Origin of the sequence: Streptomyces sp. NPDC058662, from assembly GCF_042716255.1 — a bacterium.
Lineage (GTDB): Bacteria > Actinomycetota > Actinomycetes > Streptomycetales > Streptomycetaceae > Streptomyces.
On the sequence record NZ_JBHXRU010000001.1, the window covers coordinates 1 to 226101 of the forward strand.

The window sequence follows — 226101 nt, forward strand, 5'->3', positions numbered from 1 at the left end:
GGCGGGGGGAGCGGCGGGGGCGCCGGGAGGACCGGCGGCGCCGGGAGCCGCGGCCGGCGCGGTCACCGGCCCGACCCCCGCACCAGTGCCTCGACCCGCCCGATGTGCCCGCGGACCGCCGAGGCCGCCGCCTCCGCGTCCCCGGCGCGCAGCGCGTCGAGGATCCCGGTGTGCTCGGCCAGGGTCCGCTCGACCCGCTCGGGGTGGGCGTGCAGCACGGCCACGCCCATCCGCAACTGCCGGTCGCGCAGCTGGTCGTAGAGCCGCTGGAGGATCTGGTTCCCGGCGCTGCGCACGATCTCGGCGTGGAAGGCCCGGTCGGCGGCCGTCATCGCGGCCAGGTCGCCCGCGGCGGCGTGCCGGCGCTGCTCCTCGACCAGGCCGGCGAGCCGCTCCAGCAGGCCGGGGGGCGCGGGCACCGCCCGCCGCACGGTGAACTCCTCCACCAGCAGCCGGGTTTCGAGCACGTCGGTGATCTCCTGCGCGGAGACCGGCAGGACCAGCGCGCCCTTCTTCGGGTACAGCTTCAGCAGCCCCTCGGTCTCCAGCCGCAGCAGCGCCTCGCGGACCGGGGTGCGGGACACCCCGACCGCCACGGCCAGTTCGCCCTCGGTGAGCAGGGTGCCGCCCTCGTAACAGCGGTCGAGCACCCCCTGCTTGACGTACTGGTAGACCCGGTCGGCGGCGGTCCCGGCGCTCGTGCGCGCGGGGGCGGGGGAGGGGGCGGGCGTGGGTGCGGTGGCCGGCATGCGCACAGCATAGATACATCAGGGATGCGTCCCGGGCGGCGTCCACGATACGGACCCGCGCGCGAGTGGGGAGCCGTACGCGAGGTGGCCCGTCCGCAAGAGCGAGGCCCCGGCGGCGCGCCTGCATCGAAGGGTGTACCGCGGCTTCCTCCGACCGTACGACGTACCCGGCCCCGCGCGCCGGGACGCTGGAGTCATGGCCGAGACCCTGATCGCCCCCGTCGCCGGGAAGACCGCCCGGCTGCCCCTGCTCGACGTGCTGCGCGGCGCCGCCGTCCTCGGCACGCTCATGACCAACGTCTGGATCTTCGCGTCCCCCGGCTCCGAGTGGGCCGTCCTCCAGGGCGGTTTCGGCGCGGCCGACCCCCTCGCGGACCCCTCCGCGGCGAACATCGCGGAGACCGTCTTCCGCTCCCTCGCGGACGGGAAGTTCCTGGCCCTGCTGACCGTCCTGTTCGGGGTGGGGCTGGCCATCCAGTACGACTCCGCCGCCCGCCGGGGCGAGCCCTGGCCCGGGCGCTACTGGCGGCGGGCGGCCTTCCTGTTCCTGGAGGGGACCGTCCACTTCGTCCTCGTCTTCGCCTGGGACGTGCTGATGGGCTACGCCGTCACCGCGCTCCTGGTCGCCTGGCTGCTGGCCCGCTCCGAGCGGGTCCGGCGCCGGGTCATGTGGACGGCGGGCGCGGTGCACCTGCTCCTGGTCGGCCTGCTGACCCTCGTCCTGGTGGAACAACCCGACGGCCCGCGGCGGGCCCCGGACCCGGACGCCGTCGCCCTCTACGCCTCCGGCGGCTGGGGCGAGCAGATCGCGTTCCGGTGGGAGAACCTCCTCGCGCTGCGCGTCGAGCCCGTCTTCTCCTTCGGGCTGCTGCTCTTCCTCTTCCTGCTCGGCGTGCGGCTGCACCGGGCGGGCGCCTTCACCGCCACCGCCGACGGCCGGCGGATACGGACCCGGATGGCCGCCTGGGGCCTGGGCCTGGGGCTGCCGCTGACCGCCGCGACCACCCTGGGCGACGCGGACTTCTTCGTCCTGGGCCGCTACGGCGTCGCCCCGCTGGTCGCCCTCGGCATCATGGGCGGCATCGGCGCCGCCCTCGACCGGCTGCGGGTCCCGGAGCCGGTGACCGCCTCCCTGGCCTCCGTCGGCCGCACCGCCCTGTCCTGCTACGTCGGCCAGAACCTGCTCTGCGTCCTGCTCTGCTACGGCGTCGGGCTCGGCCTGGCCGAGCGGGCGGCCGGCACCGGCCCCTGGTGGGTGATGGGCCTGTGGGCGGTCGTGGGCCTGCTCCTGGTCGCCGGCTCCCGGCTCTGGCTGCGCCGCTTCGAGCGGGGCCCGCTGGAGGCCGTGCAGCACCGGGCGCTCAGGTCCCGGGGTCCGGCGTGACGCTCCGCGCCTCCCCCGGGCGGTCCTCTCAGACAGGGCCGATGACCGGCCCCTCGTGCCAGCCCGCGCCGTCGCGCCAGTAGTGCTGGAGCCGGCGGTCGGTGCGCAGGGCGACGACTTCCAGGTTGAACCCGAAGCTGCCCTGGAGCATCCCGGTGACGGCGAGGACGTCGTGGCCGAAGACGGCGCCGCGGGTCCACCCCGAGGCGCCCGCGTTGTCCCGCCACCAGTGCTCGACGCGTCCTCCGGCGACGGCCACGCACAGCTCGTAGTTCCCGGCGGTGTCCTCGTCGGCCGCCCCGTACTGGCCCTCGATCAGGCAGGGCGCGGACGTGGCCGCGGCGCCGAAGACCTCCCCGGGACGCCAGGCGAAGCCGTTCGCGTCGTCGCGCCGCCACCGCTGCATGCTGCCGTCCAGTCGGGTGGCGACGAGGTCCAGGCACCGGCCCCGGGTCTGGACCAGCGCGGGCCCGTAGTGGGCGATGCCGGAGCCGAACCGGCCGCCGTCGTTCCAGCTCCAGGGGGCGCCGTTGATCCGCCACCAGTGGTTCAGCCGGCCGTCGGCGGTGCGGACGACCGCCTCGAAGTTGCCCGGCTTGCCGTAGTCGCTCTGGATGAAGCCCGGGGTCGAACCGGCGGCCGCGTCGCCCGGCCCGAAGGCACCGCCGTCGCGCCAGGCGCCGCCGGTCTGCTCGTAGTACCAGTGGCGCAGCCGGCCGCCGGTGGTCACGTGCAGGGACTCCATGTTCCGGTTGTACGTGCTGCCGGTGAAGGCGGGCTGGCCGCCGGCGTCGCTCGCGAAGGTGCTCGCACGGGCCCAGGGGAAAGGGGCCTCGCCCTCGCGCCACCAGTGCTGGAGCCGGTTGCCGGTGGTGGTGGCGAGCAGCTCGAAGTTGCGGTGGGCGCGGCCGTTGCCGCTCTCGTAGACGTTGCCGGTGTGCAGGCGGCGCTTGCTCCACGGGTCGATGTCGGTACCGCGCAGGCCGCACTTGGCCCACGCGTCGATACCGGCCTCGCCGTAGGCGATCCGGCCGTAGCCGCCCACGTGGTGGGCCGGACCCCAGGAGTTCTTGAACAGCCAGCAGCCCGCGGCGTCGTCGTAGCCGACGACCAGTACGCAGTGGCCGCCCGCGAGCCGGGAGCCGGTGCGGTGGTAGACGCCGGAGCCCAGGGCGAAGAACTCGTCGTGGACGTCGAAGCAGGCGGTCAGCGGGCCGACCGCGTCCAGCCAGACCTTCTGCTGCTCGATGTCGCCCAGCCGGACGTAGTCGGCGATCCGGACCGTCCGCCCCGACCGGTCCCAGCTCGGCGTGTACTCGGCGCGCCAGGCGTCGCGCCGGACGGCGGGCAGCCCGGCGGGCGGCGTGCCGTACGGCCAGCAGTCCGGGTCGGCGAGCCCGCCGTTGTCCCGGATCCAGTCCAGCGCCGCCTCCGGGTTGCCGCCCTGTCCGCAGGCCGACTTCAGGGCGTCGTGCACGTCGCCCTCGGAGCGCCGGGCCCAGACGCCGTGCTCGATCCGGGCCATGGACTCGACCAGGCCGGCCGGGCCGAAGGCCCAGGAGGAGGCGCAGGGGTTCTGGTCCCTGACCTTGGTGATCCAGGGCCGGCCCCAGCGGTGGCGCCAGTCGACGGCGACGGGCCGGGCGGCGGCCGGGCGGGCCCCCGCCCCGGCGGCCGGGCCGGGGAGCAGCCCGTGCGCGGCGCGCCGCCGGGTGAGGTGCGGATCGGCGCTCTCGCCTCCCAGGAGCGCCCGCAGGTCGACGGTGCCCGCCGCCGCGGCGGGCGTGAGGTCCGCGCCGGGCTCCAGGCCGAGCGAGGGCCGGGGCAGCGGGTCCTCGTCGGCCAGGTGTTCCATGACGGACCAGCGCGCTCCGCGTGCCGCGAGCCGTGCCCGCAGTTCCCCCACCGTCTGGACAGTCTCCTCCGGCATGGCGGCCCCCCAGCTGCAACCGTTCGGATCCTAGATCCGGGAGCCTCCCGCCGGCGCCGGGGGCCGTCAAGGGGCGCCGCGCGGTCGCGCGGTGGCACGGGCGGCGCGTGCGTACGGGTGCCCGGCCCGGTTCAGGGCAGCTCCGCCCGGACGGTCGTCCAGGCATCGACCGCCCGCGCCAGCGGGTCGGCGTCCGGGAGGTGGGCGCGTACGGGGGCCAGGGCGGACACCAGGTTCTTGATGCGGCGCAGGTGCTGGATCCGGGACCGCGGCAGGTCGCGCCAGGTCCGGGCCAGCGCCAGCGCGGCCCGCGGGGTGAGGTCGACCAGCGCCAGCGACTCCCGGCACAGGGCCACCGGGTCCCCGCCGCGCCCGGGGCCGAAGCGCTGGATCAGGTAGGCGTGCACGGCGGCCAGCTCGGCGCCCCGGACCAGCGCGGGCGCGTCCTCCAGCGCCGCGCAGCGGTAGGTCGCGGCCACCGCCACGCGACCCCAGCGCAGCCGCACCGCGTCGGGCAGCCGCTCGTCGCGCATCCGCCCCCACGCCAGGCTCCGCAGCGTCCTCGGTCCCGGCTCGTCCTCCAGCGGCGGACCGGTGGCCAGCCAGTCCTCCAGCTCCCCCAGCGCGTGCCCGTCCGGCGGCACCGCGGTCAGCACCTGGCCCCCGGTGAGCAGCGCGACCACCGCCCCCGTGAGGTGCACCCGGGCCGTGTGCCCGGCGCCGAAGGAGGTGACGGGCCGCCCGTACCGCTCGATGCCGCGCAGGCCGACCCGCAGCTCACCGACCGCGTACACCTGCCCGGCCCGCGCCACGCCGCCCACGCACCGGACCACGCACACCCCGCCCCTGACATCGGCCTCCTCGACGGAGTACACCTGCAGTTCCGCGATGGACACCCCGGCCCCCTTCCCCGGGCGGGAGGCTACCGCGCCGCGGGCGCCGCTCTCACGCGGAGGGCTCCTCCAGGACCAGCCGGATCTCGGTGACCTCGTAGCCGGCCCGGTCGAAGGCGGCGGCCATCGGCAGGTTGACGGTGTCCGTGGTCGCGGTGATCCGCTCCGCACCGGCCGCCGCGTGGAAGCGGGTGATCTCGCCGAGCACCTCGTCGATCAGGCCCTTGCCGCGCTGCTCCGGTACGACGCCCAGGTAGCCGACGTTGCGGTGGTACGGGGTCGCGGAGGGCAGGGCCAGGCCGGCGGGCGTGCCGTCCGGGAGCTCGGCCAGGCGCCACCAGGAGCGCTCACCGGGGCAGTCGCGGTAGAACGCGAAGTCCTCACGGGCCAACTGCTCCTCGTCCATGACCCGCAGTTCGTTCCGGGTGCCCAGGTCGAGGCTGCCCCGGGAGAGCCGGGCGAACGCCTCCAGGAACTCCTCGTCGGTGCCTTCCCGGAAGACCAGCCGGCCGGTGGGCTCCGGGGTCCCGGCCGCCGGGGTCCACTCGTAGCGCAGGCGCTCGATCTCCGTGGTGAGGCCGGCCGCGCGGGCCGCCGCCCGGCGCCAGGAGACGGCTTCGGCGAGGGCGGGGTCCGTGCGCCAGCCCCGGGGCAGCGAGATGTTGTACGAGGGCAGTTTCCCGAACTCGGCGTGCCCGGCGGCCAGCAGCGCGGCCGCGAGCGCGGCGGGGTCGGCCTCGGTAGAGCGCACCTGGAGGCAGTCCAGGGCGATGGGCCGGTCGCTGTCGGCGCGTCCCCACCACAGGGCGCGGGCCAGGATCCCGCCGTCCTCGGCCTCGGCGGTCCAGGTCCACTCGGGGCGGAACTGCCCGGCCGCGAGTTCCTCGCGGATCTTCCCGGCGGTCAGGGCGGGGACGGGGCCGTCGAACGGTTCGGCGACGGCACGGTCCAGGGCTGCGGGGTCCGCGGTGGCGGGGCGTATGAGCATCTGGCGATGATCACACGGTACCGGGGTCGCGGCCATGGGTGCGCGTCCCCTCCCGCCGGCCGCGGGCCGGTGGGAGGGGACGCGGGCGCGCGGCTGGTCAGGACCAGGTGACCAGGCGGCGCGGGTGCTCCAGGACGGCCGCGATGTCGGCCAGGAAGCGGGAGCCGAGCTCGCCGTCGATGAGGCGGTGGTCGAAGGACAGCGCCAGGGTGGTGACCTGCCGCGGCTTGACCTTGCCCTTGTGGACCCACGGCTGGAGCTTGATCGCGCCGACCGCGAGGATCGCGGACTCGCCGGGGTTCAGGATGGGCGTACCGGTGTCGACGCCGAAGACGCCCACGTTGGTGATGGTGAGCGTGCCGTTCTGCATGTCCGCCGGGGAGGTCTTGCCGTCGCGGGCCGTGGCGACCAGCGAGGACAGGGCCTGCGATAGCTCCGGCAGGGTCTTGGCGTGCGCGTCCTTGATGTTCGGGACGATCAGCCCGCGGGGGGTGGCCGCCGCGATGCCCAGGTTGACGTAGTGCTTGAGCACGATCTCCTGGGCCGCCTCGTCCCAGGAGGCGTTGACCTCCGGGTTGCGGCGGACCGCGACCAGGACGGCCTTCGCGATGAGCAGCAGCGGGTTGATCCGCAGCCCCGCGAGGTCCGGGTCGGCCTTGAGCTCCTGGACCAGCTTCATCGTGCGGGTCACGTCGAAGGTGATGAACTCCGTGACGTGCGGCGCGGTGAAGGCGGAGCCGACCATGGCCTGGGCGGTGACCTTGCGGACGCCCTTGACCGGGATACGGGTCTCCCTGGCCGCGGCCTCGGCCGGGGCGGCCTGCGCCGGAGCAGCCGCCGTCACCGCGGGCGCCGGAGCGGGCACCGCGGCGGGGGCCGCCTGCTGCGGAGCGAGTGCCGCGGTGGCCGCCGCGTGGACGTCCTCCCGGGTCACGACCCCGCCGGCGCCCGTGGGCACCACGACGGCCAGGTCGATCCCGAGGTCCTTGGCGAGCTTGCGCACCGGCGGCTTGGCCAGCGGCCGCTCGCCCGTGGCGGGCTGCGCCGGCACGGCGGGGAGCGCCGGGGCATCGGGCGCCGCCGGGGCGGAGCCGTTGCGCGACGGCGCGGCCGTCCGCGCCGCACCGGGCACCGCCTTGCGCGGGCGGCGCTTGGTGGAGGCGGTGGAGACGCCGTAGCCGACCAGGACGGGCTGGCGCGCCGCGGGCGCGGGCTCCTCCGCGGGGGCGGCGGGAGCCGCGGCCGGGGCCGCCTCCTGGACCGGGGGCTCGACGGCGCCCGCCGGGGTCTGCGTCGCGACCGAGATGATCACCTGGCCGACGTCGACCGTGGTGCCCTCCTCGAAGAGGAGCGCGTGCACGGTCCCGTCGAAGGGGATCGGGAGCTCCACGGCGGCCTTGGCCGTCTCGACCTCGCAGACGACCTGGCCGTCGGTGACGGTGTCACCCGGCTGGACGAACCACTTGAGGATCTCCGCCTCGGTGAGGCCCTCGCCCACATCGGGCATTTTGAATTCGCGGATGGTCACGGGGCTCTCCTCAGTACGCCAGCGAGCGGTCGACGGCGTCGAGCACCCTGTCCAGGCCGGGCAGGTAGTCGTCCTCCACACGGGCGGGCGGGTACGGGGCGTGGAAACCGCCCACGCGCAGGACCGGCGCCTCCAGGTGGTAGAAGCACCGCTCCGTGATGCGGGCGGCGATCTCCGAGCCCATGCCCAGGAACACCGGTGCCTCGTGGACGACCACGAGCCGGCGGGTCTTCTCCACCGACGCCTGGATCCCGTCGAAGTCGACCGGGGACATCGAGCGCAGGTCGACGACCTCCACCGACTTGCCCTCCTCGGCCGCGGCGGCGGCCGCCTCCAGGCAGACCTTCACCATCGGCCCGTAGGCCGCGAGCGTGACGTCCGAGCCCTCGCGCGCCACCCGGGACCCGTGCAGCGCGTCCGGGATGGCGTCGACGTCGACCTCGCCCTTGTCCCAGTAGCGCCGCTTCGGCTCGAAGAAGATCACCGGGTCGTCGCTCAGGATCGCCTGCTGGAGCATCCAGTAGGCGTCGGCGGCGTTGGACGGCGAGACCACCTTGAGGCCGGGTACGTGCGCGAAGAGCGCCTCCGGCGACTCGCTGTGGTGCTCGACCGCGCCGATGCCGCCCGCGTACGGGATGCGCACGACGACGGGCAGCTTGATCTTGCCCAGGGACCTGGCGTGCATCTTCGCGAGCTGCGTGACGATCTGGTCGTACGCAGGGAAGACGAAACCGTCGAACTGGATCTCCACGACGGGGCGGTAGCCGCGCAGCGCGAGGCCGATCGCCGTGCCGACGATGCCCGACTCGGCGAGCGGGGTGTCGATGACCCGCTCCTCGCCGAAGTCCTTCTGCAGGCCGTCGGTGATGCGGAAGACACCGCCCAGCTTGCCCACGTCCTCGCCCATGATCAGGACCTTCGGGTCCGTCTCCAGGGCCTTGCGCAGCGACTCGTTGAGCGCCTTCGCGATCGACATCTTCTGGGTAGGCACGGTGGTCACTCCCCACCCTCGAAGGACGCGAGGTAGGCGGCGAACTGCGCGCGCTCCTCGTCGACGAGCGCGTGCCCGTCCGCGTACACGTTCTCGAAGATCGACATGGTGTCCGGATCGGGCATGGCGCGCACGACCTCGCGCACCCGCTTGCCGAGCACCTCGCTCTCCGCCTCCAGCCCCTCGAAGAACGCCTCGTCGGCGCCTCCGGTGGCCGCCAGGTGGGCCTTCAGGCGCAGGATCGGGTCCTTCGCCTCCCAGGCCGCCGTCTCCTCGTCCCGCCGGTACTTCGTCGGGTCGTCGGAGGTGGTGTGCGCGCCCATCCGGTAGGTGAACGCCTCGACCAGGGTCGGGCCCTCGCCGCTCCGGGCCCGCTCCAGGGCCCAGCGGGTCACGGCCAGGCAGGCCAGCACGTCGTTGCCGTCGACCCGGACGCCGGGGAAGCCGAAGCCCTGGGCGCGCTGGTAGAGCGGCACCCGCATCTGGCGCTCGGTCGGCTCGGAGATCGCCCACTGGTTGTTCTGGCAGAAGAACACCACGGGGGAGTTGTAGACGGCCGAGAAGGTGAAGGCCTCGGCCACGTCGCCCTGGCTGGAGGCGCCGTCGCCGAAGTAGGCGATGACCGCGGAATCGGCCCCGTCCTTGGCCACCCCCATCGCGTAGCCGGTCGCGTGGAGCGTCTGCGAGCCGATGACGATGGTGTACAGGTGGAAGTTGTTGGTGGTCGGGTCCCAGCCGCCGTGGTTCACACCGCGGAACATGCCCAGCAGGTTGGTCGGGTCGACGCCGCGGCACCAGGCCACGCCGTGCTCGCGGTACGTCGGGAAGACGTAGTCGTCGGAGCGCAGGGCCCGGCCGGAGCCGATCTGGGCGGCCTCCTGGCCGAGCAGGGAGGCCCACAGGCCCAGCTCGCCCTGGCGCTGCAGGGCGGTCGCCTCGCCGTCGAACCGGCGGGTCAGGACCATGTCCCGGTACAGCCCGCGCAGGTCTTCGGTGGTGATGTCGGCGACGAAGGGGAGGAACTCCGCATTCTCTGCGTTCTCGACCCGGTCCCCTTCGGGCGTCAGCAGCTGTACCAGCTGGGGTTCGGCGTCATGCGTCGTCGCGGTGGCGGCGGCGGCCTTGCGGGCGCTCGCCGCGCCTGCCGCCCCCTTGGTGCCGCTGCTGCGTCGCGGCTTGCGCGCGGCAGTGCTCTCCACGGTCACGTGTGCTCCTCCGTCGGTCCGGCACCCGGGTTCTCCGGGGTCCAGTGCGGCTCACCTGCTCCGTACCAGCGCACGGGGTGGGTGCGCGTCGTGTACGGATCCAGGCGTGACAGGTGCCCCGGCGAGTGCCCTGCGCAATGCACGTTACCCAGTGCGCCGCATAACTGCGAAACCCCGTTTGACCTGGGATTTTGCTTGGATTTCCAAGTAAATCAGCGCAAGCGGGAACAACCACTGGTCACAGCCTTGCAGGGGGCCGGAACAACGGCACGTTATCCCGGGTAACCCCGGCAGGGAAGGGGTCAGTGTGTGAAACTGACTTCGTGCGCGAAGACGGAAAAATCAAGGTATTCCTCCTGGACGACCACGAAGTGGTACGCCGCGGCGTTCATGAGCTGTTGTCGGTCGAAGAGGACATCGAGATCGTCGGCGAGGCCGGGACGGCGGCGGACGCCCTGGTCCGCATCCCCGCCACCCGCCCCGACGTGGCCGTCCTGGACGTCCGCCTGCCCGACGGCAGCGGTGTGGAGGTCTGCCGGGAGGTCCGCTCGCGGGACGAGGACGTCAAATGCCTGATGCTGACCTCCTTCGCCGACGACGAGGCGCTGTTCGACGCGATCATGGCGGGGGCCTCGGGCTACGTGCTCAAGGCGATCCGGGGCAATGAGCTGCTCAGCGCCGTGCGCGATGTCGCGGCCGGCAAGTCGCTGCTGGACCCGGTCGCCACCGCGCGAGTGCTGGAGCGGCTGCGCGACGGGAAGAAGGGCAAGGGCGACGACCGCCTGTCGAACCTCACCGACCAGGAGCGGAAGATCCTCGACCTGATCGGCGAGGGCCTGACCAACCGCGTGATCGGCGAGCGGCTGCACCTGGCCGAGAAGACGATCAAGAACTACGTCTCCAGCCTGCTCTCCAAGCTGGGCATGGAGCGCCGCTCGCAGGCCGCCGCCTACGTGGCCCGGCTGCAGGCCGAGAAGCGCCACTGACCGCGCCCCCTCCCCGCCGAGCGGCGCCGCGCCGGGCGCCGGCCCGGTTCCACCGCCGCGCCGTTCCACTCGGGACCAAGGTCCCCGGTCCTCGGGGCGGGCTGCTCTTTCCCGGCGGCGTGCCGGTACCCGAGAGTGGACGCATGTCCCCAGAGGAGCTCCACGCCGTCGAGCTGCTGCGCCGGGTGCCGTACGGCCGGGTGGCCGCCAGCATGCGCGCGCTGCCCTTCCTCGCACTCGCCCGCCACATCGTGGTGGACGGCAGGGTCGTCCTGCGGATGCACGCCGGCTTCGGGCACCACCGGGCCTGCAACGGCAGCGTGGTGTCCTACGGGGCCGACAACTTCAATTCGTGGGACACCGGATGGTGGTCGGTCCAGTTCACCGGAACGGCTCAGGTCGTCGAACCGACCCCGACGGAACTGGAACTGTTCGGTCCGGGTCCGCATTTCGTGAACGGCGAGGTCTTCGACCCCGTCTACCTGCGCATCGATCCCCAGTTCGTCACGGTGCACTCCCTCGCCGGGAATCCGACCCGGCCGAACCAGGCGTATCAGCACGCACTCTGATCAGCCCCTATTCACACAGGAACAGAACCGAACCGAATGGACCCGGGGGAATTCATTCCCCCGGGCCCATTCGGCCGTCCGCGTCAGTTGTCGGGATCCTCGCCGCCGTTGCCGCCCGTCGGCGGGGGCGTCGTCACGGGAGGCCGCGTGGCCGTGGCCGTGGCGGTCTTCGTCGGGGTCGCCGAGGGGGTCTTCGTCGTCGTCGGCGGCGGCGTCGAGGACGGCGTGAACGACGGCGTGTACGAGGGGGCGGAGCTCGTCGGCCGGTAGGTCGGCGTGTACGTCTCCGTGTCCGTCGGCCGTGTCTGGCCGGTGGTCGGCGGCGGCGTCGTGCCCTGCGGGGGCCCGGTGGTGCTCGGCTGGCCCGCGGTGGTGCTCTGGGTGGTGCTCGGCTGCTTCGCGCCGCCCCCGCCGCCCACGGTCTTCACGGCGTAGGCCACGCCGCCCGCGACCGCGATGACCGCGAGCACGGCGAACAGCCACATCTTCCAGCGGCCGCCGCCACCGCGCTCGTCGTAGCCGTCGTAGCCGCCCGGACCTCCGCGGCCGCCCTGGCCGTTGCCGCCGCCGCCGGGGAAGGCCGAGCCGTCGTCCGGGTTCAGCGGCGGCACCATCGGCTGCTGGAACTGCGAGGTGGAGGCGTTCGCGGGGTGCTGGCGGCCCGGCCCGCCCACCGGCATGGCCGCGGTCGGGGCGGCGCCGCCCCGACCGTGCGGCAGGGCCATGGTGACCGGGCCGGTGTTCCAGGTGCCGGTGTTCGGCCCCTGGTCGTGCAGCATCTGGAGCGCGTACTGGACCAGCCCGCGCATCTCCTCCGCGCTCTGGAACCGGTCGTCCGGGTCCTTGGCGAGGGAGCGCATGACCAGGCCGTCGAGCTCCTGGGGGATGTGGTGCCCCTCCGGCAGCTGCGAGGGTGGCACGGGGGCGTCCTGGACGTGCTGGTAGACCACCGACAGCGGGGTCTCACCGGTGAAGGGGGGCCGCAGCGCGAGCAGTTCGTACAGCAGGCAGCCGGTCGCGTACAGGTCGGAGCGGTGGTCGACGGCCTTGCCCAGGGCCTGTTCGGGCGACAGGTACTGCGGGGTACCCATCACCATGCCGGTCTGGGTCATCGTCGACTGCACACCGTGCAGGGCGCGGGCGATGCCGAAGTCCATCACCTTGACCGCGCCGGTCTCGGTGATGATGACGTTCGCCGGCTTGATGTCGCGGTGCACGATGCCGTGCTGGTGCGAGTAGGCGAGCGCCTCCAGCACACCCGAGACGATGATCAGCGCCTGGTCCGGCCCGGGGGCCTCGGCGCTGAGCAGGAGTTCGCGGATGGTGCGGCCCTCGACCAGCTCCATCACGATGTACGGGACGGTGTTGGGGCCGACCCGGTCCTCGCCCGAGTCGTACACGGCGACGACGGCGTGGTGGTTCAGTCCGGCGACCGACTGCGCCTCACGCGTGAAGCGCGCCTTGGACACCGGGTCCTCGGCGAGGTCGGCGCGCAGCAGCTTCACCGCGACGGTCCGGCCCAGGCGTACGTCCTCGGCCGCGAACACCTCGGCCATGCCGCCCCGGCCCAGGCGGTGGGTCAGCCGGTACCGGCCGTCGCCCACCAGGCCACCGGCGCCCCAGTGCTCAGGACCGTCGGCCATCCCGCCGCCGTTTCCCTCGGGTTCGGGTGCCATCAGTCCTCGCCGTCGTCTCTCTCGGCCGCCGCTCAGCGGTGTCCTTTTCTTTGTGCTGCGACGAACGCTACAGCCTCCGAACCGGTCACCGTTCGGACAAGGACACCCTGCGCCCGTGTGGTCACGGAACGGGCACCCGGCTTGACGTGTGCTTGCCCTCCGGCAGACTGGGCGCCACGTGCGCCCGGCCAGAGGCGCGGGGACACATCCCGAGGGGAAGCAACACTCATGAGCCAGGACGGCACTCAGGGCCAGTACGCGGGCGGCTCTCTGGCCGGTGGCCGTTACCAGCTGAGGGACTTGCTCGGTGCGGGCGGCATGGCGTCCGTGTACCTGGCCTACGACTCCGCCCTCGACCGGCAGGTCGCCATCAAGACCCTGCACAGCGACCTGGGCCGGGAGCAGTCCTTCCGCGAGCGGTTCCGCCGCGAGGCCCAGGCTGTTGCCAAACTGTCGCACACGAACATCGTCTCGGTCTTCGACACCGGCGAGGGCGTCGTCACCTCGGCCGGCTCCCCCACCGGGGACGGCGCCGTGATGCCGTACATCGTCATGGAGTACGTGGAGGGGCAGCCGCTCGGCTCGGTCCTGGACGCGGACATCAGGCAGTACGGGGCGATGCCGGCCGACAAGGCGCTGAAGATGACGGCCGACGTGCTGGCCGCGCTGGAGACCAGCCACGAGATGGGCCTGGTCCACCGGGACATCAAGCCCGGCAACGTGATGGTGAACAAGCGCGGCGTGGTCAAGGTCATGGACTTCGGCATCGCCCGCGCGATGCAGTCCGGGGTCACCTCGATGACGCAGACCGGCATGGTCGTCGGCACCCCGCAGTACCTCTCGCCCGAACAGGCGCTGGGCCGCGGCGTCGACGCCCGCTCCGACCTGTACTCGGTCGGCATCATGCTGTTCCAGCTGCTGACCGGGCGGATCCCGTTCGACGCCGACTCGCCGCTGGCCATCGCGTACGCGCACGTGCAGGAGGAGCCGGTCGCCCCGTCCTCGATCAACCGGTCGGTGACCCCGGCGATGGACGCGCTGGTGGCGCGGGCCCTGAAGAAGAACCCGAACGAGCGCTTCCCCACGGCCGCGGCCATGCGCGACGAGGTCGCGCGGGTGCTGTCCGCGGGGCAGGCCGGCGCGCCGGTCATCGTCCAGGGGATCGGGCCGCTGAGCAGCGGGGCCGGCGTGTCCTCGGCCGTGTTCCCGCCGGTGGACTCCGGCTTCCAGGCGCCGCCGCAGTCGGTCCAGCAGCCGTACCAGGCGCACACCCCGGCGCCGTCCCCGTACGCGCCCACGCCGCACCCGCAGCCCCAGCAGCACGGGCAGGGCGGGTACGCCTACCCGCACACGCCCGCGCCGCAGCAGCAGTACGGCGCGCAGACCCCGCCGCCGTACACGATCTCGCCGGCGGCGCCGGGTCCCGCCGCGGGCGGCGGCTCGGGCGGCAGGCGGAACATGCCGCTGGTCGTCGGAGCGGTGGCGGTGGCCCTGCTGGCCGTCGGCGGCCTGGCCGCGGCCATCTCGATGAAGGACGACGGGAAGGCGAAGGACGAGGGGAAGAACACCCCCGGCGCCTCGGCCTCGGCGTCCGGCTCCGCGAAGGCCGGCTTCAAGGGGCCGGACCTCTCGCGCACCATCGACCCGGCCAAGTGCAAGGAGCCGACGAAGCACTACAGCGAGGCGGGCAAGTACTCGGCGCCGGACCTGCGCTACAAGAACCTGCTCTCGGTGAAGGAGTGCATCCAGGCCTCCGGCGGCAAGTACAAGATCATCGAGAAGGACGAGGCGGTGTACGGCAAGGACACCGTGCTGGAGCAGAACCCGGCCCCGCAGGACAAGATCTCCAAAGAGGGCACGGAGTACACGCTGACCGTGTCCACCGGCAATCCGGAGTAGCACGGTCCGCGGGCGCGTCCGACCCGGCGCACTGAGCCGTCCCGGCATCCCGGGCACCCCGATGGGGTGCCCGGGATGCCGCTTTTGCCCAGCTATGCCAACCTGAGCGCGTATCGCTGGATCCGAGCGGCGTCCAGGCCGCCCCGGGACGGGAGGGGCTCCGCCGTGACCCTGGGGCGTATCCGCAGCAGCATGCCGCGCGGCCCGCGACGGCTCGGGCTGGCGGGCATCGCACTGGCCGCCGCCGCGCTCGCGCCCGGCGCCCCCGCGTACGCCGCGTACGCCGCGCCGCCGACCGCGGCGCACACCCTCCCGCACGCCCCCTCGCGGGCGTTGGCACCCACCCTCGTACGGGCCCTGGCGCCCGCCTTCGTACAGGCGCCCGCGCCCGCTTTCGTACACGCGCTACCGCCCACCCTCGTGCCGGCGCCCGCGCCCGCCCTCGTACCCGCGCCCGCCCTCGTGCCGGCGCCCGCGCCCGCCGCGCCGGACGACGATCCGCCGGGCCAGGGGCCCGGCGGGCTGGCCGGCAGCGCCGCCGGTGTCGGCCGGGAACGGCCCGGGCGGCCCGCGGGCGCGGCCGTGAACCCCGAGGCCGTCACGGCCTCCCGGCCCCCCGCGCTGCGCCCCCGCACCCAGCCGGTCCCCCCGCCGCCCCGCGAACCCGCACCGCCCCCGGTGGCCCGCGCACTGGGCACCGGACCGAACGAGCGGGCCGCCGACCTCGCCGCCCACATCCTTCCGCTCGGCACCGGATGCGCCCTGATGGGAGTGGGTCTCGGCTACCTGGGAATGCGGCTGCGCAAAGGGATCTGACAACCCGTCCGAGGCCCCCGTCCGCCGTCCGGCGTAGTCCTCACGACGGTTGACGGATCGAACATACCCGGTATACATACTCAGTATGTCGATCCGCCACGGGCTACTCGCCCTGCTGGAACGGGGTCCTCGGTACGGCTCCCAGCTGCGCACCGAGTTCGAATCCCGCACCGGCTCCACCTGGCCCCTGAACGTCGGGCAGGTGTACACGACCCTCGCCCGCCTCGAACGCGACGGGCTCGTCGCCCCCGGCGGCGAGGACTCCGCCGGCCACACCCTGTACGCCATCACCGAGGACGGCCGCACCGAACTGCGCGCGTGGTACGAGCGGCCCGTCGACCGCGCCAACCCGCCGCGTGACGAGCTGTCCATCAAGCTCGCCATGGCCGTCGGCGCCCCCGGCGTGGACATCCGCGCCGTCATCCAGTCCCAGCGGCACGCCACCATCAAGGCGATGCAGGACTACACCCGGCTCAAGGCCAGGGCCCTCGCCGCCGTCGAGAGCGGGCAGTCCCGCGAACGCGACGACGTGGCCTGGCTGCTGGTCCTGGAGCAGCTGATCTTCCAGACCGAGGCCGAGGCCCGCTGGCTCGACCACTGCGAATCCCGGCTCGTCCGGCTCTCCCTGCCGGCCGACCGGAGAGCCGCCGAGCCCGAACCGCCCCAGGCCGCCGACCCCGCCGACCCGGCCGGGACCCCGCACCCGACCACCGCTCCGGCACCGACCACCACCCCGCCCCGCGCCGCCCGCACGCGGCGGGGCTGAACCACCGTTCCAGGGGGGACCCTTCATGCTCGACCACCCGTCACAACGGCCCGTACTGCAATTGGACCGGCTCGTCCGCACGCACGGCAGCGGCGCCACCGAGGTCCACGCCCTGCGCGGCATCGACCTCTCCGTCTTCCCCGGCGAACTCGTCGCCGTCATGGGCCCCTCCGGCTCCGGAAAGTCCACCCTGCTCACCCTCGCGGGCGGCCTCGACACCCCGACCGGCGGCCGGGTCGTCGTCGAGGGCACCGACATCACCGCCGCGAGCCGCAAGGAGCTCGCCGCGCTGCGCCGCCGCAGCATCGGGTACGTCTTCCAGGACTACAACCTGATACCGGCCCTCACCGCCGCCGAGAACGTGGCCCTGCCCCGGGAGCTGGACGGCGTATCCGCCCGCAAGGCCCGGGTCTCCGCGCTCGCCGCGCTGGAGGAGATGGGCCTGGGGGAGCTCGCCGACCGCTTCCCCGACGAGATGTCCGGCGGCCAGCAGCAGCGCGTGGCCATCGCCCGCGCCCTGGTCGGCGACCGCCGCCTGGTCCTCGCCGACGAGCCCACCGGCGCCCTGGACTCCGAGACCGGCGAGTCCGTCCTCGCCCTGCTGCGCTCCCGCTGCGACGCGGGCGCGGCCGGGATCCTCGTCACGCACGAGCCCCGCTTCGCCGCCTGGGCGGACCGCGTGGTCTTCCTCCGCGACGGCAGCGTCGTCGACGAGACCCTGCGCAGCCGCGCCGACTCCCTCCTCTCGGGGCAGGCCGGCCAGTGACCTCCTCGCTACAGGGCTGGTACCACTCCTGGGTGGCGGCGCTCCGGATAGCCCGCCGCGACGCCTGGCGCGCCAAGGGCCGCAGCGCCCTCGTCCTGTCGATGATCGCGCTGCCGATCGTCGGGGTCAGCGCCGCCGACCTCACCGTGCGCAGCGCCGAACTCTCCCCCGAGCAGACCCTCGCCCGGTCGATCGGCACCGCCGACGCCCGGTTCACCTCCAGCGGGACGGGCCGGCCGATCGAGCAGAAGCCCGACGGCACCGGCTTCCGGCCCGTCGGCGACGAGGACTCCCCCGCGCCGGTGGCGCGCAAGGAGGGAGGGGACCTGCCGGCCATGGTGTCCGCGCTGCCGCCGGGCGCCCAGTCCCTCCCGGACCGGACGGGCTACGCCCGGGTGCGCACCACCCACGGCCTGCTCAGCGTCCAGCTACGGGAGATCGACACGCACCACCCGTTGGCCGCGGGCCTGATCACCCTCGACCGGGGCCGGCTGCCCCGGGCCGCGGGCGAGGTCGTCGCCACCACGGCCTTCCTCAGGGACTCCGGCTACTTCGTCGGCTCCTCGGTGACCCCGCGCGGCACCTCGACCGCGTACAGGATCGTCGGCGCGTACGAGCTGCCGTCCGAGTTGGGGCGGACCGAGCTCATCGCCCCGCCCGGGACCCTGCTCGACCCGCTCGCCACGGCCCTGGCGGCCATCGGCTCCTCCGGGCTGCACGCCGAGGAGAGCCTGCTCGTGAAGGTCGGCGGTGACGGTTTCACGTGGAACATGGTCATGGCCGCCAACACGAAGGGCGTCAGCGTCGTCTCCCGGGCCGTGATCCTGGACCCGCCGGCCGACTCCGAGGTGCCCCTCTACCGCAACAGCCCCGAGTACCGGTACGAGCAGAACGGCACCCTCGTCGTCGAGATGGCCGTCCTGGCCACCGTCGTGGGCCTGGCCATGCTGGAGATCTGCCTGCTCGCCGGCCCGGCCTTCGCCGTGGGCGCCCGCCGCTCGCGCCGCCAGCTCGGCCTGGTCGGCGCCAACGGCGGCGACCGGCGCCACATCCGCGCCATCGTGCTCGCCGGCGGCCTGGTCATCGGCCTCGTGTCCGCCGTCGTCGGCACCGTCATCGGCGTGGCGCTCACCGTGGGCCTCAAGCCGCTGCTGGAGGCGCAGCTCGGCGCCCGCTTCGGAAGCTGGGACGTCCGGCCGCTGGAGCTCGCGGGGATCGCCCTGCTGGCCGTGATCACCGGCCTGCTCGCCGCGATCGTCCCCGCGATCACCGCGTCGCGCCAGACCGTACTGGCCTCGCTCACCGGCCGCCGCGGGGTGCGCCGCGCCAACCGCGTCCTGCCGGTCGTCGGCCTGCTCGCCGTCGTCGCGGGCGCCGCGATCGCCCTGTACGGGACCACCTCGCAGATGGGCTCCGCCGTCGTGGCGGGCGGCAGCGCCATCGCCGAGCTCGGCATCGTGGCCCTGACGCCGGTCCTGGTCGGCATGTTCGGCCGGCTCGGCCGGTGGCTCCCGCTGTCACCGCGCCTCGCGCTGCGCGACGCCGTCCGCAACCGGGGGCGTACGGCTCCCGCCGTGGCCGCCGTCCTGGCCGCCGTCGCGGGCACCGTCGCCGTGGCCACGTACCAGCACAGCCAGGACCTGCAGAACCGGCACGAGTACGTCGCCGAACTCCCGCACGGCACCGGGGTGCTCCAGGTCACCGAGAACTCCGCGCACCAGGAGGTGCCCGCCCTGCGCGAGACGCTCTCCAAGGAACTCCCGGTGGCGCGGCGGGCGGACGTGGCACGGCTGTTCGTCGGCAAGGCCACCTGCGACTCGTACTCGCCGGTGCCCGGCTGCGGGCGCGTCGAGGTCATCACGCCCAAGGAGCAGCGCTGCCCGCTCCACGAGCAGCGGGGCGCCGTCGAGTTCAGTGCGGAGGCCGCCAGGGAACTGCGCAAGGACTGGCGCTGCGTGGACAGCCGGCTCGGGGCCCATCACCAGACCGTCGTCGCCGACGAGAAGCTGCTCGGGGTGCTGGCGGTCGACGACCCCGGCTCCGTGAACGCACTCAAGGCGGGCCGGGCCGTCTCCTTCGACAAGCGCCAGGTCAAGGACGGCAAGGTCACCCTGCGGGTCGTCACCGACCTGGAGAAGGCCGAGACCGCGCAGCAGAACGACGAGGAGCTGCCGGGCGAGGACAAGGTCCTCGCCGTCCACCAGGCGCCCGACAGCGCGGAGGGCTGGGGCATCACGCTGGTCCTGCCGCCGTCCGGCGCCCAGGCCGCGGGCCTGGGCACGGCCCCGTTCGGCTCGTACTTCACCCTCGACGGGCAGGCCGGCACGGAACAGCGCCAGCGCATGGACGGCGAGATCGACCGGATGGGCGTGGAGGCCCAGGTCCGCGTCGAGGAGGGGTACCAGGGCGACAACAGCCTGACCCTGCTCGCCCTGTCCGTCTTCGCCGGACTGGTCACCATCGGCGCGGCCGGCATCGCCACCGGGCTGGCCCAGGCCGACGCCGAGGCCGACCTGAAGACCCTGGCCGCGGTGGGCGCTCCGCCGCGGGTGCGGCGCACGCTGAGCGGGTTCCAGTGCGGGGTGGTGGCCCTGATGGGCGTCGTCCTGGGCTCGGCGGCGGGTGTCCTGCCCGCCGTCGGACTGCGCCTGACGGAACGGCGCGAGCTGGAGCGGCTCCACCAGCTGGGCGAGTTCATGCGGTACGGGGCCGCGGACGCCGTTCCGTACGTGCCGATCGCCGTGCCGTGGGAGACCCTCGCCGGGCTCCTCGTCGTCGTCCCGCTGGGCGCGGCCCTGCTCGCGGCGCTGGTCACCCGCTCCAGCGGGGCCCTGGCGCGGCGGGCCGCCGGCTAGCGGCCACGGCGCCCATACCGGTGCCCCCGTACAGGGTGGATCACGCCTGTACGGGGGCACACCGTGTGAGTACGGAGGTGTACGAGACAATGGCGGCATGGAGATGCCGAGGAGTGAACGGTCGCAGGACAGCCCCCCGAACGTCCTGATCGTGGGACAGGACGGGACGGCGGTCGGCGGCGCCGATGACGAGTCGCGCGAGGTTCCGGTGACGGAGATGGTCGAACAGCCCGCCAAGGTCATGCGGATCGGCAGCATGATCAAGCAACTCCTGGAAGAGGTACGTGCCGCTCCTCTCGACGAGGCGAGCCGGGTCCGGCTCAAGGACATCCATGCCGCCTCGGTGAAGGAGCTGGAGGACGGCCTGGCCCCGGAGCTCGTGGAGGAACTGGAGCGCCTGTCGCTGCCGTTCACGGAGGAGGCCATCCCGTCCGAGGCGGAACTGCGGATCGCGCAGGCGCAGTTGGTCGGCTGGCTGGAGGGACTCTTCCACGGCATCCAGACAGCCCTGTTCGCGCAGCAGATGGCGGCGCGGGCCCAGTTGGAGCAGATGCGCCGCGCACTCCCGCCCGGCGCCTCCCACGACGACGACGAGGACGGCCCCCACGGCGCAATCCGCTCGGGCCCCTACCTCTGACCCCCACCCGGCGGGGCCCACCCAACCCCCCCACCTCCTCCCCCCCCCGGGGGGGCCCCCACCCCCCCCCCGCCCCGGGGCCCCCCGCCCCACACCCCGCCCCGCGGGCGTTGGCGGCCCGGGGCCCGGGGCGGAGCCCCGATCCTGAACCCGCACCACCCACCGCCCCGCCCCCACCCAGGCGCACCCCGGCGGAGCCCACCGCCGGCGCCCGGGCCACGCGCCGCCGAAGTGGGGCTCCCCGCACAGGACATGCTCGACGCATACTCGGGGACATGAGCTACGACGCGATCGTGCTGGCCGGCGGCGCCGCGCGCCGCCTCGGCGGGGCGGACAAGCCCGCCCTGCGGGTCGGCGGCCGCCCCCTCCTCGACCGCGTCCTGGACGCCTGCCCCGACGCCACGACCACCGTCGTCGTCGGCGGCCGCCGCGCCACCGCCCGCCCCGTCCACTGGACCCGCGAGGACCCGCCCGGCGGCGGCCCGGTGGCCGCCCTGGACGCCGGGCTCCGCCGGACCACCGCGGAGCTGGTCCTCGTCCTCTCCGCCGACCTGCCGTTCCTGGACCGCGCCACCGTACGGATCCTGCTGGCCGGCGCCGGGTCCGGACCCGGGGACGGCGCCCTCCTGCGGGACGCCGACGGCCGCGCCCAGCCCCTGGTCGCCGCCTACCGCGCGGAGCCCCTGCGGCGCGAGATCGCCCTGCTGGCCACCGAGCACGGCACCCTCGGCGGGCTGCCGCTGCGGGCCCTCACCGCCGAGCTGGACCTGGTCGAAGTGACGGATGCCACCCCCCTCGCGTCCTTCGACTGCGACACCTGGGAGGATCTCGCCGTTGCCCGCGCCCGGATCAGGGAGCATGGAACCGTGCTGGACCAATGGATCACCGCCGTCAAGAACGAGCTGGGCATCGACCTCCCCGTCGACACCGAGACCCTGCTCGACCTCGCCCGTGACGCCGCCCACGGCGTCGCCCGGCCCGCAGCCCCGCTGACCACCTTCCTGGTCGGCTACGCGGCCGCCCGGGCCGAAGCCACCGGCGCCGACCCCGCCCGGGCCGTCGCCGATGCCTCCCGCAAGGCCGCCGACCTGGCCCTGCGCTGGGCCGCCGAGGCCGAGGCGGGCGCCGCTCCCGACACCGACAGCCCCGCCGAGCGGAACGGCTCCGGATGACCCCCACTGACGCCGAACACGACCAGGACCGGGCCGCGACCCGGCCCGGGGACCCCGCCGCCGCACGGCCGCCGGCCCCCTCCGTCGACGCCCTCGACCAGGCCCTGGCCCTGGTCAACCGCGATCCCGGCGAGGGCGGCGGCGGCCACCGCCCCACCGGCTGGCAGCGGGCCCGGGACACAGCCGTCCACGCCGGCGCCGGAGTGCGCGCCCGCGCCCACCGGGTCCCCCTCCCCGAGGCCCTCGGCGAGGTCCTGGCCGCTCCCCTCGACGCCCTGTGCGACCTGCCGTCCTTCGACACCTCCGCCATGGACGGCTGGGCCGTCGCCGGGCCCGGCCCCTGGACAATCCGTACCGGCGGCGGCGTACTGGCCGGCTCCGGGCGGCCCGAACCGCTCGCCGACGGCGCCGCCGTCCGTATCGCCACCGGCGCCCGGATCCCCGCCGACACCAGCGCCGTCATCCGCAGCGAGCACTGCCGCGAGAGCGGCAGCCAGCTCCACGCCGACCGGCCCGTCCTCACCGGGCAGGACATCCGCCCCCGCGGCCAGGAGTGCCGCTCGGGCGACCAGCTGCTGCCGGCCGGCTCCCTGGTCACCCCGGCCGTACTCGGCCTCGCCTCGGCCGCCGGGTACGACGAGCTGACCACCCGGCCCCGCCCCCGGGTGGAGATCCTGGTCCTCGGCGACGAACTGCTCACCGGGGGCCTCCCCCACGACGGCCTGATCCGGGACGCCCTCAGCCCCATGCTCGGCCCCTGGCTCACCCGCCTCGGCGCCGAGGTGATCGGCACCCGGCGGCTCGGCGACGACCCGGCCGGGGCCGAGGCCCTGCTGGCGGCCGTCACCACCTCCACCGCCGACGTCCTCGTCACCACCGGCGGCACGGCCGCCGGACCCGTCGACCACGTCCATCCCGTGCTCGCCCGGGCCGGCGCCGAGCTGCTCGTCGACGGCGTCGCCGTGCGCCCCGGGCACCCGATGCTGCTGGCCCGCCTGGGGGACCGTGCGGACGGCCGCCACCTGGTCGGGCTGCCCGGCAACCCCCTCGCCGCCGTCTCCGCGCTGCTCACCCTCGCCGACCCGCTGCTGCGGGCCCTCGCCGGCCGCCGCCGGCGCCCCCGCTACACGGCCGCGGTCCAGGGCGATGTGCCGGGCCACCCGTACGACACCCGGCTGGTCCCGGTCCTGCTCAGCGGCGAGCACGCGGTGCCGCTGCGTTACAACGGGCCCGCGATGCTGCGCGGGGTGGCCGCCGCCGACGCGCTGGCCGTCGTACCGCCGCACGGCGCGCGGTCCGGTCAGGAACTGGAGATCCTCGATCTGCCCTGGGCTTCGGGAGGATGTTTCACGTGAAACTCCACGGCCAGGACGCCATGGCCCGGGAGGCCGACGAGAAACTCGTCTCCCGGCGCATCAAACTGCCCCGGCGCGTCGTCGAGAAACCGATCCGCCAGGTCTCCAAGCGCCTGCTGATGGCCTTGTTCGTGCTCTGCCTGACGGTCCTGATCGTCTGGCTCGACCGCGAGGGCTACCACGACAACGCCAACGGGAAAGTCGACCTGCTCGACTGCGTCTACTACGCCACCGTGACCCTGTCGACCACCGGCTACGGCGACGTCGTCCCGCACAGCGACACCGCGCGGCTGGTGAACGTCCTGCTGATCACCCCGCTGCGGGTGCTGTTCCTGATCATCCTGGTCGGTACCACCCTGGAAGTCCTGACGGAGCGGACGAGGGAAGAGTGGCGGCTCAGCCGCTGGAGGAAGAACTTGCGTGAGCACACGGTCGTCGTGGGCTTCGGCACCAAGGGCCGCTCGGCCCTGCAGACGCTGCTTGCCACGGGCCTGCCCAGGGAACAGGTCGTCATCGTCGACCCCAGTTCCAAGGTGATCGACATCGCCAACTCGGAGGGCTTCACCGGAGTGGTCGGCGACGCCACCCGCTCCGACGTGCTGCTGCGGGCCGAGATCCAGAAGGCCCGCCAGATCGTCATCGCCACCCAGCGCGACGACACGGCGGTCCTGGTCACCCTGACCGCGCGCCAGCTCAACCGCGGGGCGAAGATCGTCGCCGCGGTGCGCGAGGAGGAGAACGCCCCGCTGCTGCGCCAGTCCGGGGCGGACGCCGTCATCACGAGCGCGAGCGCGGCCGGCCGGCTGCTCGGCCTGTCGGTGCTCAGCCCGAGCGCCGGCACGGTGATGGAGGACCTGATCCAGCAGGGCAGCGGCCTCGACCTGATCGAACGGCCCGTCACCAAGTCCGAGGTCGGCAAGTCCGTACGGGAGACCGACGACCTGGTGGTGAGCGTGCTGCGCGGGCACCGGCTGCTGGCGTACGACGATCCGCACGCGAGCCCGCTCCAGCTGATGGACCGCGTCATCACCATCGTCCGCGCGGCGCCGACCTCCCGGGTGGTGACGCTGCCCTCCGCCGAGTAGGGCCCGGAGGTCCTGTCCCGCGGCGGCCCGGTCGCGTAGCCTCCGGGCCATGCATGCGATCACCATCGAGCAGCCCGGCGGCCCCGAGGCCCTCGTCTGGACCGACGTACCCGATCCGGTCGCTGGGGAGGGCGAGGTCCTCGTCGAGGTCGCGGCGAGCGCCGTGAACCGCGCGGACCTCCTCCAGCGGCAGGGGTTCTACGACCCCCCGCCAGGAGCCTCCCGCCACCCCGGCCTGGAGTGCTCCGGGCGGATCGCCGCGCTGGGGCCGGGAGTGTCGGGCTGGTCCGTGGGCGACCAGGTGTGCGCGCTGCTCGCCGGCGGCGGGTACGCCGAGCGGGTGGCCGTGCCGGCGGGTCAGCTGCTGCCCGTGCCGGAGGGCGTGGACCTGGTGACGGCCGCCGCGCTGCCCGAGGTCGTCACGACGGTGTGGTCGAACGTGTTCATGGTCGCCGGGCTGCGCCCCGGCGAGACCCTGCTGGTGCACGGCGGATCCAGCGGTATCGGCACCATGGCGATCCAGCTGGGCAAGGCGGTGGGCGCGACGGTCGCGGTCACCGCGGGCGGGCCGGGGAAGCTGGCCCGCTGCGGGGAGCTGGGCGCGGACATCCTGATCGACTACCGCGAGCAGGACTTCGTCGCGGAGCTGCGGGCGGCGACGGGCGGGGCCGGTGCGGACGTCATCCTGGACATCGTGGGCGCCAAGTACCTCGCGCGGAACGTGGACGCCCTGGCCGTCAACGGCCGGCTCGCGGTGATCGGCCTCCAGGGCGGGGTGAAGGCCGAGCTGAACCTCGGCGCGCTGCTCGCCAAGCGGGCCGCGATCACCGCCACCTCGCTGCGGGCCCGCCCCCTGGAGGAGAAGGCGGCGATCGTCGCGGCGGTCCGGGAGCACGTGTGGCCGCTGTTCGCGGCGGGCCGGGTCCGCCCGGTGGTCCACGCGTCGTTCCCCATGGCGGAGGCCGCCGAGGCCCACCGGGCGATGGAGTCGGGCGCCCACACCGGCAAGCTGCTCCTCACGGTCTGAGGACCCCACGGGCGGGGCGCGGGCCTCCTGCGCCCCGCCCCCGCCCGTGCGGCACTAGAGGCTGCGCAGGAGCACCGCCGGTGATTCCACGCAGTCGGCGACGTACCGCAGGAAGCCTCCGGCCGTCCCCCCGTCGCACACCCGGTGGTCGAAGGTCAGCGACAGCTGCACGACCTGCCGGACGGCAAGCTGCCCCTGGTGGACCCACGGCTTCGCCATGATCCGCCCGACGCCGAGCATCGCGGCCTCGGGGTGGTTGATGATCGGCGTGGAGCCGTCGACCCCGAACACCCCGTAGTTGTTCAGGGTGAACGTGCCGCCCGTCAGGTCGGCCGGGGCCAGCTTCCCCGAGCGCGCCAGTTCGGTCAGGCGCGCGAACTCCGCCGACAGCGACTCCGGGTTGCGGTCCTGGGCGTCCCGCACCACGGGGACCACCAGGCCCCGCTCGGTCTGCGCGGCGAAGCCGAGGTGCACGGACGGGAGCCGCACGATCTCGTTCGCCGCGAGGTCGACGGTGGAGTTGAGCTCCGGGTAGCGGGCCAGTGCGGCGGTGCAGATCCGGGCCAGCAGCGCCAGTACCGAGATCTTGGGCCCGGCCGCCGCGTTCATCGCGGCCCGGGCCGCCATCAGCTCGGTGGCGTCCGCGTCGACCCAGCAGGTGGCGTCGGGGATCTCGCGCCGGCTGCGCGACAGCTTCTCCGCGACCACTCCGCGCAGGCCCTTGAGCGGGACCCGTTCGCCCGCGGCGGCCGCGGCGGGGGCGGGGGCGGGGGCCGCCTCGGCGGTCCGCCGCGCGGCCAGCGCCGCCTCGACGTCCGCGCGCAGGATCAGGCCCTCGGGTCCGGATCCGCGCAGCGCGCGGAGGTCGACCCCGTGGTCCTTGGCCAGCTTGCGCACGAGCGGCGAGATCACGGGCACCGGCCCGGCCGTGCCGACCGCGGCGGGCGCCGCGACGGGCGCCGCGGCCGGCACGGCGGCCGGCACGGTGACGGGCACGGTGGCCGGCGCCGAGACCTCGGCGGTGACGGGTCGCACCCGTCGCCGACGCGCCGGGCGCGAGTGGTCCGTGCCGTAACCGATCAGGGGACGGGGCTGGTCGCCGGAGTCCCCGGTCTCGTCCGCCGGAGCCTGCGGGAGGGACTCCGCGCCCACCGCCACGGTGATCAGCGGGGCTCCGACGGGCAGTTCCTCGCCCTCCGCCCCGAACCGGGCGGTGACCACACCGCCGTACGGGCAGGGCACCTCGACCATCGCCTTGGCCGTCTCGACCTCGACGACGGGCTGGTCGATGGCGACGACGTCGCCGACCGCGACCAGCCAGCGCACGATCTCGGCCTCGGTGAGGCCCTCGCCGAGGTCCGGCAGCTTGAATTCCATGACCTGCGGCATCAGTTCTCCCACTGCAGGCGGGCCACGGTGTCCAGGATCCGGTCCACGCCCGGCAGATGGTGCTTCTCCAGCATCGGCGGCGGGTACGGGATGTCGAAGCCCGTCACCCGCAGCACCGGCGCCTCCAGGTGGTGGAAGCAGCGCTCCGTGACGCGGGCGGCGATCTCCGCTCCCGGGCCGCCGAAGCCGCCGGCCTCGTGCACGACGACCGCGCGCCCGGTCCGGCGTACGGAGGCGACGACCGTCTCCTCGTCGAAGGGGACCAGCGAGCGCAGGTCCACGACCTCCAGGTCCCAGCCCTCCGCGCGCGCCGCCTCGGCCGCCTCCAGGCACACCGGCAGCGACGGCCCGTAGGTGATCAGGGTCGCGCTGGTGCCCGCCCGCCGCACCAGGGCCTTGCCGATGCCCGGTACCGCCGCCGGCGCCTGGGGGGACCAGTCGGCCTTCGACCAGTACAGCCGCTTCGGCTCCAGGAAGACCACCGGGTCGTCGCTGGCGATCGACGCGCGCAGCAGCCCGTACGCGTCCTCGACGGTCGCCGGGGTGACCACGGTCAGGCCGGGCGTCGCCACGTAGTAGGCCTCGGAGGAGTCGCAGTGGTGCTCCACCCCGCCGATGCCGCCGCCGTACGGCACCCGGATGGTGATCGGCAGCGGCATCGCGCCGCGCGTCCGGTTGCGCATCTTCGCCACATGCGAGATCAACTGCTCGAAGGCCGGGTACGCGAACGCGTCGAACTGCATCTCCACGACCGGGCGCAGCCCGTACATCGCCATGCCGACGGCCGCGCCCAGGATTCCGGCCTCCGCGAGGGGCGTGTCCGTGCAGCGCTCCTCGCCGAACTCCTTGGCCAGGCCGTCCGTGATCCGGAAGACCCCGCCCAGGGTGCCGACGTCCTCGCCCATGACGTGGACCGTCGGGTCCTCGGCCATCGCGTCGCGCATGGCCCGGGTCAGTGCCTGCGCCATCGTCGCGGGCTTGGCCCCCGGCTTCGCCGCCTTCTGCGCCACCGTCGTCATTCGCCGTCCTCCGCTTCGAGCTCGGCCCGCAGCATGGCCGCCTGCTCGCGCAGCCGGTCGGTCTGCTCCGCGTACACGTGCGCGAAGAGATCCATCGGGTCCACCACCGGGTCCGCGTTCATGCCCTCGCGGAGCGCCGCGGCCATCTGCTCGGCCTCCTCGCGGGCGGTGCGGATGCCCTCGTCGTCGAGGATTCCGCGCGCGGTCAGCTCGCGCTCCAGCAGCTCCACCGGGTCGTGCGCCTTCCAGGCCTCGACCTCGGCGTCGCCCCGGTACCGGGTCGCGTCGTCGGCGTTCGTGTGCGCCTCCATCCGGTAGGTGACGGCCTCGATCATGGTGGGTCCGCCGCCTGCCCGGGCCCGCCGGACGGCCTCGGTGAGCACCTCGTGCATCGCGGCGATGTCGTTCCCGTCGACCAGTCGGCCGGGCATGCCGTACCCCACGGCCTTGTGGGCCAGTGTCGGGGCGGCGGTCTGCTTGGCGAGCGGGACGGAGATCGCGAAGCCGTTGTTCTGCACGAGGAAGACCACCGGGGCCTGCCAGACGGCGGCGAAGTTCATCGCCTCGTGGAAGTCGCCCTCGCTGGTGCCGCCGTCGCCGACCATGGCCAGCGCGACCACGTCGTCGCCGCGCAGCCGGGCGGCGTGCGCCAGTCCCACGGCGTGCGGCAGCTGGGTCGCGAGCGGGGTGCTCAGCGGGGCTATCCGGTGCTCGCGCGGGTCGTACCCGGTGTGCCAGTCGCCGCGCAGCAGGGTCAGCGCCTGGACGGGGTCCAGGCCGCGGGCCACGGCCGCCAGGGTGTCGCGGTAGCTCGGGAAGAGCCAGTCCCGGTCCTCCAGGACCAGGGCGGCCGCGATCTCGCAGGCCTCCTGTCCGACGGTGGACGGGTAGACGGCGAGCCGCCCCTGCCGGGTGAGCGCGGTGGCCTGGGCGTTGTAGCGGCGGCCGCGCACCAGTTCGGCGTAGCAGCGGCGCATCAGCGCGGGGTCGAGCCGGTCGGCCGCCTCGGTCCCCAGCACCCGGTAGGGCTCCGGGTCCGGGAGCAGCGGGGCGGCGTCCGTACGGGGCCTCCAGGCGGGCGGCGGGGTGGGACGGTGGGACGCACCGGCACCGGGCAGCTCTTGGACCGTCATGGCGGCGTACACCTCCTCGTGGGAAGCGGGCGGGGAGAGCCCCGGGTGTGAGGCGCCTCACCTACCGATTGTTCGGTTGTCCGCGCAATTTGGCTACAGGCGGCTCCAGGCTGTGGACAAACGGGCGCCGGGACCGTGGGATGGATGCAGGACGTCCAGGAGAGGGAGGCATCGGGCAATGCCGGATGAACAAATGGCCGCGGCGGGCGCCGCACCGGGTCCGGCCGGCGGGCCCCCGGGCGCCCCTGCGGCCTCTCCCGTCACGCCCGTTCCGCCCCGGCCGCTGGACCCGATCGACCGGTCGATCATGCGGCTGCTCCAGGCGGACGGCCGGGCCTCCGTACGCTCGGTGGCCGAGCAGGTGCACGTCTCGCGTGCCAACGCGTACGCCCGGATCAACCGGCTGATCGACGACGGGGTGATCCGCGGTTTCACCGCCCGCGTGAACCACGAGCGGGCGGGCCAGGGCGCCTCCGCGTACATCACGCTGAAGATCGTCCAGAACTCCTGGCGGACGGTCCGCGAGAAGCTCCGCGAGCTCCCGGGGGCCGCGCACATCGCGCTGGTCAGCGGGGATTTCGATGTCCTGCTGCTGGTCCACACCCCGGACAACCGGACCCTGCGCGAGCTGGTCCTGACCCGCCTCCAGGCCATTCCGGAGGTCCTGTCCACGCGCACCCTGCTGGTGTTCGAGGAGACGGACCTCCTGGCCCCGGGGCCGGGCGCGGCGGCCACCCCGCCCCTCAGGGAGGACTAGGCCGCCCGGGTGACAGGGGGGGTGCGGCCGCCGGTTCTAGCGGCCGCCCCGGACGGTCCGCAGGCCGTCGAGGGCCATGTGGACGACGGCGTCGGCGAGCTCGTCCGGGCCCGTGCCCGGGTGCGGCCGGTACCACTCGACCAGCGAGTTCACCATGCCGAAGAGCAGCCGGGTGGCCAGGCGGATGTCCACGTCCGCCCGCAGGTCCCCGTCGGCCGCGGCCGCCTTGAGGAGCTCGGCGACCTGGTGATCGAACTCCCGGCGGCGCTCCAGCGCCCACCGCTCGGCCCGCGTGTTGCCCCGGACGCGCAGCAGCAGCGTCACGTACGGCAGCTCGGAGACCAGCACCTCCACGGTGCGCCGGGTGACGTACTCGACGCGTTCGACCGCCCGGCCCCGTACGGCGCCCGGCTCCTCCAGGACGGCGAAGAGCCCGTCGAGGGCGCGGCTGACGGCGCGGCGCAGCAGCTCCTCCTTGCCCGCGACGTGGTGGTAGATCGAGGACTTCGAGATGCCGGCGGCCTTGGAGAGGTGCTCCATCGAGGTGCCGTCGTAGCCGCGCTCGTTGAAGACCTGGACGGCCACGGACAGCAGCGTCTCGGGGGTGTAGGTGTCCCGCTTGACCGTCGTCATCGCGCCTCGTCCCCGTCGTCCGCGCCGTCTCCCGCGTAGCCCAGCTTGAACAGCGCCAGCGAGGGCGCGTACCGGCCGCCGGGACAGCGCTCGTCCAGGTGGTGCAGCAGGTCGTACGCCCAGTCCCGGCCGAGGCGCTCGTGCCATTCGGAGGGGCCGAGCGGGTAGTTGACCCCGAGCCGCATGGCGGTGTCGATGTCCTCGGCGCAGGCCACGCCGCGGGCGACGGCGTCGGCCGTGAGGTCGATGAGCATCGCGACCGTCCGGGCGACGATCATGCCCGGCACGTCGGCGATGACCGAGACCTTCTTGCCGAGCTTCTGGAACAGTCCGATGGCCTCGGCGAGAGTGCGCTCGCTGGTGTCCTGGCTGGCGGAGAGCGCGATCCGGGTGGCGCCGCGGTAGTCCAGCGCGAGGTCGAAGTAGACGACGTCGGCGAACTCGACGGAGGTCTTCCCGTCGGCGAGGACCAGCTGGCCCTCGCCGGGCAGCTGGATGTACGGGCCCCCGTGCTCGGTGGCCGTCACCGCGACGCCGGCCTCCTCCAGGAGGTCGGCCAGCACGGCGGCGGGGCCGAGGTCACCGACGAGGGTGACCTTGTCCGGAGCCGCCTCGGGCGCGGCCGTGTGCGGCTGCCCGACGGCGGCGTCCGGGCCGTACGGGAACCAGCCGTGCCCCGACTTGCGGCCGAGGCGGCCCGACTGGACCAGCCGGCGCTGCGCCAGCGAGGGGGTGAACTTGGGGCTGCGGTGGAAGGACTCCCACACCGAGCGGGTGACCGCCTCGTTGACGTCCTGCCCGATGAGGTCCGTGAGCGCGAAGGGGCCCATCTTGAAGCCGCCGCTCTCCCGGAGCACGGCGTCGATCGTGGCCGGGTCGGCGCCCTGCTCCTCGTACACCGCGAAGGCCTCGGCGTAGAAGGGCCGGGCGATCCGGTTGACGATGAAGCCGGGGGTGTCGGCGCAGCGGACCGGCGTCTTCCCCCAGCCCAGGACGGTGCGGTACGCGCGCTCGGCGGCGGCCGGGTCGGTCGCGAAGCCGCTGACCACCTCGACGAGCGGGAGCAGCGGGGCCGGGTTGAAGAAGTGCAGGCCCAGGAAGCGGCCCGGGTGGGCGAGACCGGCGGCGAGCTCGGTGACGGAGAGCGAGGAGGTATTGGTGGCCAGCAGCGCCTCGGGGGCGACGACCTCCTCCAATGCGGCGAACAGCGCGCGCTTGACGGCGACGTCCTCCACGACGGCCTCGATGACGAGAGCGGCGTCGGCGAGCCCGGCGAGGCCCTCCGCCGCGCGGATCCGGCCCGACGCGTCCTCGGCCTCGGCCGGGTCGAGGCGGCCCTTGGCCGCCATCCGTTCGAGCCGGTCCTGCACGAAGGAGACGCCGTCGGCGGCGAGCGCGGCGTTGATGTCGTAGATCAGCACGCGGTGACCTGCGAGAAGGGCGACCTGGGCGATGCCCTGGCCCATGGTGCCCGCGCCGATGACCGCCACAGTGCGGGACCGCTCGATTGCTGTCATGTCCTGATCCTCCCGCACCGACTTATCCACAGGACTGCCGGGCCCTCTTGTCCCGACCGATCGTTCGGTTACTCTAACTCCAGTCTGCTCTCCTTCGCCCGGCTCAACGAGGAGTTGGTCCCTGATGGCCGCCGAGCTCACCGTCCACCAGCTGTCCGCCAAGCACCGGCCCACCCTGGACCAGGCCTTGTCGGCGATCCGCAGCCGCGCCTACTGGTCGCCGCATCCCGAGCACCCCAAGGCGTACGGCGAGACCGCGCCCGCCGACGGGCTCACCGCCTTCGAGGCCGTCCGCGGCACCCGGATGGACCTGGGCCAGCCCGGCACCGACGGCTGGGTGGGCGGCGAGGTGTCCCCCTACGGCCCCGACCTGGGCGTCGAGTACCCGCATGTGGACCCGGAGGTCCTGCTGCCCGCGATGCGGGCCGGTATGGGCGCCTGGCGCGACGCCGGCCCCGAGGCGCGCGCCGTGGTCTGCGTCGAGATCCTGGCCCGCATCTCCGCCCGCACCCACGAGTTCGCGCACGCGGTCATGCACACCAGCGGCCAGGCGTTCATGATGGCGTTCCAGGCGGGCGGCCCGCACGCGCAGGACCGCGGCCTGGAGGCCGTGGCGTACGCGTACGAGGAGCAGACGCGCGTCCCCGGTCGGGCCGACTGGTCCAAGCCGCAGGGCAAGAAGGACCCGCTGGAGCTCGGCAAGAGCTTCACGGCCGTCCCGCGCGGTATCTCGCTCATGATCGGCTGCAACACCTTCCCCACCTGGAACGGCTACCCGGGCCTGTTCGCCTCCCTGGCCACGGGCAACGCCGTGCTGGTCAAGCCGCACCCGCGGGCCGTGCTGCCGCTGGCCCTCACCGTCCAGGTGGCGCGCGAGGTCCTCGCGGAGACGGGCTTCGACCCGAACCTGGTGGCGCTGGCCGTGGAGCGGCCCGGCGAGGGCATCGCCAAGGCCCTGGCCGTGCGGCCCGAGATCAAGCTGATCGACTACACGGGCTCCACGGAGTTCGGCGACTGGCTGGAGGCCAACGCCCGCCAGGCGCAGGTCTACACGGAGAAGGCGGGTGTCAACACCGTCGTCCTGGACTCCACCGACAACTACAAGGGGATGCTGGCCAACCTGGCCTTCTCGCTCTCCCTCTACAGCGGTCAGATGTGCACCACCCCGCAGAACCTGCTGATCCCGCGCGACGGCATCGCGACGGACGCCGGGCACAAGGCCTACGACGAGGTCGTCGCCGACCTCGCGGCCTCCGTCGGCGGCCTGCTGGGCGACGACGCCCGGGCCAACGCCCTGCTCGGCGCGCTGGTCAACCCGGACGTCAAGGCCCGTCTGGACGCGGCGGCCGCACTGGGCGAGGTCGCCCTGGCCTCCCGCGAGGTCGTCAACCCGGAGTTCCCGGACGCGGTGGTCCGCACGCCGGTGATGGTGAAGCTGGACGCGTCCAAGCCGGACCCGGAGGCCGCGTACCTCTCGGAGTGCTTCGGCCCGGTCTCCTTCGCGGTGGCCGTCGACTCCACCGCGGACGGGCTGGAGCTGCTGCGGCGCACGATCCGGGAGAAGGGCGCGATGACGGTGGGCGCGTACACCACGTCCGCGGACATGGAGCGGGCGATCGAGGAGGTCTGCCTGGAGGAGTCCGCGCAGCTCTCCCTGAACCTGACCGGCGGGGTGTACGTCAACCAGACCGCCGCGTTCTCGGACTTCCACGGCTCCGGCGGCAACCCGGCGGCGAACGCGGCGCTGTGCGACGGCGCCTTCGTCTCGAACCGCTTCCGGGTGGTCGAGGTGCGCCGCCAGGCCTGACCTACCCGTCCTCTTCCACTGGGGCGGGCCCGCCCCAGTGGAAGAGGGCCATGGCCACGCTGGTGGCCAGGTTGTAGCTGGAGACCTGGGGGCGCATGGGCAGGGAGACCAGGTGGTCGGCCCGGTCCCGCAGCTCCGGGGAGATCCCGTGGCGTTCCGAGCCGAAGGCGAGGAGCGCGTCGTCCGGGAGGGTGAGGGCGCGGACGTCCTCGCCCTCCGGGTCGAGCGCGTAGAGCGGGCCGGGCGGCAGCTCGTCCAGTGCGAGGCGTTCGACGGTGGTGGCGTAGTGCAGCCCGGCCCCGGCCCGGACCACGTTCGGATGCCAGGGGTCGAGGTCGCCCCGCGTCACCACGCCGGTGGCCCCGAAGCCGGCGGCGAGGCGGACGACGGCGCCGACGTTGCCGAGGTTGCGGGGGTTGTCGAGGACGACGACCGGCGCGGGGCGCGGCAGCCGGCGCAGCGCCGCGAGGCCGGCCTCCCGGTCGGGCCGTACGGCCAGCGCGGCGACCCCGGTCGGGTGCACCCGGGGCAGCAGCCCCTTGAGCTCCGCCGGGCGCACCAGGCGGGCCACCTCGGCCTCGACGTCCGGCGCCAGTTCCGCGGCGAGCGCCCGTACGGCCCGGGGGTCGTCCGCGACGGCCAGCCGCACCTCGGCCCCGAACCGCAGCGCGTGCTTCAGCGCGTGGAACCCGTCCAACACGACGAGGTCCCCCCGCCCGACCCCGTCCCGCCACTGCCGCCCGATCTCCCCGAATCCCCACTCCACACTCATCCCCCGACCCTACGACCCCCCACCCCCACCACCATCCAAGGCCCGGGGCCAGGGCGAAGCCCCGAAACCCCGCCCCGCGAATCCAGCCCCGCCGGCGTTTGAGGCGCGGGGTCCGGGGCGGAGCCCCGAGTGCTTGCGCACCGCCCCCCGAGGAGGCGGCGCCGGCCCCGGCGGGTCAGCGCGGAACGGCCCCCGGCTCCGCAGCGGCCTGCGCGGGCACGACCACACCCCCCGCCGGCCCAGGCCCCGGCACCGGCCCCCGCCGAGCGACCCACCCCCCGAGCCACACCAGAAACCCCGTCGGCAGGAACACCGCGTCAGCGGCGATCATCGCCAACGAGAAGAACGGCAGGCCCAGCAGCACCGCGATCCCCGCGTGCTCCAGCATCATCACCGCCAGCAGCACGTTCTTGATCCGCCGGTTGAACAGCGTGAACGGAAACGCGACCTGCACCGCGACCGTCCCGTACGACAGCAGCATCACCAGCGTCCCGCTGCCCGCCAGCAGCGCCGACAGCCCCGGCCAGGGCGTGAAGTAGTCCAGCCCCAACGGGTAGTACAGCGCGGTCCCGTCCTGCCACCGCGACCCCTGGATCTTGTACCAGCCCGCCGTCGCGTAGATCAGGCAGACCTCCGCCGCGATCACCAGCATGCCCGCGTTGTGCAGCAGGTTCGCGAGGACGTCCAGGGCGGCCCGCCCCTCGCCGCCCCGCTCGTACCGGTCGACCGTCCACCACAGGCCGGACACCACCCACAGCGCCGCGAAGACGGCGAGCCAGCCGGCGCTCAGGTGCCCGGCCAGGGCCCCGTACGCGAACAGCGCGCCCAGCACGCCCCACAGCACCGGCCCGCCCGGCCCGGCCGAGGCCGAACCGCGCGTGCGGACCCGGCGCGCGTCCAGCGACCACACCTGCGCGCACCGGGTGAGGACCAGGTAGATCGCCATGAGGTGGATGACGTTGTCCCCGCCGTCCCCCATGAAGACGCTGCGGTTCTGCAGCGAGAGCACGCCGACCATGAACACCACGGACACCGCCCGGGTCCGCCAGCCCAGCAGCAGGAGCAGGCTCGCCGCCACGGAGGCGGCGTAGACGAGCTCGAACCACAGCGTGGAGTCGGACCACATCAGGATCGTGAAGGCGCCGTTGGAGTCGGTCAGCCGCTGCGCCAGCTCCCAGCTCCACGGGCCGTCCGGCCCGTACAGCTCGTGGCGGTTCGGGATCTCCCGGAGCAGGAAGAAGAGCCAGGTCCCGGCGAAGCCGATGCGCACCACGGCGCTCTGGTACGGGCCGAGGGCCCGCCCGGTGACCTCCGCGACCGCCCGCCGGGCCGCTCCCCGCGCCCCGCGCACCCCCTTCGCCCCGCGCACCCCCTTCGCACCGCTCACACCCTCCGCACCACTCACCCCCCGCGCACCGTTCACACCGTCCACCACGGCAACTCCCGGAAGTACGTCTCGGTGTCGGTCGTCTCGGTGGTCCACTCCGGCGCGGCCACGGCCGTGGTCGCCGAGCGCAGCTGGACCCGCAGGATGTGCCCGCCCCGGTGGTCCGGCAGCAGCCGGTCCAGCGCGATCCGCCGCAGGTACTCCTCGGACAGTGCGCCGCGTTCACCGGTCGGTTCGTTCTGGTCGTCGTGCGAGCCGGTGAAGAAGTCCCAGGCCCGGCGGAGCTCGTTCTGGCGCGTGTGGCTCGGCAGCGGGCTGTGCCGGATCGCCGCGCCGTCCTCGGCGGACAGGTCGCGCCAGTCGGTGGTGGCGAGCTCGCCGCCCGGGGTCCGCACCTGCGCCCGCACCTGGACGGCGATGTTCTGCTGGAGCGGGTTCGGGGCGAAGAGCTTCCAGTTCTGCTCGAATTCCGGGTAGATCCAGCCGTCGATCGTCTTCGCGTGCCGCTTGCTCACCGTGTTGGACGGCGCGACGTGCAGGAAGACGAAGGCCAGGTGCGCGCACGCGGCCACCGCGACGGCCCCCAGCGCGAGGGCCGCGACGACCCGGTACGGGGTGGACAGACCGGCGATCCCCGGCGCCCGGGGCGGCGCCGGAGCGGCCTCGTCCGAGGGCTCGCGGTCGTTCGAATCCATCCCGCCCCGATCATCCGGCGTCCACAGGGTTGACCTCAGAGGTTGACACCCTACGGGCCGCCGTCCCACCATTGAAGGGCATGAACCGAACGATCGGTCGGTCGGGCGGACGGCGGACTCTGACAGGGGGCCGGGATGGTGGCAGTGACCCCGGAGACGGGACAGGGCATGGCCCTCGGGACGGACAGGACAGGCGGGACCGACATGACGGCCGACCTCGGCGTACAGCTGGCGGCGGCGTTCGACGCCGCAGTGGCGGCCGACGAGCGCGTGGAGCCGCGCGACTGGATGCCCGACGAGTACCGCGCCTCCCTCGTCCGCCAGATGGCGCAGCACGCCCACTCGGAGATCATCGGCATGCAGCCCGAGGCGAACTGGATCACCCGCGCGCCCTCGCTGCGCCGCAAGGCGATCCTGATGGCCAAGGTGCAGGACGAGGCGGGCCACGGCCTGTACCTCTACAGCGCCGCCGAAACGCTGGGCACCAGCCGCGACGAGCTGCTCGACAAGCTCCACTCGGGGAAGCAGAAGTACTCCTCGATCTTCAACTACCCCACCCTGACCTGGGCCGACGTCGGCGCCATCGGCTGGCTCGTGGACGGCGCGGCGATCACCAACCAGGTACCGATCTGCCGCTGCTCGTACGGGCCGTACGCGCGCGCCATGGTCCGGATCTGCAAGGAGGAGTCCTTCCACCAGCGCCAGGGGTACGAGCTCCTCCTCGCCCTCTCCCGGGGCACGGAGGCGCAGCACGCGATGGCGCAGGACGCGGTCGACCGGTGGTGGTGGCCCTCCCTGATGATGTTCGGCCCGCCCGACGACGAGTCGGCGCACTCGGCGCAGTCGATGGCCTGGCGGATCAAGCGCCACTCGAACGACGAGCTGCGCCAGCGGTTCGTGGACATCGCCGTCCCGCAGGCGGAGTCCCTGGGCCTGACCCTGCCCGACCCCGACCTCAAGTGGAACGAGGAGCGCGGGCACCACGACTTCGGCGCCATCGACTGGGCGGAGTTCTGGGACGTGCTCAAGGGCAACGGCCCCTGCAACGAGCAGCGGATCGGCCAGCGGCGCACGGCGCACGAGGAAGGCGCCTGGGTGCGCGACGCGGCCGCGGCGTACGCGGAGAAGCACGCCGTGAAGACGGCGAACGACGAGGAGGCACGGGTATGACGCAGAACTGGCCCCTGTGGGAGGTGTTCGTCCGCTCACGGCGCGGGCTCTCCCACACGCACGCGGGAAGCCTGCACGCCCCCGACGCGGAGATGGCCCTGCGCAACGCTCGCGACCTGTACACCCGGCGCGGCGAGGGCATCTCCATCTGGGTGGTGCCCTCCACGGAGATCACCGCTTCCTCGCCCGACGAGCGGGACCCGTTCTTCGCCCCGTCCGCCGACAAGCCCTACCGCCACCCCACCTTCTACGACATCCCGGAGGGGGTGAGCCACCTGTGACCAGCACCGGTACCGCCAACGCGGCGGCGCTCGCCCTCGCCGACGACGCGCTGATCCTCTCCCACCGCCTCGGCGAGTGGGCGGGGCACGCCCCCGTCCTGGAGGAGGAGGTCGCCCTCGCCAACATCGCCCTCGACCTCCTCGGCCAGGCCCGCATCCTGCTGTCGACGGTCGGCGACGAGGACGAGCTCGCCTTCCTGCGCGAGGAGCGGGCCTTCCGCAACCTCCAGCTCGTCGAGCAGCCGAACGGCGACTTCGCCCACACGATCGCCCGCCAGCTCTACTTCTCCCTCTACCAGCACGAGCTCTACGGAGAGCTCGCGCGCGGGGACGGCCCCTTCGCCCCCCTGGCCGCCAAGGCCGTGAAGGAGACCGCGTACCACCGCGACCACGCCGAGCAGTGGACCCTGCGGCTGGGCGACGGCACCGAGGAGAGCCGCTCCCGTATGCGGACGGCGCTGGACGCGCTCTGGAAGTTCACCGGTGAGATGTTCCAGCCGGTGGAGGGACTCGACGTCGACCTGACCGCCCTGGAAGGTCGGTGGCTGGCGGCGCTGACCGGCGTCCTGGAACAGGCCGGGCTCCCGCTGCCCGCGGGGCCCCGCACCGGCGCCTGGGCCGCCGGCGCGGGCCGGCAGGGCCTGCACACGGAGCCGTTCGGCCTGCTGCTCGCCGAGATGCAGCACCTGCACCGCAGCCACCCGGGGGCGTCGTGGTGACCGGGACGGGGACGGGGACCACCCGCCTGGAGGCGGAGCTCGCCGAACTCGCCGGCTCCGTCCCCGATCCCGAACTGCCGGTGCTCACCCTCGGGGAGCTCGGTGTGGTGCGCGGGGTGCGGATGCACGAGGACGGCCACGCCGAGGTCACCCTCACCCCCACCTACACGGGCTGCCCGGCCATCGAGGCCATGTCCGCCGACATCGAGCGGGTCCTGACCGGCCACGGCATCCCCGAGGTGCGGGTGTCCACCGTGCTGGCGCCCGCCTGGTCCACGGACGACATCAGCGCCGAGGGCCGCCGCAAGCTCGCCGAGTTCGGCATCGCGCCGCCGCGCCCCCACGCGGCCGGCGGACCGGTCCCGCTGACCCTGTCGGTGCGCTGCCCGAACTGCGGGTCCACCGACACCGAGCTGCTCAGCCGCTTCTCCTCCACCGCGTGCAAGGCGCTGCGCCGCTGCGTGGCCTGCCGCGAACCGTTCGACCACTTCAAGGAGCTGTAGATGGCCGAGGCACTCCGGCCCGCCGCCCGCCACGGCGCGTTCCACCCGCTCACGGTGGCCTCGGTCGAGCGCCTCACCGACGACTCGGTGGCGCTGACGCTGCGGGTTCCCGAGGAGCTGCGCGCCGAGTACCTGCACGCACCCGGCCAGCACCTGACCCTGCGCCGATCCGCCCCCGAGGGCGCCGAGGTCCGCCGCACCTACTCGATCTGCTCCCCCGCCCCGGCGCCCGACGGCCCCGGCCCGGAGCTGCTGCGGGTCGGGGTGCGCCTGGTGGAGGGCGGGGAGTTCTCCACCTTCGCGCACAAGGAGGTCGTCGCCGGGGACGTGCTCGACGTGATGGTCCCGGCCGGACGGTTCGTCCTGGACCCGGCCGCCGCCCCGGCCGGCGCGCACTACGCGGCGGTCGTCGGCGGCAGCGGAATCACCCCCGTGCTGTCGATCGCGGCGAGCCTGCTGGCGGCCCGCCCCGACGCCCGGTTCTGCCTGGTGCGCAGCGACCGGACGGCGGCGTCCACGATGTTCCTGGAGGAGGTCGCCGACCTCAAGGACCGCTATCCGGCGCGGTTCCAGCTGGTCACCGTCCTCTCCCGGGAGGAGCAGGAGGCCGGGCTGCCGTCAGGCCGGCTGGACGGCGAGCGGTTGGCTGCCCTGCTGCCCGCGCTGCTGCCGGTCGAGGACGTGACGGGCTGGTTCCTGTGCGGCCCGTACGGACTGGTGCAGGGCGCGGAGCGGACACTGGCCGCCCTCGGCGTCCCGCGGACCCGGGTGCACGAGGAGATCTTCCACGTCGAGGACGTCGCCGCCCCCGTCCGCGCGGCGGCTCCGGCCGGCCCCGCGCGCGGGCGGGTCACGGCGCGGCTCGACGGCCGCTCGGGCACCTGGCCCGTGCAGGACGGGGAGTCCCTGCTGGACGCGGTGCTGCGCAACCGCGCGGACGCCCCGTACGCCTGCAAGGGCGGGGTGTGCGGCACCTGCCGGGCGTTCGTGGTGGCGGGCGAGGTCCGGATGGAGCGCAACTTCGCGCTGGAGGCGGAGGAGACGGAGGCCGGCTTCGTCCTGGCCTGCCAGTCCCACCCGGTGACCGAGGAAGTGGAGATCGACTTCGACCGCTAGGCCGTCGCTGGACGGAGCGGTCCGGCGGGGCGCGCCGGACCGCGCCCCCCTGTCCAATTTCCAGAACCTGTTCTATCTTGACGCACCGTCAGGACCTGACGACGGGATCCGGTGCGCACGGGAGGACAGGCAGTGGACTTCACCTTCACCGAGGAGCAGCAGGCCGCCGTCGAGGCGGCGAAGGCCGTGTTCGCGGATGTCGCACCCGACGGCGTGCCCAGCCCGGCGCTCACCCCGGGAGCCGTGGCCGAGGACATCGACCGCCCGCTGTGGGCCGGACTCGCCGCGTCCGACCTGCTGAGCCTGGTCCTCGCCGAGGAGTACGGCGGCTCCGGGCTCGACGCCATCGCCCTGTGCCTGGTGCTCCGCGAGGCGGGGCGGGTGCTGGCCCGGGTGCCGCTGCTGGAGCACTGCGCCGCGGCCATGGCCGTCCAGGCCCACGGCAGCCCGGAACTGGCCGCCGCCCTGCTGCCGGGCGCCGGGCGCGGCACGCTCGTCCTGACCGCCGCCGCGCACGGCCGCACCGGCCACGATCCCGCCGAGCTGGCCGTCACGGCGCGCCGGGAGGGCTCCGACTGGATCCTGGACGGGACGCAGACCTCGGTCCCCTGGGCGCAGAACGCCGACTGGATCGCCGTACCGGCCCACACCGGCGAGGCCGAGGCGGTCCTCGCGCTCGTCCCGCGCGCCGCCGGCGGCCTCGCGCTCGCGGAGCAGTACTCGACGAGCGGGGAGCGCCTCGCCGAACTCGCCCTGGACGGCGTACGGGTCCCCGCGACGCACCTCATCGACGTCCCCGGCGCCTGGGAGCGGCTGCGCCAACTCCTCGCCACCGGGACCTGCGCCCTCGCCCTGGGCCTCGGCGAGCAGGTCCTCACCATGACCAGCCAGTACACCGGCAAGCGGGAGCAGTTCGGCTTCCCGGTGGCGACCTTCCAGGCCGTCGCCGTCCAGGCCGCCGACCGCTACATCGACCTGCGGGCCATGGAGGCCACCCTCTGGCAGGCCGCCTGGCGGCTCGACGCCGCGACCGGCGGGGCCGGCGGCCCGCTGCCCAGCTCCGGCGATGTGGCGGTGGCCAAGATCTGGGCCTCGTCGGGCGTGCGCCGGGTCGTGCAGACCGCACAGCACCTGCACGGCGGCTTCGGCGCCGACACCGACTACCCGCTGCACCGCTACCACGCGTGGGCCAAGCAGCTGGAGCTCCAGCTCGGCCCGGCGGCCGCGCACGAGGAGGCCCTGGGCGACCTGCTGGCCGCCCACTCCCTGAGTTGAGGCCGGGCGGGGTCCCGCGGGCCCCCGCCCCGCCCGGGACGGCGTCCTAGAGGACGTAGGCCGGGTTCCCGCTGTCCGTCACCATCGGGCGCCCGGCGCCGTCCCAGGCCTGCATGCCGCCGTCGATGTTGACGGCGTCGAGGCCCTGGCGCACCAGGTACTGGGTGACCTGTGCGGAGCGCCCGCCGACGCGGCACATCACGTGCACGCGGCGGCCGTCCTCGACGGCCTCGGTCAGCTCGCCGAAACGGGCCACGAAGTCGCTCATCGGGATGTGCAGGGCGCCCTCGACGTGGCCGGCGGCCCATTCGTCGTCCTCGCGGACGTCGAGGACAAAGCCTTCGGAGGGCACCGCGGCGGCGTCCACCGAGGGAAGCGGTCCGAAGTTCATACGTCGCCTTCTCTCATCGCAAGTGGGGATGCAAACCTATCCGACGGGGCATCACGCGCCGCCCTCCCCGACAGCGAGCGCCGCCAGCTCCGCCTCGCGCTCGGACACCTGCGCCAGCAGCTGTTCCGCGATCTCCTCCAGCAACCGGTCGGGGTCCTCCGGGGCCATCCGCAGCATGGAGCCGATGGCGCTGTCCTCCAGCTCCTTGGCCACGAGCGACAGCAGCTCCTTGCGGCGGGCCAGCCACTCCAAGCGGGCGTACAGCTCCCCGCTCTCCTCCGGCGCCGAGACCTCGGGAGCCGGGCCGGCCTCCCACTCCTGCGCCAGCTCGCGCAGGAGCTGCTCGTCGCCTCGCCCGTACGCGGTGTTGACCCGTGCGATGAAGGTGTCGCGCCGTTCCCGCTCGGCCTCGTCCTGGGCCAGGTCCGGGTGGGCCCGGCGGACCAGCTCGCGGTAGAGCCGGCGGACCTCCTCCGAGGGCCGCACCCGCTCCGGCGGCCGCACGGGCCGCTCGGTGAGCATCGCGGACGCGTCGTCGGAGATCCCGTCCGAGTCCAGCCAGTCGTGGAACAGCTCGTCCACCCCCGGCATCGGCATGACCAGCGAGCGGGCGTCCCGCGCCCGCCGCAGGTCGTCGGCGTCACCGGTCCGCTCCGCCTTCGCCTCAGCGATCAGCGCGTCCAGCTCGTCGAGCCGCGAGTACATCGGGCCGAGCTTCTGGTGGTGCAGGCGGGAGAAGTTCTCCACCTCCACCCGGAAGGTCTCCACCGCGATCTCGAACTCGATCAGCGCCTGCTCGGCGGCCCGCACGGCACGCTCCAGGCGCGCCTCGGGGCGCTCCGCGCCGGACGGGGCTCCCGAGTCGCCGGGGACGGTCTGCTCTGGCTGCTCGCTCTGCTCTGGCTGCTCGCTCACCCGGCCAGCCTAGTGGGGTGCCCGGTGGATCATGCCCGCCAGACCGCCAGACCGCCCGCCCGGCCCGGTGTTTCACGTGAAACACCCGGCCCGCCCGCCAGGCCGCCCGCTCGACCGCCGCGCCCGGTGTTTCACGTGAAACACCCCGCCCGGCGCCGCGCGGTCCCTCAGACGCCCGTCTCCGCCGCGATGCGGCCGGACCGGACCGCCGCGAGCAGGTCGGCGTGGTCGGCCTCGGTCCGGTCGGCGTACGCCACCGCGAAGGCGGCCATCGCCTCGTCCAGCTCCTCGTTCTTGCCGCAGTACCCGGCCAGCAGCCGGGGATCGGCGGTATGCGCGTGCGCCCGGGCCAGCAGGGCCCCGGTCATCCGCGCGTAGTCGTCCAGCTGCGCGGGAGCCAGCGCCGCCGGGTCCACGCTGCCCTTGCGGTTGCGGAACTGCCGCACCTGGAAGGGCCGGCCCTCCACCGTGGTCCAGCCCAGCAGGCTGTCCGACACCACCTGCATGCGCTTCTGCCCGAACACCACCCGCCGCCCCTCGTGCTCCTCCGCGGGCGACGCGAAGCCCAGCGCGGGCAGGTGCGGCAGCAGCACCGAGGGCCGGGCCTCCTTCACCTGGAGCACCAGCGGCTCGCCCCGGTGGTCCAGCAGCAGCACCACGTACGAGCGGGTACCGACACTGCCGGTGCCCACCACCCTGAAGGCGACGTCGTGGATCGCGTACCGGGCCAGCAGCGGCAGCCGGTCGCCCTGGAGCGTCCCGAGGTACGGGCCCAGCGCGGCCGCCACGGCCGCCGCCTCACCGTCCCCGACCCGGCGCAGCACGGGCAGCGCGTCCACGAACCGCCGCCCGCCGTCATCGGTCGCCTCCGTCGACTTCGCGGCGAACCGGGCGGAGGTGTTGTTCCGGGCCTTCTCCGCGACCCGCTCCAGCGTGCCCATCAGGTCCCGGGCATCGGTGTGGGAGACCAGCTCCTCGTCGGCGATGGCGTTCCACGCGTCGAGCGCGGGGAGCTTGGCCAGCAGCCGCACGGTCCGCCGGTACGCCCCGATCGCGTCCAGCGCCGCCGAGCGGCAGGCGTCCTCGTCCGCGCCGGACACCCGCCCGGCCAGCACCAGCGAGGTCAGCAGGCGCTTGACGTCCCACTCCCACGGGCCGAACACGGTCTCGTCGAAGTCGTTCAGATCGATCACGAGCCGCCCGCGCGCGTCCCCGTACAGCCCGAAGTTGGCCGCGTGCGCGTCCCCGCAGATCTGCGCGCCGATGCCGGTCACCGGTCCGCCGGAGAGGTCGTGCGCCATCAGCCCGGCCGCCCCGCGCAGGAACGCGAAGGGGGTCGCCGCCATCCGGCCCACCCGTATCGGCGCCAGCTCGGCGACCCGGCCGGCGCTGGACTCCTCCACCGCCCGCACCGCGTCCGGACGGTCCGCCGGCGCCTCGAAGCGCGCGTGGGCCGAGCGCGGCACACGCTCGCGCAGCGCCTTGCCCTCGGCCCGGGGCGAACCCGCCGCCGTGCGCGGTGCGAACCCCGCCACCTCCGGTATCCGCCGTCCCGCAACCGTCGCCATCCGCGCCGCCCCCGCCCGTCGTCCGTCCGCTGATCTCCAGATCGGGCTGACCGTACCTACAGCCCGGCGTCCCTGGCCAGCAACGCGGCCTGAACGCGGTTCTCGCAGCCCAGCTTGGCGAGGATCCGGCTCACGTACGTCTTCACCGTCGCCTCGCTCATGTGCAGCCGCCGGCCCGCGTCCGCGTTCGACAAGCCCTCGCCCAGCAGGGCCAGCACCCCGCGCTCCCGCTCGCTCAGCTCCGCGACCTGCCGCCGGGCCTCCTCGCCCCGCCCGGCGGCCCTGCCGGACGCCAGCTGGTCCACCACGTGCCGGGTCGCCCCCGGGGAGAGGTACGCGTCCCCCGCCGCGGCCGCCCGGACGGCGCCGATCAGCTCGCCGGGCGCGGAGTCCTTGAGCAGGAACCCGGCACCGCCCTGCCCGAGGGCCCGCAGCACGTTCTCCTTCTCGCCGAAGGTGGTCAGGATCAGGGACCGCGCCTCCGGCAGGGTGCGCACCAGCTCCCCGAGCGCGGTCAGCCCGTCCATCACGGGCATCTGGATGTCCAGCAGCACCACGTCCGGTGCGTGGGCGCGGGCCAGGTCCACCGCCTCCCGGCCGTTCGCCGCCTCCGCGACGACCTCGATGTCCGGGGCCGACGTCAGGATCATCCTGATCCCGGCCCGGATCAACGGCTCGTCGTCAGCGATCACCACGCGGATCACCTTGGCTGTCACCCGTGCTCCTACTGCTCGACCTCGTACGCCTGCTTGTCCACGAGCTTGCCGTCCACGAAGCAGAACCGGAAAACCGTGTCGGTGGTCAGGCTCCGCGACGGCTCGTTGGACAACAGGGTGAGGCAGTCCGAGCCCGCCGGCCTCGGCGGGCCCTTGCGGTCCATTCCCCCGGTCAGCATGCTCTCCCCCTCGGGCAGCCGGTCGCGGACCACCGGCTCCGTCTCGCCCACCCGCACGGCTTCGAACTCCGTGCGGTCGATCATCGACTTCCCCATCGAGCCCACGAACAGGACCGCCCCGGCCACGAGCGCGATCACCAGCACCACCACCGCGGCGAAGGCGATGCCGCAGCCGATCGCGAGGCCCCCGCCGCGGCTGCGCCCCGGTACGGCCAGCTCGCGGTCCACCACGCCCCAGTCCATCGGCGCGGCGTCCCGCGGCCCGAGGGCCTGGTTCCGGGCCCCCTGGCCGAAGTCGTCGGCCGCCTCCTGCGCGGCGGCCGGCTCCGCCCCGTACGGCAGCACCCCGGCCACCCGGAAGCCGCCGTCCTCGGCGGCCCCGGCGTGCACCATCCCGCCGACGAGCCGGGCCCGCTCGCGCAGCCCGGTCAGCCCCTGACCGCCCGAGACCACCTCGCCGGCCCCGGGTCCGGCCGCCGGCCCGTTGGCGATCTCCACGACGAGCGAGTCGTCCTCGTACCGCAGCTCCACCGTGATCGGCGCCCCCGGGGCGTGCTTGTACGCGTTCGTCAGGGCCTCCTGCACGATCCGGTACACGGCGTGGTCGCACGCCGCGACCAGCGGCCTCGGCCGGCCCGACGCGGTCAGCCGCACATCGGTGCCCGCACCGCGCGCCGCCTCGACGACGGCGGCGATCCCCGCGACCCCGCGCGCCGCCGGCTGCGCCGCCTCCTCCGCGGGCAGCGGCGCCTCGACGCCGTCGCGCAGGATGCCGACGACCTCCCGCAGCTCGTGCATCGCCGCCACCGAGGCCTGGCGCAGCACTCCCACGGCCTCCCGCTGGCGGTCGGTCAGCTTCGGGTCCACTTCCAGGGCACCCGTGTGGACGGAGATCAGCGCCAGCTGGTGGCCCAGGCTGTCGTGCATGTCCTGGGCGATCCGCTGCCGCTCGCGCAGCCGCGCCTGCCCGGCGATCATGACCCGCTCCCGCATCAGCTGCCCGTTGCGCTCCTGGAGGGCGCTCAGCAGCGTGCGGCGCTGGTGCCAGTACCGGCTGGCCAGACCCGGGATGACGGTCGTCACAAGGAACATCAGCGTGCTGAACACGATGATGAGCACGGGGCGCAGGGCGGCCCCCTCGGCGATCACGCTGCCGCCGACCGTCGCGAGGAAGGCCACGGTGAAGGCCGCCATGGCCCGGCCCACCCCGACGATCCGGTACCCCGCCGACCATCCCAGCAGGCTCATCACCAGGAACGATCCGGGCAGGAACGCGCCCGCCGCCGAGCCGAGGACCAGGGTCGCCGCCGGCAGCCGGCGCCGCAGCAGGGTGAGCACCACCACCACTGCGGCGCTCGCCAGCATGCGCGCACCGGAGCCGTGGTCGAGTTCCTCGACGCCCAGACCCAGCAGGATGAGCACGGCGGCGATCAGCAGGTCGCCCGCCGCCCGCCGCCGGGTCCAGGGCTCGGGCCCCTTCAGCCAGTCCCAGCCCGCCCGCGTCTTCGCCTTCGCATCCACGCGACCGACCCTAGACACCGGGCAGGACCCCGGACTGCCCTCTTTCGTCGCGTCCCGCGCGACGAAAGTCGACGGCCGCCGGCACCGAAGGAGCGCGCACGGCCGCCGGATGACCGTCGCCGCCGGCCGAACTGCCCCCGCCGCGCCGCGGGTTCGATGCCCGCTTCGGCACCGGAGGTCCGGCCCGCCGGCCGACTCCCGGCCCGCACCGCCCCAACGCGAAACGGCCGCCACCGTTTTCACGATGACGACCGTTTCGTTTCTGTGGGCGAGGGGGGATTTGAACCCCCACGTCCCGAAGGACACTGGCACCTGAAGCCAGCGCGTCTGCCGTTCCGCCACTCGCCCGAGCAGCACCCCAGTGGATCTTCCCTTTCGGGCCGTTCCCCTGGCGACGTCGAAAGATTAGCACGTCGCAGGAGGTGGAATCACATCGCTTTCCGGGGGCACCCGGACCCCGTCGAGGACCACCCCTCCCGGACTCCCCTCGCGGTGCGGGACACTGTTGCTGCACCGCCCCTACGATCGCTTGTGAGGACCAACACTCCTCGCCACGGGACCGATGGGGAACCAGCCGAATCCGCCACGCGTGGATACGATCAGTAAGCAGTACAGGGCGACAACGACGGAGGAGGTGCCCCATGGGAGTTCTGAAGCGGTTCGAGCAGCGACTCGAAGGTCTGGTGAACGGCACCTTCGCCAAGGTGTTCAAGTCCGAGGTCCAGCCGGTGGAGATCGCCGGAGCCCTCCAGCGGGAGTGCGACAACAACGCCACCATCTGGAACCGCGAGCGGACCGTTGTCCCCAACGACTTCATCGTCGAGCTCAGCGCCGGCGACTACGACCGGCTGAGCCCCTACTCCGGGCAGCTCGGCGACGAGCTCGCGGGCCTCGTCCGCGACTACGCCAAGCAGCAGCGCTACAGCTTCATGGGCCCCATCAAGGTCCACCTGGAGAAGGCCGACGACCTCGACACGGGCCTCTACCGGGTCCGCAGCCGCACCCTCGCCTCCAGCACCTCCCAGCCGTCGGCCCCCCAGGGCCAGCAGCAGGGCGGCGGCCAGGGCGGCTACGGCTACCCCCCGACCGGGGCCCCGCCGATGCCCCCCGGTCCGCCTCCGGGCGGTCCCGGGCCCGGTGCGCGGCGACCCGCCGGCGCTCCCGTCGGACTACCTCCCGTAGCCTCCTCGGGCGCCACCCGGCGCCATTGGATCGAGATCAACGGCACCCGCCACCAGATCTCGCGCCCGACGCTCGTACTCGGCCGAAGCACCGAAGCCGACGTGCGGATCGACGACCCCGGCGTATCCCGCCGGCACTGTGAGATCCGGACCGGAACGCCCTCGACGATCCAGGATCTCGGGTCCACCAACGGCATCGTGGTGGACGGGCAGCACACCACCCGCGCTACGCTCCGCGACGGCTCGCGGATCGTCGTGGGCAGCACGACCATCATTTACCGGCAAGCCGAAGGGTGAAGCGGGGGCAATGTCAGAGCTGACCCTGACGGTCATGCGGTTGGGTTTCCTAGCCGTTCTGTGGCTGTTCGTCATCGTGGCCGTCCAGGTCATCCGCAGCGACCTCTTCGGAACGAGAGTGACGCAGCGCGGCTCCCGCCGCGGCGGGAACACCGGCGCTCCGCAGCAGGCGGGGGGCCGCCCGGCCGCGCCTCCGCAGCAGCGCCAGCGCCGTGGTGCGCCGACCAAGCTCGTCGTGTCCGAGGGCACCCTCACGGGAACCACGGTGGCCCTCGCGGGCCAGACGATCACGCTGGGCCGCGCGCACGACTCCACGATCGTGCTGGACGACGACTACGCGTCCAGCCGCCATGCCAGGATCTACCCCGACCGTGACGGCCAGTGGATCGTCGAGGACCTCGGCTCCACCAACGGCACGTACCTCGACCGGAACCGGCTGACCACCCCGACGCCCATTCCGCCGGGCGCCCCGATCCGCATCGGCAAGACCGTCATCGAGCTGCGGAAGTAGTACGAGAATGAGCGAGCGGAGCGAGCGAGCCGCAGCGGTCCGTCCCACCGGGGACACGGACCCGCGCGCGCTCCCGACCGGAGGGTGGGCAGTGTGGCTCGAGACCGGTTGTACCCGGAGGCATCGTCGACAGGGCAGGTGCGCATGAGTCTGTCCCTGCGGTTCGCCGCCGGTTCGCACAAGGGCATGATCCGCGAGGGGAACGAGGACTCCGGCTACGCCGGGCCCCGCCTCCTCGCGATCGCCGACGGCATGGGCGGCCAGGCCGCGGGCGAGGTCGCCAGCTCCGAGGTGATCTCCACCCTCGTGCAGCTCGACGACGACGTCCCGGGCTCCGACATCCTCACCGCGCTGAGCGTCGCCGTGCAGCGCGCCAACGACCAGCTGCGCGCGATGGTCGAGGAGGACCCACAGCTGGAGGGCATGGGCACCACCCTGACCGCCCTCCTGTGGACCGGTCAGCGCCTCGGGCTCGTGCACGTCGGCGACTCGCGCGCCTACCTGCTGCGCGACGGCGTCCTGACCCAGATCACCCAGGACCACACCTGGGTGCAGCGCCTCGTCGACGAGGGCCGCATCACCGAAGAGGAAGCCACCACCCACCCGCAGCGCTCCCTGCTGATGCGCGCGCTGGGCAGCGGCGACATCGTCGAACCCGACCTCTCGATCCGCGAGGTCCGGCCCGGCGACCGCTACCTCATCTGCTCCGACGGGCTGTCCGGCGTCGTCTCCCACCAGACCCTGGAGGAGACCCTCGCCGACTACCACGGCCCGCGCGAGACCGTGCAGGCCCTGATCCAGCTCGCCCTGCGCGGCGGCGGACCCGACAACATCACCTGCATCGTCGCGGACGTGCTCGACACGGACAGCGGCGACACCCTCGCCGCCCAGGTCAGCGACACCCCGGTCGTCGTCGGCGCGGTCGCGGAGAACCAGCACCAGCTCTTCGACGGCGGCAACGCCATGCAGACCCCGGCCGGCCGCGCCTCGGGACTCGGCCGCCAGGCCCCCCCGCCCGCCGGCGCCTTCGGCCCCCCCGGCAGCGGTGACGCCCCCGGTTACGGCTACTCCGACCAGGGCCAGGGCGGCGGGTACGGCAGCTTCGGCGAGGCCGAGGGCTACGACGCCGACCCCGGCTACGAGGACACGTACGACCACCCCCGCCGGCGCCGCAGCAAAGGGCGCAAGTGGACGACGCGTACGCTGACCCTCCTGCTCGTCGCCGGTGTCATCGGCGGCGGCCTGTACGCCGGCTGGCGCTGGACCCAGACCCAGTTCTACGTCGGCGTGAAGGGCGACCACGTCGCACTCTTCCGCGGCATCAGCCAGAAGCTCGGCCCGCTGGAGCTGTCCAAGGTGGAGACCGACCGCCCCGACATCGAACTGAAGTACCTGCCGCCCTTCCAGCTGAAGCAGGTCCGGGCCACTATCGGCGAAGGCACCCTGGACGGCGCCCGCGTGAAGATCGACAAGCTCGGCGTCCAGGTCTCCGCCTGCAAGAAGGACCAGGAACGCCGTGACGCCGAGGCGCAGAACAGCCAAACACCCGGCCCCGCGCTGACTCCCGAGGAGCAGCAAGTGGTCGGCCTGTGCGGAAAGCAGTAGACACCCGCGGGCACAGGGGGCCTGCCACACCATGAGCGTTGTCACCAACACGACCACCATCGGCGCCATCGAGCTGCCGAGCCGGCGGAACACCGAGCTGATGCTGCTCGGCTTCGCCGTGGTCATCCCGATCTTCGCCTACGCCAACGTGGGCCTCGCGATCGACGGCAAGCTGCCGCCCGGCATGTTCACGTACGGGCTCGGCTACGCCGCGCTCGCCGGCATCGCGCACCTGGTCGTGCGCCGGTACGCCAAGTACGCGGACCCGCTGCTGCTGCCGCTGGCGACCCTGCTCAACGGACTCGGCGTGGTCCTGATCTGGCGGCTCGACCAGTCCGAGCGGCTGCAGAACCTCGCCAAGCGGTCCTTCGGCGCCTTCTCCCCCTCCGCGCCCAACCAGATGCTCTACACGGCGCTGGCCATCGCCCTGTTCGCGGGCGTCCTGCTGATCCTCAAGGACCACCGCGTCCTGCAGCGCTTCACGTACATCTCCATGGTCGCCGCGCTCATCCTGCTGATCCTGCCCGTCATCCCGGGACTGGGCGCCGACGTCTTCGGCGCCAAGATCTGGATCAGCGTCGGCGGCTTCTCCATCCAGCCCGGCGAGTTCGCGAAGATCGTCATCGCGGTCTTCTTCGCCGGCTACCTGATGGTCAAGCGCGACGCCCTGGCCCTGGCCAGCCGCCGCTTCATGGGGCTCTACCTGCCGCGCGGCCGCGACCTCGGCCCCATCCTGATGATCTGGGCGATGAGCCTGCTGATCCTGGTCTTCGAGAACGACCTCGGCACCTCGCTGCTCTTCTTCGGCATGTTCGTGATCATGCTGTACGTGGCGACCGAGCGGACCAGCTGGATCGTCATCGGCCTGCTGATGTCGGTCGGCGGCGCCGTCGTCGTGGCCTCGTTCGCCAGCCACGTCCAGGCACGTGTCAACGCCTGGCTCGACCCCTTCGGCTGCTACACCACCTCGGGCGCCTGCGAGCAGGTCGGCCAGTCGATCATGAGCTTCGGCTCGGGCGGGGTCCTCGGCGCCGGCTGGGGCCAGGGCAACTCCGACCTCATCGGATTCGCCGCCAACTCCGACTTCATCTTCTCCACCGTCGGCGAGGAACTCGGGCTCACCGGTGTGATGGCCTTCCTGCTGATCTACGGGCTCATCATCGAACGCGGCGTCCGCACCGCCCTCGCCGCCCGCGACCCGTTCGGCAAGCTCTTCGCCATCGGCCTCTCCGGCGCCTTCGCGCTGCAGATCTTCGTGGTCGCCGGCGGTGTGATGGGCCTCATCCCCCTCACCGGCATGACCATGCCGTTCCTGGCGTCGGGCGGCTCCTCCGTCCTCGCGAACTGGGCCCTCATCGGGATCCTCATCCGGATCAGCGACACCGCACGCCGACCCGCCCCGGCCCCCGCGCCGTCCCCCGACTCCGAGATGACCCAGGTGGTCCGCCCGTCATGAACAAGCCCCTGCGCCGCATCTCCCTGTTCTGCGGGCTGCTCGTCCTCGCGCTGCTGGTGCGCACCAACTGGCTGCAGTACGTGCAGGCCGAGGACCTCAGCACCCGCAAGGAGAACCGCCGGGTCCAGATCGCCCAGTACGCCACCGAGCGCGGCAACATCATCGTCAAGGGCGGCAACCCGATCACGGGCTCCGCGGAGACCGACGGCAGCGACTACAAGTACAAGCGGACCTACATCGACGGGCCCCTCTGGGCCCCCGTCACCGGGTACGCCTCGCAGGCCTTCGGCGCCACGCAGCTGGAGTCCCTCGAAGACGGCATCCTCACCGGCAACGACGACCGGCTGTTCTTCGACCGCACCATCGGCATGTTCACGGGCGAGCAGAAGCAGGGCGGCAACGTCGTCACCACCCTGAACCCGGCAGCCCAGAAGGCCGCATTCGAGGCGCTCGGCAAGAAGAAGGGCGCGGCCGTCGCGATCGACCCGCGCACCGGCGCCATCCTCGCCCTGGTCTCGACCCCCTCGTACGACCCCTCGCGCTTCGCCGGCAACTCCAAGGACGACGAGAAGGCCTGGGTCGAGCTCAAGGACAGCGAGGACAAGAACCTGGTCAACCGCGCCCTGCGCGAGACCTACCCGCCGGGCTCCACCTTCAAGGTCGTCACCGCCGCCGCCGCGCTGGAGCACGGCGTCGTCAAGAACATCGACGACCCGACGGACACCCCGGACCCGTACTTCCTGCCCGGCACCAAGACCGAGATGATCAACCACGCCTCCGGGTGCAAGGAGGCCTCCCTCAACGAGGCGATGCGGGTCTCCTGCAACTCCGTCTTCGCGAACCTGGGCCACAAGGTCACCCGCGACAACATGGTGTCGACCGCGGAGAAGTTCGGTTTCAACAACGACAAGATCGACACCCCGGTCCGGGCCTTCGCCAGCGTCTACGACAAGAAGATGGGCGCGGACGGCAACGCCCAGAGCTCCATCGGGCAGTTCAACACCGCCGCCACGCCGCTGCAGATGGCCATGGTCACCGCCGCCATCGCCAACGACGGCAAGCTGATGAAGCCGTACATGGTCGACCACCTCACCTCGCCCAACCTCGACATCATCGAGAAGCACTCCCCGCAGGAGATGAGCCGGCCCCTCACGGCCGACAACGCCCAGAAGATCCAGCAGATGATGGTCAACGTCGTCGACAAGGGCACCGGCGGCAAGGCCAGGATCAACGGCGTGACGGTCGGCGGCAAGACCGGCACCGCCCAGCACGGCGAGGGCAACAAGAAGCGCCCGTACGCCTGGTTCATCTCCTACGCCGAGAACCCGGACCGCTCCTCGCCCGTGGCCGTGGCCGTCGTCATCGAGGACAGCGACGCGAGCCGCGACGACATCAGCGGCGGCGGCCTGGCCGCCCCCGTGGCGAAGGCGGTCATGGAAGCCGTGCTGAGCAACAAGGGATGACCGGCCGGAGCGGGGTGGCGCACCTCACTGCTCCCGCCCGGATCGGAGCGTACGGTACCGGTCCTGTATCAGCCTGTGGCCGCGAACCGATCACCGGCGATCGGCCGGTAGCCTTTGCGCGAACAGCACACCGCCGGACCACACACAGGTGCGGTCGGGACTGACGGAGAGGGCTGCAACGTTATGGAAGAGCCGCGTCGCCTCGGCGGCCGGTACGAGCTGAGCCACGTGCTCGGCCGCGGTGGCATGGCCGAGGTCTACCTCGCCCACGACACCCGGCTCGGCCGTACCGTCGCCGTCAAGACCCTGCGCGCCGATCTCGCCCGCGACCCGTCCTTCCAGGCCCGGTTCCGGCGCGAGGCCCAGTCGGCCGCGTCGCTGAACCATCCGGCGATCGTCGCCGTCTACGACACCGGCGAAGACTACGTCGACAACATCTCCATCCCCTACATCGTGATGGAGTACGTCGACGGGTCGACCCTGCGCGAACTGCTGCACTCCGGCCGCAAGCTGCTGCCCGAGCGCACCCTGGAGATGACCACCGGGATCCTGCAGGCCCTGGAGTACTCCCACCGCGCCGGCATCGTGCACCGCGACATCAAGCCCGCCAACGTCATGCTCACCCGCACCGGCCAGGTCAAGGTCATGGACTTCGGCATCGCCCGCGCCATGGGCGACTCCGGCATGACCATGACCCAGACCGCCGCCGTCATCGGCACCGCCCAGTACCTCTCCCCGGAGCAGGCCAAGGGCGAGCAGGTCGACGCGCGGTCCGACCTCTACTCGGCGGGCTGCCTGCTCTACGAGCTGCTCAGCGTGCGGCCCCCGTTCGTCGGCGACTCCCCCGTGGCCGTCGCCTACCAGCACGTACGGGAAGAGCCGCAGCCGCCGTCGAATTTCGACCCCGAGATCACGCCCGAGATGGACGCCATCGTCCTCAAGGCGCTGGTCAAGGACCCCGACTACCGCTACCAGTCCGCCGACGAGATGCGCGCCGACATCGAGGCCTGCCTCGACGGCCAGCCCGTGGCCGCCACCGCCTCCATGGGCGCGGCCGGCTACGGCTACCCCGACCAGGGACACGGCTACGGGCACCAGGGGTACGACGCCCCGACCACCGCGCTGCGCGCCACCGAGGCGGGCCAGACCTCGATGATGGCGCCGATGCCCCCGGGCGACGGCGGATACGGGTACGGCGACCAGGGCCACGGCGGCTACGACCAGGGCCCGCACCGCCGCCAGAAGAAGAGCAAGGCGTCCACGATCATGCTCGTGGCGGCCGGCATCCTCGTCCTGGTCGGCGCGATCCTCATCGGCCGCGCCCTGTTCAACGGGGGGGCCGACAACCGGCCCACCGTTCCCCGGTTCATCGGGTCGACCCTGGAGCAGGCGCAGCAGAACGGCCTCAACGTCGGTCTCAAGGTCGTCAAGGGCGGCGACGTCGTCTGCGACGAGCAGCCCAAGGGCAACGTCTGCAAGCAGGACCCGGTGCCGGACAGCAAGGTCGACAAGGATTCGACCGTCACGGTGCAGATCTCCTCCGGCTCGGCCCCCGTGCCGGTCATCGACGTGCTGAACACGCAGTACGACGCGGCGGAGAAGGCCCTGAAGGACAAGGGGTTCCAGGTCGAGCGCAAGCTGGTGGAGTCCGAGCGGACGCCCGGCATCGTCCTGGAGCAGAACCCCAAGGCCGGCACCGAGGCGAAGAAGGGCGACCTGGTCACTCTGAGCGTGGCCAAGGAGCAGTCCAAGGCGCAGGTCCCGAGCCTCCTCGGCAAGACGCGGGACGAGGCGGCCAAGCTCCTCACCGAGGCCAAGCTGAAGCTCGGCAGCACCACGGAGGTGGAGTCCCCCGGGGCGCCGCCGAAGACGGTCATCCAGCAGCAGTACCAGCCCGGTGAGCAGATCGAGGTGGGCAAGACGGTGAACATCACCGTCTCGAAGGCCGCTCAGCAGACGCAGGTCCCGAACCTGACGGGCAAGACCGTCGGCCAGGCGAAGGACGAGCTGCGGCGGGCCAACCTGTCCTTCGGCGCGGCGCTCTCGGGCCCGAGCGACGACAACGCGAAGGTGCTGTTCTCGGACCCGCCGGCCGGCTCGCCGGTCAACACGGGCCAGGTCGTCAACGTCCACACCGTGGCGGGCGGCCAGCAGGACGGCGGCAACAACAACGGCGGCGCCGGCATCTTCGGAGGCCTGACCGGCGGCAACCGCCGCTGACCGCGCCGCTCAGCCCGCCCGGCCCGCACGCACGCGGAAGTGGCCCGGACCCTCCTGGGGGTCCGGGCCACTTCCGTAGGGCCTCACAGGCGGCCGCAGGGCCCTTCCCGGGGCCGCGAGCACCGGACGTCAGCGCAGCTCCACCGGCGGGGTGCGCCTCGCGTCCACCTTCTCGGTCCGGACCAGCTCGCCCCAGACGATGTAGCGGTACTTCGAGGTGTAGACGGGCGTGCAGGTCGTCAGCGTGATGAAGCGGCCCGGGGCGGTGCGCCCCGACTCCTTCGGAACGGGGCTGATGACGTCCACGTTGTACTTCGAGGTCTGGCGCAGCTCGGCGAAGGCCTTGTACACGTACCAGGTGTCCTTCGTCTCGAAGACCATCGCGTCGCCGGCGCGGATCTTGTCGATGTGGTGGAACACGGCGCCGTGGCCGTCGCGGTGCGCGGCGAGCGAGAAGTTGCCCTTCTCGTCCCACGGCAGCGCGGACTTCACCGGCTCCGTGTAGTACCCGGCCACGCCGTCGTTCAGGATCTCCGGGGTGGTGCCGCGCTTCACCAGCACCTCGTCGTCGCGCATCGCCGGTACGTGCAGGAAGCCGACGCCGTCCTGGGTGTCGAGGGCGCCCGGCGCGCCCGGCGCGGCGGACCCGGCCGGTTCGGCGGGGGAGGGGGCCAGCCACTGGCGGCGTACCTGTTCGCCCCGCTGCGACGCCTGGCGGTCGGCGATGACGTTCGTCCACCACAGCGAGTAGGCCACGAACAGGGCGAGCACCAGGCCCACCGTGATCAGCACCTCGCCCAGCAGGCTCAGGAACCCGGCGAGCAGAGTGCGGCTCGCGGGTCGGGCGGCGTCGGGACGGCGGCGGGCGCGGGACACTGCTGGTTCGTCCTTCGTGGCTGCTTCGTGCTGCTGCGGGGCTGCTACGGGCTGGTCAGCGCGGGCGGCGGGCCCTGGCTGCGGGGGCGTTCGTCGGTCATCCTGCCCCATACGATCATCCGGTAGGTGCTGGTGAACTCCGGGGTGCAGGTGGTCAGGGTGATGTACCGGCCCTCGGTTGTGAAGCCCGAGCCCTCCGGCACCGGCCGCAGCACCGCCACGTTCGTCGGCGGGGTCTGCGCCAGCGACGAGGTCATCTCGTACGTGTAGTACGCGTCCCGCGTCTCGACCACGACGGGGTCCCCGGGCACCAGCCGGTTGATGAAGCGGAACGGCTCCCCGTGCGTGTTGCGGTGGCCCGCCACCGCGAAGTTGCCCTTCGCGTCCGCCGGCATCGCCGTCTTCAGGGCGCCCTCGGAGTAGTGCCCGACCAGGCCCCGGTCCAGCACCTTGGGCTTGCTGATCCCCTCCGCCACCGGCACCTTCACATCCAGCTTCGGGATGTGCAGGATCGCGAAGCCCTGCCCCGGTTCGAAGGCGGTCACCGCGGGGGCCGGGGCGGCGCCGTCCGGCTCCCGCTCCCATGTCTGGCGCAGGGAGCCCGCGGCCCCGCTCGCCGTACGCTCCGCCAGCAGGTTCGTGTACCAGAGCTGGTAGGCGACGAACAGCAGCATCACCAGGCCCAGTGTGATGAACAGCTCTCCGGCCAGCCGGCTGGCGACGACCACCGGGCCGCCCGACGCCGGCCTCCTGCGCCGCCGCCCGCCGCGCCTGCGCGAGTGTCGGGCGGCCCGCTTGGCGGCCTCCTGCGCCGCCCTGCGCCGCGCGGCCCGGCCCTCCGTGGGCGCGGACGGCGCGACGGCGGTCACGCGACGGCCCTGCCCACCACCGGGGCCAGCCCCACCGAGCGCTCCACGGCACCCGCGTCACCGCAGCGCACCAGCCAGTTCGCGAGCATCCGGTGGCCCCACTCGGTCAGCACGGACTCGGGGTGGAACTGCACACCCTCCACGTCGTGCTCCCGGTGGCGCAGGCCCATGATGATCCCGTCCTCGGTCCGCGCGGTGACCTCCAGCGCGTCCGGCAGGGTCAGCGGCTCGGCGGCCAGCGAGTGGTAGCGGGTGGCGGTGAACGGCGAGGGCAGGCCCGCGAACACCCCGAGGCCGCCGTGGACGACGGGCGAGGTCTTGCCGTGCAGCAGCTCGGGCGCCCGGCCCACGACCCCGCCGTACGCGACGGCCATCGACTGCATGCCGAGGCACACACCGAAGACCGGGACACCGGTCTCCGCGCAGTGCCGGACCATGTCGACGCAGACGCCCGCCTCCTCCGGCGTCCCCGGGCCCGGGGACAGCAGCACCCCGTCGAAGCCGTCCTGCGCGTGCGAGAGCTCGACCTCGTCGTTGCGCAGCACCTCGCACTCGGCGCCGAGCTGGTAGAGGTACTGGACCAGGTTGAAGACAAAGCTGTCGTAGTTGTCCACAACCAGAATGCGCGCGCTCACGGAGTGACTCCCGATCCCTCGTCCACCGTCACGTCGTTGAACGGGAGGAGCGGCTCGGCCCAGGGGAAGACGTACTGGAACAGCACGAACACCACCGCGAGGGCGAGTACGAGCGAGATCAGCGCGCGCAGCCACGCGTTGCCCGGCAGATGCCGCCAGATCCAGCCGTACATGCCGCCTTGCTCCCCTTCGTCCACGATCGTCCCACGCACCGCGGGGGGCGGTACGCCAACAGACTAGAGGCAGCGGCCCGGCGGGGAGGGTCACCCGGGCAAACCCTCGGGCCTGCCCTGCCCCACGACCCGGGTCCCGGTGAGTTCCGCCCAGACGACCAGCCGGTGGCTGTGGCCCCACTCGGGGTCGCAGGTGGTCAGCGTCAGGTACCGGCCGGGGCCGGTGAAGGGTGACTTCCGCGGCACCGGGTCGACGACCGCGACATCGGTGGGCAGCGTGCGCAGGGGCCCGCCCCGGACGGTGTACGTGTACCAGGCCGTCGCGTCCTTGAGGATCACGGCGTCCCCGGAGCGCAGCTCGGGGAAGTCCTTGAAGGGGTCTCCGTACGTACGCCGGTGGCCGGCCACCGAGAAGTTGCCGGTGGCGCCGAGGCGGGCGGTGCCGGGGTAGTGGCCGAGCCCCTTCTTCAGCAGTTCGGTGCCGGTGCCCTCCAGGACGGGCTTGACCCAGTCCCGGCCGAAGCGCGGTACGTACATCTCGGCGAAGGCGCGGCCCTCGGGGAGAGGGGCGGCGGCGGGCGGCGGCGAGGGAGCGGTGGCGGGCGGGACGGTCTGCGGGGCGGCGGCCGGGGCCGCAGCCGACCAGGTGTCGCGCAGCCGGGCCCGCTCGTCGTCCATGGCCCGGTCGGCCTTGACCCCGGTCCACAGCAGGACGTAGGCCACGAACAGCAGGATCACCGTGCCCGCCGTCAGGCACAGCTCGCTCGACGTCCGCACCACCAGGCGCAGTACGGCGTCGGCGCGGGCCCGCTCAGGGGGTCGGTTCCACCGGCTTCGCATAGTGGAGGTCCACTGTGCCGGAGTAGCCCGGAAGTGTCAGCGCCCTGTGCTCGTCCACTTTCCAGCCGAGGCCGTACGCGTTCACGTACAGCTGGTAGTTCTGCAGCGCGGGGGAGGCGGCGAGGGCCTTGCGCAGCGCGCCCGGGTCGCCGACGGCCGAGACCTTGTACGGGGGCGAGTACACCCGGCCCTGGAGGATCAGGGTGTTGCCGACGCAGCGCACCGCGCTCGTGGAGATCAGCCGCTGGTCCATGACCTGGATGCCCTCGGCGCCGCCCTGCCACAGGGCGTTCACCACAGCCTGGAGGTCCTGCTGGTGGATCACGAGGTCGTTGGGCTGCGGCTCGGGCACGTTGGGGATGCGGGCGGTCGCGTTCGGCGGGGCGTCGTTGAGGGTGACCGTCAGGCCCTTCCCGGACAGCTCCTCGGTACCGGAGGCCGTCCGCAGGGCGGCCATGCGGGCGTCCTCGGCCTTGGTCCTGCCGTCGTCGCGCTCGGCGAGTGCGTCGACCCGGCCGCGCAGTGCTCCGGTGCTCTGCTCCAGCGCGGCGTTGTCGTGGCTGCGCTCCTGGATCAGGTCGGAGAGCTTGAGGAGTGAGGCGTCCGTCCGGATGTTCGTACCCTTGGAAGTGTTGAAGCTGGTGACGAAGATCAGCCCGGCCAGGGCGAAGACGGCGGCCGTGAGCAGCCGGACCGGTCTGGCCCGGCGACGGGGACCCGCGGAGGAGTCGTCGGAATTGCTCAACGTACCCTTCTCCTTCAACGCCACAGGTCCACTACGCTAACGGACGCCCGGGGCAGGCAACGTCCCCAGCCCATCGACAGGAGAGCCCCTCGTGCCGAAGTCACGTATCCGCAAGAAGGACGACTACACGCCGCCGACGACCAGGCAGCCCCAGGCGATCCGGCTGACGAACCGCAGCTGGGTCGCCCCGGTGATGCTGGCTCTCTTCCTGATCGGACTGGCGTGGATCGTCGTCTTCTACGTGACCGAGACCCAGCTGCCCGTCGAGGCACTGGGCAACTGGAACATCGTGGTCGGGTTCGGCTTCATCGCCGCCGGGTTCGGTGTCTCCACGCAGTGGAAGTAGCACTGATCCGCCCCTGACGGAAGCTCTCCCCAAGAGTTATCCACAGCGTCATCCACACCTGAGGAAAAGACAGAAGATCTGTGGATAACTCTGTGGAGAGTTGACGCCGGTGTGATCAGGTGAGTGCGGCCGTACGTGCCAGGACGACCGCCGCCGCCAGCAGGAGCACCGCCGCGCAGGTCCCCCACTGGATCAGCGCGCGCCTGCGGCCGGTGGCGGGCGCGAGCATGCCCAGCGCGACCAGCGCGCCCGTGACGAGACCGCCCACATGGGCCTGCCAGGACACATTGAGGCCGCCGCCGATCGGCACGAAGGTCAGGAACAGCATCAGCACGACCATCACGATCACCGGCCGCATCTCGTACCGCAGCCGGCGGGCGAGGACGACGGTGGCGCCGAGCAGGCCGAAGACGGCTCCGGACGCTCCCAGCGTCGGAGTGTTGGGCGCGGTCAGCAGGTAGACGAGCGCGCTGCCGCCCAGTCCGGACAGCAGGTAGACGGCGAGGTAGCGGGTCCGGCCCAGCGCCGCTTCCAGCGGACCGCCGATCACCCACAGGCCGATCATGTTGCCGATCACGTGCCACCACTCGACGTGCAGGAACACCGAGGTCAGCAGGCGGTGGTACTCACCGGCGGAGACCCCTTCGGCGGGGCCGCCGAAGGCGAGGGCGTACCGGCCGAGGAGTTCCAGCGGCAGGACGATGGACGGCACGATCTGCGCCAGGAGGAACACGGCGGCGTTGACGCCGATGAGGATCTTGGTGACGCGCTGGGGATCGGCGGCGACCGCCCCGCCGGCGACGGTGCGCGGGGCGTTCGCGCCCGTACGGTGGCCCGTGCCGGACCCCTCGCGGACGCAGTCGGGGCACTGGAAGCCGACCGAGGCGCTGATCATGCACTCGGGGCAGATGGGACGCTCGCAACGGGTGCAGCTGATCCCCGTGTCGCGGTCCGGGTGGCGGTAGCAGCCCGGCAGGCGGTCGGTGTCCATCGGTCCCCTCGATCAGCGGCGGGGCCGGGATGCGCGCCCCGCCGGTCCGGTATGTATCCAGGACGGACGGGCGGGGCGGAAAGGTTCCCGGGTCGGGATCCCGGGTCAGGTTCTTGGGTCAGGTTCTTGGGTCAGCGCTTCTCGACGGCGACGGACTGGATGACCACGTCGTCCAGGGGGCGCTCGGTGCGCGGATTGGTGGGGGCGGCTGCGATGTGGTCCACGACCTTCCGGCTGGCCGCGTCGGTGATCTCGCCGAAGATGGTGTGCTTGCGCGTCAGCCAGGCGGTGGGTGCGACGGTGATGAAGAACTGCGAGCCGTTGGTGCCGGGGCCGGCGTTGGCCATGGCGAGCAGGTAGGGCTTGGTGAAGGCGAGGTCGGGGTGGAACTCGTCGGCGAACTGGTAGCCCGGCCCACCGGTGCCGTTCCCGAGCGGGTCACCGCCCTGGATCATGAAGCCGCTGATCACGCGGTGGAAGACGGTGCCGTCGTAGAGGGGGTCCGTGGTCTTCTGCCCGTCGGTGGGACGGGTCCACTCCCGGGCGCCCGTGGCGAGCTCCACGAAGTTCCGTACGGTCTTCGGGGCGAAGTTCGCCAGCAGCTCGATCTCGATGTCGCCCTTGGTGGTCTTCAGGACGGCGTAGAGCTTCTCGGCCACGGATCTGCCTTCCATAGTCATCACTGTCGGTCCAGATAGTCGCACGGAGCGCTGCGCGGCACAGAAATCCTTGACCCGTATGCCCTGTCACACATGCCGCCCGGCGGGGTGGCAGGCATGATCCGACAAAGGGTGGAAAGGTGAACTGTGTCCGCCACCGAGGAGGAGGATCCCGTGACCCGCAAGGACAGCGCACGCCTGGCCGCCGAGAGCGCCAGGGAGAGTGTCCGACACGCGGCGGAAGTGGTGGCGCCGTACGCAGAATCCGCCAAGGATGCCGCGGTTCACTACGCGCATGAGGCGAATGAGCGGCTGGCGCCCATGGTGTCGCACGCGGCCAACGAGGCCGCCCGGCAAGCCCGCCTGACCTACGACTGCCATCTGCACCCCCGGCTCAAGTCGGCGCGCACCCATGTGCCGCCGAATGTGGACCGGGCCGCGACGAAGGCGGTCGAGCAGACGCGCCGGGCCGCCCGGCAGGCGGCCGACTACACGCAGCCGAGGATCGAGAGCGCCATCGCGGCGGCCACCCCGGTCGCCGAGGAGGCCGCTTCGCGCTCGACGGCGGCGCTGGCCGCCCTGCGCGGCCAGGTGACCGCCAAGGAGGTACGGCGGCTGGTGCGGCGCCACGAGCGGAGGGCGCGCTGCGGCCGGGCCCTGCGCGGTGTCGCGATCGCCGGCGTGATCGCGGGCGCGGCCTACGCGGCGTGGAGGTGGTGGGACCAGCAGTCGAACCCGGACTGGCTGGTCGAGCCCCCGGCCGCCACGGAACTCCCGGCGCGCGACGCCGGGACGACCAGCTTCGACGACGAACTGGCGGAGAAGGAGCGCGAGGCCGATTCGGGCTCGGGCACGGGTACGAGCACGCAGGACAAGCAGCTCTGACCCTCCGCCCGCGGCGATCGCGGCATTCGAAGGGGCCCGGATCCATCAGGATCCGGGCCCCTTCGAATGTCCGGGCGCGCGGGTCGGCGGGCGCCGGTCAGCCGGGGAGTTGGAGGACCGTGCCCGGTCGGACGAGGTTCGGATCGGGGCCGACGACACCCTTGTTCACCGCGTAGAGCTCGCGCCAGCGGCCCTCGTTGCCGAGCTCCCGGCGGGCGATCGCGGCGAGGGAGTCCCCGGCCTTGACCGTGTACGTGCGCTTCGCGGCGGGGGCGGCCGGCTTGGGGGCCGCCGGAACCGCCTTGTGCGCGGCCGACGCCGGGGTCGGGGTGTGCGGCGCGCCGGGCCTCGTGGCGGCCGCCGCGGTCCTCGGCGGCACGGCGGCGGGCTTGGGGGTGGCGGGAACAGCCTTGTGCGCGGCCGATGCCGGGGTCGGGGTCGCGGGGGACGGCTTGGGAGGCGCGGGGGACGGCTTGGACGGGGGCGCCGGCTTGGGCGGGGCCGCGGCCGCCATCCGCTCGGCGGCCGCCCGGGTGGCCGACGCGGCGTCGGACGCGGTGTTCGTGGCGGCGGCCGATCCGGCCGTCGCCTGCTGCTGGTTCTGCTCCGGGGCCTTCTCCGCGCCCTCGTGCGCCTTGTGCCTGTCGGACTTCAGGAAGTCGAAGAGTCCCATGTCTGTACGCCTCCGGCGTGTGGTGCCGCGGGGCTCGGTGCCCCTCGTCCCACTGTCGGACACGGGGCCCCGGACGGCCCTGCGACGGGTCCGTCCGAGGGACCCGCGCCGCGGGGGGCGCCGCTCACTGCCGGGCGCGGCGCGCGGGCCGGGGGGTGTCCGAGGGGACCCCCAGGTCGCCCCCGGCGAGGAGGCCGAGGACGCGCAGCAGGGCGGTGCGGTCGGCGGCGGTGAGGGAGGCGAGGGCGTCGGCGTGGACCTGGTCGACGATGCGCGTGCTCCGCGCGGCCACGGCCGCACCCTGTTCGGTGACGGCGATGACGCGCGCCCGGCGGTCGGTGGCGGAAGGGCGGCGCTCGGCGAGCCCGGCCCGCTCCAGGGCGTCCACGGTGACGACCATCGTCGTCTTGTCCATGTCCCCGATCTCCGCGAGCTGGATCTGGGTGCGCTCCTCCTCCAGAGCGTGGACGAGGACGCAGTGCATCCGGGCGGTGAGCCCGATCTCGCCGAGGGCCGCCGCCATCCGGGTGCGCAGCACATGGCTCGTGTGGTCCAGGAGGAAGGAGAGGTCGGGCTCGGTGCGGGCGGGCGCCATGGCAGTCATGACCTCAGCCTAGCCATTGAGTCCGAACGAAATAGTCTGCACAGAAATCATCTATTACGGTCACTCCGGCGGCCACGTGAATGTTTCACGTGAAACATCGACCCCCGGGACCGAACCGGGCCTCCTGGTAGCGTCCGGGACATGCCCGAGCTCATCACCCCCACCGCCCGGCTGTACCCCTCCTGGACCGCCGCGCGCGCCGAATGGGGCGACGACGCCCACATGGACGGCAGCGGGCTCGGCGCCCAGGACGACGTGGACGACCCGGAGGGCTTCGGAGCCTGGGTGGAGTGGCTGCGCGGGTGCTCGGACCGCACGGCCCCCGTCGAGCCCGGCCGGGTCCCCGCCACCTACTGGTGGATCGCCGACGGCGACACCTACCTCGGCTCCGTCGACCTGCGCCACTACCTGAACGCCTTCCTCCTCGACGCGGGAGGCCACATCGGCTACAGCGTCCGGCCCTCGGCCCGCCGGCGCGGCCTGGCCACCTGGGCGCTGCGCGAGGTGCTGTACGAGGCGCGGATCCGCGGGATGGACCGGGTGCTGCTGACCTGTGACCCGGACAACGAGGCCTCGGTACGCACGATCGAGCACAACGGCGGGGTCCTGGAGGACGTCCGGGAGACCTTGATCGGCCCCAAGCGGCGCTACTGGATCGATCTCCAGCCCCGCTGAGACGGCTCAGCCGCCCTGCCGGGTGCCGTCGCCGCCCTGCCGGGTCCCATCGTGGGGCCGGCACGCGGGAGGGGCCACGAAGGTGGCCAGCACCAGGCCGTGGCAGTGGACGGTACCCGTGCCGGCGGGGCGTGCGAGCGCGACCGCCGCCGGTCCGTGGGCGGGCAGGTCCCGCACCACGAAGGCGGCACCCGCCAGGTGCCGGGCCCGGGCGGCGGCCACCCGGCGGGCGTCGGCCCGCAACCGGTCGGCCGCGCGCGGGAGTTCGCCGGCCGCCGCCATCGACAGCGCGAGCGGGCCGTCCGGGGCGAGAGCGAGCAGCCAGCGGCGGGCGTGGTGCACGGTGGCCACCGCCAGCGGCCGCGCGCCGGGGCCGACCGTCAGCAGCGCGGCGCGGAAGTCGCTCGCCGGGTCCCAGTGCAGCCCGATCCGCTCCGGACCGACCCGCAGGTGTTCGGCCAGGGCGCGACGGGTGCCCGCGCGGGCCGCGATGAACCAGGACCGCTCGTCGTCCCTGGCGATCCGGGCCCCGCGCAGCTTCTCCTCCCGCCCCAGCAGGGCGAGGTCCTCGCGGTAGCCCCCCGCCTCCCCGGCGCCGTACCAGACGTGCACCGCACCGGAGGGACAGGGCGCGTCCCACCCGGCCATCACATCCGGGCGGGCGCGACCAGGCGGACACCCACCGAGCAGGGCGCGAGGAAGGAGTCGTCCGGCCGCGCGGCGACGAGCTGGGCGCCGAGCAGCCGGGCGTGCTCCTCGGTCAGGATCAGCTCGACGTAGTCGCCGCTGTCGCGCAGCGAGACGTGGAAGGAGAGATTGCCCTCGGCGTCGGCGGACAGGCCCATGCTCCCGTCCACCACTCCGGGGATCATCGTCGGCACCGGCCGGTTCGGTACGTACGAAGACATCTTTTCCTCCAGGGGGTACGGCCGCGGCGCGGGTTCAGGCTCGCGCACGACGGAACGGGAACGGGGCGGTGCTGATCCGGGCGCCGTACAGGCCGACGACGAGACCGGCCACCATCAGGACGAGGGCCAGCGACTTCAGTACGGACAGGTGCTCCCCGAACAGCACCATCGACCCGCTGATGCCGAAGACCGGAACGAGCAGCGACAACGGGGCGACCGTGGAGACCGGGTACTCCTTGAGGAGCCAGTTCCACATCCAGTACGCGAACAGGGTGTTCGGGTAGACCTGGAAGAGGATCGAGGCGACGGCGGTCGGGCCCAACTGCGAGGGCAGCTCGGTGTATCCGGCGGTGCCGTTGGTCAGCAGCCCGAGGGTGAAGAGCGGGATCGGGGCGAAGACGCAGGACCACACCAGGAATCCGAGGACGTCGCGGGGACCGGCCTTCTTGAGGATGACATTGGCCCCGCTCCAGGCCGCGGCGCCGAACAGGACCAGGCCGAGCCCGGCCAGGGTGACGCTGCCGTCGGTGATGAACACGACGCAGACCAGCCCCACCAGGGCGACCGCGGCGCCCGCGAACTGGAAGCCCGTCAGCCGCTCCCGGAACACCAGGGCGCCGAGGAAGACGGTGAAGAAGGCGCTGGACTGGAGCACGAGCGAGGCGATCCCCGCGGAGAGCCCCACGTGCACGCCCAGGTTGACCACGCCCCACAGGCCCACGCCGAAGACCAGCCCGTACCCGGCGAGCAGGCGCCAGGGCACGTCGGGCCGGCGGATGAACAGCACCGCCGGGAAGGCGCAGAGCGCGAAGCGGATGCCCGCCAGGACGAACGGGTCGACCGATTGCAGGCCGATCTTGATCACCGAGAAGTTGACGCCCCAGATCGCGCAGATCAGCACGGCGAGGGCGATGTGGCGGCCCTTCACGGCTCACCCCACCGCGATCGCGGAGTGGAACGCCCGGCGGTGCCACAGCAGGGGGCCGGCGTCGCCGTGCACGCGGACGCCGGTCACCTCGCCGATGAGGAGCTGGTGGTCCCCGACCGGGAGCAGGTCCGCGGTGCGGCAGTGGAGCACCGCGGACGCGTCGGCCAGGTAGGGCAGACCGCTGCCGGGCCACCCGTCGAAGTCGAGACCGGCGAACCGGTCGGTGTTCCGGGAGGCGAACTGCCGTGCCACCGCGGTGTGCTGGACCCCGAGCAGGTTGACGACGAAGCCCTCCGCCTCGGTGAGCGCGGCCCGGCAACTGGAGTCGTTGGACAGGCCGACCAGGATCAGCGGCGGGTCCAGCGACACCGAGGTCACCGCCGAGGCGGTGAAACCCTTGCGGGTGCCGCGGCCGTCCACGGTGGTGACGACGGTCAGCGGAGCGGCGAGCAGGGACATCGCCGCGCGGAAGGTGTCGCCGTCCACGGGGGTCGATGCGTGCGGGGCCATTACGGTCACGGTTTCCTCAGGGTGTCGGTGCGGACTGCTGGTACCACCGGGCGGGCCGGGCCCCTCAGACGGCCTGGACGGCGTCCGGACCGGGTGCGGGAGTGGGAGCGGCCGCCGCCTCGGCCTCGGCCTCGGCCGCGGCCTTGGCCGCGAAGGCCCGCCGGAAGCTCCGGATCGTCAGCGGCAGCACGACCGCCCCGAACAGGCTGAGCAGTACCGCGAGCCCGGCCACCAGCCGCTGGGGGCCGATGGACGCGCCGACGGTGCTGATGAGCACCCCGCCGATCGGGTAGGAGAGCAGTCCGATGAGGAAGAAGGGCCCCATCACCTTGCCCAGGTGCTGCTGCGGGATGACCTTGACCCGCTCCGTCCGGTTGAACACGTTGAAGTACGCGACGCCGCACAGGGCGATCACGAAGGCCGGGGCGTACACCAGGAACGACGGGGCGAGTCCGAGGATCAGCAGGCACACGCACAGCGCGGTGTAGCCGACCACGCCGAGCAGCCCGACGCCGAACCGCTTCAGCAGCCGCGGTGTGATCAGCAGGTTCGCCAGCCCGGTGATCCCGACCAGCATGTTCAGGAGCGCGAAGGAGGACTCCGGGGCGTGGAACACGTCGGTGACGACGGCCGCGTTGGCCCCGAGCATCGTGGCGAAGACCAGGTTGATGGAGAAGTTCAGGCCGGCCAGCAGGACCACCGGGCGGTTGCCGAGCAGCAGCTTCCAGCCGAGGGCCAGCTCACCCAGGTTTCCGCGTACGGTGCCGGCGCCCGGCGTGCGGGTGCCGCGGGGCAGCTTGCGCCAGCACGCGGCGGCGGCCAGGAACATCACCGCCGCGATGCTGAGCAGCCAGATCTTGCCGACCACCATGACCGCCACGACCGCCAGGCCGGGCCCGAGCGCCATGGCGAGCAGCTCCATGTTCTGGAACAGGGCCTGGGTGCGCGGCAGCTCCTCCTCGGTCGCGAGCTGCGGCACGGTCTTCTCGATGGACATCCGTACCGGCGCGACCAGCAGGGCGAGCAGGGCCCCGTTGGCCATCAGCACGCCGATGGTCCAGGACGGCACGAGCAGGCAGAGCACCACGGCCGAGCCGAGCAGCAGGCCCCTCGCCGTGTTGGCGCGGGAGAACAGCCGGGTGCCGCCGTCGCGGTCCGCGATCAGTCCGGCGAACGGGTAGACCAGGAGCGCGGGCAGCCACTCCAGGGCGTAGGCGAGGCCGAGCATGGACACCTCGCCGGAGTCCTGGAAGATCAGCAGCGGCACGCTGAACAGGATGAGCTGCTCGGCCATCAGGCCGAGCAGTACCCCGCCCGCGAACCGCACCCGTCGCAGTCGTCCGCCGCTCATCCGGCGGCCACCGCGAATGGCTCGGACGCGGTCCGCTCCCCGGCCCCCTCCAGCGCGCGCACGAGCGGCAGCACCCCGGTGTAGAAGTGGCGCATCTCGTCCCGGGCGGGCCAGCCGGAGAAGATGAACTGGGTCACCCCGGCCGCCTTGTACGCCATGAGTTCGGCGGCGATCTCGGCGTAGCTGCCGACCAGGCACAGGGCCGGCCCGCCGCGGTAGGCGACCGCTCCGGACCACAGGACCGGCGACATCCAGCCGTGTCCCGCCTCCTCGGCGAGCCGGAAGGAGTTCTTGACGGCGGCGGAGTCCGCACCCGCCACGAACTGCGCGACGAAGGCCTTGTGGTTCTCGTCCGCGTCGCCCATCACCTCCGCGAGGTCGGCGAGCGCCTCCTCGCGCGTCGGGCGGGCCAGGACCTGCATCCGCAGGCCGACGCCCACTCCCTTCGCCCGGAACGGGCCGGTGACCTCCGCGATGGCGGCCGGGGTGTCGCCGTAGCGGAACCACGTGTCGCCGTAGGTCAGCGCGGTCTGCTGGGCGATCTCGGAGGCACCGCTGACATAGATCTCCGGCCGGCCGCCCTCCCAGAACCCGAGGCCCAGCTGGGCGTCCTTGAGGCGGTAGTGGTCGCCCTCGTACGTCAGCGGGGTCTCGCCGCGCCAGAAGCGGTGCAGCACGTCGAGGAACTCGCCCGCCCGGGCGTAGCGCTCGTCGTGCGCCAGGAAGTCGCCGTAGTAGGCCTGCTCGGCCGGGGATATCCCCGCGACCAGGTTGAGCGCGATACGCCCCTCGGACATCCAGGAGACCGTGTTGACCAGCTGGGTGAAGAGCGTCGGGGACAGCAGCCCGGGCCGGTAGGCCAGGATGAAGCGGACGTTCTTCGTCTCCCGGACCAGGGCCCCGAGCACCGGCAGCGGGTCGGGGAGGCTGTAGCTCTGGGCCATGAGCAGCGATTCCACGCCCAGGGCGTCGGCCTCCTGCGCGTACTCCACCGCGCCGTCCAGGTCGAGCACGTCGGCCCGGTACTTCTCGGCCTTCTTCTTCTGCCCGCTGTCGAGTGACGATCCCCAGTGGATCCTGAGCTCGGTCATGCCGGTACTCCGTTCTGCTGCTCGTGGGCGACACTGCCCGTGGTGGTGCGGATGCGCAGGGACTGGAAGAGCTCCGCCATCCACGCGCGGGTCCGCGCGGGCGACCCGGTGACGGCGATCCCGGCCAGGGCCGTCTCGTGGGCGCCGTAGGTGACGTGGCCGGGCAGCGGTGTACCGGGCGCCAGCTCGTGCCAGGCCAGGGCCTCGGGGGCGCCGCGGAACGCTTCGGCGCCGTCGAACCCGTCGAAGGCCTCGCCGGCCAGGTGGTGCCCGGGGTGGACGAACCAGCCGTACCAGGGGCGGTCGGCGGCCGGCGGTGCGGACGGCAGGCCGGCGAGCTGCTCGCCGAGCAGGATCCGCAGCTCCCAGGAGGGCAGGTGGATGCCGGTGGCCAGTTCGAAGACGGCGACGACGTCCGCGCCGCCGACCCGGTTGCCGACCTCCAGGAACACCAGCTCGCCCTCGTGGACGATCGCCTCCAGGTGGAAGCTGCCGTCCTGGATGCGGACCGCGGCCAGCACGTCGCTCACCCAGTCGCGCACCTCGGCGGGGCAGTCGATCTGGAACGAGCCCATCGGCAGGCCCTGCGCGTAGGCCAGGCAGGTGCCCAGGTACTCGCTGGCGCCCAGCGCGAGCACCGTGCCGTTCTCGACGAGCCCGTCGTAGTGGCGGACCGGTCCCTCCACGAACTCCTCGACCTCGAAGGAGGCGACGGCCCCGTCCCGGTCCCGCGCGTCGAGTTCGGCGACGGCGCTGCGCCGTCCGACGACCGCCTCGTACGCCTCGGCGGCGCTGCCGAACACCGTGACGTCGACGCTGGAGGCGCCCCGGTGCGGCTTGAGGACGGTCGCTCCCGTCCAGGGTGCGGCGCCGCCGCCCTCCAGGAAGGAGGCCAGCGGCAGGAACCGCGGCGCGCGCAGGCCCGCGTCGACGACGGCCTGCTTCATCAGGACCTTGTCGCGGGAGAGGGTGACCTGCTCCACCGGCGCGCCCGGCACCCCGTACCGCTCGCGGAGCCGGGCCGCGTCGAGGAGTTCGTACTCGGACAGCGAGATGATCCGGTCGAAGGCGCGGTGCGCGCCGTCCAGCCAGTCCGCCGCCTCGTCGAAGGTCGGCCGCGCCCCCGGCCGCTCGACGCGCTCGCAGGTGAGGTCCGCGGGCAGCGTGTCGAGCGCCGACCGGGTGCCGAGGTAGGTGACCCGGTGGCGGTCGTGGTCGATGCCGCGGGCGTACTCGATCTTGGCGTAGGGGATGCGGTGCAGGATCAGGATGTCCATCAGCGTGCCTTCGGTTCGGTGGCGGGATCGCGGCGCGGGGGCCCGTCGAGGCGGCTCGCGTGCAGGGCGGCCGGCCAGGCCTCCCGCAGGGCGCCCACCACGTCCCGTACGTCGACCCGGTCGGTGTGCAGGGTCAGGCAGCCCTGGGCGGCGAAGTCCGCGTTGTCCCGCGGGACGGCGTGCAGGAGGCGCCGCTCGGTGACGAGCCAGGTGAAGTCGCGGGCCGCCAGCTCGCCCGCGCCCAGGCCCAGTGCCGCGGCGGTGGCGGAGAGCGCGTCCTCGAAGGGGGTGGCGCCGGGCCGCAACCCGTCCGGGTCGAACAGCTGGTCGGAGGTGACGCCCAGCATCACCGTGGCGGCCGAGCAGGTCGGTTCGGGCAGGGAGCCCGGGGTGTCGGCGCCGAACGCCGCGTCCACCCAGGCGTGGTAGAGGTCGATCCCGTACACCCAGTGCGCGAGCGACCAGATCTTCATACCGGCCGGGCGGCGGTTGGGTTCGACGACCGCCGCGTACCGGTCGTCGTCGCTCAGCTTGATCTCGTTGTGGAACGGTCCGTCGCACTGGCCGACCAGCACGTTGGCCTGGCGTCCGGCGCGCTCCACGGAGGCCAGGCCCGCCTCGGTGACCCGGGCCGGCAGCACCTGCGCGTATTCCACCGGGTAGCGGCCGACGGCGCTCAGCTTCTCCGTGACGAAGCGCAGGTGGCCCAGGCCGTCGTAGGAGTACTCGCGGTCGTACGGGATGATCTGCTCGCAGATCACCCCGTCGGCCAGGTACGGGCGCACCTCCTCGAAGGCCGCGCCCAGGTCGTCGCCGAACCGGACGAGGACCACGCCCCGGTTGTTCCCCTCCTTCGTGGGCTTGACCACGAAGCCGTCCGGGTGGCGCCGGGCGAAGGCGCGCAGGTCCTCCATGGAGGAGATCTCGGCGAATCCCGGCACCATGACGCGCTGCGCGGCCAGCTGCTCCCGCACCCCGTCCTCGGCCCGCCGGTAGGCCAGCTTGCAGAAGGCCCCCTCCGCCAGTTCCGGCGAGTCCACCGCCAGACCGAGGCGGCGCAGCAGCTCGGCGCCGCCGCGCACCGCGTTGTCCGAGAAGACGACTCCCGCGGCGAACTCGGCGCGGCGGGCTCCGAGCAGCTTCTCGCCCGCCTCGACGAAGTCGGGCCGCAGCGGGTCGAGGTCGATCACCTCGTCGCAGATGAGGCGGTCCGCGCCGGTGGGACGGGCGCGGACCAGCGTGACCGGGGCGCCGTACGCCCGGTCGGCGTAGTCCCGTATCCGGCGGACGTCTTCGATGCGGCTGAGGTTGTAGTCGACCAGCAAGAACCGTGCGGGGCCCTTCGCCATCGTGCTCTCCTGCCTGCCGGCCGTATGCCGGGCGGTCACGTCTCGTAGTGGACTTCGATGGCGTTCTGGGACGCCCGCATGAGGTCGGGGAGCAGGCGCTCCCGCTCGTCGAGGGTCAAGCTCCAGAGCAGTTGGCCGAGGAAGACCTCGCGCACGTCCGACGCGACCCGGTCGCCCTCCTTGAGGAGGATCTGCGTGACGACGGGCTGCGCGGGCAGGTCGGTGCCCAGGCCGATCCGGGCGATCAGGCCGCGCTCGGCGAAGAACACGCGGAAGAAGGTCGCGCGGTCGGACGGCGGCGCGCCGTCCGGGGCGTACGAGATCTCCCGCAGCCGGCGGTGGTAGCGGTCGAGGGCGTCCGGGTCGGGCCCGGCGGCGGCCAGCAGCAGGTCGATCCACAGGCCGAGGAGGTCGTCGGCGCCGGTGAGGGCCTTCACGCTGTGCGAGATGAGGGCGCCGCCGACCCGAGGGTTGGCCTCGATCAGCTCCCAGCGTCCCTCGTGGTGGCGGGCCTCCAGGTGGAAGCAGCCCCAGCGCAGGTCGAGATGGGCGAGGAGGCCGCGCACCCAGGCGAGGCCGCCGGCCAGTTCCACCGCGCCGAGCGATTCGGGCGGGCTGACGCAGGCGTTCTCCAGGACCGCTCCGGCGGTCTCGGTGACCTCGCACTTCTCGTGCACCGCGACCACGTGTGCGGCGCCGTCGGCGGCGAGCACCTCGAAGCTGAACTCCCGTCCCGGCAGGTAGTCCTCGACGAGGAAGGGCACGTCCGCGCCGAACGCCGAGGCGTACACCGGGTCCTGGCGCGCCTCCTCGGCGATCCGCTCGATGTCGCCCCAGGTGGTGCCGGCGGTGAGCGGGAACGTACCGAAGGAGGCGATGCCGCTGACCGGCTTCACGAAGTGGCGCCGGCCGCCGGCCTGGTGGGCGGCGAGCGACTCGGGGGTGAGCGCGGCGGCCCGTGCGCGGCTGAGGCCCGCGTCGGCGAGGCCGTTGCGCAGCGCCAGCTTGTCGCGCAGGGCCAGGACCTGGTCCTGCGCGAGATCGGGCACGCCCAGGAGTGCGTTGGCGTGCGCCATCAGGTGGCGGTAGCCCTCCCAGACGGTGACGCAGCCGCGCACGCGCTCCCCGCGGCGGCGCAGTTCGGCGAGGTACTGCTCGACATCGGCGCGGGTCAGCACGTGGTGGTCGGTCGACCGCACCTCGTGCGCCTTCGCGGCCACGTCGTCCAGGCGTTGGGGGAGGTGCTCGGGAAGCGGGAGCGACGTCAGGACGAACGCCTTCAGCCGTCGGGTGTCGAGCGCGCCGATCAGGTCTTCCAGGAAGGAGAAGCCGACGTGGCTGAGCAGGAGGACACCCCCTTCGTCGGCGGGTCCGTCCTCAAAAGCGGTGGGGTGGCTCACCTGGCCGTCCTTTCGGGAGGGGGGTGGTGGACCCGTGGGGACGCGGCGGGCGGCGGGGGGGTCCGCCCGCCGCGTCCCGGGGGCGGCGTCAGACGGCTACGGGCTCCGCGGCCTGCTCGGCGGTGAGGAGGGTGTCCTCGTAGAGCTCCTTGTAGTACAGGGCCAGGATCGACTGGTGCTCCTGCAGGTAGGTGCGCAGCGAGGCGATGTCCTCGTCGCTGCGGATCAGGAAGCGCAGCGCCGCCCAGACCTCGCCCGGGTGGTCGTCGTTGATGTCGGTGTGCGAGTGGCTGATCTGGCCGCCCAGGTTGCCCTCGCCCACGGACTCCTTGAGCGCGACGAGCTTGCGCGGTTCGAGCTTCACGTTCACGTACTCCACGAGGTAGGAGTAGGCGACGACGCCGAGCGGGCCCTCGTGGTCGAGCAGGTAGGAGAAGTAGCCGGTGAGCAGCTTCGTGGACAGGTACGGCTCGGTGGCGAGGAACTCCTCGCGGGAGACGCCGACCTTGGCGAGGTCGTCGATGAAGAGCTCGTCGTGGAGCATCTCCTCCTGCTCGTAGTTCGCCCATACCTGCGCGGCCTCGGGGCTGCGCTTGGCGATCTCAACCAGGGCCTTCGACTCGGCGACGCGCAGCAGGCGGATGCGCCACGCCGTCTCGATCAGGTGGCGCTTGTAGTACGCCGAGTCGACGTTCTTGCCCTCAAGGTGGGCGGCGGCCGGGACGGTCGCGTACCACTGCTCGACCTGCTGGTCGATCTGCACGTCGATGTCGGCGCGCAGCTGGGCGGAGCCCGCGGCGTTCAGGAACGGGACGCGGTCCTTCTCGTAACCGACGTTGACAACACGGTTCGTCATGGGGATGGCTGTTCCTTCTGTGATGGGTACGGCGTGGTGGTGTGGTGTGGTGGTGTGAGGGGCTATTCCGCGACGCGGAGGGTCGCGGAGTCCAGGAGCCGGCACTGGCAGGCCAGGCGGTGGTTCCCACCGGACTTGCCGAGGTCCTCCAGGAAGTCGAGTTCGTCGAGGTCCGGTTCGCCCAGGGCCGCGGTGCCGCCCTCGACGACCTCGACCACGCAGGATCCGCACGCGCCCGACCGGCATCCGAAGGGGATGACGCGCTGCTGGATCTCGTATTCGAGGTCGGTCAGGCGGGACCCGGCGGGCAGCATGACCTCCAGGCCCTGCGGCTGGAGCGTGAGCTTCTTGAGGATCAACGGAGTTCAGGCTCCCTCGGCGTTCGGGGGCGGGACGGCGTCGGAGGAGTGCTCGGGTGCGAGGCGGCTTCCGGGGCGCAGGGCCACGGCGGCGTGGTTGACCGCGGCGGCGGCCTCGCCGAAGCCGACGGAGATCAGCGGGACCCGGCCCGGGTAGCCGCATCCGTCACCGGCCGCGTACACCCCGGGCAGGTTGGTCCGCATGGCCCGGTCGACCGAGATCTGCCGGTGCTCCAGGTCCAGTCCCCAGCCGGCGATCGGACCGAGGCTGCTGGTGAAGCCGAGTGCGGCGACCAGCGCCTGTGCGGGGCGCTCCAGGACGGTGTCCCCCGCGGTGATCTCCACGCGCTCCAGGTGCGCGCCGCCGTGGCAGGCGGTGACCCGGGCGTCCGTGAGGATCTCCACCGGGGCGTCGTGGAGCCGCTTGACGCTGTACTCGTGGGCGCGGAAGGCGCCCCTGCGGTGGACGAGCGTGACGCTGCGGGCCCGCGGTGCGAGCGCGAGCGCCCAGTCGACCGCGCTGTCGCCGCCGCCGACGACGATGACGTCCCGGTCCCGGTGGTCGTCCAGACGCGGTACGTGGTAGGCGACGCCCCGGCCCTCGTAGGGGACGGCGCAGGCCAGGGTGCGCGGGCTGAAGGTGCCCAGGCCCGCGGTGATCACCACGGCGCCGGTGCGGACCGTGAGGCCGGCGTCCGTACCGACCAGCCAGCCCTCGCCGTCCCGGGTCAGGGTGGTGGCGGTCTGCCCGAGCAGGTGGCGCGGCCCGAACGGTGCGGCCTGGGCGACCAGGTTGTCGACGAGGTCGCGGCCCGTGACGGCCGGGTGCCCCGCGATGTCGTACAGGAGCTTCTCCGGGTAGAGCGCGGCGATCTGCCCGCCCGGATGGGCGAGCGTGTCGACGACGGTGGCGCTGAGGCCGCGGAATCCGGCGTAGTACGCGGCGTACAGGCCCGCGGGGCCGGCGCCGATGACGGTGATGTCGCTGGCGTGGTCCGCGGTGGGTGTGGTGGACGGAGTTGTTTGCGAGCCGGTCATCTCAGCCCTTCCCGCGTGCGCGTGCCTCGCGCGGGGCGAGGAGCTGGTGGAGGAGTCCGTGGAGCGGAGCGGGCACATCGGCCTGCGCGGCGAGCCGCACCACGGCGCCGGTCCAGGCGTCGATCTCGGAGGGCCGGCCGGCGGCGATGTCGCGGTGCAGTGAGGAGGTCCCCCCGGCGGGCTGGCGGTCGATGAACGCGAGGGTGTCCTCGACGATCCCGGCGGGCAGCGCGATGCCGTGCCCCTCGGCGACCCGCAGGACCTCCGTCATGCCGTCGACGAGCAGCTGCCGGGTACCGGGGCTCGTCCGCAGTTCCCCGAACGTCGCGTCGGCGGCCGCGCCGAGGCCGCCGAAGGGCACGACGAACAGGAACTTCGCCCACAGCTGCGCCCAGATGTCGGCGGGCACGGTCGCCGGGACGCCCGCCTGCGTGAACACCGATTGCAGCCGGCGCACCCGCTCGCTGTCGCGGTTGTCCCACTCGCCGAAGGTCAGTGAGCCCTCGCCGCCGACGTGGCGGACCCGGCCGGGCCCGTCGAGCAGGGTGATGACCTTCGCGATGCCGGGCAGGACCGCGTCGCGGCCCACCGCGGCGGCGGTCTCCCCGGGCGCGGTGACACCGTTCTGGAGCGTCAGGACCGCCGTTCCGCTTCCGGGCCCGACCAGCGGCGCGAGGAGGGGGAGCGCGGCGTCCAGCTGCCAGGTCTTGACGGCGAGCAGGACCAGGTCCACCGGGCCGATCGACGACGTGTCCGCGGTGGCGGACACGTCCGGCAGGCTGAAGGCGCCCTCGGGCCCCTCCACGGTCAGGCCGTGCTCCTGCAGCGCCGCGAGATTCGCGCCGCGTGCCACGAAATGCACCTCGTGCCCGGCCGCGGCGAGCCGGGCCCCGAAGTAGCCGCCAATACCGCCGGCGCCGATGACGGCCGCCTTGATAGCGCTGCCCCCGTTGTTCAACAAAGCGTCCGTTCTCACCTTAGAGCCCTCTGGTATAGTCCAAACCTGGCAGGCAGCGTCTTATTTCGCGCATGCCGGACAACGCGAATTGATCGCGCGCTTTTCACGATGCATGGGGGCAGGTGTCGGAGTGGGTGAACACGGGCGATCTAACGCGCCGTCATATTTATTAATATGTCGTTCATTCCAGGTTCCGCTTTCCGGCCGCCCCTCGCGCGGCGAGGGGCCGACCGTTTCCCCGTGCCTCTGATCAGGCTTCGGGCCCGTGCCAGATGATGTCGTTGGCGGCCGCGAACGATGTCGATGCCCCGGACGCGGAGTCGGCGCCGCCGGCCGTCGCGAAGGCGGCCCAGGCGACGAGGCCGGCGACGGAAAGCGCGCGTAGGAATGCAGAAGTGGTGCGCATGCGGATCACGATGTAAAGCCCCCCGAAATCTGAACTGCAACGAGGGCGTCAACCCCTGCCCTCTGAGACCAGCCTGCCGCAGCAATGACCCGAGCACCATCGCAACCCGATGGCGACAAGTTGCAGACGAGTTCCACTCACCCCCACCGGGAGTCGAGATCGTGAAGAATCTGTCAGAAACGGCACCGGAAGTAAATGTTCCGGAGTTTCCGGAGGTGCGAATTCCGGAATTTCATGAACTGCATGTGACCCTCTACCGCATGGCCCTGGAACGGGGCGTCCTCCACCCCGCCGTGGCCGCCCTGGACCTGGACCTGCCGGCGCAGGACGTCGAGGCGACCGTCTCGGACCTGCTCCGCCTCCACCTGCTGCGCCCCCGGCACGGCGGGGTCCCCGGGAGCCGCGGCGGGCCCGCCGCCGGCGGGTACCTCGCCAGCAGCCCCGAGGTGGCGGTCACCCACCTCGTCGGGCCCATCGAGGCCGAGATCCGGCAGCTGCGCCGCCGGGCGGACGAGCTCACCGACCACGCGATGGCGATGAAGCCGGTCTTCGACGAGGCCTGGCAGGGCCACTTCATGAAGAGCCCGGTCGAGTACCTCAACTCGCTCGACGCCATCCGCACCGCGCTGGAGCGGATCGCGGCATCGGCCCGGGTCGAGGTCCTGGCCGCCCACCCCCAGGTGCCCCCGCCAGAAGCGCTGGAGGACGGCTACCGGCGCACCGCGGACCCCGTCGGCCGGGGCATCCTGTGCCGCACCCTCTACCCCCACTCCGTCCTGTCCCACGGCTACATGCGCCAGCACATGACCCGCATGAGCGCGCTGGGCGTGGAGTTCCGCACGATCGACCGGATACCCGACCGGATCCTGCTGTTCGACGCCAGCACCGCGGTCATCTCCGATCCCGAGCAGCCTTCCGGCCAGGGCGCGCTCGTCGTGCGCGACCCGTCGATGGTGAGCTACCTCTACCGCTCGTGGGAGAGCGTCTGGGAGTCCGCCCGCCCGTTCGGCGACGACGGCGCCTCCGAGACCCGGGCGGAGAAGAACTCCCCGAAGAACGAGCTGCGCCGCTCCATCCTGCGGCAGCTCGAAATGGGCACGAAGGACGAGGTGTCGGCCCGCCGCCTGGCGATGTCCATCACCACCTACCGCCGCCACGTCACGGAGCTGATGACCGACCTGAACGCCCAGAGCCGCTTCCAGGCGGGCAGCTACGCCCGCCGGGCGGGATGGCTGGACGAGTGACGGCGCCGGTCCCGATCCCCGCCACCCGGCCGGGCAGCGGCCGCCGGGCAGACGCGCAAAAAGCCCCCTTGACCCGCGTTGTCGCAGGTCAAGGGGGCTTTCCAGGGTGGAGCCTAGGAGATTCGAACTCCTGACATCTGCCTTGCAAAGGCAGCGCTCTACCAACTGAGCTAAGGCCCCGGAATACGGACGCACCCGTCCCTCGTACGAGGAGGGGTCGTTCCGCAGAACAGAGTACCGGGTGTACCCCCTCATCCCGCAAAATGATAGGGACTCCCGCGCCGCGACCACGCTCCGTAAGATGCTCGCGAGGTTCGCACCAGCGAAGGGGAGTAGGAAGAGTGGACGCAGTACAGCAAGAGGCCACGGCCAGAGCCAGGGAGCTGCAGCGGAGTTGGTACGGGGAGCCCCTGGGAGCGCTCTTCCGCCGGCTCATAGATGACCTCGGCTTGAACCAGGCCCGCCTCGCTGCCGTCCTCGGTCTGTCGGCGCCCATGCTGTCCCAGCTGATGAGCGGCCAGCGCGCCAAGATCGGGAACCCGGCCGTGGTACAGCGCGTCCAGGCCCTCCAGGATCTCGCGGGCCAGGTGGCCGACGGCAGCGTCAGCGCGGTGGAGGCGACCGACCGGATGGACGAGATCAAGAAGACCCAGGGGGGCTCCGTCCTCAGCAGCAGCGGCCAGACCACCACCAGCTCGGGCGCGCCCACGGTCAAGCGGGTCGTCCGCGAGATCCAGTCGCTCCTGCGGTCGGTCTCCGCGGCCGGGGACATCATCGACGCGGCGGACTCACTCGCCCCCAGCCATCCGGAACTGGCAGAGTTCCTCCGGGTGTACGGCGCGGGCCGCACCGCCGACGCGGTCGCGCACTACGAGGCGCACCAGAACTGACGGCGGCGCGCGGCAGCGGACAACGGGGGACGGGGGCGGGCGCAGCGATGGGTGAGACCTTCGCCGGCCGGTACGAGCTGATCGATCCGATCGGGCGCGGCGGGGCGGGCGCCGTGTGGCGGGCCTGGGACCACCGCCGCCGCCGGTACGTCGCCGCGAAGGTCCTGCTCCAGAGCGACGCGCACACCCTCCTGCGGTTCGTCCGCGAGCAGGCGCTGCGGATCGACCACCCGCACGTCCTGGCCCCGGCCAGCTGGGCCGCCGACGACGACAAGGTCCTGTTCACCATGGACCTGGTCGCCGGGGGCTCCCTGGCCCATGTGATCGGGGACTACGGCCCCCTGCCGCCCCGTTTCGTGTGCACCCTCCTCGACCAGCTCCTGTCGGGGCTCGCGGTGGTGCACGCGGAGGGCGTGGTCCACCGCGACATCAAACCGGCCAACATCCTGATGGAGGCCACCGGAACGGGACGGCCGCACCTGCGGCTGTCCGACTTCGGCATCTCCATGCGCAAGGGGGAGCCGCGGCTGACCGAGACCGACTACGTGGTGGGGACGCCGGGTTACTTCGCCCCCGAGCAACTCCTCGGAGCGGAGCCCGACTTCCCGGCCGACCTGTTCGCCGTCGGGCTGGTCGCGCTGTACCTCCTGCAGGGCCGCAAGCCCGACTCCCGCGCCCTGGTCGAGCAGTTCACCGCCCAGGGCACCCCCGGCGCCCCGGAAGGCGTCCCGGCGCCGATCTGGGACGTGCTCTCGGGTTTGCTGCGGCCGGATCCCCAGAGCCGGTTCAAGACGGCCACAGGGGCCCGCAAGGCCCTGGCCGAGGCCGTGGAGCTCCTGCCGGCCCCCGGCGGGCAGGACCCGGTGGAGGTGTTCGACCAACTCGGCCCGCTCCCGCCCGGTTTCGGACCCCAGGGCCCGCTCGGCCGCCCCGGGGGCGCGCCGCCGCCGGACAGCCCCGCCGCCCGGACGCCCGCGGCCGCCCCGTACCTCCTCGGCGGACCGGCGGCGACGGCGGCGGAGCCCACCCGCACCGACCCGCGCGGCGCCCTTTCCGGCAGCGCCGTGAACCCGCCCGCGCCCACCGCTCCGGGCGGCCCGGCCGTACCGGCCCCGCGACCCGCGTACGGTCCCGCGCACGCGGGCGCGGCCGGGTCCTCGTACGGGCCCGCGCAGGGATCCCCGTACGGGCCCGCGCAGGGATCCCCGTACGGGTCCTCGGAGACGGGCAGTTTCCACCTGCCGCCCCCGGCCGCGCGCCCGCACCGGCCCCCGGCCCCGCCGGACCTCGCCCCGCCGGACCTCGCCCCGCCGGACCTCGCCGTGCCGGGGCCCGGGGCCGGCGGGATCTCCCCGCCCTCCGCCCGGGTACGGGCCGCGGTCGTCCTCGCGGCCCTGCTCTGCTACGCGGTCGGCGCCTGGGCCCTCATCCGGATGTGACGGGGCGCGGGCGTCCCCTGCGGGCCCGCAGGATCCACCCGCCGAGCCCGGCGAGCAGCAGCGTCCCGGTACCGAATCCGGCGGCGGCCACCACCCGCATCGCCGACCGGTTCTCCGCGGCGTCGGCGGCCTCCGGGGCGGTGAGCCCCTCCCGGGCGGCGGCCCGGTCCGCCGCGCCCACCCCGAAGCCGCCCGCGGCCAGGCCCTCCTGGTACGCGGGCGCGGCGACGGCCCCGCCGGCCAGGTCCACGCGCAGGGTCAGCGGCACGGGCTGCGCGTCCTCGGTGAACTCGCCGACCTTCCCGCCCATCGTGACCGCGAGGTAGTACCAGCCCGCGAGCGCCACGGAGTGGACGGTGCGCTCACTGGCGTAGCGGTTCCCGTACGCGACGGCCACCGTCCTTCCCAGGGTCACCCCGGCCTGCTCGCCGTCGTAGGAGGCGTCCTTGGCGGCGACGAGCTGGCGGTAGGGGTTGTAGAGCGAGACGCTCAGCCCGCCCGCGGCCGAGCCGGACGCCTTCGTCATCCTCGCCGCGGCGAGCTCGGCCCCGACGCCCAGCTGCTGCCCCCAGTCCAGCGGGACCCGGTAGAAGCGGGTCTGCCCGGGCCGCAGGCCGTCGCGGAACACCCCGGCGCCGAGCGCGCGGGCGTCGTTGAAGCCGGTGCCGCCGGCGCGGCCCGCGGGCTCCGTGCCCGGCAGCACCGGGGCCTCGGAGGGCCGGCCGCTGGGCGCGCTCGTGGGCGTCCCGGGGCCGTGTGCGGGCTCGCGCTGGACGCGGAGTTCGAGCGGCCAGGGCCTCTGGTCGGAGCCCGCGGCCGAGGTCCGGGTCACCTTCACGTAGTACACGCCCGCGGGCGCGCACACGGCGTCCTCGGCGCCCCAGCGGATGCCGACCGCGCTGATCGGCACCGGGTCGTAGCCGAAGTCCGCCCGCCCCGGATTGCCGGGGCAGGCCCGCCCCTCCGTGGTCATGACCTGGACCGCGATGCCGTCGCTGTGGCTCACCCGGGCGTCCGCGCCGGGCCGGGCCACGGCGGAGACGTAGACGTTCGAGCCGTCCTTCCGCAGGACCAGCCGGTAGTAGCGGTCCCCGGAGGAGACCGTGTCCGCGTGGAGGCCGCCGACCTCCAGCGGCGGGGCGTCAGCCGTGGAGGACCCGCCCCGGACCTGCTTGGCGCCGTCCGCCGCCCGGTACGAGGGCACCGGCTCCGGGGCCGCCGGCGCGGCCCACGCGGCCCCGGGCGGGTGCGCGGCCAGGAGCAGGGCCGCCGCCCCCGTCGCGGCCGCCGCCGTCCGCACATTCCGCCGTACCCGACCCATCACGCCCACCCCGAGTTTGCTAGCGCAAGCCAAATCTTTGCATAACGTAACTTTTCGTCACAGAACAGCACAAAGCCCCGACCGCAGCGGCAGCCGGGGCTTCATGAGATCAGCTTTGGGTCTCACACACCGGAACCAGAGGGCACGGAGTCAGTTGCCTCCGTCCACAGGTCCTGCTCGGCGCGGTCCGCCTGGATCTGGCGGTACACGAGGAGCCCGCCGATGGCGGCCAGTGCGACCAGGAGCAGCTTCTTCACCGCGCGACCTCGTCTTTCGTTGACGTTGGGGACTTCTGGCCGCCAACAATACACACCGACCGATACCGATCGGTGACCTGCCGACCCCTCAACTGGCCCAACGAAGAAGACCCCCAGGCCTTGGGCCTGGGGGTCTTCGACACTGTGGGGCTAACAGGATTTGAACCTGTGGCCTCATCCTTATCAGGGATGCGCTCTAACCAACTGAGCTATAGCCCCATCCGCGCCGCGCGCTGACTCCTGAAGATTAGCGCACAGACGCGGTCAGTCCAAAATCCGTTGTGCGGGGCCGTCTGCGCAGGTCATCCGCACGTCATCCGTACGTCCGCCGCGCGTCCGCCGGAGGTCACTCGTCCTCGGCCAGTGTCAGCTCCACACCGCCGACGAAGCCCGCCGACAGGTTGTAGATGAAGGCGCCCAGCGTGGCGAGGGCCGTCGCCAGCACCACGTCGATGACCGCGATCACCGAGGTGAAGACGATGACGCGGGGCAGCGACAGGAACGACTGGAGGTCGAACCCGTTGCTCTCGTTCGAGCCGGTCGCCTCGCTGATCGTGCCGCCGACGGTCGAGAAGACGCCCATGGCGTCCATGACCATCCACAGCACCACCGCCGCCACGACCGTGCAGATGCCCAGCGCGATCGACAGCAGGAAGCTGACCTTCATCACCGACCACGGGTCGGCCTTCGCCACCCGCAGCCGCGCCTTGCGGGTCCGGGGGGCCGTACGGGCCCCCGTACGCGGCCTGCGCTGCGCCCCCGCCCCGCCGCCGCCCGGGCCGCCGCGCGGCCCTCCCGGGCCCGAGGGCGCCGAGTAGGCCTGCGGCGGGTGGTACGGCGGCGCGGTCAGGCCCTGGTCCGGTCCCGCGCCGGCCTGCGGCTGCGGTCCTCGGGTGTCCGTCACGGTTCCCCCCTGGGAGTCCGCGGCAGGGCCACGGGCACCGTTCTCTCCAGTCATGGCCGGTCCGGCGCCCGTGGCTCCACTCACGACTTACTCCTCGTGCTCCCCGGCCGAGGGCTGCGTGCCCCCGGCGGCCTCGGCGGCCGGTGCGTCGGCTGCCTCGGTCCCGATCTCTGTCTCGATCTCGTCGACCTCGTCAGCTTCCTGACCGGCCTCGGCGTTGCGGGCGATGCCCACCACGGCATCGCGCTTGCCCAGGTTGATCAGCTGGACGCCCATGGTGTCACGGCCGGTCTCCCTGACTTCGTTGACGCGCGTACGAATCACACCACCGCCGAGCGTGATGGCGAGAATCTCGTCCGTTTCGTCCACCACGAGCGCCCCGACGAGGGACCCGCGGTCCTCCACGATCTTGGCGGCCTTGATACCCAGACCGCCGCGGCCCTGGACGCGGTACTCGTCGACCGGCGTCCGCTTGGCGTAGCCGCCGTCGGTCGCGGTGAAGACGAACGTACCCGGCCGGACCACGCTCATGGAGAGCAGTTCGTCGCCCTCGCGGAAACTCATGCCCTTCACGCCCGAGGTCGCCCGGCCCATCGGACGCAGCGCGTCGTCGGTCGCCGTGAAGCGGATCGACTGCGCCTTCCTGCTGATCAGCAGCAGGTCGTCCGCGGCGGACACCAGCTCGGCGCCGATCAGCTCGTCGTCGCTGCCATCCCCGGTCTCCCGCAGGTTGATCGCGATGACGCCGCCGGACCGGGGCGAGTCGTAGTCCTTCAGCGCCGTCTTCTTCACCAGGCCGCCCTTGGTGGCGAGGATCAGGTAGGGCGCCGCCTCGTAGTCGCGGATCGCGAGGATCTGGGCGATCTTCTCGTCCGGCTGGAAGGCCAGCAGGTTCGCCACGTGCTGCCCGCGGGCGTCGCGGCCGGCGTCCGGGAGCTCGTACGCCTTGGAGCGGTAGACCCGGCCCTTGTTCGTGAAGAACAGCAGCCAGTGGTGCGTGGTGGACACGAAGAAGTGGTCGACGAGGTCGTCCTGCTTCAGCTTCGTGCCGCGCACGCCCTTGCCGCCGCGCTTCTGCGAGCGGTAGTCCTCGGTCTTGGTGCGCTTGACGTAGCCGCCGTGCGTGATCGTGACGACGATGTCCTCTTCGGCGATCAGGTCCTCCATGGACATGTCGCCGTCGAAGGGCACCAGCTTGGAACGCCGGTCGTCGCCGAACTTCTCGACGATCGCCGCCAGTTCCTCGCTGACGATCGAGCGCTGGCGCTCCTCGGAGGCCAGGATCGCGTTGTACTCGTTGATCTTCGCCTGGAGCTCGTCGTGCTCGGCGACGATCTTCTGCCGCTCCAGCGCCGCCAGGCGGCGCAGCTGCATCTCCAGGATCGCGTTCGCCTGGATCTCGTCGATCTCCAGGAGGCCCATCAGGCCCTCGCGCGCGATCTCGACCGTGTTGCTGCGCCGGATCAGCGCGATGACCTCGTCGATCGCGTCCAGGGCCTTGAGCAGGCCGCGCAGGATGTGGGCGCGCTCCTCCGCCTTGCGCAGGCGGAAGCGCGTGCGCCGGACGATGACCTCGATCTGGTGCGTCACCCAGTGGCGGATGAAGGCGTCGATCGACAGCGTGCGCGGCACGCCGTCCACCAGCGCCAGCATGTTCGCGCCGAAGTTCGTCTGCAGGTCGGTGTGCTTGTACAGGTTGTTCAGCACGACCTTGGCGACCGCGTCGCGCTTGAGCACGATGACCAGGCGCTGGCCCGTGCGCGAGGAGGTCTCGTCGCGGACGTCGGCGATGCCGCCGACCTTGCCGTCCTTCACCAGGTCGGCGATCTTCTGCGCCAGGTTGTCGGGGTTGGTCTGGTACGGGAGCTCCGTGACCACCAGGCACTGGCGGTTCTGGATCTCCTCGACCTCCACCACCGCGCGCATCGTGATGGAGCCGCGACCGGTGCGGTACGCCTCCTCGATGCCCTTGCGGCCCACGACCAGGGCGCCGGAGGGGAAGTCCGGCCCCTTGATCCGCTCGATGAGCGCGTCCTGGAGCTCCTCGTGGGTGGCCTCCGGGTGCTCCAGGGCCCACTGCGCGCCCGCCGCGACCTCGCGGAGGTTGTGCGGCGGGATGTTCGTGGCCATGCCGACCGCGATGCCGGCACTGCCGTTGACCAGCAGGTTCGGGAAGCGCGCCGGCAGGACCGTCGGCTCCTGGTTGCGGCCGTCGTAGTTGTCCGTGAAGTCGACGGTCTCCTCGTCGATGTCCCGGAGCATCTCCATGGCCAGCGGCATCAGCTTGCACTCGGTGTAGCGCATCGCGGCCGCCGGGTCGTTGCCCGGGGAGCCGAAGTTGCCGTTGCTGTCCACCAGCGGCATGCGCAGCGACCACGGCTGGGCCAGGCGGACCAGGGCGTCGTAGATCGAGGAGTCGCCGTGCGGGTGGTAGGTGCCCATGACGTCGCCGACGACGCGGGCGCACTTGTAGAAGCCCTTCTCGGGCCGGTAGCCGCCGTCGTACATCGCGTACAGCACGCGCCGGTGGACCGGCTTGAGGCCGTCCCGGACGTCGGGCAGGGCGCGCGAGACGATGACGGACATCGCGTAGTCGAGGTAGGAGCGCTGCATCTCCGTCTCAAGCCCGACGGGCTCGATCCGCATGACGGGCTGTTCCTCGACCGGGTTCTCGGCGTTGTTGGCAGGCTGGGTGATTTCGTCGGCCATTGCTGGTCAGAAGTCCTTTCAGGCGGTCAGCTGAGCCGACTCAGATGTCGAGGAACCGAACGTCCTTGGCATTGCGCTGGATGAAGGAGCGCCGCGCCTCGACGTCCTCGCCCATCAGCACCGAGAACAGGTCGTCGGCCTGCGCCGCGTCGTCCAGGGTGACCTGGCCGAGCACGCGGTGGTCGACGTCCATCGTGGTGATGCGCAGCTCCTCGGCGTTCATCTCGCCCAGACCCTTGAAGCGCTGGATCGAGTCTTCCTTGATCCGCTTGCCGTTCTGCTTGCCGAGCTCGACCAGGGCGTCGCGCTCGCGGTCCGAGTACGCGTACTCGAAGTCGTCGCGACCCCACTTGATCTTGTACAGCGGCGGGCGGGAGAGATACACGTGCCCGGCCTCGACCAGCGGCCGCATGAAGCGGAACAGGAAGGTCAGCAGCAGGGTGTTGATGTGCTGGCCGTCGACGTCGGCGTCCGCCATCAGGATGATCTTGTGATAGCGGAGCTTCTCGATGTCGAAGTCCTCGTGCACACCGGTGCCGAACGCCGAGATCAGCGCCTGGACCTCGGTGTTCTGGAGGATCTTGTCGATACGGGCCTTCTCGACGTTCAGGATCTTGCCGCGGATCGGCAGGATGGCCTGGTACATCGGATTGCGGCCGGACTTGGCCGAGCCGCCGGCCGAGTCGCCCTCGACGATGAAGATCTCGCACTTCGTCGGGTCGTTCGACTGGCAGTCGGACAGCTTGCCCGGCAGCGAGGCACTCTCCAGCAGGCCCTTGCGGCGGGTGAGGTCGCGGGCCTTGCGGGCCGCGACGCGCGCCGTGGCCGCCTGGATCGACTTGCGGATGATGTCCGCGGCCTCGACCGGGTTCCGGTCGAACCAGTCGTTGAGGTGCTCGTGCACGACCTTCTGCACGAAGGTCTTGGCCTCCGTGTTGCCCAGCTTGGTCTTCGTCTGGCCCTCGAACTGCGGCTCGCCCAGCTTCACCGAGATGATCGCCGTCAGACCCTCGCGGACGTCCTCGCCGGCGAGGTTGTCGTCCTTCTCGCGGAGCAGCTTCTTGTCACGCGCGTAGCGGTTGACCAGGCCGGTCAGCGCCGCGCGGAAGCCTTCCTCGTGCGTACCGCCCTCGTGCGTGTGGATCGTGTTCGCGAAGGAGTAGACGCCCTCCGTGTACTGCGAGTTCCACTGCATCGCGATCTCGACCGAGAGCATGCGCTCCTTGTCCTCGGCCTCCACGTCGATGACGGTCGGGTGGATCAGCTCGCCCTTGCGCGAGTTGAGGTACTTCACGAAGTCGACGATGCCGCCCTCGTAGTAGTACTTCACCGTGCGCGCCGCGGGCTCGGTGACATCCGCGTCCGGGTCGTCCGCGCCGACGGTCGCCTTCGCCGACTCGCGCTCGTCGGTCAGCGACAGGGTCAGGCCCTTGTTCAGGAAGGCCATCTCCTGGAAGCGCCGCGAGAGCGTCTCGAAGGAGTACTCGGTGGTCTCGAAGATGTCGGGGTCGGCCCAGAACGTGACCGTGGTGCCGGTCTGGCCGGTCTCCTCGTTCTTCGCCAGCGCGGCGGTCGGGGCGCCGAGCTTGTAGTCCTGGGTCCAGCGGTAGCCGTCACGCCGGACCTCGACCGCGACCTTCGTCGACAGGGCGTTCACGACGGAGACGCCGACGCCGTGCAGACCGCCGGAGACGGCGTAGCCGCCGCCGCCGAACTTGCCGCCCGCGTGCAGGACGGTCAGCACGACCTCGACGGCCGGCTTGCCCTCGGACGGGACGATGTCGACGGGGATGCCGCGGCCGTTGTCGACGACCTTGACACCGCCGTCGGCGAGGATCGTCACGTCGATGGTGTCCGCGTGCCCGGCGAGCGCCTCGTCGACCGAGTTGTCGACGACCTCGTAGACGAGGTGGTGCAGACCACGCTCACCCGTCGATCCGATGTACATGCCCGGCCGTTTGCGGACCGCGTCCAGACCCTCCAGGACCTGGATGTTGCTGCCGGTGTACGAGGACTGGTTCGCCCCACCGGCCTCGACCTCGGCGGTGGACTCGTTCTTGTCGTTGGGGTTGCCGGAATCGGCCACGAAGCGCCCTTTCTGGCACAGCACAGGCCGGACTCCGGGCCAGCAGGCATGCGAGCGGGAGCGGCTGCGTCGATCTGCGTTGTCAGCGTTTGTCAGCGGTACTCAACAGGTGATCCCGCGATTAAGCGGGATTGGGCTCCAGTCTACCGGTACCGCCGACATGAATGGGGGTTTGCCGGTACCTGAGTCCGCATGTGCCGCCCTGAACCTCCTCTCTCCGACTCCCCATATCCGGGATGGGGCTCAAAGAGGCTCACACGGGCATCCAGCGCTTCGGGCTGTCAACCTCCGGCTACCGTGAGGGACGCCACCCGCGACGTGCGCCGGACCATGGGGTACCGACCGGTAGCGCCTGCCCCGTCCCCAGCCTGTGGAGAACCGCCGCGCGGCCGCCGTCCCCGCCGCCGGGAGGCCGATCGGCCCCGGGCGGGGACGGCCTCCGACCCGCACCGTCGCGGGTAGAGGGCGGGGGCGCCGGGGATGCGGGGTGCGGGAACGCGGGGCGCGAGGCGTGGGAACGCGGGGCGCGAGGCGTGGGAACGCGGGGCGCGAGGTGCGGGCAGGCGGGGCGCGAGGTGCGGGCAGGCGGGCAGGAAGTACGAGGTGCGGGGGCGCGGGGGTGCGACGGCTCCGGGGCCGCCCGGCCGGGCGCCCGGGCGGCTCCGGGACCGGGCGGCCGCGGGGCGGCGCTCCCGGTCAGCCGTACGTGTCCCCCGGGCCGGTGCTGCCCGGCGCCCGCCAGGCCCCGTACCGCTTCGGCCCGCCGCCCGGCCCCTGCACCTTGATCATCCGTACGGTGCCCTGCCCGAGGTCCGCGTTGAGCCGGGCCACCAGCTGCGGGGCCAGCAGCTTCAGCTGCGCGGCCCACGCCGAGGAGTCGCACCGCACGAGCAGCTCCCGCTCCTCGTACCGCTCCGGCACGCAGTGCGCCGCGATCTCCGGCCCGACGATCTCCGGCCAGCGTTCCATCACGCCCGCCACCGCCATCGGCATCTCCCAGCCGCGCTCGGTGCGCAGCCGGTCCAGCGCCGCCATCAAGGGCATCGGGTCCCGCCCGTCCGCGCGGGCGCCCGACCGCAGCCCGGGCTGCTGCTGCCGCTTGCGGCCGCCCGCCGCCTGGCCGCGGGCCCGGGCCTGCTCCCGCGCCGCCGCGAGCGCCTGCCGTGCCAGATCCACCCCGGAGGCTTCCGGGGCCTTGCGCCGCTGCTCGTCCTGGTCGTTCACAACCGGGTCACCTCACCACCGGACACCCCGAACCGCGCCCCCACCAGCACACCCGGAACGTCATCGTCCACAGCTGCCGTCACCAGGACCTGCTCGCCCGGTGCCACCAGCTCCGCCAACCGCTCCCGGCGCCGCGCGTCCAGCTCCGCGAACACGTCGTCCAGGATCAGCACCGGCTCGGCCCCCTCCGAGCGCAGCAGCTCGTACGAGGCCAGCCGCAGCGCCAGCGCGTAGGACCACGACTCCCCGTGGCTGGCGTACCCCTTCGCCGGCAGTTCCCCGAGCCGCAGCAGCACGTCGTCGCGGTGCGGCCCCACCAGGGTCACGCCCCGCTCGATCTCCTGCTTGCGTACGTCCGCGAGGGCCGCCAGCAGCACCTCGTACAGCGCCTCGCGGGTCCGCGCCGCACCGCTGTCCACCGGCTCGCCCGCAGAGGAGCGGTACGCCAGCCCGAGCGGGCCGCCGCCGGGCGCGAGCTGCTCGTACGCCTTGTCCGCGAGCGGCAGCAACGTCGCGATCAGGTCCAGGCGCTGCGCCAGCAGCTCCGCGCCCACGCGCGCCAGGTGCTGGTCCCACACGTCGAGGGTGGAGAGGTCCATCGAGCGGCCGCCGTGCCGGCGGGCCATCGCCGCCGACTTCAGCAGGGTGTTGCGCTGCTTGAGCACCCGCTCGTAGTCGGAGCGGACCGCCGCCATCCGCGGGGAGCGCGCCGTGACCAGCTCGTCCAGGAAGCGCCGCCGCTCCCCCGGATCGCCCTTCACCAGGGCCAGGTCCTCCGGGGCGAACAGCACCGTCCGCACGATCCCGAGCACGTCCCTCGGCCGGACCTGGGACGAGCGGTTGATCCGGGCCCGGTTGGCCCGCCCCGGATTCAGCTCCAGCTCCACGAGCTGCTGCCGCTCGCCCTGGGTCACGGCGGCGCGGATGATCGCCCGGTCCGCGCCCATGCGCACGAGCGGGGCGTCGGAGGAGACCCGGTGGCTGCCGAGCACGGCCAGGTAGCCGATCGCCTCGACGAGGTTGGTCTTCCCCTGGCCGTTGGGGCCCACGAACGCGGTGACGCCCGGGTCGAGGGGAACCTCGGCCCGGGCGTACGAGCGGAAGTCGGCCAACGAGAGATGCGAGACATGCATACGGCGCCGACCTCCCCCGGCTTCCACTGCTGTACGTCGTGCTGTGCGGCTCCCGTGAGCCGAGCCGCACGTCCTACTGCTTCTTCCGGCTCCTGCTTCCGCCGGTGCCGCTTCCGCTACTTCTTCTCGACCGCGTGGCCGCCGAACTGATTGCGCAGCGCGGCGATCATCTTCATCTGCGGCGAGTCGTCCTGGCGCGAGGCGAACCGCGCGAACAGCGAGGCGGTGATCGCGGGCAGCGGCACGGCGTTGTCGATCGCCGCCTCCACCGTCCAGCGTCCCTCGCCGGAGTCCTGCGCGAAGCCCCGCAGCTGCTCCAGGTGCTCGTCCTCGTCGAGGGCGTTGACGGCCAGGTCCAGCAGCCAGGAGCGGATGACCGTGCCCTCCTGCCAGGAGCGGAAGACCTCGCGGACGTCGGTGACCGAGTCCACCTTCTCCAGGAGCTCCCAGCCCTCGGCGTAGGCCTGCATCATGGCGTACTCGATGCCGTTGTGGACCATCTTCGCGAAGTGGCCGGCGCCGACCTTGCCGGCGTGCACGGCGCCGAAGTCGCCCTCGGGCTTGAGGGCGTCGAAGACGGGCTGGACGCGTGCGACGTCCTCAGCGCCGCCGCCGTACATCAAGGCGTAGCCGTTCTCCAGGCCCCAGACGCCGCCGGAGACGCCGCAGTCGACGAAGCCGATGCCCTTGGCCGCGAGCTCACCCGCGTGCTTCTCGTCGTCGGTCCAGCGCGAGTTGCCGCCGTCGACGACGACATCGCCCGGCGAGAGCAGCTCGCCGAGTTCGTCGACGGTGGACTGGGTGGCCGCTCCGGCCGGGACCATGACCCACACCACGCGGGGGGCCTGCAGACTGTCCACAAGTTCCCGCAGGCTGTGGACATCGGCGAGGTCCGGGTTGCGGTCGTATCCGATGACGGTGTGGCCGGCGCGGCGGATGCGCTCGCGCATGTTGCCGCCCATCTTGCCGAGACCGACGAGACCAAGCTCCATCAGGTGGTTCCTTAAGCGTTGTGGCCGTCTTTGCCGGTGTCCCGCTGGTACCCGGGGACACCCCCGGCCCCGAGCCTACGCCCGGCCCGGCCGGGCGGCTCCACGGGGCGCGCGGCGCCCCGGACGCGGTCAGGCCCGGTCCCGCTAGCCGCGGAACCGGGCCTGACCTGCGAGCAGTCGAGGGGTGTCAGCCGGAGAGGCGCACCGGCATGATCAGGTACTTGTAGGCCTCGTTCGCCTCGGCGTCCACCGCCGGACGGCCGCTGAGCAGCGCGGGCTTGGTGGACGTGGTGAAGCTGAGCTGCGCGGCGGGCGAGTCGATCGCGCTCAGGCCGTCCAGCAGGAAGGTCGGGTTGAAGGCGATCGAGATGTCGTCGCCCTCAAGCGTCGCGTCCACGCGCTCCACAGCCTGTGCGTCGTCGCTGGAGCCGGCCTCCAGGATGAGCACGCCCTGCTCGAAGCTGAGGCGGACGGGGGTGTTGCGCTCGGCGACGAGGGCCACGCGCTTGACGGCCTCGACGAACGGGGCGGTCTCGATCACGGCGATGGAGTTGAACTCCGTCGGGAACAGCGTGCGGTACTTCGGCAGGTCGCCTTCGAGCAGGCGGGTGGTGGTGCGGCGGCCGGCGCCCTCGAAGCCGATCAGGCCTTCACCGGCACCGGAGCCCGAGAGTGCCAGGGTGACCGTGTCGCCGCTGGTCAGCGACTTGGCGGTGTCCAGGAGGGTCTTCGCGGGCACCAGGGCCACGGCGGAGGCGTCCGGGTTCTCCGGCTTCCACAGGAACTCGCGGACCGCGAAGCGGTAGCGGTCGGTGGAGGCGAGGGTGACGCGGTCGCCCTCGATCTCGATGCGGACGCCGGTCAGCACGGGCAGCGTGTCGTCGCGGCCGGCGGCGATGGCGACCTGGGCGGCCGCGGAGGCGAAGACCTCGCCGGGGACGGTGCCGGTCGCGGTCGGCATCGTCGGCAGGGCCGGGTACTCCTCCACAGGCAGGGTGTGGAGGGTGAACCGGGAGGAGCCGCAGACCACGGTCGCCCGTACACCGTCTGTGGAAATCTCCACCGGGCGGTTGGGGAGGGCGCGGCAGATGTCGGCGAGCAGCCGGCCGGAGACGAGGACCGTGCCGTCCTCCTCGACGTCCGCCTCGACGGAGACGCGGGCCGAGACCTCGTAGTCGAAGCCCGAGAGGCTCAGCGTGCCGTCCTCCGCCTTGAGCAGCAGCCCCGCGAGAACGGGCACCGGCGGCCGGGCCGGGAGGCTACGGGCAGCCCAGGCCACCGCCTCCGCGAGTACGTCGCGCTCCACCCGGATCTTCACCGGAACCGCCTCCTGCTGTTTCTCGCTCGTCTGCCGGCCGTCGTCGTCGGCCCGATGCCTCGTTGCCGGGGACCAGTCTGACGTACGGCGCCGACAGCCGCTGCGGCTGTCGGTCAAGTCGGGAGCGGAGCGGCGGGGAGGCCGATCACCGAGTTGTGCACAGGACCCGCTTGAAAACCGAATCCGAGCTAACTCTCTATGGGGGTAGTAGTAGGGGCTGTGGATACAGTGGATAACTCCGTTTTCGCAGGTCAGTCCCTGTTTTTTATCCACCGGGCCTGTGGGTGACACCGGTGGACAACCCGGCCTCCCTGTGGAGAACGAAAAGTTCTGCACAGGCTGTCCCCAGGAGGCCCCCACTACTCCACAGGTGTGTCCCCAGCTTTCCCCCGGTACTCCACAGCCCAAACGTCTACATCGGTGTGACGGCTTTCACTCGGGGCGGTGAGAGGGGGTGGCGTGTTGCCGAACAGTGGACAAGGGTGTGGAGAAGTCCTCCGATCCTGTGCACAGGGTGCGGGAACCTGTGGGCGGCCGGTGGACAGAGGCGGGGACGGGCCTGTGGACGAATATTCTGTCCACAGCCTGTGGATAACGGTTGTGCACAAATCCACAGGGGGTTGACCTGCCCTGATGGATCCTCACCCCGCAGGCCTGTGGACAAATTGTGGGTGACGGTACCTGTCCCCAAGGTGTGGACGGAAGAAAGTCCCCCAATCTGTGGATGAGTTGCTCCCGAGGGGGCGTATTCGAACAGGTCAGAGGCGCGCGAACGACGAAGGGCGCCCCCGTTATGACCCGGGAGCGCCCTCTGAAACGCGTGTGAAGGGGTGCCGGCGCGGCTTCATCCCCCCTCTACGGGGGCCGGCTCAGGCGTTCTTGATGCGGTTGGTGAGCTCGGTGACCTGGTTGTAGATGGAGCGCCGCTCGGCCATCAGCGCGCGGATCTTGCGGTCCGCGTGCATGACGGTGGTGTGGTCGCGGCCGCCGAACTGCGCCCCGATCTTGGGCAGGGAGAGGTCCGTGAGCTCGCGGCACAGGTACATGGCGATCTGGCGCGCCGTCACCAGCACCCGGCTGCGGGAGGACCCGCACAGGTCGTCCACGGTGAGCCCGAAGTAGTCGGCGGTGGCCGCCATGATGTCGGAGGCGGTGATCTCGGGCGCGCTGTCCTCTCCGCCCGGGATCAGGTTCTTGAGCACGTCCTCGGTCAGGCCGAGGTCGACCGGCTGCCGGTTGAGGCTCGCGAAGGCCGTGACCCGGATCAGCGCCCCCTCCAGCTCGCGGATGTTGCGCGAGATGCGGGAGGCGATGAACTCCAGTACCTCCGGCGGGGCGTTGAGCTGCTCCTGGACCGCCTTCTTGCGCAGGATCGCGATGCGGGTCTCCAGCTCGGGCGGCTGGACGTCCGTGATCAGGCCCCACTCGAAGCGGTTGCGCAGCCGGTCCTCCAGCGTGACGAGCTGCTTGGGCGGCCGGTCGGAGGAGAGCACGATCTGCTTGTTGGCGTTGTGGAGCGTGTTGAAGGTGTGGAAGAACTCCTCCTGCGTCGACTCCTTGCTCGCCAGGAACTGGATGTCGTCGACGAGCAGGATGTCCATCTCGCGGTAGCGCTTGCGGAACGCGTCGCCCTTGCCGTCGCGGATCGAGTTGATGAACTCGTTGGTGAACTCCTCGGAGCTCACGTACCGCACGCGGGTGCCGGGGTAGAGGCTCCGCGCGTAGTGCCCGATGGCGTGCAGCAGGTGCGTCTTGCCCAGGCCCGACTCCCCGTAGATGAAGAGGGGGTTGTACGCCTTCGCCGGCGCCTCGGCGACCGCCACCGCGGCCGCGTGCGCGAAGCGGTTGGAGGCGCCGATGACGAAGGTGTCGAAGAGGTACTTGGGGTTCAGCCGGGCGGTCGGCTCCAGCGGGCCCGAGGTCGAGCCGCCGGACGGGGCCGGGGGCGCCGCGGGCCGGCCGGGCGCCGGGCGGGGCGCGGGCTGCTCGTAGCGCTGCTGCTCGTACGGGGACTGCTCGTACTTCTGCTGCTCGTACTTCTGCTGTTCGTAGCCGCCCTGGTCGTAGCCGGAGGGCTCGGACTGCTGGAGGTAGCCGGGCTGCGGGGAGGCGTACGGGTCGCGCTCGGGGAAGCCGCCGAGGCGCTGCTGCTGCCAGCCGTAGTCGTCCTGCTGGCCTCCGCGCGGCCAGGCGCCGGGCTCGGCGCGCGGCTGCTGGTAGTCCGGGTAGGCGGGGCGCGCGGTGGGGAGCTGGTCGTCGGACGGACCGCCGCCGGGGCCGGTGGGGCCGGGGCGCTGACCGCCGTAGGGCTCGTACGCGTCGCGCTGCTGGCCGGTCGGGGCGGGGGGCGAGGGCTCGCCGGCGGAGTCGTCCACGGTGATGGCGATCCGGATGGGGCGGCCGCACTCACGGCTGAGCGCGTCACTGATCAGCGGGGCCAGGCGGCCCTCCAGGACGCGCTTGCCCCATTCATTGGGGACGGCGAGCAGCGCGGTGTCGGCGACCAGCGCCAGCGGCTGGCACCGCTCGACCCACTGCTTGTCCTTCGGCTCGATGCCCGGCTGTCCTTCCCCGAGGAGCTTCTCCAGCACCCTTGGCCACACTGCGGCAAGATCGGCAGGTACGTCAGCCACAGAGCACGCTCTCTCACAGGGGGTCCCACGAATGTGTGGTTCTTTGGGACGGGCGGGACAAAAAAACCGGGGTCGGACAACGGTAGTCAGGGCGACGGGTACGGTTCAAGTCGTTGTCCACAGCCTGTGCACAGTGTGGGGCACCGTAGGCTCGGTTTGACCGGATGGCGTAGCCGCGCGTACCGTAACGAGGTCGAGTTGTCGATGGCTGCTGCCGCCTGCCTACCGATGGGCGAAGGTCACTAACAGTGATCATTTAGCGGTGCCACTCGGGCGAACACGCGAGTTTCCTCGTGGGCGCACGGTGACAGCCAGGCGATGTCCCGCCACAACGATTCATTCTCTGGAGCCCCCGAGTGAGCAAGCGCACCTTCCAGCCGAACAACCGCCGTCGTGCCAAGACCCACGGCTTCCGCCTGCGGATGCGTACCCGTGCCGGGCGCGCCATCCTCGCGAACCGCCGTGGCAAGGGCCGTTCCGCCCTTTCCGCGTAACAACACGCAGGTCGTGACGTCGTGCTGTCTCCCGAAAATCGGCTGAGGCGGCGTGAGGACTTCGCGAGCGCAGTACGTCGAGGGCGTCGGGCCGGTCGCCCGCTCCTCGTCGTACACCTACGTACAAGCGGTGCAACGGACCCGCACGAGCCGGGGGAGATCGATCCCTCGACGCGTGCGGGTTTCGTCGTCAGCAAAGCTGTCGGAGTCGCCGTCGTCCGTAACCGGGTGAAGCGCCGTCTGCGCCATCTGGTCCGCGAGCGGCTCTCGCAGCTGCCCGCCGGTAGCCTGGTGGTGGTACGTGCGTTGCCCGGAGCGGGCGACGCCGGCGCTGACGAACTCGCCCGGGACCTGGATGCCGCACTGTCGCGGCTCCTGGGAGGCGCGGCTCGATGAAGTACCCGCTGCTCGCTTTGATCAAGCTGTACCAGTGGACCATCAGTCCGCTGCTCGGCCCGGTGTGTCGCTACTACCCGTCGTGCTCGCGCTACGGGTACGCGGCCATCGACCGGCATGGTGCGGTGAAGGGGACGTTCCTTACCGCCTGGCGGATCCTGCGGTGCAATCCGTGGTCCCCCGGTGGCGTGGACCACGTCCCACCCCGTAAACGCCCGCGTTGGCACGAGCAGCTGCGCAGTGCGTTGCGTAGATCTCGCAATGCTCAAGGAGCCTGATTAGTGGACACGATTGCCAGTCTGTTCAGCTTTATCACCACACCCGTCTCGTGGATCATCGTCCAGTTCCACACGCTGTACGGGGCGATCTTCGGTGCGGACAGTGGGTGGGCCTGGGGCCTGTCCATCGTGTCCCTGGTGATCTTGATCCGCATCTGCCTGATCCCGCTCTTCGTGAAGCAGATCAAGGCCACGCGGGGCATGCAGGCGCTCCAGCCGAAGATGAAGGCGATCCAGGAGCGCTACAAGAACGACAAGCAGCGCCAGTCCGAAGAGATGATGAAGCTGTACAAGGAGACGGGTACCAACCCGCTCTCCTCGTGCCTGCCCATCCTGGCGCAGTCCCCGTTCTTCTTCGCCCTCTACCACGTGCTGTCGAGCATCGCGAGTGGTAAGGAGATCGGCTACATCGACGGCCCGCTCCTGGCCAGTGCGCGTCAGGCGCACATCTTCGGGGCGCCGCTGGCGGCGAAGTTCACGGACAGCGCCGAGAAGGTCGCGAGCCTGAACGCCTCGATCACCGACGTGCGCGTCGTGACCGCCGTCATGATCGTCCTGATGTCGCTGTCGCAGTTCTACACCCAGCGCCAGCTGATGCAGAAGAACGTCGACCTCTCGGTCAAGACGCCGTTCATGCAGCAGCAGAAGATGCTGATGTACATCTTCCCCGTGATCTTCGCGGTCATGGGCATCAACTTCCCCGTCGGTGTCCTCGTGTACTGGCTGACCACGAACCTGTGGACCATGGGTCAGCAGATGTACGTGATCAACCAGAACCCGACGCCGGGCAGCACCGCGCAGGACCAGTACCTGACCCGCCTGCTGAAGCACATCAGCTCGCACGGCGACGTCAAGGGCCGGAGCAAGAAGAAGATCGTCGCGGCGATCGTGGCCAAGGGCCCGGACCGCAACGACAACGAGCGCAAGTTCATCACCGCCCTGACCAAGCAGGGCATGGCCGCCCAGGCGGACGGCAGCGTGATCAAGAGCTCCGAGACCACGGCGGACTCCGACGCGGCGAGCGGTGGTGCCGCGGCGAAGCGGCAGCAGCCGAAGAGGCAGTCGAAGTCCCAGCGCCAGACGCCCAGCAAGCCCTCCACCAAGAAGTAGAAGGAGTCCCTCCCGTGACGGAAGGCACCACCACCGCCGCCGCTGAGGGCGGCGACACCCTCACCCGCCTTGAGCAGGAGGGTGAGATCGCGGCCGACTACCTTGAGGGCCTGCTGGACATCGCCGACCTGGACGGCGACATCGACATGGACGTCGAGGCCGACCGCGCCGCGGTGTCCATCGTCAGCGACTCCGCGGGCCGCGACCTGCAGAAGCTCGTGGGCCGCGACGGCGAGGTCCTGGAGGCCCTGCAGGAGCTGACCCGTCTTGCCGTGCACCGGGAGACCGGGGACCGCAGCCGCCTGATGCTGGACATCGCCGGGTTCCGTGCGCGGAAGCGCGAGGAGCTCGCGGCGCTCGGCGCCCAGGCGGCGGCCGACGTGAGGGCCTCGGGCGAGCCCCTCAAGCTGGCGCCCATGACGCCGTTCGAGCGCAAGGTCGTCCACGACGCCGTCGCGGCCGCCGGCCTGCGGAGCGAGTCCGAGGGCGAGGAGCCGCAGCGCTTCGTCGTGGTGCTCCCGGCCTGACCGGTAGCGAGAGTTCTCGGCCCCGTCTGTGCCGCAGGCGGGGCCGATGTTTGTCAGCCTGGCATGTGAACGAAGCGGCATCTCACACCCTGGTTTTACCCAGAACCATGCGTACGGAAGGACGGTCCCCGTGACGGAGGCAGCGGAGCTTCCCCCGGCGCCTGAAGAGGCGCGCGCGGTATTCGGTGAGTTTTTCCCGGAAGCTGTGCGGTATGCGGAGCTGCTGGCGGACGCGGGAGTCCAGCGCGGCCTGATCGGCCCGCGCGAGGTGCCGCGGCTGTGGGAGCGGCACCTGCTGAACTGCGCGGTGCTGTCGGAGGTGGTGCCCCAGGGCGTCACCGTCTGCGATGTGGGCTCGGGCGCCGGCCTGCCGGGTATCCCGCTCGCCCTGGTGCGACGCGACCTCAAGATCACCCTGCTGGAACCGCTGCTGCGCCGGACGAATTTCCTCCAGGAGGCCGTGGAGCTGCTCGGCCTCGACCACGTCACGGTGGTGCGCGGCCGCGCCGAGGAGGTGCTGGGCAGCCTCCAGCCCGTCCACGTGGTGACCGCGCGCGCGGTCGCGCCCCTGGACCGGCTGGCCGGCTGGGGCGTACCCCTGCTGCGTCCCTACGGGGAGATGCTGGCGCTCAAGGGGGACACGGCGGACGAGGAGCTGGTGGCGGCGAAGACCGCTCTGGCGAAGCTCGGTGTGGTGAAGACCTCGGTGCTCCAGGTGGGTGAGGGTGTGGTGGATCCGCTGTCGACCGTGGTGCGGGTCGAGGTGGGCGAGAGCCCCGGTGGCGTTCGGTTCGCGACCAAGCGGGCCAAGGCGGCACGGGTGAGCCGCACGCGTCGCCGCCGCTGAGCCGTATGCGGCGGTCGCGGGGCCGGGCGCGAGTCATATCAGGAGTGTTGGGCCCTATAGGTATGGATTTCGGAGTGTCGTAGCGGCCCGCAGACTCCATCCGGGCATCGTGTTTCACGTGAAACGTCGCTCTCTGCTGCACGGAATCATCAGCCGCGGTCGTGCGGCCGCGGCCCCTCGCACCCGCAAGGACACGCGGGGGACGGAGTTGTCCACATCAGTGGATTCATCCACAGGAGTACGGGCCCCGCTGGTTCGCGACCCGGGTGCCATGGCAGGCTCTGTTCATCGCGAGCCAGCTGTCGAGGAGAGTGACACCGTGCGGTCCGACGCCAACCTCGCGGGGCCGATGGCCGATCCGGTCCCCGGTCCCCGCTCTGAATCGGAGGGTGAGGATGTTTCACGTGAAACATCCGCACCCCTCGTAGACAACGACACCCCTATCGGTCGAGCCGCGCAGGTGGCTGTGGACGCCCTGGGGCGTGGCGGCGAGCGCCTGCCCCGGCCGCCCCAGACCCGGGTCATCGTGGTGGCCAACCAGAAGGGCGGCGTGGGTAAGACCACGACCACCGTCAACCTGGCCGCCTCGCTCGCCCTGCATGGGTCGCGGGTCCTGGTGATCGACCTCGACCCGCAGGGCAACGCGTCCACGGCGCTGGGCATCGACCACCACGCGGACGTCCCCTCGATCTACGACGTGCTGGTGGACAGCCGCCCGCTGCTGGAGGTCGTCCAGCCGGTCGTGGACGTGGAGGGCCTCTTCTGCGCCCCGGCCACGATCGATCTGGCGGGTGCCGAGATCGAGCTGGTCTCGCTGGTGGCACGCGAGAGCCGGCTCCAGCGGGCCATCCAGGCGTACCAGCAGCCGCTCGACTACATCCTGATCGACTGCCCGCCCTCGCTGGGTCTGCTGACCGTGAACGCCATGGTGGCGGGCGCGGAAGTACTGATCCCGATCCAGTGCGAGTACTACGCGCTGGAGGGCCTGGGGCAGCTGCTGCGCAACGTCGACCTGGTCCGCGCCCACTTGAACCCGACGCTGCATGTGTCGACGATCCTGCTGACGATGTACGACGGCAGGACCCGGCTGGCATCGCAGGTGGCGGAGGAGGTCCGCAGTCACTTCGCCAAGGAAGTGCTGCGGACGAGCATTCCGCGGTCGGTGCGTATCTCGGAGGCGCCGAGCTACGGGCAGACGGTGCTCACGTACGATCCCGGTTCCAGTGGCTCCCTCTCCTATTTGGAGGCTGCGCGGGAGATCGCGTACCGGGGCGTCGGAATCCAGTACGACGCCCGGCAGGCCCATCTGGGCACGGGCATGAACAGCACGCAGAGTGTGGCGGAGGGGATCCAGTGAGTGAGCGACGTAGGGGTCTGGGGCGGGGACTCGGTGCGCTGATTCCCGCGGCCCCGCAGGAGAAGACGCCCCCGGCGGTGGGGGCCGGGTCGACGTCACCGTCGGCCCTGCCGGTGCTGACCTCGGAGCGCGGAGTCGCCGCGGCGAAGCTCGCTTCGCTCGTGCAGGCCGATGTTTCACGTGAAACATCGGTCGAGGCCGTGTCGGTGAGCGACCCGGTGGCCGCGCCGGAGGCCCACACCGTGGCGGGAGCGACGTTCGCGGAGCTCCCGATGGACGCGATCACGCCGAACCCGCGGCAGCCGCGCGAGGTGTTCGACGAGGACGCGCTGGCTGAACTGGTGACCTCCATCCAGGAGGTGGGTCTGCTGCAGCCGGTGGTCGTGCGCCAGGCCGCGCCGGGCCGCTACGAGCTGATCATGGGCGAGCGCCGCTGGCGCGCGTGCCGTGAGGCCGGACTGGAGCGCATTCCGGCGATCATCCGGGCGACGGACGACGAGAAGCTGCTGCTGGACGCGCTCCTGGAGAATCTGCACCGGGCGCAGTTGAACCCGCTGGAGGAAGCGGCGGCCTACGACCAGCTGCTCCAGGACTTCAACTGCACGCACGACCAGCTGGCCGACCGGATCGGGCGTTCGCGTCCGCAGGTGTCGAACACGCTCCGGCTGCTGAAGCTGTCACCCCCGGTCCAGCGCCGGGTGGCCGCTGGGGTCCTGTCCGCCGGCCATGCGCGAGCCCTGCTGTCGGTGGAGGACTCCGAGGAGCAGGACCGGCTGGCGCACCGGATCGTGGCCGAGGGCCTGTCGGTGCGCGCGGTGGAGGAGATCGTGACGCTTATGGCGTCCGAGCCCTCCAGCACCGTGAAGCCCAAGGGCCCGCGGGCCGGCACCCGGGTGGCTCCCGCGCTCACCGAGCTGGCGACGCGGCTGTCGGACCGGTTCGAGACGCGGGTGAAGGTGGACCTGGGCCAGAAGAAGGGAAAGATCACCGTCGAGTTCGCGTCGATGGAGGATCTGGAGCGGATTCTGGGAACGCTGGCGCCGGGCGAGGGCCGGGTGCTGGAGCAGGGTCCCTCCGGGGAGTGACGGAAGGCCCGAAGGGGCGGATCGGACCGGTGTGAACCGGTTCGGTCCGCCCCTTCGCCGTGCCGCGGGGCGGGGGCTCCGGCCGGTCTGAGTGTGCCGCTGCCCCGAGCGGAGCTGTCGAAGATCCAGGGGCCAGTGGATACGATGCCGTCATGGGTCGTCGGCTGGTACCGCTCACGCTGGACAACCTGCGGGACCTGCCCCTGCGTTGCCGGTCCTGCGTGTTCTGGGAGCTGGACCCGGTCAGTGGGGAGGCCGCCGTGAAGGCGGGGACCTCGGCACGGGAGAAGGAGGCGTGGATCTCCGCCGTCCTGCTGGAATGGGGTTCGTGCGGCCGGGTCGTCCACGTGGACGAGGTCCCGGTGGGTTTCGTGCTCTACGCCCCGCCGGCGTATGTGCCGAGGGCCACGGCCTTTCCGACGAGCCCGGTGTCACCGGACGCGGTCCAGCTGATCACGGCGTGGATCATGCCGGGGTACCAGGGACAGGGTCTCGGGCGGGTGATGGTCCAGACGGTGGCCAAGGATCTGCTGCGGCGGGGATTCCGGGCGATCGAGGCGTTCGGCGACGCGCGGTGGGAGGGCCCGGCCTGTCTGCTGCCGGCCGACCACCTGCTGGCCGTGGGCTTCAAGACCGTACGACCCCATCCCGTGCACCCGCGGCTGCGCCTGGAGCTGCGCTCGACCCTGTCGTGGAAAGAAGACGTGGAACTCGCGCTGGACCGCCTGCTCGGCGGGGCGCGCAAGGAGCCGGCGCTGCGTCCGCTGTGAGCGGCGGACGCGGAAAGGGGCCGCCCCGTCGCGGGGCGGCCCCTTTCCGGTGGGACCTCGGTGCGTGCGGCTGGACGGCCGTCAGGCGGTCCGGTCCCCGACGAAGTCCGAGAGGTCGCGCAGGATGGCGGCCTTCGGCTTGGCGCCGACGATGGTCTTGGCGACCTCGCCGCCCTGGTACACGTTCAGCGTCGGGATCGACATGACGCCGTACTTGGCAGCCGTGGCCGGGTTCTCGTCGATGTTGAGCTTGACGATCTCGATCTGGTCGCCGTACTCGGCGGCGATGGCTTCGAGCGACGGGGCGATCTGGCGGCACGGTCCGCACCAGGCGGCCCAGAAGTCCACCAGTACGGGCTTGTCGCTCTTGAGGACCTCGGTGTCGAAGTCGGCGTCGGTCACGTTCTTGAGAGTGCCGGCCACAGCGGCCTCCTTGTTCTTCCTGCGGGGTGGGGGGGGTGGGGACGGTTCGGGGAGGGTCAGACCGTCGCGTGGGCCTTCTCGGCGTCCGCGAGGGCGGCGAGGAAGCGCTCGGCGTCGAGAGCGGCGGAGCAGCCGGTGCCCGCGGCGGTGATGGCCTGACGGTAGGTGTGGTCCACCACGTCGCCGGCGCCGAATACGCCGGTGACGCTGGTCCGGGTGGAGGGGGCCTCGACCTTGAGGTAGCCCTCGTCGTCGAGCTCCAGCTGGTCCTTGAACAGCTCGGTGCGCGGGTCGTGGCCGACCGCGATGAAGAGGCCGGTCACGGGCAGCTCGGAGGTCTCACCCGTCTTGGTGTTGCGCAGGGTGAGGCCGGACAGCTTCTGGTCCCCGTGGATCTCGGCGACCTCGCTGTCCCACGCGAACTTGATCTTCGGGTCGGCGAAGGCGCGGTCCTGCATGGCCTTGGAGGCGCGCAGGGTGTCACGGCGGTGCACGATCGTGACGGACTTGGCGAACCGGGAGAGGAAGGTGGCTTCCTCGATCGCGGTGTCGCCGCCGCCGATGACGGCGATGTCGTGCTCCTTGAAGAAGAACCCGTCGCAGGTCGCGCACCAGGAGACGCCGCGGCCGGAGAGGGCGTCCTCGTTGGGCAGGCCGAGCTTGCGGTGCTGCGAGCCGGTGGTGACGATGACGGCCTTGGCGCGGTGCACGGTGCCGGCGGTGTCGGTGACGGTCTTGATCTCACCGGTGAGGTCCACGGACACGACGTCGTCCGGGACCAGCTCGGCGCCGAAGCGCTCGGCCTGGCCGCGCATGTTGTCCATCAGGTCCGGGCCCATGATGCCGTCCTGGAAGCCGGGGAAGTTCTCCACCTCGGTGGTGTTCATCAGGGCGCCACCGGCGGTGACGGCACCCTCGAACACCAGGGGCTTGAGCGAGGCACGTGCGGTGTACAGGGCGGCGGTGTAACCGGCCGGCCCGGAGCCGATGATGATCACGTTTCGGACGTCGCTCACGGGTTTCTTCCTCGTCTCTGCGGACTGCTTGCTGCCTACCGGGGGCCGGTGCGGACTCTCACCCCACCCAACGGATCCTACGGCGCGTGCATTCCCCTCCTGCCCCGGTGACGGACTTCAGTCCTTCAGGTCCGCGGGTAGGTCCTCGTCAGGAGGAGTCGCCCGGCGGCGGCCGGGTCGCCTGCCGCGCACCCCGCGTCCACGAGATAGGCGTCCACCCGGTGGGGGTCCCCCGGGTGCGGCAGCACGAGGAGATAGGCGTCGACGCCCTGGTAGGTGCCGCGTTCGGCGGCGAGCGGCGCTTCGGAACGTCCGGTCGCGCCCTGGACGCACGGCGGGACGGGAGGCGTCCGCCGGTCGCCCGGGGCGACTCCCTGGGAAGGAGGGGTGTCCTGCGTCCCGAGGGTGTTGTTCTGCTCCTGGGGGGCCTGCGGGTTCGGCGGCACGGCCTTGTCGCCCGGCCCGGAGGACGCCAGGAGCCGGCTGACCGTCTTCTGCAGGCTCCTCGCGGAGTACGTGTCCCCACCCGACGGTTCGGCGGCCGTGCTGGCGGTCTCGTTCCGGGTGCCGGCGTCGTGGGCGGGGGAGCCGCTGAGGTCGGTGAAGAGGAAGATTCCGAGCGCGCAGGCGGCGGCGCCGGCCAGGCCGGTGAGCACGGCGATCCGCCGGCGGGCACGGCGGCGCCCGGGTCCGTTGGGGCCGACCGGGTGACCGGGCGGCCGGCGGGTGGGGGACGCCGTCGGCGAGGCGGGCGATGTTTCACGTGAAACATCGCTGCCCGTCGTACTGGGGCGCTGATCGGGGGCGGACCCGGCCGGGGGACGGCTCGCGTCGAGGAGCGCCTCGGCCGCGAGGGCCGCGTCGATCCGTCCGGCGATGTCGGCGGGCATCCGGGCGGGCCCGGGGAGGGTGCCGAGCAGGGCGCGGATCTCGTCGAGGGAGGCGCGGACGTCGGCGCAGAGCGCGCATTCGGCGAGATGGCGGCGGATCTCGGCGGTGCGGGACGGGGAGAGGAGTCCTTCCGTCAGGTCGGAGATCTCCGCGACGTCCGGGTGCCGGATCGTCCCGGTCGTGCCGGGCATGCCAGTCGCTGGGGTCACGGTCGTCCACCTCCGCCCTTCACAGCGTCTGGGTCTGGGTGCCTGGAGTCTGCCGCTGGTGTGACGGGCGGACCCGGCGTCCGGTTCCTTCCCCGCTCCGAGGTGCTGTTATCCGCGGCGGGGGTGCGCAGATGAGTGAGCAGCGGGACGAGTTTCGCCCGGCCGCGGGCGCAGCGGCTCTTGACGGTCCCGCTGGGGACATCGAGGAGGCGGGCTGCTTCGGCGACGGGGTAGCCCTGCATGTCGACGAGGACGAGGGCGGCGCGCTGCTCGGCCGGGAGGGTGCCGAGAGCGGCCAGGAGCTGGCGGTGGAGCTCTTGGCGCTCCGCGGGTGCCTCAGCCGACTCGTGCGGCTCCAGGAGCCGCTCCAGGCGGTCCGTGTCGTCGAGGGGCGAGGTCCGTCGCGAAGCGGCCTTGCGGGCACGGTCGAGGCAGGCGTTGACCGTGATGCGGTGGAGCCAGGTGGTGACCGCGGAGTCGCCGCGGAAGGTGTGGGCCGCCCGGTACGCGGATACCAGGGCGTCCTGTACGGCGTCCGAGGCCTCCTCGCGGTCGCCGAGCGTACGCAGGGCCACGGCCCACAGCCGGTCGCGGTGGCGCCGCACGAGTTCACCGAATGCGTCGGGGTCGCCGCCCACGTGCCGGGCGAGCAGGTCCGCGTCTGTCCAGGGCTCCGTACGGGGGGATCCCCGGTCGTCGCCGGCCGTCGCGTCGCGCATCACACCTCGCCTCCCGGAGGGAGATTACGGCTTGGTCGGGGGAAACACGAGGGTCCGCCGTGCCGGTGGCACGGCGGACCTCGCGGCGCCCGGGCGGCCTAGGAGCCCGGGCCGAGGACCTTGATGTCGGTGATTCCGCCCCGGTAACTCTCAGCGCTCTCGGACGGCAGGCTGGTGATGTGGATCAGTACGTACCGCGTGCGGACCGGGACGTCCAGGGCGGTCGTGTGGGTCTTGGGCACGACCTTCGACTCGGCGAGCGGCTGGGCGAACTGGGAGAGGGACGAGGGCGAGGTGACGTCGGCCGAAGCGGCACGGATCTGGAGTTCCTGACCGGCGGCGTAGAGGTTCAGCTCGACGCCCGTCACCTCCACGACCTGGCCGAGGTCGACGATGATGCCGCTGCCGGCCCTGCGGTTGGGCAGGTTGCCGAAGTTCGGGAAGTTGTCGTACCGGGGCGTGACCCAGCTCGTGTCCGGGTTCCCGTCCACGGCGTGGGGTGCGCCCTTGGGCTCCAGCGGGTCGCCGTTGGGTGCGAAGACCGAGGCTCCGGTGATGCCGAGCTGCTTGCTCGGCCCCCGCTGCTTCGGCGTGTCGCCCGTGTTCGAGGACGGTGACGGGTTCGGCCCGTTGTTGCCGCCGTTGCTGTGGTCCAGCAGGGTGTCGGCCAGCTGCCAGCTGCCCAGCCCGAGAGCGGCGATGAGCAGGGCGGCGACGCCCCACTTCAGGGCGCGCCCGGTACGGCTCTGCAGCGGGGAGGGCGGTGGGACGACGGTGACGACCTGCGGGGAGGTGATCCCGCCGGGGGGCGTCGGACGGCCGTAACTGCCCTGCTGGTAGGTCGTGTGCTGGTACTCGGGCGGGGCGGTGAACGCGGGCTCCGGCGGCTTGATGCGGGGCATGGCGGCGACCGCCTTGGCCAGCTCCTCCGGGGTGGTGCAGGCGGGCTCCTGACGGGAGGCGGTGGCCCCGTCGTTGGCGAGGGCGCGCATGGCGAGCTCGCCCAGACCGCGGTGGACACCGGCGCGGACCTGGTCGGGGGCGATGAGGCCGACCCCCTTGGGCAGACCGGTCAGACCGTAGGCGTCGGTCTCGTAGGGCCAGCGCCGGGTGAGAGCGGCGTAGAGGAGCGCGCCGATCGCCTCGGTGTCCGCCTGCTGCGGGGTCTCGCTGGTGATGCCGCGCAGCGCCGCGTTCACCGCGAGTCCGCGGATGCGGTACTGGCCCGTGGACGTGCGCAGTATCGCGCTGGGCGTCAGGCGCAGGTGCGCGAGTCCCTCGCGGTGCGCGGCCGCCATGGCCTGGGAGACCTGGCTGACGAGCTGGTAGGCCTCGTGGGCCTCCAGGGGGCCGGCGGCGAGATGCGCGGTGAGTTCGGTGGCGTCGGGCAGCCATTCGTGGACGACGTAGACGAGGTCGTTCTCCTCGACGGCGTCGAGCACCTGGACGAAGCGCGGGTCGCCGAGGAGGGCGGAGGAGCGGGCCGCGGCCAGGACGGAGCGGGCGCGCGGGTGGTCGGCGGGCAGCAGGTGGACACCCACCGCGCGGCGCAGCTTCTCGTCCATCGCGCGCCAGCTGCTGAACCCGTCCACACGGGTGACGCACTCTTCGAGCCGGTAGCGTCTGGCGAGCTTGTGGCCGCTGTGCAGTTCGGGTGCGGCCGCGGGGGGCGCGGCCTTGCGTTCGCCGTCCTTTTCGGTCATGGGTCCGTCCGCGGCTCGTGCGTTCTGGGTGTCCACCCCGTCGGCCGTGGCCTTGGCCGCTCCTGCGGCCAGCGGCTCGTCGCCGCTGTTGTCGGCCACGTCGACGGCAGCCGTACTACGTTCCGCCACCGTCGTTCCCGCCTCCCCATCCGTTACGCGCTGTCGGCCAGTCTGCGAAGCCAAGCCAATTGTGCCCACAGTCCGACGCTCTTCACGACACACGACGGGGTACTGACCGGTCGGCCTGTACGCCGATCAGCGGCCCAGTCGTCCCCGGACCATACCGACCATCGCGTTGAGTTCCTCGATCCGCATCCGCTTGGCGGCGATGAGGAACACGGCGGCCAGCGCGATCCCGCCGGCCACCAGGGCGGTGGCGGAACCCAGGACTCCACTGCCGAGCCACCGGGTTGTCCCGTACGCGGCGGCGCCGGCCACGGCGGCGGCCGGAACACAGGCGCCGGTGAGGCGGGCGTACGTGCGCATCACGTGGCCGCCGTCCAGGTCGCCGCCGAGGCGGGTGCGCAGGCGGCGCCAGGCGACGCCCACGCCCACCGCGTAGCCGAGGCCGTAGGCGGCCGCCATGCCGACCACCGCCCACCGGGCGGGGAGCAGGAAGAAGGAGGCCGCGGAGCCCGCGGCGTTGACGGCCGCGACGATGACGGTGTTGTAGAACGGCGTCCGGGTGTCCTCGTAGGCGTAGAAGCCGCGCAGGACGACGTACTGGACGGAGTACGGGATGAGGCCGAGGCCGAAGGCCATCAGCACATAGCCGATGTTCTGGGCGCCGGCGCCCGAACCGGCGTACAGCAGGGTGGCCATGGGGACGCCGAGGGCGAGGAACGCGAAGGCGCAGGGCACGATCGCGACCGCCGAGGTACGCAGTCCGTAGGAGATGTCGTCGCGGACGGCGGCGGCGTCGCCGTCGTGGGCGGAGCGCGAGATGCGGGGCAGGACGGCCGTCATGACGGAGACGGTGATGATGGCCTGCGGCATCTGCCAGAGCAGCAGTGCGTAGTTGTAGGCGGTGATACCGGTTCCGGGATGCCCCTGCTTCTCGGCGACCGAGCCGGCCCAGGTGGCGAGCTGGGTCACGACGACGAGGCCGATCTGGTTGGCGAGGACGAAGAAGAACGTCCACTTGGCCAGTCGGGCGGCCTTGCCGAGCCCGTGGCCCTTCCAGTCGAAGCGAAGGCGGGGGCTGAATCCGGCGTCGCGCAGGTAGGGCAGCATCGCGAGGGCCTGCACGGTGAGGCCCAGCAGGGTGCCCAGGCCGAGCAGGCGCACGCCGTCGGCGGTGACGGTGGCCGCGTTGACCCCGGAGGTGGTGAACCCGCCGAAGGCCCAGATGAAGGCGCCGAAGGTGGCGATGACGACGATGTTGTTGAGGACGGGGGTCCACATCATCGCGCCGAAGCGGCCGCGGGCGTTGAGGATCTGACCGAGCACCACGTGGACGCCCATGAAGAACATGGTGGGCAGGCAGTAGCGCGCGAAGGCGACCGCCACGTCCATCTGCTGGGGGTCCGAGGCGATCTTCGGCGACATCATCGTGATGAACACGGGTGCGGCGAGGACGCAGACGGTGGTGATGGCGGCCAGCAGCACCACGACGAGCGTCAGCAGCCGGTTGGCGTAGGCCTGGCCCCCGTCGCTGTCGTTCTTCATGGCCCGGACCAGCTGCGGGATGAAGACGGCGTTCAGGGCGCCGCCGCCGACCAGCACGTAGATCATCGTGGGCAGGGTGTTGGCGATCTGGTACGTGTCGTTGAACGTTCCGACGCCGATGGCGCCGGCGATGACCAGGGTCCGCAGGAAGCCGGTGATACGGGAGACGATCGTGCCGGCGGCCATCAGCGCGCTCGACCTCAGCAGCCCCGCGGCCCGGCCGGCGGGCTTGCTCGGGGCCGGCGCGGCGACGGGAGCCTCCTCGGCGGGGGTGCGGGGCGCCGCCTCCTGGTCCCGGTAGAGGTGGGCGAACGCGTCGGGCTCGGGCTGCTCGTCCGCGGCCCGGGTGACGAGCGAGTCCACGCCCACGAACTGCGTGGTGGTGGCGTGGTCGCCGTACGGCAGGTGCCGCGAGGGCCCGTCCGGCTCGGGCGGCGGGGTCTGCGCCCAGACCCGCGGGTCCGGGGCGTACGAGGGCGCGGCCGGGGCCGCGTACAGGGGGCCCGCCTCCTGGTAGGTACCGGGCGGCGGCGGGGGGTGGGAGGCGCGGTCGTAGAGGACCTCCGCGACGGGGTCCTGGGCGGACAGGTCCTGCGACCGGTACGGGTCGTATTCGTAGGCGTCCTGGACATACGGGTCGTGGTCCGGCGCGGGCGCCTGCCCGGGCACCGGAGTGCCCGCGGCAGTGCCCTGGGCGGGTGCGGGCCCACCGGTGCTCTGCGCACGGTCACCGTCGTACGGCGCGTTCATCGAAACCCCACCTCATCGTCCCCAGGCCGACCGGCCACGGCGTCGCTCAACGGTCCACTGTCTCACCCGTGCCGGACGGGTCCGTGCTTTGCGGTCCGGTGTCCGGGGACTCGTCACTCTGCTGCGTGCTCTCCTCGGCGGCCGCACGCGCCGCGACGCGCTTGCGGCTCGCGTACATCTTGATGCCCGCCAGGACGAGCAGGAGCACACCGCCGGCGATGACCAGCATGACGGTGGGGGTGATCTCGGTGGCCTCGACGGTGAACTTGCGTTCCTTGCCGTAGGGGACGCCGTCCGTGGTGAAGAGCTGGGCGGTCACCAGCACCGGCCCGCTCGCGGTGGCGTTGGCGGTGAACTTCACGGTCTGGCTGTGCCCACCCTGGACCGTGACCTCCTGCTCCGCCTGGCCGCTCCTGCCGAACATCAGGCGGGTGGGATTGGCGGACTTCACCCGCAGCACGAGACCGTGGACGTCCTGGACCAGGCTGTTCTGGACGCTGACGGGAATCGTCGCGCTGTGCCCGGAGAGGGTGGCGTCCGACTTGGGGACGACCTTGACCTTCTCGGTCAGGCTGATCAGGTAGTCCTGCACCTGGTTCCGGTAGCGCCGGGCCTCCTCGGGACGGCCGCGCCAGGAGGTGGACATCTCACGGTTGGTGGTGTTGCCGAAGGGGATCTCGACCCGGTCGGGGGCGGCGAGGATCACCTTGAAGTGATCGAGGGTGTTCTGGGTGGTGCGGATCTGCTCGAAGGCGGCCACCGGCAGCTCCTGCTTGCGCAGGGCCTCGGGGTACTGGCCGGCGCCCGGTACCTGGGTGGCCGCACCGGGGTCGGGCTTGGCGGCGGCCGCGACATCGAGATCCGCCGGCTGGGTCCAGCGGGCGGCCTGGAGGCCGCGTACGGCCGTCGCCATCGTCTGGACCTGGCTGGCGCTGGGCATCCGCTGCGGGGCGACGACGAAGCTGCGCTGCTCGTCGGTCTTCTGCAGGTTGAGGGCGAGGCTGTGCGCGAGGAACTGCTGCACGGCCAAGGTGGAGTTCGCGGCGTTCAGCATGTCGCCCTCGAAAGCCGTCGAGAGCTCGGCGTCCGCCACGACCGCCGTGGTGCCCGATCCGATGGGCCGGGCGGCCGAGGGGGTGTAACCGAGGGCCCCGGTCTCCGAGAGGCTGTCGCTGCGGGTGAGGACGTTGTGGGCGCCGGCCGAGGTGGCGACGTTGACGATCGCCGGGTCGATCGCGCCGTCCACAGGCCAGGAGAAGTCGGTGGAGGCGGGGACGTGCAGGACCGTCTCCACGGCCTGCTTCGCCTTGTCGGTGGCGGGCCGCAGCTGGCCCAGGGTGCCCGAGACGTCCTTGCCCTGGTGAGCGAGGGAGGCGAGATCGGGGTCGGCGAAGGGCAGGGCGACGACCTTCTTGCCCTGCACGGCGGCTTCCAGGGAGCTCAGCCACTGCTCGGCGACAGCCTTGTTCTTGCCCTGGACCGCCTTGCCGTCCGGCAGGCGCACCCGGTAGCCCTTGGTCATCGCGTCGACCGTGTAGAGCAGGTCGGGGTCGATGACCCAGGTGATCGGCAGTTCCTTGCCGAGCGAGACCATCTGCCCGAGGCGGCCCTGCGGCATGAGCTCCTGGGCGAGCGCGTCGTCGAGGAAGACGGGGGTCTGGACCTCGTCCGAGCCCGTCTCGGCCGTGAGGTGCGTGGTGGAGATCAGCGGCCACAGGTAGGTGAGGTTCGAGCGCTTGGCGGCGGCCTCGGGCTGCCACGGCAGGAACGTCCGCCTGATCCCGAGCACCTGCTCCGAAGGACGGCTGTCGGTCTCACCGGACAGCGAGATCCCGAGCTGGTAGACGCCGTCCTTGTCGAGCTTCAGTTTGTCCACCGGGACCCGCAGGGTGAACTCCCGGCCGATCTTCGAGGGAAGCGCGGGGATCTGCACGGCGTAGGCCGGGTCGACCTCGCCCGCGTCGATGCCGGCCCGGAAGGAGCCGCGCTCCGCCACCTCGTCGATGGAGGACCGGTCCGCCAGCGGAGGGCCCACCCGCAGGCCCACATGGGCGTCCGTGATCGTCTCCGAGCCGTTGTTGACCACGGAGCCGGAGATCGTCAGGGTGTCGCCCTTGACCGGAGCGGCCGGTGTCACGCTCAGCAGCTGGACGTCGACGGCCGAGGACGGAGCCGCCTGGGCCGCTGGGGCGGGAGCGTAGATCAGGGCGGCGAGCACCGGCGTCCCGGCGAGCAGGATCACCGCGCGCCGCAGCCACCGGCGCCGGACAGGGGCGGGCGACGCCCCGTGGATGTCTGCCGCCTCGGCCACGCGCTAGCCCGTCCCTCGAAGTGTCAGTGGTAGTCGTATGTGCGTCCTGGCATGGTAACGAGGCCCGCTGTGCGCGAGTGCCGCCCCTTGCTCCACATGATCGGCGAGCGTGCGTGCGGCGGTGCACCGGGGTCACCGTAAAACGAGGCGGCCCGCGCCGGGCCGGGCACGTACCCTTTTCTGTTGTGCCGAACGCCAACGAAGACAACCCCAGTGCCCTGAGTCAGGTGCAGCGCCGCGCGGTGAGTGAACTGCTGCGGATCGCCCCTGTCGCCGACGAGCTCGGTCGCCGATTCCAGCAGGCGGGCTTCCGCCTCGCCCTGGTCGGCGGGTCCGTCCGCGATGCGCTGCTCGGGCGTCTCGGCAACGATCTCGACTTCACCACCGACGCGCGCCCCGAGGACGTTCTGAAGATCGTCCGGCCCTGGGCCGACTCGGTGTGGGACGTGGGCATCGCCTTCGGCACCGTCGGGGCGCAGAAGACCGCCCGCGTCGGGGACGCCGTACGGGACTTCCAGATCGAGGTCACGACGTACCGCTCGGAGTCGTACGACCGCACCTCGCGCAAGCCGGAGGTTGCCTACGGCGACTCGATCGAGGAGGACCTCGTACGGCGCGACTTCACCGTGAACGCCATGGCGCTGGCCCTGCCGGAGCAGCGGTTCATCGACCCGCACGGCGGCCTGGAGGACCTGGCGGCGGGTGTGCTGCGTACGCCCGGTACTCCGGAGGACTCCTTCTCCGACGACCCGCTGCGCATGCTTCGGGCCGCGCGCTTCGCCGCCCAGCTGGGCTTCGAGGTCGCTCCGGAGGTCGTGGCGGCGATGAAGGCCATGTCCGACCGGATCGAGATCGTCTCGGCGGAGCGGGTGCAGGGCGAGCTGAACAAGCTGATCCTCTCGGCCGGCCCGCGCACCGGCCTGGGCCTGCTCGTGGACACGGGCCTGGCCGACCGGGTCCTGCCCGAGCTGCCGGCGCTGCGGCTGGAGAGTGACGAGCACCACCGGCACAAGGACGTCTACGACCACTCGCTGATCGTGCTGGAGCAGGCGATCGCGCTGGAGGAGGACGGCCCGGACCTGGTGCTGCGGCTCGCGGCTCTGCTGCACGACATCGGCAAGCCGCGTACCCGCCGGTTCGAGAGCGACGGGCGGGTCTCCTTCCACCACCACGAGGTGGTGGGCGCCAAGATGACCAAGAAGCGCCTGACCGCGCTGAAGTACTCCAACGACATGATCAAGGACGTGTCCCGGCTGGTGGAGCTGCACCTGCGCTTCCACGGGTACGGCGACGGCGAGTGGACCGACTCCGCGGTGCGGCGCTATGTGCGTGACGCCGGTCCCCTGCTGGACCGCCTGCACAAACTGACCAGGTCGGACTGCACGACGCGCAACAAGCGCAAGGCCAACGCCCTCTCCCGGACCTACGACGGGCTGGAGGAGCGCATCGCGCAGCTCCAGGAGCAGGAGGAGCTGGATGCGATCCGGCCCGATCTGGACGGCAACGAGATCATGGCCGTGCTGGACGTCGGCCCGGGGCCGGCCATCGGCAAGGCCTACGCGTTCCTCCTGGAGCTGCGGCTGGAGAACGGGCCGATGCAGCGCGACGCGGCCGTCGCCGCGCTCAAGGAGTGGTGGGCCGCGCAGGCCTAGACCCGGGTCCGGTCTATTTTACACGTGAAACATCGACCGGGGACGGCGGTCCGGGGCGATGTTTCACGTGAAACGTCGCCCCTGCCGGTGCAGCATCAGCGCGGTGGCGGCGTACAGGGCGGCCACGGACAGGATGAGCACCACGGAACGCCCATCGGTCGGCAGCACGAGCGAGGCCACGGCCGCGGCGCCCACGAAGGCGACGTTGAACAGCACGTCGTAGAGGGAGAAGACCCGGCCCCGGTAGTCGTCGTCGACCTCGGACTGCACGACGGTGTCGGTGGAGATCTTCGCGCCCTGAGTGGCCAGTCCCAGGACGAAGGCAGCGGCCAGCATGGGGCCGGGGGCGAAGAAGAGGCCGAGGGTCGGTACCAGGACCGCGGCGCCCGCGGCGCAGGCGGTGATCCACCCCAGCGCGCCGAGCCGGGCCACGAGCCACGGGGTGACGAGCGCGGCCGTGAAGAACCCGGCCCCGGAGACGCCGATCGCGAGACCCAGCAGCGCCAGTCCGTCGGACTCGTTGTCCGACCAGGAGTAGCGGCAGAGCATGAGCAGCATGACGGTCAGCGCGCCGTAGCAGAACCGCATCAGGGTCATCGCGGTGAGCGCCCGCGCGGCCTCCCGCCGGGCAGCCAGGTGGCGCAGGCCGGCGGCCATCCCGCGGACGGTGAGGGCCACCCCCTCGATGACCGAGGGATCCCGCCGCCCGGCCGGGTGGTCCGGGCCGAGGAGCCCGGCGGCGAGTCGCAGGGAGACCAGGGCCGCGCACAGGTAGAGGCCGGCTCCGAGCAGTACGGCGAGGGCGTCGGAATCGGACGCGAGCAGCCGTACGACGAAGGCCAGTCCCCCGCCCGCGGTCGCCGCGAGGGTTCCGGCGGTGGGGGAGAGAGCGTTCGCGGTGACCAGCTGGTCGGCTCCGACCACGTGGGGGAGGGAGGCGGAGAGACCGGCCAGGACGAAGCGGTTGACGGCGGTCACGGACAGCGCCGAGGCGTAGAAGAGCCAGTCGGGGACCTGCGCGACGATGAGCATGCCCGTGACGCAGGCGAGGAAGGCCCGCAGCAGGTTGCCGTAGAGGAAGACCTGGCGGCGCCGCCAGCGGTCCAACAGGACGCCGGCGAAGGGGCCGATCGCGGAGTAGGGCAGCAGCAGGACCGCCATCGCCGAGGCGATGGCCGCGGGCGAGGTCTGCTTCTCGGGGGAGAACACCACGTAGGTGGCCAGCGCGACCTGGTAGACGCCGTCCGCGGCCTGGGAGAACAGCCGTACGGCGAGCAGATTCCGGAAGTCCCTGAGGCGCAGAAGTACGCGCAGGTCACGTACGACAGGCATGAGGGAAAGGGTCACACACGCGGAGGGTCCCCGGGCATATTGCCCGGGGACCCTCCGCGGAAGACCAGCCGAAGTCCAGGTGTCCGGAAGGACGCTTGGAGCGCGTGACTAGCGCTCGACCTCGCCCTTGATGAACTTCTCGACGTTCGCGTAGGCCTCGTCGTCGAAGTACTGCACCGGCGGGGACTTCATGAAGTAGCTGGAGGCCGACAGGATCGGACCGCCGACACCCCGGTCCTTGGCGATCTTCGCCGCGCGCAGCGCGTCGATGATGACACCGGCGGAGTTCGGGGAGTCCCACACCTCAAGCTTGTACTCAAGGTTCAGCGGGACGTCGCCGAAGGCGCGGCCCTCAAGGCGGACGTAGGCCCACTTGCGGTCGTCGAGCCACGCCACGTAGTCGGACGGGCCGATGTGGACGTTCTTCTCGCCGAGGTCGCGGTCGGGGATCTGCGAGGTGACGGCCTGCGTCTTGGAGATCTTCTTCGACTCCAGGCGGTCGCGCTCCAGCATGTTCTTGAAGTCCATGTTGCCGCCGACGTTGAGCTGCATGGTGCGCTCAAGACGGACACCGCGGTCCTCGAACAGCTTCGCCATCACGCGGTGCGTGATGGTGGCGCCGACCTGCGACTTGATGTCGTCGCCGACGATCGGGACACCGGCCTCGGTGAACTTGTCGGCCCACTCCTTGGTGCCGGCGATGAAGACCGGAAGGGCATTGACGAAGGCGACCTTGGCGTCGATGGCGCACTGGGCGTAGAACTTCGCCGCGTCCTCGGAGCCGACGGGCAGGTAGCAGATCAGGACGTCGACCTGACGGTCCTTGAGGATCTGCACCACGTCGACCGGAGCCTCGGCGGACTCCTCGATGGTCAGGCGGTAGTACTTGCCCAGGCCGTCCAGGGTGTGGCCGCGCTGGACGGTCACACCGGCGTTCGGGACGTCGCAGATCTTGATGGTGTTGTTCTCGCTGGCGCCGATGGCGTCCGAGAGGTCGAGGCCGACCTTCTTCGCGTCGACGTCGAACGCGGCGACGAACTCGATGTCACGCACGTGGTAGTCGCCGAACTGGACGTGCATCAGACCGGGGACCTTGGCCGCCGGGTCGGCGTCCTTGTAGTACTCGACGCCCTGCACCAGCGAGGCGGCGCAGTTGCCTACGCCGACGATGGCTACGCGAACCGAACCCATTCCGGTTGCTCCCTGTTTGTTCTCGGACGAGGCCTGCGAGATGCAGGCCTCACTTTGCACTTTCGTCGGACGGACCGGGTTGTCGTCTCTGATCCCGTCCCGCCCGCTCGCTCTCGATGAGCTCGTTCAACCAGCGAACTTCGCGCTCCACGGATTCCATACCGTGTCGCTGCAGCTCAAGCGTGTAGTCGTCGAGACGCTCCCGCGTCCGGGCCAGTGAGGCGCGCATCTTCTCCAGGCGCTCCTCCAGCCGGCTGCGGCGGCCCTCCAGGACCCGCATCCGCACTTCTCGTTCGGTCTGACCGAAGAAGGCGAAGCGGGCGGCGAAGGACTCGTCCTCCCAGGTGTCGGGGCCGGTGTGGGAAAGGAGCTCCTCGAAGTGATCCTTCCCCGCCGCCGTCAACCGGTAGACGATCTTCGCGCGGCGCCCTGCGAGTGAAGCCGCCAGAGCGTCTTCCGGAGCGCTGCCCGGCTCTTCGATCAACCAGCCGTTGGCCACCAACGTCTTGAGGCAGGGGTAGAGCGTGCCGTAGCTGAACGCCCTGAACACCCCCAGCGAGGTGTTGAGCCGTTTGCGCAGCTCGTAGCCATGCATGGGGGATTCACGGAGCAGGCCGAGGACGGCGAATTCGAGGATGCCTGAGCGCCTGCTCATCCGCCTGTCCCTCCTCCGACTCTGAGTCGTTATACCGAGCTGATGTATCGGCTCGATACATCCAGACGATAGAACGGGCCGCGTCCAGCGACAAGTGGAGACGTGGTGACCGGCGTCACATCACCAATTCGTACGAGGCAAGTTGCCTGATTTGGGGTGAACTTCGGCACTGTTGGGGTTTTGAGCGTGCGTAGTCTGTGCGCCAGTACACCGGGGGAACCGGAATTCACCTGCCGCTTCCAGGCCACTCGCCTGCCCGAGGAGTAGTCGTTCGATGAGCGAGCACCGCCGCAAACCGCCGCAGCCCCAGGGTGGCGGACGTGCCTCGGCCCGCCGGGCCGACCAGCAGCGCCCCGGCCGGGGCGCCGACGCCCGGCGTGACGTGCCCACGGCGTCACCCAGCGGCCCGTACGCCCCGCAGCCGGCCCCGGGGGGCCGTGCCGGGGCCCGCAGAGCCCAGAGAGGGCCGGCGGCCCGGGGCAGAGGCGCAGGCACGCCCGGCCGCCGCCCGGACAGTCGCCTCATCAACTACCCGCGGTCCGACCGGGACGGCTGGAAGCGCTTCGTACCGTCCTGGAAGCTGGTCGGCGGTACGGTACTGGGCTTCTTCTCGGTGATCATCGCGGGGGCCGGCATCGGTATCGCCATGGTGAACACGCCGAACCCGAACCTGGCGGCGGAGGCGCAGAACAACGTCTTCTACTGGGCCAACGACGAGCAGATGGTCGCGACCGGCGGCTCGATGAACCGCCAGATCGTGCCCATCGAGAAGATCCCCCGTTCGATGAGGGACGCGGTGATCGCCGCGGAGAACGAGTCCTTCGAGACGGACAAGGGCGTCGACCCGATGGGCATCGGCCGGGCCGTGTGGAACATGGCCACGGGCGGTTCCACCCAGGGCGGCTCGACCATCACGCAGCAGTACGTGAAGAACACCTACCTGGACTCCGACCAGACGCTCAAGCGCAAGGTCACGGAGCTCTTCATCGCGCTGCGGCTGGGTGTCTCCGAGGAGAAGGACAAGGTCCTCGCCGGGTACCTCAACACGGCCTACTACGGGCGGGACGCCTACGGAATCCAGGCGGCCGCCCGCGCCTACTTCGGCAAGGACTGCGAGAACCTGACCCCCTCCGAGAGCGCCTTCCTGACCTCCGTGCTCAAGGGCCCCAACCTGTACAACCCGGACGGCGGCATCGGCGCGTCGGCCACGCCCGAAGCCAACGAGGCGCGGGCCAAGAAGCGCTGGGCGTGGGTGCTGGACCGGCAGGTCGAGGTCGGCCGGATGGAGAAGTCCGAGCGGGAGAAGTACAAGGAAGCCGACTTCCCGCCGCGCGTCGAATCCGAGCAGGCCCGCGCGATGTCGGGCCAGATCGGCTACCTGGTCGAGACGGCCAAGCAGTACGTGATGAAGACGAAGGGCATCACCGCCGAGGAGATGGCCCTGGGCGGCTACCAGATCAAGACCACCTTCGAGAAGCCGAGGGTGGAAGCCCTGGTCAAGGCGGTCGAGGACACCCGCAACGACTTCCTCGACGAGAAGAAGCGCCCCACCCTGGACACCTTCGTGCAGTTCGGCGCCGCCTCCGTCGACGTGAAGAGCGGCGCGATCGTGGCCCTGTACGGCGGGCCCGGCTGGGACAAGAAGCACTTCACCAACAACGCCAACACCATGGGTGTCCCGGTCGGCTCGACCTGGAAGCCGTACGTGCTGGCGGCGGCGATGCAGTACGGCACGCAGAACTCCAAGGGCGAGGGCCTCTCGGTCGAGAGCAAGTACCAGGCCGACGACCTCACCGTGATCACCAACCGCCAGGGCAAGCCGCTGTACGACGCGTCCGGCAAGCCGTTCAAGCAGAAGAACGAGAGCCCCGAGGCCTTCGGCTACGTCGACCTGAACAAGGCGATGGAGAAGTCCATCAACGTGCCCTTCGCCCAGCTCGTCTTCGACGTCGGCCACAGCAAGGTCCGCGAGGTGGCGAAGGCGACCGGCATCCTTGAGGAGTCGATGAACCCCAACGACGACGCCTCCTTCGCCCTGGGCACCTCCACCCCGAGCGCCATCCGGATGGCCGACTCGTACGCCACCTTCGCCGCCTCCGGCACGCACCACGAGCCGTACTCGGTGATCAGCGTGAAGAAGAACGGCAAGGACGTCGCCGGTTTCGAGAAGCCCAAGGAACAGCGGGCCATGGACAACTCCATCGCGGACAACGTCACGAAGGTCCTGGAGAACGTCGTCCAGAACGGCACCGGCAAGAAGGCCAAGGCGCTGGGCCGCCCCGCCGCGGGCAAGACCGGCACCACCGACAAGAACAAGTCCGCGTGGTTCGTCGGCTACACCCCGGAGCTGTCCACCTCCGTCACCCTCTTCCGCACCGACCCCAACTCGGCGGAGAAGGAACTGCTCTCCATGAACGGGGTCGGCGGCACCGACTCCATCCACGGTGGCGACATCCCCGCCGTGATCTGGACCGAGTACATGCGCGAAGCGCTCAAGGGCGTCCCGGCCAAGCCGTTCCCCGAGCCCGAGGAGATCGGCGTCACCGCCGACGCCTCCGGCGCCCCCTCCCCCACCCCGACTCCCTCGGCCCCGCCGTCGCCCACCCCGACGCCGACACCGTCGAGCCCCTCACCGTCGCCCACCCCGTCCCCGTCCCGGGGCGGCAAGCCCACCTGCAAGCCGTGGGAGCTGTACTGCGACCCGGAGACCGCCGGCGGGAACACCAACACCGGCACCACGAACGGCGGGGCCGTCGGGGGGAACGACGGCGGACCCTCCGGCAGCCCGTCCCCGACCAGTACGGGCCGGCCCGGCCGACCCACCGGGTGGCCCACCGGAATGGGTGGCTGACCCGCCCGTCACGCGTACCGAGGAAGGCCGTCGCACCCGATGCGGCGGCCTTCCCCCGCGCCCGGCCCCGTACGGCAGGATGAGCCCATGACGAAGGTGCACGAGGACCGCCCCGTACTGCCCACCCAGCAGGACGAGGTCGCCGCAGCGGGCAGTGAGTTCATCGGCGGACCGATGGGCCGCCACGCCCGGCTGGGGCTCCACTGGCTGGGGCCGGTCCGGGTCGTGGCCCTCCTCGCCATCGGCATGTTCGCGCTCGGCATGGTGCAGAAGCTGCCCTGCTACGAATGGGCGTGGTTCCGGGGAGCCGCCTCGCAGTACACCCACGCCTGCTACTCGGACATCCCGCACCTGTTCGCGGTACGGGGCTTCGCGGACAACCTGACGCCCTACTTCGACCGGCTACCCGGCGACATGCAGTACCTGGAGTACCCGGTGCTCACCGGTCTCTTCATGGAGATCGCCTCCTGGCTGACCCCGGGCAGCGGCACCATGCAGCACCGCGAGCAGATGTACTGGATGGTCAACGCCGGCATGCTGATGGCCTGCGCGGCGGTCATCGCCGTCTGTGTCGCCCGTACCCACCGCCGCCGGCCCTGGGACGCGCTGCTCTTCGCCCTCGCCCCCGCATTCGCCCTCACCGCGACGATCAACTGGGACCTCCTGGCCATCGCCCTGACCGCCGCCGGGATGCTGATGTGGTCCCGCGGCCGGACGGTGCTCTTCGGCGTCCTCATCGGCCTGGCGACGGCCGCCAAGCTGTACCCGGTCCTGCTGCTCGGGCCGCTGTTCGTGCTGTGCTGGCGGGCCGGGAAGTGGCGCGCGTTCGGCGCGGCGACGCTCGCCGCGGCGGCCGCATGGCTCCTGGCGAACCTGCCCGTCATGCTCTTCGCCTGGGAGGGCTGGACGAAGTTCTACACCTTCAGCCAGGAGCGCCCCATCGACTTCGGGTCCGTGTGGCTGCTGATCTCCCAGCGCTCGGGCCATCCCCTCGACGACGCCAACACGTACGCCACCGGGCTGATGCTCCTGCTGTGCGGAGCCGTCGGCCTGCTCGCGCTGACCGCCCCGAGGCGCCCCCGCTTCGCGCAGCTCGCCTTCCTGGTCGTCGCCGTCTTCATCCTGACGAACAAGGTCTACTCGCCGCAGTACGTGCTGTGGCTGATCCCGCTCGCCGCGCTGGCCCGGCCGCGCTGGCGGGACTTCCTGATCTGGCAGGCGGGCGAGGTCGCCTACTTCCTCGGGATCTGGTTCTACCTGGCCTACACGTCCAGCGGGGACAAGCACCAGGGGCTCCCCGTGGAGGGCTACCAGCTGGCCATCGCCGCCCACCTGCTCTGCACGCTCTACCTGTGCGCGGTGATCGTCCGCGACATCCTGATGCCCGAGCGCGACGTCGTGCGCCGGGACGGCTCGGACGACCCGTCCGGCGGAGTCCTGGACGGCGCTGAGGATGTGTTCGTGCTGTCGGACGCGGCGAAGGCGCCGCGGTACGCGGCGCCTTCGGAGGGGCAGCGGGTCGACTGGGGCACGGCCCCCCGGGACTGACCCGGGGGACCGGCCGCGATCAGGCCGTGATCAGGCGTCGAGCACCCGGTCGAACTGGGTGGTGGTGTGCCGCAGGTGCGCCACCAGTTCGTCGCCGACCTTGGGCTCGGTCGCGTCCGAGGGCACGAACAGGATGGACACCTGCATGTGCGGGGGCTCCGCGAACCAGCGCTGCTTGCCCGCCCACACGAACGGCGACAGGTTCCGGTTGACCGTGGCCAGGCCGGCCCGGGCGACGCCCTTGGCACGCGGCATCACGCCGTGCAGCGCCTTGGGGGCCTCCAGGCCCACGCCGTGCGAGGTGCCGCCGGCCACCACGACCAGCCAGCCGTCGGAGGCGGCCTTCTGCTGGCGGTAGCCGAACCGGTCGCCCTTGGCGACCCGGGTCACGTCGAGCACCGCGCCCCGGTACTCGGTCGCCTCGTGGTCACCCAGCCACAGCCGGGTACCGATGCGGGCCCGGAAGCGGGTCTGCGGGAACTGCTGCTGGAGCCGCGTCAGCTCCTGCGCCCGCAGGTGGCTGACGAACATGGTGTGCAGCGGCAGCCGGGCCGCCCGCAGGCGGTCCATCCAGCCGATGACCTCCTCCACGGCGTCCGAGCCGTCCGGGCGGTCGAGCGGCAGGTGTAGGGCGAAGCCCTCCAGCCGGACGTCCTCGATCGCCGCGTGCAGCTGTCCGAGGTCCTGCTCGGAGATCCCGTGGCGGCGCATCGAGCTCATGCACTCGATGACCACACGGGCCCCGACCAGACCGCGGACCCCGTCCAGCGAGGACACGGAGCGGATGACCCGGTCGGGCAGCGGAACCGGGTCCTCGCCCCGCCGGAACGGGGTGAGGACGAGCAGGTCGCCGCCGAACCAGTCCTTGATGCTGGCGGCCTCGTACGTGGTCCCCACGGCCAGCACGTCGGCGCCCATCCGGGTCGCCTCCTCGCACAGCCGCTCGTGGCCGAAGCCGTACCCGTTGCCCTTGCAGACCGGGACCATCCCGGGGAACTGGTCCTGGATCTGCTTCTGGTGCGCACGCCAGCGCGCGGTGTCGACGTAGAGCGTGAGCGCCATGCCCGTCCGGAACCTCTCCTGAATGGCTGCGTGGTGCAGCGGTGCGTGGGGTGGGTGGATCTGCGTGGGTCAGCGGCGCGACATGTAGATGTCGAGCGCCTTGTGCAGCACCTTGTTGAGGGGGAAGTCCCACTCGCCGACGTACTCCACGGCCTCGCCGCCCGTGCCGACCTTGAACTGGATGAGACCGAACAAGTGGTCGTTCTCGTCCAGCGTGTCAGAGATCCCGCGCAGGTCGTAGACGCTCGCACCGAGCGCGTAGGAGTCGCGCAGCATGCGCCACTGCATGGCGTTCGAAGGCCGCACCTCACGCTTGTGGTTGGCGGAGGCCCCGTAGGAGTACCAGACGTGCTGGCCGACGGTGAGCATCGTGGCGGCGGCCAGCGGCTCCCCCTCGTGCGTCGCGATGTAGAGGCGCATCCGGTTGGGGTCCTCGGCGTTGAGGGCCGTCCACTGGCGCTGGAAGTAGCTCAGCGGGCGCGGGCGGAACTTGTCGCGCTCCGCCGTGATCTCGTACAGGCGCTGCCAGGTCGGCAGGTCCTCGTAGCCGCCCTGGACGACCTCGACACCGGCCTTCTCGGCCTTCTTGATGTTGCGGCGCCACAGCTGGTTGAAGCCCTTGAGGACGTCGTCCAGCGACCGGTTCGCCAGCGGTACCTGGAAGACGTACCGGGGCTGGACGTCACCGAAGCCGGCGCCGCCGTCCTCGGCCTGCTGCCAGCCCATGCGGCGGAGCTTGTCCGAGACCTCGAACGCGCGGGGCTCGATGACCGAGGCCTCCACGTCGCGCAGGCGCTTGACGTCGGGGTCCTGGATGCCCGCCTTGATGGCGGTCGAGTTCCAGCGCCGGATGACGACGGGCGGACCCATCTTCACGGTGAAGGCGCCCTGCTGCTTGAGGTGCGCCAGCATGGGCTGGAGCCACTCCTCCAGGTTCGGGGCGTACCAGTTGATGACCGGCCCCTCGGGGAGGTACGCGAGGTACCTCTTCACCTTGGGCAGCTGCCGGTACAGCACGAGGGCGGCTCCGACGAGTTCGCCGGAGCCGTCGAACCAACCGAGGTTCTCCGAACGCCACTCGTTCTTCACGTCGGCCCACGCCGGGACCTGGCAGTGGCTCGCCGAGGGCAGGCTCTGGAGATAGCCCAGATGCTGCTCTCGGCTGATGGTCCTCAGGGACAGGCTCATGCGGGGCGTCTCCTCCGGCGGCTTCGCTGGCTATGGCGCGAAGCCTACTGCGACAGGGGCGCCACCCATCTGGGGGACGGGCCGGAGCCCGGGCCGCGGGTCGGCCGGCGCCCTGTCTCGGAGGTCCCCCGGTCAGCCCAGCCAGCCGCCGAAGAGCCCGCCGTGCGCCATACCGAGGAAGAAGCCGAAGGCAGACGCGCCTAGGCCGATGATCAGTGCGAAGCGCTCGCGTGTCGTGACGGAGATGAACTGTCCGTACGCGCCCGTCAGGATCCCGATCAGCCCGGCCCACGAGCTGAGCAGGTGCAGCTGGTGGAAGAAGGCCGTGATGAACGCCACGGCGCCCAGGACCAGGGTGACCGCCATCAGGGTGTCCTGGAGCGGGTGGGGCTTGCCGTCGGTCGCGAGGAGCGAGATGGAGGGTTGGGGCCGCATTGCCTGTGCCATCGGAGGTACCTCCTGGCTGGAGCAGAACGGTGTCGCGGGGCCGCCGCCCGAGGGTTGGGGGCATAGCACCGGGCACACCCGATGGATACAGATTGTGGCCCTCTCCCGCCGGATTTCAACCGGAAGGAGTCGACGGGGTAGTCTGTACGGTCTGCGCGGTGTCTGTTCTCAGGCACCGTGCGGCACGCATCACGACCCTCCTGCCACGGAACGACCGTGGCCGCTGAGTCCAAAGGAGGTGGGTTCCACATGCGTCACTACGAAGTGATGGTCATCCTCGACCCCGATCTTGAGGAGCGCGCTGTCTCCCCGTTGATCGAGAACTTCCTCTCCGTCGTCCGTGAGGGCAACGGAAAGGTCGAGAAGGTCGACACCTGGGGCCGTCGCCGTCTCTCTTACGAGATCAAGAAGAAGCCCGAGGGCATCTACTCGGTCATCGACCTCCAGGCCGAGCCTGCGGTCGTCAAGGAGCTCGACCGGCAGATGAACCTGAACGAGTCGGTTCTCCGGACCAAGGTCCTTCGCCCCGAGACCCACTGAACTTCGGTTCAGCGGTAATCGGGACCGAGTAGCACAGCAGCCCAGCAGCAATCCCCGCCGAGAGGTTCATCCATGGCAGGCGAGACCGTCATCACGGTCGTCGGCAATCTCGTCGACGACCCCGAGCTGCGCTTCACCCCCTCGGGTGCGGCGGTCGCGAAGTTCCGTGTCGCGTCCACTCCCCGCATCTTCGACAAGCAGACCAATGAGTGGAAGGACGGCGAAGGCCTGTTCCTCACCTGCTCGGTCTGGCGCCAGGCGGCCGAGAACGTCGCCGAGTCCCTTCAGCGGGGCATGCGCGTCATCGTGCAGGGCCGGCTCAAGCAGCGGTCGTACGAGGACCGTGAGGGTGTCAAGCGCACGGTCTACGAGCTGGACGTCGAGGAAGTCGGCCCCAGCCTGAAGAGCGCCACGGCCAAGGTCACCAAGACCACGGGTCGCGGCGGCCAGGGTGGGTACGGCGGCGGTCAGCAGCAGGGCGGCGGCGGCGGTAACTGGGGCGGAGCCCCCAGCACCGGTGCCCCGCAGGGCGGCGGAGCTCCCTCCGACGACCCGTGGGCGTCCAGCGCGCCGGCCGGTGGCCAGCAGCAGGGCGGCGGCGGGGGCGGTTGGGGCGGAGGCTCCGGCGGTTCCGGCGGCGGCTACTCGGACGAGCCGCCCTTCTAGGGCAGCTCGCAACCCCACTTCTTGATCACACAGGAGAGACACAATGGCGAAGCCGCCTGTGCGCAAGCCTAAGAAGAAGGTCTGCGCGTTCTGCAAGGACAAGACCGTGTACGTGGACTACAAGGACACGAACATGCTGCGGAAGTTCATTTCCGACCGCGGCAAGATCCGTGCCCGCCGCGTTACCGGCAACTGCACGCAGCACCAGCGTGACGTCGCCACGGCCGTCAAGAACAGCCGTGAGATGGCGCTGCTGCCCTACACGTCCACCGCGCGATAAGGAAAGGGTGACCGAATAATGAAGATCATCCTGACCCACGAGGTCTCTGGCCTCGGTACCGCCGGCGATGTCGTCGATGTCAAGGACGGTTACGCTCGCAACTACCTGGTCCCGCGTGGTTTCGCGATCCGCTGGACCAAGGGTGGCGAGAAGGACGTGGCGCAGATCCGCCGCGCCCGCAAGATCCACGAGATCTCGACCATCGAGCAGGCCAACGAGTTCAAGGCCAAGCTTGAGGGCGTGAAGGTGCGTCTGGCCACCCGCTCGGGTGACACCGGCCGCCTCTTCGGCTCCGTGACCCCGGCCGACATCGCCACGGCGATCGAGGCTTCCGGTGGTCCGAAGGTCGACAAGCGTCGCGTCGAGCTGACGTCGTCGATCAAGACCCTCGGTTCGTACCAGGTCTCCGTGCGTCTGCACGCGGAGGTCGTTGCGAACCTCGGTGTCGAGGTCGTCGCAGCCTAAGTGCCGCACAACGAAGGGCCGCATCCTCCGGGATGCGGCCCTTCGTCGTGTGTGCGGCCGCGTTTCACGTGAAACATGAAGCTCCGGGCGCATGTTTCACGTGAAACAGGGAGCTCGGCGAGGGGCCATGTTTCACGTGAAACAAGAGGCGTGCCCAGCGCCGCTTCCGCCCGGGCGGGCCCTCGGGTCAGCGGGAGGCCCCCGCGACCAGCCACCGGCCCGAGCGGGCGCGCAGCTGGAGGGTGGCCATCCGGACCAGCATCATCAGGGTCATGGCCCACCAGAGGGCCGTCAGGCCACCTCCGAGCGCCGGGACGAGCAGGGCCGCCGGGGTGAAGACGGCGAGCGTCACGAGCATCGCCCAGGCCAGGTAGCGGCCGTCTCCCGCGCCCATCAGCACACCGTCCAGGACGAAGACGATGCCGGAGACCGGCTGGGACAGCGCCACCACGAGCAGGGCGGGCAGCAGGGCTTCCTCGACCGCGGGGTCACTGGTGAACAGCGGGATGAACACCGGGCGGGCCAGGATGACCAGGACCCCGAGCACGACCCCCGAGACGACGCCCCACCGCACCATGCGGCGGCAGACGGCCTTGGCGCCCTCGGTGTCGCCCGCGCCCAGGTAGCGCCCGATGATCGCCTGCCCGGCGATGGCGATCGCGTCCAGGGCGAAGGCGAGCAGGCTCCACAGGGAGAGCAGGACCTGGTGGGCGGCGATCTCGGCGTCGCCGAGGCGGGCAGCCACGGCGGTCGCGATCATCAGGACGGCGCGCAGGGACAGGGTGCGGACGAGAAGAGGTGCCCCCGCTTGGGCGCAGGCCCGGATTCCGGCGGTGTCGGGACGCAGGGAGGCGCCGTGCCGCCGGGCGCCGCGTACGACGACCACGAGATAGGCGGCCGCCATGGCGCACTGGGCCATGACCGTGCCCCAGGCCGAGCCGGCGATGCCCAGGCCCGCACCGTAGACGAGGCCGACGTTCAGGACGCCGTTGAGGGCGAAGCCGGCGACGGCGACGTAGAGCGGGGTGCGGGTGTCCTGGAGGCCGCGCAGGACCCCGGTGGCCGCGAGGACCACCAGCATGGCCGGGATGCCGAACGCGGAGATCCGCAGATACGTGATCGCGTACGGGGCGACGGTGTCGGAGGCTCCGAACAGGGAGACGAGCCAGGGAGCCGCGGGGGCCAGCACGGCCACGACGGCGGCGCCGAGCAGGAGGGCGAGCCAGATGCCGTCCATCCCCTGCCGGATGGCCGCCTGGAGGTCGCCCGCCCCGACCCGGCGGGAGACGGCCGCGGTGGTCGCGTAGGCGAGGAAGACGAAGATGCTCACCGCGGTGGTGAGCAGTGCCGCCGCGATGCCCAGACCGGCCAGCTGGGGTGTGCCGAGGTGGCCCACGATGGCGCTGTCGGCCATGAGGAAGAGGGGCTCGGCGACGAGGGCGCCGAAGGCGGGGACGGCGAGCGCGAAGATCTCCCGGTCATGCCGTCTCGGGGCAGCCTTCGGCGCGGCGGGGGCCTGTGTCATGCGCCCAACCTAATCTTCCACAGGTAATGGATGCAAGGGTTATTGGATCCTTACCGGTGCGTCGCTCGACGCGTTCCGCGCACCTCGTTGGAGGAGATCTCGGGACGGGACCCGAGATTTTTTCCGTACAGTCGGCCACGCCGCTGAACGTGCAGGTCAGGCAGGGTGTGGCGGTGTGGCAGGTGATTTTGTCCACAGCGTCGTCCCCCGGTCCGTGCACAGCTTCCGGGGACTTACCCACAGCATTGGCGCCGTCATCCACACCTCATCCACACAGCCTGTGGATAACAAGATTGGCTGACGCCGCTCGCGGCCCTACCGTGGTGCGTTGCCCGACTCGTCGAGAGCCGACTCGGGTGCCCCAAATGTCAGAGCCGTGTCGTAGACAGAGTGGCACGGCGAGGTCCGCGTTGCGGACGGGAGGAGGCGGCCCGGTGAGCATGCCCGAGCCCATGGACGACCCCTGGGCCGACAGCGGTCCAGGAGACCGTCTGCCCGCCCGTTCGCGCCGCGGCGGTGAAGGACGCGGCCGCGGGGACGAGCAGCACGACCGGGGCCGCGAGGGCGGCTCCTGGGACGGCGGAGGCAACGGCTTCGAGCGCGTGCCCCCGCAGGACCTCGACGCCGAGCAGTCCGTCCTCGGCGGCATGCTGCTCTCGAAGGACGCGATCGCCGACGTCGTCGAGGTCATCAAGGGCCACGACTTCTACCGGCCGTCCCACGAGACGATCTACCAGGCCATCCTCGACCTGTACGCCAAGGGGGAGCCCGCCGACCCGATCACGGTCGGCGCGGAGCTGACCAGGCGCGGGGAGATCAGCAAGGTCGGAGGTGCCTCGTACCTCCACACGCTGGTGCAGTCCGTACCGACAGCGGCCAACGCCGAGTACTACGCGGAGATCGTCCACGAGCGGGCCGTCCTGCGCCGCCTGGTCGCCGCCGGTACGAAGATCACGCAGATGGGCTACGCGGCCGACGGCGACGTCGACGAGATCGTCAACAGCGCCCAGGCCGAGATCTACGCCGTCACCGAGCAGCGGACCTCCGAGGACTACCTGCCGCTGGGCGACATCATGGAAGGCGCCCTCGACGAGATCGAGGCGATCGGCTCGCGCAGCGGCCAGATGTCCGGCGTGCCGACGGGCTTCACGGACCTCGACTCGCTCACCAACGGCCTGCACCCGGGCCAGATGATCGTGATCGCGGCCCGTCCCGCCATGGGCAAGTCGACGCTCGCGCTGGACTTCGCCCGCGCCTGCTCCATCAAGAGCAACCTGCCGAGCGTGATCTTCTCCCTCGAAATGGGACGCAACGAGATCGCGATGCGCCTGCTCTCGGCGGAGGCTCGGGTGGCCCTGCACCACATGCGCTCCGGCACGATGACCGACGACGACTGGACCCGGCTGGCCCGCCGCATGCCGGACGTCTCGGCCGCGCCGCTCTACATCGACGACTCCCCCAACCTGTCGATGATGGAGATCCGGGCCAAGTGCCGCCGGCTCAAGCAGCGCAGCGACCTCTCCCTCGTCGTCATCGACTACCTCCAGCTGATGCAGTCGGGCGGCTCCCGCCGACCCGAGAGCCGCCAGCAGGAGGTCTCGGACATGTCGCGAAACCTCAAGCTGCTGGCGAAGGAGCTGGAGGTCCCCGTGATCGCCCTCTCCCAGCTGAACCGTGGCCCCGAGCAGCGCACCGACAAGAAGCCGATGGTCTCCGACCTCCGTGAGTCCGGCTCGATCGAGCAGGACGCCGACATGGTGATCCTGCTGCACCGTGAGGACGCGTACGAGAAGGAGTCCCCGCGCGCCGGCGAGGCGGACCTGATCGTGGCGAAGCACCGTAACGGTCCGACAGCGACGATCACCGTGGCCTTCCAGGGGCACTACTCGCGGTTCGTGGACATGGCCAACACATAGCATCCGATCATGGATGCCCTTTCGGAGGACCTGGAACTGCTCCCCGCCACCCGGCGCTCGCTGCGGCACCGGATCGCCGTCGCCCAGAGCGAAGGCCGCGCACCGTCCGTGGTGGCGGCCGTCGTGCGGGGCGGGGAGGTGGTCTGGGAGGGATCCGCCACCTCCGTCGAGGGCCACGGTCCCGACGGGGACGTGCAGTACCGGATCGGTTCGCTCACCAAGACCTTCACCGCCGTGCTGGTGCTGCGGCTTCGGGACGAGGGGCTGCTGAGCCTCGCGGATCCGCTGGAGAAGCACCTGCCGGGTACCGGCGTCGGCGAGGTGACCATCGCTCAGCTGCTGTCCCACACCGCGGGGTTGGCGGCGGAGACCCCGGGCGCGTGGTGGGAGCGCAGCTCCGCGCAGCTGCGGCCGGAACTGGCCGACGTACTGGGTGAGGTGCCGCTGCGGCACGAGCCCGGTCGGCGCCACCACTACTCCAACCCCGGCTACACCGTGCTTGGGTCGCTGGTCGAGGCCCTGCGCGGGATGTCCTGGGACGAGGCGCTCCGGGCGGAGGTGCTGGAGCCGCTGGGGCTCACCCGGACCACGAGCCTGCCCCACGCTCCGCACGCGGGCGGCTGGGCGGTGCATCCGTGGGCGGACCTGATGATGCCCGAACCCCTGGAGGATCTGGGGATCATGGCGGCGGCGGGGCAGCTCTGGTCGACGACGGGGGACTTGGCGCGGTTCGCGGACTTCCTGCTGCGGGGGGACGCGCGGGTGCTGAGTCCGGAGTCCCTGCGGGAGATGCGTACGTCGGCGGCTCCCCCCGAGCCCGGCGCCGCCGAACTCGGCTACGGGCTGGGGCTCCAGCTCCTGGCCCACGGCGGGCGCCGTCTCGTGGGGCACAGCGGTTCGCTTCCGGGGTTCGTCGCGGGGCTGTGGCTGAGCGAGGCGGACGACGTGGCGGCCGTGGTGCTGGCCAACGTCACCTCGGGCCTGCCGGCCGCGACGGTGGCGGCGGAACTCGTGGGCCTGGTGGCCGACGCCGAGCCCCGGTTCCCGCAGCCCTGGCGTCCGTTCCGGGCGGAGGACGAGGTCCCGCTGGAGCTGTGCGGGACCTGGTACTGGGGCACGTCCCCCCATGTGGTGCGGTTGCGGGCGGACGGCTCGTTGGAGCTCGGGCCGACGGCGGCGACCGGGCGCACGGCCCGCTTCCGTCCCGGGAGTGACGGCAGTTGGACGGGTCTGAACGGCTACTACGCCGGAGAGACCTTGCGGGCGGTGCGCCGGGGCGACGGCTCCGTGAGCCACCTCGACCTCGCCTCGTTCGTGTTCACGCGCGATCCGTACGACGCCCAGGCGCCGGTGCCCGGCGGCGTGGACCCGCAGGGCTGGCGGGGCATCGGCTGACGGCCCCGCCTGCCCACAGCGCGTGACCGGTCAGAGCTGGAGTTTGAATCCGACGTGGGACGCGGTGAACCCGAGCCGCTCGTAGAAGCGGTGGGCATCGGTCCGTGTCGCGTCCGAGGTCAGCTGGACCAATGAGCAGTTCTCGGCGCGGGACCGCTCCACGGCCCACTCGACGAACCGCGTACCCAGGCCGCTCCCGCGCTCATCGGCGTGCACACGGACGCCTTCGATGATCGAGCGGGTGGCTCCTCTGCGGGAGAGGCCGGGGACGATCGTGAGCTGGAGGGTGCCCACGACCCGGTCGGACCGGACGGCGACGACCAGGTGTTGGTTCGGGTCGTCGGAGATGCGCCTCAGCGCCGCGCGGTACGGGGCCAGGTCCTCGGGGGACTCCCGGGCGGCGCCCAGGGCGTCGTCGGCCAGCATGGCGACGACGGAGGGCAGGTCGGCCTCGACGGCCGGCCGGATGGTCAGCTCGGTGGACGGGGTCATACGACGTGCTCCTCTCAGCCGGCGGCCACGGTCAGCGGCGCCCACCGGCGCGTCCAGTCGCCGGGCAGGCCGGGGATGTCCCGGGTCATGACGGCGTTGAAGGCCACGGATTCGAGCCCCCGGTCCTTCAGCCAGCCGAGGAGCTCCTCGTGGCGCACATCGACATCCGTGCGCAGCGGCCGGTCCGTGCCCCGCGCGAGAGCGGTGATCAGGGCCTGGGCGGTGGCGGTGTCCTGGGCGATGAGCGGACCGATGACATGGGTGTCCATGTTGGGCCAGGCGGCGGCATAGCCCGTGAGGGTGCCGTCGTCCTTCGGGTCCTCGGCGACGAGCAGTTGGTCGGCGAAGGCGGGCAAGCGGACGATCATGTGGGTGCGGTCGGTCCCGAAGACCTCGGCGTCCAGGCGCAGGATGTGGGACAGGTCCTCGGCGAGCGCCGGCCGGACCCGAGGAGCGTCGGCCCCCACCGGAGGGTCCTCGTCGCCGCGGAAGGTCCCGCGGAGCATCTCGGCGCGGCCCGTGGTCTCGAAGCCGAGCTCCTCGTAGAGCGGGCGCCCGTAGGGAGTGGCGTGCAGGGTGAGTGGAACGCCGCGAAGGACGTCGTCGCACACGTGGGACATCAGACGGCGGCCGATGCCGCGCCGGGCGTAGCGGTCGGCGACAAGGACCATCCCGATGGCCGCGAGCCCGGTTCCGGCGTGGGTCTGGCCGTACCGGGTGACGATGCAGGCGGCGGCGAGGCCTTGCCCGTCCGGGGCATCGATCCCGTAGCCGTCTCCGGCGGCGAGGAGCAGGCCCCATTTGTGGTCCTCACGCAGCCACCCCCGGTCCTCTGACAGGTCCGCGCAACGGGAGAGGTCGTCCGCCCGGAGCGTTCTGATCGGCAAATCTGTGATGTGTGGTGGTGTCACCGACTCAGAGTGGATCATTGGCCCGGGCGCGTCCAGGGGATTCACCACGTGGATGTTTCACGTGAAACACCCTGTTTCACGTGAAACGTAAGCACTAATCTCGACGGCTATGACCCGCCTGCACCTCTTCGATCTCGACGGCACGCTGATGTACGGATCGGCGGCGCCGGTCGAGATCTCCCGTCAACTCGGTCTGAGCGCCGAGATCGCCGCGCTGGAAAGGTCGTTCAGCGCGAGGGAGATGGAGCCGCACCAGTTCTCGGTGGCCGTCCACGCCCTGTGGGCTGAGCTGACACCGGCGCACGTCCGCGCGGCCTTCGACGGGTCTCCCTGGATCGCGGGCATCCGCGAGGTGTGGCGGGAGATCCGGGAGCGGGGTGAGTACTGCGCGGTGATCTCCCTGTCGCCCTCCTTCTTCGTGGAACTCCTCACGGAGTGGGGAGCGCATGCCGCACACGGTTCGGTCTTCCCCGAAGTGCCGTTCACCCGGCCCGTGGAGGTGGCGGGGATCCTGACCCCCGAGGCCAAGGTCACCGTGGCGGACCGGCTGTGCGAGCGGTTCGGGCTGGGGCGCGTGAACTGCGTCGCGTACGGGGATTCGATGACGGACGCGGTCCTGTTCGACGCGGTACCGGTCTCGGTCGCGGTCAACGCGCGGCCCTATCTCGTGAGACGCGCCACCCATGTCTACGAGGGCCGTGACCTGCGGGAGGCCTACCAGCTCGTGGGTTCGCAGCGCCCGGAAGTCGACGCATCTTAAGGGGAAAGTGGGTTCGAAACGCGGAATTTCTGCATTTCCCCGCAGGCGTCCGGGCAGGCTGGCACGCTGGGAAACCCTGGAACCACGGATTCACGGACCGTGGCGTGTGCAGACCGACCGAGATGCTTGAAGCGAGGCACCGCATGGACGCTCCGCCCACCGGATCGGCCGGAGGGAGGCCGCCCCGGATACCCTCCGGGGCCGGTACGCCCGAACCGTCGCCGGACGCGGTACTCATCCGCCGAACCCTCGCGGAGATCGCCCCCATCGCGGACCGGGTGACCTCCTACTTCTACGCTCTGGTGTTCATCAACCACCCGGAGCTCCGGTCGCTGTTCCCGGCGGCCATGGATGTGCAGCGCGACCGGCTCCTGAAAGCACTGCTGACCGCTGCCGAGCACATCGACAACCCGGACGTGCTCGTCCCCTACCTGCGCCGGCTGGGCACGGGGCACCGCAAGTACGGTACCCAGCCCGCCCACTACCCGGCCGTCGGCGAGGCCCTCATCGGGGCCCTGGCCCGGTACGCGGACGCGTCCTGGGGGCCGGAGGCCGAGGCCGCCTGGGTGCGCGCGTACACGGCGATCTCCCAGGTCATGATCGACGCGGCCGCGGCGGACGCCGCCCCCGCCTGGTGGCACGCGGAAGTGGTCTCCCACGAGTTGCGCACCTCGGACATCGCGGTGCTGACGGTCCGCCCCGACCAGCCGTACCCCTTCCTCGCCGGCCAGTACACCAGCCTGGAGACCCCGTGGTGGCCGCGGGTCTGGCGGCACTACTCCTTCGCCTCGGCGCCGCGCGCCGACGGGCTGCTGTCCTTCCACGTCAAAGCCGTCCCGGCCGGTTGGGTCTCCAACGCCCTCGTACGCCACGCCCGCCCGGGCGACGTACTGCGCCTGGGCCCGCCGGCGGGGTCGATGGTGGTGGACCACACCACGGACAACGGGATGCTGTGCCTCGGCGGAGGGACGGGTATCGCCCCCATCAAGGCGCTGATCGAGGACGTGGCGGAACACGGCGAGCGGCGTCCGGTGGAGGTGTTCTTCGGGGCGCGCAGCGACGGCGACCTGTACGACAAGGACACGCTGCTCGGACTGCAGCGCTCGCACCCGTGGCTCTCGGTTCGGCCCGTGGTCGGCGATGGGCTGGCCGGTCAACTCCCGCAGGCCATCGGCGAGCACGGGCCCTGGAGCTCGTACGACGCGTTCATCTCGGGTCCGCCGGCGATGATCCGGAGCGGGGTGGACGAGCTCAAGCGGATCGGGATCCCGGACGAGCGGATCCGTCACGACGCGGTCGAGGAGCTGGCGGGCGTCGCGGGCTGAGGCCGGCGGGTGCTCCGCCGGCCGCGTAGCCGGGACTCGTTACGGGCCGGATCAGCCCAGGTCGGGTGCGTGCATGGCGCGTACGCCCTCGATGTTGGCGTCGAGGTAGTGCCGCAGGGACAGCGGGACCAGGTGGACGGCGGCGATGCCGACCCGGCTGAACGGCACGCGGACGATCTCGTACTCGCCCTCGGGCTGCTCCATCTCCGGGCCGTGCCGTTGGCTGAGGTCCATGGATTCGAGGTGGCAGACGAAGAAGTGCTGCACCTTCACCCCGGTCACGCCGCCGTCGGCGATGTGCTCGACGGTGTCGACGAAGCAGGGCACCACGTCGGTGATCTTCGCGCCGAGTTCTTCGTGGACCTCCCGGTGGAGGGCGTCGACGACGGTGGCGTCCGAGGGCTCCACCCCGCCGCCGGGAGTGAGCCAGTAGGGGTCGACGCCGGGCTTGGTGCGCTTGATGAGGATCAGGTCGCCGCCGTCGAGCAGGATCGCGCGGGCGGTGCGTTTGACCACGGGACGTTCGGTCATGGGAGAAGAGTGGCCCACCGCTCCGCTTCTGAAACGCGCCGGGGGCCGGAATCAGCGCGGTCCACGAGTGCCGTGCCCCCGTGGACCCCGCGACCGGCATGCCCAGGACCCCGCGACCGGGTCCCGCCGACGCGGCCGGACCCCCGCCGTGGCCGGACCCCCCGCGGCCGGACCCCCGCCGCGTCGCCGCCCGGCCGAGGTCAGCCGCTCGCGCCCACGCTGTCCAGGGCCCGGAGGACGTCCGCCACCAGGTCCTGGGTGTCCTCGGCGCCGGCGGAGAAGCGGATGAAGCCCTCCGGTACGGCGTCCCCACCCCATCGGCCGCGCCGCTCGGCGGTGGAACGCACCCCGCCGAAGCTCGTGGCGTCCTCGACCAGATGCAGCGCGGCCATGAACCGCTCCGCGCGGTCGCGGTCGGCCAGGGCGAAGGAGACCACGGAGCCGAAGCCCCGCATCTGCCGGGCGGCCGTCTTGTGGGACGGGTCCGAGGGCAGGCCCGGGTAGCGCAGTCCGGTCACCTCGGCCCGGTCGGCCAGCGCCTCGGCGACGGCCAGCGCGTTGGCCCACTGGCGCTGGGCCCGCAGCTGGATGGTGGACAGGGAGCGGTGGGCGAGCCAGGCCTCCATCGGGCCCGGGACGGCGCCGATGATCTTGCGCCACCGCCTGACCCGGGCGGCGAGCTCCGGGTCGCGGCAGACCACGTAGCCCAGCAGCAGGTCGCCGTGGCCGGTGAGGCCCTTCGTGCCGCTGGCGACGGAGAAGTCCGCGCCGAGCTCCAGGGGCCGCTGCCCGAGCGGGGTGGCGAGGGTGTTGTCGACGGCGACGAGCGTCCCGCCGGCCCGCGCCGCGTCCGCGAGCCGCCGCACGTCGCACACGTCCAGCCCGGGGTTCGACGGCGTCTCGATCCACAGCAGTCGGGCTCCGTCGAGGACCGCGAGCTGGGCGTCGTCGCCCGTCGGCGCGGTCCGGACGAGGATCCCGTAGTCCTGGAGCTGTTCGCGCAGCAGGGGCAGGGCCTGGTAGCCGTCGTCGGGCAGGACGACGGTGTCCCCGGTGCGGGCCTGGGAGAGGAGGACGGCGGAGATCGCTGCCATACCGGAGGCGAAGACGACGGTGTGGACGTCCTCGCCGGGGGACTCCAGCTCGCCGATGGCCCGTTCCAGCAGGGTCCAGGTGGGGTTGGTGTCGCGGCCGTAGGTGTACGGCCCCTCTACATCGCCGGGAAGGTGGAAATGGGCGGCGAAGACCGGTCCCGGCAGGGGCGGTTCGTTCTTCACCGGATCCGGCAGTCCGGCCCGCACGGCGCGCGTGCCGTCGCCGAGCCGGCCCGCCTCGTGGTCGTTCTCGCTCATGGGGTGCGCTCCTCGCGGCACAGGGAAGCCGTTCAGTCCTTGTCGGGCAGGACCATGTTCACGGCCCAGGAGACGATGGAGATGATCAGGGCGCCGAGCAGGGCGGTCCAGAAACCGTCGACGTGGAAGCTGAGGTCGAACTGCTGGGCCAGCCAGGAGGTCAGCATCAGCATCAGGGCGTTCACGACCAGGGTGAACAGACCCAGCGTGAGGACGAACAGCGGCAGCGAGAGCAGCCTCACCACGGGCTTCACGATGAAGTTGACCAGGCCGAAGACCAGCGCGACCAGGATCAGGGAGAGGGTCCGGTGACCCATGCTGCTGCCGTCGTCGAGGGTGATGCCCGCGAGCAGCCAGATGGCGACGGCCAGGGCCGCCGCGTTGGCGAGCGTCTTGACTACGAAATTCGTCATGTGTCTGATCGTGGCAGAGAAGATCCCGGTGGGACATCCGCAGATCAGCGGAAGAGCCGGCACGACCGAGTACAAGGGGTACAACGCGGATGAAAGCCTTCCGGCTTGACGAGCTCGAAGCGGAGCGGGCGGCCAACGACGGCGCCTACCTGCAGTTCCTGCGCGAGCGGAACATGTCGGTGGGGCTGTACGCGCTGGACGCGGGCCAACTCGACCCGCAGCAGCCGCACGGCCAGGACGAGGTCTACTTCGTCGTGAGCGGCCGCGCGGCGATCACGGTCGGGGAGGAGACGACGGCGGTCGCGCGCGGCAGCGTGGTCTACGTGCCGGCCGGGATGCCGCACAAGTTCCACCACATCACCGAGGACCTCAGGGTGATGGTGGTGTTCTCCCCGCCGGAGGCCTGACGGTCCCGGCCTCGGGGTTCGCGCCCCTGATCCGCCGGACACCCCTAGGGGGCGGATCAGGGGACTGCGGGGGCCCGCGGGCCCCCGCCCGGCCCGCGGAACTCCTAGCATCGGGAGCGGAAGCACCGACGAGGACGAGGAAGAGGACGAGGACATGGACGGGATCCGAAAGACATTCGCTGGAATGCCCTGGTGGGTCAAGTGGGTCGCGGTCCCGCTGCTGGCGCTGTTCGTCTTCGGCGGGGTGATCACCAGCATCCTGGGCGCGCTGATCGGACTCGTCTTCAAGCTGCTGCTGTTCGTGGCCCTCGTCGGCGGCCTGGTCTTCGTCGTCTCGAAGATCGGCGGTACGCGGACGAAGTCCTCCTCCCGCGAGTGGTAGGAGGCCCGGCCCCGATGTCTCGGGGATTGAGCCAGGCGAGGGAACGTCAGGCACTTAACCGCTCACATCCGATGAACCGGCCGATAGAGTGGTATTCCGTGCCGATCCCGGGGCACCGACAGCCGGTCACACCGCTCTGACCAGCGGTCGTGCACAACATGCGCCGAGCACGACCCCCAGGACCGCGGCACGCGCGGGGGAGGCCCCCGCAGGGTGGGCCTTCCCGGAGGCCCGCCGCCACGCCTGGGGGTGAGCTTTGGCTTCGGTTCACAATGCCGGTGTGCCGACCCTGATCGGCTCGGTGCAACGGGCGCTGCGGCTGCTCGAAGCGGTGTCGTCCCACAGTGACGGCGCCCCGGCGAAACAGCTGGCGCGTGAGGCCGGGCTTCCCCTTCCCACCGCGTACCACCTGCTGCGCACCCTGACCCACGAGGGCTATCTGCGCAGGGACAACGGGGTTTTCGTACTGGGTGACGCCGCCCGCCGACTGGCTGGTGTGGGGCTTCAGCAGAAACGTCGCAGCATGATCCTCGACTCCCTCGCGCACTTCCGCGACGCGGTCGGCGCCCCGGTCTACTTCGCCGTCTACCGCGAGGGTGAGATCGAGGTCGTGGGCGTCTCGGACACCCCGGCCAACCCGGCCTGCGAGGAGTGGGCCGATTTCCGCCAGACCGGATACGCGCACGCCATCGGGCAGTGCCTGCTCGGGCAGCTCGACGAGCAGGCGCGCAAGGACTACTACGACCGCCACCCGGTCGAGGCCATCACGCCGTTCACCGTCGGGGACCAACGGCGCCTGGAGCGCCGGATCGGATCTCTGCAGAGGATGCAGCCGGTTACGGAGCGTCAGGAGTACGCGCTCGGTACGGTGTGCGCCGCCATTCCGATTACGGCCGGGGGTGCCGCCGCGACGATGGCCATTTCCCTTCCTCTGCACCAGGAAAATCGGTTGCTGTACGCAGTTGATCGACTACAGAGTGAAGTAGGCGCGCTGTTGAGCACTCTCTCGTTCTCTATCAGTATCTGAAAACTCACTCCTTGTGATCTCCGAGCGCTTCCACCACTCTTGTCAAGAGGCCGTGGGGGATCATTCCTGGCCACTTCCACTACAGCGGAGTAGGCAATGCGCGAGTCGGTACAGGCAGAGGTCATGATGAGCTTCCTCGTTTCCGAGGAGCTCTCGTTCCGGATCCCGGTGGAGCTCCGGTACGACGCCCGTGATCCCTACGCGGTCCGCCTGACGTTCCACCTGCCGGGAGACGCGCCCGTGACCTGGGCGTTCGGCAGGGAGCTCCTCCTGGACGGCATCAACAAGCCGTGCGGTGACGGCGACGTGCACATCGCGCCCACCGATCCGGAGGACCTGTCCGACGTTCATATCCGGCTGCAGGTCGGCGGTGACCGGGCCCTGTTCCGCGTCAGCGCGGCTCCGCTCGTCGCCTTCCTCGACCGGACCGACCGGCTGGTCCCGCTCGGTCAGGAGCGTGACCTCGGGGACTTCGAGGAGAACCTCGACGAGGCGCTCGGCAAGATCCTCTCCGGGTCCCGGCAGAACGAGCAGAACGCCGGCTGACCCGGCCGGTCCCTCAGCGCTTGCGTCGCCGCCGACCCCGGCCGCCGCGGGCCGGCCCGGAGGCCCCGGCTCCCGCCCCGGCCCCGGCCCCGGTCGCGGATCCGGGCCGGTCGGCGGACACGACCAGCGCGGCCAGTGCCGTGGTGACGGGTACCGAGGCCACCAGTCCGATCGAGCCGACGAGGGTGCGTACGATCTCCGCCGCGACCAGTTCGCTGTTGGCCACCGAACCCATGCTGCTGTTCGCGATCGAGAACAGCAGGAGCAGGGGGAGTGCGGCACCCGCGTAGGCCAGCACCAGCGTGTTGACCACCGAGGCGATGTGGTCGCGGCCGATCCGGATACCCGCACGGTAGAGGCCCCGTGGCCCCATCTCCGGGTCGGCGTGGTGGAGCTCCCATACAGCCGAGGTCTGGGTGACCGTCACGTCGTCGAGCACGCCCAGGGAGCCGATGATGACACCTGCGAGCAGCAAACCGCTCATGTCGATGTTCGGATAGAGCCCGTGGATCAGCCCGGTGTTGTCGTCCGTGTTGCCGCTGAGGAACGCCCAGTCGATGAACAGGGAGCCCAGCAGCCCGATCAGCAGCAGCGAGACGAGCGTGCCGATGACGGCGACCGAGGTGCGGGCGGTCAAGCCGTGGCACATGTAGAGCGCGATGAGCATGATGGCGCTCGCTCCGACGACCGCGACGACCAGGGGGTTCGAACCCTGCAGGATCGCGGGGAGGATGAAGAGCATCAGCACCCCGAAACTGACGACGAGCGCGATCAGCGCGAACAGCCCGCGCATCCGCCCGACGAGTACCACCACGACGGCGAAGATGCCGGCCAGGACCGCCATCGGGAACTTGCGGTTGACGTCGATGACGGAGTACTGGAGGTCGCGGGGGGCGTCCGGCGCGTAGGCCACCACCACCTCCTGGCCGTCGGCCAACTGCCGCGGTGCGCCCGGCTGCACGATCTCGACGAAGGTGCGGCCCCGGTCGGGACCCGTGCCGATCTCGACGGTGGCCTTCTTGCAGTCGCCGGTCTGCGCGGCCAGGGCCTCGCGGCCCTGGGGGGTGGAGTCGTCACCGGTGGGCGGCACCTGTGCGGCGTTCACCGATGCGCAGTCGACGCGTTCCAGTGAGACGACCCGCGCCTGCTGGGTCTGCCGGTCGAATCCCACACCCGTGCGCTCGTGCCCGGGCGCGCCGCCCGGCCAGAGCACCACCATGCCGACGAAGACGGCGGTGGCGAAGGGGATGAGCACGGCGGCGATGACCCTGCGCAGATGCTTCGAGACAGGGGTGGCCGGGCCGTGGCTGTGGCTGTGCGCATGCCCGGACGCGGGCCCGGGACCGGAGTGCGCGTGGCCGGTAGGGCCAGTGGGCTCTGTGGGTTCGTTGGGGGGCTGCGGCGAGGACGTCACCAGCAGATCATCGCAAGAGATGAGGGGGCCCACTGTTCAGCACGCCACAGATGACGCTAGCGTGGGGGCACCTTTGCACAACGCGGGAGCTCGGAGCACCGGGCTGAGAGGACGCTGATCACCGTAGGCGCATCACAGATGCGTACGGGAAGAGGCTGCGTCGACCGCCGAACCTGTTACCGGGTAATGCCGGCGTAGGGAGATAGGTCTCATGACCATTCAGGACGCACGCACGCCTGCCGTCAGCCAGGACGCCGACGGCCGGACTGAGCGCCAGCCGGGCTGGCACAAGGGGTACGTGGCGGGCTCCCGCCCCGACATCCGGGTGCCGGTCCGCCAGGTACACCTCACCAACGGCAAGGACGTGACGCTGTACGACACGTCCGGGCCGTACACCGACCCGCAGATCGAGACCGACGTGCGCCGCGGTCTGGCGCCGCTGCGCGAGAACTGGATCATCGGCCGCGGGGACACCGAGGAGTACGCGGGCCGTCCCGCGCGCCCCGAGGACGACGGCATCAAGCACACCTCGCCGCGCGGTGGCCTCAAGAACCTCGACGCGGTCTTCCCGGGCCGCCCCCGCCAGCCCCGCCGGGGCCGCGGCGGCGTGGCCGTCACCCAGCTCGCGTACGCCCGCCGCGGTGAGGTCACCCCGGAGATGGAGTACGTCGCGATCCGCGAGAACGTCTCCCCCGAGGTGGTCCGCGAGGAGATCGCCGCGGGTCGCGCGGTGCTCCCGGCGAACGTGAACCACCCGGAGATCGAGCCGATGATCATCGGCAAGCGCTTCCTGGTGAAGGTCAACGCCAACATCGGCAACTCCGCGGTCACCTCCTCCATCGAGGAGGAGGTCGACAAGATGACCTGGGCGACCAAGTGGGGCGCCGACACGGTCATGGACCTCTCGACGGGCCGCAACATCCACACCACCCGCGAGTGGGTGCTGCGCAACTCCCCCGTCCCGATCGGGACCGTGCCGCTCTACCAGGCACTGGAGAAGGTCGACGGCCGCGCCGAGGACCTGACCTGGGAGATCTACAAGGACACGGTCATCGAGCAGGCCGAACAGGGCGTCGACTACATGACCGTCCACGCCGGCGTGCTCCTGCCCTACGTCCCGCTGACCGCCCGCCGCAAGACCGGCATCGTCTCGCGCGGCGGCTCGATCATGGCCGCCTGGTGCCTCGCGCACCACAAGGAGAACTTCCTCTACACGAACTTCGAGGAGCTCTGCGACATCCTCGCGACGTACGACGTCACGTACTCGCTCGGCGACGGCCTGCGCCCCGGTTCTATCGCGGACGCCAACGACGCGGCCCAGTTCGCCGAGCTGAAGACGCTGGGCGAGCTCAACACCATCGCCAAGCGGCACAACGTCCAGACGATGATCGAGGGCCCGGGCCACGTCCCGATGCACAAGATCAAGGAGAACATCGACCTCCAGCAGGAGATCTGCGAGGAGGCGCCGTTCTACACGCTCGGCCCGCTGACCACGGACGTCGCACCCGCGTACGACCACATCACCTCGGGCATCGGCGCCGCGATGATCGCCTGGTGGGGTACCGCCATGCTCTGCTACGTGACGCCCAAGGAGCACCTGGGCCTGCCCAACCGCGACGACGTGAAGACCGGCGTCATCACCTACAAGATCGCGGCCCACGCGGCGGACCTGGCCAAGGGCCACCCCGGCGCCCAGGAATGGGACGACGCCCTGTCGGACGCGCGGTTCGAGTTCCGCTGGGAGGACCAGTTCAATCTGGCCCTCGATCCGGACACGGCCCGCGAGTTCCACGACGAGACGCTGCCGGCGGAGCCGGCGAAGACCGCGCACTTCTGCTCCATGTGCGGTCCCAAGTTCTGCTCGATGAAGATCTCCCAGGACATCCGGCGCGAGCACGGCGGTGACCTGAAGGCTGAGGAGATCCAGGCGGGGATGGCGGAGAAGTCCGCCGAGTTCGCTGCCTCGGGCAGCCGTGTCTACCTGCCGCTGGCCGACTGACGCACCGCTCGTCAGGCGTCGCTCCCCGATCCGGCGGTCGGGGAGCGGCGCCTTCCGGCGCTCGCCCCGGCCTGCGGGCGCATCCCCGTGAGAGCGAAGGGCATCCGCGGATGTCTCGGGATGTTTCACGTGAAACATCCGCTTCCCGTGCCGGTGCTACTCGGGCTGCGGCTTCGGTCCGCCGAAGTCCGGGCTCGTGAAGTCCGGTGAGCTGTAACCCGGCCCGGGCCCCTCCGACGGGGAGCCCGGGCTGGTGAAGTCGGGCGCGGTGTAGCCGAGGCTGGGGATACGGCCGCCGCGTCGGTGAGGCTCCCCGGGACCCTGTCCGGCGCTCGGGTCGGCCAGGGCGTCGCGCAGGAACGGCATGATGCCGCGCTCCAGTACCGCGTTGCGCCAGGCCTCGCGGGCCCGCGCGACCTCGTCGGGTATCGCCTCCGTCTCGTCCGCCACCACCTCGGTGGAGCTGTTGCGCAGGGCCGTCATCAGCAGTCCGATCACGGCGATGAACAGGGCGGCGGCGGTGAGCGCACCGAAGAGCCAGCCCGCCGTGAGCATGGTCTTGGCGAAGGCGGGCTCGGGCTCGACCATCTTCAGGCTGTAGCCGATGAGCAGGAAGATCAGCATCGCGGTGCCGGCCAGGACGGGCGCGAGGACCGTGATCACGGCGCTGACACCCGCACCGTCTCCGTCTCCGTGCCCGTCACCGTCCTCCCCCGTCGTCCCAGGCGTGGAGAGGAGCTCGTCGCGCCGTTCCCCGCGGACCTTCACGTAGTGGTCGTACTCGGTGGAGGCCGCGCCCGCGAGCAGGGCGGTGGCCCCCTGCGCCATGGTGCGCAGCTGTTCGGCGTTCAGCCGGACGCCGAGCGCGGCGAGTTCGGGCCGATCGCGCGCGGTGCGCAGCGCCTCGTCGAGGAGTCGCTCGAACTCCGGTCGGTCTTCGGTCAGCAGGTGCGGAGCGCTGGTCATGTGCATCCCCCGATGCTCCGTACAAGCCGGTATGCCCGCGTAGACCCGGGCGCCGGCACAAACGGAGGAGAGCCTGCTACGGATAGAGCGATGGTAGAGGGACCACGCCACCGGTTGACAGGGGCTTTCAGTAAATACCCCTCCGCGATAACCGTCAGTTGTTCAACGGAAGTTGTACGACGAGCAGCTTGCCCGCCATGGTGACGCCGCCGTCCATCGCGATGGCGAGTCCTTCCGCGTACACGTGGGGGCCGTCCACGGCCTCCGGGCCGCGCGCCTCGTCCCCGTCCTCGGTGCCCACTTCGCCGAGCAGGTAGGGGATCGGGCTGTGGCCGTGGACGACGCGGCCGCCGCCGTAGGTGTCGAGCAGTTCGCGTACCGCCTGCGGACCCGTCTCCTCGTCGCGGAAGGCGAACCGCTTGGTGAACTTCCGGAAGAGGTCCCAGGTGATGTCGGCGTCGTTGCGGTTGAGCAGCTCGTGGATGGTGTCGTTGACGTCCTCGATGGAGTCGCCGTAGTCGAGGTAGGCCGTCGTGTCGGAGTGCAGGAGCAGGTGGCCCTCCTCCAGAACTGCCGCGTCCAGCCGGGACATCCACTGAAGGTGGACGTCCTGGAGGCGCTCCATGTCGGTGCGCTGGCCGCCGTTGAGGAGCCACGCGGCCTGGAAGGTGGCCGTTCCGGCACCGGAGGCGACGGGTGTGTCGCCGAACCGCTTGGCGCCGATGAGGAGCAGTTCGTGGTTGCCCATCAGGGCCTTGCAGTAGCCGCCGGCGGCGGCGGCCTCGGCGGACAGCCGCATGACGAGGTCGATGACGCCGATGCCGTCGGGGCCGCGGTCGGTGAAGTCGCCGAGGAACCACAGCCGGGCGTTGCCGGCGGACCAGCGGCGCTCGTCGTCGATCAGCCCCTGGGCATGGAGTTCGGTGACGAGCTCGTCGAGGTAGCCGTGGACGTCGCCGACCACGTAGAGCGGCCCGGGGCCCGACACCGCGGGGTCCTGGGGGACGTACTGGACCTGGACGGTGTCGCCGGGCCCGCCGAGCGGTACGCGGCCGATGACGGGCAGGTCCCGCTGGGTCGGGGTGTAGCCGTCGGGATCGCCCTCCTGGGGGACCTCGCTCACGGGGTCCGGCGGGGCGTAGCCGGGCTGCGGGGGCACGCTCGCGGCCCGCGCGCCGTAGTACGACGCGTACTCCGCGTACGGGGGAGGTGCTCCGGGCAGCCCCTTCGTCGCGGCGTACGCGGCGGGTTCGGCGACCGGAACCCGGAAGTCCCGCAGCGTCTCCGTCCGCATCGCGGGTCCCTGACCGGCCCCCTGAGTCATCGACCCCTCCACCACCGTCGCGCGCCGTACACCTGCGGACCCTCCTGACCTCCGGGGAGGAGGGTCCGTGATGTCGTGCGCCCATCATAGGAATGCGGCTCGCGCTCTGTGACGCACCAGGGGTGGTGAATCCTGTGCGGAGCCGATCGTTCCTACCGCTTTCTGCCGATTTCGGTGTTGCTGAAATCCTCAGCCGCCCCGCCGACCAGTCCGACCGGCCGGTGTGGCGGTCACTCCGCGGCCGGAGACCGGGGCGGGCTGACCGTCGTACGGGGCTGCCTGCGCTGTGACGAGGCGCGGATGATGAGCTCCGTCGGGACCACCTGTTCGACCGGGCGTCCCGTGTCCACGCCCTCGATCGCGTCGATCAGCAACTGCACGACGGCGGTGCCGATACGGCGCGGTTGGAGCGAGAGCGTGGTGACAGGCGGTTCGGTGGCGGCGTAGACGGTGGACTCGCTGCAGCAGACGAGCAGCAGGTCCTCGGGGACGCGCAGGCCGTAGCGGCGGGCGGCGGCGAGCAGGTCGGTGCCGTTGGGGTCGAAGAGCCCGTACACGGCGTCGGGACGGTCGGGCCGGGCGAGGAGCCGGTCCGCGGCCATGGCCCCCGCGCACGGGTCGTGGGCGGGGTACGACTCGTAGACCGGGTCCTGGCCGACGCGCTCGCACCAGCTGAGGTAGGCGGTCGTGGAGAGCCGCGTGTAGGTGTCGGTGGTCGTTCCCGTCAGCAGCCCGATACGGCGGGCCCCCGCGCCGGCGAGGTGGTCGAGCAGGTTGAGTACGGCCGCCTCGTGGTCGTTGTCGACCCAGGCGGTGACGGAGAGGGAGCCCGCGGGGCGGCCGTCGGAGACGACGGGCAGGCCCTGGCGGACCAGTTCGGTGACGACCGGATCATGGTCGGAGGGGTCGATGACGACGGTGCCGTCGAGGGCGACGTTGGACCACACGTCGTGTCGGGAGGTGGCGGGGAGGATGACGAGTGCGTAGCCGCGCGCCAGCGCGGCGGAGGTGGCCGCCCGGGCCATCTCGGCGAAGTAGGCGAATTCGGTGAAGGTGAAAGGTTCATCCCCGTAGGTGGTCACGGTCAGGCCGATGAGGCCCGACTTGCCCGTACGGAGGGTGCGGGCGGCGGCCGACGGGCGGTAGCCCAGCCGGTCGGCGACCTCGCGAACGTGGCGGCGGGTGACGTCCGGCAGCCGCCCCTTGCCATTGAGCGCGTCGGAGACGGTCGTGATCGAGACGCCCGCCGCGGCGGCCACGTCCCTGATGCCTGCCCGGCCCTGTCGGCCGGCTGCCCGCCGGGTGGTCTCGGTCCGGCTCACCTGATGCTTCCCTGCTGCTGTCATGGCGAGCCGATAGTAGGGCTCGGCGGGGTGGCTGGTCCGGGTGCATATGCACGCGTTGACAGGCACGATTCTGCATGCTTCGCCACTCCCAATGACCTTGGAAACAAAGGAGTTTGGCCGCGAAGGGCAGGGGTGGTGCTTGTCGGCGGGTACGAGCATGCCAAACCGGTGGGATCTCGGGCCGCTCTCATGTCACCTTCACGAGGGATGCGCGCCACGGCGCAGGCCACCGGCGTGCGCATATATGCGTGCGCTCCCCCGCATTCCAGGCGCCCCCATTCTCGGAACGGCGGAATCCTCATAAGGTGAGCAGTATTGAGTCGACGGCGACGTCGGACGGGACGGTCGAGGAGGACCTGCGGTGAGCGAGAAGAGCCCGAGGCTGCGCGCCGAGCTGGACGGCATTCCCACGTACAAGCCCGGCAAGCCGGCGGCCGCGGGGGGTCCCGTCGCGTACAAGCTGTCCTCGAACGAGAACCCGTACCCCCCGCTGCAGGGGGTGCTGGAGACCGCCGTCGCGGCGGCGGGCAACTTCAACCGCTACCCCGACATGGCCTGCACCGGCCTGGTGAACGAGATCGCCGAGCGGTTCGGGGTGCCGGTCGAGCACGTCGCCACCGGCACGGGCTCCGTGGGCGTGGCCCAGTCGCTGATCCAGTCGACGGCCGGCCCGGGTGACGAGGTCATGTACGCCTGGCGTTCCTTCGAGGCCTACCCGATCATCACGCAGATCTCGGGTGCCACCCCGGTGCAGGTCCCGCTGACGGACGGGGACGTGCACGACCTGGACGCGATGGCCGCCGCGATCACCGACCGGACCCGGCTGATTTTCGTCTGCAACCCGAACAACCCGACCGGTACCGCCGTGCGCCGTGCCGAGCTGGAGCGGTTCCTGGACCGGGTGCCCTCGGACGTCCTGGTCGTGCTGGACGAGGCGTACCGGGAGTTCGTGCGCGACGCGGACGTGCCGGACGGCATCGAGCTGTACCGGACCCGCCCGAACGTGGCCGTGCTGCGTACGTTCTCCAAGGCGTACGGGCTGGCCGGCCTGCGGGTCGGCTTCGCGGTGGCGCACGAGCCGGTGGCCGCGGCGCTGCGCAAGACGGCGGTGCCGTTCGGGGTCAGCCAGCTCGCCCAGGACGCGGCGGTCGCCTCGCTGCGCGCCGAGGACGAGCTGCTGGGCCGGGTCGGGGCGCTGGTGTGCGAGCGCGCGCGGGTCCACGAGACGCTGCTGGCGCAGGGCTGGACGGTCCCGGACACGCAGGCGAACTTCGTGTGGATGCGGCTGGGGGAGCGGACGGCCGACTTCGCGGCGGCCTGCGAGAAGGCCGGTGTGGTGGTCCGGCCCTTCGCGGGCGAGGGCCTGCGGGTCACGATCGGTGAGACCGAGGCGAACGACCTCTTCCTGCACACGGCGGAGGCGTTCTTCAAGGAGCTGTAGGCCGGCTGTCGTACGGGGCCCGCCGCCCGGGCGGGCGGTCGGGTCCTGGTGCGGCTACGCGAGCTCCACGCGGACGGGGTCCCCGTCGCGGACGGTGGACAGCAGGCGGGGATCGCCGTCGAACGAGCCGAGCACGTTGCACGGACTCGCCAGGCGGCTCTCGCCCCCGCGCGAGATGGGCGTCGGGCCGTAGGGCAGCGCGAGCGCGTCGCCCTCGGTCCAGAACGCGACCGTGCCGGGCTCGACGACCTGGCGGGCGTCGTGCTCCAGGCTCACGGATACGCCGGTGTCGAAGTAGACCTCCTCGCCCCAGGTGCAGGCTGAGGCGGAGATCGGGAGGGCCTCGGTCAGCGCTTTGCTGGTCGGGGTCTCTTCCAGGGTCGCGGTGAGTTGGCCCGCAGGCCAGGAGATTCGTATCTTCACCCGCCACATTCAACAATCTGTTGAATTTCTTGGCTGGGGGGACCCCCCGTGCGAGACGGGAATGTGTGTGCGCCATAATGCTTGTGAATGTGAACGCGTTCACAAGCGTGTCCTGCTTTCTCCCGGATTGAGTGGGGCGCACCAGGCAAATGCCGCTGTGACCACGGCGACCTGAAGGAGACGACGACGTGGACCTCGCTCTGGCGCCGGAGACCTTGGCGCGATGGCAGTTCGGCATCACTACCGTCTACCACTTCCTCTTCGTGCCTCTGACGATCTCTCTCGCCGCGCTCACCGCCGGCCTGCAGACGGCCTGGGTGCGGTCCGGGAAGGAGAAGTACCTCAGAGCCACGAAGTTCTGGGGAAAGCTGTTCCTGATCAATATCGCGATGGGTGTCGTCACCGGCATCGTCCAGGAGTTCCAGTTCGGCATGAACTGGTCGGACTACTCGCGCTTCGTCGGGGACGTCTTCGGAGCCCCGCTGGCCTTCGAGGCGCTGATCGCCTTCTTCTTCGAATCGACCTTCATCGGCCTGTGGATCTTCGGCTGGGACAAGCTGCCGAAGCGGATCCACCTCGCCTGCATCTGGATGGTGTCGATCGGCACCGTGCTGTCCGCCTACTTCATCCTCGCGGCCAACTCCTGGATGCAGCACCCGGTGGGCTACCGCATCAACGCCGAGCGGGGCCGGGCCGAGCTCACCGACTTCTGGCTCGTGCTCACCCAGAACACGGCCCTCGCCCAGTTCTTCCACACGATCACCGCCGCTTTCCTCGTCGGCGGAGCGTTCATGGCCGGCATCGCGGCCTTCCACCTGGCCCGCAGGAAGCACGTCGCCGTCATGCGGAGCTCTTTGAGGCTCGGGCTGATCACACTGATCATCGCCGGAATGGGCACCGCGATCAGCGGTGACCTGCTCGGCAAGGTGATGTACAAGCAGCAGCCGATGAAGATGGCCGCCGCCGAGGCGCTCTGGGACGGCGAGGCGCCCGCGCCGTTCTCCGTCTTCGCGTACGGCGACGTCGACAAGGGCCACAACAAGGTCGCGATCGAGATACCCGGTCTGCTGTCCTTCCTCGCCAACGACGACTTCACCTCGTTCGTCCCGGGCATCAACGACGTCAACAAGGCCCAGCAGGAGAAGTTCGGCCCCGGCGACTACCGGCCCAACATCGCGGTCGCCTACTGGGGCTTCCGCTGGATGATCGGCTTCGGGATGGCCTCGCTCGGCCTCGGCGTGCTCGGCCTGTGGCTGACGCGGAAGAGGTTCCTGCTGCCGCCGGGGCTGCGCACGTCCGAGGACGAGGTCCCGAACCTGGTCCTCTTCCGGAAGGCGCTCAGTCCCCGCTTCGGAAAGCTGTACTGGGTCGTCGCGCTCTGGACGATGGGCTTTCCCCTGATCGCCAACTCCTGGGGCTGGATCTTCACCGAGATGGGCCGGCAGCCCTGGGTGGTGTACGGGGTCCTGCGGACCAGGGACGCCGTCTCGCCGCACGTCTCGCAGGGTGAAGTCCTGACCTCCATGATCGGATTCACGCTCCTGTACGCCGTCCTCGCCGTCATCGAGGTCAAACTCCTCGTCAAGTACGTCAAGGCCGGCCCGCCCGAGCTCACCGAGGCCGATCTCAACCCGCCCACCCGGATCGGCGGGGACGACAAGAACCCCGACCGTCCGATGGCCTTCTCGTACTGAGGCTGGGGAGACCACGCCATGCAACTCCACGACGTCTGGTTCGTACTCATCGCGGTCCTGTGGACCGGGTACTTCTTCCTGGAGGGATTCGACTTCGGAGTCGGGGTCCTGACCAAGCTCCTCGCCCGTGACCGCACGGAGAAGCGGGTCCTGATCAACACGATCGGGCCCGTGTGGGACGGCAACGAGGTCTGGCTGCTCACCGCCGGCGGTGCGACCTTCGCCGCCTTCCCCGAGTGGTACGCCACCCTGTTCTCCGGGTTCTACCTGCCCCTGCTGCTCATCCTGGTCTGCCTGATCATCCGGGGCGTCGCCTTCGAGTACCGGCACAAGCGCCCCGAGGACCGGTGGCAGACCAACTGGGAACACGCGATCTTCTGGACCTCCCTGATCCCCGCGTTCCTCTGGGGCGTGGCCTTCGCCAACATCGTGCGCGGCGTGAAGATCGACCAGGACATGGAGTACGTCGGCGGTCTCCTCGACCTGCTCAACGTCTACTCGATCCTCGGCGGCCTCGTCACCCTCACCCTGTTCACCTTCCACGGAGCGGTCTTCACCTCGCTCAAGACCGTCGGTGACATCCGGGACCGCTCGCGCGTGCTGGCGGGCCGCCTCGGTGCGGTCACCGCCGTGCTGGCGTTGGGGTTCCTGCTCTGGACCCAGGCCTCGCGCGGCGACGCCGAGAGCCTGGTGGCGATGGTCGTCGCCGTGGTGGCTCTGCTCGGGGCCCTGGGCTGCAATCTGGTGGGCCGGGAGGGCTGGTCGTTCGCGCTGTCGGGGGTCACCATCGCGGCGACCGTCGCGATGCTGTTCCTGACGCTCTTCCCGAACGTCATGCCGTCCTCGCTGAACGAAGCCTGGAACCTCACGGTCACCAACGCCTCGTCCAGCGCGTACACGTTGAAGATCATGACCTGGTGCGCGGCGGTCGCCACTCCGCTCGTCGTGCTCTACCAGGGATGGACGTACTGGGTGTTCCGCAAGCGGATCGGGACCCAGCACATCGTCGACGTGCACTGAGCCCCGCCCGTACCGCCGTCCGGGTCCTCTGCCCGACCGCCTGCCTGACTGACCCTGCCCTGGGGGATGTTTCACGTGAAACCGATCGACCCGCGCCTGCTCCGGTACGCCCGTTCCACCCGTCGCTTCCTCGCAGCGGTAGTGGTCCTCGGCCTGGCCGGGGCGGGGCTCGTCGTCGGTCAGGCCATGCTGATCGCCGACATCGTGGTCGGGGCCTTCGAGGAGGAGCTGGGCAGCGAGGCGCTCCGGACCCCCCTGCTGATGCTCGCCGCCGTTGCCCTGGGGCGCGGCCTGATCGCCTGGCTGACCGAGCTCGCCGCCCACCGGGCGAGCGCGGCGGTCAAATCCGAGCTGCGGGGCCGGCTGCTGGACCGGGCGGCGGACCTCGGCCCCGGCTGGCTGACCGGCCGGCGGACCGGTTCGCTGGTCGCGTTGGCCACGCGGGGCGTGGACGCGCTCGACGACTACTTCTCGCGGTACCTCCCCCAGCTGGGGCTCGCCGTGGTCGTACCGGTCGCGGTGCTCGCCCGGATCGTGACCGAGGACTGGGTGTCGGCGGCCATCATCGTCGTCACGCTCCCCCTGATCCCCCTGTTCATGATCCTGATCGGTATGGCCACCCAGTCCCGGATGGACCGGCAGTGGCGGCTCCTGTCACGGCTGTCGGGGCACTTCCTCGACGTCGTGGCAGGCCTCCCCACGTTGAAGGTGTTCGGCCGGGCCAAGGCGCAGGCCGAGTCCATCCGCGGCATCACCGACGACTACCGGCGCGCGACGATGCGCACGCTGCGCATCGCCTTCCTCTCCTCCTTCACCCTGGAACTGCTGGCGACGCTGTCGGTGGCACTGGTGGCCGTCACCATCGGCATGCGGCTGGTCCACGGCGAGCTGGACCTCTACACCGGGCTCGTCATCCTGATCCTCGCGCCCGAGGCCTATCTGCCCCTGCGGCAGGTGGGAGCGCAGTACCACGCGGCGGCCGAGGGACTGGCGGCCGCCGAGGAGATCTTCGAGGTACTGGAGACCCCCACTGCGGGGCCGGTCGGAGGGCGGGTCGGAGGACGGGCGGACGCTTCGGCAGGCGGTCCGCACGGTGGGACAGCCGGATCGCGCGGCGGGATCGAGCTGCCTGAGGACGCTGCGCCGCGGATCGAGATCGACGGGGTCGCCGTCCGCTACGAGGGCAGGGGCGAGGATTCTCCGGGCCCGGTGTCATTGACGGTCGAACCCGGTGAGTGCGTGGCTCTCGTCGGCCCGAGCGGCGTCGGGAAGTCCACCCTGCTCCAGGTCCTGCTGGGTTTCGTGGCCCCCACCTCGGGCCGGGTCCGCGTCGCGGGCACGGACCTCGCCGAGCTCTCACCGTCCCACTGGCGGCAGCGGATCGCCTGGGTACCGCAACGGCCGCACCTGTTCGCCGGGACGATCGCCGACAACGTACGACTGGCCCGGCCGGGTGCCGGCGACGCCGAAGTGACCGAGGCCCTGCGGAACGCCGGCGCCCAGGAGTTCGTGGCGGCCCTACCGAACGGGATGGAGACACCCCTCGGCGAGGGCGGCGTCGGACTCTCCGCCGGCCAGCGCCAGCGACTGGCCCTGGCGCGAGCCTTCCTCGCCGACCGGCCGGTGCTGCTGCTGGACGAACCGACGTCCGCCCTGGACGGGGAGACCGAGGCCGGCATCGTGGAGGCGGTCCGCCGGCTCGCCGTGGGCCGTACCGTCCTCCTCGTCGTGCACAGGCCGGCCCTGCTCGCCGTCGCGGACCGGGTGGTCGCGCTGGCGATGCCCGGTGCGCCCTTCCCGGCGGCCGGCCGGACCGCGGCTGGCCGGACCGCGGCCGGTTCCGAGACCGCGGCCGGTTCCGAGACCGCGGCCGACGGCCGGGCCCCCGGAAGGGAATCCGCCCTCCTGCCGCCGGACACCGGCGAGTGGATCCTCGGCACCGCGCCCGAGCGGACGCGGGCCGGTGCGCGCGGCGCCGACTCGCGCGCCTCGGACCCCCTGCGCCGCGTACGGGCGGTGGCCGAGGCCTGGCAAGGACGGTTCAGGCTCGGGCTGCTGCTCGGCGCACTGGCCGTGGGGTGCGGCGTCGGCCTCATGGCCGTGTCCGGCTGGCTGATCTCACGCGCCTCCGAGCAGCCGCCCGTCCTCTATCTGATGGTGGCCGTCACCGCCACCCGCGCTTTCGGTATGGGCCGGGCCGTCTTCCGGTACGCCGAGCGGCTCGTCTCGCACGACGCGGTCCTGCGCATGCTCGCCGACCTGCGGGTCTCCGTGTTCCGCCGACTGGAGCGCATCGCCCCCGCCGGGTTGCGCGAGCACCGTCGCGGGGACCTGCTGGCCCGGCTGGTGGCCGACGCGGACGCCCTGCAGGACTACTGGCTGCGCTGGCTGCTGCCCGTCGGCACGGCCGTGCTCGTCGGCACCGGATCGGTGGCCTTCACGGCATGGCTGCTGCCCGAGGCCGGAGCGGTGCTCGCCGCCGGACTTCTCGCCGCCGCTGTCGGCGTGCCCCTGGTCAGCGGTGCCTGTTCCCGACGCGCGGAGCGCCGACTCGCCCCCGCTCGGGGCCGACTCGCCACCCGGGTGGCGGATCTGCTCACCGGTACCGCTGAGCTCACCGTCGCCGGCGCGCTGGAGGACAGGAAGGGCCGGGTGAGGGAGAGCGACAGCGTGCTGACGCGTATCGCCGCGCGGGGGGCCGCCGCCACCGGCCTGGGCAGCGGCCTGTCCGCCCTCGTATGCGGGCTCACCGTCGTGGCCGCGGCGCTGTTCGCCGCGAACGCGGTCCACGACGGACGGCTCTCCGGGGTCGCCATGGCCGTCGCCGTACTGACTCCCCTCGCGGCCTTCGAATCGGTCAACGGCCTCCCGCTGGCCGTCCAGTACCGCCAGCGGGTGCGCCGCAGCGCCGAACGGATCTACGAGGTCATCGACACCCCCGCCCCGGTCGCCGAGCCCGAGCGGACTGACGCGGCGCCGGCCTCGCCCTTCCCGCTGCGCCTGACGGGCCTCACCGCCCGGCACCCGGGGCAGGAGGGTGAGGCGCTGCGCGGGTTGGACCTGACCGTGGAAGCGGGCCGCCGCATCGCGGTCGTCGGCCCGTCCGGATCCGGCAAGACCACCCTGGCGCAGGTGCTGCTGCGGTTCCTGGACCCGAGCGGCGGTACGTACACGCTGGGCGGGGCGGACGTGCGGTCCCTCGACGGCGATGCGGTACGCGCCCTCGTGGGCCTGTGCGCCCAGGACGCCCACATCTTCGACAGCTCGGTACGCGAGAACCTGCGGCTGGCCCGCACGGCGGCGAGCGAGCGGGAGCTGCGGGCCGCACTGGCCGGAGCCCGGCTGCTGGAGTGGGCGGACAGCCTCCCGAACGGGCTGGACACGCTGGTCGGCGAGCACGGCGCCCGGCTCTCCGGCGGACAGCGCCAGCGGCTGGCCCTGGCCCGCGCGCTCCTGGCGGACTTCCCCGTACTGGTCCTGGACGAGCCGGCCGAGCACCTGGACCTGGCCACGGCGGACGCGCTCACGGCGGACCTGCTGGCCGCGACGGAGGGCCGCGCCACCGTGCTGATCACGCACCGGCTGGCCGGACTGGAGGCGGTGGACGAGGTACTCGTGCTGGAGGGCGGGGAGGTCGTCCAGCGCGGAGGGTACGCGGAGCTGGCGGGGGCGGAGGGTCCGCTGAAGCGGCTGCTGGAACGGGAGAGGGCAGTGGACGGGGCCCTGGCCGACTTTCCCCAGTAAAAGGGACTAACTAGGCTCAAGAGCATGTCAGTGCAGGAGTCGCCGCAATCGCCGGACCCGCCCTCGCGAGCACCGGACCCGCTGGAGGCCGCCACCCGGGCCGCGAGGAGCCTGCAGGGCCTGTCCACGGAGCTCACCGCCCGGGTCCCGCAATTGCTGGAAGCCATGCGGTCGGTCGGTACCGGACTCGAACTCCACTCCACACTGGACCGTATCTGCGAGACCGCGGCCGAGCTCGCCGACTCCCGCTACGCGGCGATCGGAGTGGTCGACCCGGAAGGCCGAGGGCTCTCGGACTTCGTCACGTTCGGGATCAGCTCCGAACTCGCCCGGAAGATCGGGCACCGTCCGGACGGCAGGAGCGGCCTCCTCGGAGCGCTGATCTCGCACGCCGACACGGTGCAGCTCGCCGACCTGACGAAGGATCCGCGCGCGGCGGGGTTCCCCGCGCACCACCCGCCCATGAAGACCTTCCTCGGTGTCCCGATCAGGGTGCAGGGGGAGATCTTCGGCAATCTGTACCTCGCCGAGAAGAACGGCGGCGGCCAGTTCAACGAGTACGACGTCCACATGGTCCGGGTCCTGGCCACGGAGGCGGGCATCGCCATCGGCAACGCCCGGCTCTACGAGGCCGCCACCCAGCGCGAGCGATGGATCGACGGCTCGGTGGCCGTCACCACCGCACTGCTGTCCGGTGGGGACGCGGACGACGCCCTCGCCGTGGTGGCCGAACAGGCCCGCCGCCTGGCCGACTCGGCCGCCGGCATCGTCCTGCTGCCGGCTGAGGAGGGCGGCATGGAGATCGTCGCCGTATCCGCCGAGAACGCGGCCACCTCGCTCGGTGTGGTGATCCCGGCCGAGAGCCCGGTGGTGGAGCGGTTGCTGCGGGGCGAGCCGGTCTTCGTGGACGACGCGGCATCCGACCCCCGCATGGTCAGCCGGCTGACCAGCCAGTACGGGCCGTGCATGATGCTGCCCCTGCACAGCGGCGGGCGGGTGCTGGGCGCGCTGGTCACGCCCCGGGCACGCGGTGAGCGTCCGTTCAGCGAGTCCGAGCGGACTCTGGCCACGCAATTCGCCTCCCAGGCGGCTCTCGCCCTGATGATGGCGGAGGCTCAGCGGGACCGGGAGCGACTGGCGGTGTTCGAGGACCGTGACCGGATCGCCCGTGACCTGCACGACCTGGTGATCCAGCGGCTGTTCGCCACCGGAATGATGCTGGAGGGCGCCCAGCGCCGCTCCGTCGTCCCCGACGTCCGGGACGGGGTCGGCAAGGCCGTCGACGAGCTGGACGTGACGATCCAGGAGATCCGAACCGCGATCTTCGCCCTCCAACAGGGGCCGGCAGAGGCCCCTTCGGGGCTGCGGACCAAGGTGCTCAGGGAGATCAACACGGCCGCGGTTCCCCTGGGTTTCAAGCCCGCGCACCGTTTCGTCGGGCCGATCGACGCGGTGGTCGGCGAGCTGGTGGGCAAGAACCTGATCGCCGCGTTGCGCGAGGCGCTCTCCAACGCGTTCAGGCATGCCGAGGCCTCGCGGATCGAGGTGGTCCTGGACGCCACCGTCACCCTGGCCGACGGGCGGCCCGGGGTCCGGCTGGCGGTCGCCGACGACGGGGTGGGCATCCCCGATGGCGGCCGCCGCAGCGGACTGCGGAATCTACGGCGGCGCGCCGAGTCGCTGGGCGGCGCGAGCTCGTACGGCCCGGGCATCGGCGAGGCCGGCGGCGGGACCACCCTGGTGTGGGAGGCGCCGCTCTAGGGCGTCACTTTCGGAGCTGTCTGCCTCAGGCCCGGTCCGTAGTCGCCGTCTCGGAGTCCGTCGGGATCTGCCGGGACGCGATCCGCTCGGCCAGGATGCGTTCGATGACCACCGCGACCCCGTCCTCGTTGTTGGCCGTCGTACGGCCGGACGCGGCCGCGATGACATCGGGATGGGCGTTGTCCATCGCGAAGGAGGTGCCTGCCCAGCTGAGCATCTCCACGTCGTTCGGCATGTCTCCGAACGCGACGACCTCGGCGGGGGAGATGCCCCGCTCGGCGCAGCAGAGTGCCAGCGTGCTGGCCTTGGAGACGCCCGGTCCGCTGATCTCCAGCAAAGAGGTCGGGCTGGACCGGGTGATCGAGGCGTGCGCCCCGGCGGATTCGCGGGCCAGTACGAGGAACTCGTCCGGGGCGAGCTCGGCATGGTGGGCGAGCAGCTTGAGGACCGGAGCGGCGGTGTCGTCCGTCTCGTCCCGCAGCAGCTGCTCGGCGGTGCCGATGTGGGCCGCGGGGTCCTTGAAGAACGGCGGATACGCAGGCTCGTAGTTGATGCCCGTGGTCAGCTCGACCGCGAAGGAGGTGCCGGGAGCGGCAGCGCGCAGCGCGTCCACCACAGCCAGCGCGGCTACCCGTGGAAGTGCGCGGACCTGGACGAACTCTCGTCCGGCGTGCAGGTCGACCACGGCCGCGCCGTTCGCGCAGATCGCGAGGCCGTGTCCGTGGACGTGGTCGCTGACCACGTCCATCCAGCGTGCGGGGCGACCGGTGACGAAGAAGACCTCGATCCCGGCCTCCTCGGCGGCGGCAAGAGCGGCGATGGTGCGGGGCGAGACGGACTTGTCGTCGCGCAGCAGGGTGCCGTCGAGGTCGGTGGCGATGAGCCGGGGCGCGGGGGTTGGCCCGTCCGGGCGCTGGGGAGCCGAGGTCACGGCTCCATCTTCGCCCATGGGCCGCATGCGGCGGACCATGATCGACTGGCTCGGAGGGGGCAGATTGCCGCATGCGGTGGACGGCGGGTGGATGTTTCACGTGAAACATCCACCCGCGGGTCATATGGGCCGTGTTTCACGTGAAACAAGCCTCGGGAGCCACCGGAGCCCCGAGGCGGCGGCACGCGATGCGCGGGGAAGGCAGCCGTCGGCCTAGGCTCACCTGTATGAGCCTGCGTCTGAGTACGGTGATCCTTCCGGTCCGTCGATGGCACGAGGGAGGGCGTGACCAGTGGTCGCGCGCCGAACGCCTCGGCTTCCACACCGCCTACACCTACGACCATCTCTCCTGGCGGACCTTCCGCGACGGCCCGTGGTTCGGCGCCGTGCCCACGCTGACCGCCGCGGCCGCGGCCACCGAGCGGGTGCGTCTGGGCACGCTCGTCACGTCGCCGAACTTCCGCCACCCGGTGACCCTGGCCAAGGAGCTCGTCACGCTGGACGACGTCTCGGGTGGTCGCGTCACACTCGGGATCGGCGCGGGCGGCAACGGCTTCGACGCGACCGTTCTGGGACAGGAGTCCTGGACCCCGCGCGAGCGCGCCGACCGGTTCGGCGAGTTCGTTCCGCTGCTGGACCGGTTGCTGACCGAGGGGGCCGTGAGCCACTCTGGAACCTTCTACTCGGCGGAGGAGGCCCGCAACCTTCCCGGCTGTGTGCAGCGGCCGCGCCTGCCCTTCGCGATTGCCGCCACCGGACCGCGCGGGATGCGGCTGGCCGCCCGGCACGGCCAGGCCTGGGTGACCACAGGTGACCCGAAACTCTTCGAGAACGGCACCCCGGCGCAGTCGCTGGAAGCCCTGCGCGGGCAGATCGACCGGTTGGAGAAGGCCGTTGTGGAGGTCGGGCGGGATTCCGAGCCCGTGGAGAAGATCCTCCTGACGGGATTCACACCCGAACGCAGCACCCTGCTGGAGTCCGTGGACGCCTTCGTCGACTTCGCGGGCCGCCACCAGGCGCTCGGTTTCACGGAACTCGTGATCCACGCGCCGATCCCCGACTCCGACTTCGCGGCGGACGAGGCCGTCTTCGAGCGGATCGCGACGGAGGCCCTGGCCCAACTGGACGCCTGAGCCCACCGGGCCCTACGGGAAGCGCAGGAAGGCCGGCGGTACCGCGTCCACGAGCCAGACCCCGTTGGCGCTGATGCGGAAGACGTGACCGGCCGCGCGCATGGCGTGCGCGTCCACGGCGAGCACCACCGGGCGGCCGCGCCGGGCCCCGACGCGGTTCGCGGTCTCCCGGTCGGGGGACAGGTGTACGTGGTGCCGGGCCATCGGACGCAGGCCCTCGACGCGGATCGTGCCCAGGGCGGCGGCCACCGTGCCGTGGTAGAGGTACGCGGGCGGTTCGGCCTCCGGGAGGTCGAGGTCCACGGCGACGGTGTGCCCCTGGCTGGCCCGGATCCTGGTGCCGTCGACGGCGAACCGCTGCTTGTCGTTGGCGGCCACCACGTGGTCGAGCTCCGCGCGGTTGAAAGGGAAGCCGTGGTCGGCGGCGGCGCTCAGCAGGTCGTCGATCTCCACCCAGCCGTGCGCGTCGAGCACCAGTCCGATCCGTTCCGGCTGATGGCGCAGGTGTTTCGAGACGTATTTGGACACCTTCACGGTGCGTCTGTCGTCCATGCCCCCAGCGTGCCCGTACGGAGGGCCTCGCGGCAGGGATTTTCCGGGTACCGGTCCGCGGTGGACACCCTCTACCGCTCTTCCAAGATACGGAATACATTTTCCGCTGCCACTTCGTCCCGGGGGAGGACCCATGACGGCCCGTACGTCGCTGCCACGCCGCGCGGCTGCCGAACTCATCGGTACCGCCGGCCTGCTCGTGGTCGTGATCGGTTCCGGCATCCAGGCGGCCGCACTCAGCGGCGACGCCGGTGTCGCCCTCCTCGCCAACTCGCTGGCCTCCGCGATCGGGCTGGGGCTGATCATCACCCTCTTCGGGCCGCTGTCGGGAGCGCACCTCAACCCGGTCGTCACCCTCACCTCCTGGTGGGCGCGGCGTACCGGCGGCGAAGGCCTCACCGCCCGGGAGGCCCTCGTGTACACCGTGTCCCAGACCGCCGGCGCCATCGGCGGCGCGGTCCTCGCGGAGGGCATGTTCGGCCGGGTCCCGGGGGCGTTCGCGACCCAGGTCCGCGATGGCGGGCATCTGCTCGTCGGTGAGGTGGTCGCCACGGCGGGGCTCGTCCTCGTCATCCAGGGCCTCGGCCGCAGCGGGCGTCCCAAGCTCGTCCCGGCCGCGGTCGCCGCCTATGTCGCCGCCGCGATCTGGTTCACCTCCTCCGGCTCCTTCGTCAACCCGGCGGGCACTGTCGGACGCAGTTTCACCGACTCCTTCACCGGGATCGCTCCGCAGTCGCTGCCGGGCTTCGTCGCCGCCCAGCTGGTCGGCTGCGCCGTCGGTCTCCTGCTCGCGACCCTCCTCTACGGGAAGAACCCGCCCGCCTCGGCGCCCACGACCCGCACCGCGCCCGCGGCCGAGCCGCCGGCCACCCCTCGGGCCGGGTCCCCGACCCTGCCCGGGACCGTGTCCGTGACTCCGCCCGCGGCCTCCGCCGAGGCCGGGCCCCGGGACGTCCCCGGTACCAGCAAGGCGGCGTACCGGCCCATAGGTTGAGACGGAACCCCCGTTGCCCACAGGCGAGGGGCACTTGTCCACAGCCGTTTGGGCGGGTTTCGGCGGCAATTACATGATCCGCCCTGTGGACTACTGACCGGCCCGTCCCGGCCGCCCGGCGCCCCCGACGCGGCTCGGCGCCCGGCCGCTACCCCTCGCCCCGGCGCGCCAGGTCGTTCATCATCCGGGCCTGCAGCTCCCGCTCCGTCGCGGCCCGGACGAACTCCGCCACGTTCTCGGCGCCCACCAGCTCCTGCACCGCCCGCACCGTAGCGGCCGGCAGCGCCACCGGCGCGAGACCCCTCGGCTGCGGCGGGCCGGCGGCCCCGAGGTGCCGCTGGAGGTGCCGGGTCGCGAACAGCCGCATCGCGCGAGCCAGCTCCGCGTCCACGGTCTGCTGGGCCAGCGGGCGCAGCCGCCGCACCATCGTGGCGGCCTCCGCAGCGTCCGCGTCCGTCGGAGGCACCTGCCCGAGATAGCGGGCGAAGACGTGCTCGGTGGTGAACTCAAGGAATCGCGTGGCGATGTGCTCCACCTGTCCCCGCAGCTCCCGCAGGTGCCCGGTGATCGCCGGCAGCGGCACCCCGGCCGCGTACAGTTCGGCGGCCACCGCCAGCTCCTGCGGCGAGGGCACCAGGAACTGGTCCGGGCGTCCCGGGATCCGCTCCAGCACCCCGAGGTCGCAGGCCTCGCCGACCGCGTCGTCGTCGGGCCGGCCGCCGAACCGTCGGTTCAGCTCCTCCCGGGATATCCGGGCCGCCTCCTCGTCGGTCCACGGCCCGTGCACCTCGGCGACCAGGCCCAGGACGCCGCCCAGCCCGCGCCCCGCGTCCCAGGCCTCCAGCAGCTCCTTGATGGAGGCCAGGGTGTAGCCGCGGTCCAGCAGGTCCGCGATCTGGCGCAGCCGAGCCAGATGCGTGTCCCGGTAGACGTTCGAACGCCCCCGCCGCTCCGGCTTCGGCAGCAGGCCCCGGTCCTGGTAGGCGCGGATCGTGCGGACCGTCGCCCCGCTGTGGTGCGCCAAATCCTCGATCCGGTACTCGGCTACTGCCTGATCGGACAATCCCGGCTCCCTACGACATCGCGGCTCGGCCGACCGCGCCCGCGGCGGTCCGGGCGGCGGGCGAGGCCGCGAGGCGCTCGACCGCCCTGCGCAGCGAGCCCTCCTGCGAGGGATGGTACGACCGCCGGCAGGAGCGGGGTATGCCCGTACCGTGCTCTCTGCTCGCCGGGGCGATCGGATACGGGTCGGTCCGCGTCGCCGTACCCGCGAGCCCGTTCACAACCGCGGTTCCAGCCTCGCCAGGGCCCGCAGCGTGCGCGGGGCGAAGCGGGACAGCCACAGCGCCCCCTTGGACTCAGGGGTCACGGGGACCACGGCCTCGTTGTGGACCACGGCCCGCAGGATCGCGTCGGCGACCTTCTCCGGCGGAAAGTTGCGCAGTCCGTACAGGCGCGAGGAGCGCTGCTGGCGCCGCTTCTCCTCCGCCTCGTCCACCCCGGCGAAGCGCGACGTGGCGGTGATGTTGGTGTTGACGATGCCGGGGCAGATGGCGGAGACACCGATCGACTTCGAGGCCAGTTCCGCGCGCAGGCACTGCGACAGCATCAGCACGGCGGCCTTCGAGGTGCTGTAGGCGGGTAGGGTCCTGGACGGCAGGTAGGCGGCGGCCGAGGCGGTGTTGACGATGTGTCCGCCCTGGCCCCGGTCGGCCATCTGCTTGCCGAATATCCGGCAGCCGTGGATGACCCCCCAGAGGTTGACGTCGAGGACCTTCCTCCAGTCCTCCGCGCTGGTGTCGAGGAAGGACCCGGACAGGCCGATGCCGGCGTTGTTGACGAGGACGTCGACGATGCCGTACTCGGCGGCGACCCTCGCCGCGAGCTTCTCCATCGCCTGCTCGTCGCTGACGTCCGCGCACTCGCCCCAGGCGTCGGGAGCGCCGACCAGGCGGGCCATGTCCGCGGTGCGCTCCGCGCCCTCGGCGTCCCGGTCCACGGCCACCACCCGGGCCCCGGCTTCCGCGAAGGCGAAGGCGGTGGCGCGGCCGATGCCGCTGGCGGCGCCGGTCACCAGGACCAATTGGCCGCTGAACCGGTCGGCGTACCTGCCCGGTGCCTTCCGCTCGGGGGCCCGGCGCGCCGGCTCCTCCCGGGAGGTGACGAACTCGCCGATCCACGCGGCCAACTGGTCGGGGCGGGTCCGCGGCACCCAGTGCTTGGCGGGCAGGGTGCGCCGCACCAGGTCGGGGGCCCACAGCTCCAGCTCGTCGTAGAGCCGCTCGGACAGGAAGGCGTCCTCGGTGGGGGTGATCAGCTGCACCGGTACGTGCGCGTAGGCGTCGGGGCGCGGCCGGCGCAGCCGGGGCCGGACGTTGTCGCGGTAGAGCCACGCGCCGTGTGCCGCGTCCGAGGGGAGCGAGGCCGTCGGGTAGGGGCCTGCCGGCACCTTCTCCACGCGCTGGAGCACGGCGGGCCACCGCTTGCCGAGCGGACCGCGCCAGGCGAGCTCCGGCAGCACCGGGGTGTGGAGCAGGTACACGTACCAGGACTTGGCGCCCTGCCCGAGCAGCTGCGCCACCCGGCGAGGGGTGGGCCGCGCCATCCGCTTCTTGATCCAGTGCCCGAAGTGGTCGAGGGAGGGGCCCGACATCGAGGTGAAGGAGGCGATCCGCCCCTCGGTGCGGGCGACCGTCGCGAACTCCCAGCCCTGCACGGATCCCCAGTCGTGGCCGACCAGGTGAACCGGTCGGTCCGGGCTGACGGCGTCCGCCACGGCCAGGAAGTCGTCGGTCAGCTTCTCCAGGGTGAAGCCGCCGCGCAGCGGCTGCGGCGCCGTGGACCGGCCGTGGCCGCGGACGTCGTACAGCACGACGTGGAAGCGGGTCGCGAGCCGCTCGGCGACCTCCGACCACACCTCCTTGCTGTCCGGGTAGCCGTGCACGAGCACGACGGTGGGCCGGCTCGCGTCGCCGAGCTCGGCGACGCACAGCTCGATGCCACCGGTCCGCACCCGGCGCTCGCGTGCCCCGGCGGGTCCCGCGGTTCCTGTCTCGCTCATGCTCTCCACCCCGTCCGTCCCGTCCGTGTCGTCCCTGCCGCGCGCTGCGCCCCCGCTGTTCATGCTGCCTTCTCCTCGGCCCAGCGCCGCACGTGCGGCAGGTCGTCGTCGAGCCAGTACGCGCTCTCCAGGGGGTCGCGCGAGTCGGTGACGACCAGGATCTCCTCGAACTTCGCGCCCGTTCCCCGGAAGCCGAGGTGTGGTTCCACCGCCCACAGCCCGGGCTGCGGTGGATGGTCGGAGAAGCGGTACGGGCTCCACAACGGGGACCAGCCCTCGCGGTGCCCGTGCAGTGCGTCACTGGCCAGCCCCTTGAGGGACTGGGCGCCGAACCCGAACGCCGTGGGTGACCAGCGGCGCTCCCTGACGGGGCCGATCTTGTGGGCGATGACGCCGAAGGGGTAGGCGCGGTGCCGGTTGGCGTACCCCTGCCGCGTCATCAGCCGTTCGACGTTCTCGTATATCTCGCGCAGCGAGCGGCGCTCCCGGACCTGCTCCAGGATCAGCTCGCGGTGCGCCCGCAGGTCGGACATGAGCCGGTCCTGCACGGGATTGAGCCCGAGGCTGCCCGAATAGCCGACATCGGCCGCGCAGCCCTTGAACACCGGTGCCATGTCGAGGATGAACGGCATGCCCGGCTCCAGCTTCCGGTTGGTCGGGAAGAACTGCAGGGGGATCTTGAAGTCGGCGAAGGCGGTGCGGTCCCCGAACCAGGCGAAGGGCAGGTGGAACCAGTCCCGCACGCCGCGCTCGCGCAGCCACTCGCGCTGCATGCGCGCCGCCTCGCGCTCGGTCGTACCGGGGCGCAGCTGCGCGGCGACGGTCTCCGCGCACTCGTACGCGAGCCGCTGAACTTCCCTGAAGCCGCGCAGCTCGGCGGTGAGTCGATCGGTGCGTTGCTTGGTGTCCCCAGCCATGCCAGCAGTCCCGTCCCTGTAGCCGTACGCGCCCGTAACTTGACACTGATGAATGTGACAATGACCGGAGATCACGTCAAGGGCCGTGCACGGACCTGTGGACAAAGTTGACCGGAGCACATCAGCCTCCAGTACGGGTATGTACGCCTCAAGGCGGAGACGGGATCCCACTCCAGGTCTGACGTTTCGCGGCGGCTGCCCCACTAACGTCGAAGCCGTGACTGTCATCGCGACCGAAAGCCTGAGCAAGCGGTATCCCCGAGTGACCGCCCTCGACCGGCTCTCCCTGGACATCGGGCCCGGTGTGACCGGCCTCGTGGGTGCCAATGGAGCCGGCAAGTCCACGCTGATCAAAATTCTGCTGGGACTGTCCCCCGCCACCGAGGGCAGCGCCGCCGTGCTCGGCCTCGATGTCGCCACGCATGGCGGTGCCATCCGTGAACGCGTCGGCTACATGCCCGAGCACGACTGCCTGCCACCCGACGTCTCGGCCACCGAGTTCGTCGTCCACATGGCCCGCATGTCCGGGCTCCCCCCGACGGCCGCCCGTGAGCGCACCGCTGACACCCTGCGCCATGTCGGGCTCTACGAAGAGCGGTACCGCCCCATCGGCGGCTACTCCACCGGCATGAAACAGCGCGTCAAGCTCGCCCAAGCGCTCGTCCACGACCCCCAACTGGTCCTTCTCGACGAGCCCACCAACGGCCTCGACCCGGTCGGACGCGACGAGATGCTCGGCCTGATCCGACGCGTCTACACCGACTTCGGCATCTCCGTCCTGGTCACCTCCCACCTCCTCGGCGAGCTGGAGCGGACCTGCGACCACGTCGTGGTCGTCGACGGCGGCAAGCTCCTGCGGTCGAGCTCCACCAGCGACTTCACCCAGACCACCACGACCCTCGCGGTCGAGGTCACCGACTCCGACACCCACCCGGACGGCACCACCGCCCTGCGCAAGGCGCTCACCGAGGCGGGAGTCACCCTGCACGCCGGCGAGGAGCAGGGGCTGCCCGGCGCCGGCCACATCCTGCTCGTTGAGGCCACCGGCGACCACACCTACGACCAGGTTCGCGACATCGTCGCCGACCTGGGGATCGGCCTGGTGCGGATGGAACAGCGCCGGCACCACATCGCCGAGGTCTTCCGCGACAACGACCCGTCCGCCCAGCTCATCCAGCAGAAGGGAGCCGGTTCCGATGGCGCCTGACACCTCGACCCAGATCCACAACATCGGCTACCGGTCCTACGACGGCCCCCGCCTCGGCCGTGCCTACGCCCGCACGTCGCTCTTCTCGCAGTCCCTGCGGGGCGCCTACGGACTGGGCCGCTCGGCCAAGTCCAAGGTCCTTCCCATGATTCTCTTCGCGGTGATGTGCGTCCCCGCACTGATCATCGTCGCGGTGGCCATCGCGGTACCCGGCTCCACCGACCTGCCGATCAAGTACACGACGTACGCCCTCACCACGCAGGTCATCATCGGCCTGTACCTCGCCTCCCAGGCCCCGCAGTCCGTCTCCCGCGACCTGCGCTTCAAGACGGTGCCGCTCTACTTCTCGCGACCCATCGAACGCGTCGACTACGTTCTGGCCAAGTACGCGGCCATGGCCTCGGCGCTGTTCATCCTCACTGCCACCCCGCTGCTGATCATGTGGATCGGCGCGCTGCTGGCGAAGTTCGACTTCGGTGACCAGACCAAGGGATTCGGGCAGGGACTCGTGTCGGTTCTGCTGCTGTCGCTGCTCTTCTCCGGCCTCGGACTGGTCATGGCCGCACTCACCCCCCGCCGCGGGTTCGGTGTCGCCGCGGTCATCGGGTTGCTGCTCATCCCCTACGGCGCCGTGTCCACGGTGCAGGCCGTCGCCTACTCAACCGGTGCCAACGGCGCCATCGAGTGGATGGGCCTGTTCTCCCCGATCAGCCTGATCGACGGTGTCCAGACCGCCTTCCTCGGCGCCACCTCCGCCTTCCCCGGCGGAGAGGGCCCCGGCGCAGGCACCGGCGTCGTCTATCTGCTGGTCGTTCTCGGCCTCATCGTCGGCTCCTACGCCGCCCTGATGGCCCGCTACCGGAAGGCCGGGCTGTGACCACCATCGACATCGACCACACGTCCCGCTGGTTCGGAAACGTCGTCGCCGTCAACGACGTGACCATGACCATCGGACCCGGCGTCACCGGCCTGCTGGGCCCCAACGGCGCGGGCAAGTCCACGCTCATCAACATGATGGGCGGTTTCCTCGCCCCCTCGACCGGCACCGTCACCCTCGACGGCACACCGATCTGGCGCAACGAGCAGGTCTACAAGCAGGTGGGCGTCGTGCCCGAGCGCGAGGCCATGTACGACTTCCTCACCGGCCGGGAGTTCGTCCTGGCCAACGCCGAACTGCACGGCCTCGACGAGGCGCAGGCCCAGCGGGCCCTGGCCACGGTCGAGATGCAGTACGCCCAGGACCGCAAGATCTCCACGTACTCCAAAGGCATGCGCCAGCGGGTGAAGATGGCGTCCGCCCTGGTCCACGACCCGTCCGTACTGCTCCTCGACGAGCCGTTCAACGGCATGGACCCGCGCCAGCGCATGCAGCTGATGGACCTGCTGCGGCGCATGGGCGACGAAGGACGCACCGTCCTGTTCTCCTCCCACATCCTGGAGGAGGTCGAACAGCTCGCCTCCCACATCGAGGTGGTCGTTGCGGGGCGCCACGCGGCCTCCGGCGACTTCCGCAAGATCCGCCGACTGATGACGGACCGCCCGCACCGCTACCTCGTCCGCTCCTCCGACGACAGGGCCCTTGCCGCGGCCCTGATCGCCGACCCCTCCACCGCGGGCATCGAGGTCGACCTCAAGGAAGGCGCGCTGCGCATCCAGGCTGTCGACTTCGGCCGCTTCACCGAGCTGCTGCCCCGCGTGGCCCGGCAGCACGGCATCCGACTGCTGACGGTCTCGCCCTCCGACGAGTCCCTTGAGTCGGTCTTCTCCTACCTCGTCGCGGCCTGAAAGGAGCTGGCACCCCGATGTACAACCCCACCGTTGCCCGGCTCACCTACCGGGCCCTGCTCGGCCGGCGTCGCGCGCTGATCCTCTTCGCGCTGCCCGCCCTGCTGATCGTCATCGCCATCGCCGTGCGCGCCTTCACGGGCGTGGACGACAAGGTCGCCGCGGACCTCCTCGGAGGCTTCGCCCTCGCCACGATGGTCCCCCTGATCGGTGTCATCGCCGGTACGGGCGCCATCGGCCCCGAGATCGACGACGGCTCGATCGTCTACCTGCTCGCCAAGCCGGTGAAGCGTCCGACGATCATCATGACCAAGCTGATCGTCGCCATCGCCGTCACCATGGCCTTCTCCGCGATCCCCACACTGATCGCCGGCTTCATCCTCAACGGCAACGGCCAGCAGATCGCCGTCGCCTACACCGTGGCCGCCCTCGTCGCCTCGATCGCCTACAGCGCGCTGTTCCTGCTGCTGGGCACCATCAGCCGGCACGCGGTCGTCTTCGGCCTGGTCTACGCCCTGATCTGGGAATCGCTCTTCGGCAGCCTGGTCTCCGGTGCCAAGACCCTCAGCGTCCAGCAGTGGGCCCTGTCCCTCGCCGAGAAGGTCGCGGGTCCGGGCTATGTCGACGCCACCGTCGCCCTGCCCACCGCGGTGGTCCTCCTCGCCGTGGTCACCGTCGGAGCCACCTACTACGCGGGTCAGAAGCTGCGTCGACTGACCCTGGCAGGCGAGGAGTAGGCCCAGGCGGGTCGTCATCGGTGCCTGATCGAGTCGCGTGAAACGCAGCCGACGTTTCACGTGAAACACAGCCACCGTTTCACGTGAAACACGACTGATCGGCTCCGCCCTACTGCTCCAGGTACGAAGGGGCCGCCGGATCCACGGCCGAGGCGAGGGAAATTCGCTGGTACGGGGAGTGGGCGAGGGGCAGAGTGAGTCGTGCGGGGAGCAACAAAAGGTCCGGGGAAGCCACTTCGAGCGCGCCTTGCGGCGCGGGCTTCCCCGGACCTCTCGTACGTGATGGGCCGCTCCGGCTACGCGGCGCCCAGCAGGCGCTCCAGCACCACCGCGATGCCGTCCTCCGCGTTGGAGGTCGTCACCTCGTCGGCCACTGCCTTGAGTTCCACGTGCGCGTTGGCCATCGCCACCCCGTGCGCCGCCCAGCCGAACATCGGGATGTCGTTGGGCATGTCACCGAAGGCGATCGTCTCCGCGGCTTTCACCCCGAGCCGGCGCGCGGCCAGCGACAGGCCGGTGGCCTTGGTCAGCCCCAGCGGCAGGATCTCCACGATGCCGGGACCCGCCATGACGATGTCGACCAGGCTGCCGGCCGTCTGCCGGGCCGCCTTGACGAGCGCGTCGTCGTCCAGCTCCGGGTGCTGGATGTACAGCTTGTTCAGCGGGGCGGTCCACACCGCGGCGGTGTCCTCCAGGTAGAGGGCCGGGAGGCCTTCCTGGACCTGGTAGCCGGGGCCGAACAACACCTCGCCGTCGACTCCGTCCCGACTGGCGGCCAGCGCCAGCGGACCGATCTCCGCCTCGATCTTCGACAGCGCCAGACCGGCCAGCTGCCGGTCGAGTGTCACCGAGGTGAGCAGCCGGTGCGCGCCGGCGTCGTAGACCTGCGCCCCCTGGCCGCACACGGCGATTCCCTTGTAGCCGAGATCGTCGAGCACATGCCGGGTCCACGGCACGGCACGGCCGGTGACGACGATGTGCGCCGCGCCCGCCGCGGTGGCCCCGACCAGCGCTTCACGCGTGCGTTCCGAGATCGTGTCGTCGGGGCGCAGCAGCGTGCCGTCGAGGTCGGTGGCGACGAGCTTGTAGGGAAACGGGGCCGGGCTCACTTGTTGATCGGCTCCAGGAACTCGCGCCCGCCGAGGTAGGGACGGAGCACCGCGGGCACCCGTACCGAACCGTCGGCCTGCTGGTGGTTCTCCAGGATCGCGACGATCGTGCGCGGTACGGCGCACAGCGTTCCGTTCAGTGTGGACAGCGGCTGGGTCTTCTTGCCGTCCCGGTAGCGGATGGACAGGCGGCGGGCCTGGAATCCGTTGCAGTTCGAGGCGGAGGTCAGCTCGCGGTACTTGCCCTGCGTGGGGATCCAGGCCTCGCAGTCGAACTTGCGCGAGGCGGAGGCCCCCAGGTCACCGGTGGCGACGTCGATCACCTGGAACGGCAGCTCCAGGCTGGTCAGCCACTGCTTCTCCCAGTCGAGGAGACGCTGGTGCTCGGCCTCGGCCTCCTCCGGCGCGACGTACGAGAACATCTCGACCTTGTCGAACTGGTGGACGCGGAAGATGCCGCGGGTGTCCTTGCCGTACGTACCGGCCTCGCGGCGGAAGCAAGGCGAGAAGCCGGCGTACCGCAGCGGCAGCTTGTCGGCCTCGATGATCTCGTCCATGTGGTACGCGGCGAGCGGGACCTCGGAGGTGCCGACCAGGTAGTAGTCGTCCTTCTCCAGGTGGTAGACGTTCTCCGCGGCCTGACCGAGGAAGCCGGTGCCTTCCATGGCGCGGGGGCGGACCAGCGCCGGGGTCAGCATCGGGATGAAGCCGGCCTCGGTGGCCTGCGCGATGGCCGCGTTGACGAGCGCCAGCTCCAGGAGCGCACCTACACCGGTCAGGTAGTAGAAGCGTGACCCCGACACCTTGGCGCCGCGCTCGACGTCGATGGCACCCAGGGATTCACCGAGCTCCAAGTGGTCCTTGGGTGCGAAGCCTTCCGCGGCGAAGTCGCGGATCGTGCCGTGCGTCTCCAGGACGCTGAAATCCTCCTCACCGCCGACCGGGACGTCCTCGTGGACGATGTTGCCCAGCTGGAGGAGGAGCTGCTTGGCGGCCTCATCGGCCTCGTTCTGCTCGGCCTCGGCGGCCTTCACGTCCTGCTTGAGCTGCTCGGCCTTTTTCAGCAGCTCGGCCCGTTCCTCGGGAGAGGCTTTCGGGATGAGTTTGCCGAGCGACTTCTGCTCGTTGCGCAGTTCGTCGAAGCGCATGCCGGAGGACCTGCGGCGCTCATCGGCGGAGAGCAATGCGTCGACGAGCTCGACGTCCTCTCCACGGGCGCGCTGCGAGGCGCGGACACGGTCAGGGTCTTCACGGAGCAGCCGGAGGTCAATCACCCCTCCAGGCTACCGGGCGGGGGTTCCTGGGATCACACCGATATCACGCTGCGTGTCGCTATGTCCCAATTGCCGCGAATAGATAAGTCTCGGCGGTCGGCCGGAAGTGATCTGCGGTGGAGGGCCGATGAAAGGGTCCCATTCTCCGAAATGGTGCATGGCGCCTTCGCCGCGGCGGACTGTCTACAGGCCGGGAAAGGCTTCTTTGTCCACAGGTAATACCGCCGACCCCAGGTTATCCACAGGCTGTGTGGCGTGTCTGTGGACACGGATACAGATCAGTCGTCACGGGTGCGAGGGTCCCGGAATTGAGTGCTCAAACCGCCCGCACACACTCATTCGGGTGGGAATGACTCGCCCAAAGAGTTGATCGGCGATACGTGGGTGACAGCGTTCACCCTCCGCTCGCCAGCGCGATACCTGGGTCTCCGGGCCGATTTGTCGACCTTGTCGCGTTACCGTGTCGACTTGTCCCCAGGCTCGCCCTCGCGCCTGTGGATAACTCTGTGGACAGTGGACGAAGGTTCTAAGCCCGCCCGTCGAGGCAGCGCGTCAGCCAGTCGGAGGCAGCCGTGAAATCGCCGTCGGAGGTGCCCGGCCGCGGCGCACGGACGTCACTCTGCGCGATGCCCGCCCGCGGATAGGACCCCAGGAAGCGCACCTGGGGGCACGTGCGCTTGAGGCCCATGAGGGCCTCGCTGACACGCCGGTCGGAGATGTGCCCCTCGGCGTCGACGGCGAAGCAGTAGTTGCCGATGCCCTCGCCGGTCGGCCGGGACTGGATCAGCATCAGGTTGACCCCGCGCACGGCGAACTCCTGGAGGAGTTCGAGGAGCGCGCCGGGGTGGTCGTCTCCGAGCCACAGCATCACGGAGGTCTTGTCCGCCCCGGTCGGAGCGGAGGGCCGGGCGGGGCGGCCCACGAGCACGAAGCGGGTCTCCGCGTTCTCGGCGTCGTGGATCTCGGTGACCAGGGGGACCAACCCGTAGGTGGCCGCCGCGAACTCGCCGGCGAAGGCGGCGTCGAAGCGCCCCTCCTGCACCAGGCGGGCACCGTCCGCGTTGGAGGCGGCGGACTCCCACACGGCGTCCGGCAGGTGGGCCCGGAGCCAGTTGCGCACCTGCGGCTGCGCGACCGGGTGCCCGGTGACGGTCTTGACGTCCGACAGGGCCGTCCCGGGACGGACGAGCAGCGCGAAGGCGATGGGCAGCAGCACTTCGCGGTAGATCATCAGCGGTTCGCCCGAGGCCAGTTCGTCGAGGGTGGCGGTGACCCCGCCCTCCACCGAATTCTCGATCGGGACGAGCGCGGCTGCGGCTTCACCGTTGCGCACGGCGTCCAGGGCGGCCGGTACCGACACCATCGGGACGAGCTCCCGGGTGGCGGCTTCCGGCAGAGTGCGCAGGGCGGCTTCGGTGAAAGTGCCCTCGGGACCGAGATACGTGAAGCGGGTGGCCGACATGGGATCAGCCTAGTGCCGGGCTGCCCGCCGCACGGGTCCTGTTCATCCTTCGAGCAGCCGCTGCCCGACGTACTCCCCGCTGCGGGGTCCGGGCGGCACGGCGTACAGGCCGCTGGACTCGTGCCGGATGAATGCCGACAGCGCGTCCCCCCGGTCGAGCTTGCGCTGCACGGGCACGAACCCGCGCAGCGGGTCCGCCTGCCAGCAGACGAAGAGCAGCCCGGCGTCGGGGGCCCCGTCGGAGCCGATCCCGTCGTGGAAGGAGAAGGGGCGCCGCAGCATGGCCGCCCCTCCGTTCTGTTCCGGGGCCGAGATCCGGGCATGGGCGTTCGACGGGATGACGGGCTTCCCGTCCGCCCCGAGCTTGTCGAGCGCCATCTCGGTGGTCTCGCCACCGCCGGTCAACGGGGCGCCCGTGGCCTTGGTCCGGCCGATGACCCGCTCCTGCTGCTCCAGGGGCTGGCTGTCCCAGTCGTCGAGGAGCATTCGGATGCGCCGGACGACGGCGTAGGAGCCGCCGCCCATCCAGGCGTGCTCGACGGGTCCGGGGCCTGCGTCGGGAACGAAGACCCGACGATCGAAATCGGGTTCCGCGGGCTTCGGGTTGCCGGTGCCGTCGATCTGACCCATGAGGTTGCGCGCGGTCATCGGGGTGTCGGTGGCCCCGGGTGAGCGGTTGAAGCCGTTCATCAGCCATCGCACCCGTGCGGCCTCGCCGGCGTCCTTCTGCACAGCGCGCAGGGCGTGGAACGCGACGAGTCCGTCGTTCGCGCCGATCTGGACCCACAGGTCGCCGTTGCTGCGCCGCTCGTCGAGCCGGTCCGAGGAGAAGTCCGGCAGGGGGTCCAACGCGGTGGGCCTCCGTGCGGTGAGCCCGGTGCGGTCGAAGAAGGAGTGCCCGAATCCGAAGGTGACCGTGAGGGAGGAGGGACCGGCGTCCAGGGCGATGCCGGTGTCGGTGGTCGCGGCGGTCTCCCCCGCCATGAGCCGCCGGGCGGTGTCGGACCAGCGCCGCAGCAGTGCGGCCGCCTCCGTACGACCCGCTCCGGGAGCGAGGTCGAAGGCGACGAGGTGCCCCTTGGCCTGGAGCGGGGTGGTGATACCGGCCTGGTGGTCCCCGTGGAAGGCGACCTCGGTGGCACCGAGCGAGCTCAGGCTGCCGGGGGAGCCCGCGGCGCTGCCGCTCGCGGGCCCGGCCAGCGCCGAGTGCGCGAGGGCGCCGCCGGCGGCGCCGAGTGTGAGCCCGGCGGCGCCTGCGGCGCCGACGGTGCCCAGCAGTCGGCGCCGGGAGATCTCGATGTCGGGGTTGCTCACGGTCACGCTGGTCAGCCGATCTTCACGGTCTTCTGGACGGTCGTCTGGTCGATGTCAGAGGTACGGACGGTCACTTCGATGCGCCATTCGCCGGCGAGCGGCAGCTGGACCCCGGACGCGGTCCAATGGCCGGGGGCGGCCCGGTCGGGGACCAGCGGCAGGGGGCCGATGTCCTTGGCGGGAAGGGTGAAGGAGACCTTGGCCTCGGGGAGGTCGAGGGGTTTCCCGTCGGGGGAGTCGGCCCAGAGGTGAAGGGTGTTGGAACCGACCCGTCCGGGATCGAGTTCGAGTCGGACACTTCCCTTGCCGCTGGGGCCGCCCGTGTCGAAGGGCAGGGTGATTTTGACGGCGCGGTCGGGGACGGCCGTCGCGGAGGAGCCCCGTCCCGCTTCCTGCTGTGCTGCGCGGCCCGGCTCCGTGCTCGTCAGGACGGTGGTGACGGCGAGCAGGACCACGGCTACGGCCGCCTCCGCGAGAACGGAGCGGCGCAGCCCGGCCCGGTCGGGGTCCGCGTCCCGGACTCGCTTCTCGCGTGCGTGGGCGAGGACGGCGCGCTGCCGGGCGAGCTGCGCCGCGCGTTCGGGGCCCACGGCGCCAGTAGCGGCCTCCCCCACGGCTTCGGCAGCGGTCCCGCCCACGGCTTCGGCCGCGTCCGATGTTTCACGTGAAACATCGGGGCGGGCCGGACCGGTTCCGGCGGTTTCACGTGAAACATCGACGGCCGGGCCAGGATCCGCCCCCGTACCCGCCGCTGCCGTCCGAGCCGCCGTCCTGGCTGCCGGCGCGGCCTCCGCCTCCGCCCCCTCCGCCAGCCGGCCGGTCCACTTCCGCGACATGTAAGCGATGCCGATGAGGACGGCGACAAGCCCCACCTTGAGGAGCAGCAGCCGCCCGTACTCGGTGCCGGTCAGGGCGGACCAGGTGCCGAGCTGTCGCCAGGACTGGTAGACGCCGGTGACGGCGACCACCAGGACACTGACGAATGCCACCTTGGAGAACCGCCGCACCGCGGCGCGCTCGATACCGGGTGCCCTACGGAGGGCGACGAGCAGCGCGGCGAGACCTCCGAGCCAGGTGGCGACGCCGAGCAGGTGCAGGATGTCGACCGGCATGGCGATACCGGGCTGGATACCGGTGGAGGCGTGCTCGGACAGGGCCCAGGTCGCGGCGATACCGCCGGATACGACGGCGCCGCCCACGGCCAGGCCGAAGGTGAGGTCACGGGTGTCCCGCGCCTGCTCCCCTGCCCCGCCGTCGTCTCCGGCCCCGGTTCCGTCCTTCGCCTCCACCTGCTGACGCCGGGCGTACGCGTCGAAGAGCACCGCGATGAAGGGGGCTGCGGCGCCCAGGAGGAGGAGCCGGGAGACGAGCGAGGCCCCGGTCTTGGTCTCCAGTACGGCCCTCAGCGCGGCCAGATCGAAGGCGTCCGCGAACGTTCCCGAGCCGGTGTACGGAGCGCGGAGCGCCAGCATCGCGAGGGTGGCCGCGGTGAGGGTGAGCCAGGCGCGTACGACGAGCTTCTGAAGGGAGCGCTCGGCCGCGCCGCGGCGCCAGCACAGCAGGATGAAGGCGGCGCCGCCCACGAGGACCGCGAAGCCGGCGTAGGCGGCGTAGCGGGCGATGCCGTAGGCGATCCCCACGGGCCCGCCCCCCGCCTGCCGGGCGGGAAGGGCGACGCTCGTGGCCGAGGGGGCGCCGATGGAGAAGGTGAAGGCTCCCGAGATGGGGTGGCTGTCGCCGGAGACGGCCTGCCAGGCGACGGTGTACGTGCCGTCGGGCAGGCCGGTGTGCAGGGCGGTGCCGTAGCGGATGACGCCGCCGCCGCACATGTCGCGCAGCTCGCCGGTGTCCACCCGCTTGCCCCGGGGATCCAGGACGCGGATGGAGTCGTCGCCCAGGGCGACCTGCTCCGAGAAGGAGAGAGTGACCTGGGCGGGGGCCGTGGCCACCACCGCCCCGTCCTCGGGGTCGCTCGCGGTGAGTGCGGCGTGCGCCGAGGCCGGGGAGGCCGCGGTGAACAGGGTTGCCAGCAGGGCTGCGAGGACCAGCGCGAGCCGCGGCAGGAGTGCCGTGGCGTGGACGCGGGCCGCGGAGGGGGCGGTGGCCGTCATGGCGTGTCGGTACCTCGGTCCGTCAGTGGGCGGTTGAGTTCTGCGCGGTGTACGTCCGCTCCTTCACGTCGACCTCGACCTTGACGGGCCCGGCCTTCTCGAAGCGCAGCTCGACCGTGACCTTGTCGCCCACCTTCGGCGCGCTCTTGAGCCCCATCAGCATGATGTGGTTGCCGCCGCGCTCCAGCTTGAGTTCCCCGCCGGCGGGCAGGTCCATGGAGGGGACCTGCTGCATCTTCTGGTCCTTGGTCTCGTGGATCTGCAGATCGTCCGAGAGCGGGGAGGACGCGCCGACGAGCTTGTCCGCGGTCTTCGAGGCGTTCTTGATGATCATGAACGCGCCGGCCATCCTGGTGTTGACCGGCTCCGGCATGAAGGCACCGCTCACCACCGGCGCGGCCTGGTCCGCGCCCCCCGCGGAACCGGACCCGGAACCGGAGTCCGAGGAGCAGGCGGACACGGCCAGCGCTGCCGTCAGGGAGAGGGCGGCGGCGAAGGTGCGGGTGGCGCGGGCGTTCACGGGTTCTCTCCCTTGACGAGCTTCGGCAGGTCCTTGGCGTAGTCGTCGACGGTGGTGCCCTCGCCGTAGAGGACGTAGCCCTCGTCGGTCTTGGGCGAGAACGCGATGACCTGGGCGCCGTGCATGGAGACGACGCCGCCGTCGGCCTCCTTCTTGGCGGCCTCGATGCCGATACCGAGCGAGCGCGCGGCGGCCTGGATGGTGGCGAAGTCCCCGGTCAGTCCGGTGAAGGACGGGTCCTGGGCCCTGAGCCACGCGCCGAGGGAGTCGGGGGTGTCCCGTTCGGGGTCCGTGGTGACGAAGACGACCCGCAGGTTGTCCTGGTCCGCCTGGGGCAGTGCCTTCTTGGCGACGGCGATGTTGCTCATCGTCAGCGGGCACACGTCGGGGCAGTTGGTGTAGCCGAAGTAGATGAGCGTCGGCTTGCCCTTGGTCTGCTCGCGCAGGTTCCAGGGCTTGCCGGTGGTGTCCGTGAGGACGAGTTCGGGCTTGGCGAAGGGGCGGTCGAGGACGGTCGCCACCTTGGTGTCACTGCGGTCACCGGAGATCTGGGTGACCGAGTCGGGCTTGAGAGGCTCGCCGCCGCAGGCGGAGAGCGTGAGGGCGGCTGCCGCGACGAGCGCGGCAGCCGTCACACGTGTGGTGCGCATGGAGAGATGTCCCTGGGATCGGGGCTGTTACGGACGTGCTGCGGGTGCGGCTGTCAGGCGGAGCGGCGACGCGAGGAGACGCCGAAGGCGACGCCGCCGAGCCCGATGACGATGCCGGCGACGCCGAGAACGCGCGCGGTGGTGTCCGAGCCGCCCTCGGCGGCCTCGTTGTGGTCGTCCTTGTGCTCGTCCGCGTTCTTGCCCTCGGCTCCGGGCTTGGCGCCACCGCCGTGGTGGTCGCCGGCCGCGGCGGCGGTCAGCTTCAGGACCGGGGCCGGGTTCTGCGGCTCCGCCGCGCCTTCCTTGGGCTCCTCGATCCACCGCACGACTTCGCCGTTGTCGTACGTCTGGATCGCCTTGAAGACCATCTGGTCGGCGTTCTCGGGCAACTTGCCCAACGAGAGCGGGAACTGCTGGAACCTGCCCGGCTCGATCCTGCCGCCGGACCAGGTCACCTTGGTCACGGCCTTGGTGATCTGCTTGCCGTGCACGGTCAGGGGCGTGGCGAGGTCGCTGGTCTCCACCTTCACGGTCCAGCCGGGCACGTCCTGCGGCATGACCGACGACAGCGGCTGGTCGACCGGGAAGTTGACCTCCAGCTGGGTCGTCGACGCGTTGTCGCGCTCGTTGGGGACCTTGAAGTCGAGGGTCGCGTAGCCGCCCTTGGTGGCCTCGCCCGGCTGTACACCGACGTGGGCGAGGGCCGGGCCGGAAAGGACGAGGACGGTGCCGGCGGCGAGGGCCGCGGCGAAGGAGACGCGAGAGGTCTTCATGCGGGAAACACTCCACGGAAGCGGTGGTGACACGGCTCCGCGTGCGGACGCGCGCGGAGTTCGCGGCACCGGTGCTCCCGCATGTGTCCCGGGGAGGAGGGTGCCGCGTCAGGCTGCGAGGGCGAGCGCCGTGGGCGGCCCGCGCCTGATCACCGAGTGCTGGAGGGGTTCGCCGCCGCTGGTGGGCGACCGGTCCGCATCGGCCGGCGGCGTCCGCGGGGCCCGGGCGGGCGCGCCGGGGAGGCCGGCGCACAGGGCGCGTACGTAGGCCAGTGCCGTGCGCAGCGGCCTGACCGGGGCGGCCTCGGCGGAGACCCGGGACAGTTCGGCGAGCCGGAGGAGCGCGGCGTCGCCGCGGCCGAGCAGCCATCCGGCGGCGAGCGCGGCCAGCAGGTGGCCGAGCAGCATGGCCGGACTGAGCAGACCGGTCGCGGGCGCCGCCGCGGTGGCGTCCGCCAGGTGGGCGTGCGCGCCGTGGGCCCGGTCCGCGAGCTGCCCGGCCTGTGCGGCCTGTCGGGCCAGGGAGGCCGGGTCCAGGCCGGCGCTCTCCAGGACCCGTCGGGCGTCGTCCGGGCTCAGGGGTACGGTGTTGCCCCCGCACACCAGCTTGGCCGCGAGCGCGGCGAGCGAGCTGTCGGAAGGCTGCACCGGGGCCTGGGCAGCGGCCGCGCTGTGCTGGCCGAGACCGAACAGCGCGTGCAGGCTCAGCTGTCCGGCAGCGAGCCCGGCGGCTATGCCGGGGAGGTTGCGCCTACGCCCCGCGAGGGGGACGGCGACCGTGAAGACCGCGAGGAAGCCGAGGCAGAGCGACCACCACGGCACGGAGGCGCACGAGGCCAGGACGTGCCCGGTCGCGGACAGCACGACACAGACCGCGGTGAACACCGCGGCCCGGATCAGCCGGAGGCCGACTCCGGCATGCGTCGCGTGGGGGGCAGTCATGGCCGGGACATCATCGCACTGCGCCCCTCCTCTCCATACGGCAGGTCCGGAAGGTCCCATGAGTCCCTTGTGGCCCTCCGCATACACGCGGGCCCGGGCGAGTCGCGTCGGCCGAACGAGGGCAATGCGCGCTCGGACGGCCCCGAGGGGCTTACGGGCCCGTGGGGGCGGCAATAGGTAACCGTATGAGCATCTGGTGGTCTCTCCACTTGAGGCGCGAAGCCGCGAGCGTGCCGCTCGCCAGGCGACTGCTGCTGGGGACTATGGAGACCGCGGGGGTGGACCCGGACATCTCCTTCGACCTGTCGGTGGCGCTGAGCGAGGCCTGCGCGAACGCGGTGGAGCACGGCGGGATCAGGAGCGGGGACGTCCCGGACGAGACCGGGGCGTACGACGTCACGGCCTATCTGGACGGCGACCGCTGCCGCATCGAAGTGACCGATTCGGGTCCGGGGTTCCCGCCCGCGACGGTGGCCCGCCGCAGACCCTCGCTGGCTGAGCACGGCCGGGGCCTGCATCTGATCGCCGAGCTCGCGGACCACGTCTGCCTGGGCAACCGGCCGGGCCGCGGCGCGGTGGTGAGTTTCGACAAGATGCTCAAGTGGCGCGACGACGCGCTGCTGAGAGCCTCCTGAAGGGGCGGATCGGCGGACCAGCGGACCCGGAACCGGGGAGCGCCCCGGGCGCCCGCGGACACGGCGGTGGGCGGGACCCCTGAGGGATCCCGCCCACCGGCACCCGTGCGGCCGGACCTCAGCTCCCGGCGTTCCTCTCGTCCAGGAGCCGGGCCATCCAGGCCTCGACGTCGTGCGAGGCGCGGGGCAGGGCGGCCGACAGGTTCCGGTTGCCGTCCTCGGTGACCAGGATGTCGTCCTCGATACGGACGCCGATGCCGCGGTACTCCTGCGGCACCGTCAGGTCGTCGGTCTGGAAGTACAGGCCCGGCTCGACGGTGAGGCACATGCCGGGCTCCAGCGTGCCGTCCACGTACGCCTCGGTGCGCGCCGCCGCGCAGTCGTGGACGTCCATGCCGAGCATGTGGCCGGTGCCGTGCAGGGTCCAGCGGCGCTGGAGGCCGAGCTCCAGGACGCGCTCCACGGGGCCCTCCAGGAGCCCCCACTCCACCAGCTTCTCCGCCAGCACGCGCTGCGAGGCGTCGTGGAAGTCGCGGAACTTCGCGCCCGGCCGCACGGCGGCGATGCCGGCTTCCTGGGACGCGTGGACCGCGTCGTAGATCTTGCGCTGGATGTCGGTGTAGGCACCGTTGATCGGCAGCGTGCGCGTGACGTCGGCGGTGTAGAGGTCACGGGTCTCCACCCCGGCGTCGAGCAGCAGCAGGTCGCCGGGGCGGACGTCGCCGTCGTTGCGGACCCAGTGCAGGGTGCAGGCGTGCGGTCCGGCGGCGCAGATGGAGCCGTAGCCGACGTCGTTGCCCTCGACGCGGGCGCGCAGGAAGAAGGTCCCCTCGATGTAGCGCTCGCTCGTCGCCTCGGCCTTGTCGAGGACCTTCACGACATCCTCGAAGCCGCGCACGGTGGAGTCGACGGCCTTCTGCAGCTCGGCGATCTCGAACGCGTCCTTCACGGCGCGGGCCTCGGAGAGGTAAACGCGCAGTTCCTCGTCACGCTCCTTGGTCACCTTGTCGGTGAGGGCGGACTCGATGACGGAGTCGTGGCCGCGCACGGCGCGGACCGGACCCTCGGCCTCGGTGAGGGCCTCGGCCAGTTCGCGCACGTCCTTGGCGGGGATGCCCAGGAGCTGCTCCGCCTCGGCGAGGCTGTGGCGGCGGCCGACCCAGAGCTCGCCCTGGCCGGACAGCCAGAACTCGCCGTTCTCCCGGTTGGAGCGGGGCAGCAGGTAGATCGTGGCGCGGTGCCCGGTGGGCCCGGTGGGCTCCAGCACCAGTACGCCGTTCTCGCTCTGGTCACCGGTGAGGTACGCGTACTCGGTCGAGGCCCGGAAGGGGTACTCCGTGTCGTTCGAGCGGGTCTTCAGCCGGCCGGCGGGCACGACCAGGCGCTCGCCGGGGAACCGCGCGGACAGCGCGGCGCGGCGGGCGGCGGTGTACGGGGCCTGGGCCACGGGCCGCAGGCCGTGCAGCTCGGTGTCGGCCCAGCCGTTTCGCATGCTCTCGGCGAGTTCGTCGCTGACGCCCGGGTACAGCCCGTTCTTGCGCTGCTTGGGTGTCTTCTTGGGCTGCTCTTCTTCCGGGGTCTCCGGGGTGAGCTCGTCAGCCACGTCTTCTCCTCAGCTACGACATGCACGGCCCTGGGGGTGCGGACCTTCAACCAGTATGTGCGATATGACCCCCGCGAGGGGTTGTGCCATTTCGCACATACCGTCCGCACCCCGCGCTCCGCGCCGCAACCGTCCGACTCACTCGAACCGGGCGGCGAGCAGGACGACGTCCTCCGTGGCGTCAGCCGGCGTACCCTCCGGCAGCACGGTCCGCAGGATGTGGTCGCAGAGGGCGGCCGGGTCCTCGCGGGCCGTCCGGGGGACCCCGGCCGCGGCCGCGTGCAGTCGGGCGTACGCGCGGTCCATGGGATCTCCGGTGCGCCGCAGTAGCCCGTCCGTGTAGAGCAGCACCGTTTCTCCCGGTGCGGGCTCGATCTCCACGCTCGGCGCCTCCCAGCAGGAGAGCATCCCCAGCGGCGCGGAGAGCGTGGTCTCCACGTACTCGGTCCTGCGCTCGCCGATCAGCAGGGGCGGGGTGTGGCCCGCCCCGGCCAGGATGATCTTGCGCTCGGCGGGCTCGCAGTAGGCGAAGAGCGCCGTGGCCGAGCGGGCGGGCTCGGTCAGGCGCAGCAGCAGTTCCAGGTCGGACAGGACCGCGACGGGGTCCTCGCCCTCCATCACGGCATAGGCGCGCAGGGAGGCGCGCAGCCGTCCCATCGCGGCCACGGCGCTCGGGCCGGAACCGGTGACCGAGCCGACGGCCAGCCCCAGCGCCCCCTCGGGCAGCGGGAGGGCGTCGAACCAGTCGCCGCCGCCGTGCGGCCCGGTGTGGTGCCGGGCGGCGAGCTGGACGCCGGGGATCCGGGGCAGTCGGCTGGGCAGCAGTTCCTCGGCGACGGTGGCCAGGCGCGCGCGGGACCGTTCGACCTCCAGCATCCGTGCCAGGTGCTCCGCGGCGTGCCGGACGTAGAGCCCGGCGAGGTCGCGCTGGCGGTCGCTCGGTTCGGCCTGCTCGTCGTAGAGCCAGACGGCCGCGCCGAGCCGGCCGGTGGCCTCGGCCGTCAGCGGGAGCGCGTAGCTGGCGGCGTAGCCGAGCCGGGCGGCGACCTCGCGGTGGCGGGGGTCCACGGGTGCGGCGAAGCCGCCGGCGCCGGCGGGCGCACCGGGTTCGGGGAGGACCTCGGAGCCGCCCTGGGCGTCGGGGAGGCCGTCGAGGATGCGGCCGTAGGAGGTCGCGCTGCGCGGCACGGTCTCGATGTGGCCGAGGTCCGCGCGGCCGAGACCGAGGCCGATCGTCGTCGTGGGGCCGAGACCGTCGGAGGGTTCCAGGACCACCAGGCCGCGGCGGGCGCCGACCAGCGCGGCGCCGGCGCGCAGGAATTCGTGCAGGGAGGAGTCGAGGTCGTTGGCGCGGGCCAGGCGCTCGGTCAGTTCGTGGAGGGTGGTGAGGTCCGAGACCATGCCCGCGAGCCGGTCCTGGATCACACTGCCCGGGGCGGGCTGAGGCACCGGTACGGGGACGGTCCGCGCGGATGCGGGCGCCGCAGTGTGCGGTGACGCGGTAACTGCTGGATCGATTCCAGCCACTTTCGGCAGATGCGGAGCGCTCACGGCGTCCGCCTTTCCACCTGGTGCGATTCGCCATATAGCATCGCAAACCCCCAGATCGTGCTGCGCCGCCATCAAGGAATCCACATCTACACGCACACGTGGATGCATGTCCAGCATTGCCCAGGTGGGAATCCTGGTGTCCATGGGGCGGCAACTCACTGTCCAGCCAAGGCTAGAACTTGGCCAAAAAAAGCTGGGACCCGACGGTTTTCGGGATCGACTGGGCGGGCGCCGCAGACGGCCCGGGTACGTAATCACCAACACCGGGGGCCAGTTGGCGCCGCCCGGCAGCCCCGACGGTGTCCCGGCACGCACCGGGAACCGACCGGCGCGCGGCGCCGTCCTTAGCGGCGGCAGCCGGTCTCGGGACCGGTACGGGTCGCACTCCGCCCCCGCCGGACGTTTGATGGACCCGTACGAAGACTGCACGAACCGCGTGAACCTGCTTCAGGCGGACAGTGACGCGACATGTGTACGTGCAGTGAGGCACCGACTGCACGGTGTGATGTGGCCCTCGACGTTCAACGGAAAGGAACGAGCGCTCATGCGCGAGATCCTCGGAAGGCGTCTCCAGCGGCTCTGCGATCGTTTTCGATCCCTGCGCCCCGATCCTGAGCAGGGCGCTGCGCCGGCTCTCCTCGAAGCGGCGCTCACCTGCGCCACCGTGTGGAAATGGCCCGTGCTGCCCGGTGTCGGGCGCTGCGGCACGGACAGCTCGCGCTGTGCGTGCCCCGACCCCGACTGCGTCGTTCCCGGCGCCCACCCCTTCGACCCGGGGCTCCTCGCCGCCACGACCGACCCCCGGATGCTGACCTGGTGGTGGACCAACCGGCCCACCGCTCCCGTCCTGATGGCGACCGGCGGCAGCGCCCCGTGCGCCGTGAGCCTGCCGGCCAACGCGGCCGCGCGGGCCCTGGCCCGACTGGACGCGCAGGGGATGCGGCTCGGGCCGATCGTGGCCACGCCCACCCGCTGGGCGCTGCTGGTGGCGCCCTACTCGCTGGAGCGGCTCGGCGAACTCCTCTACGCCAAGGACCACGTGCCGTCCTCGGTGCGCTTCCACGGGGAGGGCGGCTACCTGCTGCTGCCTCCGTCGGCCGCCTCCAGCGGCGGCCGTGTGCGCTGGGAACGGGAGCCGCACGCCCTGGACCGGGTCCAGCCCGCGTCCGACCCGCGCCGCAAACCATCGGCCCGGGGCGCCGCATCCCCGGCTTCGACCGTGTGGCTGCCCGAGGTGGAGGCGGTCGTGGACGCGCTCGTCGAGGCGAGCAGTGGCGCCCCCGGTGGCGGCAGCCGTCTCGCGTACTGACCCGGCCTTCCTCGGCGGTCACTCGTACGGGTGCCGACGTGACGGGTTTCCAGGGGAATTGGGCGCGGGGATCTCCGTGCCCCATTCCCGCATCGCTATGTTCGGCGAATGAATCTCCGCCTGATCGGTATCGGCGCCGGTGTGTTGATCATCTTGTCGCTTCCCCTGGCGGGAGCGATCGCCGGACCGGATTCGGCCGGTCAGGACGACGGGAAAGGCGGCGGCTTGTTCTCGACGCTGGGGCTTTCACCCGCGCGCACGACGGATCCGGTGCGCACGTCTGCGCCCTCCGCGCCGTCACCGGATCCGGCGGCGGCGCCGGGGAGCCCCGACCGGCCCGGTCCGCAGGAGCAGCCGCGCACCGACTCGCGCTGCGGCCCCGAGGTCTCCTCGCCGCACGGAGTCGAGGGGCAGACCTGCGTCCTGGTGAGCGACGGGGCTACGTGGGGCCGGACTTACTACCGGAACACCAGCGGCCGCACCCTGGACGCGGTACTGACGGTGATGGGTCCCGCCGGGCGTACGGTGCAGATCCGCTGCGCGGTGGGCGAGGGCGACGAGCCCGGTCTGTGTGAGACGCCGCGGGAGGCGTCGGCCGGCGCGCCCGACGCTTACTCGGCAGTTGCGGAGTTTGCAGTTCCGGATGATGAAGGGAAGCTGCTGCTGCGGTCCGGGAGCAACTCACCGGTGCCGAGTGACGGTTGAGAACCGCTGGAAAAGGAAGGGCCCGGTCGCTGGCGACGGGGGATGCACCAGCGACCGGGCTACAAGAACGGTAACAAGAGATCGCCTGTTCGCAAATTCGATCTCTGATATTCAGACACGGATTTGCTGGCGATTAGCGGGAGTTGTGACCCCGGTCACCGGTCCCGCCCCTGCCGCGGCAGTCAGCTGAGGGTCACCTGGCGGTTGGTCAGTCCGCCGCGCGCCCGGCGCTCGTCCGCGGTCAGCGGGGACTCCGTGGCCAGGGCCGCGGCCAGCCGTTCCGCGAACTCCGCGGCGGGCTTCTCCACATCGTCGGCGGTGACCCCGGTGGGCAGGTCCCAGACGGGGACCATCAGGCCGTGGGCGCGGAAGGAGCCGACGAGTCGGGTGCCCTCACCGAGCGAGGAGGTACCGGCCGCGTGCAGCCGCGCGAGGGCGTCGAGCAGCTTCTCCTCGGCGTGCGGCATGACCCAGCGGAGGTGGTTCTTCTCCGGGGTCTCGCACCAGTAGGCCGCGTCCACGCCGGCCAGCTTGACGGTGGGAATGGCGGCGGCGTTGGCTCGTTCCAGCGAGGCGGCGATCTCCGGAGAGGCGTTCTGCGCGTTCTCCGATTCCGGAATCCAGAATTCGAAGCCGGTGTGGACAACAGGCTCGAAACCGCCGTCGAGGTCCAGCACATCCTGGAGCCGGGAGCCCTCGGCGGGGACGCGGCGGGCGGCGACGGGCGTGCCCGGCTCGGCGGCGAGCGCCCGTTCCAGGGTGTCGGCCATGTCGCGGGCGAGGTCGCCGGTGGACGACTCGTTCTGCAGGCCCAGCAGGACGGAACCGTCCTCCCGGCGCAACGCCGGCCAGGCCATGGGCAGTACGGTCACCAGCGTGACGGAGGGAACGCCCTCGGGCAGGCCGCCCTTGAGGTTCAGCGGGACGGTGGCCGCGGGCACGAGTTCGCGCAGCGCGACCCAGTCGCACTCACCCGGCAGCCCCTCGAAGGGGCGCTGGACGTGCTCGGTGACCGCGTGCGCGGCGGCGGCGCCGTGGCAGGCCTTGTAGCGGCGCCCCGATCCGCAGGGGCAGGGTTCACGGGCGCCCACGACGGGGATCTCACCGTTGTTGAGCTGCGGCTTTGCAGTCTTGGCTGCGGGGCGCTTCTTGGCCATCGTGGGTGTCTCCCGGTTGCGGCGGTACGGCGTCGTGTCTGGGCGCGAGCCTAGCCGTTCGTACCGCCGGAACCGGTGGGGTGCGGCCGGGAGCACGGTCGGCGTGCGCTCCCGGACGGCCGCCTGTGCGGATGACCGGTACTGCTGTCCCCGCGGGGATCCGTGTCGGGGATCCCGATCAGGGATCCAGATCGTCGAAGGCCGAGATGAAGTCGATCGCCGGGGGCGCAACGCGCGTAGCGAAATCCTCGTGCCGGGGCCCACAGGCGACGATCACCCACACGGTGACCTCACCCGCCGCTCCGTCCCGGACACCCCAGTCCTGGGCCAGGGCGCTGATGATGTTCAGCCCCCGCCCGCCGTGCGCGGTGACCGACGGCGTGGCGGGAACCGGGCGGGTGGGCCCGCCGCCGTCCGTGACCTCGACCGTCAGTCGCCCCGTCCTGTCGATGCGCCACGCGGCGCGTACCTCCCCGTCCCCGACCTCCCGAGCGCCCAGCGGCCGGCCGTGACGGCAGGCGTTGCTGAGCAGTTCGGAAAGGATCAGTACGGCATCGTCCACGACCGATTCGGACACCCCGCTGATGCGCAGCTGCTCGCGCATCCGGTGCCTCGCCTTGCCCACGCCCGCAGGACCATGGCGTACGTCCATGCACGACGACGTGGGCACTTCCTGTGCCACCACCAACGCCACCCCCGGAACCTCCTTAGCCCCACGCATGGTCTGGATGCCCCAATGGCCTGGACCGGAAACCGCCGAAGTGGAGCCCCCTGGCGCATTCGCACCGGTCGTATGCGGAACGGATGCGCCGGAGCACACCCTGTTACCGTCGTGCCACATGTGACGTGTGGGTAAAAGGGGGTGTCAGCGCCCCAGTTGTGACAAAACCTGACGAGGTCTGTTCGTGATGATCGCTTCAACGCCCAGATCCGCGCACAGCTGAACATCCACCGGTTCGTTCACGGTCCATACGTGAACGGAGTGCCCGGCGCCCTGGAGTTTGCGGATGAAGCCGGGGTGGTTGCGTACGATCCGCATCCCCGGCCCGGCGATCGTCACCCCGGCCGGAAGTCGCCCGTCCCGCATCCGGGGCGAGATGAACTGCATCAGGTACACCGTCGGGATCGTGGGGGCGGCGGCGCGCACCCGGTGCAGGGAGCGGGCGGAGAAGCTCATGACGCGGACCGGGTGCGGCCCCTCGGCGGGCGGCGCGTCCAGGCCGAAGCGTTTCAGCAGGAAGAGGAGCCGCTCCTCCACCTGTCCGGCCCAGCGGGTCGGGTGCTTCGTCTCGATGGCCAGCTGTACGGGACGGCCCGCGTCGGAGACCAGCTCCAGCAGACGCTCCAGGGTGAGCACGGAGGTCCGCTCGGGGTCGGCGTCCCAGTCGGGGGACTCCTCTCGGTCCTTCCAGGACCCGAAGTCGAGGGCGGCGAGGTCGGCGAGCTCCAGGACGGAGACCGCGCCGCGGCCGTTCGAGGTGCGGTTCACCCGGCGGTCGTGGACGAGGACCAGGTGCCCGTCGGCGGTGAGCCGTACATCGCATTCGAGGGCGTCGGCACCGTCCTCGATCGCCTTGCGGTAGGCGGCCAGGGTGTGCTCGGGGGCATCCTCCGAGGCGCCGCGGTGGGCGACGACCTGGATGGGGCGCGGCGTTGCGTGGGTCACCGGCTCATGGTGCCACCGAGTGGGGCGCGGGCGTCGGGGACCGCCCCTGGAGGTGCATCTGAAATGTCGGATATAAAGAATGGCAGGAGATGCACAGGTCCGGCTTACAGTGCTCTGACGGGTCATGGGAAAGGCTTTGCTCAGGAACTTGTGCGGCACGTCGAACGTTCAGTCGGACCGATCGCCAGAGATTTCTGAAGCCGTGTGTGACGAGGAGAGAGCGCTGTGAGCACCGAGAACGAGGGCACCGCGGCCCCGATGCCCCCCGCGGCCCCGTCCGCACCCCCTGCTCCGGCCGCCGAGACGCAGGCATCCGGCGGTGCGGGACCGGCCGCCCCCGCGGCGGCCCCGGCAACGGCGCCGACCGCCGCCGAGCCCGTGACGCAGCAGCTCCCGCCGACGCACGCGTACGGCGCGGAGCCGGCACCCGGCGCCGAGCCGACGTATCCGCCGGGTGCCGAGCCGACGCAGCCGATCCCGCCCGCCCCGGCGTACGCGGCCCCCGGGTACGGCGACGCCCCGGGCTACGTACCCGTCCCGCACACCCCCGCCGCGTACGGCGCCGAGGGCTGGCCGCCCCCGCCGCCCGCGGTGCCGGCGTACGGCGGTGGCGGCCACGGCGGGGTCTGGGGCGCGCCCCTGACCACCGACGGCACCCCGCCGCGCAAGCCGAAGGGCAAGGGCGGTCTGATCGCGGGCGTGCTCGCGGCGGCTCTCCTCGCGGGCGGCATCGGCGGCGGCGTGGGCTACTGGGCGGCCGAGCGCAACGACAACGGCACCGGGTCGACCACGATCAGCGCCGGCAACACCCCCAAGGACCTCAAGCGCGAGGCCGGCTCCATCGCGGGTCTCGCCTCGGGGGCGCTGCCCAGCGTGGTCACCATCGAGGCCTCGGCGGGCGGCGGCGAAGGCGGCACGGGCACCGGCTTCGTCTACGACCAGCAGGGCCACATCCTCACCAACAACCACGTCGTCGCCTCCGCCGCGAACGGCGGCAAGCTCTCGGCGACCTTCTCGGACGGCAAGAAGTACGACGCCGAGGTCGTCGGCCGGGCCGAGGGCTACGACGTAGCCGTCCTCAAGCTGAAGAACCCGCCCGCCGGTCTCAAGCCGCTGCCCCTGGGCGACTCCGAAAAGGTCGCGGTCGGTGACGCGACGATCGCGATCGGCGCTCCCTTCGGCCTGTCCAACACGGTCACCACCGGCATCGTCAGCGCCAAGGACCGCCCGGTCGCCTCGGGTGACGGCTCCGGCAGCAAGAACTCGTACATGAGCGCACTCCAGACGGACGCCTCGATCAACCCGGGCAACTCCGGCGGTCCGCTCCTCGACGGACGGGGAGCGGTCATCGGCATCAACTCCGCCATCCAGTCCGCGGGCAACGGCGGCTTCGGCGGCGGCCAGGCCGGTTCCATCGGCCTCGGCTTCGCCATCCCGATCAACCAGGCGAAGAACGTCGCCGAGTCGCTCATCAAGACGGGCAAGCCGGTCTACCCGGTGATCTCGGTATCGGTGGACCTCCAGGCCAAGACGAACGGCGCGAAGATCTCCGAGCAGGGCGCGGCGGCCAACGAGCTCGTCGACCCGAGCGGCCCGGCCGGCAAGGCGGGGCTCAAGCCCGGCGATGTGATCACCGAGTTCGGCGGCAAGTCCATCGACAGCGGCCCGACCCTGATCAGCCGGATCTGGACGTTCAAGCCCGGCGACACGGTGAAGCTCACCTACCTGCGCGACGGCAAGCCGACCACGGTCGACATCACCCTCGGCTCGCGGGTCGGCGACAAGTAGGGCAGGGCCACTGGCTCGATCGGCGCGGGGCCGTTGGGGGTATACCGCCTACGGCCCCTCCCAACGTCCGCTTATGCTTCGCTGGTGTTCGATTCTCGGCACATACGGACGTTCCACGCGGTGGTCGCCTCCGGGTCGTACTCGGCGGCCGCGCGCGTGCTGGGGTACACCCAGCCCGCCATCACCCAGCAGATGAAGGCGCTCGAACGGGCCGTCGGCACCCCGCTGTTCACCCGCGTGGGCCGCAAGATGCAGCTCACCGAAGCCGGGGAGTCGATGTCCCGGCACGCCGAGACGATCCTCGGCAGCCTCTCCGCCGCCGAGGCCCAGCTGAAGGCGTACGCCCGGCTGCGTACCGGACGGGTCCGGCTCTGCGGCTTCCCCAGCGCCAACGTCACCCTCGTACCGGAGGCCCTCAGCGCCCTGGCCAAGGACCACCCCGGAATCCAGGTCGAGCTGCTGGAGGGAGAGCCTCCGGAGTCACTGCGACGGCTGGAGCGCGGGGAGTGCGACATCACTCTGGCCTTCACCTACCCCGGGCTGCACGAGGAGGTACCCGACGAGGTCGCCGAGGTCAGGCTGCTGGAGGACCAGCTGACCGTGCTGCTCCCGACGGGCCACCCCCTGGCCCGGCGGCGCGCCGTGCACCTGGCCGACCTCGCCGAGGAGCGGTGGATCGCGGGCTGCCCGCGCTGCCGGGCGAATCTGCTGCACGAGTGCGCCGAGCTCGGCTTCGTACCCGACATCCGCTTCGCGACCGACGACAACCTGGTGGTGCAGAGCCTGGTCGCACAGGGGCTGGGCGTGGCCATGATGCCGGCCCTGGTGCTGCCCTCCCTCTCGCTCAGCCGGGTGTGCGGCCGCGCACTCCAGCCCGCCGCCAGGCGCCATATCGCCGCCTACGTCTACCGCGACCACCTGCGGATCCCGGCTACCTCGGTGGTGCTCGAAGCGCTGCAACGGGTCGCGGCGAACCGGGTCGGCTGCTGATCGCCCTCCACCCGTCCCGGGCGGATCCCTGCCGCCGGCCGTCGACCGTCCCATAAGCAGTGCTTGGGATGCGGGGTCGTAACTGTCGTTGGACGTGATGGAACGGCGGCAGCACGCTGCGCGTATGACCACCACCACACCGGCCCGTACCACCACGAGGATGGCCGCCCTCGTCAGTGAGATCCGCGCGGTCGTGGACCGTGGCCTGGCACCCGACCTCACCGCCTACCTGGTGGGCGAGCGACTCGCCCCCCACCTGGGGGCGCCCGACCTCCTGACGCCCGCCCAGCGTGAGGGTGATCCCGAGCGCTACCGGCAGCACATCCTCCACGCGGAGTCCGACGGCAGCTTCTCGGTGGTCGCACTGGTGTGGCTGCCGGGGCAGGAGACCTGTATCCACGACCACGTCTCGTGGTGCGTGGCCGGCGTGCACCAGGGCGAGGAGAGCGAACGCCGCTACCGGCTCGCCCCGGGTGCGGACCAGGCGCGGCTGGTCGCCACGGAGGACGTGGTCAACGGGCAGGGCGAGGTCTGCGGTTTCGCACCGCCCGGTGACATACACAAGGTGCGCAACTCCTGTGCCAGCACAGCCATATCCGTGCACGTGTACGGAGCCGACGTGTCCCGGCTGGGGACCAGCATCCGCCGCGTCTACACACTCCCCGTCGACTGATGGCCCTGCTGAACCGCCCGGTTCACCGGGCACCGCGGCCTGGGCGTGTTTCACGTGAAACATCGACCCCCTGGCCCGGGCTGGGGCTCGCGGTGGCCGGCGCACTCACGGCCTGGTGTGTGCACCTCCTCATCCCCGCGGTACCCCTGCTCACCGCGGCTGTGGTGCTGGGCATCGCGGCGGCGCACCTGCCCGGCCTGCGGCCCCTCATCCGCGGTACCGCGCGCCCGGGGCTCTCCCTGGCCGGGCGGCGGCTGATGCGGATGGGCATCGTCCTACTGGGTCTCGGGCTCGGGCTGGACCAAGTGCTCCGGCTCGGCTGGGCGACTGTGGCCATGGTCGCGGGAGTGGTCGCGGCCACCTTCCTCGGCACACTCTGGCTGGGGCGGCGGCTTGGACTCCCCGGCGACCAACCGCTCCTGATCGCCACCGGCTACTCGATATGCGGCGCCTCGGCGATCGGGGCGGTGAGCGAGGTGTCGGGCAGTGACGAGGAGGACGTGGCCGCCTCCGTGGCGCTGGTCACCCTGTGCGGGACGCTCGCCATAGCGGTACTCCCCCTGCTCCAGGGCCCCTTGGCGCTCACCGATGCGGAGTTCGGGCGCTGGGTGGGAGCGAGCGTGCACGACGTCGGCCAGGTGGTGGCGACCGCGCAGACGGCCGGTCCCGGCGCGCTCGGCGAGGCCGTCCTGGTCAAGCTGATGCGGGTGGCGATGCTGGCGCCGTTGGTGGCGGCCGTGGCCTTCTCCGTACGGGCCCGGCGGCGCGGGGTGCGTACGTCCTCGGGCCGGCGGCCCGCTCCTGTTCCGCTGTTCGTCGCCGGTTTCCTGGCGGCCGTTGCGCTGCGGGCCACGGGCATCCTGCCCGAGGCGGCGCTCGACTGGGCGCACACGGCTCAGGAGGCTCTGCTGGCGGCCGCCCTGTTCGGTCTCGGCACCGCCGTGCATCTGCCGACGCTGTCCAAGACGGGCGGTCGGGCCGCGGTGCTGGGGCTCGGGGCCTGGGTGGTGGTGGCAGGGGTCTCGTACGCGGGGGTGCTCCTGACGGGATGACCGCACGGGGGACGGGAGTTGGCCAAATGCTGGCCTGAACCGACCGAACGTTCCGACTGCCCGCTGACATCGACGCCCGGCCGTGCCACTCTGCCCCGGCGAGCGGCACGCCGCGCCGCCCCTCCGCCGCCGCACCGAGCCACCCGCGCGGCAGCACTCGTACGGCACCACTCGCACCGCACCACTCGCACCGCACCACTCGCACCGCACCACCCGTACCGCACTACGCGCACCGCACTACGCGCACAGCGCCACCGCGGGGCAGCGCCCGCGCAGCACCACCCGCGCAGCACCGCCCGCACAGCCGATCCGCACCGACCGTTCTCACCCCCACCCTGCCCTGGTCCGACCGACAGGACCGGACCGGGCACGGCAGAAGGAGTCATGCGTGAATCGTCATCGCACAGCTGTGTCCATCCTCTTGTCGGCAGGCGCCCTGATCGCGGGAGCCGTGACGGCGGCCACCCCCTCGGCCGCCGCGGACGCCCCGGCGTCCTTCCGGCAGCAGCACGCCCAGGGCTTCTGGACCGCGGAGCGGATGAGAGGCGCCACCCCGCTCGACGTCACGGCGGTCCCCGGTACGGCACGCACGCCGGTCGCGACCTCCGCGTCCCCCACCCGTGTCGCGCCGACGGCCGCGGTGTCGCCCACGGCGTTCCCGCAGCCGGGCGGGGCCTGGACGGGCGGCGGCGCGGTGGTGAAGACCTCCGGACGCGTCTTCTTCACCATGGGCGACCGCACGGCCTCCTGCTCCGGCGACTCGGTCACCAGCGCCAACGGCAGCACGGTCATGACGGCCGGCCACTGCGTGAAGTACCAGGGCGCCTGGCACACCAACTGGGTCTTCGTGCCCGCCTACAACAACGGCGCCGCGCCCTACGGGCAGTGGCCGGCGACGAAGACCTTCGCCACGGACCAGTGGGCCGCGAGCGAGGACATGAACCACGACGTCGGGCTCGCCGTCGTCGCCCCGCAGAACGGCCAGAAGCTGAACCAGGTGGTCGGGGCCCAAGGCATCCTCTTCAACGGCGGCTACAACAAGAGGATGTACTCCTTCGGCTTCCCGGCGGCTGCCCCGTACGACGGCACCAAGCTGGTCTACTGCAGCGCGAACAGCGGCAAGGACTTCCTGCTGACCAAGGACCACAGCCTGGCCTGCAACATGACCGGCGGCTCCAGCGGCGGCCCCTGGTTCCAGGACTTCAACGAGGCCACCGGTCTGGGCACCCAGGTCTCGGTGAACAGCTTCGGCTACACGTTCCTCCCGAACCGCATGTACGGCCCGTACTTCGGCAACGAGGCGAAGGCGGCCTACGACAAGGCCCAGACGGCCTGACCCACGCCCGCCCCCGCCACCCCCACCGACCGGTACTCTGTACCGGCCAGGTGGGTTGCCCGAGCGGCCTAAGGGAACGGTCTTGAAAACCGTCGTGGCAGCGATGTCACCGTGGGTTCAAATCCCACACCCACCGCCAGGTCAAAGAAGTAGCAGGTCAGAGGGCGGGTACCCGAACCGGGTGCCCGCCCTCTCTGCTCACCCTGTCTCACCCCGAATCGCCCCTGTCACGCTGTTGACCAGCGCGTGTGGCCAACTTGTGGCCAGGCAGTCAGGCTCCTCCGGGGGTGCCGTCCTCTGCCAGAGCCTGATCAATGAGCTGGTTCGACAACTGCTGTTGGCCTCGCAGGATCTTCGCGTAGAATTTCCAGAGGACGGCCACGCTGTGGCCGGCCCGGCGGGCCACTTCCACCGGGTCGACCCCCGCTTTGATCCACAGGGAGACGCCGGCGTGCCGCAGTGAGTAGGGGACCTCGGCGAGCGGCGTACCCACATCCGCTGCGGGCAGCGCCTTCTCCCGTGCTCCGTCCCATACGCGGGTGTACTCGTTGGAGCCGACCCGGCCGCCTTCGACCGCACGGAACAGCCGGCCATCGGCAGCCGCCCCCTCGCGCTCCAGATGGCCCCGGAGGAGCTGTACGAGCGCGGGCGGCACGGGCACGGATCGGCTGGCCTTGCGCGCCCGCCGCTTGAGCCCACGATCGTCGTAGGGCGTTCCGCCGTCCGTCCAGCCCGCCCCAACCTCAGGACGGCTTCGGCGCAGGACCAGCTCCCCCCAGCCCGTCGACGGCAACTTGCAGTCGTCCTTGGCGAGGGCTGCCACTTCAGATGGACGCATCGCGGCGTAGTACATGCACCCGAAGAACGCGTGGAGGTGCTCGCCGCGGCTGCCCTGGGCCTGGACGGCGTCCAGGAGCCGACGGGTCAGCTCGGGCCCGGGAACGTACTGAAAGTCCACTTCGTCGTCGGTCTGCGGAGGGTCCCAGTCAACCTTGGGCAGTGGATTCGTGGGCAGGGCGTCGCATTCGACGGCGTACCGGAGGGCGTTGCTCAGGACGGCGCGCTTGCGCCTGATCGTGTTGTCCGCCGCGCGCTTGCCGTTGAGACGCCGGGAGATGGCGGCAAGAGCACGGCGCAGGTTCTCAGCCTCCGCAACCTCGGACACACGGAGGGAATGGCTGGCCATCCACTCCAGAGCCTGGGCTGCGGCCGCCGGCGGCTGTTCGACCTTCATGCGGGGGACGGCGTTCCCCTGAGGGTCCAACGTCATCTGGAAGGCCCATGACCGCAAGGCCAGCCGCAATACCTTGGGCTCGGGAGCCGACTTGCCGCCTCTGACGAGAGCCATGGTCACGTTCGTCATCGCCTCAGCGATGCCGACTCGGTGCTTGGCCGCAGCATCCGGCCACTTCATGCAGGCGTAGGCCCTGGCGTGCTCGAACCAGGTGGGGGACTTGAGCTGACGAAGTTCGGAAACCGGCAGCCCAGACGAGACGTCGAACTGCTCACCCTTGCGAACGGCCTCCATGAGCTGAGCGCGTCGACCGTCGGCCAGGGTCTTGGTCAGGAACGGGGCCTGGTGCTCCTCGCCCCCCACGAGCCATCGGAGCTGGTAGGGGGCGCTCTTACTCTGGCGGCTCCGGATGCCCCAGATCCGTACGTCGTAGCTGTACAAGTCGACTCCGTTCAAGGGGAAGGGCCCCAGCCGAGGGGCTGGGGCCCACGACGTGGGGCTGGGCTATGCGGCCGCTGCCTCGCAGCCGGCCAGCCAGTCATCAAGGTCGGCCCGCCGGACACGAAGCTGACCGTTCGGGAGCTTGAAGAGGCGGGGCGCGTTGCCACGGGCGCGCATGCGATAGAAGGCGGCACGGCTCATGTCGATCTCTGCGAGTACCTCAGCGAGCTTGAGCATCTGAGGGCGGGCCATCGTTGACTCCTTGCCGTCAGGCGGTCGGGTGCGAGTTGGATTCACATTGCGTTGAGTCGCTACTCATCGCGTCTCAGAGGCGGTCTGAGTGGCTTGAGACGCGTTGAGTCGCGACTTTCACGAATGTGGGTCGGACTGGTTGAGGGCGATGCCGCTGTACGTGAGGACCTGCCGGCCGTGCTCGTCGCGGGGGCGGGTGCGGTTGAGCTGGGGGATGACGGACAGGAGGTTGCGACCGAAGACCTGCTTCGTCCCGGCGCGCACGCCGTTGTCTTCCGTCCACTCACGCCAGACGGCCCACAGGTCGTCCACGGGGACGCTGCACGTGGGGCCGGTTGTGCACCGCTCGCGGACGAACGCGCTGGTGGGGGAGGCGGTATCGCGCATGGTGGTGACCGCATCGCGGCTGGAGACGGGCTCCGTGATCCGGTTGGTGCGCCGGAGCCGGGCTAGCCCCTCCAACGCCCAGTTGAGGATGCCGGGCATCTCTGCGGTGAGCCGGTCGGTGAGGGTGGGGTCCTCCTTGCCGAGCCACGAGACTCGCATGCTGAGGAGGACGAACCGGTTGGCGATCACGCCTGAGGAGTCGCCGAAGTGGGGCAGTTCGTTGGACAGGATCATCAGCCGTGAGGGGAGCTTTCCGGTCCACTGCTCGCGGTACTTGCGGTCGACGTCGATGGTGTCGTCCCCCGAGATCGTCAGCAGCCGCTCCACCATCTGGCTGTTGTCGTTCCCGGACAGTCGGGCGTCGGAAATGATCGCCAGAGACTTCCCGACCAGCGTGGCCAGCCCGAAGTTCGTGCCCAGCCCGGCCAGTGTCGGCCCGGCGAGGTTCTCCTTGCCGACCAGCGCTTTCAACACCCGCGCGATGGTGCCCTTGCCGGACCGGGAGGGGCCCACGATGAGCAGGATCTTTTGGAGGTCGGTGCGGCCAGACAGGACGTAGCCGAACCACTCCTGTAGTGCGGTGATGGCGGCCGGGTCGTCGGGCCAGATCTGCGAGAGGAAGTGCTCCCACGTAGGAGCTGTGGCGGCCCGGTCGTAGGCGAAGGGGACGGAGACGAGGTTGAAGAAGCCGGGGGTGTGCGGCATCAACGCTCGGTCGCGGATCCTGAGCAGGCCATTCGCGCACGCCACGATGGGATCGCTGTCCGGCTCGCTCGCGCTGCTGCCGTCGAGCCACGCGGGCGCGTCGGTGTCGGTAGGCAGCAGAGTGATGGATCCGAGAGCATCGAGGAGATTGCTGATCTTCTGCTTCGTCGGCGCCCAGGCGCGCTCCTCGGGCTCGCCCTCCTTGCCGGGTGCCCGGTAGACGGCGTGCTCCAGGCGCTCGTACATGGCCTTGCGCACCTGGGCTTCGTCCAGCTCACGCCAGCAGGTACCAGTCCAGCGCATCCACGATGCGCGCCAGCGACGGCACACAAGCTGTCCGTCCTGGGTCTGCCAGTCCGGCTCCAGTCGACGGGCGACGGCGAGAGGGTTGGTCGGCGGCGGGAGTTCCTCGGCTTCGGGGGCGGGGCGGTCCATCATGCGGCGGCCTTCCGTTCCTGGTCGCGTGACGGGCAGACGTCTCGATGGGCGGCGTGGTCGGCGATCAGGGCGAGTGCGCGCCGCTGGCCGGCGGCGAACAGGTTCCGCCCGCACACGCACCACGACCGGACTGACGGGGTGGCGCCGCGTCCGGGGGCGGTGATGTGGAGCCAGGCGACGAAGCGGCGCCCGTCGTCCCTGCTCGGGTCAGAGCGAAGGGCAGGAAGGACGCCTTCGGCGACGACCTTCGGCGCGCCACTGCCGTCCGTGGCGGGGGTCGGTTCGGCGGAGCGGGGGCCGGTGGTCACGACACCCTCACCGCCACAGCCGTGAGCCCGTTGGCGACCGCACGCTCGGCGTACGGCTCGGGCACTCCGACGGCGACGGCCGCGTCGATGATCCGGCGTCCGAGGGTCTCCAGCCCGCAGGGGCCGGGGCAGGCGGCGTGCTGGTTGGCGAGGAAGCGGGCGACACCGTAGGCGGTACTGCCCGCGCCCTGCTCAAGGCAGGCGGCGATCCTGGCCAGACCCTGGGTGAGGCCGATCTGTACGAAGGTGTCGGTGTGGCGGCACCCGGTGGCCACCGACCGGTCCCAGGTGGCGCGGGCGGGTGAGGAAGAGTCCACCTCCCCGCGAAAGGGCCGGGTGGACTCTTCCCTCACGACCAGCGCCCGGACGATGTCCGGCAGGGCCGTGATGGGGCCGGTGCCGGGGCCGCGCCACACGGTGTAGGCCATGAGGGACTTGATGTCGATGCCGGGCCGCACTTTGTTGGCGGACTGCATGGCGCCCCGGTAGATCCAGTGCTCGCCCCGGGTGGTCGGGACGACCTTGGTCGCGGGGAGGGCCTGGCGGGCCCACGCGATCGCGTCGGCGTTGTCGAGGTCCACGACGGTGAGGTCGGCGCCGCCGGGGTGGTAGGCAACCCCGCCAGCCTGGCGCCAGGAGCGGGCCCACGCTGGGGAGGTGAGGACGGCCGGGTTGGTGGTGGCGGCGGCCCAGCCGTGGCACGGGGCGGGGCAGTGGCAGGGTCCGGCGAACTTCATGTGCGGGCGGTCGCCGCACTGGCAGGGCCCGGCGGATTTGCTGCTGGTGCAGGCGGGGCAGTTCCCCACGGGGAGCTTGCTCTCGCGCAGGGGCAGGACGGGCAGGCCGATCCCGGCGAGCCAGAGTGCGGTACGGAGGTGGGCGGGTAAGGCCAGCCGGTTGGGGTCTCGCGGGAAGTCGGTCGGGTGGGTCATGCTGGTCTCTCCAGTTCTTGCGTTCTGGACGAGAGCGGCCCCGCTTCATTGGCGTGAGTGGGGGGCCGCTCTCGGCATGTTCGGATGGGTGAAACGGAATCCCTGCTGCCGGGCGGGCAGGGAGGCGTGGGCACCCCCTGCCGGGAGGCTCCTGGAGGGGGTTTCGGGGGTCTGACCTGCGGCGCCTCCCTGCCTCCCTGACAGATCATTTATGCAGGTCAGCCACAGGGAGGCGGGTCAGGGAGGCGGTCAGGGAGTTCTCCCTACCTCCCTGACCATGCGGGGGTCGGCTCCCTCTACTCAGCAGCGGAAGCGGAACCCTCATCCGGGCGGCTGGCGAGGACGCGGGCGACACGGTCGCGGCCGATGACCATGCGCCCGTCGGACTTGTAGGGAGCGGCGGGGGTGCCGTCGAGAACGCGCTTGAGGTCGAGGAACGACCAGCCCCCGTACGCCTTCTCGTTCAGCACGGCCAGGCGCTTGAGGACCTCCTGCGTGAGGACGCGCGGCTCCGAGCCGAGCACGGACAGGATGTCCGCGAGCGGGTCAACCGCCGGCCCGTGGTCGATGCTGCGGGCGGTGGTGACCCCGTCGCGCAGGGCCTTCGCCCGGTCGGCGATCTCGGCGGCCTGGTCGGTGTCGATGTAGTGCGTGCGGACCGTGATGGACGCCTGCCCGGCCGGGATCGCGATGCCATCCGAGGCGACGACGACAGTGCCCTTGTCGAGACCCTGGCGGAGCAGGTGCGGCGCGGCCCCACCGTCGATGGCCTTGTCTCCCAGCGCCATGCGGGCCTGCGACTCCGTGCCGAGCACGAGGGAGATACGGGTGTGTGCTCCCTCACGGACGAGCTTGGGGAGGTTCTGGTCGGTCGGGTCCTGCGTGCCTTCCCACAGGATCACGTCGACGGCCCGCCCCTGGTTGTGGATCTTCCGGACGGCCATGAAGTAGCGGGAGGTGGCCTTCGACCCGCCGTAGGGCCGCTTGTCGTCCCCGAGGGTCGGGCACATGAACGCGACCTGCGCTTCGTCCACGATCCCGACGAGTGGCGTGAAGACGGTTCCGGGCGGGGCCTGGATCCGGCGTTCCATTTCGGTGACGAGCCCTTCGAGCATCTCGGTCGCTTCGATGACGTGCTCGTCGGTCGGGCCCTGGATCAGGGTGGTGGCCAGGCCGTCGAACATGGCCCAGTCGCCTACGCCCTTGAGGTCGGCGATCCGGAACTCGACGGTCTTGTCCTTGGCGAGCCACAGGGCCAGGGCGCGCAGGGCGGCGGTCTTGCCCTGGTTCGACAGACCCGTGATCAGGACCATGCGCTGGTACAGGCTCAGGGCCGCCGCGTCGCCGCGCAAATCCTGACCCCACGGGGCCCTGCCGGTCTTGTAGTTCGCGGTCATCGTCTCGTCGATGACTAGCGGGGACGGTCCGATCGGCTGGTCAAGGGCGCCGGAGTCGGCGATCCACAGCCGGACCGTGCGGGCAGCGGCCGGCAGGGTGATGAACACCTCGTGCTCGTGCCGGGCGAGGTTCTCGGCAAGCTTCCTGCGCCGTCCCTGAACTTCGGCGGTGGAGACGCCGGAGGGGAGGGTGACGTCGACTTCCACGCCGCATCCGGCGATCCGAATCGGGCCGAGCATCGCGGCGCCGGCATCCCCCATGTCCTTGATGGCACCCCGCAGCGGTGCGATACCCAGGTCACGCAGAGCGGTCACCACGATGGACGGGGTGATGGGCGCTCCGGCGTCGTCACGCTGCTGGACGGGCAGCGTCCACTGAGGTGCGGTCTGCTGCCTGCGGCCGACGCCCCACAGGGCCAGTAAGGCCAGCCACGGGCCGACCGTGAGCGCGGGCCCCCACACAACGGTGGCCACGACCACGATCATCCGGATCGCCTCGATCACCGCGCCGATCGGGGCGAACAGCCACGAGATGTCCTTGTTGGCTATGGCCAGCACGATCCCGAGCAGCAGGAGGCCACCGACCGTGAGGCCGGTGCCCACCGCGACGCTTTTGGCGAGGTCGGGGGCGGAGCGGAGCAGGTCCATGCGGCGGTGGTGGCGGCCGGAGCGGAAGCGCTGCAACCGGTCCTCCCACTCCTTGGCCTCCTCAAAGTTCCCGCCCGCCTCAGCGGCCCGGATCATCCGCTCGTACCGGGACCCGGTCCGCCCGTCCCACGTCCGCTTCGCCGCGATCCGCGTTCCGCCGATGACGTACATGCCGTGCCGGGCCACCAACCGCGCGGCGGTGCGGGTCCGCTCGCTGGTGACGGCCGTACGCACACCGGAGGCGGTGCGCTTCCACACCCGCGCCGGCCGGACTGCGCCGGCGGCGGCCGAGGTGGCGGTGGGGGAAGCCGCGGTAACCGTGTCGGTCGAGGTCGAGGGGTCTTTGAACAGGGGGACGACGTTGTCGGTCATGCTGGGGACTCCTGGTCCTGCTGAGAGGCGGGATGGTGGAGCCCGGGGCGGCCGGCGTTCTTTGGCGAGAGGACGGCCGCCCCGGGGCACAGCTACTTGGTCTTGAGGTTCTTGGCGCGGGCCTTGCGTGCGGCCTTCTCGGCCGCCGCCGCGTCTTTCGCTTCGCGCTCTTCGCGTTCGCGGGCGCCGTTGATGATCCGGTCGACCTTGCGCTCCAGGTCGCCGAGGTAGACGCTCTCCCCGGCGATGCCGCGCTTGGCCATCCGGGCGACGTACCAGCCCATCCGGGCGGTCTCACCGGCGGTGAACTTCGGGTCCTTCGCCATCACGAGGCTCCTGTCCGGGGCCGGTCTGTCCGGCTCCCCTCACCACCCGCCGCCGGGGCGGGTGGATCGGGCAGCCGTCAGCGTCGGCGGCGGGCCTTGCGCACGTTCTTCACGGCCTGCGTGCCGCTCGGGCTACCGACCGACTTCACGACGGTGTGGACGCACCAGCCGAGAACCAGGGCGAGGACGGCCAGGAACGCGATGTTCGCGGCGATGGCGGTCAGGGCGGCGATCAGGAGCGGGCCGAAGTACACGCCGGCCGCGACCGCGCCGGCTCCGACTCCGGAGCCGAGCGCGATGCGCTGAACGGTCCGGTCGGGCGGGGCCTGGTGGATGTGCTGGTGGACGACATGCGGCCCCGCGTACGCGGCGGGCAGCGTGGCCGGGTCGGCGTAGACGTGGGTGCCGTCCGGGAGCCGGACGACGCTGGTGTGCGCGGGGAGTTCGGGCAGGTGATTCACGGTCAGCCTCCTTCGGGGTAGGCGCAGGGAACGCACATGCCGAGCGAGGCCGGTATGACGTACCCGGCGTCGCGGCGGCATTCGGGGCATGTACGGCGAGCGGCATTGGCCTTGACCAGCGCGGCGGTCTTGGCCGGGGTCATCGCCCGGACTGGCTTGGCCCGGTCGACGCGGTACAGGAACGCGGCCAGCGGCCCCCGACGGAAGCGCGGGCGCAGAACCTGACCGGCGATGTCCTGACCACCCGGGCGGAGCCCCAGGGCCCGTAACTGCCGACGGGTGGCGAGACCATCGGGGGCCAGGCGCCACGGGAAGGTGGGGAGGCCGTGGACTCTTCCCGTCGGATCGTGGCAGTCGGCGAACGACAGGCTCATCCGGCCACCGCCGCCGCCTCGTCCCGCTCACGCTCAGCCTTCAAGGCCTCCCGCACGATCCGTGCCTTGGCCGGGGAGGTGCGCAGGGCCTTGCGGATCCCTTCACCGGTCAGCTTCTCGACCGGCCACGACTCGGTCAGGCTCCGCGCCTCGCCGAGCAACTCGGCATCGGTGCGAATCGGTCGGATCGATCGGGCGGCCGCCGGGACTCGACCGGTCGCCCGACGAGGACGCGTCGACTCGGCCGCCGCGACGAGCTGCGGACGTGCCTCGATCGCCTCGATTAGGACGGTGGGGGAAGAGTCCACCTCCCGCGTCGGCTCCTGCTCAACCGGCGGTTCTCCCTGCTCAGGGGTGGACCGATTTGCAGCAGTCTGTGCCGATTCCTGGGCGGTCAGTTCGATCGGGGGCTTGTGGTGGAGGACTTTGGCGACGAGGTCGGAGCCGAAGTAGATCGACCCGACCGGAAGCGACGTCGCCAGCAAGACGAGCGCCCAGTTCGCGGGGTCCCAGTCGGCCAGTCGAGTCCAGTCGATCGACTCGGCGTGCAGCTCGGGCAACAGTCCGTGGACGTAGTTAAGGACCAGCGACGCGAGCGTGTACGCGGCCAGCACCCGCAGGGCGAACCGGCGGGCCTCGTTGGTCAGGACGAGGGCCGCGACGAGGGCGAGGGCCATCAGGCCATCGACTACGAACGGGTACAGCGTCGCCGCGGTGCCGTCCGCGCCGATCGCGCGGGCCACGTCGCTCAGGGCGTTCCAGGAGACTCGGAACGCCATGCCCACGACGGCGACCAGTGCGAGCACCAAAGCCGTCTTAGCCCGGCGGTTCACGAGGCACCACCGATCGGGCGGACATCGAGCGCGGCGAGCAGCCGCACCCGGGCTGTGGTGGCGCTGGACAGTTCCTGCCACTGCCATGCCGCGCCGTCGGCGGCCTCGTAGCCCAGTCCGGCCAGGGCCTCGGTGCGCTCGGCGAGCGTGGGGACCGGCATGCTGCGACCGAAGTCGTGCTCCGGCCAGTTCAGCGAAGGAACGCCACTGGTAACGACGTAGACCTCCCAGTCGCCGGAGTAGCTGTTCGAGAAGCGGGCGCTGTGACTCATGCGGCACCGCCGGGCATGTTCGCGGCGGCGGCCTGGTTGATCAGGGTCCGCCGTTCGATGAGCACCCTGCGGCGGGCCCGACGGATGCGCCGCTCGTCCAGCTCGGCCGGCGCCCGGTCCAGTACGGCAATCTCCACGTCGAGCAGGTCGACCTCCGCCAGGATCAGCGGCAACTCCTGCTCGATCGCGTCCAGCTCCGCGTCCGACGGCTCCAAGCCGTCGGACCACGGGGTAACAACCTTGTGAAGTGCAGCGATGGACTTCATGGGTCTTGCTCCTTCTAGAGAGGAACGGGACTCAGCAGCCCTCGGCGCGGGAACGCCGGGGGCTGCACTGCGTTCGAGGGTCAGACGGTGACGATGATCAGCGCGGCGACCAGCAGTCACACGTGGTGGAAGGACTGGTCCAGCGGATGTGAAACCGGCCGGACGAACCGGCCCCGGCTCCCCTCAACCCCGCCCGTACAGCGCCGAAGCGCCGGACGGGCGGGGGAGGCAACCGGCCGCAGCGTGACGCTGCGGATGGTCGAGTGCGCGGACCTTAGCCGCGCCGGCCGCCTTACTGAGGAGGCGGCGGCCTCAAATTCACGTCCACTGTTGAGTTTTCAAGGGAAAGCCGGTGGCTCTCCGACGGGTGCGGTAGCCCCGAAGGGCTCCCTTAAGAACGGGACACGCCGGACACCAAGGAGTTGCATGACCAAGTCGCCCAAACCCCGATGGAGTTGGGCGACCTTGCGGCCACATCCATAGAGTGGACCGGTGGACCGGTCCAGTCAAGTGTTTCGTGTGCGTGCCGCTGCGGCCAGTTACGTATGTGCAGGTGGAGAGGTTTCTGGGCATCAAAAAAGGCTGGACCGGCGGACCGGTCCAGCTTCTTTGTTGGCCGTGTGGGCTACATCGCGTAGGTGTCCACTCGCTCGTAGAGCGAGCCGGGTGTGACTCCCTCTTCGCAGACAAGAGGGCGGCCCTCGTTGTCGAACGCTGTGTGCAGCAAAACGGCGACTGCTGTCGGTCCCGACAGGGCGAGGTGCTCCGCCTCGGTGTCCGAGGCTAGGCGCACCGACGTGGTGTCAGTTCCTTCCACGGGGAACCGGCCGGTCTGCCGACGGACGTACCGCGTCGTCCCCTCGGCGATCGGCGCAGTCTGAGCCAGTCGTGGCGAGGACTCCGCCACATCCGGTGCAAACCAGGCTGTGACGTAGCTATGCGGGCTGCCATCAGGAAGCTGCAAGACGCGAACCCGGCGTAGGGTCTCGCGGCCAGCGTCCATTCGGAGTGCCTCAGCCACGTGGACCGGAGGCACTGCCCAGTCGGGCGCCCCTACGCGGAGGAACGGCAGGCCACCCGACACCCGCGCTGACCCGGCCGCCCGACCACCCGCCGGCCGTGCTACGGGGGTCTCCGTGACGATGAATCCGGTCCCCTGTCGGGCTTCAACCACGCCATCGTTCCGCAGGACGTCCATGGCCTTGACGGTCGTGGCCCGAGAAACGGCCCACTGCTCGGCAAGGTCCCGCCCAGACGGAAGGGTGTCGCCTGGCGCGAACTCTCCCGCCGCGATCCGGGATCGCAGGGATTCCGCGATCTCTTCGTACTTCAGCAGTGCCATGACTCCCCTTTCAAAGCTTTGCTGGACTGGTCCACCGGTACACAGGATACTGCTCTCATGCTGAAACCAGAGCTAGCGCCTGAGGTCGAGCACTTCTACTCGCAGATCGTGGACGAGAGCGCCCGCTTGACCATGTCGGCGGACGGACGCCTTGAGCTACTCCGCACACAGGAGATCCTTCGCCGGTTCCTGCCAGCCGCGCCGGCGCGGATTCTGGACGTGGGCGGCGGTGCGGGCGCGCATGCCCAGTGGCTGATGGACGATGGCTATCAGGTGGATCTGATCGACCCCGTCGAACGGCACGTAGAGCAGGCCGCGAAGGTGTGCAACGCGGCCCTTGGGGACGCACGCCACCTGACCGCGCCAGATGCGTCCTATGACGTCGTCCAGGTGCTTGGCCCGCTCTACCACCTGCCGGATTCCCAGGATCGGCACGCGGCTCTCACCGAGGCCCTTCGCGTGGTGCGGCCCGGAGGGTTCGTAGCGGCCGCCGCGATCAATCGCTACGCATCGATCTTCGAGCACGTCACGTACGCGCACCTGCATACCGAGCGGATGCAAGCTTCCATCTCCTCGATCCTCCGCACCGCCATCCATGATGGAAAGCGCGGCTTCACGCTGGCGTACTTCCACCGTGCGGAGGAGCTGGCTGAGGAGATGCGCGCTGCGGGCTTCACCGAGGTTGAAGTGTTCGGTGTGGAGGGCCCTGCGTGGTCTCTCCTTAAGGCTGTGGAGCAGCAGACCGGCGCCGCCCCCTCAGACGAGCTGTTTGCGTCTGTTCTGACGGCCGCCCGGATGGCCGAGCCTTACCCCGAGCTTCTTGCGGCCAGCTCCCACTTCCTTGCCGTCGGGAAAGCTCCCGAATGATCATGGCTGTGGCCAACCTCTGGCCAGCGCGGCCGCTGGCAATGGGGCGGTGCAGCCAAAAGGCCAGGTGAAGGCGCGGGCGGGTTACGCCACGTGATCGGTCTTGAAAACCGTCGTGGCAGCGATGTCACCGTGGGTTCAAATCCCACACCCACCGCATGTGAACGGCCCCTGACCAGGCAAGACGGTCAGGGGTCGTTCATATGGATGCTGTCCGTTGGCGACCGCCGTTCCCCGTGGTTTCCCCACGGAACGGGCACGAGAAGGGCACGGCCGGCCTTCTGATCCGTAGCTCTAGCGAGATCGGTCACTTGAGGTCATACAGGCCCCCCGGAAGTCCCTGAGGGCCTGTACTGGGCGCTGCCGGTTGCTGGGGTTGCTGTACTTCGCTGCGGTACAGCAACTGCCCGAGGGCTCCGGAGATGTAGTGGCATCCGGCCGTTGATCCCGGCTCCGCTGAGAGGCCGTTCAGCTCTCATACCAGCCTGAGGCCCTTACGCGTCAGAGCCTCCGGCCGTATGTTCTCTCCTGACAGATACATGATAGGCGGGGGCATGTCAGGACAATTGTTCACCTTGATCGGCGTGCTCGTCGGCGCGGTTGCGTCGTACGTCGGTGGAGCCCTGATGGAGAGATCTCGGTGGCGGCGCCAACTTTCCACACGGTGGGACGAACGTCGCCTGGAGTGCTATCTCCGGTTTGCCGACGCGGTCAAGAGGTTCACCTCGCTGGCAGGTCGTCTGGCTGCAGGCAAGGGACTCTTCGACCTGCCTCAGCCACTCGCCAGGGAGGCCGGCCTGGAGCTGCTGGCCGAAGCTGAGCTTGAGCGTGGCTATGCGTTCGAAGCCGTGCTCCTTATGGGAGACGCGGAATCCATCTCGGCAGCCAGATCGCTACAGCGGCACGCCTGGGTACTGGAACAGTTCGTTCGAGACATGCGCCCAGGTACGTCAGACGACTGGATGAGGGCGTTCCGGGAGTTTCAGGAGAAGCGTGATGAGTTCTACATTGCCGCACGCAACAGCCTCGGCGTCCATGCAAAGTTCCGGCTGCGATCCGAAGATCCAGCCATCCTCAGCCCGGACGCCCGCCACTTGTAGCCACGTCTGGCCGGCGAACAGCACTCTTTCCAATCCTGATGAGGCTCCGTTGCCTCGTGTATGAGGCGGTTCACCTGCGTTCATGTGCTGTCGGAAGCTCAACTGTTTCCGGCTGTGGTTCCGCCCTGAACGATCGTGTACCGCGCTGAATGAGACGGGAGCCGACGGCCGGGGCCCCGACTCGCGCCGAGGCCCCGGGAGCGTCAGCCCGCGTAGTCGTGGTGGTCGCGGGGGTCGTAGCGTGGTTGCAGGCGGGGCAGAGGGTGAGGCCCTCGGGGTCGTCGGAGTACGGGTTGGGGATGACGCCGCCGTCGCACTGGGGGTCGGTGCAGGCCATGGGTGCTCCTTCGAGGTCGGTGCCACTGTCCTGATGGGCACCGCCCCTCCCGGAATCTGGCAGCCTCCGGATCAGGACAGCGGTGCCGACCGGCAGCAACCACATCGACGCCCCAACCCGCGGCCTGGACCTGACCACGGTCCCGCACCGCCTCCCCCACCGCTCAGCACGCATGGACCCAAGCCATCTCAAGCACAAGACGCAGGCGTCGTACCGGTCGCTCATCGCCTCGCGGATCAACCCGGCCTTGGGTGACCGTGAGCTGTCCAGCCTGCGTCCGATCACGGTGACCGAATGGGTCGGCTCGATGAAGACGGCGGGGCTGAGCGCGTCCCGGATCCGGCAGGCGTACCGAGTGCTGTCACAGCTCATGCGGTCGGCCGTGGACAACGGGCTGATTGCCCAAACGCCGTGCCGTGGTGTCCGCCTGCCTCGGATGCCCGAGACCGAGCCGCACATCCTCACTCAGGCAGAGGCGTCCAGCGTCGTCCGGCATGCTGACAAGCCTCACGATCTGCTGATCGCACTGTTGGCCTTCGGTGGCCTTCGGTGGCCTGCGGATCGGGGAAGCCTTCGCTCTGCGACGGGTGGACATCGACTTGGCCGGCCGCCTGGTGCTCGTGGACGAGAACTTGGCCGAGGCCAAGGGCAAGCTCGTCTTCGATACACCCAAGTCCCACCAGAAGCGGGTGCTGCGGATTGCGCCTTCGCTGGCCAAGCGGCTTGGGGCCCACCTGGCCGGGCTGGGCCCGGGTGACCACGTGCTCCTGTTTGCCAACTCCAAGGGCGGCCCGCTGCGCTACAACCAGTGGCGTAAGGCCTGCTTCGATCCTGCCGTGAAGGCTGCTGGCCTGACCGACGTCACCCCGCATGACCTAAGGGCCTCGCACGGAACCTGGGTGGCGGACAAGTTCGGCGTCATGACCGCTGCCCGGCGGCTGGGCCACTCGAACGCCAGCGTTACCACCCGCCACTACGCCCGGCCAGTCGATGGACGTGACGCTCAGGTGGCCGACGCCTCGGATAGCTGGCTCAACGGGCACGAGGACAACGAAGGGGCACGGGACGGGCACGCTGCCCCCGCCGACCCTGGCGAAGGGGCCTCATAGAACCTCTGACCTGGCCCCGAGTCGGACACCAGTGGGGTCCGCAAGAGGTCTTGAAAACCGTCGTGGCAGCGATGTCACCGTGGGTTCAAATCCCACACCCACCGCATGTGAACGGCCCCTGACCAGGAAAACCAGTCAGGGGCCGTTGTGCTGTGCGGTACCGCCCCTGTGGCACGGAAGCCGTGGCGGGATTGCGTTTCGGGAAGTGTCTCTGGGCCTTCCGAGTGGTGTTTGTCGGAAGATCGGCGCGGGTGGTGGGGGCGGTGCGGTTGCGACCACATCATGACGAATGTATGCAGATCCGCCCGTCGGAACATCCTGAAACGAGGTACCTCGTCATGGCTCACCGCAGCACCCTCACGTCGCTCTGGACCACCGTCCTCACCGCCCTCGTAGCCCTTCTCGCCTCGCTCGGCTTCGGTGCGAAGTCCGCCCCGGCCGCCTCTTCCTCGCCGGCCGCCGCCGAGGGTGCCGGCGCGGCCGCCGCCGTACGCCGTCCGTGCGTCGCGGCCCCGCGGAGCTGGCGGGCGATGATGCGGGGTGGCTCGCTGCCGCCGACCATCAAGCAGCGGATCCGCGCCGAGGCGCACGGCAAGAGCCCGTCCGTCCGCCGGTCGACCACCGCCGCGGCCATGGGCGCCGACCCGGGTGTCTGCCTCGAAGCACCGGTCGGGTTCGCAGTTCCCGCGGCGCCCTCCGCCGCTGCCCCCGCAGGATCCGCGTCCGCCGTCCGTGCCGGCGCCTCCCGGGCAGCTCTCGCGCTCGCCGCGTAACCCGGACCCGCGTGGTCCGCCAGCCCGGACGGCATCAGCCGCCGCAACCGAGGCCGCGACATGAGCGGGCGCAGGTACGAGTACAAGCACAGCCGCAGGCGCGAGCACGAGCACAGACGCAGATGCCCAAGTGCGGGTACGAGCACAGGCGCAGGCACAGCCGCAGGACCGAGCACAGGCACAGGCACGGCTGCAGGACCGAGTACGAGCACAGGCGCAGGCACAGCCGCAGGACCGAGTACGAGCACAGGCACAGGGACAGTCGCAGGACCGAGTACGAGTACACGCACAGGCAGCGTACGAGTAGGCAGAACGGCATCAGGCGCTGGAGCCCGGTCGGTCATGACCGTGGATCGCGCCGCGCGCGGCCCCGGAGCGGGGCGGAGACGACGTGCCCCGGCGTGCGCCAAGGGCGTGCAGAGGGCGTGAAGCCAGGCATTGCAGGGCCGCGGCCCGGGAGACGGTGGGGTTCCCGGACGACGCGGCCCACTTCGGCATGTCCGCGGTCCGAGTCTGCCGGAACGCGTCAGCGCTTGCGGTCCCGGGGAGGTCTTCGGCGCCGTGGCCAGGGCGGCAGCAGCAACGGCAACTCGTCCACCTCGCAGCAGGTGGCACAGGGTCGGGCGCGTCCAACCAGAACAACACCGCGCAGGTCAACGGCTCGGCCCTCACCGCGATCGAGCAGCCCACCTCCTCCGTCGCCGTCAATTTCCACCCCTGGTGGTAGTCGCGGCCTGAGCCGCCCCTGAGTGTTGAGGGCGCCCGTGCGACCGGACCGGCTGGGTCCGGTAGTGCGGGCACCCTCGTGCGTGCCCGGCTGCTGTGCGCTTCCCGGCCTTGACATCGCGAGTAGATCTGACGGACAGTCAGTTTTACTTGCCGTTGTGATGCCAGGGAGGGCCGGCACCGTGCACCTCGCCCCGACAGAAGGCCATGTGCGGCTCCGTGCGGAGCTGCGGCAGTACTTCGAGGATCTGCTGCCGGAAGGGGTGCCCGAGGACCCGGCGCGTCAGCGTGAACTGCTGCGCCGCATCGGATCCGACGGCCTGCTCGGGCTCGGCTGGCCGATCGAGTACGGCGGACAGGGTCGGGGCCCGGACGAGCAGTTCGTGTTATTCGACGAGGCCTACCGCGCCGGCGCGCCCGTCTCCATGGTCACGCTCAACACCGTCGGGCCGACCCTGATGAAGTACGGGACCCAGGAGCAGAAGGACTACTTCCTGCCCCGGATTCTGCGGGGCGAACTCGTCTTCGCGATCGGCTACTCGGAGCCGGAGGCCGGCACCGACCTCGCCTCCCTGCGCACGCGCGCCGTCCGGCACGGGGCGGCGGGCGGGGAGTGGGTGGTCGACGGGCAGAAGATCTTCACCTCGAACGCCCAGAACGCCGACTGGATCTGGCTCGCCTGCCGCACCGACCCCGAGGCGCCCAAGCACAAGGGCATCTCCATCATCCTGGTGCCCACCGATGCGCCCGGCTTCTCCTGGACGCCGATCCACACCGTCGGCGGGCTCACGACCACCGCGACGTACTACGACTCCGTGCGCGTACCCGCCAGCCACCTCGTCGGCCCCGAGCACGGCGGCTGGGGCCTGATCACCAATCAGCTCAACCACGAGCGGGTCGCACTCGCCGCCATCGGCATGCAGGCCGAGGACTTCTACGAAGCCGCCCTGACCCATGCCCGCACCCGCGACCCCGGTACGGGCGAGCGTCCCGCCGACGTCCCCTGGGTACGGTCCCGGCTCGCCGAGGCCCATGCGCGACTGGCAGCCGTTCGCCTCCTGAACTGGCGGCTCGTCCAGGACGTGGGCAGTGGTGCGCTGACTCCCGGCGATGCCAGCGGCGTGAAGTTCCTGGGCACCGAGTCCACCGTCGAGGTGTACCGCATGTGCCAGGAGGTGGTGGGCGAGGAGGCCCTGGTACGGGGGCCCGGCGCCTTCGCCGGCGGCGAGCTGGAACGGATGAACAGGGCGGCCCAGATCAACACCTTCGGCGGCGGGGTCAGCGAGGTCCAGCGGGAGATCGTCGCGATGATGCGGCTCGGCATGAAGGGCAGGAAGCGATGACGGCGGACACGGCCGGGGCGGCGGCCGGTGGTGACCGCGGGGCCTCCGGGACCGAGGAGGCCGTTCGGTTCCACGCTCTGCTCAAAGCCTTCGAGGGCGCGCCCGCCGCCATCGGGGGCCGGGGCAAGGACCTGGTCAACGAGCCGATGATCCGGCACTGGTGCGAGGCGATGGGCGACAACAACCCCTCCTACAGCGGGCCGGCCGCCATCGCGCCGCCCACGATGCTGCAGGCGTGGACGATGGGCGGCCTCTCGGGCCACACGGACCGGGCGAGTGCGCACGACGACCTCTTCGCCCTGCTCGACGGCGCCGGCTTCACCGCCGTGGTGGCGACCGACTCCGAGCAGGAGTACCTCCGGCCGCTGCGCCCCGGTGACGCGGTCACCTTCGACGCCGTCATCGAGTCGGTCTCGCCCCGCAAGACGACCAAGCTGGGCACCGGGCACTTCGTGACGACCCGCATGGACGTCCGGGCGGACGGCGCCCTCGCCGGGACCCACCGCTTCCGCATCCTGAAGTACCGCCCGGCCGCCCAGCAGGCCCAGCAGGCCCAGCCGGGATCGGCAGCCCGGCCCGCGCAGTCGGCGCGACCGTCGGCGCAGGCCGCGGCCCGGCGGCCCCGACCGGTGGTCAACCGCGACAACCAGGGCTTCTGGGACGGTGTGCGCGACCACAAGCTGCTGATCCAGCGCTGCACCGCCTGCCGGGCACTCCGCTTTCCGTGGCTCCCCGGCTGCAACACCTGCGCCTCGCCCGACTGGGACACCGTCGAGGCGTCCGGGACGGGCACGGTGTTCAGCTACGTCGTCATGCACCACCCGCCCTTCCCGGCCTTCGACCCCCCGTACGCGGTCGCGCTCGTCGAGTTGGCCGAAGGGGTCCGCATGGTCAGCAACATCACGGGCGTCCCGTACGACAAGGTGCGGATCGGTCTGCCCGTCCAACTGGAGTTCCTGCGCGTCGACGACGGCCTCGAACTCCCCGTCTTCCGCGGGAGTGCCGGCTGATGGACTTCCACCCCACCGAGGAGCAGGCCGCCGCGGCCGGCCTCGCCGCTGAGATCTTCCGGGACCTCGCCACCCATGAGCGCCTGGCCGCCGCCGGCACCGGTAGCGACGCCGAGCTGTGGAAGGCCCTCACCGCCGCCGGGCTGGCCGCCGCGGTGGAGGACATCGGCGTGCTCGGTCTGGTCCTGCTGCTGGAGGAGCAGGGCCGCTTCACCGCGCAGGTCCCCTACGCCGCCACCTGCGTGTACGGCATCCTCCCCATCGCCGCGCACGGCAGTGCCGAGCAGCGCGCCCGTCTGCTGCCCGCCCTGGGCACGGGCGAGGCGGTGGCGACCGGAGCCTTCCCGGCCCGAGGCCGCATCACCGCCGAACGGCTCCGGGACACCCCCGAACCGCTCCGGGACACCGCCCGACGCGGCGGGGGAGCAGCCACGTCCGGCAGTGGCGGAGCCGAATCGGCCAGGCTCACCGGCACCGTCCCGATCGTTCCCTGGCTGCGCGAGGCCACGCACGTCCTGGTCCCTGACACGGAACGCGCCCTGTGGCTCGTACGCACGGACGCGCCCGGCGTACAGACCTCGGCCGTGGAGACCACCGCGCCCTGGGCGGCGGGCCGGCTGACACTGACGGGTGCCGAGGCCGAACGCATCGGCACGGTTCCCGCGCCCGGGGACAGTGCCTCGGCCGCGGGCGGTCACGACGACGGATCCGCCTACGCCGGTACGCTCGCGGCTGCCCGCACCGCCTTCGCCGGGCTCCAGGCGGGCGTCTGCGCGGGCTCCCTCGCACGGGCCGTGGAGTACACCTCCACCCGCGAGCAGTTCGGCCGCCCGCTCTCCACCAACCAGGCCGTCCTGCTGCGCGCGGCCGACGCGTACATGGACACCGAGGCGATCCGCGTCACCGCGTACGAGGCCGCCTGGCGTATCGACGAGGGCCTCCCCGCAGGCGAGCACGCGCTGACGGCCGCCTGGTGGGCCTCGGAAGCGGGCAAGCGGGTCGTGCACGCGGGCCAGCACCTGCACGGCGGCATGGGCGCCGACCTCGACCATCCCGTCCACCGGCACTTCCTCTGGGGGCGCCAGCTGGACGCTTACCTGGGCTGCGGCAGTGAGCTGCTGGCCGAACTGGGCGAGCTACTGGCGCGGGAGGGCTGAGCGATGAGAGTCGGCGAGGAACTGGCACCCCTGGAGATCCCGGTCACCCGCACGCTGATCGTCGCGGGCGCGATCGCCTCCCGTGACTACCAGGACGTGCACCACGACGCCGCTTCGGCACGGGAGAAGGGCTCCCCGGACATCCTCATGAACATCCTGACCACCAACGGCCTGGTGGGCCGCTACATCACCGACCGCCTCGGTCCGCGCACCGTGCTGCGCAAGGTAGCCATCCGACTGGGCGCCCCCAACTACCCGGACGACACCATGACGCTCACCGGTACGGTCACCGCCCTCCACGGGGACACCGCGGAGATCCGCGTCATCGGCGCCAACGGTCTGGGCCACCACGTCACCGGCACGGTCACCGTGACCCTCGACCCGGGGAGCGACGCATGAGTGTCCGTACGCGCGACGAACTCGGCGGCCGTGCCGCGATCGCCGGGATAGGGGCCACCGAGTTCTCCAAGGACTCCGGCCGCAGCGAGCTCAAGCTGGCCGTCGAGGCCGTGCACGCCGCCCTCGACGACGCCGGGCTCACCCCCGCCGATGTCGACGGCATGGTCACCTTCACGATGGACACGAGCCCCGAGATCACCGTCGCGCAGGCGGCCGGGATCGGGGACCTGTCCTTCTTCTCCCGTATCCACTACGGCGGCGGAGCGGCCTGCGCCACCGTCCAGCAGGCCGCGCTCGCCGTCGCCACCGGGGTCGCGGAGGTGGTGGTCTGCTACCGCGCCTTCAACGAGCGCTCCGGGCGCCGCTTCGGCTCCGGTGTCCAGCAGCGCGAGCCCTCGGCGGAGGGTGCGGCGCTCGGCTGGTCGCTGCCCTGGGGGCTGCTGACTCCGGCCTCCTGGGTGGCGATGGCCGCGCAGCGCTACCTGCACGCCTACAACCTCACGCCGGAGGCCTTCGGGCACGTCGCGGTCACCGACCGCCGACATGCCGCGAACAATCCCGCCGCGTACTTCCACGGCAAGCCGATCACTCTCGCCGATCACGCCGCCTCGCGGTGGATCGTGGAGCCGCTGCGGCTGCTGGACTGCTGCCAGGAGACCGACGGGGGGCAGGCCCTCGTCGTCACCACCACGGAGCGGGCCCGGACCCTGCGGCACGCGCCGGCCGTGGTCACCGCGGCGGCGCAGGGCGCCGGCCGCCGGCAGGAGGGCATGACCTCCTTCTACCGCGACGACCTCACCGGACTTCCCGAGATGGACGTGGTCGCACGCCAGCTGTGGCGCACCAGCGGGCTTCGGCCCTCGGACATCGACGTGGGCGTCCTCTACGACCACTTCACCCCGTTCGTGCTGATGCAGCTGGAGGAGTTCGGGTTCTGCGGACCGGGAGAGGCCGCCGATTTCGTCGCCGCGGACGCCCTGCCGATCAACACCCACGGCGGTCAGCTCGGGGAGGCGTACCTGCACGGGATGAACGGCATCGCCGAAGCCGTCCGCCAGCTGCGCGGCACCTCCGTGAACCAGGTGGCGGGAGCCGCCCACGCCCTGGTCACGGCCGGGACGGGGGTACCGACCTCCGGCCTGATCCTCGGCGCCTACGGCTGAGGACCGGTCCGGGGCGGGCTCAGGCCCCCTCCACCTTCAGGAGGTCGAGTTCGTCCTACACCTACAACCTGAGGTGGATCCCCCTTCGGCACCTGCGGGCGATTCCAGCGCGGGCGGGCGCTCCTAGCGTGGAGACATGACCCCGCCTGTGTGCACGCTCGCCTCGAACCCGACGCCGTACCCGTCGTTCTCGGCGTACGTCCGGACCCGCGGCACGGTCCTGATGCGCACCGCCCGCTCCCTCACCGCCAACCCGTGCGACGCCGAGGACCTCCTGCAGACGGCCCTCGCGAAGACGTACATGGCCTGGGACCGCATCGAGGACCACCGCGCGCTCGACGGCTACGTCCGGCGGACCCTGGTGAACACGCGCACCTCCCAGTGGCGCAAGCGCAAGGTGGACGAGTTCGCGTGCGACGAGCTGCCGGAGACCGAGGAGGCGCCGGCGGCCGACCCCGCGGAGGCGCAGGCCCTGCGGGACGCGATGTGGCGCGCGGTGACCCGGCTCCCCGACCGGCAGCGGGCCATGGTCGTCCTGCGCTACTACGAGGACCTGAGTGAGGCGCAGACCGCGGAGCTGCTGGGGGTCTCCGTCGGGACGGTCAAGAGCGCCGTCTCCCGTGCGCTGGGCAAGCTCCGTGAGGACCCGGAGCTGACCCCCGTCCGCTGAACCGAGCGGACCTTCGCGGATGTTTCACGTGAAACAGCGGGATGTTTCACGTGAAACACGAACCGGTTTCTACTCCGGGGTAGTGACATGCCGACCGGTACGTGCGCAGAATCGGCAGCATCCGTAGCCGCCGCAGCGCCGCAGCGCTCACCGGGAGGACGCTTTGCTCAGCACCATGCAGGACGTACCGCTCCTCGTCACCCGCATACTCCGACACGGAATGACGATCCACGGGAAGTCCCAGGTCACGACCTGGACCGGGGAGGCCGAGCCGCACCGCCGCAGCTTCGCCGAGATCGGTACCCGCGCCACCCGCCTCGCCAACGCCCTGCGCGACGAGCTCGGGGTACAGCAGGACGACCGGGTCGCCACCCTCATGTGGAACAACGCCGAGCACGTGGAGGCGTACTTCGCGATCCCCTGCATGGGTGCTGTCCTGCACACCCTCAACCTGAGGCTCCCTCCCGAGCAGCTGGTCTTCATCGTCAACCACGCCGCCGACCGGGTCGTGCTCGTGAACGGCACCCTGCTGCCGCTGCTCGCGCCGCTGCTGCCGCACCTGCCGACGATCGAGCACGTGGTCGTCTCCGGGATCGGCGACCGCTCCGTGCTCGACGGCCTGGACGTGCGCGTGCACGAGTACGAGGAGCTCCTCGCCGGCCGCTCCGACAGCTACGACTGGCCCGAGCTGGACGAGCGCCAGGCGGCCGCGATGTGCTACACCTCCGGCACCACCGGCGACCCCAAGGGCGTCATCTACTCGCACCGGTCGATCTACCTGCACTCCATGCAGGTCAACATGGCCGAGTCGATGGCGCTGACCGACAAGGACACCACCCTGGTGGTGGTCCCGCAGTTCCACGTGAACGCCTGGGGGCTGCCGCACGCCACCTTCATGACCGGTATCAACATGCTGATGCCGGACCGGTTCCTCCAGCCGGCCCCGCTCGCCGAGATGATCGAGCGGGAGAAGCCCTCGCACGCCGCGGCCGTCCCGACCATCTGGCAGGGCCTGCTGGCCGAGGTGACGGCCAACCCGCGCGACCTGAGCTCCATGAAGCAGGTCACCATCGGCGGCTCGGCGTGCCCGCCCGCCCTGATGGAGGCCTACGACAAGCTCGGTGTCCGCCTCTGCCACGCGTGGGGCATGACCGAGACCTCCCCGCTGGGCACGATGGCGCACCCGCCGGCCGGCTTGAGCGGCGAGGAGGAGTGGCCCTACCGGATCACCCAGGGCAGGTTCCCGGCGGGCGTCGAGGCGCGCCTGGTCGGTCCCGGCGGCGGTCTCCTGCCCTGGGACGGGGAGTCTGCGGGCGAGCTGGAGGTGCGCGGAACGTGGATCGCGGGCGCCTACTACGGCGGCGCGTCCGGCGAACCGGTCCGCCCCGAGGACAAGTTCAGCTCCGACGGCTGGCTCAAGACGGGCGACGTCGGTGTGATCAGCCCCGACGGCTACCTCACCCTCACCGACCGGGCCAAGGACGTCATCAAGTCCGGCGGCGAGTGGATCTCCAGCGTGGAGCTGGAGAACGCGCTGATGGCCCACCCCGAAGTGGCGGAAGCGGCTGTGGTCGCCGTCCCCGACGACAAGTGGGGAGAGCGTCCGCTGGCCACCGTCGTACTCAAGGAGGGCGCCACCGTGGACTACACGGGGCTGCGCGCGTTCCTCGGCCAGTCCATCGCCAAGTGGCAGCTGCCGGAGCGTTGGACGGTCATCGAGGCGGTGCCGAAGACGAGCGTCGGCAAGTTCGACAAGAAGGTCATCCGCAAGCAGTACGCGGACGGTGCGCTGGACGTCACCACCCTGGACTGAGCGGGCGGCCGCGGTCCCGTCCGCGGCCGGACGGTCTACCCCCGCGTGAGCCACGGCCGCAGCAGCCTGCTGACGGCGGGCATGGCCACGTAGGTCATCAGGGTGCTGAAGACGACGGCGAAGGCCGCCGTCCGCAGCACGAAGTGCAGATCCACCAGGTACGGCCCGAGCACGGCGTTGCCCGCCAGCGAGATCGGGAAGATGGCCAGCCCCGAGCTGACCGCCATCTTCCAGCGCGGCGGCGCCGGCCGGGTCGTACCCGGCTTGGCGAACCACGTCTCCATGCCCTGGAGTTCCCGCCGGGCTATCTCGGTGTGGTGGTGGCCGAGGCAGTTGGAGAACCACTCGGCCCGCTCGGCGGAGTCCTGCCAGCGCTGGAACGCCGCCTGGTTACGGAAGCGGTGCACCAGGAACCACGGGCCGCCCTCCGTCGCGGGACGGAAGAGCCCGTACCCGAGATGGTCGGGGAAGCCCGCGGCCGTCTCCAGGATGCCGTGGGCCCAGGCCTCGAACGTCTCCTCGTGCCCCGGGTCCACCTGCCGCGCGATCAGCAGGTTCACCTCACCGTTGTCGGCGGGGACGGTCTGCTCGTTCGTCTGGGTGATGGCCATCGGGCCAGGATGACTAGTTGGTGCCGATCTTGGCCAGCAGGTCCACGATGCGGCCCTGGACGTCCGCCGTGGTGGCCCGCTCGGCGAGGAAGAGCACGCTCTCGCCCGAGGCCAGCTTCGGCAGTTCGGCCGCCCCGATGCCCGCCGCCGTGTAGACCACCAGCGGCGTGCGGTTCAGCTGGCCGTTGGCACGCAGCCAGTCCACGATCCCGGCCCGCCGCCGACGTACCTGCATCAGGTCCATGACGACCAGATTGGGCCGTATCCGCGTCGCGAGTTCCACGGCGTCGGTGTCGGCGCCCGCCCGGGCGACCTGGAGTCCGCGCCGCTCCAGAGCGGCGGTCAGCGCGGTCGCGATCTCGTCGTGCTCCTCGATGAGCAGGACCCGGGACGGGTGCTGCTCGCTGTCGCGCGGCGCGAGCGCCTTGAGGAGAACAGCCGGATCCGCCCCGTACGCCGCCTCCCGCGTGGCGTGCCCGAGACCGGCCGTGACCAGTACGGGCACCTCGGCGGCCACCGCCGCCTGGCGCAGGGACTGCAACGCGGTCCGGGTGATCGGCCCGGTCAGCGGGTCCACGAAGAGGGCGGCGGGGAACGCGGCGATCTGCGCGTCCACCTCCTCGCGGGAGTGCACGATCACCGGGCGGTAGCCGCGGTCACTGAGCGCCTGCTGGGTCTGTACGTCCGGCGCGGGCCACACCAGCAGCCGGCGCGGGTTGTCCAGCGGCTCCGGAGGCAGCTCGTCGTCCACCGGGCGCGGAACGGGCCGGTTGACCACCTCGACCGCGCCGCCCGGTCCGTCGAGCGGCTCCGGACCCTCGTCGGAACCCGCCTCGGGAGCCCCTATGGCGAAGGCCCGACCCTGCGGAGCGGGCTCGGCCAGCCGGCGCCGGCGACCCGACCCCGAGCCGTTCGGATCGACGGAGATGCCCTGCCCGAGGGTGCCGAGCGCGCGCACGCTGATCGGCTGCGCCGCCTGTCCCTCCGCCGGAACGTCCTTCGACTGCCGGGCCCCGGGGACCGCCACCGGGCCGGCGGCACGGTCGTCCTCGGGAGCGGTCCGCGCCGCCGGAACGGGCCAGGCCGGATTGGCGGGCAACGCGCGCCGCCGACCGGTCGGCGGTACGGGTTCCTCCTCCGCCGGGACGGACGGCGCGCCGGGGATCCCGTCCTCCGCGGGGGGAGCACCGAGCACGCGGCGGCCGCGCCGTCCGCCCGGGGCGTCGGCGTCCCCGTCGGCCTCGACGGGAGCGGGGGCCGCACCGGCCATGGCGTGCGCCTGCGCGGCGGGCGGGGCAGGGGTCGGCCCGGCGGGCAGTGCGAAGCCGCCCTCGGGCGCGATGGGCCGGGCCGGGGCGGGAGCGGGACCGAGCCCGGTCGCCGGCACGGGCCCGCCGGACTGCACCGGACCGGGCGGGGCCAGGGGCCGCCGCCGGCCGGCGGGATGTTCGCTCACCGGAACCGGGGGGACCGGCACCGGCGGGAGCGCGGGCATGGCGTTGCCCTGCGGTGGGACGGGTCGCCCCGGGCCGCCCTGGGCGGCTTCGCCGCTGTCGTCGCCGGCCCGCCCGCGGCGGCGCCCGGTACCGAGCCCCGCGGGGTTCACCGGGGACTGCGCGAGCTCCGGACCGGCGTCGCCGCCCGCCTCGCCCGCCCGCCGCCGCCCGGACGGCAGCGCCAGCGCGCCCCCGGCCTCGGCCGGCTGCTCCGCTGCCGCCCCGCCCGGGGCGTCCGCGCCGTCCTCCAGGAAGGCGTCCACCCCGCGCCGGGCCCGCCGTCCGCCGGAGACCTTGCCGCCCGCTCCCGCTCCGCCCGCTCCGGGGCTCGCGGTCCCGGTGGCCGTGTCGCCGACCGGCTCCGCCGCCGGCTCGGGCAGGGTCACCGTCCCGGCTCCCGAACCCAGCGGCAACTCCAGTACGTAGGCCCCGCCGGGCGCGCCCGGCACCTCCACCGTCTGCAGCACGCCCCCGTGCGCGGCCACGATCCCGCGCACGATCGGCTCGTGCACCGGGCTCCCACCCTCGTACGGTCCGCGCACCTCGATGCGTACGACGTCCCCGCGCTGCGCGGCGGCCACGACGATCGTCGAGTCGCTGTAGCCGCTGCCCTGGCGGGTCTTGCCGGTGGCGTCCACGCCCGCGACGTCGGCGACCAGGTGCGCCAGCGCGGTCGCGATCCGCTCCGCGTCCACCTCGGCCTCGATCGTCGGCGCGTGCACGGCGAACTGCGCGCGGCCGGGCCCGATCAGCTCGACCGCTCCGTCGACGCCGGCCGCGACCACGGCGTTGATCAGGACCTTCTTCTTCGCGAGCCGGTCGCCGCCCGCGTCCAGGCGCTGGAAGCCGAGCACGTTGTCCACGAGCGTCGTCATCCGGGAGTACCCGGCGGCCAGGTGGTGGAGCAGCTGGTTGGCCTCGGGCCACAGCTGGCCCGCGTCGTCGGCGGCCAGCGTCGCCAGTTCCCCGCGCAGCTCGTCGAGCGGTCCGCGCAGAGAGTCCCCGAGGACGGCCAGCAGCTGGGCGTGGCGTGCGGCGAGGGCGTCGTAGGGCCGCCGGTCGGTGAACGTCATGACGGCGCCGACCAGCAGCTCCCCGTCCCGTACGGGCGAGGTGGTCAGGTCGACGGCGACGGGCTGCCCGGTCTTGTTCCACAGCACCTGGCCGCGGACGCGGTGCTTGCGGCCGCTGCGCAGGGTGTCGGCGAGCGGGGACTCCTCGAACGGGAACGGCGAGCCGTCCGCCCGCGAGTGCTGGACGAGCCCGTGCAGTTCGCGGTTGCCGAGGTCGGTGGCGCGGTAGCCGAGGATCTGCGCGGCGGCCGGGTTGACCAGCACCACGCGGCCGTCGGTGTCCGTGCCGACGACGCCCTCGGCGGCGGCGCGCAGGATCATCTCGGTCTGGCGCTGGGAGCGGGCCAGCTCGGCCTCGGTGTCCACGGTCTGCGAGAGGTCGCGTACGACCAGCATCAGCAGCTCGTCACCCGTGTAGCCGGGCTGCGGCTCGCGGTAGGCGTCACGGCCGTCGAGATGGGCACTGGTGACTTCGACGGGGAACTCGGAGCCGTCGGTGCGGCGGGCGGTCATGCGCGTGGGCTTGGTGCGGCCGCCCTCGTCCTCGCCGGGCCGCCGCATCGAGCCGGGGATCAGCTTGGAGTCGAACTCGGGCAGGAGGTCGAGCAGGCCCCGGCCGACCAGACCTGTGCCCGGGCTCTCCATGACCTCAAGAGCGATCGAATTCGCGTTGACGACCGTGCCGTTGGCATTGACGAGCAACAGCGCGTCCGGAAGCGCGTCGAGTATTGCTGCGAGGCGAGCAGCGCCTCGGGATGGCCTGCTGCTCACGACGAGCTTCCTCCCTGACCACAACTACCGGCATGTCACGGGAGGAGTCTAAGGCCACAGCCCCGCGGCGGGGTGGCCGATGGGCGGTGGATACCGCCCATCCCGCGCATCCTCCCAGGTCAGGAACGCCCACTCGGAAGGAGAGGTTCCAAGTCGTCCCAGCGGCTGATCTCGCAACCGTTCGTCCGGCGGAAGGTCGCGTCCACCCTGTGCCCGTTCCAGGATCCGGTGATGCGGGCGGTGGCGGGGCCGCCGTGCTGCATGGTGCAGACCTGCCGCTTGGAGACGGGGGCGAACGGGTCCTTCCCCTCCCTGGAGAGCTGCTCCAGCCGGGCGCAGGCGCCGGCCGCCTGCGGGTGGTCGCCGCCGGTGGGCTCGCATTCGAGCCGGTACTCGCGGTCCAACTGCCGGTTCCCGGTGTCGGCCATGGCGATGGTGAGCCGGTCGGGCGTGGCGAGCAGCCGGTCGAGGGGCAGTGGGGTGAGCGGGGGCAGCGGTCCGGCGGCCGCGGCGGCCAGGGCGGAGGTGACGGCGAAAGCGGCGAGACGCAGCATGGGGCACTCCAGGTCGTCCGTACGTCGTACGCCTGACCAACGACGGGAGCGCGCGGATGTTGCGTCCGGGTGCCGCGGCACCTCACGCGGCACCTCACGCGAACCTCTTGCGGCCCCTTGTCCTAAGGCTTTGCTCTGGGCCCTTCCGTCCTTGTACCGTGGGAGCGGATTGGTGACCGGCCCCGCGCCTGTGTCATCATCTGCACGCACCCTCGTACGTGGGGGTGTGCTGGAGGCGTCGCCTAGTCCGGTCTATGGCGCCGCACTGCTAATGCGGTTTGGGGCTTACCCCCCATCGAGGGTTCAAATCCCTCCGCCTCCGCACTTCACGAAGCCCCGGTCCTACTGGACCGGGGCTTCGGTGCGTTCTGCGCCGAGTCCATCCGATCGGGCGAGCCCCGCGCCCGATCCGGGCGCCCGAGGGCCTTCCGCGTGGGCGGCCGGATGATCTTCGGACGGGCTGTTTCCGCAGCTCAGGCGGGGTGCGGCTAATGGATTTCGCGTCCCGGCGAGGTCCATGTATTGTTGTTCTCGCAAGGCCAACGGGGCGCAAAACCCCAGCAGGCCAAGCACTCGTAGCTTAACGGATAGAGCATCTGACTACGGATCAGAAGGTTGCAGGTTCGAATCCTGCCGAGTGCACAGCAGCTCAGAAGCCCCGGACGAAAGTCCGGGGCTTCTGGCGTTTCCGGGCCGCGCAGTAGCGACCCGAGGACTGCCCCTGTGGTCCTCCTCAGTGGGGAGGCCTCCCCCGAGGGATGTCAGGGCACGTCTGGCTCTGGCGGGGGACGCGGGTTGCGCGGGCGGGTGGCTACGGTTCGGGGAGACCGACCGGCTACGAAAAACGGGGGCTCGCATGGGACTGTTCGGAAACGCGCACACCGTCGACCCGGTGTCGGCGCAGCGGGACTACGCGCGACTGCTGGGGCAGGGGGAGCAGGTGCACGCCGCCTACCTGCTCATCCGGGACACGATCCTGTTCACCGACCGGCGGTTGGTGCTCATCGACAAGCAGGGGATCACGGGCAAGAAGGTGGAGTACCACTCCGTCCCGTACCGGAGCATCACGCACTTCTCCGTGGAGACGGCCGGGCACTTCGATCTCGACGCCGAACTCAAGATCTGGATATCGGGGAGCTCGACACCGATCGAGAAGACCTTCACCAAGGGTGTCGACATCTACGAGGTGCAGGCGATCCTGACGCAGTTCGTCGCCCAGTAGACGGACGTTCCACGCGGGTAAGGGCGACTTCGCCAGATTGAGTTCTGTATAGAACGACAAAGTCGAACTAGGTTCGGTCTGGTAGGGCGATTGCAGGATCCGATACCGTCTTCCCGAGGGCCGACAGGCCCATGGGAGGAAGATCGCGTGGACGACATCGACCGGGCGCTCGTCCTGCGCCTGCAGCAGGACGCGGGCCAGTCCTACGCGGCGCTCGGCACCGCTGTCGGACTCTCGGCCGGGGCCACCCATGAGCGGGTACGCAAGCTCCGAGAGCGCGGGGTGATCCGGCGGACCACGGTCGACGTGGATCCGGCGGCGGTCGGCAGCGGGGTGCTCGCCTATGTGATGGTCGACTCCAACGCCTGGATGGGAGAGGCGGGCGAGGCGTTCGCCGACATCCCCGAGATTCAGGAGGCTCACATCATCGCGGGCAGCGCCTCGGTGCTGGTCAAGGTGCGGACGGCCTCGACCGGGCAGTTGCAGGACGTCCTGCGCAGGCTCTACGCCATCGACGGGGTCAGCGGTACGCACGCCACCGTGGTCCTGGACACCTTCTTCGAGCGGCCGGTGCCGCTGTGACCTGGTGGTGCACCGGGATCCGGTGGAACGACGGCCGGCCGGCGATCGGATGGTGCGGGGAGGGGTTCGCGGAGCGGGTGAGCCCGCTCGTGTACGGGCAGCGGCTGGCCTTCGCCGGGCGCGGGGAGCGGCGCTGCCTCGGTGTGCGCAGGGCCGGGAAGCGCACCGCCTGTCCCACGTCCGTCGTCGTACCCGGCCGCGTCGGCAACGCGCAGTGCCCCGAATGCGCCCGCCTCGACCGGTCGTTCTCGGTGGCCGCCGACACCAACGCGGCGGATCCGCGCACGTACCGGGTCTACCTGGCCTGGTTCGGGCCCGGGCTGGTCAAGGTCGGCATCACCGCCGAGGAGAGGGGGTCCGCGCGACTGCTGGAGCAGGCGGCGGTGGCGTGGACCTGGCTGGGCCGGGGTCCGCTCATGGCCGGCCGGCGTACCGAGGAGCTGCTGCGGGCGGCCCTCGGGGTGCCGGACCGGATCGCGTACAGCCGTAAGCGCGCGGTACGGGGGCACCTGCCGCCCGCGGCCGAACGGGCCCGGGAGGTCGCCGAGCTGTATGCCAGGGCGGCGGAGCTGCCCGGGTGGCCCGAGTCGCTGGAGCGGCTGGCATGCGAAGTCACCGATCACGCGGAGCCGTTCGGCCTCGAAGCGATCGGCGGGCCCAGCATGCCCGACGGGCCCAGCATGCCCGACGGGCCCGGCGGGCCCGGCGGGCTCGGCGGCGCCCCGGGGCCCGGCGTGCTCGACGGGCCGGGCGGGTTCGGGTGGGTGGTGACGGAGATGGTGGACGGTGGGGTGGTCGTGGGGCGGTTGGTGGGCGCCGCGGGGCCCGATCTGCACCTCGCGGACGGGTTGGTGGTGGACACCCGGCTGCTCGCGGGATGGCAGCTCACCACGCCCGCGGCGGAGGCCGTGACGGCGGTGCCGTTCACAGGGATCCCGATTGCGAGTGCTCCTGCGGCGGAGCAGGACGGACTGTTCTGAACGCTCCCGCCGGCGGTGCCGTGGTCAAGACTTGGATCCCTTCGGCCGCCCGAGGCCCATCGCGGTGGACAGGGCCGGGGGTCGGGACCGAGGGTGGGGGCATGAGCATCCCGCCGGTACCGGCCGCCACGGCTTTGCCCGCAACAGCTGAGGCGGTCCGCGCCTTCCGGGAGCGACTCGGGCTGCCCGGACTGGTCGACGTCCACACGCACTTCATGCCCGAACGGGTCCTGGACAAGGTGTGGCAGTACTTCGACGCCGTGGGACCCCTGACCGGCGTCGAATGGCCCATCACCTACCGGCACGAGGAGGAGCAGCGCGTCGCGCTGCTGCGGGAGTTCGGGGTCCGCGCCTTCACCGCCATGCTCTACCCCCACAAACCGGCCATGGCCGCCTGGCTCAACGCCTGGTCCGCCGACTTCGCCGCCCGGACCCCCGACTGCCTGCACACCGCGACCTTCTTCCCGGAGGAGGGCGTGTCCGCGTACGTCGGCCACGCGCTGGAGGGCGGGGCCCAGATCTTCAAGGCGCACCTCCAGGTGGGCGGGTACGACCCGAACGACGACCGCCTCGACCCGGTGTGGGGGCTGCTGGCCGAGGCCGGGGCCCCGATCGTGATCCACTGCGGCTCCGGGCCCGTCCCGGGCAAGCACACCGGCCCCGAGCCGATCGCCCGGCTGCTGGCCCGGCACCCGCGCCTGCCCCTGGTCATCGCCCATATGGGGATGCCCGAGTACGCGGACTTCCTCGACCTCGCCGACCGGTACACCGAGGTCCGCCTCGACACCACCATGGCCTTCACCGACTTCTCGGAGCAGTTCAGCGGCTTCCCGGCCGGTGACCTGGGGCGCCTCGCGGACCTCGGCGACCGGATCCTGCTCGGCACCGACTTCCCGAACATCCCCTACCCCTACGAGCACCAGCTGGAGGCGCTGGAGCGCCTCGGCCTCGGTGACGCGTGGCTGCGGGCCGTCTGCCACGACAACGGCGCCCGGCTCTTCCGCCTCCCGGACTGACCCCGGCCGCCCCCGTCCCCGTCCGCCCCGCCCCCCGTCGTCGCCCCCGTCGTCGCCGTCCTACCGTCGCCCCGTGTTTCTCAGGAGATTCACAGGGAGGAACAAGATCGCTCTCACGGGCGCCGGACAGCGTGGTCGCATGACTGCGACGACCACCTCCCCCGCGTCCACGTCCACCAGCGATCACGCCGCCCTGGTGCGGCCCGACGGCGGCCGCTGCCGGGTGCTCGTCGTCGACGACGAGGCCGCGCTCTCCGAGCTGCTGTCCATGGCCCTGCGCTACGAGGGCTGCGAGGTGCGCACCGCTGCCGACGGGGCCGGCGCCGTGCGGGCGGCGCGGGAGTTCCGGCCGGACGTCGTGGTCCTCGACGTCATGCTTCCGGACATGGACGGGCTCGCCGTCCTCGGCCGGCTGCGCCGGGAGCTCCCCCAGGTCCCCGTGCTGTTCCTGACCGCCAAGGACTCCGTGGAGGACCGGATCGCCGGTCTCACGGCGGGCGGCGACGACTACGTCACCAAGCCGTTCAGCCTGGAGGAGGTCGTCGCCCGTCTGCGCGGTCTGGTCCGACGCTCGGGCGCCGCGCAGGCGGCCCGCGGCGGCTCCGTACTGGCGGTGGGTGACCTGCGCCTCGACGAGGACAGCCACGAGGTCGTCCGGGCCGGCCGGGAGATCCATCTGACCGCCACCGAGTTCGAGCTGCTGCGCTATCTGATGCGCAACCCCCGGCGGGTGCTGAGCAAGGCGCAGATCCTGGACCGGGTGTGGTCGTACGACTTCGGCGGCCAGGCCAACGTGGTGGAGCTGTACATCTCCTACCTGCGCCGGAAGCTGGAGAGCGGCCCCGGGCTGCCGGCCATGATCCATACCCGGCGCGGTGCCGGCTACCTGATCAAGCCCGCCGAGCTGTGAGCTTCAGACCCCGACTGCGGATCCGGAAGCGGCCCCGAGACCGGGACCGGGACCGGCCTCCGTACCGGAAGCCGTTCCGGGCGCGGCGGACGTGGTCCCTGCGGACGCGGCTCGTCTTCTCGGCGGTGGCGCTCATCGCCGTGGTGGGCGCCGCGATCGGGACCGTCACGACCCTCGCCCTGCGCTCGTACCTGGTCGCCGAGCTCGACGACCAGCTCCGCACCTCCGTCAAGATGGCCGGCCACGGCCCCGGCGCCAAGGCGGTCCGGGACAGCGGCGCCGGGTTCGTCCTGGCCCCCGGCAACCCACTGGACGCCGTCGGGCTCCGGCTCGACCCCCGGGGCGCCGTCCTGGCGACCGCGCTCAACGCCCGCGGCGAGGGGCCTTCGTACGACCTCGGCCAGACGCTCACCGCGGCGCAGAGCGAGGCCTTGGCGCGCGCCGCCCGCGGCGCCGTCCTGGGCCGGGCCGGCCCGGTGGAGGCAGAGCTGCCGGGCCTCGGGGCCTACCGGGTGCTGACCGCTCCGGACGGAGGCCTGGCCCTCGGCTTCCCGCTGCGCGGGGTCGACTCCACCGTGCACACCCTGATCGGTGTCGAGGTGTCCGTCACCCTGGCCGGGCTGATCGCCGCCTCCCTCGCGGGGCAGGCGCTCGTCGGAGTCGCGCTCAGCCCCCTGCGCAGGGTCGCCGCCACCGCCACCCGCGTGTCCGAACTCCCGCTGCACAGCGGCGAGCCCGCCCTGAACGAACGCGTCCCGGACGCCGAAGCCGATCCCCGGACCGAGGTGGGCCAGGTCGGCGCGGCCCTGAACCGCATGCTGGGCCATGTCTCCTCCGCGCTCACCGCGCGCCAGGAGAGCGAGACCCGGGTCCGGCAGTTCGTCGCCGACGCCAGTCACGAGTTGCGCACCCCGCTGGCCTCCATCCGGGGATACGCCGAACTCACCCGGCGGGGGCGGGAGCAGCCGGGCCCCGACACCCGCCACGCCCTGGGCCGCATCGAGTCCGAGGCCACGCGGATGACCGGCCTGGTGGAGGACCTGCTGCTGCTGGCCCGGCTGGACGCCGGCCGCCCCCTGGTCACCGCCGACACGGACACCGACCTGGCCCCGCTCCTCGTCGACGCCGTCAGCGACGCCCGGGCCGCCGGTCCCGGACACCACTGGCGCCTGTGCCTGCCCGACGAACCCGCGACGGTGCGCGCCGATCCGGCCCGTATCCAGCAGGTGCTGGTCAACCTGCTCGCCAACGCCCGGACCCACACCCCGCCCGGCACCACCGTCACCGCCCGTGTTTCACGTGAAACATCCGCCGTCCGGCTGCGGATCGAGGACGACGGCCCGGGGATCGCACCCGCCCTGCTCCCCCACGTCTTCGAACGCTTCGCGCGCGGCGACGCCTCCCGCTCCCGGGCGGCCGGCTCCACCGGCCTCGGGCTCGCCATCGTCCAGGCGGTCGTCACGGCCCACGGCGGCCGGGTCGGCGTACGGAGCGAACCGGGCCGGACCCGCTTCGAGGTCCTGCTGCCGCGCGCCGGCCCGGCCGAGCCGCTACAACGCGCCGGCTCCACCGCCCCGGCCGAGCCGGACTCACAGACGGGGCACAGGCTCATCACACAGGGGTGACAGGGCGCGGAGCGAGGGTCGGTACATGCCAACCGATGCCTTCCCCGGGGCCCTCCCGGCCCGGGCGCCCCTCGCGCCCGTGCCCGGAGTGCCCGTGCTCGACGTGGTGATCCCGGTCTTCAACGAGGAGCGGGACCTCGGGCCGTGCGTGCGCCGCCTGCACGCGCACCTGGCCCGCACCTTCCCGTACCCCTTCCGGATCACCGTCGCGGACAACGCGAGTACCGACCGCACCCCCCAGGTGGCGGCGGCGCTGGCCGGCGCGTTGGAGGGCGTACGGGGAGTCCGGCTGGAGGAGA

Annotated in this window: 208 protein-coding genes, 7 tRNA genes, 3 pseudogenes and 1 riboswitch (1 of these 219 only partly in view); of the genes and pseudogenes, 100 read left to right on the forward strand and 118 right to left on the reverse strand. The window is 71.5% G+C overall.

Features of this window, described 5'->3' with window-relative positions; all coding sequences use genetic code 11:
- Nucleotides 1–62 precede the first annotated feature (62 nt).
- Nucleotides 63–749: a GntR family transcriptional regulator gene (locus ACFWUQ_RS00005; protein WP_384531068.1), complete on the reverse strand. Its 687-nt coding sequence runs from the start codon at nt 747–749 to the stop codon at nt 63–65.
- Nucleotides 750–945: 196 nt separating this feature from the next.
- Here ACFWUQ_RS00005 and ACFWUQ_RS00010 point away from each other — a divergent pair, with 196 nt between their 5' ends.
- The gene (locus ACFWUQ_RS00010; RefSeq protein ID WP_384531069.1) at nt 946–2133 is read left to right on the forward strand and encodes a DUF418 domain-containing protein; all 1188 of its coding nucleotides are present in this window, start codon (nt 946–948) and stop codon (nt 2131–2133) included.
- A 28-nt stretch (nt 2134–2161) separates the two neighbouring features.
- Here the strand turns inward: ACFWUQ_RS00010 and ACFWUQ_RS00015 are convergent, their stop codons facing one another.
- From ACFWUQ_RS00015 to pdhA (ACFWUQ_RS00040), 6 genes are all read right to left on the reverse strand, one after another.
- Nucleotides 2162–4063, reverse strand: coding sequence for a C1 family peptidase (locus ACFWUQ_RS00015; protein WP_384531070.1), 1902 nt, complete (start codon nt 4061–4063; stop codon nt 2162–2164).
- Between the two features lie 131 nt (nt 4064–4194).
- Nucleotides 4195–4959, reverse strand: a complete 765-nt coding sequence (locus tag ACFWUQ_RS00020; RefSeq protein WP_384531071.1) for a hypothetical protein — start codon at nt 4957–4959, stop codon at nt 4195–4197.
- 49 nt (nt 4960–5008) lie between these two features.
- A complete protein-coding gene (locus ACFWUQ_RS00025) occupies nt 5009–5944 on the reverse strand; it encodes a GNAT family N-acetyltransferase (RefSeq protein WP_384531072.1) in 936 nt (311 codons plus the stop codon).
- 97 nt (nt 5945–6041) lie between these two features.
- Nucleotides 6042–7451, reverse strand: a complete 1410-nt coding sequence (locus ACFWUQ_RS00030) for a dihydrolipoamide acetyltransferase family protein (protein ID WP_384531333.1) — start codon at nt 7449–7451, stop codon at nt 6042–6044.
- Nucleotides 7452–7482: 31 nt separating this feature from the next.
- The gene (locus tag ACFWUQ_RS00035; RefSeq protein WP_384531335.1) at nt 7483–8448 is read right to left on the reverse strand and encodes an alpha-ketoacid dehydrogenase subunit beta; all 966 of its coding nucleotides are present in this window, start codon (nt 8446–8448) and stop codon (nt 7483–7485) included.
- A 20-nt stretch (nt 8449–8468) separates the two neighbouring features.
- On the reverse strand, nt 8469–9668 hold the full coding sequence (pdhA, locus tag ACFWUQ_RS00040) for a pyruvate dehydrogenase (acetyl-transferring) E1 component subunit alpha (protein WP_384531073.1): 1200 nt from the start codon (nt 9666–9668) through the stop codon (nt 8469–8471).
- Between the two features lie 323 nt (nt 9669–9991).
- On the opposite strand from pdhA (ACFWUQ_RS00040), the gene ACFWUQ_RS00045 reads away from it, so the two are divergent.
- Together ACFWUQ_RS00045 and ACFWUQ_RS00050 are read left to right on the forward strand one after the other, a co-directional pair.
- Nucleotides 9992–10654: a response regulator gene (locus tag ACFWUQ_RS00045; protein WP_384531074.1), complete on the forward strand. Its 663-nt coding sequence runs from the start codon at nt 9992–9994 to the stop codon at nt 10652–10654.
- A 143-nt stretch (nt 10655–10797) separates the two neighbouring features.
- The gene (locus ACFWUQ_RS00050; protein WP_384531075.1) at nt 10798–11223 is read left to right on the forward strand and encodes a pyridoxamine 5'-phosphate oxidase family protein; all 426 of its coding nucleotides are present in this window, start codon (nt 10798–10800) and stop codon (nt 11221–11223) included.
- 83 nt (nt 11224–11306) lie between these two features.
- On the opposite strand, the gene ACFWUQ_RS00055 is transcribed toward ACFWUQ_RS00050, so the two are convergent.
- On the reverse strand, nt 11307–12899 hold the full coding sequence (locus ACFWUQ_RS00055) for a protein kinase (RefSeq protein WP_384531076.1): 1593 nt from the start codon (nt 12897–12899) through the stop codon (nt 11307–11309).
- A gap of 228 nt (nt 12900–13127) precedes the next feature.
- Between ACFWUQ_RS00055 and ACFWUQ_RS00060 the strand changes: the two genes are divergently transcribed.
- The 10 genes from ACFWUQ_RS00060 to ACFWUQ_RS00105 all read left to right on the forward strand — a co-directional run bounded on the left by ACFWUQ_RS00060 (nt 13128) and on the right by ACFWUQ_RS00105 (nt 25277).
- Entirely contained in the window at nt 13128–14798 is a 1671-nt protein-coding gene (locus ACFWUQ_RS00060) for a protein kinase (RefSeq protein WP_384531077.1), read from the forward strand.
- 165 nt (nt 14799–14963) lie between these two features.
- Nucleotides 14964–15614 (forward strand): hypothetical protein, encoded by a 651-nt coding sequence (locus ACFWUQ_RS00065; RefSeq protein WP_384531078.1) that lies wholly within the window; start codon nt 14964–14966, stop codon nt 15612–15614.
- Between the two features lie 85 nt (nt 15615–15699).
- Complete coding sequence (locus ACFWUQ_RS00070; protein ID WP_384531079.1) at nt 15700–16380, forward strand: PadR family transcriptional regulator; 681 nt, start codon at nt 15700–15702, stop codon at nt 16378–16380.
- Between the two features lie 25 nt (nt 16381–16405).
- Nucleotides 16406–17146 (forward strand): ABC transporter ATP-binding protein, encoded by a 741-nt coding sequence (locus ACFWUQ_RS00075; protein WP_384531080.1) that lies wholly within the window; start codon nt 16406–16408, stop codon nt 17144–17146.
- 101 nt (nt 17147–17247) lie between these two features.
- A complete protein-coding gene (locus ACFWUQ_RS00080; protein WP_384531337.1) occupies nt 17248–20001 on the forward strand; it encodes an FtsX-like permease family protein in 2754 nt (917 codons plus the stop codon).
- Between the two features lie 97 nt (nt 20002–20098).
- Entirely contained in the window at nt 20099–20638 is a 540-nt protein-coding gene (locus ACFWUQ_RS00085) for a bacterial proteasome activator family protein (protein ID WP_384531081.1), read from the forward strand.
- 275 nt (nt 20639–20913) lie between these two features.
- Complete coding sequence (locus ACFWUQ_RS00090) at nt 20914–21810, forward strand: NTP transferase domain-containing protein (protein WP_384531082.1); 897 nt, start codon at nt 20914–20916, stop codon at nt 21808–21810.
- Nucleotides 21807–23165 carry a molybdopterin molybdotransferase MoeA gene (locus ACFWUQ_RS00095; protein WP_384531083.1) on the forward strand — a complete coding sequence of 453 codons (1359 nt, stop codon included), beginning with the start codon at nt 21807–21809 and terminating at the stop codon, nt 23163–23165. The genes ACFWUQ_RS00090 and ACFWUQ_RS00095 overlap by 4 nt, the downstream gene beginning before the upstream one ends.
- On the forward strand, nt 23153–24250 hold the full coding sequence (locus tag ACFWUQ_RS00100; RefSeq protein ID WP_384531084.1) for a potassium channel family protein: 1098 nt from the start codon (nt 23153–23155) through the stop codon (nt 24248–24250). Before ACFWUQ_RS00095 ends, ACFWUQ_RS00100 begins: the two co-directional genes overlap by 13 nt.
- A gap of 49 nt (nt 24251–24299) precedes the next feature.
- Nucleotides 24300–25277 (forward strand): NAD(P)H-quinone oxidoreductase, encoded by a 978-nt coding sequence (locus ACFWUQ_RS00105; RefSeq protein WP_384531085.1) that lies wholly within the window; start codon nt 24300–24302, stop codon nt 25275–25277.
- A gap of 54 nt (nt 25278–25331) precedes the next feature.
- On the opposite strand, the gene ACFWUQ_RS00110 is transcribed toward ACFWUQ_RS00105, so the two are convergent.
- Genes ACFWUQ_RS00110 through pdhA (ACFWUQ_RS00120) form a run of 3 tightly spaced genes read right to left on the reverse strand, consistent with a single transcriptional unit; the run spans nt 25332 to nt 28818 of the window.
- Nucleotides 25332–26666 (reverse strand): dihydrolipoamide acetyltransferase family protein, encoded by a 1335-nt coding sequence (locus tag ACFWUQ_RS00110; protein WP_384531086.1) that lies wholly within the window; start codon nt 26664–26666, stop codon nt 25332–25334.
- Entirely contained in the window at nt 26666–27685 is a 1020-nt protein-coding gene (locus ACFWUQ_RS00115; RefSeq protein ID WP_384531087.1) for an alpha-ketoacid dehydrogenase subunit beta, read from the reverse strand. The genes ACFWUQ_RS00110 and ACFWUQ_RS00115 overlap by 1 nt, the downstream gene beginning before the upstream one ends.
- On the reverse strand, nt 27682–28818 hold the full coding sequence (gene pdhA, locus ACFWUQ_RS00120) for a pyruvate dehydrogenase (acetyl-transferring) E1 component subunit alpha (protein ID WP_384531088.1): 1137 nt from the start codon (nt 28816–28818) through the stop codon (nt 27682–27684). Before pdhA (ACFWUQ_RS00120) ends, ACFWUQ_RS00115 begins: the two co-directional genes overlap by 4 nt.
- A 178-nt stretch (nt 28819–28996) precedes the next feature.
- Between pdhA (ACFWUQ_RS00120) and ACFWUQ_RS00125 the strand changes: the two genes are divergently transcribed.
- Nucleotides 28997–29575: an Lrp/AsnC family transcriptional regulator gene (locus ACFWUQ_RS00125; protein WP_384531089.1), complete on the forward strand. Its 579-nt coding sequence runs from the start codon at nt 28997–28999 to the stop codon at nt 29573–29575.
- 36 nt (nt 29576–29611) lie between these two features.
- Here ACFWUQ_RS00125 and ACFWUQ_RS00130 read toward each other — a convergent pair whose 3' ends face one another.
- Nucleotides 29612–30208, reverse strand: a complete 597-nt coding sequence (locus ACFWUQ_RS00130) for a TetR/AcrR family transcriptional regulator (RefSeq protein ID WP_384531090.1) — start codon at nt 30206–30208, stop codon at nt 29612–29614.
- Complete coding sequence (locus ACFWUQ_RS00135; RefSeq protein WP_384531091.1) at nt 30205–31725, reverse strand: 3-hydroxyacyl-CoA dehydrogenase; 1521 nt, start codon at nt 31723–31725, stop codon at nt 30205–30207. The genes ACFWUQ_RS00130 and ACFWUQ_RS00135 overlap by 4 nt, the downstream gene beginning before the upstream one ends.
- 124 nt (nt 31726–31849) lie before the next feature.
- On the opposite strand from ACFWUQ_RS00135, the gene paaN reads away from it, so the two are divergent.
- A complete protein-coding gene (paaN, locus tag ACFWUQ_RS00140; RefSeq protein WP_384531092.1) occupies nt 31850–33532 on the forward strand; it encodes a phenylacetic acid degradation protein PaaN in 1683 nt (560 codons plus the stop codon).
- A gap of 1 nt (nt 33533) precedes the next feature.
- On the opposite strand, the gene ACFWUQ_RS00145 is transcribed toward paaN, so the two are convergent.
- The 3 genes from ACFWUQ_RS00145 to ACFWUQ_RS00155 all read right to left on the reverse strand — a co-directional run bounded on the left by ACFWUQ_RS00145 (nt 33534) and on the right by ACFWUQ_RS00155 (nt 36386).
- Entirely contained in the window at nt 33534–34304 is a 771-nt protein-coding gene (locus tag ACFWUQ_RS00145) for a TrmH family RNA methyltransferase (RefSeq protein WP_384531093.1), read from the reverse strand.
- 175 nt (nt 34305–34479) lie between these two features.
- Nucleotides 34480–35691 (reverse strand): HTTM domain-containing protein, encoded by a 1212-nt coding sequence (locus ACFWUQ_RS00150; protein WP_384531094.1) that lies wholly within the window; start codon nt 35689–35691, stop codon nt 34480–34482.
- A gap of 32 nt (nt 35692–35723) precedes the next feature.
- Nucleotides 35724–36386, reverse strand: a complete 663-nt coding sequence (locus ACFWUQ_RS00155) for a DUF5819 family protein (protein ID WP_384531095.1) — start codon at nt 36384–36386, stop codon at nt 35724–35726.
- A gap of 135 nt (nt 36387–36521) precedes the next feature.
- Here ACFWUQ_RS00155 and paaA point away from each other — a divergent pair, with 135 nt between their 5' ends.
- The 6 genes from paaA (at nt 36522) to ACFWUQ_RS00185 (ending at nt 41450) form a co-directional block, all read left to right on the forward strand.
- Entirely contained in the window at nt 36522–37556 is a 1035-nt protein-coding gene (paaA, locus tag ACFWUQ_RS00160) for a 1,2-phenylacetyl-CoA epoxidase subunit PaaA (protein WP_384531096.1), read from the forward strand.
- Complete coding sequence (paaB, locus tag ACFWUQ_RS00165; RefSeq protein ID WP_030009045.1) at nt 37553–37837, forward strand: 1,2-phenylacetyl-CoA epoxidase subunit PaaB; 285 nt, start codon at nt 37553–37555, stop codon at nt 37835–37837. Before paaA ends, paaB begins: the two co-directional genes overlap by 4 nt.
- On the forward strand, nt 37834–38556 hold the full coding sequence (gene paaC / locus ACFWUQ_RS00170; protein ID WP_384531097.1) for a 1,2-phenylacetyl-CoA epoxidase subunit PaaC: 723 nt from the start codon (nt 37834–37836) through the stop codon (nt 38554–38556). The genes paaB and paaC overlap by 4 nt, the downstream gene beginning before the upstream one ends.
- Entirely contained in the window at nt 38550–39059 is a 510-nt protein-coding gene (gene paaD, locus ACFWUQ_RS00175; RefSeq protein WP_384531098.1) for a 1,2-phenylacetyl-CoA epoxidase subunit PaaD, read from the forward strand. The genes paaC and paaD overlap by 7 nt, the downstream gene beginning before the upstream one ends.
- Entirely contained in the window at nt 39060–40175 is a 1116-nt protein-coding gene (locus ACFWUQ_RS00180) for a 2Fe-2S iron-sulfur cluster-binding protein (protein WP_384531099.1), read from the forward strand.
- Nucleotides 40176–40307: 132 nt separating this feature from the next.
- Nucleotides 40308–41450 (forward strand): acyl-CoA dehydrogenase family protein, encoded by a 1143-nt coding sequence (locus tag ACFWUQ_RS00185; RefSeq protein ID WP_384531100.1) that lies wholly within the window; start codon nt 40308–40310, stop codon nt 41448–41450.
- 46 nt (nt 41451–41496) lie between these two features.
- On the opposite strand, the gene ACFWUQ_RS00190 is transcribed toward ACFWUQ_RS00185, so the two are convergent.
- The 6 genes from ACFWUQ_RS00190 to ACFWUQ_RS00215 all read right to left on the reverse strand — a co-directional run bounded on the left by ACFWUQ_RS00190 (nt 41497) and on the right by ACFWUQ_RS00215 (nt 47088).
- Nucleotides 41497–41841, reverse strand: a complete 345-nt coding sequence (locus tag ACFWUQ_RS00190; RefSeq protein ID WP_384531101.1) for a rhodanese-like domain-containing protein — start codon at nt 41839–41841, stop codon at nt 41497–41499.
- Between the two features lie 51 nt (nt 41842–41892).
- Nucleotides 41893–42756 carry a J domain-containing protein gene (locus tag ACFWUQ_RS00195; RefSeq protein WP_384531102.1) on the reverse strand — a complete coding sequence of 288 codons (864 nt, stop codon included), beginning with the start codon at nt 42754–42756 and terminating at the stop codon, nt 41893–41895.
- 167 nt (nt 42757–42923) lie between these two features.
- Nucleotides 42924–44324 (reverse strand): DUF2252 domain-containing protein, encoded by a 1401-nt coding sequence (locus ACFWUQ_RS00200; protein WP_384531103.1) that lies wholly within the window; start codon nt 44322–44324, stop codon nt 42924–42926.
- Between the two features lie 56 nt (nt 44325–44380).
- Nucleotides 44381–45040, reverse strand: coding sequence for a response regulator (locus ACFWUQ_RS00205; RefSeq protein ID WP_384531104.1), 660 nt, complete (start codon nt 45038–45040; stop codon nt 44381–44383).
- Between the two features lie 8 nt (nt 45041–45048).
- Nucleotides 45049–46740: a histidine kinase gene (locus ACFWUQ_RS00210; protein WP_384531105.1), complete on the reverse strand. Its 1692-nt coding sequence runs from the start codon at nt 46738–46740 to the stop codon at nt 45049–45051.
- A 265-nt stretch (nt 46741–47005) separates the two neighbouring features.
- Nucleotides 47006–47088: transfer RNA gene (locus tag ACFWUQ_RS00215), tRNA-Leu, on the reverse strand.
- Between the two features lie 293 nt (nt 47089–47381).
- On the opposite strand from ACFWUQ_RS00215, the gene ACFWUQ_RS00220 reads away from it, so the two are divergent.
- From ACFWUQ_RS00220 to pknB, 6 genes are all read left to right on the forward strand, one after another.
- Nucleotides 47382–48218, forward strand: coding sequence for an FhaA domain-containing protein (locus tag ACFWUQ_RS00220; RefSeq protein WP_384531106.1), 837 nt, complete (start codon nt 47382–47384; stop codon nt 48216–48218).
- Between the two features lie 10 nt (nt 48219–48228).
- Nucleotides 48229–48729, forward strand: a complete 501-nt coding sequence (locus ACFWUQ_RS00225) for an FHA domain-containing protein (RefSeq protein WP_384531107.1) — start codon at nt 48229–48231, stop codon at nt 48727–48729.
- A gap of 144 nt (nt 48730–48873) precedes the next feature.
- Nucleotides 48874–50334, forward strand: a complete 1461-nt coding sequence (locus ACFWUQ_RS00230; RefSeq protein ID WP_384531108.1) for a PP2C family protein-serine/threonine phosphatase — start codon at nt 48874–48876, stop codon at nt 50332–50334.
- Between the two features lie 31 nt (nt 50335–50365).
- Nucleotides 50366–51790 carry an FtsW/RodA/SpoVE family cell cycle protein gene (locus ACFWUQ_RS00235; protein ID WP_384531109.1) on the forward strand — a complete coding sequence of 475 codons (1425 nt, stop codon included), beginning with the start codon at nt 50366–50368 and terminating at the stop codon, nt 51788–51790.
- Nucleotides 51787–53253 carry a peptidoglycan D,D-transpeptidase FtsI family protein gene (locus tag ACFWUQ_RS00240; RefSeq protein WP_384531110.1) on the forward strand — a complete coding sequence of 489 codons (1467 nt, stop codon included), beginning with the start codon at nt 51787–51789 and terminating at the stop codon, nt 53251–53253. The genes ACFWUQ_RS00235 and ACFWUQ_RS00240 overlap by 4 nt, the downstream gene beginning before the upstream one ends.
- Nucleotides 53254–53436: 183 nt before the next feature.
- Complete coding sequence (pknB, locus tag ACFWUQ_RS00245; protein ID WP_384531111.1) at nt 53437–55473, forward strand: Stk1 family PASTA domain-containing Ser/Thr kinase; 2037 nt, start codon at nt 53437–53439, stop codon at nt 55471–55473.
- A gap of 129 nt (nt 55474–55602) precedes the next feature.
- Here the strand turns inward: pknB and ACFWUQ_RS00250 are convergent, their stop codons facing one another.
- The 6 genes and pseudogenes from ACFWUQ_RS00250 to ACFWUQ_RS00275 form a co-directional block, all read right to left on the reverse strand.
- Nucleotides 55603–56349 (reverse strand): class E sortase, encoded by a 747-nt coding sequence (locus tag ACFWUQ_RS00250; protein WP_384531112.1) that lies wholly within the window; start codon nt 56347–56349, stop codon nt 55603–55605.
- A gap of 44 nt (nt 56350–56393) precedes the next feature.
- Nucleotides 56394–57074, reverse strand: a pseudogene (locus ACFWUQ_RS00255) (class E sortase); the annotation flags it as partial.
- 140 nt (nt 57075–57214) lie between these two features.
- Nucleotides 57215–57853, reverse strand: coding sequence for an aminodeoxychorismate/anthranilate synthase component II (locus ACFWUQ_RS00260; protein ID WP_384531113.1), 639 nt, complete (start codon nt 57851–57853; stop codon nt 57215–57217).
- Nucleotides 57850–58065 carry a hypothetical protein gene (locus ACFWUQ_RS00265; RefSeq protein ID WP_384531358.1) on the reverse strand — a complete coding sequence of 72 codons (216 nt, stop codon included), beginning with the start codon at nt 58063–58065 and terminating at the stop codon, nt 57850–57852. The genes ACFWUQ_RS00260 and ACFWUQ_RS00265 overlap by 4 nt, the downstream gene beginning before the upstream one ends.
- Before the next feature lie 51 nt (nt 58066–58116).
- On the reverse strand, nt 58117–58866 hold the full coding sequence (locus tag ACFWUQ_RS00270; protein ID WP_384531114.1) for a class E sortase: 750 nt from the start codon (nt 58864–58866) through the stop codon (nt 58117–58119).
- A complete protein-coding gene (locus ACFWUQ_RS00275) occupies nt 58838–59611 on the reverse strand; it encodes a DUF881 domain-containing protein (RefSeq protein WP_384531115.1) in 774 nt (257 codons plus the stop codon). The genes ACFWUQ_RS00270 and ACFWUQ_RS00275 overlap by 29 nt, the downstream gene beginning before the upstream one ends.
- A 91-nt stretch (nt 59612–59702) precedes the next feature.
- Here ACFWUQ_RS00275 and crgA point away from each other — a divergent pair, with 91 nt between their 5' ends.
- Nucleotides 59703–59957: a cell division protein CrgA gene (gene crgA / locus ACFWUQ_RS00280; RefSeq protein WP_384531116.1), complete on the forward strand. Its 255-nt coding sequence runs from the start codon at nt 59703–59705 to the stop codon at nt 59955–59957.
- 115 nt (nt 59958–60072) lie between these two features.
- Here the strand turns inward: crgA and ACFWUQ_RS00285 are convergent, their stop codons facing one another.
- Together ACFWUQ_RS00285 and ACFWUQ_RS00290 are read right to left on the reverse strand one after the other, a co-directional pair.
- A complete protein-coding gene (locus ACFWUQ_RS00285; RefSeq protein ID WP_384531117.1) occupies nt 60073–60948 on the reverse strand; it encodes a rhomboid family intramembrane serine protease in 876 nt (291 codons plus the stop codon).
- Between the two features lie 131 nt (nt 60949–61079).
- Nucleotides 61080–61607 carry a peptidylprolyl isomerase gene (locus ACFWUQ_RS00290; RefSeq protein WP_384531339.1) on the reverse strand — a complete coding sequence of 176 codons (528 nt, stop codon included), beginning with the start codon at nt 61605–61607 and terminating at the stop codon, nt 61080–61082.
- 174 nt (nt 61608–61781) lie between these two features.
- On the opposite strand from ACFWUQ_RS00290, the gene ACFWUQ_RS00295 reads away from it, so the two are divergent.
- Nucleotides 61782–62492, forward strand: coding sequence for a DUF5324 family protein (locus ACFWUQ_RS00295; RefSeq protein ID WP_384531340.1), 711 nt, complete (start codon nt 61782–61784; stop codon nt 62490–62492).
- Nucleotides 62493–62589: 97 nt separating this feature from the next.
- Here the strand turns inward: ACFWUQ_RS00295 and ACFWUQ_RS00300 are convergent, their stop codons facing one another.
- Both ACFWUQ_RS00300 and ACFWUQ_RS00305 read right to left on the reverse strand, forming a co-directional pair.
- Entirely contained in the window at nt 62590–63165 is a 576-nt protein-coding gene (locus ACFWUQ_RS00300; RefSeq protein ID WP_384531118.1) for a LysM peptidoglycan-binding domain-containing protein, read from the reverse strand.
- A 124-nt stretch (nt 63166–63289) separates the two neighbouring features.
- Nucleotides 63290–63769 (reverse strand): MarR family winged helix-turn-helix transcriptional regulator, encoded by a 480-nt coding sequence (locus ACFWUQ_RS00305; RefSeq protein WP_384531119.1) that lies wholly within the window; start codon nt 63767–63769, stop codon nt 63290–63292.
- A gap of 141 nt (nt 63770–63910) precedes the next feature.
- On the opposite strand from ACFWUQ_RS00305, the gene ACFWUQ_RS00310 reads away from it, so the two are divergent.
- On the forward strand, nt 63911–64444 hold the full coding sequence (locus ACFWUQ_RS00310; RefSeq protein ID WP_384531120.1) for a GNAT family N-acetyltransferase: 534 nt from the start codon (nt 63911–63913) through the stop codon (nt 64442–64444).
- A 6-nt stretch (nt 64445–64450) separates the two neighbouring features.
- Here the strand turns inward: ACFWUQ_RS00310 and ACFWUQ_RS00315 are convergent, their stop codons facing one another.
- The 14 genes from ACFWUQ_RS00315 to ACFWUQ_RS00380 all read right to left on the reverse strand — a co-directional run bounded on the left by ACFWUQ_RS00315 (nt 64451) and on the right by ACFWUQ_RS00380 (nt 76875).
- The gene (locus ACFWUQ_RS00315; protein ID WP_384531121.1) at nt 64451–65056 is read right to left on the reverse strand and encodes a hypothetical protein; all 606 of its coding nucleotides are present in this window, start codon (nt 65054–65056) and stop codon (nt 64451–64453) included.
- 35 nt (nt 65057–65091) lie between these two features.
- Nucleotides 65092–65352: a hypothetical protein gene (locus ACFWUQ_RS00320; RefSeq protein ID WP_384531122.1), complete on the reverse strand. Its 261-nt coding sequence runs from the start codon at nt 65350–65352 to the stop codon at nt 65092–65094.
- A 34-nt stretch (nt 65353–65386) separates the two neighbouring features.
- Entirely contained in the window at nt 65387–66280 is an 894-nt protein-coding gene (locus tag ACFWUQ_RS00325) for an EamA family transporter (protein ID WP_384531123.1), read from the reverse strand.
- A gap of 3 nt (nt 66281–66283) precedes the next feature.
- Nucleotides 66284–66790, reverse strand: coding sequence for a flavin reductase family protein (locus ACFWUQ_RS00330; protein WP_384531124.1), 507 nt, complete (start codon nt 66788–66790; stop codon nt 66284–66286).
- A gap of 64 nt (nt 66791–66854) precedes the next feature.
- Nucleotides 66855–68141 (reverse strand): MFS transporter, encoded by a 1287-nt coding sequence (locus ACFWUQ_RS00335; protein WP_384531125.1) that lies wholly within the window; start codon nt 68139–68141, stop codon nt 66855–66857.
- Nucleotides 68138–69232: an LLM class flavin-dependent oxidoreductase gene (locus ACFWUQ_RS00340; RefSeq protein ID WP_384531126.1), complete on the reverse strand. Its 1095-nt coding sequence runs from the start codon at nt 69230–69232 to the stop codon at nt 68138–68140. The genes ACFWUQ_RS00335 and ACFWUQ_RS00340 overlap by 4 nt, the downstream gene beginning before the upstream one ends.
- Nucleotides 69229–70509, reverse strand: a complete 1281-nt coding sequence (locus ACFWUQ_RS00345; protein ID WP_384531127.1) for an acetyl-CoA carboxylase biotin carboxylase subunit family protein — start codon at nt 70507–70509, stop codon at nt 69229–69231. The genes ACFWUQ_RS00340 and ACFWUQ_RS00345 overlap by 4 nt, the downstream gene beginning before the upstream one ends.
- Nucleotides 70509–71897, reverse strand: a complete 1389-nt coding sequence (locus ACFWUQ_RS00350) for an acetyl-CoA carboxylase biotin carboxylase subunit family protein (protein WP_384531128.1) — start codon at nt 71895–71897, stop codon at nt 70509–70511. Before ACFWUQ_RS00350 ends, ACFWUQ_RS00345 begins: the two co-directional genes overlap by 1 nt.
- The gene (locus ACFWUQ_RS00355; protein ID WP_384531129.1) at nt 71894–73258 is read right to left on the reverse strand and encodes an acetyl-CoA carboxylase biotin carboxylase subunit family protein; all 1365 of its coding nucleotides are present in this window, start codon (nt 73256–73258) and stop codon (nt 71894–71896) included. Before ACFWUQ_RS00355 ends, ACFWUQ_RS00350 begins: the two co-directional genes overlap by 4 nt.
- Before the next feature lie 88 nt (nt 73259–73346).
- Entirely contained in the window at nt 73347–74114 is a 768-nt protein-coding gene (locus ACFWUQ_RS00360; RefSeq protein WP_384531130.1) for a hypothetical protein, read from the reverse strand.
- A gap of 62 nt (nt 74115–74176) precedes the next feature.
- Nucleotides 74177–74473: a 2Fe-2S iron-sulfur cluster-binding protein gene (locus tag ACFWUQ_RS00365; protein WP_384531131.1), complete on the reverse strand. Its 297-nt coding sequence runs from the start codon at nt 74471–74473 to the stop codon at nt 74177–74179.
- A gap of 6 nt (nt 74474–74479) precedes the next feature.
- The gene (locus tag ACFWUQ_RS00370; protein ID WP_384531132.1) at nt 74480–75511 is read right to left on the reverse strand and encodes an NAD(P)/FAD-dependent oxidoreductase; all 1032 of its coding nucleotides are present in this window, start codon (nt 75509–75511) and stop codon (nt 74480–74482) included.
- 1 nt (nt 75512) lies between these two features.
- Nucleotides 75513–76487, reverse strand: a complete 975-nt coding sequence (locus tag ACFWUQ_RS00375) for a 2-dehydropantoate 2-reductase (protein ID WP_384531133.1) — start codon at nt 76485–76487, stop codon at nt 75513–75515.
- Nucleotides 76488–76719: 232 nt separating this feature from the next.
- Nucleotides 76720–76875, reverse strand: coding sequence for a hypothetical protein (locus ACFWUQ_RS00380; protein WP_384531134.1), 156 nt, complete (start codon nt 76873–76875; stop codon nt 76720–76722).
- A gap of 260 nt (nt 76876–77135) precedes the next feature.
- Here ACFWUQ_RS00380 and ACFWUQ_RS00385 point away from each other — a divergent pair, with 260 nt between their 5' ends.
- Complete coding sequence (locus ACFWUQ_RS00385; RefSeq protein WP_384531135.1) at nt 77136–78119, forward strand: hypothetical protein; 984 nt, start codon at nt 77136–77138, stop codon at nt 78117–78119.
- 107 nt (nt 78120–78226) lie between these two features.
- On the opposite strand, the gene ACFWUQ_RS00390 is transcribed toward ACFWUQ_RS00385, so the two are convergent.
- A tRNA-Ala gene (locus tag ACFWUQ_RS00390) sits at nt 78227–78299 on the reverse strand.
- Nucleotides 78300–78460: 161 nt separating this feature from the next.
- Here ACFWUQ_RS00390 and ACFWUQ_RS00395 point away from each other — a divergent pair.
- Both ACFWUQ_RS00395 and ACFWUQ_RS00400 read left to right on the forward strand, forming a co-directional pair.
- Nucleotides 78461–79009, forward strand: a complete 549-nt coding sequence (locus ACFWUQ_RS00395) for a DNA-binding protein (protein WP_384531136.1) — start codon at nt 78461–78463, stop codon at nt 79007–79009.
- A 47-nt stretch (nt 79010–79056) separates the two neighbouring features.
- The gene (locus ACFWUQ_RS00400) at nt 79057–80448 is read left to right on the forward strand and encodes a serine/threonine-protein kinase (RefSeq protein WP_384531137.1); all 1392 of its coding nucleotides are present in this window, start codon (nt 79057–79059) and stop codon (nt 80446–80448) included.
- Here the strand turns inward: ACFWUQ_RS00400 and ACFWUQ_RS00405 are convergent.
- The 11 genes from ACFWUQ_RS00405 to dnaA form a co-directional block, all read right to left on the reverse strand.
- Nucleotides 80435–81769 (reverse strand): hypothetical protein, encoded by a 1335-nt coding sequence (locus ACFWUQ_RS00405; protein ID WP_384531138.1) that lies wholly within the window; start codon nt 81767–81769, stop codon nt 80435–80437. The genes ACFWUQ_RS00400 and ACFWUQ_RS00405 overlap by 14 nt on opposite strands.
- 122 nt (nt 81770–81891) lie before the next feature.
- Nucleotides 81892–82026 carry a DLW-39 family protein gene (locus ACFWUQ_RS00410; protein ID WP_208809277.1) on the reverse strand — a complete coding sequence of 45 codons (135 nt, stop codon included), beginning with the start codon at nt 82024–82026 and terminating at the stop codon, nt 81892–81894.
- Between the two features lie 145 nt (nt 82027–82171).
- Nucleotides 82172–82245 (reverse strand) — tRNA-Ile (locus tag ACFWUQ_RS00415).
- Between the two features lie 127 nt (nt 82246–82372).
- Entirely contained in the window at nt 82373–82930 is a 558-nt protein-coding gene (locus ACFWUQ_RS00420) for a DUF3566 domain-containing protein (protein ID WP_384531139.1), read from the reverse strand.
- A gap of 87 nt (nt 82931–83017) precedes the next feature.
- A complete protein-coding gene (gene gyrA, locus ACFWUQ_RS00425; RefSeq protein WP_384531140.1) occupies nt 83018–85639 on the reverse strand; it encodes a DNA gyrase subunit A in 2622 nt (873 codons plus the stop codon).
- A gap of 40 nt (nt 85640–85679) precedes the next feature.
- On the reverse strand, nt 85680–87749 hold the full coding sequence (gene gyrB / locus ACFWUQ_RS00430) for a DNA topoisomerase (ATP-hydrolyzing) subunit B (RefSeq protein ID WP_384531141.1): 2070 nt from the start codon (nt 87747–87749) through the stop codon (nt 85680–85682).
- 672 nt (nt 87750–88421) lie between these two features.
- Nucleotides 88422–88949: a DUF721 domain-containing protein gene (locus tag ACFWUQ_RS00435; RefSeq protein ID WP_384531142.1), complete on the reverse strand. Its 528-nt coding sequence runs from the start codon at nt 88947–88949 to the stop codon at nt 88422–88424.
- Nucleotides 88946–90082, reverse strand: coding sequence for a DNA replication/repair protein RecF (recF, locus tag ACFWUQ_RS00440; RefSeq protein WP_384531143.1), 1137 nt, complete (start codon nt 90080–90082; stop codon nt 88946–88948). Before recF ends, ACFWUQ_RS00435 begins: the two co-directional genes overlap by 4 nt.
- Before the next feature lie 116 nt (nt 90083–90198).
- A complete protein-coding gene (gene gnd / locus ACFWUQ_RS00445) occupies nt 90199–91074 on the reverse strand; it encodes a phosphogluconate dehydrogenase (NAD(+)-dependent, decarboxylating) (RefSeq protein WP_384531144.1) in 876 nt (291 codons plus the stop codon).
- A 187-nt stretch (nt 91075–91261) separates the two neighbouring features.
- Nucleotides 91262–92392 carry a DNA polymerase III subunit beta gene (gene dnaN, locus ACFWUQ_RS00450; RefSeq protein WP_384531145.1) on the reverse strand — a complete coding sequence of 377 codons (1131 nt, stop codon included), beginning with the start codon at nt 92390–92392 and terminating at the stop codon, nt 91262–91264.
- 869 nt (nt 92393–93261) lie between these two features.
- Entirely contained in the window at nt 93262–95025 is a 1764-nt protein-coding gene (gene dnaA, locus ACFWUQ_RS00455) for a chromosomal replication initiator protein DnaA (protein WP_384531146.1), read from the reverse strand.
- Nucleotides 95026–95381: 356 nt separating this feature from the next.
- Between dnaA and rpmH the strand changes: the two genes are divergently transcribed.
- From rpmH to ACFWUQ_RS00500, 9 genes are all read left to right on the forward strand, one after another.
- Nucleotides 95382–95519: a 50S ribosomal protein L34 gene (gene rpmH, locus ACFWUQ_RS00460; protein ID WP_112448007.1), complete on the forward strand. Its 138-nt coding sequence runs from the start codon at nt 95382–95384 to the stop codon at nt 95517–95519.
- Nucleotides 95520–95540: 21 nt separating this feature from the next.
- On the forward strand, nt 95541–95915 hold the full coding sequence (gene rnpA, locus ACFWUQ_RS00465; protein ID WP_384531147.1) for a ribonuclease P protein component: 375 nt from the start codon (nt 95541–95543) through the stop codon (nt 95913–95915).
- Nucleotides 95912–96193: a membrane protein insertion efficiency factor YidD gene (gene yidD / locus ACFWUQ_RS00470; protein WP_384531148.1), complete on the forward strand. Its 282-nt coding sequence runs from the start codon at nt 95912–95914 to the stop codon at nt 96191–96193. Before rnpA ends, yidD begins: the two co-directional genes overlap by 4 nt.
- A 3-nt stretch (nt 96194–96196) precedes the next feature.
- Entirely contained in the window at nt 96197–97303 is a 1107-nt protein-coding gene (gene yidC / locus ACFWUQ_RS00475) for a membrane protein insertase YidC (RefSeq protein WP_384531149.1), read from the forward strand.
- Nucleotides 97304–97317: 14 nt separating this feature from the next.
- The gene (locus tag ACFWUQ_RS00480) at nt 97318–97830 is read left to right on the forward strand and encodes a protein jag (protein ID WP_384531150.1); all 513 of its coding nucleotides are present in this window, start codon (nt 97318–97320) and stop codon (nt 97828–97830) included.
- 130 nt (nt 97831–97960) lie between these two features.
- Nucleotides 97961–98677 (forward strand): 16S rRNA (guanine(527)-N(7))-methyltransferase RsmG, encoded by a 717-nt coding sequence (rsmG, locus tag ACFWUQ_RS00485; protein ID WP_384531151.1) that lies wholly within the window; start codon nt 97961–97963, stop codon nt 98675–98677.
- Nucleotides 98678–98948: 271 nt separating this feature from the next.
- Nucleotides 98949–100034 (forward strand): ParA family protein, encoded by a 1086-nt coding sequence (locus tag ACFWUQ_RS00490; RefSeq protein ID WP_384531152.1) that lies wholly within the window; start codon nt 98949–98951, stop codon nt 100032–100034.
- Nucleotides 100031–101119, forward strand: coding sequence for a ParB/RepB/Spo0J family partition protein (locus ACFWUQ_RS00495; protein WP_384531153.1), 1089 nt, complete (start codon nt 100031–100033; stop codon nt 101117–101119). The genes ACFWUQ_RS00490 and ACFWUQ_RS00495 overlap by 4 nt, the downstream gene beginning before the upstream one ends.
- A gap of 152 nt (nt 101120–101271) precedes the next feature.
- The gene (locus ACFWUQ_RS00500; RefSeq protein WP_384531154.1) at nt 101272–101889 is read left to right on the forward strand and encodes a GNAT family N-acetyltransferase; all 618 of its coding nucleotides are present in this window, start codon (nt 101272–101274) and stop codon (nt 101887–101889) included.
- Between the two features lie 81 nt (nt 101890–101970).
- Here ACFWUQ_RS00500 and trxA read toward each other — a convergent pair whose 3' ends face one another.
- The 7 genes from trxA to ACFWUQ_RS00535 form a co-directional block, all read right to left on the reverse strand.
- Nucleotides 101971–102312 (reverse strand): thioredoxin, encoded by a 342-nt coding sequence (gene trxA / locus ACFWUQ_RS00505; RefSeq protein ID WP_384531155.1) that lies wholly within the window; start codon nt 102310–102312, stop codon nt 101971–101973.
- Nucleotides 102313–102368: 56 nt separating this feature from the next.
- On the reverse strand, nt 102369–103328 hold the full coding sequence (gene trxB, locus ACFWUQ_RS00510) for a thioredoxin-disulfide reductase (RefSeq protein WP_384531156.1): 960 nt from the start codon (nt 103326–103328) through the stop codon (nt 102369–102371).
- Between the two features lie 125 nt (nt 103329–103453).
- Complete coding sequence (locus ACFWUQ_RS00515; protein ID WP_384531157.1) at nt 103454–104428, reverse strand: hypothetical protein; 975 nt, start codon at nt 104426–104428, stop codon at nt 103454–103456.
- Complete coding sequence (gene sigM, locus ACFWUQ_RS00520) at nt 104425–105147, reverse strand: RNA polymerase sigma factor SigM (protein ID WP_384531158.1); 723 nt, start codon at nt 105145–105147, stop codon at nt 104425–104427. The genes ACFWUQ_RS00515 and sigM overlap by 4 nt, the downstream gene beginning before the upstream one ends.
- A gap of 98 nt (nt 105148–105245) precedes the next feature.
- A complete protein-coding gene (locus ACFWUQ_RS00525; protein ID WP_384531159.1) occupies nt 105246–106979 on the reverse strand; it encodes a protein kinase family protein in 1734 nt (577 codons plus the stop codon).
- A gap of 126 nt (nt 106980–107105) precedes the next feature.
- Nucleotides 107106–109268: a murein biosynthesis integral membrane protein MurJ gene (murJ, locus tag ACFWUQ_RS00530; protein ID WP_384531160.1), complete on the reverse strand. Its 2163-nt coding sequence runs from the start codon at nt 109266–109268 to the stop codon at nt 107106–107108.
- A 46-nt stretch (nt 109269–109314) separates the two neighbouring features.
- Complete coding sequence (locus tag ACFWUQ_RS00535; RefSeq protein WP_384531161.1) at nt 109315–111579, reverse strand: DUF6049 family protein; 2265 nt, start codon at nt 111577–111579, stop codon at nt 109315–109317.
- A gap of 185 nt (nt 111580–111764) precedes the next feature.
- On the opposite strand from ACFWUQ_RS00535, the gene ACFWUQ_RS00540 reads away from it, so the two are divergent.
- Entirely contained in the window at nt 111765–113231 is a 1467-nt protein-coding gene (locus ACFWUQ_RS00540; RefSeq protein ID WP_384531162.1) for a CCA tRNA nucleotidyltransferase, read from the forward strand.
- 63 nt (nt 113232–113294) lie between these two features.
- Here ACFWUQ_RS00540 and ACFWUQ_RS00545 read toward each other — a convergent pair whose 3' ends face one another.
- From ACFWUQ_RS00545 to ACFWUQ_RS00555, 3 genes are all read right to left on the reverse strand, one after another.
- Nucleotides 113295–114563, reverse strand: coding sequence for an MFS transporter (locus ACFWUQ_RS00545; protein WP_384531163.1), 1269 nt, complete (start codon nt 114561–114563; stop codon nt 113295–113297).
- Nucleotides 114564–114671: 108 nt separating this feature from the next.
- Complete coding sequence (locus ACFWUQ_RS00550; protein ID WP_384531164.1) at nt 114672–115754, reverse strand: inositol-3-phosphate synthase; 1083 nt, start codon at nt 115752–115754, stop codon at nt 114672–114674.
- Between the two features lie 49 nt (nt 115755–115803).
- Complete coding sequence (locus tag ACFWUQ_RS00555; protein ID WP_384531165.1) at nt 115804–116409, reverse strand: helix-turn-helix transcriptional regulator; 606 nt, start codon at nt 116407–116409, stop codon at nt 115804–115806.
- A gap of 274 nt (nt 116410–116683) precedes the next feature.
- Here ACFWUQ_RS00555 and ACFWUQ_RS00560 point away from each other — a divergent pair, with 274 nt between their 5' ends.
- Both ACFWUQ_RS00560 and ACFWUQ_RS00565 read left to right on the forward strand, forming a co-directional pair.
- Nucleotides 116684–119260 carry a transglycosylase domain-containing protein gene (locus tag ACFWUQ_RS00560; RefSeq protein ID WP_384531166.1) on the forward strand — a complete coding sequence of 859 codons (2577 nt, stop codon included), beginning with the start codon at nt 116684–116686 and terminating at the stop codon, nt 119258–119260.
- A gap of 87 nt (nt 119261–119347) precedes the next feature.
- Entirely contained in the window at nt 119348–120808 is a 1461-nt protein-coding gene (locus ACFWUQ_RS00565) for a glycosyltransferase family 87 protein (protein WP_384531168.1), read from the forward strand.
- A gap of 30 nt (nt 120809–120838) precedes the next feature.
- Here ACFWUQ_RS00565 and ACFWUQ_RS00570 read toward each other — a convergent pair whose 3' ends face one another.
- The 3 genes from ACFWUQ_RS00570 to ACFWUQ_RS00580 form a co-directional block, all read right to left on the reverse strand.
- On the reverse strand, nt 120839–121870 hold the full coding sequence (locus ACFWUQ_RS00570) for an alanine racemase (RefSeq protein WP_384531169.1): 1032 nt from the start codon (nt 121868–121870) through the stop codon (nt 120839–120841).
- Nucleotides 121871–121939: 69 nt separating this feature from the next.
- Nucleotides 121940–123058 (reverse strand): lipid II:glycine glycyltransferase FemX, encoded by a 1119-nt coding sequence (locus tag ACFWUQ_RS00575; RefSeq protein ID WP_384531171.1) that lies wholly within the window; start codon nt 123056–123058, stop codon nt 121940–121942.
- A gap of 132 nt (nt 123059–123190) precedes the next feature.
- Nucleotides 123191–123505 carry a hypothetical protein gene (locus ACFWUQ_RS00580; protein WP_384531173.1) on the reverse strand — a complete coding sequence of 105 codons (315 nt, stop codon included), beginning with the start codon at nt 123503–123505 and terminating at the stop codon, nt 123191–123193.
- A gap of 249 nt (nt 123506–123754) precedes the next feature.
- Here ACFWUQ_RS00580 and rpsF point away from each other — a divergent pair, with 249 nt between their 5' ends.
- The 4 genes from rpsF (at nt 123755) to rplI (ending at nt 125456) form a co-directional block, all read left to right on the forward strand.
- Entirely contained in the window at nt 123755–124045 is a 291-nt protein-coding gene (rpsF, locus tag ACFWUQ_RS00585) for a 30S ribosomal protein S6 (protein ID WP_006604399.1), read from the forward strand.
- Nucleotides 124046–124117: 72 nt separating this feature from the next.
- Nucleotides 124118–124711: a single-stranded DNA-binding protein gene (locus tag ACFWUQ_RS00590; protein ID WP_384531174.1), complete on the forward strand. Its 594-nt coding sequence runs from the start codon at nt 124118–124120 to the stop codon at nt 124709–124711.
- Nucleotides 124712–124754: 43 nt separating this feature from the next.
- The gene (gene rpsR / locus ACFWUQ_RS00595) at nt 124755–124991 is read left to right on the forward strand and encodes a 30S ribosomal protein S18 (RefSeq protein WP_003956534.1); all 237 of its coding nucleotides are present in this window, start codon (nt 124755–124757) and stop codon (nt 124989–124991) included.
- An 18-nt stretch (nt 124992–125009) separates the two neighbouring features.
- Nucleotides 125010–125456: a 50S ribosomal protein L9 gene (gene rplI / locus ACFWUQ_RS00600; RefSeq protein ID WP_384531176.1), complete on the forward strand. Its 447-nt coding sequence runs from the start codon at nt 125010–125012 to the stop codon at nt 125454–125456.
- A 187-nt stretch (nt 125457–125643) separates the two neighbouring features.
- Here rplI and ACFWUQ_RS00605 read toward each other — a convergent pair whose 3' ends face one another.
- Nucleotides 125644–126981 (reverse strand): MATE family efflux transporter, encoded by a 1338-nt coding sequence (locus ACFWUQ_RS00605; RefSeq protein ID WP_384531178.1) that lies wholly within the window; start codon nt 126979–126981, stop codon nt 125644–125646.
- 452 nt (nt 126982–127433) lie between these two features.
- On the opposite strand from ACFWUQ_RS00605, the gene dnaB reads away from it, so the two are divergent.
- Both dnaB and ACFWUQ_RS00615 read left to right on the forward strand, forming a co-directional pair.
- On the forward strand, nt 127434–128897 hold the full coding sequence (dnaB, locus tag ACFWUQ_RS00610; protein ID WP_384531341.1) for a replicative DNA helicase: 1464 nt from the start codon (nt 127434–127436) through the stop codon (nt 128895–128897).
- 9 nt (nt 128898–128906) lie between these two features.
- Nucleotides 128907–130292, forward strand: coding sequence for a serine hydrolase domain-containing protein (locus ACFWUQ_RS00615; RefSeq protein ID WP_384531179.1), 1386 nt, complete (start codon nt 128907–128909; stop codon nt 130290–130292).
- A gap of 30 nt (nt 130293–130322) precedes the next feature.
- Here ACFWUQ_RS00615 and ACFWUQ_RS00620 read toward each other — a convergent pair whose 3' ends face one another.
- On the reverse strand, nt 130323–130784 hold the full coding sequence (locus ACFWUQ_RS00620) for a GNAT family N-acetyltransferase (protein ID WP_384531181.1): 462 nt from the start codon (nt 130782–130784) through the stop codon (nt 130323–130325).
- Between the two features lie 14 nt (nt 130785–130798).
- Complete coding sequence (locus tag ACFWUQ_RS00625; protein ID WP_384531183.1) at nt 130799–131695, reverse strand: GNAT family N-acetyltransferase; 897 nt, start codon at nt 131693–131695, stop codon at nt 130799–130801.
- Nucleotides 131696–131804: 109 nt separating this feature from the next.
- On the opposite strand from ACFWUQ_RS00625, the gene ACFWUQ_RS00630 reads away from it, so the two are divergent.
- Together ACFWUQ_RS00630 and ACFWUQ_RS00635 are read left to right on the forward strand one after the other, a co-directional pair.
- Nucleotides 131805–132455, forward strand: a complete 651-nt coding sequence (locus ACFWUQ_RS00630; RefSeq protein ID WP_384531185.1) for an HAD family hydrolase — start codon at nt 131805–131807, stop codon at nt 132453–132455.
- Nucleotides 132449–133780, forward strand: a complete 1332-nt coding sequence (locus ACFWUQ_RS00635; protein WP_384531342.1) for a globin domain-containing protein — start codon at nt 132449–132451, stop codon at nt 133778–133780. The genes ACFWUQ_RS00630 and ACFWUQ_RS00635 overlap by 7 nt, the downstream gene beginning before the upstream one ends.
- Before the next feature lie 51 nt (nt 133781–133831).
- Here ACFWUQ_RS00635 and ACFWUQ_RS00640 read toward each other — a convergent pair whose 3' ends face one another.
- The 3 genes from ACFWUQ_RS00640 to ACFWUQ_RS00650 form a co-directional block, all read right to left on the reverse strand.
- A complete protein-coding gene (locus ACFWUQ_RS00640) occupies nt 133832–134311 on the reverse strand; it encodes an NUDIX domain-containing protein (protein ID WP_384531187.1) in 480 nt (159 codons plus the stop codon).
- 200 nt (nt 134312–134511) lie between these two features.
- Complete coding sequence (locus ACFWUQ_RS00645; protein WP_384531189.1) at nt 134512–135663, reverse strand: cystathionine gamma-lyase; 1152 nt, start codon at nt 135661–135663, stop codon at nt 134512–134514.
- 32 nt (nt 135664–135695) lie between these two features.
- On the reverse strand, nt 135696–136076 hold the full coding sequence (locus tag ACFWUQ_RS00650) for a phage holin family protein (RefSeq protein ID WP_384531190.1): 381 nt from the start codon (nt 136074–136076) through the stop codon (nt 135696–135698).
- Between the two features lie 89 nt (nt 136077–136165).
- Here ACFWUQ_RS00650 and ACFWUQ_RS00655 point away from each other — a divergent pair, with 89 nt between their 5' ends.
- The 4 genes from ACFWUQ_RS00655 to ACFWUQ_RS00670 all read left to right on the forward strand — a co-directional run bounded on the left by ACFWUQ_RS00655 (nt 136166) and on the right by ACFWUQ_RS00670 (nt 138438).
- Nucleotides 136166–136483 carry a cupin domain-containing protein gene (locus ACFWUQ_RS00655; RefSeq protein ID WP_384531191.1) on the forward strand — a complete coding sequence of 106 codons (318 nt, stop codon included), beginning with the start codon at nt 136166–136168 and terminating at the stop codon, nt 136481–136483.
- A 154-nt stretch (nt 136484–136637) separates the two neighbouring features.
- Entirely contained in the window at nt 136638–136865 is a 228-nt protein-coding gene (locus ACFWUQ_RS00660; RefSeq protein ID WP_384531192.1) for a DUF5326 family protein, read from the forward strand.
- A 289-nt stretch (nt 136866–137154) separates the two neighbouring features.
- Nucleotides 137155–137892, forward strand: coding sequence for an IclR family transcriptional regulator (locus ACFWUQ_RS00665; protein ID WP_384531344.1), 738 nt, complete (start codon nt 137155–137157; stop codon nt 137890–137892).
- A 96-nt stretch (nt 137893–137988) separates the two neighbouring features.
- On the forward strand, nt 137989–138438 hold the full coding sequence (locus ACFWUQ_RS00670) for an SsgA family sporulation/cell division regulator (RefSeq protein ID WP_384531194.1): 450 nt from the start codon (nt 137989–137991) through the stop codon (nt 138436–138438).
- 13 nt (nt 138439–138451) lie between these two features.
- Here the strand turns inward: ACFWUQ_RS00670 and ACFWUQ_RS00675 are convergent, their stop codons facing one another.
- Complete coding sequence (locus tag ACFWUQ_RS00675; RefSeq protein ID WP_384531196.1) at nt 138452–139885, reverse strand: YibE/F family protein; 1434 nt, start codon at nt 139883–139885, stop codon at nt 138452–138454.
- A gap of 39 nt (nt 139886–139924) precedes the next feature.
- Nucleotides 139925–140070, forward strand: a riboswitch (TPP riboswitch).
- Here ACFWUQ_RS00675 and thiC point away from each other — a divergent pair.
- The gene (gene thiC / locus ACFWUQ_RS00680; RefSeq protein WP_384531198.1) at nt 140064–141851 is read left to right on the forward strand and encodes a phosphomethylpyrimidine synthase ThiC; all 1788 of its coding nucleotides are present in this window, start codon (nt 140064–140066) and stop codon (nt 141849–141851) included. Its footprint overlaps the riboswitch before it by 7 nt.
- A 156-nt stretch (nt 141852–142007) precedes the next feature.
- Here the strand turns inward: thiC and ACFWUQ_RS00685 are convergent, their stop codons facing one another.
- From ACFWUQ_RS00685 to ACFWUQ_RS00695, 3 genes are all read right to left on the reverse strand, one after another.
- Nucleotides 142008–142823 (reverse strand): hypothetical protein, encoded by an 816-nt coding sequence (locus tag ACFWUQ_RS00685; RefSeq protein WP_384531199.1) that lies wholly within the window; start codon nt 142821–142823, stop codon nt 142008–142010.
- A 148-nt stretch (nt 142824–142971) separates the two neighbouring features.
- Nucleotides 142972–144156 carry a metallophosphoesterase gene (locus ACFWUQ_RS00690; protein WP_384531200.1) on the reverse strand — a complete coding sequence of 395 codons (1185 nt, stop codon included), beginning with the start codon at nt 144154–144156 and terminating at the stop codon, nt 142972–142974.
- A gap of 215 nt (nt 144157–144371) precedes the next feature.
- A complete protein-coding gene (locus ACFWUQ_RS00695) occupies nt 144372–145487 on the reverse strand; it encodes a LacI family DNA-binding transcriptional regulator (RefSeq protein ID WP_384531202.1) in 1116 nt (371 codons plus the stop codon).
- 361 nt (nt 145488–145848) lie between these two features.
- On the opposite strand from ACFWUQ_RS00695, the gene hisC reads away from it, so the two are divergent.
- Nucleotides 145849–146928 carry a histidinol-phosphate transaminase gene (hisC, locus tag ACFWUQ_RS00700; RefSeq protein WP_384531204.1) on the forward strand — a complete coding sequence of 360 codons (1080 nt, stop codon included), beginning with the start codon at nt 145849–145851 and terminating at the stop codon, nt 146926–146928.
- 54 nt (nt 146929–146982) lie between these two features.
- Here hisC and ACFWUQ_RS00705 read toward each other — a convergent pair whose 3' ends face one another.
- On the reverse strand, nt 146983–147360 hold the full coding sequence (locus ACFWUQ_RS00705) for a cyclophilin-like fold protein (protein WP_384531206.1): 378 nt from the start codon (nt 147358–147360) through the stop codon (nt 146983–146985).
- Nucleotides 147361–147539: 179 nt separating this feature from the next.
- On the opposite strand from ACFWUQ_RS00705, the gene ACFWUQ_RS00710 reads away from it, so the two are divergent.
- From ACFWUQ_RS00710 to ACFWUQ_RS00725, 4 genes are all read left to right on the forward strand, one after another.
- A complete protein-coding gene (locus tag ACFWUQ_RS00710; RefSeq protein ID WP_384531207.1) occupies nt 147540–149045 on the forward strand; it encodes a cytochrome ubiquinol oxidase subunit I in 1506 nt (501 codons plus the stop codon).
- An 18-nt stretch (nt 149046–149063) separates the two neighbouring features.
- Nucleotides 149064–150065 (forward strand): cytochrome d ubiquinol oxidase subunit II, encoded by a 1002-nt coding sequence (gene cydB / locus ACFWUQ_RS00715; protein WP_384531209.1) that lies wholly within the window; start codon nt 149064–149066, stop codon nt 150063–150065.
- 75 nt (nt 150066–150140) lie between these two features.
- Nucleotides 150141–153809, forward strand: a complete 3669-nt coding sequence (cydD, locus tag ACFWUQ_RS00720) for a thiol reductant ABC exporter subunit CydD (RefSeq protein ID WP_384531211.1) — start codon at nt 150141–150143, stop codon at nt 153807–153809.
- A gap of 24 nt (nt 153810–153833) precedes the next feature.
- Nucleotides 153834–155570: a GAF domain-containing sensor histidine kinase gene (locus tag ACFWUQ_RS00725; RefSeq protein ID WP_384531212.1), complete on the forward strand. Its 1737-nt coding sequence runs from the start codon at nt 153834–153836 to the stop codon at nt 155568–155570.
- A gap of 25 nt (nt 155571–155595) precedes the next feature.
- On the opposite strand, the gene ACFWUQ_RS00730 is transcribed toward ACFWUQ_RS00725, so the two are convergent.
- Entirely contained in the window at nt 155596–156519 is a 924-nt protein-coding gene (locus ACFWUQ_RS00730) for a Cof-type HAD-IIB family hydrolase (RefSeq protein WP_384531214.1), read from the reverse strand.
- 209 nt (nt 156520–156728) lie between these two features.
- Here ACFWUQ_RS00730 and ACFWUQ_RS00735 point away from each other — a divergent pair, with 209 nt between their 5' ends.
- A complete protein-coding gene (locus ACFWUQ_RS00735; protein WP_384531215.1) occupies nt 156729–157634 on the forward strand; it encodes an LLM class flavin-dependent oxidoreductase in 906 nt (301 codons plus the stop codon).
- A 12-nt stretch (nt 157635–157646) separates the two neighbouring features.
- Here the strand turns inward: ACFWUQ_RS00735 and ACFWUQ_RS00740 are convergent, their stop codons facing one another.
- A complete protein-coding gene (locus ACFWUQ_RS00740; protein ID WP_384531216.1) occupies nt 157647–158186 on the reverse strand; it encodes an RNA 2'-phosphotransferase in 540 nt (179 codons plus the stop codon).
- Nucleotides 158187–158319: 133 nt separating this feature from the next.
- Between ACFWUQ_RS00740 and ACFWUQ_RS00745 the strand changes: the two genes are divergently transcribed.
- Nucleotides 158320–159180 (forward strand): aquaporin, encoded by an 861-nt coding sequence (locus ACFWUQ_RS00745; RefSeq protein WP_384531218.1) that lies wholly within the window; start codon nt 158320–158322, stop codon nt 159178–159180.
- A gap of 148 nt (nt 159181–159328) precedes the next feature.
- Here the strand turns inward: ACFWUQ_RS00745 and ACFWUQ_RS00750 are convergent, their stop codons facing one another.
- The 4 genes and pseudogenes from ACFWUQ_RS00750 to ACFWUQ_RS00765 all read right to left on the reverse strand — a co-directional run bounded on the left by ACFWUQ_RS00750 (nt 159329) and on the right by ACFWUQ_RS00765 (nt 163158).
- A complete protein-coding gene (locus ACFWUQ_RS00750; protein ID WP_384531219.1) occupies nt 159329–160243 on the reverse strand; it encodes a MerR family transcriptional regulator in 915 nt (304 codons plus the stop codon).
- Nucleotides 160244–160253: 10 nt separating this feature from the next.
- Nucleotides 160254–160403, reverse strand: a pseudogene (locus tag ACFWUQ_RS00755) (metal-dependent hydrolase); the annotation flags it as partial.
- Nucleotides 160404–160459: 56 nt separating this feature from the next.
- Nucleotides 160460–162241, reverse strand: coding sequence for an SDR family oxidoreductase (locus tag ACFWUQ_RS00760; protein WP_384531221.1), 1782 nt, complete (start codon nt 162239–162241; stop codon nt 160460–160462).
- Between the two features lie 59 nt (nt 162242–162300).
- Nucleotides 162301–163158: a M24 family metallopeptidase gene (locus ACFWUQ_RS00765; protein ID WP_384531223.1), complete on the reverse strand. Its 858-nt coding sequence runs from the start codon at nt 163156–163158 to the stop codon at nt 162301–162303.
- Nucleotides 163159–163375: 217 nt separating this feature from the next.
- On the opposite strand from ACFWUQ_RS00765, the gene ACFWUQ_RS00770 reads away from it, so the two are divergent.
- Genes ACFWUQ_RS00770 through ACFWUQ_RS00785 form a run of 4 tightly spaced genes read left to right on the forward strand, consistent with a single transcriptional unit; the run spans nt 163376 to nt 166887 of the window.
- Entirely contained in the window at nt 163376–164365 is a 990-nt protein-coding gene (locus tag ACFWUQ_RS00770; protein WP_384531225.1) for an ABC transporter ATP-binding protein, read from the forward strand.
- Nucleotides 164355–165242 carry an ABC transporter permease subunit gene (locus ACFWUQ_RS00775; RefSeq protein ID WP_384531227.1) on the forward strand — a complete coding sequence of 296 codons (888 nt, stop codon included), beginning with the start codon at nt 164355–164357 and terminating at the stop codon, nt 165240–165242. Before ACFWUQ_RS00770 ends, ACFWUQ_RS00775 begins: the two co-directional genes overlap by 11 nt.
- Entirely contained in the window at nt 165239–166150 is a 912-nt protein-coding gene (locus tag ACFWUQ_RS00780) for an ABC transporter ATP-binding protein (RefSeq protein ID WP_384531229.1), read from the forward strand. The genes ACFWUQ_RS00775 and ACFWUQ_RS00780 overlap by 4 nt, the downstream gene beginning before the upstream one ends.
- Before the next feature lie 17 nt (nt 166151–166167).
- Entirely contained in the window at nt 166168–166887 is a 720-nt protein-coding gene (locus tag ACFWUQ_RS00785) for an ABC transporter permease (RefSeq protein WP_384531231.1), read from the forward strand.
- Nucleotides 166888–167183: 296 nt separating this feature from the next.
- On the opposite strand, the gene ACFWUQ_RS00790 is transcribed toward ACFWUQ_RS00785, so the two are convergent.
- The 9 genes from ACFWUQ_RS00790 to ACFWUQ_RS00830 form a co-directional block, all read right to left on the reverse strand.
- Nucleotides 167184–167996, reverse strand: coding sequence for an HAD family hydrolase (locus ACFWUQ_RS00790; RefSeq protein ID WP_384531233.1), 813 nt, complete (start codon nt 167994–167996; stop codon nt 167184–167186).
- Nucleotides 167993–169270: a serine--tRNA ligase gene (gene serS / locus ACFWUQ_RS00795; RefSeq protein ID WP_384531235.1), complete on the reverse strand. Its 1278-nt coding sequence runs from the start codon at nt 169268–169270 to the stop codon at nt 167993–167995. The genes ACFWUQ_RS00790 and serS overlap by 4 nt, the downstream gene beginning before the upstream one ends.
- A gap of 526 nt (nt 169271–169796) precedes the next feature.
- On the reverse strand, nt 169797–170732 hold the full coding sequence (gene pheA, locus ACFWUQ_RS00800; RefSeq protein ID WP_384531236.1) for a prephenate dehydratase: 936 nt from the start codon (nt 170730–170732) through the stop codon (nt 169797–169799).
- 42 nt (nt 170733–170774) lie between these two features.
- Nucleotides 170775–172061 (reverse strand): iron uptake transporter deferrochelatase/peroxidase subunit, encoded by a 1287-nt coding sequence (gene efeB / locus ACFWUQ_RS00805; protein ID WP_384531345.1) that lies wholly within the window; start codon nt 172059–172061, stop codon nt 170775–170777.
- A complete protein-coding gene (locus tag ACFWUQ_RS00810) occupies nt 172058–174157 on the reverse strand; it encodes a copper resistance CopC/CopD family protein (RefSeq protein ID WP_384531238.1) in 2100 nt (699 codons plus the stop codon). The genes efeB and ACFWUQ_RS00810 overlap by 4 nt, the downstream gene beginning before the upstream one ends.
- Before the next feature lie 22 nt (nt 174158–174179).
- Nucleotides 174180–174677 (reverse strand): copper chaperone PCu(A)C, encoded by a 498-nt coding sequence (locus ACFWUQ_RS00815; RefSeq protein ID WP_384531240.1) that lies wholly within the window; start codon nt 174675–174677, stop codon nt 174180–174182.
- A complete protein-coding gene (locus ACFWUQ_RS00820) occupies nt 174674–175327 on the reverse strand; it encodes an SCO family protein (protein ID WP_384531242.1) in 654 nt (217 codons plus the stop codon). The genes ACFWUQ_RS00815 and ACFWUQ_RS00820 overlap by 4 nt, the downstream gene beginning before the upstream one ends.
- Before the next feature lie 53 nt (nt 175328–175380).
- On the reverse strand, nt 175381–176100 hold the full coding sequence (locus ACFWUQ_RS00825) for a YcnI family protein (RefSeq protein ID WP_384531243.1): 720 nt from the start codon (nt 176098–176100) through the stop codon (nt 175381–175383).
- Nucleotides 176101–176208: 108 nt separating this feature from the next.
- A complete protein-coding gene (locus tag ACFWUQ_RS00830) occupies nt 176209–177042 on the reverse strand; it encodes a hypothetical protein (protein ID WP_384531245.1) in 834 nt (277 codons plus the stop codon).
- 185 nt (nt 177043–177227) lie between these two features.
- Between ACFWUQ_RS00830 and ACFWUQ_RS00835 the strand changes: the two genes are divergently transcribed.
- On the forward strand, nt 177228–177677 hold the full coding sequence (locus ACFWUQ_RS00835) for an ATP-binding protein (protein WP_384531247.1): 450 nt from the start codon (nt 177228–177230) through the stop codon (nt 177675–177677).
- Nucleotides 177678–177795: 118 nt separating this feature from the next.
- Here ACFWUQ_RS00835 and ACFWUQ_RS00840 read toward each other — a convergent pair whose 3' ends face one another.
- Both ACFWUQ_RS00840 and ACFWUQ_RS00845 read right to left on the reverse strand, forming a co-directional pair.
- Nucleotides 177796–179280 carry an aminopeptidase P family protein gene (locus ACFWUQ_RS00840; protein WP_384531249.1) on the reverse strand — a complete coding sequence of 495 codons (1485 nt, stop codon included), beginning with the start codon at nt 179278–179280 and terminating at the stop codon, nt 177796–177798.
- 138 nt (nt 179281–179418) lie between these two features.
- The gene (locus ACFWUQ_RS00845; protein WP_384531346.1) at nt 179419–180948 is read right to left on the reverse strand and encodes a PP2C family protein-serine/threonine phosphatase; all 1530 of its coding nucleotides are present in this window, start codon (nt 180946–180948) and stop codon (nt 179419–179421) included.
- A 427-nt stretch (nt 180949–181375) separates the two neighbouring features.
- On the opposite strand from ACFWUQ_RS00845, the gene ACFWUQ_RS00850 reads away from it, so the two are divergent.
- Entirely contained in the window at nt 181376–182140 is a 765-nt protein-coding gene (locus tag ACFWUQ_RS00850; protein ID WP_384531251.1) for a bifunctional DNA primase/polymerase, read from the forward strand.
- Between the two features lie 108 nt (nt 182141–182248).
- Nucleotides 182249–182845, forward strand: coding sequence for a hypothetical protein (locus ACFWUQ_RS00855; RefSeq protein WP_384531253.1), 597 nt, complete (start codon nt 182249–182251; stop codon nt 182843–182845).
- Nucleotides 182846–183027: 182 nt separating this feature from the next.
- Here the strand turns inward: ACFWUQ_RS00855 and ACFWUQ_RS00860 are convergent, their stop codons facing one another.
- The 3 genes from ACFWUQ_RS00860 to ACFWUQ_RS00870 form a co-directional block, all read right to left on the reverse strand.
- On the reverse strand, nt 183028–184002 hold the full coding sequence (locus tag ACFWUQ_RS00860; RefSeq protein WP_384531255.1) for a DUF5926 family protein: 975 nt from the start codon (nt 184000–184002) through the stop codon (nt 183028–183030).
- A gap of 178 nt (nt 184003–184180) precedes the next feature.
- Complete coding sequence (locus ACFWUQ_RS00865; RefSeq protein WP_384531256.1) at nt 184181–184654, reverse strand: ATP-binding protein; 474 nt, start codon at nt 184652–184654, stop codon at nt 184181–184183.
- A gap of 213 nt (nt 184655–184867) precedes the next feature.
- On the reverse strand, nt 184868–185668 hold the full coding sequence (locus ACFWUQ_RS00870) for a glycerophosphodiester phosphodiesterase (RefSeq protein WP_384531258.1): 801 nt from the start codon (nt 185666–185668) through the stop codon (nt 184868–184870).
- A gap of 225 nt (nt 185669–185893) precedes the next feature.
- On the opposite strand from ACFWUQ_RS00870, the gene ACFWUQ_RS00875 reads away from it, so the two are divergent.
- The 6 genes from ACFWUQ_RS00875 to ACFWUQ_RS00900 all read left to right on the forward strand — a co-directional run bounded on the left by ACFWUQ_RS00875 (nt 185894) and on the right by ACFWUQ_RS00900 (nt 191646).
- Nucleotides 185894–187456 (forward strand): S1C family serine protease, encoded by a 1563-nt coding sequence (locus ACFWUQ_RS00875; protein ID WP_384531260.1) that lies wholly within the window; start codon nt 185894–185896, stop codon nt 187454–187456.
- 84 nt (nt 187457–187540) lie between these two features.
- Nucleotides 187541–188446: a LysR family transcriptional regulator gene (locus ACFWUQ_RS00880; protein ID WP_384531262.1), complete on the forward strand. Its 906-nt coding sequence runs from the start codon at nt 187541–187543 to the stop codon at nt 188444–188446.
- 124 nt (nt 188447–188570) lie between these two features.
- Complete coding sequence (locus tag ACFWUQ_RS00885; RefSeq protein WP_384531264.1) at nt 188571–189119, forward strand: cysteine dioxygenase; 549 nt, start codon at nt 188571–188573, stop codon at nt 189117–189119.
- Nucleotides 189119–190171 (forward strand): YeiH family protein, encoded by a 1053-nt coding sequence (locus ACFWUQ_RS00890; protein ID WP_384531265.1) that lies wholly within the window; start codon nt 189119–189121, stop codon nt 190169–190171. The genes ACFWUQ_RS00885 and ACFWUQ_RS00890 overlap by 1 nt, the downstream gene beginning before the upstream one ends.
- A gap of 388 nt (nt 190172–190559) precedes the next feature.
- Complete coding sequence (locus tag ACFWUQ_RS00895) at nt 190560–191507, forward strand: trypsin-like serine peptidase (RefSeq protein ID WP_384531267.1); 948 nt, start codon at nt 190560–190562, stop codon at nt 191505–191507.
- Between the two features lie 49 nt (nt 191508–191556).
- Nucleotides 191557–191646, forward strand: a tRNA-Ser gene (locus tag ACFWUQ_RS00900).
- Nucleotides 191647–191778: 132 nt separating this feature from the next.
- On the opposite strand, the gene ACFWUQ_RS00905 is transcribed toward ACFWUQ_RS00900, so the two are convergent.
- The 13 genes from ACFWUQ_RS00905 to ACFWUQ_RS00965 all read right to left on the reverse strand — a co-directional run bounded on the left by ACFWUQ_RS00905 (nt 191779) and on the right by ACFWUQ_RS00965 (nt 202495).
- Complete coding sequence (locus tag ACFWUQ_RS00905) at nt 191779–193182, reverse strand: site-specific integrase (RefSeq protein WP_384531269.1); 1404 nt, start codon at nt 193180–193182, stop codon at nt 191779–191781.
- A 63-nt stretch (nt 193183–193245) separates the two neighbouring features.
- Entirely contained in the window at nt 193246–193434 is a 189-nt protein-coding gene (locus tag ACFWUQ_RS00910; protein WP_384531270.1) for a helix-turn-helix transcriptional regulator, read from the reverse strand.
- A 117-nt stretch (nt 193435–193551) separates the two neighbouring features.
- The gene (locus tag ACFWUQ_RS00915) at nt 193552–194964 is read right to left on the reverse strand and encodes a phage/plasmid primase, P4 family (RefSeq protein WP_384531271.1); all 1413 of its coding nucleotides are present in this window, start codon (nt 194962–194964) and stop codon (nt 193552–193554) included.
- Nucleotides 194961–195272 carry a hypothetical protein gene (locus ACFWUQ_RS00920; protein WP_384531273.1) on the reverse strand — a complete coding sequence of 104 codons (312 nt, stop codon included), beginning with the start codon at nt 195270–195272 and terminating at the stop codon, nt 194961–194963. Before ACFWUQ_RS00920 ends, ACFWUQ_RS00915 begins: the two co-directional genes overlap by 4 nt.
- Entirely contained in the window at nt 195269–196204 is a 936-nt protein-coding gene (locus tag ACFWUQ_RS00925) for a bifunctional DNA primase/polymerase (protein WP_384531275.1), read from the reverse strand. The genes ACFWUQ_RS00920 and ACFWUQ_RS00925 overlap by 4 nt, the downstream gene beginning before the upstream one ends.
- Nucleotides 196205–196500: 296 nt before the next feature.
- Nucleotides 196501–198621 (reverse strand): ATP-binding protein, encoded by a 2121-nt coding sequence (locus tag ACFWUQ_RS00930; protein WP_384531276.1) that lies wholly within the window; start codon nt 198619–198621, stop codon nt 196501–196503.
- Between the two features lie 92 nt (nt 198622–198713).
- On the reverse strand, nt 198714–198947 hold the full coding sequence (locus ACFWUQ_RS00935) for a DUF6257 family protein (RefSeq protein WP_384531278.1): 234 nt from the start codon (nt 198945–198947) through the stop codon (nt 198714–198716).
- Between the two features lie 77 nt (nt 198948–199024).
- On the reverse strand, nt 199025–199408 hold the full coding sequence (locus ACFWUQ_RS00940) for a DUF6251 family protein (protein WP_384531280.1): 384 nt from the start codon (nt 199406–199408) through the stop codon (nt 199025–199027).
- A 2-nt stretch (nt 199409–199410) separates the two neighbouring features.
- Nucleotides 199411–199782: an RRQRL motif-containing zinc-binding protein gene (locus ACFWUQ_RS00945; protein WP_384531282.1), complete on the reverse strand. Its 372-nt coding sequence runs from the start codon at nt 199780–199782 to the stop codon at nt 199411–199413.
- Nucleotides 199779–200615: a DUF2637 domain-containing protein gene (locus tag ACFWUQ_RS00950; RefSeq protein ID WP_384531283.1), complete on the reverse strand. Its 837-nt coding sequence runs from the start codon at nt 200613–200615 to the stop codon at nt 199779–199781. Before ACFWUQ_RS00950 ends, ACFWUQ_RS00945 begins: the two co-directional genes overlap by 4 nt.
- Nucleotides 200612–200887 (reverse strand): DUF6303 family protein, encoded by a 276-nt coding sequence (locus tag ACFWUQ_RS00955; RefSeq protein WP_384531285.1) that lies wholly within the window; start codon nt 200885–200887, stop codon nt 200612–200614. Before ACFWUQ_RS00955 ends, ACFWUQ_RS00950 begins: the two co-directional genes overlap by 4 nt.
- On the reverse strand, nt 200884–201153 hold the full coding sequence (locus tag ACFWUQ_RS00960; protein WP_384531287.1) for a DUF6284 family protein: 270 nt from the start codon (nt 201151–201153) through the stop codon (nt 200884–200886). Before ACFWUQ_RS00960 ends, ACFWUQ_RS00955 begins: the two co-directional genes overlap by 4 nt.
- A gap of 625 nt (nt 201154–201778) precedes the next feature.
- Nucleotides 201779–202495, reverse strand: coding sequence for a GntR family transcriptional regulator (locus tag ACFWUQ_RS00965; protein ID WP_384531289.1), 717 nt, complete (start codon nt 202493–202495; stop codon nt 201779–201781).
- A gap of 57 nt (nt 202496–202552) precedes the next feature.
- Here ACFWUQ_RS00965 and ACFWUQ_RS00970 point away from each other — a divergent pair, with 57 nt between their 5' ends.
- The 13 genes and pseudogenes from ACFWUQ_RS00970 to ACFWUQ_RS01030 all read left to right on the forward strand — a co-directional run bounded on the left by ACFWUQ_RS00970 (nt 202553) and on the right by ACFWUQ_RS01030 (nt 214962).
- Entirely contained in the window at nt 202553–203362 is an 810-nt protein-coding gene (locus ACFWUQ_RS00970) for a class I SAM-dependent methyltransferase (protein ID WP_384531290.1), read from the forward strand.
- 78 nt (nt 203363–203440) lie between these two features.
- Nucleotides 203441–203519 (forward strand) — tRNA-OTHER (locus tag ACFWUQ_RS00975).
- Nucleotides 203520–203937: 418 nt separating this feature from the next.
- Nucleotides 203938–204462 carry a hypothetical protein gene (locus tag ACFWUQ_RS00980; protein ID WP_176733151.1) on the forward strand — a complete coding sequence of 175 codons (525 nt, stop codon included), beginning with the start codon at nt 203938–203940 and terminating at the stop codon, nt 204460–204462.
- A 509-nt stretch (nt 204463–204971) separates the two neighbouring features.
- Nucleotides 204972–205046: pseudogene (locus ACFWUQ_RS00985) on the forward strand (hypothetical protein); the annotation flags it as partial.
- 340 nt (nt 205047–205386) lie between these two features.
- On the forward strand, nt 205387–205908 hold the full coding sequence (locus ACFWUQ_RS00990; RefSeq protein WP_384531292.1) for a tyrosine-type recombinase/integrase: 522 nt from the start codon (nt 205387–205389) through the stop codon (nt 205906–205908).
- A 338-nt stretch (nt 205909–206246) separates the two neighbouring features.
- Nucleotides 206247–206681: a DUF6344 domain-containing protein gene (locus ACFWUQ_RS00995; protein ID WP_384531294.1), complete on the forward strand. Its 435-nt coding sequence runs from the start codon at nt 206247–206249 to the stop codon at nt 206679–206681.
- Nucleotides 206682–207589: 908 nt separating this feature from the next.
- Entirely contained in the window at nt 207590–208750 is a 1161-nt protein-coding gene (locus tag ACFWUQ_RS01000; protein ID WP_384531348.1) for an acyl-CoA dehydrogenase family protein, read from the forward strand.
- Nucleotides 208747–209760, forward strand: a complete 1014-nt coding sequence (locus ACFWUQ_RS01005) for a bifunctional MaoC family dehydratase N-terminal/OB-fold nucleic acid binding domain-containing protein (protein ID WP_384531295.1) — start codon at nt 208747–208749, stop codon at nt 209758–209760. The genes ACFWUQ_RS01000 and ACFWUQ_RS01005 overlap by 4 nt, the downstream gene beginning before the upstream one ends.
- On the forward strand, nt 209760–210917 hold the full coding sequence (locus ACFWUQ_RS01010; protein WP_384531297.1) for an acyl-CoA dehydrogenase family protein: 1158 nt from the start codon (nt 209760–209762) through the stop codon (nt 210915–210917). The genes ACFWUQ_RS01005 and ACFWUQ_RS01010 overlap by 1 nt, the downstream gene beginning before the upstream one ends.
- A 3-nt stretch (nt 210918–210920) precedes the next feature.
- Nucleotides 210921–211316: an acyl dehydratase gene (locus tag ACFWUQ_RS01015; protein WP_384531299.1), complete on the forward strand. Its 396-nt coding sequence runs from the start codon at nt 210921–210923 to the stop codon at nt 211314–211316.
- Nucleotides 211313–212479 carry a lipid-transfer protein gene (locus ACFWUQ_RS01020; protein ID WP_384531301.1) on the forward strand — a complete coding sequence of 389 codons (1167 nt, stop codon included), beginning with the start codon at nt 211313–211315 and terminating at the stop codon, nt 212477–212479. The genes ACFWUQ_RS01015 and ACFWUQ_RS01020 overlap by 4 nt, the downstream gene beginning before the upstream one ends.
- 136 nt (nt 212480–212615) lie before the next feature.
- The gene (locus ACFWUQ_RS01025) at nt 212616–213149 is read left to right on the forward strand and encodes a SigE family RNA polymerase sigma factor (protein ID WP_384531302.1); all 534 of its coding nucleotides are present in this window, start codon (nt 212616–212618) and stop codon (nt 213147–213149) included.
- Between the two features lie 163 nt (nt 213150–213312).
- Nucleotides 213313–214962: a long-chain fatty acid--CoA ligase gene (locus tag ACFWUQ_RS01030; protein WP_384531303.1), complete on the forward strand. Its 1650-nt coding sequence runs from the start codon at nt 213313–213315 to the stop codon at nt 214960–214962.
- A gap of 35 nt (nt 214963–214997) precedes the next feature.
- Here the strand turns inward: ACFWUQ_RS01030 and ACFWUQ_RS01035 are convergent, their stop codons facing one another.
- From ACFWUQ_RS01035 to ACFWUQ_RS01045, 3 genes are all read right to left on the reverse strand, one after another.
- Nucleotides 214998–215573 (reverse strand): antibiotic biosynthesis monooxygenase, encoded by a 576-nt coding sequence (locus ACFWUQ_RS01035; protein WP_384531305.1) that lies wholly within the window; start codon nt 215571–215573, stop codon nt 214998–215000.
- A 13-nt stretch (nt 215574–215586) separates the two neighbouring features.
- On the reverse strand, nt 215587–218913 hold the full coding sequence (locus tag ACFWUQ_RS01040; protein ID WP_384531306.1) for a PAS domain-containing protein: 3327 nt from the start codon (nt 218911–218913) through the stop codon (nt 215587–215589).
- A 119-nt stretch (nt 218914–219032) separates the two neighbouring features.
- Nucleotides 219033–219467 carry an SSI family serine proteinase inhibitor gene (locus ACFWUQ_RS01045; RefSeq protein ID WP_384531307.1) on the reverse strand — a complete coding sequence of 145 codons (435 nt, stop codon included), beginning with the start codon at nt 219465–219467 and terminating at the stop codon, nt 219033–219035.
- 231 nt (nt 219468–219698) lie between these two features.
- Here ACFWUQ_RS01045 and ACFWUQ_RS01050 point away from each other — a divergent pair.
- The 9 genes from ACFWUQ_RS01050 to ACFWUQ_RS01090 all read left to right on the forward strand — a co-directional run.
- Nucleotides 219699–219789, forward strand: a tRNA-Ser gene (locus tag ACFWUQ_RS01050).
- A gap of 247 nt (nt 219790–220036) precedes the next feature.
- Nucleotides 220037–220109 (forward strand) — tRNA-Arg (locus tag ACFWUQ_RS01055).
- A gap of 214 nt (nt 220110–220323) precedes the next feature.
- The gene (locus ACFWUQ_RS01060) at nt 220324–220689 is read left to right on the forward strand and encodes a PH domain-containing protein (protein WP_384531309.1); all 366 of its coding nucleotides are present in this window, start codon (nt 220324–220326) and stop codon (nt 220687–220689) included.
- Between the two features lie 147 nt (nt 220690–220836).
- Nucleotides 220837–221271, forward strand: coding sequence for an Lrp/AsnC family transcriptional regulator (locus ACFWUQ_RS01065; RefSeq protein WP_384531311.1), 435 nt, complete (start codon nt 220837–220839; stop codon nt 221269–221271).
- On the forward strand, nt 221268–222251 hold the full coding sequence (locus ACFWUQ_RS01070; RefSeq protein WP_384531313.1) for a DUF2797 domain-containing protein: 984 nt from the start codon (nt 221268–221270) through the stop codon (nt 222249–222251). The genes ACFWUQ_RS01065 and ACFWUQ_RS01070 overlap by 4 nt, the downstream gene beginning before the upstream one ends.
- A gap of 101 nt (nt 222252–222352) precedes the next feature.
- A complete protein-coding gene (locus ACFWUQ_RS01075) occupies nt 222353–223267 on the forward strand; it encodes an amidohydrolase family protein (protein ID WP_384531315.1) in 915 nt (304 codons plus the stop codon).
- A 139-nt stretch (nt 223268–223406) separates the two neighbouring features.
- Nucleotides 223407–224177, forward strand: coding sequence for a response regulator transcription factor (locus ACFWUQ_RS01080; protein WP_384531317.1), 771 nt, complete (start codon nt 223407–223409; stop codon nt 224175–224177).
- Nucleotides 224178–224275: 98 nt separating this feature from the next.
- Entirely contained in the window at nt 224276–225802 is a 1527-nt protein-coding gene (locus ACFWUQ_RS01085) for a sensor histidine kinase (protein WP_384531350.1), read from the forward strand.
- Nucleotides 225803–225827: 25 nt separating this feature from the next.
- Nucleotides 225828–226101 carry the 5' end (the start) of a glycosyltransferase gene (locus tag ACFWUQ_RS01090; protein WP_384531318.1) on the forward strand. Its footprint extends 1007 nt past the window's final position, so only the first 274 of its 1281 coding nucleotides appear in the window; the start codon lies at nt 225828–225830; its stop codon lies off the right edge, out of view.

Bases quoted from the DNA above. Each gene is read 5' to 3' on its own strand.
- ACFWUQ_RS00220 (WP_384531106.1), top strand. From the start codon at position 47,382: ATGGGAGTTCTGAAGCGGTTCGAGCAGCGACTCGAAGGTCTGGTGAAC.
- ACFWUQ_RS00130 (WP_384531090.1), bottom strand. From the start codon at position 30,208: ATGACGACGGTCAAGCGGGACACCTACACCCCCGAGACGCTGCTGTCC.
- ACFWUQ_RS00005 (WP_384531068.1), bottom strand. From the start codon at position 749: ATGCCGGCCACCGCACCCACGCCCGCCCCCTCCCCCGCCCCCGCGCGC.
- ACFWUQ_RS00740 (WP_384531216.1), bottom strand. From the start codon at position 158,186: ATGGACGACAGACGCACCGTGAAGGTGTCCAAATACGTCTCGAAACAC.
- ACFWUQ_RS00660 (WP_384531192.1), top strand. From the start codon at position 136,638: ATGGACGGGATCCGAAAGACATTCGCTGGAATGCCCTGGTGGGTCAAG.
- rpsR (WP_003956534.1), top strand. From the start codon at position 124,755: ATGGCGAAGCCGCCTGTGCGCAAGCCTAAGAAGAAGGTCTGCGCGTTC.
- ACFWUQ_RS01020 (WP_384531301.1), top strand. From the start codon at position 211,313: ATGAGTGTCCGTACGCGCGACGAACTCGGCGGCCGTGCCGCGATCGCC.
- ACFWUQ_RS00345 (WP_384531127.1), bottom strand. From the start codon at position 70,509: ATGGACATCCTGATCCTGCACCGCATCCCCTACGCCAAGATCGAGTAC.
- ACFWUQ_RS00085 (WP_384531081.1), top strand. From the start codon at position 20,099: ATGGAGATGCCGAGGAGTGAACGGTCGCAGGACAGCCCCCCGAACGTC.
- ACFWUQ_RS01080 (WP_384531317.1), top strand. From the start codon at position 223,407: ATGACTGCGACGACCACCTCCCCCGCGTCCACGTCCACCAGCGATCAC.
- ACFWUQ_RS00640 (WP_384531187.1), bottom strand. From the start codon at position 134,311: ATGACCGAACGTCCCGTGGTCAAACGCACCGCCCGCGCGATCCTGCTC.
- ACFWUQ_RS00670 (WP_384531194.1), top strand. From the start codon at position 137,989: ATGCGCGAGTCGGTACAGGCAGAGGTCATGATGAGCTTCCTCGTTTCC.
- ACFWUQ_RS00565 (WP_384531168.1), top strand. From the start codon at position 119,348: ATGACGAAGGTGCACGAGGACCGCCCCGTACTGCCCACCCAGCAGGAC.
- ACFWUQ_RS00955 (WP_384531285.1), bottom strand. From the start codon at position 200,887: ATGAGTCACAGCGCCCGCTTCTCGAACAGCTACTCCGGCGACTGGGAG.
- ACFWUQ_RS00385 (WP_384531135.1), top strand. From the start codon at position 77,136: ATGGCCCTGGAACGGGGCGTCCTCCACCCCGCCGTGGCCGCCCTGGAC.
- ACFWUQ_RS00650 (WP_384531190.1), bottom strand. From the start codon at position 136,076: ATGACGAATTTCGTAGTCAAGACGCTCGCCAACGCGGCGGCCCTGGCC.
- ACFWUQ_RS00685 (WP_384531199.1), bottom strand. From the start codon at position 142,823: ATGCACATGACCAGCGCTCCGCACCTGCTGACCGAAGACCGACCGGAG.
- ACFWUQ_RS00855 (WP_384531253.1), top strand. From the start codon at position 182,249: ATGAATCTCCGCCTGATCGGTATCGGCGCCGGTGTGTTGATCATCTTG.
- ACFWUQ_RS00850 (WP_384531251.1), top strand. From the start codon at position 181,376: ATGCGCGAGATCCTCGGAAGGCGTCTCCAGCGGCTCTGCGATCGTTTT.
- ACFWUQ_RS00835 (WP_384531247.1), top strand. From the start codon at position 177,228: ATGAGCATCTGGTGGTCTCTCCACTTGAGGCGCGAAGCCGCGAGCGTG.
- ACFWUQ_RS00865 (WP_384531256.1), bottom strand. From the start codon at position 184,654: ATGGACGTACGCCATGGTCCTGCGGGCGTGGGCAAGGCGAGGCACCGG.
- ACFWUQ_RS00960 (WP_384531287.1), bottom strand. From the start codon at position 201,153: ATGAAGTCCATCGCTGCACTTCACAAGGTTGTTACCCCGTGGTCCGAC.
- pheA (WP_384531236.1), bottom strand. From the start codon at position 170,732: ATGTCGGCCACCCGCTTCACGTATCTCGGTCCCGAGGGCACTTTCACC.
- ACFWUQ_RS00925 (WP_384531275.1), bottom strand. From the start codon at position 196,204: ATGACCCACCCGACCGACTTCCCGCGAGACCCCAACCGGCTGGCCTTA.
- ACFWUQ_RS01045 (WP_384531307.1), bottom strand. From the start codon at position 219,467: ATGCTGCGTCTCGCCGCTTTCGCCGTCACCTCCGCCCTGGCCGCCGCG.
- ACFWUQ_RS00630 (WP_384531185.1), top strand. From the start codon at position 131,805: ATGACCCGCCTGCACCTCTTCGATCTCGACGGCACGCTGATGTACGGA.
- ACFWUQ_RS00070 (WP_384531079.1), top strand. From the start codon at position 15,700: ATGTCGATCCGCCACGGGCTACTCGCCCTGCTGGAACGGGGTCCTCGG.
- ACFWUQ_RS00555 (WP_384531165.1), bottom strand. From the start codon at position 116,409: ATGAGCAGGCGCTCAGGCATCCTCGAATTCGCCGTCCTCGGCCTGCTC.
- ACFWUQ_RS00090 (WP_384531082.1), top strand. From the start codon at position 20,914: ATGAGCTACGACGCGATCGTGCTGGCCGGCGGCGCCGCGCGCCGCCTC.
- ACFWUQ_RS01010 (WP_384531297.1), top strand. From the start codon at position 209,760: ATGGACTTCCACCCCACCGAGGAGCAGGCCGCCGCGGCCGGCCTCGCC.
- ACFWUQ_RS00075 (WP_384531080.1), top strand. From the start codon at position 16,406: ATGCTCGACCACCCGTCACAACGGCCCGTACTGCAATTGGACCGGCTC.
- paaA (WP_384531096.1), top strand. From the start codon at position 36,522: ATGGTGGCAGTGACCCCGGAGACGGGACAGGGCATGGCCCTCGGGACG.
- ACFWUQ_RS00155 (WP_384531095.1), bottom strand. From the start codon at position 36,386: ATGGATTCGAACGACCGCGAGCCCTCGGACGAGGCCGCTCCGGCGCCG.
- ACFWUQ_RS00570 (WP_384531169.1), bottom strand. From the start codon at position 121,870: ATGGCGCTCACGCTCTACGTCGACACCGCGCGCTGGCGTGCGCACCAG.
- ACFWUQ_RS00055 (WP_384531076.1), bottom strand. From the start codon at position 12,899: ATGGCACCCGAACCCGAGGGAAACGGCGGCGGGATGGCCGACGGTCCT.
- ACFWUQ_RS00550 (WP_384531164.1), bottom strand. From the start codon at position 115,754: ATGGGTTCGGTTCGCGTAGCCATCGTCGGCGTAGGCAACTGCGCCGCC.
- ACFWUQ_RS00380 (WP_384531134.1), bottom strand. From the start codon at position 76,875: ATGCGCACCACTTCTGCATTCCTACGCGCGCTTTCCGTCGCCGGCCTC.
- ACFWUQ_RS00915 (WP_384531271.1), bottom strand. From the start codon at position 194,964: ATGATGGACCGCCCCGCCCCCGAAGCCGAGGAACTCCCGCCGCCGACC.
- ACFWUQ_RS01035 (WP_384531305.1), bottom strand. From the start codon at position 215,573: ATGGCCATCACCCAGACGAACGAGCAGACCGTCCCCGCCGACAACGGT.
- ACFWUQ_RS00765 (WP_384531223.1), bottom strand. From the start codon at position 163,158: ATGGCTGGGGACACCAAGCAACGCACCGATCGACTCACCGCCGAGCTG.
- ACFWUQ_RS00030 (WP_384531333.1), bottom strand. From the start codon at position 7,451: ATGCCCGATGTGGGCGAGGGCCTCACCGAGGCGGAGATCCTCAAGTGG.
- ACFWUQ_RS00080 (WP_384531337.1), top strand. From the start codon at position 17,248: ATGATCGCGCTGCCGATCGTCGGGGTCAGCGCCGCCGACCTCACCGTG.
- ACFWUQ_RS00330 (WP_384531124.1), bottom strand. From the start codon at position 66,790: ATGGCCCCGCACGCATCGACCCCCGTGGACGGCGACACCTTCCGCGCG.
- ACFWUQ_RS00190 (WP_384531101.1), bottom strand. From the start codon at position 41,841: ATGAACTTCGGACCGCTTCCCTCGGTGGACGCCGCCGCGGTGCCCTCC.
- ACFWUQ_RS00615 (WP_384531179.1), top strand. From the start codon at position 128,907: ATGGATGCCCTTTCGGAGGACCTGGAACTGCTCCCCGCCACCCGGCGC.
- sigM (WP_384531158.1), bottom strand. From the start codon at position 105,147: ATGCGCGACGCGACGGCCGGCGACGACCGGGGATCCCCCCGTACGGAG.
- ACFWUQ_RS01005 (WP_384531295.1), top strand. From the start codon at position 208,747: ATGACGGCGGACACGGCCGGGGCGGCGGCCGGTGGTGACCGCGGGGCC.
- ACFWUQ_RS00405 (WP_384531138.1), bottom strand. From the start codon at position 81,769: ATGGGTCGGGTACGGCGGAATGTGCGGACGGCGGCGGCCGCGACGGGG.
- ACFWUQ_RS00360 (WP_384531130.1), bottom strand. From the start codon at position 74,114: ATGACGAACCGTGTTGTCAACGTCGGTTACGAGAAGGACCGCGTCCCG.
- ACFWUQ_RS00820 (WP_384531242.1), bottom strand. From the start codon at position 175,327: ATGCGCACCACACGTGTGACGGCTGCCGCGCTCGTCGCGGCAGCCGCC.
- ACFWUQ_RS00320 (WP_384531122.1), bottom strand. From the start codon at position 65,352: ATGTCTTCGTACGTACCGAACCGGCCGGTGCCGACGATGATCCCCGGA.
- ACFWUQ_RS00935 (WP_384531278.1), bottom strand. From the start codon at position 198,947: ATGGCGAAGGACCCGAAGTTCACCGCCGGTGAGACCGCCCGGATGGGC.
- paaB (WP_030009045.1), top strand. From the start codon at position 37,553: ATGACGCAGAACTGGCCCCTGTGGGAGGTGTTCGTCCGCTCACGGCGC.
- ACFWUQ_RS00605 (WP_384531178.1), bottom strand. From the start codon at position 126,981: ATGACACAGGCCCCCGCCGCGCCGAAGGCTGCCCCGAGACGGCATGAC.
- gyrA (WP_384531140.1), bottom strand. From the start codon at position 85,639: ATGGCCGACGAAATCACCCAGCCTGCCAACAACGCCGAGAACCCGGTC.
- ACFWUQ_RS00115 (WP_384531087.1), bottom strand. From the start codon at position 27,685: ATGACGACGGTGGCGCAGAAGGCGGCGAAGCCGGGGGCCAAGCCCGCG.
- murJ (WP_384531160.1), bottom strand. From the start codon at position 109,268: ATGAACGCGCCGTACGACGGTGACCGTGCGCAGAGCACCGGTGGGCCC.
- ACFWUQ_RS00730 (WP_384531214.1), bottom strand. From the start codon at position 156,519: ATGGGCGAAGATGGAGCCGTGACCTCGGCTCCCCAGCGCCCGGACGGG.
- gnd (WP_384531144.1), bottom strand. From the start codon at position 91,074: ATGGAGCTTGGTCTCGTCGGTCTCGGCAAGATGGGCGGCAACATGCGC.
- yidD (WP_384531148.1), top strand. From the start codon at position 95,912: ATGAAGTACCCGCTGCTCGCTTTGATCAAGCTGTACCAGTGGACCATC.
- ACFWUQ_RS00240 (WP_384531110.1), top strand. From the start codon at position 51,787: ATGAACAAGCCCCTGCGCCGCATCTCCCTGTTCTGCGGGCTGCTCGTC.
- ACFWUQ_RS00825 (WP_384531243.1), bottom strand. From the start codon at position 176,100: ATGAAGACCTCTCGCGTCTCCTTCGCCGCGGCCCTCGCCGCCGGCACC.
- ACFWUQ_RS00575 (WP_384531171.1), bottom strand. From the start codon at position 123,058: ATGAGCCTGTCCCTGAGGACCATCAGCCGAGAGCAGCATCTGGGCTAT.
- ACFWUQ_RS00305 (WP_384531119.1), bottom strand. From the start codon at position 63,769: ATGACTGCCATGGCGCCCGCCCGCACCGAGCCCGACCTCTCCTTCCTC.
- pknB (WP_384531111.1), top strand. From the start codon at position 53,437: ATGGAAGAGCCGCGTCGCCTCGGCGGCCGGTACGAGCTGAGCCACGTG.
- ACFWUQ_RS00910 (WP_384531270.1), bottom strand. From the start codon at position 193,434: ATGGCCCGCCCTCAGATGCTCAAGCTCGCTGAGGTACTCGCAGAGATC.
- ACFWUQ_RS00285 (WP_384531117.1), bottom strand. From the start codon at position 60,948: ATGGACACCGACCGCCTGCCGGGCTGCTACCGCCACCCGGACCGCGAC.
- ACFWUQ_RS00035 (WP_384531335.1), bottom strand. From the start codon at position 8,448: ATGTCGATCGCGAAGGCGCTCAACGAGTCGCTGCGCAAGGCCCTGGAG.
- ACFWUQ_RS00050 (WP_384531075.1), top strand. From the start codon at position 10,798: ATGTCCCCAGAGGAGCTCCACGCCGTCGAGCTGCTGCGCCGGGTGCCG.
- ACFWUQ_RS00180 (WP_384531099.1), top strand. From the start codon at position 39,060: ATGGCCGAGGCACTCCGGCCCGCCGCCCGCCACGGCGCGTTCCACCCG.
- thiC (WP_384531198.1), top strand. From the start codon at position 140,064: ATGACCATTCAGGACGCACGCACGCCTGCCGTCAGCCAGGACGCCGAC.
- ACFWUQ_RS00845 (WP_384531346.1), bottom strand. From the start codon at position 180,948: ATGCTGGACATGCATCCACGTGTGCGTGTAGATGTGGATTCCTTGATG.
- ACFWUQ_RS00930 (WP_384531276.1), bottom strand. From the start codon at position 198,621: ATGACCGACAACGTCGTCCCCCTGTTCAAAGACCCCTCGACCTCGACC.
- ACFWUQ_RS00725 (WP_384531212.1), top strand. From the start codon at position 153,834: ATGTCAGTGCAGGAGTCGCCGCAATCGCCGGACCCGCCCTCGCGAGCA.
- ACFWUQ_RS01060 (WP_384531309.1), top strand. From the start codon at position 220,324: ATGGGACTGTTCGGAAACGCGCACACCGTCGACCCGGTGTCGGCGCAG.
- ACFWUQ_RS00010 (WP_384531069.1), top strand. From the start codon at position 946: ATGGCCGAGACCCTGATCGCCCCCGTCGCCGGGAAGACCGCCCGGCTG.
- ACFWUQ_RS00645 (WP_384531189.1), bottom strand. From the start codon at position 135,663: ATGAGCGAGAACGACCACGAGGCGGGCCGGCTCGGCGACGGCACGCGC.
- dnaB (WP_384531341.1), top strand. From the start codon at position 127,434: ATGGACGACCCCTGGGCCGACAGCGGTCCAGGAGACCGTCTGCCCGCC.
- ACFWUQ_RS00230 (WP_384531108.1), top strand. From the start codon at position 48,874: ATGAGTCTGTCCCTGCGGTTCGCCGCCGGTTCGCACAAGGGCATGATC.
- ACFWUQ_RS00135 (WP_384531091.1), bottom strand. From the start codon at position 31,725: ATGACAGCAATCGAGCGGTCCCGCACTGTGGCGGTCATCGGCGCGGGC.
- ACFWUQ_RS01015 (WP_384531299.1), top strand. From the start codon at position 210,921: ATGAGAGTCGGCGAGGAACTGGCACCCCTGGAGATCCCGGTCACCCGC.
- ACFWUQ_RS00400 (WP_384531137.1), top strand. From the start codon at position 79,057: ATGGGTGAGACCTTCGCCGGCCGGTACGAGCTGATCGATCCGATCGGG.
- ACFWUQ_RS00110 (WP_384531086.1), bottom strand. From the start codon at position 26,666: ATGCCGCAGGTCATGGAATTCAAGCTGCCGGACCTCGGCGAGGGCCTC.
- ACFWUQ_RS00965 (WP_384531289.1), bottom strand. From the start codon at position 202,495: ATGGCACTGCTGAAGTACGAAGAGATCGCGGAATCCCTGCGATCCCGG.
- ACFWUQ_RS00620 (WP_384531181.1), bottom strand. From the start codon at position 130,784: ATGACCCCGTCCACCGAGCTGACCATCCGGCCGGCCGTCGAGGCCGAC.
- ACFWUQ_RS01075 (WP_384531315.1), top strand. From the start codon at position 222,353: ATGAGCATCCCGCCGGTACCGGCCGCCACGGCTTTGCCCGCAACAGCT.
- ACFWUQ_RS00095 (WP_384531083.1), top strand. From the start codon at position 21,807: ATGACCCCCACTGACGCCGAACACGACCAGGACCGGGCCGCGACCCGG.
- ACFWUQ_RS00545 (WP_384531163.1), bottom strand. From the start codon at position 114,563: ATGCCTGTCGTACGTGACCTGCGCGTACTTCTGCGCCTCAGGGACTTC.
- ACFWUQ_RS00270 (WP_384531114.1), bottom strand. From the start codon at position 58,866: ATGCGAAGCCGGTGGAACCGACCCCCTGAGCGGGCCCGCGCCGACGCC.
- ACFWUQ_RS00060 (WP_384531077.1), top strand. From the start codon at position 13,128: ATGAGCCAGGACGGCACTCAGGGCCAGTACGCGGGCGGCTCTCTGGCC.
- ACFWUQ_RS00590 (WP_384531174.1), top strand. From the start codon at position 124,118: ATGGCAGGCGAGACCGTCATCACGGTCGTCGGCAATCTCGTCGACGAC.
- ACFWUQ_RS00735 (WP_384531215.1), top strand. From the start codon at position 156,729: ATGAGCCTGCGTCTGAGTACGGTGATCCTTCCGGTCCGTCGATGGCAC.
- ACFWUQ_RS00785 (WP_384531231.1), top strand. From the start codon at position 166,168: ATGTACAACCCCACCGTTGCCCGGCTCACCTACCGGGCCCTGCTCGGC.
- ACFWUQ_RS00340 (WP_384531126.1), bottom strand. From the start codon at position 69,232: ATGACCGAGCTCAGGATCCACTGGGGATCGTCACTCGACAGCGGGCAG.
- ACFWUQ_RS00830 (WP_384531245.1), bottom strand. From the start codon at position 177,042: ATGACTGCCCCCCACGCGACGCATGCCGGAGTCGGCCTCCGGCTGATC.
- ACFWUQ_RS00225 (WP_384531107.1), top strand. From the start codon at position 48,229: ATGTCAGAGCTGACCCTGACGGTCATGCGGTTGGGTTTCCTAGCCGTT.
- ACFWUQ_RS00705 (WP_384531206.1), bottom strand. From the start codon at position 147,360: ATGTGGCGGGTGAAGATACGAATCTCCTGGCCTGCGGGCCAACTCACC.
- ACFWUQ_RS00655 (WP_384531191.1), top strand. From the start codon at position 136,166: ATGAAAGCCTTCCGGCTTGACGAGCTCGAAGCGGAGCGGGCGGCCAAC.
- ACFWUQ_RS00200 (WP_384531103.1), bottom strand. From the start codon at position 44,324: ATGGCGACGGTTGCGGGACGGCGGATACCGGAGGTGGCGGGGTTCGCA.
- ACFWUQ_RS00970 (WP_384531290.1), top strand. From the start codon at position 202,553: ATGCTGAAACCAGAGCTAGCGCCTGAGGTCGAGCACTTCTACTCGCAG.
- ACFWUQ_RS00810 (WP_384531238.1), bottom strand. From the start codon at position 174,157: ATGACGGCCACCGCCCCCTCCGCGGCCCGCGTCCACGCCACGGCACTC.
- ACFWUQ_RS00025 (WP_384531072.1), bottom strand. From the start codon at position 5,944: ATGCTCATACGCCCCGCCACCGCGGACCCCGCAGCCCTGGACCGTGCC.
- ACFWUQ_RS00695 (WP_384531202.1), bottom strand. From the start codon at position 145,487: ATGACAGCAGCAGGGAAGCATCAGGTGAGCCGGACCGAGACCACCCGG.
- paaN (WP_384531092.1), top strand. From the start codon at position 31,850: ATGGCCGCCGAGCTCACCGTCCACCAGCTGTCCGCCAAGCACCGGCCC.
- ACFWUQ_RS00760 (WP_384531221.1), bottom strand. From the start codon at position 162,241: ATGAGCGAGACAGGAACCGCGGGACCCGCCGGGGCACGCGAGCGCCGG.
- ACFWUQ_RS01025 (WP_384531302.1), top strand. From the start codon at position 212,616: ATGACCCCGCCTGTGTGCACGCTCGCCTCGAACCCGACGCCGTACCCG.
- ACFWUQ_RS00125 (WP_384531089.1), top strand. From the start codon at position 28,997: ATGCCGGATGAACAAATGGCCGCGGCGGGCGCCGCACCGGGTCCGGCC.
- ACFWUQ_RS00300 (WP_384531118.1), bottom strand. From the start codon at position 63,165: ATGGGACTCTTCGACTTCCTGAAGTCCGACAGGCACAAGGCGCACGAG.
- ACFWUQ_RS00885 (WP_384531264.1), top strand. From the start codon at position 188,571: ATGACCACCACCACACCGGCCCGTACCACCACGAGGATGGCCGCCCTC.
- cydB (WP_384531209.1), top strand. From the start codon at position 149,064: ATGCAACTCCACGACGTCTGGTTCGTACTCATCGCGGTCCTGTGGACC.
- ACFWUQ_RS00500 (WP_384531154.1), top strand. From the start codon at position 101,272: ATGGGTCGTCGGCTGGTACCGCTCACGCTGGACAACCTGCGGGACCTG.
- ACFWUQ_RS00560 (WP_384531166.1), top strand. From the start codon at position 116,684: ATGAGCGAGCACCGCCGCAAACCGCCGCAGCCCCAGGGTGGCGGACGT.
- ACFWUQ_RS00890 (WP_384531265.1), top strand. From the start codon at position 189,119: ATGGCCCTGCTGAACCGCCCGGTTCACCGGGCACCGCGGCCTGGGCGT.
- ACFWUQ_RS00860 (WP_384531255.1), bottom strand. From the start codon at position 184,002: ATGGCCAAGAAGCGCCCCGCAGCCAAGACTGCAAAGCCGCAGCTCAAC.
- pdhA (WP_384531088.1), bottom strand. From the start codon at position 28,818: ATGACGGTCCAAGAGCTGCCCGGTGCCGGTGCGTCCCACCGTCCCACC.
- recF (WP_384531143.1), bottom strand. From the start codon at position 90,082: ATGCATGTCTCGCATCTCTCGTTGGCCGACTTCCGCTCGTACGCCCGG.
- ACFWUQ_RS00105 (WP_384531085.1), top strand. From the start codon at position 24,300: ATGCATGCGATCACCATCGAGCAGCCCGGCGGCCCCGAGGCCCTCGTC.
- ACFWUQ_RS00235 (WP_384531109.1), top strand. From the start codon at position 50,366: ATGAGCGTTGTCACCAACACGACCACCATCGGCGCCATCGAGCTGCCG.
- ACFWUQ_RS00945 (WP_384531282.1), bottom strand. From the start codon at position 199,782: ATGAGCCTGTCGTTCGCCGACTGCCACGATCCGACGGGAAGAGTCCAC.
- ACFWUQ_RS00145 (WP_384531093.1), bottom strand. From the start codon at position 34,304: ATGAGTGTGGAGTGGGGATTCGGGGAGATCGGGCGGCAGTGGCGGGAC.
- rpsF (WP_006604399.1), top strand. From the start codon at position 123,755: ATGCGTCACTACGAAGTGATGGTCATCCTCGACCCCGATCTTGAGGAG.
- ACFWUQ_RS00490 (WP_384531152.1), top strand. From the start codon at position 98,949: ATGGCAGGCTCTGTTCATCGCGAGCCAGCTGTCGAGGAGAGTGACACC.
- ACFWUQ_RS00100 (WP_384531084.1), top strand. From the start codon at position 23,153: ATGTTTCACGTGAAACTCCACGGCCAGGACGCCATGGCCCGGGAGGCC.
- ACFWUQ_RS00310 (WP_384531120.1), top strand. From the start codon at position 63,911: ATGCCCGAGCTCATCACCCCCACCGCCCGGCTGTACCCCTCCTGGACC.
- ACFWUQ_RS00015 (WP_384531070.1), bottom strand. From the start codon at position 4,063: ATGCCGGAGGAGACTGTCCAGACGGTGGGGGAACTGCGGGCACGGCTC.
- ACFWUQ_RS00370 (WP_384531132.1), bottom strand. From the start codon at position 75,511: ATGACCGGCTCGCAAACAACTCCGTCCACCACACCCACCGCGGACCAC.
- ACFWUQ_RS00995 (WP_384531294.1), top strand. From the start codon at position 206,247: ATGGCTCACCGCAGCACCCTCACGTCGCTCTGGACCACCGTCCTCACC.
- ACFWUQ_RS00580 (WP_384531173.1), bottom strand. From the start codon at position 123,505: ATGGCACAGGCAATGCGGCCCCAACCCTCCATCTCGCTCCTCGCGACC.
- ACFWUQ_RS00335 (WP_384531125.1), bottom strand. From the start codon at position 68,141: ATGAGCGGCGGACGACTGCGACGGGTGCGGTTCGCGGGCGGGGTACTG.
- ACFWUQ_RS00745 (WP_384531218.1), top strand. From the start codon at position 158,320: ATGACGGCCCGTACGTCGCTGCCACGCCGCGCGGCTGCCGAACTCATC.
- ACFWUQ_RS00775 (WP_384531227.1), top strand. From the start codon at position 164,355: ATGGCGCCTGACACCTCGACCCAGATCCACAACATCGGCTACCGGTCC.
- rplI (WP_384531176.1), top strand. From the start codon at position 125,010: ATGAAGATCATCCTGACCCACGAGGTCTCTGGCCTCGGTACCGCCGGC.